The organism is Salipiger sp. H15 (genome assembly GCF_040409955.1).
In the GTDB taxonomy this organism is placed as follows: domain Bacteria; phylum Pseudomonadota; class Alphaproteobacteria; order Rhodobacterales; family Rhodobacteraceae; genus Salipiger.
Window position 1 is genome coordinate 387,027 of sequence record NZ_CP123384.1, and the last position, 223,873, is coordinate 610,899.

General features: G+C 69.0%; 210 protein-coding genes, 2 tRNA genes, 1 other RNA gene and 1 pseudogene (2 of these 214 only partly in view). 113 read left to right on the plus strand and 101 right to left on the minus strand.

The genetic code is table 11. The features are described 5' to 3' along the window. From PVT71_RS01885 to PVT71_RS01950, 14 genes are all read right to left on the minus strand, one after another. On the minus strand, nt 1-179 hold the 5' end (the start) of the coding sequence (locus PVT71_RS01885) for a 5-oxoprolinase subunit PxpA (protein ID WP_353472805.1). 598 nt of this gene lie to the left of the window's left edge; only the first 179 of its 777 coding nucleotides appear in the window; it begins with the start codon at nt 177-179; its stop codon lies beyond the left edge, outside the window. 27 nt (nt 180-206) lie between these two features. Beyond that, entirely contained in the window at nt 207-1,220 is a 1,014-nt protein-coding gene (locus tag PVT71_RS01890; RefSeq protein ID WP_353472806.1) for a biotin-dependent carboxyltransferase family protein, read from the minus strand. Beyond that, nucleotides 1,217-1,954 (minus strand): carboxyltransferase domain-containing protein, encoded by a 738-nt coding sequence (locus PVT71_RS01895; RefSeq protein ID WP_353472807.1) that lies wholly within the window; start codon nt 1,952-1,954, stop codon nt 1,217-1,219. Before PVT71_RS01895 ends, PVT71_RS01890 begins: the two co-directional genes overlap by 4 nt. A gap of 249 nt (nt 1,955-2,203) precedes the next feature. Further along, nucleotides 2,204-2,392 (minus strand): DNA gyrase inhibitor YacG, encoded by a 189-nt coding sequence (gene yacG, locus PVT71_RS01900; protein WP_353472808.1) that lies wholly within the window; start codon nt 2,390-2,392, stop codon nt 2,204-2,206. Beyond that, nucleotides 2,389-3,432: a ribonuclease E/G gene (locus tag PVT71_RS01905; protein ID WP_353472809.1), complete on the minus strand. Its 1,044-nt coding sequence runs from the start codon at nt 3,430-3,432 to the stop codon at nt 2,389-2,391. Before PVT71_RS01905 ends, yacG begins: the two co-directional genes overlap by 4 nt. 16 nt (nt 3,433-3,448) lie before the next feature. Beyond that, on the minus strand, nt 3,449-4,027 hold the full coding sequence (locus tag PVT71_RS01910; RefSeq protein WP_353472810.1) for a Maf family protein: 579 nt from the start codon (nt 4,025-4,027) through the stop codon (nt 3,449-3,451). Between the two features lie 65 nt (nt 4,028-4,092). Continuing rightward, the gene (gene infA / locus PVT71_RS01915) at nt 4,093-4,311 is read right to left on the minus strand and encodes a translation initiation factor IF-1 (protein WP_005978431.1); all 219 of its coding nucleotides are present in this window, start codon (nt 4,309-4,311) and stop codon (nt 4,093-4,095) included. Nucleotides 4,312-4,418: 107 nt separating this feature from the next. Then, nucleotides 4,419-5,303 (minus strand): carbon-nitrogen hydrolase family protein, encoded by an 885-nt coding sequence (locus tag PVT71_RS01920; protein WP_353472811.1) that lies wholly within the window; start codon nt 5,301-5,303, stop codon nt 4,419-4,421. 91 nt (nt 5,304-5,394) lie between these two features. Beyond that, complete coding sequence (locus PVT71_RS01925) at nt 5,395-5,994, minus strand: GNAT family N-acetyltransferase (protein ID WP_353472812.1); 600 nt, start codon at nt 5,992-5,994, stop codon at nt 5,395-5,397. Beyond that, nucleotides 5,991-6,389 (minus strand): ketosteroid isomerase-related protein, encoded by a 399-nt coding sequence (locus tag PVT71_RS01930; RefSeq protein WP_353472813.1) that lies wholly within the window; start codon nt 6,387-6,389, stop codon nt 5,991-5,993. Before PVT71_RS01930 ends, PVT71_RS01925 begins: the two co-directional genes overlap by 4 nt. Further along, entirely contained in the window at nt 6,386-6,832 is a 447-nt protein-coding gene (locus tag PVT71_RS01935) for a low molecular weight phosphatase family protein (protein ID WP_353472814.1), read from the minus strand. The genes PVT71_RS01930 and PVT71_RS01935 overlap by 4 nt, the downstream gene beginning before the upstream one ends. Nucleotides 6,833-6,836: 4 nt before the next feature. Continuing rightward, nucleotides 6,837-7,316 carry a UPF0262 family protein gene (locus PVT71_RS01940; protein WP_353472815.1) on the minus strand — a complete coding sequence of 160 codons (480 nt, stop codon included), beginning with the start codon at nt 7,314-7,316 and terminating at the stop codon, nt 6,837-6,839. Nucleotides 7,317-7,450: 134 nt separating this feature from the next. Continuing rightward, complete coding sequence (locus PVT71_RS01945) at nt 7,451-9,583, minus strand: FG-GAP-like repeat-containing protein (protein WP_353472816.1); 2,133 nt, start codon at nt 9,581-9,583, stop codon at nt 7,451-7,453. Between the two features lie 112 nt (nt 9,584-9,695). Beyond that, nucleotides 9,696-10,415, minus strand: coding sequence for a helix-turn-helix domain-containing protein (locus PVT71_RS01950; protein WP_353472817.1), 720 nt, complete (start codon nt 10,413-10,415; stop codon nt 9,696-9,698). A gap of 149 nt (nt 10,416-10,564) precedes the next feature. Here PVT71_RS01950 and PVT71_RS01955 point away from each other — a divergent pair, with 149 nt between their 5' ends. Beyond that, nucleotides 10,565-11,101 (plus strand): OsmC family protein, encoded by a 537-nt coding sequence (locus PVT71_RS01955; protein ID WP_353472818.1) that lies wholly within the window; start codon nt 10,565-10,567, stop codon nt 11,099-11,101. After that, nucleotides 11,101-11,928: a methyltransferase domain-containing protein gene (locus PVT71_RS01960; RefSeq protein ID WP_353472819.1), complete on the plus strand. Its 828-nt coding sequence runs from the start codon at nt 11,101-11,103 to the stop codon at nt 11,926-11,928. The genes PVT71_RS01955 and PVT71_RS01960 overlap by 1 nt, the downstream gene beginning before the upstream one ends. Before the next feature lie 30 nt (nt 11,929-11,958). On the opposite strand, the gene hisD is transcribed toward PVT71_RS01960, so the two are convergent. Further along, on the minus strand, nt 11,959-13,260 hold the full coding sequence (gene hisD / locus PVT71_RS01965) for a histidinol dehydrogenase (RefSeq protein ID WP_353472820.1): 1,302 nt from the start codon (nt 13,258-13,260) through the stop codon (nt 11,959-11,961). 164 nt (nt 13,261-13,424) lie between these two features. Here hisD and PVT71_RS01970 point away from each other — a divergent pair, with 164 nt between their 5' ends. After that, nucleotides 13,425-13,823, plus strand: a complete 399-nt coding sequence (locus PVT71_RS01970; protein ID WP_353472821.1) for a c-type cytochrome — start codon at nt 13,425-13,427, stop codon at nt 13,821-13,823. 99 nt (nt 13,824-13,922) lie between these two features. On the opposite strand, the gene PVT71_RS01975 is transcribed toward PVT71_RS01970, so the two are convergent. From PVT71_RS01975 to PVT71_RS01985, 3 genes are read right to left on the minus strand one after another with little or no spacing between them, the layout of a single operon-like run. Then, nucleotides 13,923-14,390, minus strand: a complete 468-nt coding sequence (locus tag PVT71_RS01975; protein ID WP_353472822.1) for a DUF2948 family protein — start codon at nt 14,388-14,390, stop codon at nt 13,923-13,925. Continuing rightward, nucleotides 14,387-15,658, minus strand: coding sequence for a UDP-N-acetylglucosamine 1-carboxyvinyltransferase (gene murA / locus PVT71_RS01980; RefSeq protein WP_353472823.1), 1,272 nt, complete (start codon nt 15,656-15,658; stop codon nt 14,387-14,389). The genes PVT71_RS01975 and murA overlap by 4 nt, the downstream gene beginning before the upstream one ends. Continuing rightward, entirely contained in the window at nt 15,658-15,834 is a 177-nt protein-coding gene (locus tag PVT71_RS01985; RefSeq protein WP_353472824.1) for a hypothetical protein, read from the minus strand. The genes murA and PVT71_RS01985 overlap by 1 nt, the downstream gene beginning before the upstream one ends. A gap of 135 nt (nt 15,835-15,969) precedes the next feature. On the opposite strand from PVT71_RS01985, the gene PVT71_RS01990 reads away from it, so the two are divergent. Then, a tRNA-Thr gene (locus PVT71_RS01990) sits at nt 15,970-16,044 on the plus strand. Between the two features lie 378 nt (nt 16,045-16,422). Here the strand turns inward: PVT71_RS01990 and PVT71_RS01995 are convergent. The 3 genes from PVT71_RS01995 to PVT71_RS02005 are packed head-to-tail and all read right to left on the minus strand — an operon-like array spanning nt 16,423 to nt 19,204. Beyond that, on the minus strand, nt 16,423-16,905 hold the full coding sequence (locus tag PVT71_RS01995; protein ID WP_353472825.1) for a CYTH domain-containing protein: 483 nt from the start codon (nt 16,903-16,905) through the stop codon (nt 16,423-16,425). Continuing rightward, nucleotides 16,902-17,654 carry an AAA family ATPase gene (locus PVT71_RS02000; protein ID WP_353472826.1) on the minus strand — a complete coding sequence of 251 codons (753 nt, stop codon included), beginning with the start codon at nt 17,652-17,654 and terminating at the stop codon, nt 16,902-16,904. Before PVT71_RS02000 ends, PVT71_RS01995 begins: the two co-directional genes overlap by 4 nt. After that, entirely contained in the window at nt 17,651-19,204 is a 1,554-nt protein-coding gene (locus tag PVT71_RS02005) for a CHAD domain-containing protein (RefSeq protein WP_353472827.1), read from the minus strand. Before PVT71_RS02005 ends, PVT71_RS02000 begins: the two co-directional genes overlap by 4 nt. Before the next feature lie 210 nt (nt 19,205-19,414). Between PVT71_RS02005 and PVT71_RS02010 the strand changes: the two genes are divergently transcribed. From PVT71_RS02010 to PVT71_RS02025, 4 genes are all read left to right on the plus strand, one after another. Next, nucleotides 19,415-19,696: a hypothetical protein gene (locus tag PVT71_RS02010; protein ID WP_353472828.1), complete on the plus strand. Its 282-nt coding sequence runs from the start codon at nt 19,415-19,417 to the stop codon at nt 19,694-19,696. Nucleotides 19,697-19,825: 129 nt separating this feature from the next. Next, on the plus strand, nt 19,826-21,832 hold the full coding sequence (gene dnaG / locus PVT71_RS02015) for a DNA primase (RefSeq protein WP_353472829.1): 2,007 nt from the start codon (nt 19,826-19,828) through the stop codon (nt 21,830-21,832). A gap of 141 nt (nt 21,833-21,973) precedes the next feature. Beyond that, on the plus strand, nt 21,974-23,971 hold the full coding sequence (gene rpoD, locus PVT71_RS02020) for an RNA polymerase sigma factor RpoD (protein ID WP_353472830.1): 1,998 nt from the start codon (nt 21,974-21,976) through the stop codon (nt 23,969-23,971). Between the two features lie 16 nt (nt 23,972-23,987). After that, nucleotides 23,988-24,275 carry an HlyU family transcriptional regulator gene (locus tag PVT71_RS02025; protein WP_353472831.1) on the plus strand — a complete coding sequence of 96 codons (288 nt, stop codon included), beginning with the start codon at nt 23,988-23,990 and terminating at the stop codon, nt 24,273-24,275. 62 nt (nt 24,276-24,337) lie between these two features. On the opposite strand, the gene PVT71_RS02030 is transcribed toward PVT71_RS02025, so the two are convergent. Both PVT71_RS02030 and PVT71_RS02035 read right to left on the minus strand, forming a co-directional pair. Beyond that, a complete protein-coding gene (locus PVT71_RS02030) occupies nt 24,338-24,901 on the minus strand; it encodes a hypothetical protein (protein WP_353472832.1) in 564 nt (187 codons plus the stop codon). 4 nt (nt 24,902-24,905) lie between these two features. Next, on the minus strand, nt 24,906-25,811 hold the full coding sequence (locus tag PVT71_RS02035) for an NAD-dependent epimerase/dehydratase family protein (protein WP_353472833.1): 906 nt from the start codon (nt 25,809-25,811) through the stop codon (nt 24,906-24,908). A gap of 332 nt (nt 25,812-26,143) precedes the next feature. On the opposite strand from PVT71_RS02035, the gene PVT71_RS02040 reads away from it, so the two are divergent. From PVT71_RS02040 to PVT71_RS02050, 3 genes are all read left to right on the plus strand, one after another. Next, complete coding sequence (locus tag PVT71_RS02040) at nt 26,144-27,901, plus strand: BamA/TamA family outer membrane protein (RefSeq protein WP_353472834.1); 1,758 nt, start codon at nt 26,144-26,146, stop codon at nt 27,899-27,901. A 20-nt stretch (nt 27,902-27,921) separates the two neighbouring features. Further along, on the plus strand, nt 27,922-32,766 hold the full coding sequence (locus PVT71_RS02045) for a translocation/assembly module TamB domain-containing protein (RefSeq protein ID WP_353472835.1): 4,845 nt from the start codon (nt 27,922-27,924) through the stop codon (nt 32,764-32,766). A gap of 125 nt (nt 32,767-32,891) precedes the next feature. After that, a complete protein-coding gene (locus tag PVT71_RS02050; RefSeq protein ID WP_353472836.1) occupies nt 32,892-33,416 on the plus strand; it encodes an RES family NAD+ phosphorylase in 525 nt (174 codons plus the stop codon). 7 nt (nt 33,417-33,423) lie between these two features. Here the strand turns inward: PVT71_RS02050 and PVT71_RS02055 are convergent, their stop codons facing one another. The 8 genes from PVT71_RS02055 to PVT71_RS02090 all read right to left on the minus strand — a co-directional run bounded on the left by PVT71_RS02055 (nt 33,424) and on the right by PVT71_RS02090 (nt 39,529). Beyond that, the gene (locus PVT71_RS02055) at nt 33,424-34,395 is read right to left on the minus strand and encodes a 2-dehydropantoate 2-reductase N-terminal domain-containing protein (protein WP_353472837.1); all 972 of its coding nucleotides are present in this window, start codon (nt 34,393-34,395) and stop codon (nt 33,424-33,426) included. Next, entirely contained in the window at nt 34,392-35,024 is a 633-nt protein-coding gene (ureG, locus tag PVT71_RS02060) for an urease accessory protein UreG (RefSeq protein WP_353472838.1), read from the minus strand. Before ureG ends, PVT71_RS02055 begins: the two co-directional genes overlap by 4 nt. A gap of 17 nt (nt 35,025-35,041) precedes the next feature. Then, nucleotides 35,042-35,677 carry an urease accessory protein UreF gene (locus PVT71_RS02065; protein ID WP_353473823.1) on the minus strand — a complete coding sequence of 212 codons (636 nt, stop codon included), beginning with the start codon at nt 35,675-35,677 and terminating at the stop codon, nt 35,042-35,044. Beyond that, complete coding sequence (locus tag PVT71_RS02070) at nt 35,667-36,245, minus strand: urease accessory protein UreE (RefSeq protein WP_353473824.1); 579 nt, start codon at nt 36,243-36,245, stop codon at nt 35,667-35,669. Before PVT71_RS02070 ends, PVT71_RS02065 begins: the two co-directional genes overlap by 11 nt. A 164-nt stretch (nt 36,246-36,409) precedes the next feature. Further along, complete coding sequence (locus PVT71_RS02075; RefSeq protein ID WP_353472839.1) at nt 36,410-36,628, minus strand: DUF1127 domain-containing protein; 219 nt, start codon at nt 36,626-36,628, stop codon at nt 36,410-36,412. A 134-nt stretch (nt 36,629-36,762) separates the two neighbouring features. Further along, nucleotides 36,763-37,347 carry a hypothetical protein gene (locus PVT71_RS02080; RefSeq protein ID WP_353472840.1) on the minus strand — a complete coding sequence of 195 codons (585 nt, stop codon included), beginning with the start codon at nt 37,345-37,347 and terminating at the stop codon, nt 36,763-36,765. A 65-nt stretch (nt 37,348-37,412) separates the two neighbouring features. Next, nucleotides 37,413-39,152 carry an urease subunit alpha gene (ureC, locus tag PVT71_RS02085; protein ID WP_353472841.1) on the minus strand — a complete coding sequence of 580 codons (1,740 nt, stop codon included), beginning with the start codon at nt 39,150-39,152 and terminating at the stop codon, nt 37,413-37,415. Nucleotides 39,153-39,172: 20 nt separating this feature from the next. Continuing rightward, entirely contained in the window at nt 39,173-39,529 is a 357-nt protein-coding gene (locus tag PVT71_RS02090) for a lysozyme inhibitor LprI family protein (protein WP_353472842.1), read from the minus strand. Between the two features lie 100 nt (nt 39,530-39,629). Between PVT71_RS02090 and PVT71_RS02095 the strand changes: the two genes are divergently transcribed. Next, nucleotides 39,630-40,472, plus strand: a complete 843-nt coding sequence (locus PVT71_RS02095) for a c-type cytochrome (RefSeq protein WP_353472843.1) — start codon at nt 39,630-39,632, stop codon at nt 40,470-40,472. Nucleotides 40,473-40,566: 94 nt separating this feature from the next. Here the strand turns inward: PVT71_RS02095 and PVT71_RS02100 are convergent, their stop codons facing one another. The 15 genes from PVT71_RS02100 to PVT71_RS02170 form a co-directional block, all read right to left on the minus strand. Next, on the minus strand, nt 40,567-40,755 hold the full coding sequence (locus PVT71_RS02100) for a hypothetical protein (RefSeq protein WP_353472844.1): 189 nt from the start codon (nt 40,753-40,755) through the stop codon (nt 40,567-40,569). Nucleotides 40,756-40,778: 23 nt separating this feature from the next. Then, complete coding sequence (locus PVT71_RS02105) at nt 40,779-41,108, minus strand: antifreeze protein (protein ID WP_353472845.1); 330 nt, start codon at nt 41,106-41,108, stop codon at nt 40,779-40,781. A 32-nt stretch (nt 41,109-41,140) separates the two neighbouring features. After that, complete coding sequence (locus tag PVT71_RS02110; protein WP_353472846.1) at nt 41,141-41,446, minus strand: urease subunit beta; 306 nt, start codon at nt 41,444-41,446, stop codon at nt 41,141-41,143. After that, a complete protein-coding gene (locus PVT71_RS02115) occupies nt 41,443-41,610 on the minus strand; it encodes a hypothetical protein (RefSeq protein ID WP_353472847.1) in 168 nt (55 codons plus the stop codon). The genes PVT71_RS02110 and PVT71_RS02115 overlap by 4 nt, the downstream gene beginning before the upstream one ends. A gap of 59 nt (nt 41,611-41,669) precedes the next feature. Then, on the minus strand, nt 41,670-41,972 hold the full coding sequence (locus PVT71_RS02120; RefSeq protein WP_353472848.1) for an urease subunit gamma: 303 nt from the start codon (nt 41,970-41,972) through the stop codon (nt 41,670-41,672). A gap of 2 nt (nt 41,973-41,974) precedes the next feature. Then, nucleotides 41,975-42,802, minus strand: coding sequence for an urease accessory protein UreD (locus tag PVT71_RS02125; protein ID WP_353472849.1), 828 nt, complete (start codon nt 42,800-42,802; stop codon nt 41,975-41,977). Nucleotides 42,803-42,982: 180 nt separating this feature from the next. After that, nucleotides 42,983-43,459: a tRNA (N6-threonylcarbamoyladenosine(37)-N6)-methyltransferase TrmO gene (tsaA, locus tag PVT71_RS02130; RefSeq protein ID WP_353472850.1), complete on the minus strand. Its 477-nt coding sequence runs from the start codon at nt 43,457-43,459 to the stop codon at nt 42,983-42,985. 44 nt (nt 43,460-43,503) lie between these two features. Next, on the minus strand, nt 43,504-44,112 hold the full coding sequence (locus tag PVT71_RS02135) for a 2-dehydro-3-deoxy-6-phosphogalactonate aldolase (RefSeq protein WP_353472851.1): 609 nt from the start codon (nt 44,110-44,112) through the stop codon (nt 43,504-43,506). Continuing rightward, nucleotides 44,109-45,002, minus strand: a complete 894-nt coding sequence (locus PVT71_RS02140; protein ID WP_353472852.1) for a 2-dehydro-3-deoxygalactonokinase — start codon at nt 45,000-45,002, stop codon at nt 44,109-44,111. The genes PVT71_RS02135 and PVT71_RS02140 overlap by 4 nt, the downstream gene beginning before the upstream one ends. A gap of 105 nt (nt 45,003-45,107) precedes the next feature. Next, nucleotides 45,108-45,869: a sulfite exporter TauE/SafE family protein gene (locus PVT71_RS02145; protein ID WP_353472853.1), complete on the minus strand. Its 762-nt coding sequence runs from the start codon at nt 45,867-45,869 to the stop codon at nt 45,108-45,110. 142 nt (nt 45,870-46,011) lie between these two features. Next, complete coding sequence (locus tag PVT71_RS02150; RefSeq protein ID WP_353472854.1) at nt 46,012-47,001, minus strand: hypothetical protein; 990 nt, start codon at nt 46,999-47,001, stop codon at nt 46,012-46,014. Between the two features lie 78 nt (nt 47,002-47,079). Beyond that, nucleotides 47,080-47,958: a transglutaminase family protein gene (locus PVT71_RS02155; protein WP_353472855.1), complete on the minus strand. Its 879-nt coding sequence runs from the start codon at nt 47,956-47,958 to the stop codon at nt 47,080-47,082. Nucleotides 47,959-47,973: 15 nt separating this feature from the next. Next, a complete protein-coding gene (locus PVT71_RS02160; RefSeq protein WP_353472856.1) occupies nt 47,974-50,367 on the minus strand; it encodes a circularly permuted type 2 ATP-grasp protein in 2,394 nt (797 codons plus the stop codon). A gap of 16 nt (nt 50,368-50,383) precedes the next feature. Next, the gene (locus tag PVT71_RS02165; RefSeq protein ID WP_353472857.1) at nt 50,384-53,797 is read right to left on the minus strand and encodes a transglutaminase family protein; all 3,414 of its coding nucleotides are present in this window, start codon (nt 53,795-53,797) and stop codon (nt 50,384-50,386) included. A 142-nt stretch (nt 53,798-53,939) separates the two neighbouring features. Beyond that, entirely contained in the window at nt 53,940-54,614 is a 675-nt protein-coding gene (locus PVT71_RS02170; protein WP_353472858.1) for an SDR family oxidoreductase, read from the minus strand. Between the two features lie 210 nt (nt 54,615-54,824). Between PVT71_RS02170 and PVT71_RS02175 the strand changes: the two genes are divergently transcribed. The 4 genes from PVT71_RS02175 to ribD all read left to right on the plus strand — a co-directional run bounded on the left by PVT71_RS02175 (nt 54,825) and on the right by ribD (nt 57,331). After that, complete coding sequence (locus PVT71_RS02175; RefSeq protein WP_353472859.1) at nt 54,825-55,076, plus strand: hypothetical protein; 252 nt, start codon at nt 54,825-54,827, stop codon at nt 55,074-55,076. Between the two features lie 78 nt (nt 55,077-55,154). Further along, a complete protein-coding gene (locus PVT71_RS02180) occupies nt 55,155-55,574 on the plus strand; it encodes a secondary thiamine-phosphate synthase enzyme YjbQ (protein ID WP_353472860.1) in 420 nt (139 codons plus the stop codon). A 176-nt stretch (nt 55,575-55,750) separates the two neighbouring features. Next, nucleotides 55,751-56,218 (plus strand): transcriptional regulator NrdR, encoded by a 468-nt coding sequence (gene nrdR, locus PVT71_RS02185; protein ID WP_353472861.1) that lies wholly within the window; start codon nt 55,751-55,753, stop codon nt 56,216-56,218. Between the two features lie 45 nt (nt 56,219-56,263). After that, nucleotides 56,264-57,331, plus strand: coding sequence for a bifunctional diaminohydroxyphosphoribosylaminopyrimidine deaminase/5-amino-6-(5-phosphoribosylamino)uracil reductase RibD (ribD, locus tag PVT71_RS02190; RefSeq protein WP_353472862.1), 1,068 nt, complete (start codon nt 56,264-56,266; stop codon nt 57,329-57,331). A gap of 145 nt (nt 57,332-57,476) precedes the next feature. Here the strand turns inward: ribD and PVT71_RS02195 are convergent, their stop codons facing one another. Beyond that, the gene (locus PVT71_RS02195; RefSeq protein ID WP_353472863.1) at nt 57,477-58,913 is read right to left on the minus strand and encodes a Glu/Leu/Phe/Val dehydrogenase; all 1,437 of its coding nucleotides are present in this window, start codon (nt 58,911-58,913) and stop codon (nt 57,477-57,479) included. A 459-nt stretch (nt 58,914-59,372) separates the two neighbouring features. Here PVT71_RS02195 and PVT71_RS02200 point away from each other — a divergent pair, with 459 nt between their 5' ends. Genes PVT71_RS02200 through PVT71_RS02210 form a run of 3 tightly spaced genes read left to right on the plus strand, consistent with a single transcriptional unit; the run spans nt 59,373 to nt 61,995 of the window. Continuing rightward, entirely contained in the window at nt 59,373-60,698 is a 1,326-nt protein-coding gene (locus PVT71_RS02200; RefSeq protein WP_353472864.1) for a Tad domain-containing protein, read from the plus strand. Beyond that, a complete protein-coding gene (locus tag PVT71_RS02205; RefSeq protein ID WP_353472865.1) occupies nt 60,695-61,231 on the plus strand; it encodes a TadE family protein in 537 nt (178 codons plus the stop codon). Before PVT71_RS02200 ends, PVT71_RS02205 begins: the two co-directional genes overlap by 4 nt. Nucleotides 61,232-61,245: 14 nt before the next feature. Beyond that, nucleotides 61,246-61,995, plus strand: coding sequence for a hypothetical protein (locus tag PVT71_RS02210; protein ID WP_353472866.1), 750 nt, complete (start codon nt 61,246-61,248; stop codon nt 61,993-61,995). 86 nt (nt 61,996-62,081) lie between these two features. Here PVT71_RS02210 and PVT71_RS02215 read toward each other — a convergent pair whose 3' ends face one another. Both PVT71_RS02215 and PVT71_RS02220 read right to left on the minus strand, forming a co-directional pair. Continuing rightward, nucleotides 62,082-62,588 (minus strand): hypothetical protein, encoded by a 507-nt coding sequence (locus tag PVT71_RS02215; protein WP_353472867.1) that lies wholly within the window; start codon nt 62,586-62,588, stop codon nt 62,082-62,084. A gap of 21 nt (nt 62,589-62,609) precedes the next feature. Beyond that, a complete protein-coding gene (locus tag PVT71_RS02220) occupies nt 62,610-63,443 on the minus strand; it encodes a prephenate dehydratase (RefSeq protein ID WP_353472868.1) in 834 nt (277 codons plus the stop codon). 144 nt (nt 63,444-63,587) lie between these two features. On the opposite strand from PVT71_RS02220, the gene PVT71_RS02225 reads away from it, so the two are divergent. From PVT71_RS02225 to PVT71_RS02245, 5 genes are all read left to right on the plus strand, one after another. Further along, nucleotides 63,588-64,094 carry a cytochrome c family protein gene (locus tag PVT71_RS02225; protein ID WP_353472869.1) on the plus strand — a complete coding sequence of 169 codons (507 nt, stop codon included), beginning with the start codon at nt 63,588-63,590 and terminating at the stop codon, nt 64,092-64,094. Nucleotides 64,095-64,435: 341 nt separating this feature from the next. Further along, complete coding sequence (locus PVT71_RS02230) at nt 64,436-66,418, plus strand: extracellular solute-binding protein (RefSeq protein WP_353472870.1); 1,983 nt, start codon at nt 64,436-64,438, stop codon at nt 66,416-66,418. 1 nt (nt 66,419) lies between these two features. Continuing rightward, nucleotides 66,420-67,532: a microcin C ABC transporter permease YejB gene (locus PVT71_RS02235; protein ID WP_353472871.1), complete on the plus strand. Its 1,113-nt coding sequence runs from the start codon at nt 66,420-66,422 to the stop codon at nt 67,530-67,532. A 1-nt stretch (nt 67,533) separates the two neighbouring features. Continuing rightward, nucleotides 67,534-68,739 carry an ABC transporter permease gene (locus PVT71_RS02240; RefSeq protein WP_353472872.1) on the plus strand — a complete coding sequence of 402 codons (1,206 nt, stop codon included), beginning with the start codon at nt 67,534-67,536 and terminating at the stop codon, nt 68,737-68,739. Continuing rightward, entirely contained in the window at nt 68,736-70,331 is a 1,596-nt protein-coding gene (locus PVT71_RS02245) for an ABC transporter ATP-binding protein (protein WP_353472873.1), read from the plus strand. Before PVT71_RS02240 ends, PVT71_RS02245 begins: the two co-directional genes overlap by 4 nt. A 39-nt stretch (nt 70,332-70,370) precedes the next feature. On the opposite strand, the gene hemN is transcribed toward PVT71_RS02245, so the two are convergent. Further along, nucleotides 70,371-71,726 carry an oxygen-independent coproporphyrinogen III oxidase gene (gene hemN, locus PVT71_RS02250; protein ID WP_353472874.1) on the minus strand — a complete coding sequence of 452 codons (1,356 nt, stop codon included), beginning with the start codon at nt 71,724-71,726 and terminating at the stop codon, nt 70,371-70,373. A 64-nt stretch (nt 71,727-71,790) separates the two neighbouring features. Here hemN and fnrL point away from each other — a divergent pair, with 64 nt between their 5' ends. Next, nucleotides 71,791-72,537: a transcriptional regulator FnrL gene (gene fnrL, locus PVT71_RS02255; RefSeq protein ID WP_353472875.1), complete on the plus strand. Its 747-nt coding sequence runs from the start codon at nt 71,791-71,793 to the stop codon at nt 72,535-72,537. Between the two features lie 16 nt (nt 72,538-72,553). Here the strand turns inward: fnrL and PVT71_RS02260 are convergent, their stop codons facing one another. Further along, complete coding sequence (locus PVT71_RS02260) at nt 72,554-72,904, minus strand: DUF1428 domain-containing protein (RefSeq protein WP_353472876.1); 351 nt, start codon at nt 72,902-72,904, stop codon at nt 72,554-72,556. 71 nt (nt 72,905-72,975) lie between these two features. Here PVT71_RS02260 and PVT71_RS02265 point away from each other — a divergent pair, with 71 nt between their 5' ends. Beyond that, nucleotides 72,976-73,434, plus strand: a complete 459-nt coding sequence (locus PVT71_RS02265; RefSeq protein ID WP_353472877.1) for a MarR family transcriptional regulator — start codon at nt 72,976-72,978, stop codon at nt 73,432-73,434. A 4-nt stretch (nt 73,435-73,438) separates the two neighbouring features. On the opposite strand, the gene PVT71_RS02270 is transcribed toward PVT71_RS02265, so the two are convergent. Both PVT71_RS02270 and PVT71_RS02275 read right to left on the minus strand, forming a co-directional pair. Next, on the minus strand, nt 73,439-74,560 hold the full coding sequence (locus tag PVT71_RS02270) for a porin (protein WP_353472878.1): 1,122 nt from the start codon (nt 74,558-74,560) through the stop codon (nt 73,439-73,441). A 276-nt stretch (nt 74,561-74,836) separates the two neighbouring features. Continuing rightward, nucleotides 74,837-75,676 (minus strand): universal stress protein, encoded by an 840-nt coding sequence (locus PVT71_RS02275; protein ID WP_353473825.1) that lies wholly within the window; start codon nt 75,674-75,676, stop codon nt 74,837-74,839. A gap of 203 nt (nt 75,677-75,879) precedes the next feature. On the opposite strand from PVT71_RS02275, the gene ccoN reads away from it, so the two are divergent. The 10 genes from ccoN to PVT71_RS02325 all read left to right on the plus strand — a co-directional run bounded on the left by ccoN (nt 75,880) and on the right by PVT71_RS02325 (nt 86,611). Further along, nucleotides 75,880-77,493, plus strand: coding sequence for a cytochrome-c oxidase, cbb3-type subunit I (gene ccoN, locus PVT71_RS02280; protein WP_353472879.1), 1,614 nt, complete (start codon nt 75,880-75,882; stop codon nt 77,491-77,493). A 12-nt stretch (nt 77,494-77,505) separates the two neighbouring features. Continuing rightward, the gene (ccoO, locus tag PVT71_RS02285; RefSeq protein WP_353472880.1) at nt 77,506-78,234 is read left to right on the plus strand and encodes a cytochrome-c oxidase, cbb3-type subunit II; all 729 of its coding nucleotides are present in this window, start codon (nt 77,506-77,508) and stop codon (nt 78,232-78,234) included. 11 nt (nt 78,235-78,245) lie between these two features. Then, on the plus strand, nt 78,246-78,443 hold the full coding sequence (locus tag PVT71_RS02290; protein ID WP_353472881.1) for a cbb3-type cytochrome c oxidase subunit 3: 198 nt from the start codon (nt 78,246-78,248) through the stop codon (nt 78,441-78,443). A gap of 13 nt (nt 78,444-78,456) precedes the next feature. Continuing rightward, entirely contained in the window at nt 78,457-79,344 is an 888-nt protein-coding gene (gene ccoP, locus PVT71_RS02295) for a cytochrome-c oxidase, cbb3-type subunit III (RefSeq protein WP_353472882.1), read from the plus strand. A gap of 468 nt (nt 79,345-79,812) precedes the next feature. Then, a complete protein-coding gene (locus tag PVT71_RS02300) occupies nt 79,813-80,691 on the plus strand; it encodes a LysR family transcriptional regulator (RefSeq protein ID WP_353472883.1) in 879 nt (292 codons plus the stop codon). A gap of 90 nt (nt 80,692-80,781) precedes the next feature. Further along, complete coding sequence (gene ccoG / locus PVT71_RS02305) at nt 80,782-82,215, plus strand: cytochrome c oxidase accessory protein CcoG (protein WP_353472884.1); 1,434 nt, start codon at nt 80,782-80,784, stop codon at nt 82,213-82,215. After that, nucleotides 82,215-82,688 carry a FixH family protein gene (locus PVT71_RS02310; RefSeq protein ID WP_353472885.1) on the plus strand — a complete coding sequence of 158 codons (474 nt, stop codon included), beginning with the start codon at nt 82,215-82,217 and terminating at the stop codon, nt 82,686-82,688. The genes ccoG and PVT71_RS02310 overlap by 1 nt, the downstream gene beginning before the upstream one ends. 4 nt (nt 82,689-82,692) lie before the next feature. Next, nucleotides 82,693-84,888, plus strand: a complete 2,196-nt coding sequence (locus tag PVT71_RS02315; RefSeq protein WP_353472886.1) for a heavy metal translocating P-type ATPase — start codon at nt 82,693-82,695, stop codon at nt 84,886-84,888. Further along, the gene (gene ccoS / locus PVT71_RS02320) at nt 84,885-85,046 is read left to right on the plus strand and encodes a cbb3-type cytochrome oxidase assembly protein CcoS (RefSeq protein ID WP_226621894.1); all 162 of its coding nucleotides are present in this window, start codon (nt 84,885-84,887) and stop codon (nt 85,044-85,046) included. Before PVT71_RS02315 ends, ccoS begins: the two co-directional genes overlap by 4 nt. Before the next feature lie 491 nt (nt 85,047-85,537). Further along, the gene (locus PVT71_RS02325) at nt 85,538-86,611 is read left to right on the plus strand and encodes a RelA/SpoT domain-containing protein (RefSeq protein WP_353472887.1); all 1,074 of its coding nucleotides are present in this window, start codon (nt 85,538-85,540) and stop codon (nt 86,609-86,611) included. 509 nt (nt 86,612-87,120) lie between these two features. Here PVT71_RS02325 and PVT71_RS02330 read toward each other — a convergent pair. The 5 genes from PVT71_RS02330 to PVT71_RS02350 all read right to left on the minus strand — a co-directional run bounded on the left by PVT71_RS02330 (nt 87,121) and on the right by PVT71_RS02350 (nt 89,962). Next, entirely contained in the window at nt 87,121-87,840 is a 720-nt protein-coding gene (locus PVT71_RS02330) for a zinc ribbon domain-containing protein (protein WP_353472888.1), read from the minus strand. Nucleotides 87,841-88,011: 171 nt separating this feature from the next. Continuing rightward, entirely contained in the window at nt 88,012-88,695 is a 684-nt protein-coding gene (locus PVT71_RS02335; RefSeq protein ID WP_353472889.1) for a recombinase family protein, read from the minus strand. Beyond that, a complete protein-coding gene (locus PVT71_RS02340; protein ID WP_353472890.1) occupies nt 88,692-88,868 on the minus strand; it encodes a hypothetical protein in 177 nt (58 codons plus the stop codon). Before PVT71_RS02340 ends, PVT71_RS02335 begins: the two co-directional genes overlap by 4 nt. 136 nt (nt 88,869-89,004) lie before the next feature. Further along, nucleotides 89,005-89,430, minus strand: coding sequence for a hypothetical protein (locus tag PVT71_RS02345; protein ID WP_353472891.1), 426 nt, complete (start codon nt 89,428-89,430; stop codon nt 89,005-89,007). Further along, nucleotides 89,423-89,962: a hypothetical protein gene (locus PVT71_RS02350; protein ID WP_353472892.1), complete on the minus strand. Its 540-nt coding sequence runs from the start codon at nt 89,960-89,962 to the stop codon at nt 89,423-89,425. The genes PVT71_RS02345 and PVT71_RS02350 overlap by 8 nt, the downstream gene beginning before the upstream one ends. A 487-nt stretch (nt 89,963-90,449) precedes the next feature. On the opposite strand from PVT71_RS02350, the gene PVT71_RS02355 reads away from it, so the two are divergent. From PVT71_RS02355 to PVT71_RS02365, 3 genes are all read left to right on the plus strand, one after another. After that, nucleotides 90,450-91,685: a plasmid recombination protein gene (locus tag PVT71_RS02355; RefSeq protein ID WP_353472893.1), complete on the plus strand. Its 1,236-nt coding sequence runs from the start codon at nt 90,450-90,452 to the stop codon at nt 91,683-91,685. A 120-nt stretch (nt 91,686-91,805) separates the two neighbouring features. Then, on the plus strand, nt 91,806-92,144 hold the full coding sequence (locus tag PVT71_RS02360; protein WP_353472894.1) for a hypothetical protein: 339 nt from the start codon (nt 91,806-91,808) through the stop codon (nt 92,142-92,144). A gap of 332 nt (nt 92,145-92,476) precedes the next feature. Then, nucleotides 92,477-93,352, plus strand: coding sequence for a hypothetical protein (locus PVT71_RS02365; protein WP_353472895.1), 876 nt, complete (start codon nt 92,477-92,479; stop codon nt 93,350-93,352). A 313-nt stretch (nt 93,353-93,665) separates the two neighbouring features. Here the strand turns inward: PVT71_RS02365 and PVT71_RS02370 are convergent, their stop codons facing one another. The 4 genes from PVT71_RS02370 to PVT71_RS02385 all read right to left on the minus strand — a co-directional run bounded on the left by PVT71_RS02370 (nt 93,666) and on the right by PVT71_RS02385 (nt 97,052). Further along, a complete protein-coding gene (locus PVT71_RS02370; RefSeq protein WP_353472896.1) occupies nt 93,666-93,953 on the minus strand; it encodes a hypothetical protein in 288 nt (95 codons plus the stop codon). A 560-nt stretch (nt 93,954-94,513) separates the two neighbouring features. Then, on the minus strand, nt 94,514-94,852 hold the full coding sequence (locus PVT71_RS02375; RefSeq protein WP_353472897.1) for a hypothetical protein: 339 nt from the start codon (nt 94,850-94,852) through the stop codon (nt 94,514-94,516). 83 nt (nt 94,853-94,935) lie between these two features. After that, entirely contained in the window at nt 94,936-96,513 is a 1,578-nt protein-coding gene (locus PVT71_RS02380; protein ID WP_353472898.1) for a GMC family oxidoreductase N-terminal domain-containing protein, read from the minus strand. A gap of 80 nt (nt 96,514-96,593) precedes the next feature. Further along, on the minus strand, nt 96,594-97,052 hold the full coding sequence (locus tag PVT71_RS02385; protein WP_353472899.1) for an Lrp/AsnC family transcriptional regulator: 459 nt from the start codon (nt 97,050-97,052) through the stop codon (nt 96,594-96,596). A 150-nt stretch (nt 97,053-97,202) separates the two neighbouring features. On the opposite strand from PVT71_RS02385, the gene ald reads away from it, so the two are divergent. Further along, nucleotides 97,203-98,321 carry an alanine dehydrogenase gene (gene ald, locus PVT71_RS02390; RefSeq protein WP_353472900.1) on the plus strand — a complete coding sequence of 373 codons (1,119 nt, stop codon included), beginning with the start codon at nt 97,203-97,205 and terminating at the stop codon, nt 98,319-98,321. Between the two features lie 130 nt (nt 98,322-98,451). Here the strand turns inward: ald and PVT71_RS02395 are convergent, their stop codons facing one another. The 6 genes from PVT71_RS02395 to PVT71_RS02420 all read right to left on the minus strand — a co-directional run bounded on the left by PVT71_RS02395 (nt 98,452) and on the right by PVT71_RS02420 (nt 103,880). Beyond that, nucleotides 98,452-99,339: a cation diffusion facilitator family transporter gene (locus tag PVT71_RS02395; protein WP_353472901.1), complete on the minus strand. Its 888-nt coding sequence runs from the start codon at nt 99,337-99,339 to the stop codon at nt 98,452-98,454. A gap of 114 nt (nt 99,340-99,453) precedes the next feature. Further along, nucleotides 99,454-99,876, minus strand: coding sequence for a large conductance mechanosensitive channel protein MscL (mscL, locus tag PVT71_RS02400; RefSeq protein ID WP_353472902.1), 423 nt, complete (start codon nt 99,874-99,876; stop codon nt 99,454-99,456). A 118-nt stretch (nt 99,877-99,994) separates the two neighbouring features. Beyond that, nucleotides 99,995-101,041: an ABC transporter ATP-binding protein gene (locus PVT71_RS02405; protein ID WP_353472903.1), complete on the minus strand. Its 1,047-nt coding sequence runs from the start codon at nt 101,039-101,041 to the stop codon at nt 99,995-99,997. Then, nucleotides 101,038-101,820 carry an ABC transporter permease gene (locus PVT71_RS02410; RefSeq protein WP_353472904.1) on the minus strand — a complete coding sequence of 261 codons (783 nt, stop codon included), beginning with the start codon at nt 101,818-101,820 and terminating at the stop codon, nt 101,038-101,040. The genes PVT71_RS02405 and PVT71_RS02410 overlap by 4 nt, the downstream gene beginning before the upstream one ends. After that, nucleotides 101,817-102,698 (minus strand): ABC transporter permease subunit, encoded by an 882-nt coding sequence (locus PVT71_RS02415; protein WP_353472905.1) that lies wholly within the window; start codon nt 102,696-102,698, stop codon nt 101,817-101,819. Before PVT71_RS02415 ends, PVT71_RS02410 begins: the two co-directional genes overlap by 4 nt. Nucleotides 102,699-102,821: 123 nt before the next feature. After that, a complete protein-coding gene (locus PVT71_RS02420; protein WP_353473826.1) occupies nt 102,822-103,880 on the minus strand; it encodes an ABC transporter substrate-binding protein in 1,059 nt (352 codons plus the stop codon). 597 nt (nt 103,881-104,477) lie between these two features. Between PVT71_RS02420 and PVT71_RS02425 the strand changes: the two genes are divergently transcribed. The 10 genes from PVT71_RS02425 to PVT71_RS02470 all read left to right on the plus strand — a co-directional run bounded on the left by PVT71_RS02425 (nt 104,478) and on the right by PVT71_RS02470 (nt 115,877). Further along, entirely contained in the window at nt 104,478-105,185 is a 708-nt protein-coding gene (locus PVT71_RS02425) for a hypothetical protein (RefSeq protein ID WP_353472906.1), read from the plus strand. An 85-nt stretch (nt 105,186-105,270) separates the two neighbouring features. Further along, the gene (locus PVT71_RS02430; RefSeq protein WP_353472907.1) at nt 105,271-105,720 is read left to right on the plus strand and encodes a YtoQ family protein; all 450 of its coding nucleotides are present in this window, start codon (nt 105,271-105,273) and stop codon (nt 105,718-105,720) included. A 283-nt stretch (nt 105,721-106,003) separates the two neighbouring features. Continuing rightward, complete coding sequence (locus tag PVT71_RS02435; RefSeq protein ID WP_353472908.1) at nt 106,004-107,050, plus strand: rod shape-determining protein; 1,047 nt, start codon at nt 106,004-106,006, stop codon at nt 107,048-107,050. 107 nt (nt 107,051-107,157) lie between these two features. Next, on the plus strand, nt 107,158-108,117 hold the full coding sequence (mreC, locus tag PVT71_RS02440; RefSeq protein WP_353472909.1) for a rod shape-determining protein MreC: 960 nt from the start codon (nt 107,158-107,160) through the stop codon (nt 108,115-108,117). Continuing rightward, nucleotides 108,110-108,652, plus strand: coding sequence for a rod shape-determining protein MreD (locus PVT71_RS02445; protein WP_353472910.1), 543 nt, complete (start codon nt 108,110-108,112; stop codon nt 108,650-108,652). Before mreC ends, PVT71_RS02445 begins: the two co-directional genes overlap by 8 nt. Beyond that, nucleotides 108,649-110,568 carry a penicillin-binding protein 2 gene (mrdA, locus tag PVT71_RS02450; protein WP_353472911.1) on the plus strand — a complete coding sequence of 640 codons (1,920 nt, stop codon included), beginning with the start codon at nt 108,649-108,651 and terminating at the stop codon, nt 110,566-110,568. The genes PVT71_RS02445 and mrdA overlap by 4 nt, the downstream gene beginning before the upstream one ends. Next, complete coding sequence (gene rodA / locus PVT71_RS02455) at nt 110,565-111,704, plus strand: rod shape-determining protein RodA (protein WP_353472912.1); 1,140 nt, start codon at nt 110,565-110,567, stop codon at nt 111,702-111,704. Before mrdA ends, rodA begins: the two co-directional genes overlap by 4 nt. A gap of 18 nt (nt 111,705-111,722) precedes the next feature. Continuing rightward, complete coding sequence (locus PVT71_RS02460; protein ID WP_353472913.1) at nt 111,723-112,658, plus strand: glyoxylate/hydroxypyruvate reductase A; 936 nt, start codon at nt 111,723-111,725, stop codon at nt 112,656-112,658. Nucleotides 112,659-112,695: 37 nt separating this feature from the next. Next, nucleotides 112,696-113,391 (plus strand): ribulose-phosphate 3-epimerase, encoded by a 696-nt coding sequence (rpe, locus tag PVT71_RS02465; RefSeq protein ID WP_353472914.1) that lies wholly within the window; start codon nt 112,696-112,698, stop codon nt 113,389-113,391. Nucleotides 113,392-113,882: 491 nt separating this feature from the next. Then, nucleotides 113,883-115,877, plus strand: a complete 1,995-nt coding sequence (locus tag PVT71_RS02470; RefSeq protein WP_353472915.1) for a methyl-accepting chemotaxis protein — start codon at nt 113,883-113,885, stop codon at nt 115,875-115,877. A 252-nt stretch (nt 115,878-116,129) separates the two neighbouring features. Here PVT71_RS02470 and PVT71_RS02475 read toward each other — a convergent pair. After that, nucleotides 116,130-116,843, minus strand: a pseudogene (locus tag PVT71_RS02475) (transposase); the annotation flags it as partial. A 129-nt stretch (nt 116,844-116,972) separates the two neighbouring features. Here PVT71_RS02475 and PVT71_RS02480 point away from each other — a divergent pair. After that, nucleotides 116,973-117,683: an integrase core domain-containing protein gene (locus PVT71_RS02480; RefSeq protein ID WP_353472916.1), complete on the plus strand. Its 711-nt coding sequence runs from the start codon at nt 116,973-116,975 to the stop codon at nt 117,681-117,683. A 414-nt stretch (nt 117,684-118,097) separates the two neighbouring features. Here the strand turns inward: PVT71_RS02480 and PVT71_RS02485 are convergent, their stop codons facing one another. Continuing rightward, nucleotides 118,098-120,653, minus strand: coding sequence for a CheR family methyltransferase (locus PVT71_RS02485; protein ID WP_353472917.1), 2,556 nt, complete (start codon nt 120,651-120,653; stop codon nt 118,098-118,100). Nucleotides 120,654-120,732: 79 nt separating this feature from the next. Here PVT71_RS02485 and PVT71_RS02490 point away from each other — a divergent pair, with 79 nt between their 5' ends. Continuing rightward, on the plus strand, nt 120,733-121,125 hold the full coding sequence (locus PVT71_RS02490; RefSeq protein WP_353472918.1) for a response regulator: 393 nt from the start codon (nt 120,733-120,735) through the stop codon (nt 121,123-121,125). 21 nt (nt 121,126-121,146) lie between these two features. Then, nucleotides 121,147-123,471 (plus strand): ATP-binding protein, encoded by a 2,325-nt coding sequence (locus PVT71_RS02495; RefSeq protein ID WP_353472919.1) that lies wholly within the window; start codon nt 121,147-121,149, stop codon nt 123,469-123,471. Here the strand turns inward: PVT71_RS02495 and PVT71_RS02500 are convergent. Together PVT71_RS02500 and PVT71_RS02505 are read right to left on the minus strand one after the other, a co-directional pair. Continuing rightward, a complete protein-coding gene (locus tag PVT71_RS02500; protein WP_353472920.1) occupies nt 123,443-125,245 on the minus strand; it encodes a bifunctional diguanylate cyclase/phosphodiesterase in 1,803 nt (600 codons plus the stop codon). The two genes, PVT71_RS02495 and PVT71_RS02500, sit on opposite strands and share 29 nt — an antisense overlap. 258 nt (nt 125,246-125,503) lie before the next feature. Beyond that, nucleotides 125,504-127,123 carry a SulP family inorganic anion transporter gene (locus PVT71_RS02505; RefSeq protein ID WP_353472921.1) on the minus strand — a complete coding sequence of 540 codons (1,620 nt, stop codon included), beginning with the start codon at nt 127,121-127,123 and terminating at the stop codon, nt 125,504-125,506. 216 nt (nt 127,124-127,339) lie between these two features. On the opposite strand from PVT71_RS02505, the gene PVT71_RS02510 reads away from it, so the two are divergent. Then, on the plus strand, nt 127,340-128,218 hold the full coding sequence (locus tag PVT71_RS02510; protein ID WP_353472922.1) for an S-methyl-5'-thioadenosine phosphorylase: 879 nt from the start codon (nt 127,340-127,342) through the stop codon (nt 128,216-128,218). A gap of 3 nt (nt 128,219-128,221) precedes the next feature. On the opposite strand, the gene PVT71_RS02515 is transcribed toward PVT71_RS02510, so the two are convergent. Beyond that, a complete protein-coding gene (locus PVT71_RS02515) occupies nt 128,222-128,974 on the minus strand; it encodes a hypothetical protein (protein WP_353472923.1) in 753 nt (250 codons plus the stop codon). A gap of 336 nt (nt 128,975-129,310) precedes the next feature. Here PVT71_RS02515 and PVT71_RS02520 point away from each other — a divergent pair, with 336 nt between their 5' ends. Both PVT71_RS02520 and PVT71_RS02525 read left to right on the plus strand, forming a co-directional pair. Next, nucleotides 129,311-129,934 carry a LysE family transporter gene (locus PVT71_RS02520; RefSeq protein WP_353472924.1) on the plus strand — a complete coding sequence of 208 codons (624 nt, stop codon included), beginning with the start codon at nt 129,311-129,313 and terminating at the stop codon, nt 129,932-129,934. A gap of 63 nt (nt 129,935-129,997) precedes the next feature. Beyond that, nucleotides 129,998-130,537, plus strand: coding sequence for an adenine phosphoribosyltransferase (locus PVT71_RS02525; RefSeq protein ID WP_353472925.1), 540 nt, complete (start codon nt 129,998-130,000; stop codon nt 130,535-130,537). 113 nt (nt 130,538-130,650) lie between these two features. Here the strand turns inward: PVT71_RS02525 and phaZ are convergent, their stop codons facing one another. Next, the gene (phaZ, locus tag PVT71_RS02530; RefSeq protein ID WP_353472926.1) at nt 130,651-131,916 is read right to left on the minus strand and encodes a polyhydroxyalkanoate depolymerase; all 1,266 of its coding nucleotides are present in this window, start codon (nt 131,914-131,916) and stop codon (nt 130,651-130,653) included. 160 nt (nt 131,917-132,076) lie between these two features. On the opposite strand from phaZ, the gene phaC reads away from it, so the two are divergent. Both phaC and PVT71_RS02540 read left to right on the plus strand, forming a co-directional pair. Then, on the plus strand, nt 132,077-133,873 hold the full coding sequence (gene phaC, locus PVT71_RS02535; RefSeq protein ID WP_353472927.1) for a class I poly(R)-hydroxyalkanoic acid synthase: 1,797 nt from the start codon (nt 132,077-132,079) through the stop codon (nt 133,871-133,873). Between the two features lie 144 nt (nt 133,874-134,017). Beyond that, nucleotides 134,018-134,470: a phasin family protein gene (locus PVT71_RS02540; protein WP_353472928.1), complete on the plus strand. Its 453-nt coding sequence runs from the start codon at nt 134,018-134,020 to the stop codon at nt 134,468-134,470. 223 nt (nt 134,471-134,693) lie between these two features. Here PVT71_RS02540 and PVT71_RS02545 read toward each other — a convergent pair whose 3' ends face one another. The 5 genes from PVT71_RS02545 to tldD form a co-directional block, all read right to left on the minus strand. After that, nucleotides 134,694-135,320 (minus strand): CoA transferase subunit B, encoded by a 627-nt coding sequence (locus PVT71_RS02545; RefSeq protein WP_353472929.1) that lies wholly within the window; start codon nt 135,318-135,320, stop codon nt 134,694-134,696. Next, nucleotides 135,320-136,024, minus strand: coding sequence for a CoA transferase subunit A (locus tag PVT71_RS02550; RefSeq protein ID WP_353472930.1), 705 nt, complete (start codon nt 136,022-136,024; stop codon nt 135,320-135,322). Before PVT71_RS02550 ends, PVT71_RS02545 begins: the two co-directional genes overlap by 1 nt. Before the next feature lie 281 nt (nt 136,025-136,305). Continuing rightward, nucleotides 136,306-138,987 carry a type I DNA topoisomerase gene (topA, locus tag PVT71_RS02555; RefSeq protein WP_353472931.1) on the minus strand — a complete coding sequence of 894 codons (2,682 nt, stop codon included), beginning with the start codon at nt 138,985-138,987 and terminating at the stop codon, nt 136,306-136,308. A 155-nt stretch (nt 138,988-139,142) separates the two neighbouring features. Further along, a complete protein-coding gene (gene dprA / locus PVT71_RS02560; RefSeq protein ID WP_353472932.1) occupies nt 139,143-140,324 on the minus strand; it encodes a DNA-processing protein DprA in 1,182 nt (393 codons plus the stop codon). Between the two features lie 216 nt (nt 140,325-140,540). Beyond that, nucleotides 140,541-141,962, minus strand: a complete 1,422-nt coding sequence (tldD, locus tag PVT71_RS02565) for a metalloprotease TldD (RefSeq protein WP_353472933.1) — start codon at nt 141,960-141,962, stop codon at nt 140,541-140,543. A 186-nt stretch (nt 141,963-142,148) separates the two neighbouring features. Here tldD and coxB point away from each other — a divergent pair, with 186 nt between their 5' ends. From coxB to gph, 11 genes are all read left to right on the plus strand, one after another. Further along, complete coding sequence (coxB, locus tag PVT71_RS02570) at nt 142,149-143,042, plus strand: cytochrome c oxidase subunit II (protein WP_353472934.1); 894 nt, start codon at nt 142,149-142,151, stop codon at nt 143,040-143,042. A 67-nt stretch (nt 143,043-143,109) separates the two neighbouring features. Beyond that, nucleotides 143,110-144,072, plus strand: a complete 963-nt coding sequence (gene cyoE, locus PVT71_RS02575; protein ID WP_353472935.1) for a heme o synthase — start codon at nt 143,110-143,112, stop codon at nt 144,070-144,072. Beyond that, entirely contained in the window at nt 144,072-144,251 is a 180-nt protein-coding gene (locus PVT71_RS02580; protein ID WP_353472936.1) for a hypothetical protein, read from the plus strand. The genes cyoE and PVT71_RS02580 overlap by 1 nt, the downstream gene beginning before the upstream one ends. Beyond that, on the plus strand, nt 144,241-144,825 hold the full coding sequence (locus PVT71_RS02585; RefSeq protein ID WP_353472937.1) for a cytochrome c oxidase assembly protein: 585 nt from the start codon (nt 144,241-144,243) through the stop codon (nt 144,823-144,825). Before PVT71_RS02580 ends, PVT71_RS02585 begins: the two co-directional genes overlap by 11 nt. Nucleotides 144,826-144,850: 25 nt before the next feature. Beyond that, nucleotides 144,851-145,651 carry a cytochrome c oxidase subunit 3 gene (locus tag PVT71_RS02590; RefSeq protein WP_353472938.1) on the plus strand — a complete coding sequence of 267 codons (801 nt, stop codon included), beginning with the start codon at nt 144,851-144,853 and terminating at the stop codon, nt 145,649-145,651. 347 nt (nt 145,652-145,998) lie between these two features. Next, nucleotides 145,999-146,688 (plus strand): SURF1 family protein, encoded by a 690-nt coding sequence (locus PVT71_RS02595; RefSeq protein WP_353472939.1) that lies wholly within the window; start codon nt 145,999-146,001, stop codon nt 146,686-146,688. A gap of 15 nt (nt 146,689-146,703) precedes the next feature. After that, nucleotides 146,704-148,092: a threonine synthase gene (thrC, locus tag PVT71_RS02600; RefSeq protein WP_353473827.1), complete on the plus strand. Its 1,389-nt coding sequence runs from the start codon at nt 146,704-146,706 to the stop codon at nt 148,090-148,092. Further along, nucleotides 148,089-149,351: a pitrilysin family protein gene (locus tag PVT71_RS02605; RefSeq protein ID WP_353472940.1), complete on the plus strand. Its 1,263-nt coding sequence runs from the start codon at nt 148,089-148,091 to the stop codon at nt 149,349-149,351. Before thrC ends, PVT71_RS02605 begins: the two co-directional genes overlap by 4 nt. Further along, a complete protein-coding gene (locus PVT71_RS02610) occupies nt 149,351-149,935 on the plus strand; it encodes a GNAT family protein (RefSeq protein WP_353472941.1) in 585 nt (194 codons plus the stop codon). The genes PVT71_RS02605 and PVT71_RS02610 overlap by 1 nt, the downstream gene beginning before the upstream one ends. 105 nt (nt 149,936-150,040) lie before the next feature. Beyond that, a complete protein-coding gene (locus PVT71_RS02615) occupies nt 150,041-150,880 on the plus strand; it encodes an MBL fold metallo-hydrolase (RefSeq protein ID WP_353472942.1) in 840 nt (279 codons plus the stop codon). 130 nt (nt 150,881-151,010) lie between these two features. After that, nucleotides 151,011-151,676 (plus strand): phosphoglycolate phosphatase, encoded by a 666-nt coding sequence (gene gph, locus PVT71_RS02620; protein WP_353472943.1) that lies wholly within the window; start codon nt 151,011-151,013, stop codon nt 151,674-151,676. 12 nt (nt 151,677-151,688) lie between these two features. Here the strand turns inward: gph and PVT71_RS02625 are convergent, their stop codons facing one another. Further along, a complete protein-coding gene (locus tag PVT71_RS02625; RefSeq protein ID WP_353472944.1) occupies nt 151,689-152,282 on the minus strand; it encodes a class I SAM-dependent methyltransferase in 594 nt (197 codons plus the stop codon). Between the two features lie 178 nt (nt 152,283-152,460). Between PVT71_RS02625 and PVT71_RS02630 the strand changes: the two genes are divergently transcribed. The 4 genes from PVT71_RS02630 to xylB all read left to right on the plus strand — a co-directional run bounded on the left by PVT71_RS02630 (nt 152,461) and on the right by xylB (nt 157,526). Further along, on the plus strand, nt 152,461-153,693 hold the full coding sequence (locus PVT71_RS02630; RefSeq protein WP_353472945.1) for an ABC transporter substrate-binding protein: 1,233 nt from the start codon (nt 152,461-152,463) through the stop codon (nt 153,691-153,693). Further along, nucleotides 153,694-155,382, plus strand: coding sequence for an ABC transporter permease subunit (locus PVT71_RS02635; protein WP_353472946.1), 1,689 nt, complete (start codon nt 153,694-153,696; stop codon nt 155,380-155,382). Next, nucleotides 155,375-156,007, plus strand: a complete 633-nt coding sequence (locus tag PVT71_RS02640; RefSeq protein ID WP_353472947.1) for an ATP-binding cassette domain-containing protein — start codon at nt 155,375-155,377, stop codon at nt 156,005-156,007. Before PVT71_RS02635 ends, PVT71_RS02640 begins: the two co-directional genes overlap by 8 nt. Before the next feature lie 64 nt (nt 156,008-156,071). Further along, a complete protein-coding gene (gene xylB / locus PVT71_RS02645; protein WP_353472948.1) occupies nt 156,072-157,526 on the plus strand; it encodes a xylulokinase in 1,455 nt (484 codons plus the stop codon). Here the strand turns inward: xylB and PVT71_RS02650 are convergent, their stop codons facing one another. Both PVT71_RS02650 and nudC read right to left on the minus strand, forming a co-directional pair. Then, nucleotides 157,527-157,985, minus strand: coding sequence for an SRPBCC family protein (locus tag PVT71_RS02650; protein WP_353472949.1), 459 nt, complete (start codon nt 157,983-157,985; stop codon nt 157,527-157,529). It lies immediately after the preceding gene. 48 nt (nt 157,986-158,033) lie between these two features. Beyond that, nucleotides 158,034-159,005, minus strand: a complete 972-nt coding sequence (nudC, locus tag PVT71_RS02655) for an NAD(+) diphosphatase (protein WP_353472950.1) — start codon at nt 159,003-159,005, stop codon at nt 158,034-158,036. A 353-nt stretch (nt 159,006-159,358) separates the two neighbouring features. Between nudC and PVT71_RS02660 the strand changes: the two genes are divergently transcribed. Beyond that, nucleotides 159,359-161,332: a bifunctional 2',3'-cyclic-nucleotide 2'-phosphodiesterase/3'-nucleotidase gene (locus PVT71_RS02660; protein WP_353472951.1), complete on the plus strand. Its 1,974-nt coding sequence runs from the start codon at nt 159,359-159,361 to the stop codon at nt 161,330-161,332. Between the two features lie 44 nt (nt 161,333-161,376). Then, on the plus strand, nt 161,377-161,991 hold the full coding sequence (locus tag PVT71_RS02665; RefSeq protein WP_353472952.1) for a histidine phosphatase family protein: 615 nt from the start codon (nt 161,377-161,379) through the stop codon (nt 161,989-161,991). Here the strand turns inward: PVT71_RS02665 and PVT71_RS02670 are convergent. Further along, nucleotides 161,945-162,256 (minus strand): antibiotic biosynthesis monooxygenase, encoded by a 312-nt coding sequence (locus tag PVT71_RS02670; RefSeq protein ID WP_353472953.1) that lies wholly within the window; start codon nt 162,254-162,256, stop codon nt 161,945-161,947. The genes PVT71_RS02665 and PVT71_RS02670 overlap by 47 nt on opposite strands. Nucleotides 162,257-162,394: 138 nt before the next feature. Between PVT71_RS02670 and PVT71_RS02675 the strand changes: the two genes are divergently transcribed. The 5 genes from PVT71_RS02675 to ffs all read left to right on the plus strand — a co-directional run bounded on the left by PVT71_RS02675 (nt 162,395) and on the right by ffs (nt 166,095). Further along, nucleotides 162,395-163,081, plus strand: coding sequence for an HAD family phosphatase (locus tag PVT71_RS02675; protein WP_353472954.1), 687 nt, complete (start codon nt 162,395-162,397; stop codon nt 163,079-163,081). Nucleotides 163,082-163,212: 131 nt separating this feature from the next. Continuing rightward, complete coding sequence (locus PVT71_RS02680; RefSeq protein WP_353472955.1) at nt 163,213-164,217, plus strand: ABC transporter substrate-binding protein; 1,005 nt, start codon at nt 163,213-163,215, stop codon at nt 164,215-164,217. A 63-nt stretch (nt 164,218-164,280) separates the two neighbouring features. Then, entirely contained in the window at nt 164,281-165,078 is a 798-nt protein-coding gene (locus PVT71_RS02685; protein ID WP_353472956.1) for an ABC transporter ATP-binding protein, read from the plus strand. 91 nt (nt 165,079-165,169) lie between these two features. After that, nucleotides 165,170-165,931: an ABC transporter permease gene (locus PVT71_RS02690; protein WP_353472957.1), complete on the plus strand. Its 762-nt coding sequence runs from the start codon at nt 165,170-165,172 to the stop codon at nt 165,929-165,931. Between the two features lie 65 nt (nt 165,932-165,996). After that, nucleotides 165,997-166,095, plus strand: an RNA gene (ffs, locus tag PVT71_RS02695) — signal recognition particle sRNA small type. Between the two features lie 135 nt (nt 166,096-166,230). Here the strand turns inward: ffs and PVT71_RS02700 are convergent. Further along, nucleotides 166,231-166,893, minus strand: coding sequence for a response regulator transcription factor (locus tag PVT71_RS02700; RefSeq protein WP_353472958.1), 663 nt, complete (start codon nt 166,891-166,893; stop codon nt 166,231-166,233). A 368-nt stretch (nt 166,894-167,261) separates the two neighbouring features. On the opposite strand from PVT71_RS02700, the gene PVT71_RS02705 reads away from it, so the two are divergent. The 5 genes from PVT71_RS02705 (at nt 167,262) to PVT71_RS02725 (ending at nt 173,692) form a co-directional block, all read left to right on the plus strand. Then, the gene (locus PVT71_RS02705) at nt 167,262-167,771 is read left to right on the plus strand and encodes an oxidoreductase (protein WP_353472959.1); all 510 of its coding nucleotides are present in this window, start codon (nt 167,262-167,264) and stop codon (nt 167,769-167,771) included. Between the two features lie 26 nt (nt 167,772-167,797). Continuing rightward, on the plus strand, nt 167,798-170,446 hold the full coding sequence (locus PVT71_RS02710; protein ID WP_353472960.1) for an ATP-binding protein: 2,649 nt from the start codon (nt 167,798-167,800) through the stop codon (nt 170,444-170,446). A 307-nt stretch (nt 170,447-170,753) separates the two neighbouring features. Beyond that, nucleotides 170,754-171,668 carry a glycosyltransferase family A protein gene (locus tag PVT71_RS02715; protein WP_353472961.1) on the plus strand — a complete coding sequence of 305 codons (915 nt, stop codon included), beginning with the start codon at nt 170,754-170,756 and terminating at the stop codon, nt 171,666-171,668. 19 nt (nt 171,669-171,687) lie between these two features. Beyond that, a complete protein-coding gene (locus tag PVT71_RS02720) occupies nt 171,688-172,662 on the plus strand; it encodes a glycosyltransferase family 2 protein (protein ID WP_353472962.1) in 975 nt (324 codons plus the stop codon). Nucleotides 172,663-172,690: 28 nt separating this feature from the next. Then, the gene (locus PVT71_RS02725) at nt 172,691-173,692 is read left to right on the plus strand and encodes a glycosyltransferase (RefSeq protein WP_353472963.1); all 1,002 of its coding nucleotides are present in this window, start codon (nt 172,691-172,693) and stop codon (nt 173,690-173,692) included. A 1-nt stretch (nt 173,693) separates the two neighbouring features. Here the strand turns inward: PVT71_RS02725 and PVT71_RS02730 are convergent, their stop codons facing one another. The 5 genes from PVT71_RS02730 to ubiA form a co-directional block, all read right to left on the minus strand. After that, on the minus strand, nt 173,694-174,620 hold the full coding sequence (locus PVT71_RS02730; protein ID WP_353472964.1) for a LysR family transcriptional regulator: 927 nt from the start codon (nt 174,618-174,620) through the stop codon (nt 173,694-173,696). 64 nt (nt 174,621-174,684) lie between these two features. Then, complete coding sequence (locus PVT71_RS02735) at nt 174,685-177,879, minus strand: calcium-binding protein (protein ID WP_353472965.1); 3,195 nt, start codon at nt 177,877-177,879, stop codon at nt 174,685-174,687. A gap of 386 nt (nt 177,880-178,265) precedes the next feature. Further along, nucleotides 178,266-178,595 carry a hypothetical protein gene (locus tag PVT71_RS02740; RefSeq protein WP_353472966.1) on the minus strand — a complete coding sequence of 110 codons (330 nt, stop codon included), beginning with the start codon at nt 178,593-178,595 and terminating at the stop codon, nt 178,266-178,268. Next, nucleotides 178,592-180,580: an OmpA family protein gene (locus PVT71_RS02745; protein ID WP_353472967.1), complete on the minus strand. Its 1,989-nt coding sequence runs from the start codon at nt 180,578-180,580 to the stop codon at nt 178,592-178,594. Before PVT71_RS02745 ends, PVT71_RS02740 begins: the two co-directional genes overlap by 4 nt. A gap of 62 nt (nt 180,581-180,642) precedes the next feature. Beyond that, a complete protein-coding gene (ubiA, locus tag PVT71_RS02750; RefSeq protein ID WP_353472968.1) occupies nt 180,643-181,611 on the minus strand; it encodes a 4-hydroxybenzoate octaprenyltransferase in 969 nt (322 codons plus the stop codon). 12 nt (nt 181,612-181,623) lie between these two features. On the opposite strand from ubiA, the gene PVT71_RS02755 reads away from it, so the two are divergent. The 4 genes from PVT71_RS02755 (at nt 181,624) to PVT71_RS02770 (ending at nt 185,168) form a co-directional block, all read left to right on the plus strand. After that, nucleotides 181,624-182,352 carry a 16S rRNA (uracil(1498)-N(3))-methyltransferase gene (locus PVT71_RS02755; protein WP_353473828.1) on the plus strand — a complete coding sequence of 243 codons (729 nt, stop codon included), beginning with the start codon at nt 181,624-181,626 and terminating at the stop codon, nt 182,350-182,352. After that, entirely contained in the window at nt 182,349-183,206 is an 858-nt protein-coding gene (locus PVT71_RS02760; RefSeq protein ID WP_353472969.1) for a hypothetical protein, read from the plus strand. Before PVT71_RS02755 ends, PVT71_RS02760 begins: the two co-directional genes overlap by 4 nt. After that, nucleotides 183,203-183,730: a hypothetical protein gene (locus PVT71_RS02765; protein ID WP_353472970.1), complete on the plus strand. Its 528-nt coding sequence runs from the start codon at nt 183,203-183,205 to the stop codon at nt 183,728-183,730. The genes PVT71_RS02760 and PVT71_RS02765 overlap by 4 nt, the downstream gene beginning before the upstream one ends. A gap of 67 nt (nt 183,731-183,797) precedes the next feature. Further along, nucleotides 183,798-185,168, plus strand: coding sequence for a glutamate--cysteine ligase (locus PVT71_RS02770; protein ID WP_353472971.1), 1,371 nt, complete (start codon nt 183,798-183,800; stop codon nt 185,166-185,168). Between the two features lie 687 nt (nt 185,169-185,855). On the opposite strand, the gene PVT71_RS02775 is transcribed toward PVT71_RS02770, so the two are convergent. Together PVT71_RS02775 and PVT71_RS02780 are read right to left on the minus strand one after the other, a co-directional pair. Next, nucleotides 185,856-186,347: an ATP-binding protein gene (locus tag PVT71_RS02775; protein ID WP_353472972.1), complete on the minus strand. Its 492-nt coding sequence runs from the start codon at nt 186,345-186,347 to the stop codon at nt 185,856-185,858. After that, complete coding sequence (locus tag PVT71_RS02780) at nt 186,340-186,708, minus strand: STAS domain-containing protein (RefSeq protein ID WP_353472973.1); 369 nt, start codon at nt 186,706-186,708, stop codon at nt 186,340-186,342. The genes PVT71_RS02775 and PVT71_RS02780 overlap by 8 nt, the downstream gene beginning before the upstream one ends. A 248-nt stretch (nt 186,709-186,956) precedes the next feature. Here PVT71_RS02780 and PVT71_RS02785 point away from each other — a divergent pair, with 248 nt between their 5' ends. After that, nucleotides 186,957-188,129 (plus strand): acetyl-CoA C-acyltransferase, encoded by a 1,173-nt coding sequence (locus PVT71_RS02785; RefSeq protein WP_353472974.1) that lies wholly within the window; start codon nt 186,957-186,959, stop codon nt 188,127-188,129. 86 nt (nt 188,130-188,215) lie between these two features. Next, a complete protein-coding gene (locus PVT71_RS02790; protein ID WP_353472975.1) occupies nt 188,216-188,863 on the plus strand; it encodes a pseudouridine synthase in 648 nt (215 codons plus the stop codon). 60 nt (nt 188,864-188,923) lie between these two features. Here the strand turns inward: PVT71_RS02790 and PVT71_RS02795 are convergent, their stop codons facing one another. Continuing rightward, a complete protein-coding gene (locus PVT71_RS02795) occupies nt 188,924-189,784 on the minus strand; it encodes an N-formylglutamate amidohydrolase (RefSeq protein ID WP_353472976.1) in 861 nt (286 codons plus the stop codon). A gap of 159 nt (nt 189,785-189,943) precedes the next feature. Between PVT71_RS02795 and PVT71_RS02800 the strand changes: the two genes are divergently transcribed. Together PVT71_RS02800 and ykgO are read left to right on the plus strand one after the other, a co-directional pair. Then, nucleotides 189,944-190,018 (plus strand) — tRNA-Val (locus PVT71_RS02800). 80 nt (nt 190,019-190,098) lie between these two features. After that, nucleotides 190,099-190,224 (plus strand): type B 50S ribosomal protein L36, encoded by a 126-nt coding sequence (gene ykgO, locus PVT71_RS02805; RefSeq protein ID WP_008884645.1) that lies wholly within the window; start codon nt 190,099-190,101, stop codon nt 190,222-190,224. A gap of 173 nt (nt 190,225-190,397) precedes the next feature. Here the strand turns inward: ykgO and PVT71_RS02810 are convergent, their stop codons facing one another. The 5 genes from PVT71_RS02810 to rpsA all read right to left on the minus strand — a co-directional run bounded on the left by PVT71_RS02810 (nt 190,398) and on the right by rpsA (nt 194,620). Then, nucleotides 190,398-191,066, minus strand: coding sequence for a phosphoribosylanthranilate isomerase (locus tag PVT71_RS02810; protein ID WP_353472977.1), 669 nt, complete (start codon nt 191,064-191,066; stop codon nt 190,398-190,400). Nucleotides 191,067-191,190: 124 nt separating this feature from the next. Continuing rightward, nucleotides 191,191-191,541 (minus strand): LapA family protein, encoded by a 351-nt coding sequence (locus PVT71_RS02815; protein ID WP_353472978.1) that lies wholly within the window; start codon nt 191,539-191,541, stop codon nt 191,191-191,193. 5 nt (nt 191,542-191,546) lie between these two features. Then, entirely contained in the window at nt 191,547-191,828 is a 282-nt protein-coding gene (gene ihfB, locus PVT71_RS02820) for an integration host factor subunit beta (protein ID WP_226621967.1), read from the minus strand. Between the two features lie 253 nt (nt 191,829-192,081). Then, nucleotides 192,082-192,768 carry a gamma-glutamylcyclotransferase gene (locus PVT71_RS02825; protein WP_353472979.1) on the minus strand — a complete coding sequence of 229 codons (687 nt, stop codon included), beginning with the start codon at nt 192,766-192,768 and terminating at the stop codon, nt 192,082-192,084. 175 nt (nt 192,769-192,943) lie between these two features. Further along, on the minus strand, nt 192,944-194,620 hold the full coding sequence (gene rpsA / locus PVT71_RS02830) for a 30S ribosomal protein S1 (RefSeq protein WP_353472980.1): 1,677 nt from the start codon (nt 194,618-194,620) through the stop codon (nt 192,944-192,946). 378 nt (nt 194,621-194,998) lie between these two features. Here rpsA and PVT71_RS02835 point away from each other — a divergent pair, with 378 nt between their 5' ends. From PVT71_RS02835 to PVT71_RS02855, 5 genes are all read left to right on the plus strand, one after another. Next, on the plus strand, nt 194,999-195,967 hold the full coding sequence (locus PVT71_RS02835) for a GAF domain-containing protein (protein ID WP_353472981.1): 969 nt from the start codon (nt 194,999-195,001) through the stop codon (nt 195,965-195,967). Between the two features lie 149 nt (nt 195,968-196,116). After that, nucleotides 196,117-197,634: an aldehyde dehydrogenase gene (gene adh, locus PVT71_RS02840; protein ID WP_353472982.1), complete on the plus strand. Its 1,518-nt coding sequence runs from the start codon at nt 196,117-196,119 to the stop codon at nt 197,632-197,634. A gap of 203 nt (nt 197,635-197,837) precedes the next feature. Next, nucleotides 197,838-198,530 carry a metal-dependent hydrolase gene (locus PVT71_RS02845; RefSeq protein ID WP_353472983.1) on the plus strand — a complete coding sequence of 231 codons (693 nt, stop codon included), beginning with the start codon at nt 197,838-197,840 and terminating at the stop codon, nt 198,528-198,530. Nucleotides 198,531-198,676: 146 nt separating this feature from the next. Continuing rightward, a complete protein-coding gene (locus PVT71_RS02850) occupies nt 198,677-199,678 on the plus strand; it encodes a hypothetical protein (protein WP_353472984.1) in 1,002 nt (333 codons plus the stop codon). 94 nt (nt 199,679-199,772) lie between these two features. Beyond that, entirely contained in the window at nt 199,773-200,918 is a 1,146-nt protein-coding gene (locus PVT71_RS02855; RefSeq protein WP_353472985.1) for an exo-alpha-sialidase, read from the plus strand. Nucleotides 200,919-201,016: 98 nt separating this feature from the next. Here PVT71_RS02855 and PVT71_RS02860 read toward each other — a convergent pair whose 3' ends face one another. Then, nucleotides 201,017-201,730, minus strand: coding sequence for an SIMPL domain-containing protein (locus tag PVT71_RS02860; RefSeq protein WP_353472986.1), 714 nt, complete (start codon nt 201,728-201,730; stop codon nt 201,017-201,019). A 165-nt stretch (nt 201,731-201,895) separates the two neighbouring features. Here PVT71_RS02860 and PVT71_RS02865 point away from each other — a divergent pair, with 165 nt between their 5' ends. The 7 genes from PVT71_RS02865 (at nt 201,896) to glmM (ending at nt 213,774) form a co-directional block, all read left to right on the plus strand. Continuing rightward, nucleotides 201,896-204,517 (plus strand): hypothetical protein, encoded by a 2,622-nt coding sequence (locus tag PVT71_RS02865; RefSeq protein ID WP_353472987.1) that lies wholly within the window; start codon nt 201,896-201,898, stop codon nt 204,515-204,517. A 91-nt stretch (nt 204,518-204,608) separates the two neighbouring features. Continuing rightward, a complete protein-coding gene (gene glyS / locus PVT71_RS02870) occupies nt 204,609-206,831 on the plus strand; it encodes a glycine--tRNA ligase subunit beta (RefSeq protein WP_353472988.1) in 2,223 nt (740 codons plus the stop codon). Nucleotides 206,832-206,982: 151 nt separating this feature from the next. After that, nucleotides 206,983-209,547: a putative PEP-binding protein gene (locus tag PVT71_RS02875; RefSeq protein ID WP_353472989.1), complete on the plus strand. Its 2,565-nt coding sequence runs from the start codon at nt 206,983-206,985 to the stop codon at nt 209,545-209,547. Nucleotides 209,548-209,707: 160 nt separating this feature from the next. Continuing rightward, nucleotides 209,708-210,349 (plus strand): cell wall hydrolase, encoded by a 642-nt coding sequence (locus PVT71_RS02880; protein WP_353472990.1) that lies wholly within the window; start codon nt 209,708-209,710, stop codon nt 210,347-210,349. A gap of 95 nt (nt 210,350-210,444) precedes the next feature. Continuing rightward, complete coding sequence (locus PVT71_RS02885) at nt 210,445-211,374, plus strand: dihydroneopterin aldolase (protein WP_353472991.1); 930 nt, start codon at nt 210,445-210,447, stop codon at nt 211,372-211,374. 52 nt (nt 211,375-211,426) lie between these two features. Beyond that, a complete protein-coding gene (gene folP, locus PVT71_RS02890; protein ID WP_353472992.1) occupies nt 211,427-212,431 on the plus strand; it encodes a dihydropteroate synthase in 1,005 nt (334 codons plus the stop codon). Continuing rightward, nucleotides 212,428-213,774 carry a phosphoglucosamine mutase gene (glmM, locus tag PVT71_RS02895; RefSeq protein WP_353472993.1) on the plus strand — a complete coding sequence of 449 codons (1,347 nt, stop codon included), beginning with the start codon at nt 212,428-212,430 and terminating at the stop codon, nt 213,772-213,774. Before folP ends, glmM begins: the two co-directional genes overlap by 4 nt. A gap of 116 nt (nt 213,775-213,890) precedes the next feature. Here the strand turns inward: glmM and PVT71_RS02900 are convergent, their stop codons facing one another. The 3 genes from PVT71_RS02900 to PVT71_RS02910 are packed head-to-tail and all read right to left on the minus strand — an operon-like array spanning nt 213,891 to nt 216,238. Continuing rightward, a complete protein-coding gene (locus tag PVT71_RS02900; protein WP_353472994.1) occupies nt 213,891-215,216 on the minus strand; it encodes an MATE family efflux transporter in 1,326 nt (441 codons plus the stop codon). 51 nt (nt 215,217-215,267) lie between these two features. After that, nucleotides 215,268-215,777: a PaaI family thioesterase gene (locus PVT71_RS02905; RefSeq protein WP_353472995.1), complete on the minus strand. Its 510-nt coding sequence runs from the start codon at nt 215,775-215,777 to the stop codon at nt 215,268-215,270. Further along, the gene (locus tag PVT71_RS02910; protein WP_353472996.1) at nt 215,774-216,238 is read right to left on the minus strand and encodes a PaaI family thioesterase; all 465 of its coding nucleotides are present in this window, start codon (nt 216,236-216,238) and stop codon (nt 215,774-215,776) included. The genes PVT71_RS02905 and PVT71_RS02910 overlap by 4 nt, the downstream gene beginning before the upstream one ends. A 115-nt stretch (nt 216,239-216,353) precedes the next feature. Between PVT71_RS02910 and PVT71_RS02915 the strand changes: the two genes are divergently transcribed. The 8 genes from PVT71_RS02915 to PVT71_RS02950 all read left to right on the plus strand — a co-directional run. Next, nucleotides 216,354-216,725: a MerR family DNA-binding transcriptional regulator gene (locus PVT71_RS02915; protein ID WP_353472997.1), complete on the plus strand. Its 372-nt coding sequence runs from the start codon at nt 216,354-216,356 to the stop codon at nt 216,723-216,725. A 259-nt stretch (nt 216,726-216,984) separates the two neighbouring features. Continuing rightward, on the plus strand, nt 216,985-217,380 hold the full coding sequence (locus PVT71_RS02920) for a MerR family DNA-binding transcriptional regulator (protein WP_353472998.1): 396 nt from the start codon (nt 216,985-216,987) through the stop codon (nt 217,378-217,380). A 72-nt stretch (nt 217,381-217,452) separates the two neighbouring features. Continuing rightward, complete coding sequence (locus PVT71_RS02925; RefSeq protein WP_353473829.1) at nt 217,453-219,207, plus strand: acyl-CoA dehydrogenase; 1,755 nt, start codon at nt 217,453-217,455, stop codon at nt 219,205-219,207. A 36-nt stretch (nt 219,208-219,243) separates the two neighbouring features. After that, nucleotides 219,244-219,456, plus strand: a complete 213-nt coding sequence (locus tag PVT71_RS02930) for a hypothetical protein (protein WP_353472999.1) — start codon at nt 219,244-219,246, stop codon at nt 219,454-219,456. Nucleotides 219,457-219,901: 445 nt separating this feature from the next. Next, complete coding sequence (locus PVT71_RS02935) at nt 219,902-220,540, plus strand: glutathione S-transferase (protein WP_353473000.1); 639 nt, start codon at nt 219,902-219,904, stop codon at nt 220,538-220,540. A 51-nt stretch (nt 220,541-220,591) separates the two neighbouring features. Then, nucleotides 220,592-221,803 carry an acetyl-CoA C-acetyltransferase gene (locus tag PVT71_RS02940; protein WP_353473001.1) on the plus strand — a complete coding sequence of 404 codons (1,212 nt, stop codon included), beginning with the start codon at nt 220,592-220,594 and terminating at the stop codon, nt 221,801-221,803. Next, entirely contained in the window at nt 221,803-222,282 is a 480-nt protein-coding gene (locus PVT71_RS02945) for a cupin domain-containing protein (protein WP_353473002.1), read from the plus strand. Before PVT71_RS02940 ends, PVT71_RS02945 begins: the two co-directional genes overlap by 1 nt. Then, nucleotides 222,279-223,873, plus strand: partial view of a 3-hydroxyacyl-CoA dehydrogenase NAD-binding domain-containing protein gene (locus tag PVT71_RS02950; protein WP_353473003.1) — the 5' portion only. It continues 589 nt past the right edge of the window; 1,595 of the gene's 2,184 nt are visible here — the first part of the coding sequence; the start codon lies at nt 222,279-222,281; the stop codon falls past the right edge of the window. The genes PVT71_RS02945 and PVT71_RS02950 overlap by 4 nt, the downstream gene beginning before the upstream one ends.

Sequence of the window (223,873 nt, forward strand, 5' to 3'; positions counted from 1 at the left end):
ATGCCGGTGCCCTTGGCCACCGCCAGCTTCATCGTCGCCGCCATCACGTCCGGGTCGCTGGCATGAAAGCCGCAGGCGATGTTGGCCGAGGTGATCACCTCCAAGAGCGCCGCATCCTGCCCCATGACCCAAGGGCCAAAGCTTTCTCCCATGTCCGCGTTGAGATCGACGCTGGTCATCCCGTGCTCCCTTCCTCTTCGATGTGCCTAGTGATCGTGATGCTCGCCGTTGGAAAAGCCGCTGACCAGCTTGTAACCCAGCAGGTCCGGCACGTCGCCGGGGTGGCGCACCAGCGGCTCGACTTTGCGCGGCAACTCCTTGAGCGCGGCGCGGAACGCCGCCTCGGCCGCCAGCGCCTCCTCCATCGTCACGAAGCGGAAGCGCAGCTCGGCCCCGGCGGGCGCCTGCGCGACGCGCGGCAGGTCGGCGGGGATGACAGTGGCAAGGCGCGGGTAGCCGCCGGTGGTCTGCGACTCGGCCAGCAGCACGAAAGGCGCGCCGTCGCCGGTCACCTGGATGTCGCCGGGGGTGATGATCTCCGAAACCACCGAGAGCCCGCCCTCGACGCCGAAGGGCGCGCCCTCGGGCACGACCTTGACGCCCATGCGGTTGGCGCGGGCGTCGCGGATGAAGCGGGTGGTGCCGAGCCGGGCGCGCTGCTCCTCGGGGAAGAGCCGGGTCTGCAGGCTTTCCACCACGCGCAGCTCGCCGCCCGAGAACCGGTCGGCCACCGCCAGCCTGCGCGCCACGGCGCTGCCGCGATCGGCGCCGACGGGAATGCGGTCCCCCGCCTCGACCGCCCGGCCGAGCCCGGCGGTCAGATGCGCCGAGACCGCGTCGAGGATCTCTTCCGGGACGAGCCCCCCGCCCACCGACAGGTAGCCGTAGGCGCCCGATTGCACCGGCCCGATCTCCAGCACCGCGCCCTTCGGCAGGGCGTGGCAGGCGTGCCACGTGACCGGCGCGCCGTCGATGCTGGCGCGCATCGGCGCGCCGGTGAGCGCGATGCGCAGGTCGCACCCGGCCTCGAAGCGCCCGCCCAGGCCGCCCATCTCCAGCGCCGCGGTCTCGCCCTGCCCGAGCAGCGCCGCGCCCTCGGCCAGCGCCAGCCGGTCCATGGCGCCGCCGCGCGAGAGCCCGTAGGCGATCCAGCCCGGCCGCCCGCCGTCCTGCAGGGTGACCGCCGGTCCGGCGCGGTGGACGATGAGTTCACGGGTCATGCCAGCGCCTCCCATGTCGCGCCGCCCTCGGGATCGGCCTGCATGCGGGCGAAGACCTCCTCGGAGACCTGCGGGAACTCCACCTCGTCGCCGGGGGCCAGCAGGAAGGGGCGCTCGGCACCGAGCCGGAACAGCGGTGCGGCGGTCTGGCCGACATGGCGCCAGCCGGTCGGCGCGGTGACCGAGAAGATGACGAACTGCCGGATCGCCAGCACCAGCGCGCCCTTCGGCACGCGCGGCGTCAGCGCCTGCTGGCGCGGGATGTTCCAGACCTCGGGCAGCTCGCCGAGATAGGGCTGGCCCGGCGCGAAACCGAGCGCGGTGACCCGCACCCGCGCCGAGGAAAGCGAAGCCAGCGCCTCGGCCTCGGTCATGCCCGCCACCTGCGCCGCCTCGGCGAGCTGCGGGCCGAGCGTGCCGCCGTAGACCGTGGGGATGCGGTGCAGCCGGCGCCCGTGCGGCATCTCGGCCTGCAGCCAGTCGCGCGAGCCCATGAGCGCGCGCAGCCGCGCCTCGAGCGGGGCATGGCCCACCGCCAGCGGATCGAAGCGCAGGTAGGCAGAGACGAGCGAGGAGGAAATCTCCTCCACCCCGTCCCAGCGGTCTGCCTCGAGCGCGGCGCGGAAGGCCAGCGCGGCGCGGTTGGCGGGCTCGCTCAGCTTGTCGCCGAAGCTCACCAGCATGCCGTCGATGCCGGCGGTGCGCAGCAGGGGATAGGCGGGAAGATCACTCATGCGCCGGACGTTAGCGCAGTCCCGCGCGGCTGCAACAGGCAATAGCGCCGCCGCCCCGCCTGCGTGTCGCGGCTTCCACATGTGTCAAATATCCCGGGGGAGACGCGCGCAGCGCGGCGGGGGCAGAGCCCCCTCTTCTCTTCCTGGCGCGCCCTTGGCGCAGGGGGGCAGCGCCCCCTCTTTCCCTTTCGGCGCGCCCAAGGTGCGCGGCGGGCAGGGACCGGTGGCGGGACCGGGGTCCCGCGCGGGTCAGTGCCGGGTCTGCTTGGCGCGTTCGCGCTCGGCGGCCTCGATCGCCTCTTCCACGTCCTGCGGATCGTCGGAGGGCACGGCGTAGCTGCCCGACATCCACTTGGCGAGGTCCACGTCGGCGCAGCGCTTCGAGCAGAAGGGCCGGTACTTCTCGTCCGAGGGGCGGTTGCAGATCGGGCAGCTCATGACAGCATCCCCGGCTTCAGCACCTCGCTCAGCGGCACGCGCTCGCGCTTGCGCTGCAGCTCCATAAGCCCCAGCTGGGTCCAGCCGGCAAGGATGGTCTCGGTGGCATCGGTCTTCAGCGCCGCGCGCAGCACGGTCTCGAGCTGGCGGCGTTCCTTCTTGGGGATCGGCGCGGGATCGACGATCACCTGCCCGCCGAGGCCGCGCAGGCGCAGCTGCCGCGGCAGCTCGCGCAGGGCGGCGATATTGGCCTTGAGCCCCGCCGCCGGCGAGGTGTCGCCGCCGGTGTTGACGTCCACCGCCACCAGCGCGCGGGTGGGCTCGATGCACATCGAGCCGCCGCCGGGCAGCGGCACCAGCGCGCGCTCCAGCGCGGCGATCATCTCGTAGACGCCGTGACGCTCGAAGGCGCCGGGCTCGGTGTCGACCTCGGCCTCCTCCCACTCGCGCCAGGCCTGCGCGTGCGGGCCGTCGCCCTCGACCAGCACCTCGGCCTTGCCCGAGACATCGGCCATCACCTGCTCGCAGAGCTGCGCCATGGCGGCAACGTCCTCGGCGATCTCGTCGGGGTCGCCCATCGCGCAGGAGGAGCGCAGGATCAGGCCGTTCTCGGCCTCCTTGGCACCGGGCATCACCTCGTGGGCGATCTCGAGCAGGCTCTCGCGGATGTCCTCGTCCTTGATGCGGCGCGAGATGTTCAGCCCCGGCGCGCCGGGGGTGACGATCGCGTAGCGCGACTTGAAGAGGATGCGGGTGGTGACGGGGATCGCCTTGCCGGGCTCGGCGAAGCCGGTGACCTGCACGATGACCGGCTGGCCGGGGGCGAGCCCCTTGACCTGCCGCAGGAAGGCCGAGCCCTCGGGCGTGTCGAGGAACATGCCGCCCTGCCCCTTCATCGGGCGCTGCGCGATGCCGCGGTAGATGGTGCCCGGGCGCGCGTGGTCGCTGTCGATCAGCAGGTCCTCGAGCTGGCCGTCGACGATCAGCGCCGCGGCCTCGGCCTCGCCGAGGTGGCCGAGAGCAATGGTGCGTCCCTTCATGCGACTTCCCTCTTCGTCAGTCTGCGGGTTTGTAGAGCGGGTAGCCCGCCGCGAGCAGCAGGTTCGCGGTCTCGGCCAGCGGCAGGCCGACCACCGAGGTGAAACTGCCGTTGATCCACGGGATGAACGCGCCGGCGGGGCCCTGGATGCCGTAGCCCCCGGCCTTGCCCTGCCAGTCGCCCGAGGCGAGGTAGGCGTTCAATTCTTCGTTGGAGAGGTTCTTCATCTGCACCTGCGTGACCACGTCACGTTCCCAGACGCGATCGCCCCGGCGCACCGCGACGGCGGTGATCACCCGGTGACGGCGGCCCGAGAGCCTGGTGAGGAATTCGGCGGCCTCCCCTGCATCGCGGGGCTTGCCCAGGATGCGGCGCCCGAGCGCGACGGTGGTGTCGGCGGCAAGCACGATCTCAGTGTCGGAGGCGGGAATCGCCTGCGCCTTCTCGCGCGCGAGACGCACGCAGTAGGGGCGGGGCAGCTCGCCCGGCATCGGGTCTTCGTCGATGTCGGGCGGGCGGATGTCGCCCGGCACCACGCCGAGCTGCGCGAGCAGCTCGAGTCGCCGGGGCGAGCCGGAGCCGAGGACGAGTTTCATGCGCGGACCTCCCGTGCCCGGTACAGGAACGCGGGATCCGCCATGAGATTCCGGGTCATGCGGAATTACTTGAAGCGGTAGTTGATCCGGCCCTTGGTCAGATCATAGGGCGTCATTTCCACCTGAACCTTGTCGCCGGCAAGAACCCGGATGCGGTTTTTCCGCATCTTGCCTGCCGTGTGCGCGATGATCTCATGGCCGTTCTCAAGCTCGACCCGAAACGTCGCGTTGGGCAGGAGTTCCTTCACGACACCGGGAAATTCGAGCGTATCTTCCTTGGCCATGCTTTCTCCTGAAAATGCCGTTCCGCTGACTTTCGCGGAACGCGGATGCATATGCGCCCAAACGGGGCAATTTTCAAGACCACAATTGCAGATTGTCGGAATGGGCTCTAGCGCAGCGCCCGCATGGTCACGGGGCCGTCGCGGCCGGACTGATCGTCCCAGTGGCTGCGGTTCAGCACGACGCCATCGTTACGGACCCGCGCGACGGCGTCAAGGTCAACCTCGGCATAGGTCCATCCGGCCACCCCAAGCGTCCCTTCGGCGATGACGCCAGTGGCGGGAAAGCCGGTGTCGGGCGGGCAGAAGACCCCGCCCATGCCCATGTTGGTGTCCACCGCCTCGGACCAGTCGCAGCTGCCGACGGTCGAGGCCATGACCGCGATGCACTGCTGCTCGAGCGCCCGGGCCATGGCGCCGATGCGCACGCGGGAATAGCCCGCCTGCGCCTCGGTGCAGGAGGGCACGAGCAGGAGCTCGGCGTCGCGCAGCGCCCGGGCGAGCAGCGGGTACTCGCTGTCGTAGCAGATGAGGATGCCGATGCGGCCGAGCGCGGTGTCGAAGAGCTGCAGCGGCGCGCCGCCGACCACGTGCCAGTCCTCGCGCTCGAAGCGGGTCATGATCTGCTTGTCCTGGAAGGCCATGCCGCCGGTCGGGGTGAAGAAGCGCGCGCGGTTGACCGGACGCGGGCCGATCGCGGCGTCGAAGACCGGGGCCGAGGCCGCAAGGATATGGGCGCGGTATTTCGTGGCGAGATCGGAATGCAGCGCGTCGACCCGCGGGATGCGCTCGGAGACGGCGTGCAGCGAGGCCTCGAGATCGGCGGCGGTGGCGCGGCCCGCCAGCGTCGCGATCTCCATCGAGCCGTATTCGGGGAAGACCATCAGCTGCGCGCCCTGCCCGGCCGCCTCGGCAACCCAGGCCTCGATCTTGGCGGCGTAGGCGTCCCAGTCCTGAAGGAAATCCATCGGGTAGGCGGCGGTGGCGATCTTCATGCGCGGCGTCCTTGGTGAGGCCGGAAGAGCGGGGGCTCCGCCCCCGTCCGCTGCGCGGACTCCCCCGGCGTATTTGGAAAGAGAAGAAGGCTCAGGCGGGGTCCGTGTCGAGATCCCGGAGCCAGAATTGCAGCGGATGCTCGGTCTCTGCGGACTGGTCCACGTCGCGCCAGCGGAAGCGGGCGACGACGCCCTCGAGCGGGGCGTAGCCGCGCTTGCGCCAGAACGGGCCCAGCGGGGCGTATCCGGCCGGGCGCAGCGGGTGGTCCTCGGGGCGCTGCACGGCGCAGAAGGCGCTGTGGCGGCGGCCGAGGCCGCGGGCATGGGCCTCGCGCGAGTCGAAGAAGCGGTGGCCGATCCCCTGCCCGCGCGCCTCGGGCAGCAGCACCGACTCGGCGCAGTAGAAGATGTCCGGCAGCGCGAGACCGGTGGCGGCGAAGGGCGCGGCGAAGTCCCCGGCGTGGTCCTCCATCGGCGTGCCGGTGGCGGCGCCGACGAGCCGCGCGCCGTCGAAGGCGCCGACCAGCACCGCCCCGGCGCTGGTCCGGTAGCTCTCGAGGTAGCGCCGCTCGTAGTCGAGATCGCCGTCGTAGAGATAGGGCCAGTCGCGGAACACGGCGATGCGCAGCCGCGCCACGTCGTCGAGCGCGGCGTCGAGCGCCGCGCCGGTGAGGACGCGAACCTCGGTCACGAGACCTGCCGGATCCAGTCGGCGAGGTTGTAGTAGGTCACCACGCGGGTGATCTTGCCGCCGTCCAGCGAGAAGAACGAGCCCGCCGGCAGGCGGTAGGTCTGCCCCGCCGCCTCGGGCAGGCCGGCGTCGGTGCGCAGGTAGGTGCCGTTCACGGTGAACTCGGCGGCGGCGCGGGTCCCGCCCTCGGCCTCGAAGATCACCATGTCGGTCAGGTGCTCGTCGTAGCAGTGGGACATGTGGGCGCAGAACTCGGCGAATTTGGTCTTGCCCGAGCGGACCTGCCCCTCGTTCACGTGATGCGCGATATCCGCCGAGAGCAGGTCGAGCATCGCCTCGGTGTCCTTGGCGTTGAAGGCGTCGAAATAGGCCTTGATGGTGTCGGTGGCCGTCATGTGTCTCCCCATCGGGTCTTGAGCTTCTCGTAGATCTGGTCGCGGGTCTGGCGGTAGGCGTTCATCTTGGTCTCGCGGGTCTCGCCGAGCCCCGTCGGATCCATGATCGGCCAGTATTCCACCGTGAGGTGGAAGAAGCGGGTGAGTTCCAGCGCGGCGCGCTGCGAGGCGGGTGACATGGCGACGATCAGGTCGAACCCCGACAGCGTCTCGCCCATCTCCTCGAGCTCCTCGAAGCTGCGCGAGCGGTGGCGCGAGAGCTCGACGCCGATCTCCTGGCAGACGGCGATGGCGAAGCCGTCGATCTCGAGATCGTTCACCACGCCCACGGACTGCACGTAGGTGCCCTGCCCGTAGAGCTTTTTCATGATGCCCTCGGCCATGGGCGAGCGCACGGCGTTGTGGTCGCAGCAGAAGAGCACCGATTGCGGCAGCTTCGGCACGCGGTCAGCCTCCGAAATGCAGCACGCAGATGAGGGTGAAGAGGCGCCGCGCCGTGTCTATGTCGATCTCGGCCTTGCCCTCGAGCCGCTCCTGCAGGATGCGCGCGCCCTCGTTGTGGATGCCGCGGCGGGCCATGTCGATCGTCTCGATCTGGCTGGGGGCGGCGGATTTCACCGCGTCGAAGTAGCTCTTGCAGATCTGGAAGTAGTCCTTGACCACCTGCCGGAACGGCGCGAGCGAGAGGTGGAACTCGGCCGCCGGATCGCCGCCCTCGGTGGTGATGTCGAAGACGAGGCGCTTGTCGCGGATCGACAGGCCGAGCGCGTAGGGCCCGTCGGGCACGTCGCGGCCGTTGCGCGCCGGCAGGGAGAAGCTGTTCTCCTCCATGAGGTCGAACATCGCCACGCGCCGCTCCTGCTCGATCTCCGGGGTCGGAGGCGGCAGGTTGGCGTCGTCCAGCTCGATACGGGCGATGTGGCTCATGGGCGCGTCCTCGGCATGTGCCGGACTTTCCTAGCGCAGGGCATTGGGGCGCCGCAATAATCATTGCCCCGCCGCCCCCGCTTTTGCGCCGCGCGCCGCGCGTGATGCCGGTTCGGCGACCGCTCAGCGCGGCGTCACAGCAGCCGCTCGCCGTCGTCGAAATAGCCGACGTGGATCCTCGGCCCCCAGTACCACTCGACCGCGACGAAGGGATCGCCGAGCGCGCCGGCATCGGTGAACCTGCCGGTGCCGTCGTTCCTGAGCAGGTGCAGCTCGGTGCCCTCGGCGGTCTCGGTGGCGAGGAGCACGTCGATGTCGCCGTCGAGATCGTAGTCCTCGGCCGCCGTGAGGTTGCCGGCAAAGGCGGGGTCGAGGCTCTTGAGCTCGAAGCGCACGCCCTCCGCGTCGGAGACCACGTCCCAGGTTCGCAGCCCCGCCCCCCCGCCGTTCTCGTCCTGCGAGTGCCCGGCGCCAATCAGCTCCATGTTGCCGTCGCCGTCGAAATCGGCGACCTCGAACGCGCCCTGGCTGCCGCCCATCGGCGAGATGCGCGGCACCGGGCCGCCCTGGTCGTGCCCCGTGCCGTCGTTGAGCCAGGCGTAGATCCCGCGCCCCTCGCCGCCGACCACGAAGACCACGTCGAGATCGCCGTCGGTGTCGAGATCGACGATCTGCGGATCCCCGGCCGGAGCGGTGCTCGGCGACATCGAGGCGCTCGTGTGGAACTGCCCGGTGCCGTCGTTGAGCAGGATCCTCATCGCGTTGATGTCATAGGCGGCGAAGGCCAGCGCATCGAGCTGCCCGTCGCCGTTGAAATCGCCCAGCCGGGCCGGGTGAGGACCGGAGCCGAACTCGAAGCCGCTGAGCGCCATCAGGTCGAACCGCCCGGTGCCGTCGTTCCCGAAGACGATCAGCGAGCCGCCGACGAGGCTGGCGCCGAGCAGGTCGATGTCGCCGTCACCGTCGACGTCGCCGGCATCGTGCAGCTCGATCACCCCGTCGTGGTAGCTGCCGTAGGGCTGGTCGTGGTCGAGCACCGGCATCTCGAAGGTGATGCGCTGCGCCTGCTGCCACAGCGGCACGAATTCCCCGACGCCGACATTCTCGTTGATCGTCACGTCGAAGTTGAACTCCTCGACGTCGTCGTCGAACTCCTGCCAGTAGTCGTCCTGCATCTGCAGGAAGTCGTCGTCGCCATCGCCGTCGACGTCGGCGGCGATGACCTGGTTGTGGTAGCTGCGCACGAAAGTGTCGATCAGCGAGAAGCTCCCGGTGCCGTCGTTGAAGCCCACCTGCGCGCTGTCGAAGACCTGGTCGGCGCGGTTCTCGAGATACCAGATGTCGGGCTGCGGCCGGTCCGGCGGGAACGGCGGCGCCACGCTCGTCAGCTCCACGTAGTCGAGCCGCAGCGGCTCGCCGCCGTCGCCCTGGCCGTCGAACTGGATGGTGTCGCCGACCTCGAGCCGGACGTTCTCGAAGGTGATCGTCCTGCGGCTGCTCCTGTCGGCGATCGCCGAGCCCTCGTCGGAATCGAAGGGCACGCCGTAGGTGTAGCCCCAGTCGAAGGCGATGCTGAGCGTCGAGACGCCGTCTGTCTCGTCGAAATAACCGATCGTCAGGTCGTAGAGCCCGGCGTGCTGGACGGTGTACTGCGCCTGCGCGCGGTCGCCGCTGGTGTGCTGCAGCATGTAGCCGCCGGAAGCCGCGCCGTTGTGCACCACCGAGAAGCCCTGCAGGATCTCCAGATCCTCGGCCTCGATCTTCAGCGTCTCGCCGACCAGCGGCGTCGAGGCGACGATGTCGATGTAGTCGGTGCGCAGCGGCTCCCGGCCGTCGGCGCTGCCGCGCAGCTCGATCACGTCGCCGGGCTCGATCGCCACGCGATAGGCGGTGAACTCGGCGCGGGCCGCCGGGGTGACGATCTCGGTGCCGGTCGTCGCGTCCCAGTCGAACTCCGCCACCACGGCGCCGTTCACCACGAGCGCCATCCGCGAGACGCCGTCGGTCTCGTCGAAATAGCCGATGGTGAGATCGTAGAGGCCGGACGGCGTGTAGGGCCCGCCGGGCCCGGCGAAGATGCCCCCGGCGCTCGAGCTGCCCGCGTTTGCCTGCAGGTAGTGCCGGGCCGAGGCGTGGGGGTTGCTCCAGACCTCGAAGCCCGCGGCGATGGTCAGGGTCTCTGCCTCGGTGCGGCCGGTGGTGATCGGGGCGGTGAAATCGGGAACCGGGAACGAGAATGTGGGTGAATACAAAGAGGGGACAGGCATGCGAGTGCTCCCTTCAATCCATATCCAAAATTCGCGCATAAAATGTGGCGAGATAGTGCCCACTCACCCCCTGCGGGTCAACTCCGGCGTCCCGGCGGTGGCGGGTCCGCGCTCAGATCGCCTCGCGCCGGGACGCGCCGGATCCGTCCCTCGCGATCTGCGCGTAGCTGCTGCGGACCAGCCAGCGGGTCAGCGTGCGCGCCAGCAGGTCATGGCCGGTGAGCGTGATTCGTCCCGCCTCGATCTCGGCCTCGAAGCTGGAATGTCCCATCCAGGCCGAGGTCAGCGCCCGCAGGTCGGCCACCACGTAGAGATCGACATCATGCTTCGGATCGGCAAAGCAGAGGTCCGTCTCCTCGCCCGGCTTCGCGACGAGCCAGTATTTCGCCGTCCCGTTCGGCGGATCGTCGAGGCGGAACTGGATGACGCTCTTGCGCTTGGGCAGCTCCAGCAGGTCGATCTTGCGCCGGATGTTCCACATCAGCATGCGCGCATCGAGATCCTGCAGCGAGGTCTCGCAGGCGATGTTGCGGTGCGCCCATTCGCCGAGCGCGCGGATCAGCGGCTCGAGCTCGTCGGCAAGCGGGGTGGTCAGGTACTCTGCATGGGCCCCCGGTCCGGAGCCGCGCCGGGTGACGAGCCCGTTCGCCTCCATCTCCTTCAGCCGTTTCGACAGCAGGCCCGGCGACATGCCGGGCACGCCGCGCTGGATCTCGTTGAACCGGGTGGACCCGGACCACATCTCGCAGAGCACGAGCATGGTCCATCGCGGCTCGAGCAGGCTGGCCGCCATCGCGACGGGGCAGAACCTCGGGTAGCTGGTCTCGGCCATGGCAGGCTCCTCCCTGCGGGGGCTCGTCCCGGCGCGCGCCGGGATCCGCTACGGAAACTGTAGCAGGTTTGCTCCACTTGCTGAACTGGATTGGCCGCGCCGCCGGTGCGAGCCTTGCCGCATCCCCCAGACGGCAGAGGAGCCCGGAGATGACGGCACGGACGGACAGCGACAGGAACCGCCACGCGCGCGAGGCGCAGCAGCGGGTGATCTCGGTCTTCGGCAAGCGGCCCGAGGCGGCGCGCAGCACCAACCACGGCACCGCCCGCGTCGGTGACGGGCTGGCCTGCGTCTACGAGCAGGACGGGCGGCGGATCGCCATCGACATGCCCGCGGCGGTGGGCGGCAGCGACACCGGCCCCTCGCCCGGCTTCTTCGGCCGCGCCGCGATCTGCGGCTGCGTCGCCATCGGCATCAAGATGACCGCCGCGCGCGAGTCCCTTCAGATCGACGCGGTCGAGGTGGAGATCGAGCAGCACTGGGACGACCGCGGCCTCTTCGCCATGGCGGGCGTGGCTGCGGGGCCGCTCGACACCTGCCTCGCGATCCGCGTCACCTCGCCCGAAGCGCCCGGGCTTGTCGAGGAGATGGTCGCACGCGCGCTGGCCTGCGATCCGTGGTTCCTTGCCTTCCGCGACGCGCAGAGGATGCGCACCGAGCTTGCCTGCAGCGCGGGGGCCGCGTGATGGAGCCGCGCCTGCAGACCCGCATCCAGCGCTACGGCTGGGATGCCGCCGCCGGGGTCTACCATTCCGGCTGGGAGGCGCAGCTGCGCCCGGCCCATGACCACCTGCTCTCGCTGGCCGGGATCGGCGCCGGGATGCGGGTGATCGAGACCGCCTGCGGCAGCGGGCTGGTGACGGCGCGGCTCGCCGAGGCGGTGGGTCCCCGGGGGCATGTCCTCGCGACGGATCTCTCGCAGGGGATGATCGACGAGCTGCGCGCGCGGCTCGGATCGCGGCCCGGTGCCCCGGTCGAGGTCGCGCGCATGGCCGCCGAAAGCCTCGAGGTGCCGGACCGGTCCTTCGACGCGGCGATCTGTGCGCTGGGGCTCATGTACACGCCGGAACCCGCGGCCGCGCTTGGCGAAATGGCCCGCGTGGTCGTGCCCGGCGGGACGGTCGCGGCGACGGTCTGGGGCGAGCGGCGCAACTGCGGCTGGGCCGAGGTCTTTCCCATCGTTGATGCCCGCGTCACCTCGGAGGTCTGCCCGCTCTTCTTCGCCACCGGCGCACCGGGGGCGCTGGTGCGCCTCTTCGAGGCCGCGGGGCTGGACCGGATCGCCGAGGACCGCCACGCCGAGACGCTGGCCTTCGCCTCGGCCGCCGCGCTGCTCGACGCCGTTCTGCTGGGCGGGCCGGTCGCGCTTGCGGTCAAGCGGCTCGGCGCGGCGGGCTGGGACGGGCTGCGGGACGACTTCCTCGCCTCGGTGAGGGACCACCTGCAGCCGGACGGCAGCTACCGCATCCCGGGCGAGTTCGTCACGGTCAGGGGCACGGTGCCGGAAGGCTGACGCCCGCCGGCGGCAACCCCCCGCCCCGCCTCAGCTGTTGAGCTTGCGCAGCCGCGCCGTCACCGAGAGCCCGTGCGCCTGCAGGCTTTCCGAGCTTGCCAGCACCTCGGCGGCGGGGCCGATGGCACGGAGCGCGTCGGGCGACATCTTGGCCAGCGTGGTGCGCTTGACGAAGTCGAGCACCGACAGGCCCGAGGAGAAGCGCGCCGAGCGCGCGGTGGGCAGCACGTGGTTCGGCCCGCCGACATAGTCGCCGATCGCCTCGGGGGTCCACTGGCCGAGGAAGATCGCGCCGGCGTGGCGGATCTTCTCCGACAGCGCCTCGGGCTCGGCGACGCAGAGCTCGAGGTGCTCGGGCGCGACGCGGTTCGACAGCATTGCCGCCTCGTCGAGGTCGCGGGTGATGATGATCGCCCCGAAATCGCGCCAGCTCGCCCCGGCGATGCCGCGGCGCTCGAGCACCTCGAGCTGCCGCGCGACCTCGTCCACCACGGCGCGGGCAAAGCCGGCGTCGGGAGTGATGAGGATCGATTGCGCGCTCTCGTCATGCTCGGCCTGGCTCAGCAGGTCGAGGGCGATGAACTCGGGATCGTTGCCTGCGTCCGCGATGACGAGGATCTCCGACGGCCCGGCGATCATGTCGATGCCGACCTTGCCGAAGACCCGGCGCTTGGCGGCGGCGACGAAGGCGTTGCCCGGGCCGGTGATCTTGTCCACCGGCGCGATGCTCTCGGTGCCATAGGCCAGCGCGGCGATCGCCTGCGCGCCGCCGATGCGGTAGATCTCGTCCACCCCGGCGATGCGCGCCGCGAGCAGCACCAGCGGGTTCACCACCCCGTCGGGCGTCGGCACGGCGATGCAGAGCCGCTCGACCCCCGCCACCTTGGCGGGAATGGCATTCATCAGCACCGAGGAGGGATAGCTCGCCAGCCCGCCCGGCACGTAGAGACCGGCGGCCGAGACCGGCGTCCAGCGCCAGCCGAGCGTCGCGCCGTCGGGATCGGTCCACTGCGCGTCCTCGGGCATCTGCCGCACGTGGTAGGCGCGGATGCGCTCCGCGGCGGTCTCGAGCGCGGCGCGCTCGGCCTCGGGCACCTGCGCGCAATAGGCCTCGATCTCCTCGGCGGTGAAGCGCAGCCCCGCCGCGTCCAGCTCGAGCCGGTCGAATTTCGCCGTCAGCTCCAGCACCGCCGCGTCGCCGCGGGCGCGCACGTCGGCGATGATCCCCGCGACGATGTCGTCCACGTCGGGACTGTCCTCGCGCTTGGCGCTGAGCAGCTGCGCGAACTGAAGCTCGAAATCCGGCTCGGTCGTGTCGAGAAAGACGGGCATGGGCGGTCTCCTTGTCGCGGCACTGATTAAAGAGAAGCGGCGCTCGGCTCAAGCCTCGAGACGGGGACGCCCGGCATGACGTGGATCAGTGACAGACACATGCCCGTGTCGGAATATCTGGGGGCCGGAATGGGAGGATGCCGGCGCATTTCGAGGAGGACATCATGAAATATCACGCAATTGGGGTGATTCTGATCCCGCTGGGCCTTGCCGGTGCCGCGCTGGCGCAGGACGCCGGCAAGACCGAGTACATGAGCGCCTGCGCCAGCTGCCACGGCGAAGGCGGCACGGGAGACGGCCCGCTGGCCGAGTACCTGACCGTGACCCCGGCGGATCTGACGCAGATCGCGGCGCATAACGACGGCGAGTTTCCCCTGCTCAAGGTGATCCAGACCATCGACGGGCGCAGCGGCACGCGCGGCCACGGCGGGCCGATGCCGGTCTGGGGCCAGCGGTTCAAGGAGGACCTGTCGGGCGAGATCGGCGTCTACGCCAGCGAGATCGTCACCCGTGGGCGAATCCTCGCGCTGGCGGAATATGTCGAGTCGATCCAGGCGAAGTGAGATCCCGCCCCCGGGAACGGCACAGGCGCGGGAAACCCCGCGCCTGCTGTCCCGTCTCGCGCTGATCCGCGGAACGCTGTGCTTGTGCGGCGCCCCTGCTCAGGCGCCGTGGTCCGGCACCTGCCCCGAGATCGCGCGGTAGGGCCGGGTCACGTCCTTGAGCCGCAGCTCCAGCGCCTCGACCTCGGCGCGCAGCGCGCCGTCACCGGCGAAGGTCAGCTCGACGATGCCCGTGCCATCCTCGCCCGGCTCGAAAGCGACCGACAGCAGCGAGAGCACCGTGTCGCGCTCGTCGCGGGAAATGCCCTGCGCCGCGACCTTCAGCACGTTCTCGACCACCAGCAGGCAGCGCACCCGCTCGGGCGGGGAGACATGCACCCCGTCCTCGCGGCGCAGCCGGTTGACCAGCAGCGCGAGCCGCTGATGGCGCTTCTCGAAAGCCACGTCCGCCACGGTCAGCACCGCGTCCTGCGCCAGCGCCGAGAGGACCTGCAGGTCCTCCGGGTCCATGGCGCCAAGGTTCAGCGGCTGGCTGCCCGCGTCCTCGAATCTTGCGTCCTCGGTCACTCGCCCTTCACCCGTTCGATCTTGGCACCCACGCCGCGAAGCTTGCGGACCACGTGCTCGTAGCCGCGGTCCAGATGATAGACACGGCTTACCACGGTTTCCCCCTCGGCGGCGAGACCCGCGAGAATGAGCGAGACCGAGGCGCGCAGGTCGGTCGCCATCACCGGGGCGCCCTTCAGCTTCGACACGCCGGTCACCCGCGCGGTGCCGCCGTGCACGTCGATCTTGGCGCCCATGCGCAGCAGCTCGGGCGCGTGCATGAAGCGGTTCTCGAAGATCTTCTCTTCCAGCACGCTCTCGCCCTCGGCGGTGCAAAGGAGCGCCATCATCTGCGCCTGCAGGTCGGTCGGGAAGCCCGGGAAGGGCTCGGTGGTGACGTTCACCGCCTTCACCCGGCCGTTCTTGCGCGCCACCTTGAGGCCGGTCGCGGTCTCCTCGACCGAGATGCCCGCCTCGTCGAGCTTCTCGCAGAAGCTCTTCACCAGCTCGATCCTGCCGCCGAGGCACTCGACCTCGCCGCCGCAGATCGCCGGGGCCAGCATGTAGGTGCCAAGCTCGATGCGGTCGGTGACGACGCGGTGCGTCGCCCCGCCGAGCGTGTCGACGCCCTGGATCTCGATGGTCGGGCTGCCCTCGCCCTCGATCTGCGCGCCCATCTTGCGCAGGCACTGCGCGAGGTCGACGATCTCGGGCTCGCGCGCGGCGTTGCGGATCACCGTGGTGCCCTTGGCGAGGGTCGCGGCCATCAGCGCGTTCTCGGTGGCGCCGACCGAGGCGAAGGGGAACTCGACGATGCCGCCGCGCAGCCCGCCGTTCGGCGCCTTGGCATGGACATAGCCCTCGCGCAGGTCGAGCTCGGCGCCCATCGCCTCAAGCGCCTTGAGGTGCAGGTCCACCGGCCGCGCACCGATCGCGCAGCCGCCGGGCAGCGAGACCTCGGCATGGCCGAAGCGCGCCAGCAGCGGGCCCAGCACGAGAATCGAGGCCCGCATCTTGCGCACGATGTCATAGTCGGCGCGGGTCGAGCTCACCGCGTGGCTCGACATGGCCAGAACCTGCCCGTCGTTCAGCGCCTGCACCTCTGCACCCAGCGACTGCAGCAGAAGCGTCATGGTGCGGATGTCCGACAGGCGCGGCGCGTTGGTCAGCGTCAGCGGCTGGTCCGACAGCAGCGTCGCCGGCATCAGCGTGAGGCAGGCGTTCTTCGCCCCGGCGATCGGAATCTGGCCCGAGAGCGGGCCATTGCCCGTGACGACGATCGAATCCATTAGCTGTCCTTTTCACTGCTCGGCCCGTGTTCGGGCTTGTTCTCGGTCCCTGACGCGACGTCGCCGCGCGCCTTCGCCTGGGCCTTCCGACGGGCGATATTCGCCTTCAGAGCGGCTTTCAAACGGGTTTCACGCTCCTGCGCGGGGGAAATTCGGGGGCTGTTTTTCGGCTCCATGAACTTTCTTTACTTGAGAGGCAAAAAACCGTCCAGATTGCGCTTGCACCCCCCGGCGTTTGCCCTTAGACACCGCGCCACGCCACGAGGCACACCGACGCAAACTAGCGCGGACGCCTCGAAAGGCGAACCGGCGCTGCTGTAGCTCAGTGGTAGAGCACTCCCTTGGTAAGGGAGAGGTCGACAGTTCAATCCTGTCCAGCAGCACCACTCAAATCCTTGAAATCACTGGATTTAACGACGGACCGCCCAAGGGCGGTCGTTGGTGTTTGCGCCGCTGCGATCCCGCATCCGGCGACCCGCGCAGGTGTCCTGCCGCGCTTTTCCCTGTAAATCAGGCCTCTACCGCAGCGTGTCGCAGCGGCACCTGACACGCCTTATGGCAGCTCGCGAGCGCCTACCGTTGCGGCACCTCGATCGGTCACTCCGGGTGCCTCGAGCCGGCCCCGAAAAGCCGCCCCGACGTCACCCGGATCAGGGGCCGGACCGACCCGCCTCGCCCTCCCCTGCGTCACCCGAGTCGGCGACTCGCAGCCGCCGCGCGAGTCGCGAGTCACATGGCGCGAGTCGCTCCCTGCGGACGTAACGTCATGCGCTCCGAGTGGGCACGCCATCGTCCGCCAGCGCCCGATTCCGGTAGCGGCGATCCTCGGTCACATCCGCGCCGAACCAGTCCGGCGGGGTGAAGGCGCGGGCGGCTTCGACCGAGTCGAACTCCACCTCGACCATCACCAGCGGTGCCAGCGCGCCGGCGAAGACGTCGAGCTCGAAGGTCGTGCCGTCGTCCAGCGCCCCTATATAACGTGTCTTCTCCAGCCGCCGCCCCTCGGTCGCGGGCCAGAGCGTGTCGAACTCGGCGGCACCGATGCCGATCTCGCGCTCCATCCGTTCGAGCCCGCCCTCGGACTTCAGAGTGAGGAAGAAGGCCCCGCCCTTCTCGCGCAGGCGCAGTTCGACGGAATCCCCCGCCACGGTGACATAGCCCTGCCGCACCGGCTTGGCCGTCAGCCCGGCAAGCCCCGGCAACCGCGCCACGAGGAACTTGCGCTCGATCTCCACCCCGCCGCTCATGCGCCGAACACCCGCGCGGCAAGCTCGTCATGCAGCGCCCGGTAGGCGGCGCCCGCCGGGCTCGACGGCGCGCTCGCCAGCACCGGCGCGCGGTGCACCCCCATGCGCTCGATCTCCGAGGCGAAGGGCACCGTCGCCCGCAGCAGCCGCTTGCCGTGCTCGCGGCGCATCTCGTCCATCGTCTCGCCGTGCAGCGACTTCACCCCCTGCACCATGGAAAAGAACCCGTGCAGCTTCTTCTCCTTCAGGTCGTGGTCGCGGAAGAAGCCGCGCAGCTGCTCGAAGGTGCGCTGCGAGAGCGTCGTCGGGATCACCGGCACGACGATGGCGTCGGCGGCGCGAAAGACGTTCTCGGACAGGGTCGAGATATTGGGCGGGCAATCGAGCAGCACCACGTCATAATCCCCCTTCACCGCCTTCAGCGCCCGCTTCAGCCGCGAGCGCGGGTTGCGCATCCGCGACAGGAACACGTCGAAGTCGCGGAAGGTCAGGTTCGCGGGCAGGATGTCGAGCCCCTCGAAATCGCTGGCCCTTATCGCCCCGGTGAAGCGCTCCACGTCCTCGAAGAAGCGCGTCTCGGTCAGTTTCTTCGACGGCTTCACCCGGAAGTAGAAGCCCGAGGCCCCCTGCGGATCAAGATCGCAGAGCAGCACCCGCCGCCCGCCCTGCGCCAGCGCATAGGCAAGGTTCACCGAGGTCGCGGTCTTTCCCACGCCGCCCTTGTTCGAGTAGCAGGCGATGATCTTCATTTCTTCCCCCCGTGGAACAGGTCGCGGAACGTCTGGCGGGTGCCCGCGCTGTCGAAGGCGGCAAAGCTCTCCTCCACGCGCGCCCGTTCCGCCAGTTGGCGCTCGTGCAGCACGAGGATCAGCGCGCCGACGCTCTGCGCCACCTGCAGGCTGCCCGCGCGCCGCCCGTCGAGCCCGTCGACGAAGGCCTGAAGGCTCTTCTGCTGCACCGCGTAGTCGTTGAAGAGCCCGAGGTTGTCCTGCAGCTTCTTCAGCGGCTTGAGGAGCCGCCGGAAGGACTTGTCCGGGAAGAGCGGCGCGAAGAACTCCATGAGGTAGCGCAGCTTCTTGCAGTGGATGCGCAACTCGTGGATCTCGTGCTCGGGCGTCCCGGGGCCGATGCCCGCGGCGATGGTGCAGATCCGGCGGTAGCGCTTCCAGATCAGCCGGCAGGCATAGTCATAGGCGGGCCGGTCCGCCCTTGACCCGCGCGCCAGCAGCTTCCTCTTGCCGAAAAGCGCCATGAGCGCGGCGATCTCGTCCCGGTAGGCGTCGCTGCGCAGATGCGCCGCGAGCCCCGCCTGCGCCGCCGCCCGCTCCTCGGCGAAGAGCGCGAACATGCGCTCGAGCCCGCCTTGCAGCCCCTCGGGGACCATCGCGAGGAAGCCGTCCCGTTCCAGCAGGTAGACGTCGAGATCGCGCAGACGGCCGGTGGGCGCCATCAGCGCCGAGAAGCGCGCCTTGAGCTCGGTCGTCTGCTCCGGTCCGTAGACGTGCCGGAAGAGGCTCAGCACCGAGCGGATCTTGCGCAGCGCGATGCGGTAGTCGTGCAGGAACTCGGTGTCGTCGTCGGCGATCACCCCGGCCTCGTTGGCGCGCGCCACCGGAAGATAGGCCGCGATGATGTCGCCCGCGGCATCGAAGGCCTCGGTGTCGCGCTCGAGCGGGATCACCGGCTTGGGCTCGTAGGGCACCCGCTGCGGGAAAAGCTGCGCCAGCAGCGCCGCGGCCGAGAAGGGCTCGCCGCCGGCCTCCACGACCCGTTCGCGCAGCCGGACCAGCGCCCGGTCGTAGCCGCGCAGCCCCTCGAGCCGCAGCAGCGCCGCGCCGCCCGCCTCGGCGGGATCGAGCCGCAGGAGCGAGGCGCGCACCTGCGTCTTCTGCTCGTCGTCGAGCAGCGCCAGCGCACCGCGCCGCAGCGTGCCCGCGCCCACCGGCAGCAGGCAGCGCAGCGCCGAGACGTCCGAGAGGGCTTCGCGGACCGGCCCCTCGGGAAAGCCCGCGACGAAGCGCGCGCCCGCGAGGGGACCATCCTCGACCACCCCGCCCGCGCCGATCAGCTCGGCGCCCTGCTCAGTCTCGACCAGCACGCGGCCCGAGCGGCGCAGCGCCTGGTCGAACGTGTCGCGGATGAGGAAGGGGACCGAGGATTCGGCCCAGGCGACATGGGGTACCAGCGCCCCGTCGAGCGGCGCCAGCAGATGCTCGACCCCGCCGCCGGGCAACAGGTAGAGCGTCGACTCCCCCGCCGCCGCCTTGCCGCATGTCCCGCCGGTCGCTCCGCCTGCCATGTCGCCGCGCCTGCCTCCACGCCCATCCACCTGATGTCACGCGATGATTTCACGCGGGCCGCCCCATCGCAATGCCCGAAGACAACGGCGGCCCGAAAGCCGCGGGCCGAGGAATGCTCTCCGCGCCGTGATCGCCGCGGGGCGGGCTCGTGACATCGGCGGACTTCCCCCCTATATCAGCAGCCTTGGTTGACACGGGAGATGCGAACCATGCGGAACCTTGTGATTCTCGGGTTGGCGCTTGCTGCCGCCACGCCCGTTTCCGCGCAAAGTGACAAGGCAGCACGCTGCGAGACCTCCGCCAAAATGGTGATGGAAGCAGTGCAGGCGCGTAAGGACGGAATTCCCCAGAAACGCACCGAGCGCGAGCTGCGCCGTGCGCTGGATCGCGACGCCGGCACCATGCTGGCACAGTGGATCTACGGCCTGCCCGAGGACCAGCTGACGCTCGACGTCGGCCGCCAGTGGGAGAAACAGTGCCTGTCGCAATGAGCGCGGCGCGCTGACCGGGCCCTGACGTCGCCCTTCCGGGCGGCGCGCGAGTCAGCTATCTGGAAGGAAAGATCAAAGCCCCGGCCGAGGCGCATGGACTCGGCCTCATTGTCCATTGATACTCCGAGCATGAGTCTTCCACCCGGTTTCCTCGACGAGCTGCGCACGCGCACGAGCCTGTCCCAGGTCGTGGGCCGAAAGGTCATGTGGGACAGCCGGAAGTCGAACCAGGGCAAGGGCGACATGTGGGCGCCCTGCCCGTTCCACCAGGAAAAGTCGGCGTCCTTCCACGTCGATGACCGCAAGGGCTTCTATTACTGCTTCGGCTGCCACGCGAAGGGCGACGCGATCTCCTTCGTCTGCGAATCCGAGAACGTCGGCTTCATGGAGGCGGTCGAGATCCTCGCCCGCGAGGCCGGGATGCCGATGCCCGCGCGCGACCCGCAGGCGGCGCAGAAGGCCGACCGCCGCAGCCAGCTGTCCGAGGTGATGGAGCAGGCGGTGCGATTCTACCGCATGCAGCTGCGCACCGGGGCCGCCGCCGAGGCGCGCGGCTACCTCGAGCGGCGCGGCCTCAAGCAGGAGGTGCAGGACCGCTTCGAGCTCGGCTTCGCGCCGAACGGCTGGCAGGGGCTCTGGGATCACCTGCGCGGACAGGGCGTGGCCGAGGACCTGATCCTCGGCGCCGGGCTCGCCAAGCCCTCGGACAAGGGCCGCGCGCCCTACGACGTGTTCCGCAACCGCATCATGTTCCCGATCCGCGACGGGCGCGGCCGCGCCATCGCCTTTGGCGGGCGCGCGATGGACCCGCGCGACAACGCGAAATACCTCAACTCGCCCGAGACCGAACTCTTCGACAAGGGCCGCAACCTCTACAACCACGCGCCCGCGCGCGAGGCGGCGGGCAAGGGCCAGCCGCTGATCGTGGCCGAGGGCTACATGGACGTCATCGCGCTCAGCGAGGCGGGGTTCGAGGCCTCGGTCGCGCCGCTCGGCACGGCGGTCACCGAACACCAGATCGCGCTGCTCTGGCGCATCGCCGACGAGCCGGTCATCGCGCTCGACGGCGACAAGGCCGGGCTGCGCGCCGCCTACCGGGTGATCGACACCGCCCTGCCGCTGCTGGTGCCCGGCAAGGGGCTGCGCTTTGCCCTCATGCCCGAGGGGCAGGATCCCGACGACCTGCTGCGCGCCAAGGGGCCGCAGGCGGTGAAGGCGGTGCTCGACCAGGCCATGCCCATGGTGCAGCTGCTCTGGCGGCGAGAGACCGAGGGCAAGGTCTTCGACAGCCCCGAGCGCAAGGCGGCGCTCGACGCGACGCTGCGCGCCGCGCTCAAGCGCATCCAGCACCCCGACCTGCGCCGCCACTACGGCGACGAGATCAAGGACCTGCGCTGGCAGCTCTTCCGCGCCCGGCGCGGCGGAACGTCGGGCGGCAACGGCCGTGGGTTTTCCGATGGCCCGGGCCAGTACAGCCCCTTCCGCAGTGGCAAGCGCACGCAGAAATGGGGCCAGGCGGTTCCGATCGCCCCCAGCGCCTCGGCCAAGTCCTCGCTGCTGGTGGCGGCAGGGGATGCCGCCGAGACCCGGCTGCGCGAGGATGTCATCCTGGCCGTGCTGCTGCGCTACCCCGCGCTGATGGCCGAGTTCGACGGGCAGCTCGATGCCCTGCCCTGCCAGGACCCGTCCCATGCCGCGCTGCGCGCGCTGCTGCTCTCGGGGATCACCCATGATCCCGAGGCGCTGCAGGACGAGGCAATGCAGAGAATCGGCCCCGAGGCCCTTGATTCCCTCCTCTCGGCACGCCATGTGGCAGTCGTGCCCTGCCTGCGACATTTCGGTGACAGCGAACTCGCCCGCCTCACGGTGGCCGAGGAGTTTGCCAAGATTGCCGCTCAGGCCGGGCTGGTGGCCGAACTCGCCGAGGCTCTGGAGGACATGGAAAGCCTTGCGGACGAGGCCCTTACCTGGCGGCTTGGGCAAGCTGCACAGGCACGCAACCAGGCGGTGATGAACCGATCCGAGGATGACGTGGAATTCGACGTGGGCGCGAACGGCGCCCGGATGGACAAAGAAGAACGCAGCGCCTTCGACGCGCTGCTGCAGCAGATTCGCTTTTCCAAGGGCCGGAACTAGATGGCCATTTAGGGAAACTGGAGGAAAAACCGGTAGACGGGTGGCCGAATCAAACGATTCCCCCCATGATTCGCAAAATCGAATCACTTCACTTGCGCGAGTGCCGGCCAGAACCGGCCCCTCCCTTTGACGGAGCACTTCATGGCAGCCAAAGACAACGACGACGCCAAGCCGGAATCTCAGGACGACGCACATAGCCTCGACATGAGCCAGGCCGCGGTCAAGAAGATGATCGCCGAGGCGCGCGAGCGTGGCTTTATCACCTATGACCAGCTGAACCAGGTTCTGCCGCCCGATCAGGTCAGCTCCGACCAGATCGAAGACGTGATGTCGATGCTCTCCGAAATGGGCATCCAGGTCACCGAAGAGGACGAGGAATCCGAGGACGGCGACGACAAGGCCAAGGGCTCGACCGATCTCGTCGACGCCTCGCGCGGGCGCGACGTCGCGCTGTCGGCAGGCGGCGCCGAGAAGCTCGACCGCACCGATGACCCCGTGCGCATGTACCTGCGCGAGATGGGCTCGGTCGAGCTGCTCTCGCGCGAGGGCGAGATCGCCATCGCCAAGCGCATCGAGGCCGGCCGCAACACGATGATCGCGGGCCTCTGCGAAAGCCCGCTGACCTTCCAGGCGATCACCATCTGGCGCGAGGAACTCCTCGGCGAGGAAATCCTCCTGCGCGACGTGATCGACCTCGAAGCCACCTTCGGCAACCAGCTCGACGACGACGACGAGATGGACGAGCCCGTGGTCGGTGCCGGTGGTGGCGACGCCTCGGCGCAGAAGATCCGCAGCAACGAGCCCGAGCTCGACGCCGACGGCAACCCGCTGCGCCGCGACGACGACGAGGACGAGGACGACCAGGCCAGCATGTCGCTGGCCGCGATGGAGACCGCGCTGAAGCCGCGCGTGCTCGAGACGCTCGACACGATCGCCGCCGATTACGAGACCCTGTCCGAGATGCAGGACGCCCGCATCAGCGCCACGCTGAACGAGGACGGCTCCTTCTCGGAAGAGGACGAGGTGCAGTACCAGCGCGTGCGCTCCGAGATCGTCGCCCTGGTGAACGGCCTGCACCTGCACAACAACCGCATCGAGGCGCTGATCGACCAGCTCTACGGCATCAACAAGCGCATCATGATGATCGACAGCTCGATGGTGAAGCTGGCCGACCAGGCCCGCATCAACCGCCGCGAGTTCATCGACGAGTACCGTGGCCGCGAGCTTGATCCGAACTGGATGGACCACATGGCGGCCAAGGACGGCCGCGGCTGGCAGATGTTCATCGAGCGCTTCTCGGACAAGGCAGAAGAGCTGCGCGCCGACATGGCGCAGGTCGGCCAGTACGTCGGCCTCGACATCAGCGAATTCCGCCGCATCGTCCAGCAGGTGCAGAAGGGCGAGAAAGAGGCGCGTCAGGCGAAGAAGGAAATGGTCGAGGCCAACCTGCGCCTCGTGATCTCGATCGCCAAGAAGTACACGAACCGCGGCCTGCAGTTCCTCGACCTCATCCAGGAAGGCAACATCGGCCTGATGAAGGCCGTGGACAAGTTCGAGTACCGCCGCGGCTACAAGTTCTCGACCTACGCCACCTGGTGGATCCGCCAGGCGATCACCCGCTCGATCGCCGACCAGGCGCGGACCATCCGTATCCCGGTGCACATGATCGAGACGATCAACAAGCTGGTCCGCACCGGCCGCCAGATGCTGCACGAGATCGGCCGCGAGCCGACGCCGGAAGAACTGGCGGAAAAGCTGCAGATGCCGCTCGAGAAGGTCCGCAAGGTGATGAAGATCGCCAAGGAGCCGATCTCGCTCGAAACGCCGATCGGCGACGAGGAGGATTCGCAGCTCGGCGACTTCATCGAGGACAAGAACGCCATCCTGCCGCTCGATTCGGCGATCCAGGAGAACCTCAAGGAGACCACCACCCGCGTGCTCTCCTCGCTCACCCCGCGTGAAGAGCGGGTTCTGCGGATGCGTTTCGGCATCGGCATGAACACCGACCACACGCTGGAAGAGGTCGGCCAGCAGTTCTCGGTGACGCGCGAGCGGATCCGTCAGATCGAGGCCAAGGCGCTGCGCAAGCTCAAGCACCCGTCGCGGTCGCGCAAGCTGCGCTCGTTCCTCGACCAGTAAGCGCAAAGGGGAAGCCATGTCCTTCTGGTCGCGTCTTTTCGGTGGCGGCAGCTCCGGCCCCGCCAAGGCCGAGCCGCAGGTGGAGGCCGTCGAATACAACGGCTTCCGCATCTACCCCGCGCCGCAGCCGGCCGAGGGCCAGTACCGCGTCGCCGCCCGCATCGAGGCGGAGGTGGATGGCGAGACGAAGGTGCACCAGCTGATCCGCGCCGACCTCATCCGCGACCATGGCGAGGCCGTCGAGGCCTCTCTGCGCAAGGCGCGGCAGATGATCGACGAACAGGGCACCCGGCTCTTCGGCTGAGCCCCGCAGCTTTGTCAGATACCGAGCGCCGCCCTCCGGGGCGGCGTTCTGCATTTCGCGGCCTAGTCGCGCAGGTCCCGGCGCATGCGCCACAGCCGATGGCCGAGGAACAGCACCACCAGCAACACCGGCAGCGCCAGCAGCAGCTCGGTGCGGTCCACGTGGCCCCAGATGCGGTGCACCAGCTGGCCGATGCCATGGCCGATCACCACCATCACCGCCGCCCAGACCAGCGCCGAGACGCAGGTCACCGGCAGGTAGAGCGCCGGGCCGAGCCGCGTGCCCGTCGCCAGCAGCACCGGCGTCACCGTGCGCATCCCCGGCAGGAAGCGGAACACCGCGGCCAGCAGCAGCGGGCGCCCGAGAAACCGGTCCGCCAGCCCCTGCGAAACCGGGTGGGACAGGATCTTCAGCACCCGCGGGTGATCCCGGTAGCGCCGCGCCAGCAGGTAGATCGAGGCATCCGCCGTCCAGCCCCCCGCCCAGGCGGCGGCCAGCACCGGCCAGAGCGGCAGCAGCCCGTGATGGGCCAGCAGGCCCGAGGTGATCGCGACCGTGTCGCCCTCGACCGCGCAGCCGAGGAAGACGATGATCAGCCCGTACTTGGCGATCAGCGCGTCGATCATCCGCTCAGAGACCGTAATCCGCGACCATGCGCGCCAGCCCGTCCTCGAGCGACACCCGCGGCTCCCAGCCCAGCACCTGCCGGGCGCGCGCGATGTCCAGCACGCTCGATTTCACCTCCAGCGCCGAGGGCTCGCTGACGAGGTTGAGCTGCCGCCCCGTCGCCGCCTCCATCCGCGCGATCAGCGCGTTGAGCGTGCAGCCCTCCCCCGCGCCGAGGTTGAGCCGCGTCACCGGCCCCGGCAGCGGTCCGGTCACCACCTGCTCCACCGCCGCGGTGAAATCCTCCATGTGCAGGTAATCGCGCGAGGTCTCGCCACTGCCGTAGACGGTGAAGGGCGCGCCGGTGGCCAGCGCGTCGAGCAGGAGCCGCATCACCCCGCGCTCGCGCCCCGGCATGGGCGTGCCGTAGGGATTGCCGAGCCGCAGCAGGGTCAGGCGGAACCCGTGCTGCGCGGCAAGGAAGAGCAGCGCGGTCTCGACCGCCAGCTTGTGCAGCGCGTAATAGCCCTTGGGCTGCGGCTCGCGGGTCTCGGGGATCGGCAGGTCCTCGGTGTCGCCGTAGACCGCCGCCGTCGACAGGTACACGAAATGCCCGCGCCAGCCGCGCGCCACCAGCGCCTCGACGAAATCGGTCTGCGGCCGGGTGACCTCCTCGGCCAGTTCGGCGATCGAGCCGAAACGCCGCCGCGCGTCCGAGAGCCCGGCGCAATGCACGATGGTCGCGCCCGCGTCGCCCGGCGCCAGCCAGCCCGGGTGCAGCGCGTCGCTCACCCGCACGTGCGGCAGCTTCGGCGCCCCCTCGGGCAGCGCGCTGCGCGAGATGCCGGTGACCGCGTGGCCCGCCTCCGACAGGTGCCGCAGGATCTCGAAGCCGAGCACGCCGGCACAGCCGGTCACGTAGGTCTGCATGGCCCCAGCACTCCCCCTTCGGATTCGTCGGCGCAGCGCCGCGCCAATCTATCTTTGGCGAACATTGCCCGTCCGGGATAGAGCCCCGCCGCCCCTGCGGCAAGCGGCGCGCCCGCGCGCAGGCGGCTTTCCCCGCGCGGCCAGCCCCGGCGGCCGGGAAAATGGCCGCCCGGCGTGCCGCCGCGCCCGGACACGCTAAATCACGCGGAAGGCTGACCTTCTTGTCGCCGCGCCTAGCCGCACCTGTTCCGCTGCGTTAAGGTGCCCTCATGGTTTCGAGAAAGGACAGTTCATTGCGCCCTCGGCACTCGTTGATTTCCCTGAGTCTCGCCATGAGCCTCGCCGCATTCCCGGCCTCGGCCTTCGAAACGCTCAGCTTCGCATTTCCCGATCTCGATCAGGACATCCAGGACAAGATCACCGCCTATTCCGCGCTGGTGAAGACCAAGACGGACGGCAAGACCGAAGGCCCCGACGTGATGGCCGCGGCGCTCTCCGACTACGGCATCATCGTCGAGACGCTCTACGGCAGCGGCTACTACGGTCCCGAGGTGTCGATCCGCATCGACGGGCGCGAGGCGGCGGACATCCCGCTGCTCTCGACGCCGCAGCAGGTGAACCGGGTCGACGTGCTGGTCCGCCACGGGCCGAGCTTCAAGTTCTCCAAGGCCGAGGTCACGCCGCTCGCCCCCGGAACCGACCTGCCCGAGGATTTCCGCGCCGGCCAGCGCGCCCGCGCCGACACGATCTCGGGCGCCGCGCAGGCGGCGGTGGATGGCTGGCGCAACATCGGCTACCCCAAGGCGGACCTGACCCGCGAGGACATCACCGCCAACCACGAGACGCGCCGCGTCAGCGCCGAGATGGGCGTGACCACCGGCCCGCGCCTGCGCTTCGGGCGCATCCTCAACGTCGGCAAGAGCAACGTGCGCGGCGCGGCGCTGCGCCGGATCGCCGGCCTGCCGACCGGCGAGATCTATGACCCGCAGCAGGTCAAGGACGCGGTCGACCGGCTGACCCGCACCGGCACCTTCGCCACGGTCACGCTGCGCGAGAAGGACCAGCCAAACGCCGACGGCACGCTCGACTACACGCTCGACGTCGTCGATTCGAAGCCGCGCCGGATCGGTGCCGGCGCCGAGATCAGCTCGCTCGAGGGTCTCTCGCTCACCGGCTACTGGCTGCACCGCAACATCCTCGGCGGCGCCGAACGGCTGCGCTTCGACGCCTCGATCACCGACATCACCGACCAGCCCGACACGCTCGACTACACGCTGACCGGGCGGCTCGACGTGCCCGCGGTCATCGGCCCCGAGACCAACGGCTACTTCGAGACCGAGCTGCAGCACCTGCAGGAGCCGAACTACGACCTCGACAGCATCGAGCTCACCCTCGGCATCACCCGGCAGCTGACCGAGTACCTCTACACCGAGATCGGCGTCGGCTACCTCTACTCGGAAACCAAGGACGACCTCGGCGACCGCACCTTCGAGCTGCTGACCCTGCCGATGAAGGCCGAGTACGACCGCCGCGACAACGAGTTCGACCCGCGCCACGGCTTCTACATCCTGACCGAGGCGACACCCTTCATGAACCTGCGCGACGATCCCAACGGCGCGCGGCTCTACGGCGACTTCCGTGGCTACCTCGCGCTTGGCGCGCGCGAGCGCTCGGTGCTGGCCGGGCGGGTGATGCTGGGCTCGGTGGTCGGGCCCGACATCGACCAGACCCCGCCGGACTATCTCTTCTACTCCGGCGGCGCGGGAACCGTGCGCGGCCAGCCCTACCAGTCGCTCGCCATCGACCTCGGTAACGGCGATTCGATCGGCGGCCGCAGCTTTGCCGGTCTCTCCGCCGAATTCCGTCAGGACATCGGTGAAAGCCTCGGCGCGGTGCTGTTCTACGACGCGGGCTACATCGGGCGCGACAGCACGCCGGGCGGCGACGACGGCGAATGGCACGCGGGCGCGGGCCTCGGCGTGCGCTACAAGACGGGCATCGGCCCGCTGCGCTTCGACGTCGCCATGCCCGCGGGGGGCGACACCGGCGAAGGCGTTCAGATTTACCTCGGGATAGGACAGGCGTTTTGACCCTTCTCAAGCGATTTTTCATGGCTCTGCTCCTGCCGCTCTTTCTGGCGGCCCCCCCTGCCCTCGCGCAGGAAGAGGACGAGGACAGCGGCGGTTTTCTTGAACGGCTGATCGAGGATTCCCTCTCGGGCGCCGGGCGCGACGTGCGCATCACCGGCTTTCGCGGGGCGCTGAGCTCCGAGGCGACGCTCGAGCGGATGACCATTTCCGATTCCGAGGGCGTCTGGCTGACGCTCGAGAACGCCAAGCTCAACTGGCGCCGCACCGCGCTGCTGCGCGGCCAGCTCATCGTCAACGAGCTGAGCGCCGAGCGGCTGGCCGTGGCCCGCGCCCCGGTCACCGACGGCGAGACCCCGGCCCCCGAGGCCTCGGGCGATTTCTCCCTGCCCGACCTGCCGGTCTCGGTCGACGTCGGCGCGCTGAAGATCGCGCGGGTGGAACTGGGCACGCCCCTGATGGGCGAGGAGATCGCGCTCGAGGTCGAGGGCTCGGCCAAGCTCGCCGATGGCGAGGGCAATGCCGACATCGCGGTGAACCGGCTCGACGGGCCGCAGGATTCGCTGACCCTCGCCGGCAGCTACGCCAACGCCAGCGGCGCGCTGACCATCGACGTCGCGCTCGAGGAGGAAAGCGGCGGCATCGTCGGCACCAAGCTCGGCCTGCCCGGCGCCCCCTCGCTCGCCATGACGGTCAAGGGCGACGGCGTGCTCGACGACTTCAAGGCCGACCTGCAGCTCGCCACCGACGGCGAGGAGCGGCTCGGCGGACAGGTCACGCTGCAGGGCAGCTCCGAGGCCGGACGCCAGTTCAGCGCCGACCTCTCGGGCGACCTGCGCCCGCTGCTGCCCGAGCAGCACCGCGAGTTCTTCGGCCCCGAGCAGAGCCTGCAGGTCTCGGGCCTGCAGGGCTCGGACGGCACGCTCGACCTGCAGAAGCTCGACCTGCAGGCCGCCATGGTCTCGCTCACCGGCACCGCGCGCATCGGCGCCGACGGCTGGCCCGAGCTGATGAAGCTCGACGGCGAGATCGCCTCGGAAGACGGCAGCCCGGTGCGGCTCGCCATGTCCGGCGACGTGACCATGGTCGATCACGCCACGCTGGCGCTCGACTTCGACGCATCGCAGGGCGAGGCCTTCTCGCTCGACGTGGTAGCCGAGGGCATCGACCGCCCCGACATGTCGGTCGAGCGCGCCGACATCGCCGGTCGCGGCACGATCCGCCGCAGCTCCGGCGCCTCGCTGCCCGGCGGCGTGGACGCGCAGCTGACCTTCGACGCCTCCGGCCTCGACTTCGCCGACGCCTCGATGGCCGACGCCGCGGGCGAGGAGCTGAAGGGCGTCATGCAGATCGAATGGCAGGCCGGCGATCCGCTCTACCTGCGCCAGATCGACTTCGGCGGCGCGGGCATCTCGCTCGCCGGGGACGTGACGTTCTCGGGTCTCGGCAACAGCGGCAACATCGTCATCGAGCCCGACCTCAACCTCAAGGCCGAGGACATCGCGCGCTTCTCCGGCCTTGCCGGGCGTCCGCTCGGCGGCGACGCCGACCTCGCGGTCAAGGGCACGATCGAGCCGGTCGCGGGGCGTTTCGACGTCACCACGCAGGGCCGCACGCTGGATCTGAAGACCGGCATCGCGCAGGCCGACGGGCTGCTCGAGGGCACGGTGGAGCTCTTCGCCTCCGCCGTGCGCAACGAGGAAGGCACCGAGCTGCGCCGCCTCGACCTCTCGGGCGAGGGCATCAAGGCCGTCGCCGAGGCCAAGCTGCAGACCGGCGGCAGCACCGGCAATTTCGAGATCTCGATCCCCGACGCCTCGAAGGTGCAGGAGGGCCTCACGGGCGCGGTCGAGGTCAAGGGCACGCTCGACGAGACGCCCGAGGCCTACCGGCTCGACATCACCGGCAGCGCGCCGGGCGGTACCGACCTCGACGGTCTGGTCACCGCCAGCAAGCTCGAGGAGGGCGGCATCGGGACCATCCGCTTCGAGGGCGACGCCGCGGCGCAGGACCTTTCGGCCTTCGCCCCGCTCGCCGGCAAGCCGCTGGCGGGTGGCGTGGACCTGAAGACCGACGTCGCCTACACGCTGGACGGCGGCGCGATCGACGCGGTGCTGGACGGCACCGTGCGCGACATCGAGACCGGCATCGCCCAGCTCGACGGGCTGCTGCGCGGTACGGTCGATCTTGACGCCTCGGTCGCCTATGACGGCGATCTGGCGCAAATCCGCCAGCTAGAGGTGAACGGCGAGGCGGTGCAGGTCACCGCGCAGGGCGAGGTCTACACCTCGGCGCTGCTCGGCGGCACGCCCTCCGCCAGCGCCGGGCAGAGCAACGCCAGCTTCGACATCTCGCTGCCCGACATGTCGCTGATCGAGCCGGAGATCACCGGCCCGGCCCGCTTCACCGGCACGCTGCAGGAGGCGGCGGACAGCTACCAGCTCGACCTCGACGCCTCTGCCCCCGGCGATGTGCGCATCACCGGCAAGGCCAGCGCCGCGAAGCAGCCCGACGGCAGCATCGGCACCGTCTCCTTCGACGGCGACGTGGCGGCGGCGGATCTGTCGATCTACGAGCCGCTCGCCGGGCGCGCGCTGTCCGGCGGGCTCGACCTGGCCGCCGACGTCTCCTACGACATGAAGACCGGCGCGGTGGACGCGGTGCTCGACGGCACCACGCGCGATCTCGGCACCGGCATCGCGCAGGTGGACGGGCTGCTGACCGGCACGGTCGATCTCGACGCCTCGGTCGCCTATGACGGCGATCTCGTGCAGATCCGCCAGCTCGACGTGAACGGACAGGCGATCCAGGTCACCGCCACGGGCGACGTCTACACCGCCGCGCTGCTCGGCAAGGAGCCCTCCGCGGAAGGCGGGCTCAGCAATGCCAGCTTCGACATCGCCCTGCCCGACATGTCGCTGATCCAGCCCGGCGTGAACGGCGGCGCGCAGCTGAAGGGCACGCTGCAGGAAAGCGACGGCGCCTACCAGCTCGACTTCACCGGCTCCGGCCCGGGCGAGGCCAGCGCGCAGGGCCGCGTCACCGCCGAGAAGCTCGGCGGCGGCAAGCTCGGCACGGTGGGCTTCGACGGCAACGCCTCGGTCGGCTCGCTCGCCGCCTACGCGCCGCTGGTCGGCCAGCCGCTGAACGGCGGGCTGAACTTCGACGGCACGGTGAACTACAACCTCGCCGACGGCAGCCTTACCGCCGACGGGCAACTCCAGACCCGCGCATTGGCGCTCGGCATTCCCACCGTCGACCAGCTGGTCGGCGGCGACGGCAGCGCCGTGGTGCAGCTGACCCGCGACGCCAGCGGCGCGCTCAGCATCCGCCGGCTCGAGGTGCAGACCCGCGAGATCACCGCCACCGCCAGCGGCGGCTACGGCGGCGCGAACAGCAGCATCACCTACAACGTGGCGCTGCGCGATCTCGGCCTGCTGGTGCCGCAGCTTCCCGGCCGCGCCACCGCCGAGGGCACGCTGGCGCTGAACGGCAGCCAGTACCAGCTGCAGACCAACGTCACCGCCCCCGGCGGGACGCGGGCGCAGATCGCGGGCACGATCGCGCAGGACTTCGGCAGCGCCAACCTCGCGATCACCGGCAACGCGCCGCTGCAACTGGCCAACGAGCTTGCCGCTCCCAACCTGCTCTCGGGCACCGCCAACATCGACATGCGGCTGAACGGCCCGCTGGCGGTGAACTCGCTCTCGGGCAACGTGACGGTGAACGGCGCGCAGGTCGTCGTGCCGGGGGCCGGGCTCGAATTCACCGGGCTCAACCTCAATGCCAACGTCGGCGGCGGCCAGACCCGGCTGACCGCCTCGAGCGCGCTCGCCACCGGCGGGCGGCTCGAGGTGAACGGCACCATCGGCATGAGCGGCTCTTACCCCGCCGACATCGCCATCGCGCTCAACCAGCTGGTGCTCGAGGACCGGCGACTCTACCAGGTGCAGCTCGGCGGCAATGTCTCGATCTCGGGGCCGCTGCTCACCGGGCCGGCGATCCGCGGCGACATCCTCATCGACAACGCCGAGATCCGCATCCCGGAAACCGGGCTCGGGCCGGGAAGCCGCGGCTTCGTGCTGAGCCATGTCTCGGAGCCCTTCAGCTCGCGCGTGACCCGCATCCGCGCCGGGCTGATCGACGAGGACCAGCAGAGCGAGGGCTCAGGCTACTCGTTGCCGCTCGACCTGGTGATCCGCGCGCCGCAGCGCATCTTCGTGCGCGGCCGGGGTCTCGACATGGAACTGGGCGGCGCGCTGCGCATCACCGGCTCGTCGAACGACGTGATCCCGCAGGGCCGTTTCGACCTGATCCGCGGCCGGCTCGACATCCTCGGCCAGCGGCTCACGCTGGACCGCGCCTCGATGGCGCTGACCGGCGATTTCATCCCGACGCTCGACATCGCCGCGACCAGCCAGGTGGAAAGCACCACGGTGACGGTCAGCATCACCGGGCTTGCGACGGCGCCCGAGGTCGATTTCACCTCGGACCCCTCGCGGCCCGAGGAGGAAGTGCTGGCACTGCTGCTCTTCGGCCGCGACCTGACCCAGATCTCGGGCTTCCAGGCGCTGCAGATCGCGGCGGCGGTCAACACACTCGCCGGGCGAGGCTCGGGGGCCGTGGACAACCTGCGGCAAGGGTTCGGGCTCGACGACCTTGACGTCACCACCAATGACGAGGGCGAGGCAGGTCTGCGGCTCGGCAAGTACATCTCGGACAACGTCTACACCGATGTCGAGGTGGACTCGGGCGGCGGCAGCGCGGTCAACCTCAACATCAAGATCACCCCGAGCCTGAAGGCCAAGGGCAGCGTGACCTCCGAGGGCGACAGCACGCTCGGCCTCTACTACGAGCACGACTACTGAGGCTGCGTCCGCGCAGCGAGCAAGGGTGTCCCCGCGGGGACACCCTTTTCGCCTCCGCTCCGTGCCCCATTGCCGAGACCGGCGCCCGCCCCTAGAACGGGGCCGTTTGTCAGCGGGGGTGTTTCATGGACATGGGTCTGCCGGTCGAGGGTCGGTTCCGCAGGATCGGCGGGCGGTTCTACCGGATCGTCACCGAGGACCGCCGGGCCAGCGCGCTTGCCCCCGCGCTCAGCCCCGAGGGGCGGTTCCACCACGGCGGCCAGCCGACGCTCTACGTCTCGTCGCGCCCGGACTGGGCGGAGCATGCGATCAAGGCCTACGTGAAGGCGGGCGACGCGCCCCGGGTGATCTGCGAGCTGGAGATTGCCGCGGCGCGGGTGCTCGACCTGCGCGACGCGGCGCAATGCGCCGACTGGGGCGCGGACCCGGCGCTGGCCGCGGTGCCCTGGCTGCCGGAACGGGCCGAGGGAAGGCCCGCCTCGACCTGGCGCGTCTCGGACCTCGCGCGCGACGGCGGGGCGGACGGGATGATCTACACCGCCCGTAGCGCCCCGGGCCGCTGGCATCTCGTGCTCTTCGACTGGCTGTCCCCGCGGGTACGGGCCCGGCTCACCGGCCGGACCCTGCCCTATCCGCTGGCGCCGGGCTGAGCCGGGCTCAGAGCCCCAGCGCCGCCTCGACCTCGGCCAGCGTGACCGCGCCCGGCGCGGCTCCCTCGCGCACCAGCCGGGCGGCCAGCGCGGTGACCCAGTCGTTGCCCGGCGTGGGCACGCCGTGGAGCCGGCCAAGGAGCGAGACCTCGCCGTTCAGGTAATCGGTCTCGACCGAGCCCGCGCCGCGCGCAAGGCTCTGCGCGGTGGAACTGCCGACGCGTGTGATGCCGGGAACGTCCACGATCTTGAGCTGCGCTGCGCGGCTGCCGTCGTCTTCTCCGGGATCGGTCCAGGCGATGCCCGCGCGGGCAAGCACCGCCTCGGCCTCGGCCTTCAGTGCGGCGGTCACCGGCGCACCATCGGCGCCTTCACCAAGCGCCGCGCCGACGATATTGCCGAGGTTCATCAGCAGCTTGCCGTACTTGCGCTGCATCACCGCCGCGCGCGTGGCAGAGGGGAAGCCCGCCGCCTCGAGCCGCGCCACAAGCGCCGCGTCAGCGGCATCGATGCCCTCGGGATAGCACCCGATGTCGAAGGAGCCGATGAAGGGCGCGCCGTAGCAGACCACCTCGCCGGGCTGCACGAAATCGGCCGGCAGCATCACCGTCACGCCGTGCACGTTGGGGAAGTAGCGCAGCGCGAGGCGCTCGTTCTCCACCCCGTTCTGGAAGCAGAAGAGGGGCTGGTCGCGCAGCCCCGCGTCGCGCAGTTGCTGCAGCGCCGCCTCGCTGTGCTGGGTCTTCACGCAGAGGCAGATCACGTCATCCGCGCGCAGCTGCGCCTCGGCGGGCGTGGCGACGCAGGGAAACTCCGCGTGCAGCGCGCCCTCGGGCGTGCGCAGGGTCAGGCCGCCCTTGCGCACCGCCTCGAGCTGCGCGCCGCGGGCGATGCCGATGACCTCCTGCCCGGCGCGGCTCAGCATGACCGCCAGCGCCCCGCCGATCGCGCCGATGCCGAGGATGACGATCCGGCTCATTCCACCGCTTCCGCCAGCGGCAGGCCCCCGATCCTGGCGAGCAGCGAGACGATCTCGTCCACGCCCTTGCCGTGCTTGACCTGCGCGAAGACGAAGGGCTTGCCGGCGCGCATCCGCGTCGCGTCGCGCTCCATCACCTCGAGCGAGGCGCCGACATAGGGCGCGAGGTCGGTCTTGTTGATGACGAGGATGTCCGACTTGGTGATCGCCGGGCCGCCCTTGCGCGGGATTTCCTCGCCCGCGGCCACGTCGATCACGTAGATCGTCACGTCGGCCAGCTCGGGCGAGAAGGTGGCGGACAGGTTGTCGCCGCCGCTTTCGATCAGCACGAGGTCGAGGTCGGGAAAGGCCGCGTTCAGCTCGGCAATGGCGGCGAGGTTGATCGAGGCATCCTCGCGGATCGCCGTATGCGGGCAGCCGCCGGTCTCGACACCCTTGATGCGGTCGAGCGGCAGGATCTGCTGGCGCATCAGCTCTTCGGCATCCTCGCGGGTATAGATGTCATTGGTCACCACGGCCATCGAGAGCCGGTCGCGCAGCGCGCGGGCAAGGGCGGCGGTGAGGGTGGTCTTGCCGGCGCCCACGGGGCCGCCGAGACCGACGCGGAGGGGTCCGTTGGGGGAAGTCATGTCGTCTCCGTCAGGTGTCAGGATCTGAAGATGCGGGAATAGAGCGCCTCGTGGCGCTGGCTGGCAATGTCCGAGAGCGGGGAGAAGGTGCCGATCTCGTCGAGCGTCGCGGTCATCGCCTGCGCGGCCAGCGCCTCGCAGAGCGGCGAGAGCGCGCGGATCACCCCCTGCCCCTCGGTCTGGCCGAGCGGGATCAGGCGGATGCCGGCGGCGGCGAGGTTCGCGGCGAAGGCCTGCAGGTAGAGCTGCAGCGCCGGTTTCAGCGGCAGGTCGAGCGCGCGCACCGCCTGCCCCACCGCCACGGGATAGGGCGCGGGACGGATCGCGACCTGCCAGAGATCGCTGACGGTGGCGGCAAAGGCCTCGCCCTGCTTCACCGTCTCGAGCCGGCGCTCGGCCGAGGGGGTGAGCGCGGTGGCGAGATCCGCAATCTCGGCGGGATCGGCGCCCCCGGCGACCTGCGCCAGCAGCACTGCGTCGCTCCAGCCCGCGCCGTGGCGCAGCACCGCCTCGAGCCAGCCCTGAAGCTGCGCCGCGGTGGTAACGCGCCCCTCCTGCACCAGCGTCTCGAGCCCGTGCGAATAGGCGAAGGCACCCACCGGGAAGGAGGGCGAGAAGAGCTGGTGCAGCGTCAGCAGCGGGTCAGTGGTCATGCGTGTGGGCGTGGCCGTGGGAATGGGAATGGTCGTGATCGTGGTCGTGGTCATGCGAATGATCGTGGTCGTGCGAATGCGCATGGCTGTGGGCATGCGCATGGCTGTGCGCCTCCGGCCCGTGGGACTGCGAATGGTCGTGGCCGTGGGTGCGGCCGTGGCCATAGGCGCCGCCCTCGGGGGTGAAGGGCTCGGTCACCTCTTCGACCGTCGCGCCGATATGGCCGAGCATGTCGCGGATCACGTGGTCGCGCTGGATCAGCAGCCGGGCGGGCTCGATCTGGCAGGGGGTGTGACGGTTGCCGATGTGCCAGGCAAGGCGCGGCAGGTCCGCGCCGCTCACCGCCAGCAGCGGCTCGGCGGCGGCTTCCACGCGCACCGCGCGCCCGTCGGTCAGCACGAAGGCGTCGCCCTGGTCGAGGCTTTCCGTATGCGCCAGATCGACGAGAAAGCTTTCGCCCTGGTCGCTCTTCAGCACCTTGCGGCGCAGGAAGCGGTCCTCGTAGCTGAGCGTCACGCTCATCTGCGCCTCGGGCGCGGCGCCCTTGCGGGCGATCTCGTGGGACATGGGCAGTGCGGTCGCGGGGGCGGTCATCGGGAGGCTCCGTCGAAGTCAGGCGTTCGGCCAGCAACCTCATCCCATCCGCCGGAAAAGGCAAGGCCACGCACCGGGATCACCGGGGCGTGGCCTTGAAGTGCTGAGTTCTGCGGCGCTCGTGCGCCCCAAGCAACTCAGAGGTAGAACACGTCCTGGAAGACGTGACGCGCGATGTCTTCGCGACGGATGCCACGGGCGGCCAGTTGCTCGTCCGAGAGACGCTGCAGGGCTTCGATCTTGCGCAGGCGCGGATTTGCTTCACCGAGGGCGACGAGGCCGTTGCCGATGGCCGAGAAGAAGCGCGAGAAGAACGGAGCCTGTTCGTTGCGTGCGGTAGCGGTCAGAAATGCCATTTGGAAACCTATCCTAGCGTTCAGTGTTGGTTTCCTCCCTTGACACCCAAGATAGGGCAGCCCCCGGCGAACAACAAATGCTGCATGTGCATAGCGGGCTGCCGGGAGATGCAAAGATCACAGATCTGAATATTTCAGCGGACCGCCTCGATCGCGTAATATTCGTACCTTTCCTCGCCCTCGGTGTCCGAAAACCCCGAAAGAAAGGACAATCCGAGCCCCGGCAGCCAGCTCAGGTAATCAATCGTCCCGTCCTCGTAGCGCTGGATGATCGGCATCATCTCGTAAGTGCAGGCCCCGAAAGAGATTTCGGTGAGCGGGCCGAAGCGGAAGCTGAGCATCTCGGAGCGCAGGCTGCCGGTCTCCTTCACCGCGACCTTGACCGCCCAGCTTCCCGCCGGCTTCGGCTCGGGCATGGCGGCGGGGGTGACGGGATAGCCGTAGGTGATCCGCGTGACGGGCACCGGCTCGCCCTCCTCGAGGTCGATCGCCTCGAGCAGGTAGACCCCGGCGCCGAGCAGGGTGCGGCTGATCGCGACGCCGTCCTGCTCGTAGACCGAGCGGATCACCGCGGGGCCCTGGCGGGTGAAGAGTTCCGAGGCGCCCTCCGGGCCGCGCAGGCGGATGCCTTTCTCGAGGTCAGCAGCAGAGGGACAGGGTGCGGCCAGGGCAAGACCCGGGAGGAGGGTCAGCACGAAGGCCAGCGGAGCGAAGTGCATGGGAGACATCCTTACGGGCCGCCCTTTGCGGCCCGCAAGCAATCTATCCAATCCCGGCGGGAAGGTCAGTAGAGGAAGTAGCGTTGCGCCATCGGCAATTCGCGCGCCGGCTCGCAGGTGAGCAGCTCGCCGTTCGCCCGCACCTCGTAGGTCTCGGGGTTCACCTCGACATGCGGCAGCGCGTCGTTGAGGATCAGGTCCTTCTTGCCGATGCCGCGGGTGTTCTTCACCGCCAGCGTCTGCTTGGCGATGCCGAGCCGGTCGCGCAGCCCGTCGGCCTGCGCCGCCTCGGACACGAAGATCACCGCCGAGTTCTCGACCGAGCGGCCGTAGGCGCCCCACATCGGGCGGGTGTAGACCGGCTGCGGCGTCGGGATCGAGGCGTTGGGATCGCCCATCTGCGCGCAGACGATGGTGCCGCCCATGAGAACCATCTCGGGCTTAACGCCGAAGAAGGCCGGGTTCCACAGCACGAGGTCGGCGCGCTTGCCCTCCTCGATCGAGCCGATGTGCTGGCTGATGCCATGCGCGATGGCCGGGTTGATCGTGTATTTGGCGATGTAGCGGCGGACGCGGAAGTTGTCGTTGTCGCCGGTCTCCTCGGCGAGCTTGCCGCGCTGCTTCTTCATCTTGTCGGCGGTCTGCCAGGTGCGGATGATCACCTCGCCGACACGGCCCATGGCCTGGCTGTCGGAGGCGATGATCGAGAAGGCGCCCATGTCGTGCAGGATGTCCTCGGCGGCGATGGTCTCGCGGCGGATGCGGCTTTCGGCGAAGGCCACGTCCTCGGGGATCGACTTGTCGAGGTGGTGGCAGACCATCAGCATGTCGAGGTGTTCCTCGAGCGTGTTGACGGTGTAGGGGCGCGTCGGGTTGGTCGAGCTCGGAAGCACGAATTCCTCGCCGCAGATCTTGATGATGTCGGGGGCGTGGCCGCCGCCCGCGCCCTCGGTGTGGAAGGCGTGGATGGTCCGGCCCTTCATCGCCGCGACGGTGTTCTCGACGAAGCCCGATTCATTGAGCGTGTCGGTGTGGATCATCACCTGCACGTCCCAAGCGTCGGCGACCGACAGGCAGGTGTCGATCGTCGCGGGGGTGGTGCCCCAGTCCTCGTGCAGCTTGAGGCAGCAGGCGCCGGCGCGGATCTGCTCCTCGAGCGCGGCGGGCAGCGAGGCGTTGCCCTTGCCGGCGAAGGCGAGGTTCATCGGGAAGGCGTCCGCGGCCTGCATCATCCGGCCAAGGTGCCACGGCCCCGGCGTGCAGGTGGTCGCCAGCGTGCCATGCGCCGGGCCGGTGCCGCCGCCGAGCATGGTGGTCAGGCCCGAGTGCAGCGCGTCCTCGATCTGCTGCGGGCAGATGAAGTGGATGTGGCTGTCCATGCCGCCGGCGGTGAGAATGCGCCCCTCGCCCGCGATCGCCTCGGTGCCCGGGCCGACGATGATGTTGACGCCCGGCTGGGTGTCGGGGTTGCCCGCCTTGCCGATCTTCGCGATGCGCCCGTCCTTCAGGCCCACGTCCGCCTTGTAGATGCCGGTGTGGTCGACGATCAGCGCGTTGGTGATCACCGTGTCCACCGCGCCCTCGGCGCGGGTGTACTGCGACTGGCCCATGCCGTCGCGGATCACCTTGCCGCCGCCGAACTTCACCTCTTCGCCGTAGAGCGCGCGGTTACCGCCCCCGGCGAGCGTGGCGGTGAGGTCGCGCTCGACCTCGATGATGAGGTCGGTGTCTGCAAGCCGCACCTTGTCCCCGGTGGTGGGGCCGAACATGGCGGCGTAGTCGCGGCGGGAAATCGTTGCGGGCATCAGGAGTCGTCCTCGGGTTGTCAGTTCGGCAGGAGCGCGCGCAGATCCTCGCTGCGGCGCCGGGTTAATCTGGTCAGGCAGCTCACCTCGACGAGGGGCTGGATCGTGCCGCCCTCGTAGGGCGCGGCCTCGGCGGTGCAGGCGGCGTCGCGGAAGGGGATCCAGGCGCGCTGCGCGGCGCGGACCTGCGCCATCACCGGCTCGGAGGCGCTGGCCTTCAGCTGGGCATAGACCGCGTTCAGCTCGGCATCGGCCGCCGCGTACTCGCGCCCGGCGCAATCCCGCATCTCGACGGTGGTCTGGGCGTTGCTGCATTGCGCGGCGGCCGCATCGGCCAAAAAAAGCGCAGCCGCTGCGATGAGCGCAATCCCGGCCATGCGAATCCCCTTTGTGCGGACGCGGGAGGCGAGTAACGTCCTCGTGACGCTAGAGAAGTCCATTTTCCCTCCCAGCAAGCTCATCAGCAAGGAGTATGGAATGTTCAGGTCTACGATTGCAGGACTTTCGCTGCTGGCGCTCGGCGCCGGGGCAGCGGGTGCCGCGGGTGATGTCGCCCGGGGCGAATACCTCGTGAGGGGTCCGATGGGCTGCGGCAACTGCCACACGCCCTTCGGCGAGGCGGGGTTCGACATGAGCAAGGAGCTCGCGGGTCGCCTCGTCGAGGACAACCCCATGTTCACCGCCTACTCGGCCAATATCACGCCGGGCGGCGAGGTGGCCGGCTGGAGCGATGCCGAGCTCATGCGCGCGATCCGCGAGGGCATCCGCCCCGACGGCTCGCTGATCGGGCCGCCCATGCCCTTCACCATGTACAGGGACCTCGGCGATGACGATCTTGCCTCGATCGTCGCCTTCCTGCGCACGATCCCGGCGGTCGACAACGAGGTGCCCGAGTCCGAGTACCGCATGCCCCTGCCCCCGGCCTATGGCCCGCCCGTGGAAAGCGTCACCGCACCCGAGCGCGGCGTGACGGTCGAGTACGGCCACTACCTCGCCACGGCGGTCGCGCATTGCATGGAGTGCCACTCGCCGATGGGCGAGAAGGGCCCGATGATCGACCCCGAGCACCTCGGTCAGGGCGGGTTCGAGTTCCACGGCCCCTGGGGCAGCGTCACGGCGCCGAACCTCACCAGTTCCGAGGACGGGCTGGCGGGCTACACCGACGAGGAGCTGAAGACGATCATCACCCAGGGCAAGCGACCCGACGGCGAGGCGATGATGCCGCCGATGCCCTACGGCTACCTTGCGCACATGACCGACGACGACGTCGCCGCGGTGATCCTCTACCTGCGCAGCCTGCCGCCGCTGCCCGACGCCTGAGCCACGCGCGATCCGGCGTGCCAGCGACTGGCGCGCCGGGTCCTTCCGGGGCGGGACTGCGGGGATTGCGGCGAGCAGGATCAAGGCGCCCCCGTCACTTCACCAGCACGGGACCGCAGATGCCCACCCGCGCCAGCGGCACCGGGCGGGCAAGGGGCACCGCGCGCACCTGGCTCCGGCCAAGCTCGAGCCAGGCCTCGGCCATCTGCGCCTGCAGGGCAATCACCTGGCCCGTGCCCCGCATCATCAGGGCCGCCCAGTCGAAGGGTGTCATGAAGACCATCGCCCGTCCTCCCCTGCCCGCGCCTACCAGCCCGAGCGCTGGCCCGGCCGGAACTGCGGCCCGCGGCGGCTCAGCCGCTTGCGGTTGCGGCGGGCCTTGGTCTCGAGCGGCGCGGAAAAGGCGTTGATCACCGTGGCCGCGGGCGCGCCGCGCATCATCGCGGTGCTTGCCTGCCACCAGGCCTGCATGAAGGCGGGGCCCTTCTCGGCGGTCATCCGGTAGGCCTCGGTCGAGGGGACGGACCACATGCCCGCGAAGCCGAGCATGCGCAGGGCCACCACGCTCTGCGCCTCGGCGCCCAGGAAACCCAGCCGCATCATGCTGCCGGTCAGTGCCGTATATGCGTCGAACATCGCTGCCGTCCCTTTTGCTGGAAGAGGAGACCCTAGAGCGCCCCCATGACCTTCTGGTTGAAGCCGTAGATCTTGCGCTCGCCCGAGACCGGGATGAGCTGCACCTCGCGGCGCTGGCCGGGCTCGAAGCGCACGGCGGTGCCCGCCGCGATGTCGAGCCGCATGCCCCGCGCCGCGTCGCGGTCGAAGTCGAGCGCCGGGTTGGTCTCGGCGAAATGGTAATGCGAGCCGACCTGCACCGGCCGGTCGCCGGTATTCGCGACCATCAGCGTGATCGCCTCGCGGTCCGCGTTGAGGACCAGTTCGCCCTCGGCGGGGAAGATCTCGCCGGGGATCATTCGCGTCCACCCCCGTACATCCGCCAGCCGGCGAAGGCCGCCACCGCCAGCAGGGCCACGACGCTCAGCCAGGCCTCGGCGCCATGCGGGTGCAGGTGCGCGCCGGAATGCGCGAAGGCCGGGGTCGCGAGCGGCAGCGCCATGATCGGAAGGAGGTATTTCATCGTCTCACCTGTGGTCTCTAAAGTGTCTCGTCGCGCCGGAGGTTCCGGAGAACCCGGCTTTACCGAATGGGATTGTGCACGGTCACCAGCTTGGTGCCGTCCGGGAAGGTCGCCTCGACCTGCACCTCGTGGATCATCTCGGGGATCCCGTCCATGCACTGCTCGGCGGTGATGACCTGCGCACCGGCCTCCATCATCTCGGCGACCGAGCGGCCGTCGCGGGCGCCCTCGACCACCGCGTCGGTGATCAGCGCCACGGCCTCGGGGTAGTTCAGCTTCACGCCGCGCGCGAGGCGCTTGCGGGCCACCTCGGCGGCCATGGCCACCAGAAGCTTGTCCTTTTCGCGGGGGGTCAGTTGCATGGTCAGATCATCCAGGGTCTTGGGAGTTCGGCACCCGAGAGGCGCCGCAGTATGGGGCAAAGGTGACGGCGCAGCTCGAACCCGTCAATGGCGAGCATGCGCAGCACGAGAAGGTCGGGGCCGGGCGCCGAGACGCCTGCGGTCTCGGGCAGCATCGCGCGCAGCGGCTCGACCTGCGCGGCGGCGCCGCGCGCGGCAAGCACCACCGTCGCCATGGCCCGCGCGCCGTCCGCGATGGCCGGGTCGGCGAGATGCGCGGCGGCATTGCCCGAGAGGCGCAGCCGGTCGGACCAGATCAGCTGACCCCCGCGCGAGATGTCGATGCGGTCGGCGTGGCGCAGGTCGGTGACGCTCTCGCCCATGGCGGCGCGGCCGAAGATCAGCGGCTCGCAGAGCAGCAGCCGCGCGTCCGGCGCCATCTCGACCGAGAGGCGGCGGTCGAGCGCCGCGCCGTCGAAGAGGATCGTCTCCTGCGGCAGCCAGTCGAGCCGTGCGCCGGGCTCCAGCACCAGCCGCGTGTCCACCCGCCCGGTCTCGCCGGGCAGCGCGCGGTAGACCCGCTCGGCCGCCTGCGTGGTCAGCGCCAGATGCGCGCCCTCGCGCGCGGTCGCGGAAATGTCGAAGGCGTCGCCGCCGGTCACCCCGCCTGAGCTGTTGAGATAGACCGCCTGCAGCGCCGACAAGCTGCGCGGAAACAGCAGCTTGGAGCTGCCGGACATGTGCAGGTCGGCGATGACGCTGGCCCCGCCCCGCCGCCGCGCGGCAAGACGCGCACGCCCGCGGGCGCGCTGCGCCGGAACGCTGCCCGAGGGCCGCGTCGGCGCGCTCATCTGGGGCTGATCATAGGGAATGGGCCTGTCCTCCGCTTGCCCCGCGGACCCTCTTTCAGGGCGCGGCGGACCACAAGCTGGGGCGCGGCGCGGCGGGCGCGCGGGGCCGCGACGGATTTGCCACCTGCCCGTTCGCTCGGCGAAATTCCCGCCGATGCGCAAAACATGGGCGGAACTGAATCAGTCATCCTTGGGCCGCCCATGGTGCTCGCAGCGGTCCGGCTTGAGGTCGAGAAGCGGCGTTCCGTCCACGCAGTCGAGCCCCCGGACCACCAGCACCGGCCCCTCGCGCCGCAGCAGCCGCACCGAGGAAATCCCGATCGGGTTGGGCCGCACCGGCGAGCGCAGGGCAAAGGTGCCGCGGGTCGCGCCGTCGCCGTGCGGGCTCTGGGTCAGCAGGTCGCGGCGGGCGCGGTCGAGCCAGTAGAGCACCTGCACCCGCTCGGCCCGCTCGATGCCCGCGAGCGCGGGCTCCCAGTCCGGATCGAGCTCGATGCGGCATTCGGGACCGTCGGGATCGCCCTGCCGAGGGCAGTCGCGCCGCGTGGCGAAGGGCGTGCGGATGCGGCCGATGAAGCGCAGCTGCGCGTCCCCGGCCGGGGGCAGCGCGAGCGCGGTCTCGCCGGGGCGGATCTCGTCGTCGGTGGTCTGGCTCATGGCACGTCCCTTCCTGCGTCGGCCGAAGGGTAGCGCGGCCCCGTTCAGCCGGCCAGCGCCGCGTCGTAGGCGGCCACGACCTCGCGCGCGCGGGCGGTCAGCTCGGCAAGGCTGCGGCCCGGCGTGTAGAGCCAGGTTCCGATGCCGAAGCCGGTGACACCCGCCGCCAGCCACTCGCCCATGTTGCCCGCGCTCACCCCGCCCACGGCATAGGTTGGCGTGCCCTGCGGCAGCACCGCCTTCATCGCCTTCAGCCCCTCGGGACCGATCAGCGAGGCGGGGAAGAACTTCAGCCCGTCGGCGCCGGTGCGCAGCGCGATGAAGGCCTCGGTCGGGGTCAGCACGCCCGGGTAGCTCAGCATCCCGGCCTTCTTGGTGGCCATGATCACCCGCTGGTTCATGTCGGGCGAGACCACCATGCGCGCGCCGATCTGCTGGAGTCGCAGCACCTCCTCGGGGGCGAGCACCGTGCCGGCGCCGATCACCGCGTCCGTGCCGAAGCCCTGCACCATCTTGGCGATGGAGTCGAAGGGGCGCGGCGAGTTGAGCGGCACCTCGATCTTGGTGATCCCCTCGGCGATCAGCGCCTCGGTGACGGCGGGGGCCTCCTCGGGGGTGAGGCCGCGCAGGATGGCGATGATCTCGCGGGTCATTCTTGTGTCTCCGTCTTGCGGGCCGCCTTCAGCCCTTCGAGCGTCATGCGCTCGGCATCGGCGATGAGCACCGGCACGGCGAGCTTGTCCAGCGCGGCGCGGTAGTGCGAAACCAGCTTCGAGGCGCCCAGCAGGGCGACGCTCTGGCCGAGCCAGTAGGGTTTGGCCGCCGCCAGTTCCATGCCGATCAGCAGGCCCGAGAGCCGTGCCGTGGCCTTCTCGGGCGGCAGACCGTGCAGCAGCCCCTCGGCGCGCAGGGTGAAGAGTTCCGAGGCGAAACCGGCCGGGCGGCCCATCGCCTGATCGACGCCCCCGGCAAAGGCCTCATCATCCCAGCCGGTGCCAAGCCCGTGGCGCAGCACGGATTTCTGGCTCAGCAGCTCGAAGAGCTCGCCGGTCATGAAGCTGCGGAAGGAGACGATCTCGCCGGCGCTCACATGCACCCACTTGCTGTGCGTGCCGGGCAGGCAGATCACCCCGTCGAAGCGCGGGTTGAGCGCGAGGAAGCCCGCGACCTGCGTCTCCTCGCCGCGCATCACGTCGGCGGGACGGTCCTGCGCCACGCCCGGAAGGATGCGCACCTCGAGGCGCGGGTCCTGCGTCGGCACGGTGATCGCCTCGGCGAGCCCCGGCGGGGCGCAGGGGGTCTTCACGTAGGGGGCCTCGGCCCAGCCCTGCCGCGCCCCGGCCATGCCGCAGATGATCACCTGCGTGCCGGGCTCGAGATCGGGCAGCAGGCCCAGCAGGGTCGGCTCGAAATCGGCGGGCGTGAGGCGGCCCATGCCGGCGTCGCTCTCGGCGCGTTCAAGGACGGTGCCATCCGCCGCCATGCGCCACAGGCGCAGGTTCGACGTGCCCCAGTCCACCGCGATCCAGTCAGGTCGGGCCATCTGTCCTCCTAGAATTGCCGCCCCGTGTTAGCGCCCGACCTTGCGGCACGCAAGGGCGGGGACCCGCAGGCGCCTGGCGGCTTGCGAAAGGCGCGCGCGCGAGGATCAGACCCAGCCCCAGGCGGCGGCGACTTCCCACAGGAGGCGCAGGGTGAGCAGCGCGAGCGCGACGTTCACCGCCGCGAAGAAGAGCCGTTCGGGCAGCCAGCGCACCAGCCGCTGCCCCGACCAGGCGCCGAAGATCGCCACGGGCGCCAGCATCGCCACCCGCTGCAGGCTCTCCCAGGTCACCTGGCCGGCAAGGATGTAGGGCGGCAGCTTCATCCAGTTGATGCAGGCGAAGAGAATCGCCGTGGTGCCGACATAGGTCATCTTCGGCAACCGCTGCGGCAGCATGTAGGCCTGGTAGGGCGGCCCGCCGGCGTGGGAGATGTAGCTGGTGAAGCCCGAGAGCGCGCCCCAGAAGAGGCCGCGGGGCACGTCGGCGGGGCGCGCGCGGTGGTCGCGGGCAAGGCGCTTCCGCAGCGCGTCGCCAAGGTAGTAGACCCCGACCAGCGCCACGATCAGCTTGCCGGTTTCCGGCGGCACGTGCGAGATGCAGAGGAAGGCGACGAGGATGCCGATCGCCGCGGCGGGGAACAGGATGCGCAGGTTGCGCGCCGAGAAGTCGCGGCGGAAGAGCCAGACCGCGTAGACGTCCGACAGGATGTACATGGGCAGCAGCAGCCCGGCCGCCGCCGCGGGGTCGATGAACATCGACAGGATCGGCACGCCCAGCATGGCGACCATCGGCATCCCGCCCTTCGAGGCGCCGACGCAATAGGTGGCGATCGCCGCCGCGACCCAGAACCCGCTTTCTTCGACCATGCCACGTCCTTTCCTGTCGCGGCCCTTTCTGGAGAAAGCGCGCGAAAGGGGAAAGCGGAAAAGGTCGGGCGGCGGCGGGAGTTGCTTCGCGGCGCGCGAAGCCGGTGTTGCGCGGACGGCGGACGTGTGGCGCAGGCGCGGTTCAGGCGGCGCGGCTGTGGTTGGCGCGGAGCAGAGGCACGGTCAGCTCGGCATCCTCGGACAGCGGGCGCAGCGGCGGCAGGCCCGCCGCCTCGAGATCGGCGTGATAGGCCTGCACCGCCTCGCGCGAGCTCATCCCCTCGCGCACGACGCGGCGCATGGCGCGCATCATCAGCACGGGATCCTCGCATTCGAACTCGGCGCGGCTGAAGCTCGCGGTGCGCGCGCCGTAGCGTTCGCCCTGCGCCAGCCGCTCGAGACAATCGCGGGTCGTCCCCTCGCGGCAGCCGGTGAGGCCGAAGATGACCCGCGCCGGATCCCAGCCCGCCAACTCTTCCATGGCGCGCGGGCCGTGATAGCCCACCTCGACGAATTGCGGACGCTCCTTGGCGGCAATGCCGGCGAGGCTGCGGGTCAGCACGTCGTTGCGGTAGGCGGCGTAGTCCTCGTCGCCGGTATCGACCGGGATGCGCGGATCGGCGACGCGCAGGAAATGCCGCAGCCCGACCGCGGCGGCGCTATGGCGGAACTCGGCATAGGCGCGCAGCGTGGCATGGTCGATGTCGATGTCGTTGTAGAAGCTGAGCGCGTAGAGCCCGAGGTTGGCCACCGGGCGCACGCTTTCGAGCCGCGCGCTGCGGAAGGGCATGGCGGGGAACTGCGTGTAGCGCCCGCCGCGGACCTGCCAGATGTCGGTGTTGTCGGTGAGCCGCACCGCGGGGGTGACGTTGGAGCGCGCGTATATCCCCTCCTCGCTGAAGACCTCGGCATTGGAGAGCGAGGTGAGCACGATGTCGGCGAGGTCGCTCTCGATCACCCGGCGCATGTCGGCGCGGTAGGAGGGCGCGCTGCGCAGCCGGCCATCGGGGTCGCGCCCGGCGGCGGAGCAGCCGCGCAGCAGGTCGGCGTCCTTGCAGAAGGTCAGGATGAAGTCGCGTGGCCCGTAGCGCCCGCCCGCGATCTTGCCCAGCTTCTCGTCGATCCGTCGCATCGCCCGTCCCCGCGCCAGCCCGTTCCGCCCGGCAGGGTGCGGCAAAGAGGTTGAGCAAACGTCAACCGCGGCGCGGGATCAGACCGGCACCACGTCGACCTGGTGCGTCGTGACATGGCTGCCCTCGGAGCGCAGCGAGCCGCGGGTCGGTGCCACGTCGGAATAGTCGCGGCCAAAGGCGACGGTGACGTGATCGGCCCCGGCGGGCATGTCGTTGGTGGGGTCGATCTCGATCCAGCCGGTCTCGGCGCCGCACCAGGCGCGGACCCAGGCGTGCATCGCGTCGGCCCCCTCGAGCCGCGGCCGGCCCTCGGGCGGGATGGTGCGCAGGAAGCCCGAGACGTAGCCCGCCGGGATGCCGAGGCTGCGCAGCGCGGTGATCATCACGTGGCTGATGTCCTGGCAGACGCCGCGCCGCGCGCGGAAGGCCTCGATCGCGGTGGTGGTGACCTCGGTCGCCTCGGGGTCGAAGGCGAACTCGGTGTTGAGCCGGTGGCTGATCGCCTCGACCGCGGCGCGCACCGACATCGAGGCGGACAGCGTGTCCTGCGCGAAGGCGGCGATCTCGGGCGCGGCGGGCAGGCGCGGCGAGGCGCCGAGGAAGTGATGCGGGCTTTCCGGGCCGATGCTGCGCACCGCGGCGAGATCCTGCGCCAGGTCCGCCGGCCCGCCCGAGAGGTCGAGCCCCGCCACCGGCCGCGCCTTGCGCACCCGGCCCGCGAAGGAGAAGGCGATCTCGCTCAGCGGCATGTCATGCGCCATCTCGCAGGTCGGGTTGCCGAAGAAATCGGTGCCGTCGCGGCGCCAGCTCGGGGCGGGATCGGCGCTCACCGCGCCGGCGAGCAGCTCCTGCCCGGGCAGCGCGCGGGGCAGCATCCGCAGCAGCGTGCGGCTCGATCCGGCGGGATGGGCGTATTCGTAGGTGATGCGGAGCGAGATGTCGTACAGCTGGGACATGGGTCGGCTCCGGCGTCAGCTCAGGTATTGCGCGGTCAGCGCGTGGGAGATGGCGGCAAGGTCGGCGCGGAAGCCGCGCAGGCGCTCGGGGGTGATCTCCTCGGGGGCGGCGACGGCCAGCGCGGTGCGCAGGATGAGGATGCGCCGCGCCGCCTCGGGCAGGCCGGTGCTGCCCGCCGGGCGCAGCCGCGCCTCCTCGGCCATCAGCACGTCGAGCTGGAAGAGCAGCGAGCGCGGGTTGCCGGGGTCGAGCGCCAGCAGGTCGATCACCGTCTCGCGCGAGGTCTCGACCGAGTAGCGGCGACGGTGGGTCATCAGGCTGTCGCCGACCTCGACGGCAAGGTCGAGCCCGCCCTGCGGCGTGGTCTTGCCGGTGAAGGCGGCGAGGAAGGCCGCCATCTGGTCGGCGCGCTCGAGCGCGCGGCCGACGGTCAGGAAGCGCCAGCCGAGGAAGCGGAACATGTTCTCGTGCACGAGGCCCGAGAAGCCGGCGATCCGGCGCAGCAGCAGGCTCATGGCGCGGGCGGCATCGTCGCCGGGATGGCAGCCCTCGGCGGCCTCGCGGGCGGTGGATGCAAGGTCCGAAAGCGCGCTCCAGCCGTCGGTCGAGAACCGGTCGCGCACCTTGGCGGCGCAGCCGCGCGAGACGTCGAAGAGCTGCAGCAGCCCCGGCGGCACCGGCTCCTCGGACGGGTCGAGCCCGTAGCCCGCGAGGAAGCGCGCGAGGCTTTCGACCAGCGGCAGCGCGTCGGGGCCGTAATCCTCGAGCCGCAGGTGATAGGCGCGGATCTGGCGCACGCCGTTCTCGGCCCGCTCGACGTAGCGCCCGAGCCAGAAGAGGTTGTCCGCCGCGCGCGCGGGCAGCAGCCCCGGCTGGCGGCGCAGGAAGGGCCCCTTGTCGCGCGGGGCCAGCGTCTCGCTGGCGACCGGCGCATCCGAGGTGATCCAGACGTCGGCGACTGAGCCACCCGCCTGCATGGCCAGCGCCGTGGGATCGCCCGTCCGCCCGATGCGCGCGTAGCCGCCCGGCATCACCGTCCAGCCCTGCGGCGTGCGCGCGGCGAAGACCCGCACCACCATCGGGCGCGGCACCAGCCGCTCGCCGACCATGGCGGGGGTGGTCGAGAGCGTCACCGCCTCCTGCCCCACCAGCGTCTCGCCCTCGCGGTCGAGCCAGTCCGAGACCGAGCCATGCGCGCTGCCCCGGAACCGCCCGCCGAGCGCGGTGCCCGCGTCGATGTCGAAGGGCAGCTTGGTCGACTGCGCCGGGCCGATCAGCATGCGGTGCAGGTTGTCGCGCACGTAGGCGCGCTCGGTCGGCTGGCCGCACCACCATGTCGCGATGTTGGGCAGCTTCAGAGCCTCGCCGGTCAGCGCCTCGCAGATGCGCGGCAGGAAGGCCATGAGCGCGCGCGATTCCAGGACGCCGGAGCCGAGGCAGTTGACCATGGTGATCGCGCCCGCCCGCAGCGCCGAGACCATGCCGGGCGTGCCGAGCGCCGAGCTCTCGTCGAGTTCGAGCGGGTCGGCAAAGCGCGAGTCGAGCCGCCGCCAGAGCACCGAGACGGGCTCGTCCCCGGCGACGGTGCGCACCTTGAGCTGGCCGTTGCGCACCGCCAGATCCTCGCATTCCAGCAGCATGAAGCCGAGGTAGCGGGCGATGTAGGCGTGTTCGTAATAGGTGTCGGTGTGCTGGCCCGGTGTCAGGATCGCGACCCGGCTGCCATCGTCGGCGCGCAGGTCGATGAGCGCATCGCGGAAGCTGCGGAAGAAGCCCGCCAGTCGCTCGACGTTGGCCTTGGGGAAGAGGTCGTGGAAGACGCGCCCCGTGGCCATGCGGTTCTCGAGCGCGAAGCCCGCGCCCGAGGGGGCCTGCGTGCGGTCGCCAAGCACCAGCCACGAGCCATCAGGCGAGCGGCCGATCTCGAAGGCGAGGAAGTGCAGGAAATGCCCCGAGCGCGGCTGCACCCCGACGATGGGCCGCAGCCACTCGGGGTTGCGCGCCACGAGGTCGGCGGGGAGGAAGCCCTGTTTCACCAGATCGCCCGGCCCGTAGAGGTCGGCCATCACCCGTTCCAGCAGCTCGGCGCGCTGCGCGATGCCTTGGGACAGGGTCGCCCATTCCCTGCCCGAGATCACCACCGGCACGTGGCTCAACGGCCAGTTGCGCTCGGTCGAGCCCTCGCCGGTGTGCTGGCGGAAATAGACCCCGGTGTCGTGCAGGTACTGGTCGCCCCGGGCGAAGGCGCGGGCGCGGGTCTCGGCGCTCTGCGCGGCGAGGTGGCGGATCAGCGGCTGCCAGGCGGGGCGCAGCGTGCCGTCGGGGCGCAGCAACTCGTCGGCCACGCCCGGCGGCGGGCTGTAGCCTTGCAGGAACTTCGCCACCGTCTCCGGCAGCGGGCGTGTCATCCTCGCCTCCACGGCATCAGATCCCCGGACGGCGGCGCAGGTCGAGCGTCATCGGGAACTCCGGATGCGGCGTCTCGGGCGCGGGCCAGTAGCTTCCCGGGGTGTGCCCGAGTTTCTCGAACCGGGCAAGACGGCGCGCGTCGGCCTCGTTGGTGTTGACCGGGAAGGTGTCGTAGTTGCGCCCGCCCGGATGCGCCACGTGATACCGGCACCCGCCGAGCGCGCGGCCGGTCCAGGTGTCGAAGATGTCGAAGGTCAGCGGCGCGTTCACCGGCAGCGTCGGGTGCAGCGCCTCGGCGGGCTGCCAGGCCTTGAAGCGCACGCCGCCGACGCGGGTGCCCGAGGCGCCGGTCCCGGTCATCGGCACGGCGCGGCCGTTGCAGGCGACGATGTAGCGGCCGGGCTCGGTGGCGGTCAGCTGCACCTGCATGCGCTCGACCGAGCTGTCGGTGTAGCGCACGGTGCCGCCGATGGCGCCGCGCTCGCCCAGCACGTGCCAGGGCTCGAGCGCCTGCCGCAGCTCGAGGTGGACGCCCTCGTACTCGACCTCGCCGGCGAAGGGGAAGCGGAACTCGCGCTGCGCCTCGTACCACTCGGGGCGGAAGGTGAAACCGTGATCGCCAAGGTCGCGCAGCACGTCGAGGAAATCCTCCCAGACGAAATGCGGCAGCATGAAGCGGTCGTGCAGCGTGGTGCCCCAGCGCACGGGCTTGCCCTGGATGGGGGACTTCCAGAACCGCGCCAGCAGCGCCCGGATCAGCACCTGCTGGGCAAGGCTCATCTTGGCGTCGGGCGGCATCTCGAAGCCGCGGAACTCGACGAGGCCGAGCCGCCCGGTGGGGCCGTCGGGCGAGTAGAGCTTGTCGATGCAGATCTCGGCCCGGTGGGTGTTGCCGGTCACATCGATCAGCATGTTGCGCAGCAGCCGGTCGGTGAGCCACGGCAACGGCGGCTCGCCCTGCCCCGGCGCCGGGAAGTGGGAAAGCGCGATCTCCAGCTCGTAGAGGCTGTCGTGCCGTGCCTCGTCGATCCTCGGTGCCTGGCTGGTCGGGCCGATGAAGAGCCCCGAGAAGAGGTAGCTGAGCGAGGGATGCCGCAGCCAGTGCAGGATCATCGAGCGCATGAGGTCGGGGCGGCGCAGGAAGGGCGAGTCGTTCGGGGTCTCGCCGCCCACCACCACGTGGTTGCCGCCGCCGGTGCCAGTGTGCTTGCCGTCGATCATGAACTTGTCGGCGCCGAGGCGGCACTGCCGCGCCTCCTCGTAGACGCCGTTGGTGATCGCCTTGCACTCCTCCCAGCTGTGCGCCGGGTGCACGTTGACCTCGATGACCCCGGGATCGGGGGCGACGCGGATCACGTTGAGCCGGGCGTCATGCGGCGGGGTGTAGCCCTCGATGTGGATCGGCAGGCCCAGTTCCTCGGCGGTGGTCTCGGCGGCGGCGAGCAGGTCGAGGTAATCCTCGAGCGACTCCACCGGCGGCATGAAGAGGCAGAGCCGCCCGTCGCGGGGCTCGATGGCGATGGCGGTGCGCACCGCGCCGCCCGCCGGGTCGACCCCCTGCTCCATGATGCGCTGCCGCCGCCCGGCGTCGCGCGCGGCGCTGACCGGCTGCGCGTGGCCCGGCGTGACCTCGGGCAGCGCGGCGGCGGCCTCGCGCTCTTCCTCGGCGATGCGTTCCAGCTCCTCCATGAGGCGCTGGCGGCGCTCCTGTTGCAGCGCGTGGAAATCCGGCAGGTCGGTTAGCGGGATGCTGGGATCGGTCGGGTAGACATAGGGATAGGCCGAAGGCGCCACGTAGGGCAGCGCGCCAAGCGGCAGGCGGAAGCCGACGGGGCTGTCACCGGGAATGAGGAAGAGATGCCCGCGCCGGGTCTTCCAGTGCTCGGAGCGCCATTTCGGCCCGCTCGCCTTCGACTGCCAGCGCTGCAGCGGCAGGATGAAGCCCGCCGGCTGGTCGAGCCCGCGGGTGAAGACCCGGGCGATGCGGGCGCGGGTCTCGGGGTCCTTGAGCTTGGAATCCTCCGGCGTCACGTTCATCGGAAGGTCGGCTTCCTTGAGGATCCACTCGACAGGATCCTCGTAGGCGGGCTGCACGTAGTCGCCGCCGAGCCCGAGCGTCTCGGCGAATTTCGTCATGAAGGCATCGGCCTGCGCGGCATCGGCCCCCTTGGCGGTCTCCTTCGCCACGAGGTCCGGGTTCTTCCAGACGGGTTTGCCGTCGCGCCGCCAGTAGAGCGAGAAGGTCCAGCGCGGCAGGGTCTCGCCGGGGTACCACTTGCCCTGCCCGTAGTGCAGGAAGCCGCCCGGCGCGAAGCGCTCGCGCAGCCGGCGGATCAGCTCGTCGGCCAGCCTGCGCTTCTGCGGGCCGACGGCGGCGGTGTTCCACTCGGCGCTTTCGAAGTCGTCGATCGAGACGAAGGTGGGCTCGCCGCCCATGGTCAGCCGCATGTCCTGCGCGTCGAGTTCGGCATCGACCTGCGCGCCCAGCGCATCGAGCGCCTGCCATGCCTCTTCCGAGAAGGGTTTGGTGATGCGCGGATGCTCTGCCACCCGCGTCACCTCCATGGCGAAGTCGAAGTCGGTCTGCGTGTCCGGCGGGGCGGAATAGCCGCCGACGATGGGCGCGGCGTTGCGGTAATGCGGCGTGGCGGCGAGCGGGATGTGGCTCTCGCCGGTCAGCAGGCCCGAAGTGGGATCGAGCCCGATCCAGCCCGCGCCGGGGATGAACACCTCGCACCAGGCGTGCAGGTCGGTGAAGTCGTGGTCGGTGCCCGCCGGACCGTCGAGCGAGACGAGGTCGGGTTTCAGCTGGATCAGGTAACCCGACACGAAACGCGCCGCGAAGCCGAGGTGGCGCAGGATCTGCACCAGCAGCCACGAGGTGTCGCGGCAGGAGCCCTTAGCCAGTTGCAGCGTCTCCTCGGGGGTTTGCACGCCGGGTTCCATGCGGACGATGTAGCCGATGTCCCTCTCGAGCCGCGCGTTCAGCCCGACGAGGAAATCCACCGTGCGCGGCGCGCTCTTCTCGATCGTGTCAAGATAGGCCAACAACCGCGGCCCGGCCTCCTCGGGCTTGCGGTAGATCGACAGATCCTCGGCGAAGTCCTGCGAATACTCGAAGGGGAAGGCCTCGGCGCTTTCGTCGACGAAGAAGTCGAAAGGGTTGTAGACCGTCATGTCGGCGACGAGGTCGACCTCGATCTTGAACTCGGTCACCGGCTCGGGAAAGACGAAGCGCGCCAGCCAGTTGCCATAGGGGTCCTGCTGGTGGTTGACGAAATGCCCCTCGGGCGAGACCTTCAGCGAATGCGAGATGACCCGGGTGCGCGAGTGCGGCGCGGGTCTCAGCCGGATGATCTGCGGACCGAGCGAGACCGGGCGGTCGTACTTGTAATGCGTCAGGTGGTGGATACTTGCCGTAATCGCCATTCGGTGGGGTCCGCGGATGAAGGAAACCTCCCACACCTGAGCGACTTGGCCTGCCCTTGTAAAGGCTTGCGTGACCTCGCGGCAGCGACCGTTGCCGCGCCGCCCGTTCTGCAGGCGGCGCGGGGCTCCGGCTGCCGCGCCCTCAGTTCACCGGCATGACGAAGACCTCGCGCACGTTGGCGCGCGGATCGGCCTCGAGCGCGAACATGACCGAGCGGGCGATGTCCTCGGGCTTGAGCTTGTCGGGCTTGGCCTCGTCGAAGAACGGCGTGTCGACCATGCCGGGGGCGATCACCGTGACCCGCGCGCCCCATTCGCGGAACTCCTCGGCGAGGTTGCCGCCGTAGCCGTGCACGAACCATTTCGAGGCGCCGTAGACCGAGCCCTTGATCGTCGTGCGCCCGGCGGCCGAGCCGGTCAGCACGAGATGGCCGCGGTTCTTCACGAAATAGGCCGAGGCCGCCTTGGCCGTCCAGAGCACGCCAAGGATGTTGAGCCGCACCAGCGCCTCCCATTCCGCCGGGTCGCCCTTGCGCGTGCCGGGCTGCGAGAGCCCCGTGCCGGCATTGGCAAAGGCCGCGTTCACGTCGCCGAACCGTTCGGCAAGCTGCGCCATCGCCGCGTCCTGCTCGGCCAGCGATCCGGCATCCCCCGGCAGCGCCAGCGCATGGGGGCCGAGTTCGCGCTCGAGCTCGGCGAGCTTGTCCGCGGACCGGGCAAAGAGCCCGACGTTCCAGCCGCGCTCGACCGCCGCCCGGGCGGTCTGCGCACCGATCCCCGAGGAGGCGCCGGTGATGAAGAGTGTCTTTCGGATCATGCTTAATCCTCCCGTAGGCATTTCGCGTGACGATCGGCGCACCGCCAGCGCAAAGGGCGCCCCGGCGCGGCTGAGCCGCAAGATAGCACGGCCCGGCGGGGCGCCCATGCCGCAGCGCCTTGCCGCCCGTCCCGCGCCCCGCAGCCGGCGGATATGGAACGATTTTCGCGCGACCGGCGTTTTCCTGCCGACCAGTAAGGGAGATCCTCGATGAAACGCCTCGCACTGCTCACCGCCGCCGCCACCTGCACCGCGGTCGCCGCCTTCGCCGCGACCGAGATGCTGACCCCTGCGGCCGCCACGGTCATCGAGATCGAGGTCGCCCCGCACGAGTTGGCCGCCTGCCGCGACACGCTCGAGCAGGTCGCCACCATGCCCGCCGTCGCCGATGACGGCACGCCCCTGCTCTTCCACTCGGACGACGAGCTGCCGCAGGTGCGCTGCGTCGCTGCCTCGGCCTGAGCGACCTGAGGGCCGCGCCGCTGGCCATCGCCGCACCCGCTTGCTAGGCAGGTCGCAGGCAACGCGGGGGCGCACCGGATGCAGACCAGCTTCACCATCGAGACGCGGGGCCCCGGCCTCTACGAGATCACCCGCGACGTCGCGCGCTGGGTGAGCGGGACCGGCACCGGCGACGGGCTGCTGACGCTCTTCATCCGCCACACCTCGGCCTCGCTGCTGATCCAGGAAAACGCCGATCCCGAGGTGCGCAGCGACCTGACCGAGTTCTTCAACCGCCTTGTGCCGCCGAGCACCGACCCCTCGATGGGCTACCTGACCCACACCTACGAGGGGCCCGACGACATGCCCGCACATATCAAGGCGGCGCTGCTGCCGGTGTCGCTCTCCATTCCGGTCACCGGTGGAAAGCTCGGGTTCGGCACCTGGCAGGGCATCTACGTCTTCGAGCACCGCACCGCGCCGCACCGGCGCGAGATATTGGCCCATCTCGGCGGCTGATCCCCGCCCGCGGGTGATTTCGCAGCAATTTCTGTACGGTCCGGAGAATTTGCGCGCCCCGCATCTAGAGGGGTGATTTGACCTCTACCCAATTTCTGGGCGCTATCCTATAGTGGCTGTGGATAAATGAGGGATAACCTCATACCAGCGTTGGAACGAAGTGATTGGGGGAAGGCATGCGCTGCCCGTTTTGTGGAAATATCGACACCCAGGTCAAGGACTCGCGCCCGGCAGAAGACCATGTCTCGATCCGTCGCCGCCGTTTCTGCCCGGCCTGCGGGGGCCGGTTCACCACCTACGAGCGGGTGCAACTGCGCGACCTCGTCGTGATCAAGAACAGCGGCCGCCGCGAGGATTTCGACCGCGACAAGCTCGAGCGTTCGATCCGCATCGCGCTGCAGAAGCGCCCGATCGAACCCGAGCGCGTGGACCAGATGATCTCGGGCATCGTGCGGCGGTTGGAAAGCCTTGGCGAGACCGACATCCAGTCCAAGCAGATCGGCGAGATCGTCATGGAAACGCTCGCGCGGATCGACACCGTGGCCTATGTTCGCTTTGCAAGCGTCTACAAGAATTTCCAGGCCGCGGACGATTTCGACAAGTTCGTGAGCGAGTTGCGCCCCGGCCTGCATCTCGAGAAGTGATCCGCGAGCAGGGAGCATCTCCGCGTGACAGATGACGCCCGTCACATGGCCCACGCCCTCCGCCTCGGGCGGCGGGGCATGGGCAAGTGCTGGCCCAACCCCGCCGTGGGCTGCGTCCTCATACGCGAAGGCCGCGTGGTCGGCCGGGGCTGGACCCAGCCCGGTGGCCGCCCCCATGCCGAGGTCATGGCGCTGCGCGACGCAGGCCCGCAGGCGCGCGGCGCGACCGCCTACGTCACGCTCGAGCCCTGCGCCCATACCGGCAAGACGCCGCCCTGCGCCTCGGCGCTGATCGGCGCGGGCGTGGCGCGGGTTGTCGCCCCCATCGCCGACAGCGACCCGCGCGTCGCCGGGCAGGGCTTCGAGATGCTGCGCAAGGCCGGCATCGAGGTCACCACCGGCGTGATGGCCGAGGAGGCCGCGCGCGACCATGCCGGCTTCTTCCTCAAGACCGAGAGCGGCCGTCCCTGGGTCACGCTGAAGCTCGCGAGCAGCTTCGACGGGCGGATCGCCACGGCCACCGGCGAGAGCAAGTGGATCACCGGCCCCGAGGCGCGCCGCGTCGTGCACGGGCTGCGCGCAAACCATGACGCGGTGATGGTCGGCGCGGGCACCGCCCGGGCGGACGATCCCGAGCTGACCGTGCGCGGCTGGGGCGACGTTCCGCAGCCGGTGCGGGTGATCGCCTCGCGGTTGATCGACGTGCCGCTGATGAGCCGCCTCGCCGCCACCGCGCGCGAGGTGCCGGTGTGGATCGTGCACGGCCCCGAGGCCGCGAGCGAGACCCGCCGCGCCTGGCAGAGCTGCGGCGCGACGCTGATCCAGAGCCGGGTAACCGCCGGGCGGCTGGACCCGGGCGCCCTGCTCTCGGCGCTCGGCGCGAAGGGGATGACGCGGGTCTTCTGCGAGGGCGGCGGACAGCTCGCCGCCTCGCTGCTGGCGGCCGATCTGGTGGACGAGCTGGTCGGCTTCACCGCCGGCATCGCGCTCGGCGCCGAGGGGCGGCCGGGCATCGGCGCCATGGGCGTCGACACGCTGGCCGAGGCGCCGCGCTTCCGGCTGGTCGAGACCCGCGCGCTTGGCGGCGACGTGATGCACCGCTGGATGCGCTGACGGCGCAGGCGGTCGCGGCCAGCCACGTCCGGTCGCGGGGGCGCTGCCCCCGCACCCCCGGAGTATTTGTGGAAAGATGAAGGGGCCGGCGCGGCGGCAGCCCGGGCGCGGAGGTCCGCGCCCGGGCTGGTCGGGAACGCCCCGGTCAGAGGCCCTTGGCCTTGTAGCTCTTGGCGACGCGGTCGATGGCGACGATGAAGCCCGCGGTGCGCAGGTCGGTCACCTCGTCCCGGCCGTGCCAGATTTCGCGCATCGACTGGTAGGCGGTGCGCATCGTGTCATCGAGCCCCGAGCGCACCAGCTCGAGCTCGTCGGCGCCGCGCAGGTAGCGCGCCTTGAAGGCCGGATCGAGGCTCCAGGTGTCGCCCATGGCGACGTCGAGCCGTTCGAGCTCGTTGACCACCAGCTGGTGGCGCGCCTCCTCCTGCCGGCGCTGCATCCGGCCGAAGCGGATGTGGCTGAGGTTCTTCACCCATTCGAAATAGGAGACGGTGACCCCGCCCGCGTTGGCGAAGAGGTCGGGGATGATCACCACCCCGCGCGAGCGCAGGATGTCGTCGGCGCCCGCGGTGATCGGGCCGTTGGCGGCCTCGATGATCAGACGGGCCTTCACGTTGTGCGCGTTGGTGAGGTTGATCACCCCCTCGAGCGCGGCGGGAACGAGGATGTCGCAATCCTCGACCAGCACCGCCCCGCCATTGCGGGTGTGGGTGGCGTCGGGGTAGTCGACCAGCCCGCCGTGGCGGGTCATCCAGTCCTTCACCGCCTCGACGTTCAGCCCGGCCGGATCGTAGAGCGCGCCGTCGCGCTCGATGATGCCGGTGATGATCGCCCCGTCCTCCTCGGAGAGGAAGCGCGCCGCGTGGTAGCCGACGTTGCCGAGCCCCTGCACGATCACCCGCTTGCCCTCGAGCCCGCCCGAGAGCCCGGCCTTGGCCACGTCCTCGGGATGGCGGAAATACTCGCGCAGGGCGTATTGCACCCCCCGGCCCGTCGCCTCGACCCGCCCGGCGATGCCGCCGGCGTTGAGCGGCTTGCCGGTGACGCAGGCGCGGGCGTTGATGTCGGTGGTGTTCATCCGCGCGTACTGGTCGGCGATCCAGGCCATCTCGCGCTCGCCGGTGCCCATGTCGGGCGCGGGCACGTTCTGGCTGGGATTGATCAGGTCGCGCTTGCACAGCTCGTAAGCGAAGCGCCGGGTGATCAGCTCGAGCTCGTGCTCCTCGTACTGCGTGGGGTCGATCCTCAGCCCGCCCTTGGAGCCGCCGAAGGGCGCCTCGACCAGCGCGCACTTGTAGGTCATCAGCGCCGCCAGCGCCTCGACCTCGTCCTGGTTCACCGCGGCGGCGTAGCGGATGCCGCCCTTGACCGGCTCCATGTGCTCGGAATGCACCGAGCGGTAGCCGGTGAAGGTCTCGATCTTGCCGCGCAGGCGCACCCCGAAGCGCACGGTGTAGGTGGCGTTGCAGACGCGGATCTTCTCCTCGAGGCCCGGCGCAAGGTCCATCAGCGCCGCGGCGCGGTTGAACATCAGATCCACGCTCTGGCGGAATGTCGGCTCGTTGGATGGCAGCACGTTCATCGGTCCTCCTCCTGACCTTGGTCACGCTTCCGGTCCGCGCCCTCGCGCGGAAAGCCGTCTGCAGCCGCGGCGCCGGAACTTCCGGAGGAGCGAGAGACGGCGGCCCCCCATTTCTGACGGAAAACCCGCCGCGGCGAAACCGTTTGCTAACCGCCGGAAGACAGATTGTTCGGCGCTTGGAAATGGAGCCCGGAGACTCCGGCGATTGTCACCTGCCCGGCCCCTCAAGTCCCACTTTCGCCACGAGAAATACCGCATTTTAGCCATCATGGGTGGGAATAGTTTCCTTCGTAGTGTGGTGAGTCTTGAGGGCCCTGTGGAAGCAGTGGTCGGAAAAAGGGTATCGAGAGCATGGAAAAGCATTCCCCATGCCGCCGGGAGAAATCCCGCCGGCGCAGGACCTCGGCAAGGGCGCCGCTGCGCCTAGCCGATGCGTTCCTCCATGACGAACAGGGCAGTATGTCCTATCTGGGCCTTGTCGCGTCGCTTGTGATGATGACTTTCGGCGGCATCGGCATCGACATGGTCAATACCGAGCTGAACCGGACCAAGGTGCAGAACACGCTCGACCGGGCGGTTCTGGCTGCCGCGGACCTCGACCAGACCCTCGAGCCCGACGCCGTCGTTTCCGACTACATGGCCAAGATGGGCCTCGGCGACGCGCTGGTCTCCTCCGAGATCGACGAGGGGCTGAACTACCGGACCGTGACCGCCGACGGCTACGTGCAGATGCCGTCGAACTTCATGGGCCTTCTCGGCATCGAGACGACCCAGGCCTACGGTCACGCCCAGGCCAGCGAGCGCTTCAACAAGGTCGAGGTCTCGCTCGTCGTCGACATCTCGGGCTCGATGGCCAACAACAGCAAGATGGACAACCTCAAGACCGCCGCGGGAGAGTTCGTCGACACGCTGCTCTCCACCGGCAACGAGGATCTCATCTCGGTCTCGCTGGTGCCCTACTCCGAGCAGGTCAACGCCGGGCCGGAGATCCTGAGCTACCTGCCGGTGAACTGGAAGCACGGCTACTCGCACTGCCTCGAGATGCCGGCGTCGGTCTTTGGCTCGACGGCGCTCGACCGGTCGATCACCTACGACCAGATGCAGCACTTCCAGTGGAACTACTCCGGCTCCAACACGCTCACCGACACGGTCTGCCCACGCTACGACTACGAGCGCATCACCCCGTTCAGCCAGGACGCGAAGGCGCTCAAGCAGCAGATCAACAAGCTGACGCCGCGCGCCGGCACCTCGATCTTCCTCGGGATGAAATGGGGCACGGCCCTGCTCGACCCGTCGACCCGCGACATCGCCAGCGGCCTCATCGCCGACGGCAAGGTCTCGTCGGTCTTCGAAGGGCGCCCGGTGGCCTATGACGACGGCGACGTGCTCAAGACCGTGGTGCTGATGACCGACGGCCAGCATGACCGCTCGTTCCGCATCCGCGACGACTACTACAACTCGGACTCCGAGTACGTGCAGTGGAACAAGTACAACCTCTGGTACTACCTCTACAAATACGTGGACAGCAACAAGCGCGGCAACTTCTACTACCAGAAGTATGACGCGACCACGGGCGACACGCTGCTCGGCAACATCTGCGACGCCGCCAAGGCCAAGGGGATCATCATCTGGTCCATCGGCTTCGAGGTGGAGGACCACGGCGCCGACGTCATGGAAAGCTGCGCCTCCTCGCCCTCGCACTTCTTCCGCGTCGAGGGCACGGAGATCTCCGAAGCCTTCTCGACCATCGCGCACACGCTCAACCAGCTGAGGCTGACCCAATGATCGGCTTTGTGAAAACCGCCCTGCGCCGCTTCGGCCGCGACGAAGAGGGCTCGATGATCGTTCCCTTCGCGCTCTGGACCCCGGTCTTCATCGGGCTGATGATCGCAAGCGTCGAGGCCGGTGTCGGCACCATGCGGCAGACCGCGCTGGACCGCGCGCTCGACGAGACCGTGCGCGAGGTCAAGATCGGCACCGGCACGCTCTACACCGCCGACATGCTCAAGGCGATGATCTGCGACCGTGCGCCGATCCTCGGCAGCTGCGTCGAGACGCTGCAGCTCGAGATGGTCGGGCTCGACATGCGCGACTGGGTTGCCCCGGCGACCTCGGTCGATTGCGTCGACACCAACCTGAGCGTGACGCCCATGCGGAACTTCGTGAACGGCCGCGAGCACGAGACAATGTTCCTGCGCGCCTGCTACAAGTATCGCCCGATCAGCCCCGGCGGGGCGCTCGCCGGATCCATGTACAAGGATGACGAAGGCTTCACCGCCCTGGTGGCGACCTCGGCCTTCGTCCACGAGCCGACGTGAGGAGGGACCAGACGATGACCAACACTCTGAAAACCCGCCTGTCGCGCTTCGCCCGCGCCGACGAGGGGAACGTCACCTTCGAGGCGATCATCCTTCTGCCGATCCTGATCATCATCTTCGCGGCCTGCTGGGTCTACTTCGACGTGTTCCGCGAGCAGTCGGTGAACCAGAAGGCCAACTACGTGATCGGCGACGCACTGTCGCGCGAGACCGACGAGATCGACGACACCTACATCGACAACGCCTACAAGCTGCTGAAACTCTTCACCCGGACCGGCGACGACCTCTACGACGAGGCCTCCGCCGCCACGACGGGCTTCTCGGACGGCGAGCTCTACCCCACCGACCTGCGGATCACCGTGGTGAGCTACAAGAAGTCCAGCAACAAGTACGCGGTGGAATGGTCGGTCGTGCGCGGCGATCCCGAGGTGCTGGTCACCGCCGACCTGACGAGCATGCACGACCGCCTGCCGCTGCTGGCGGACGGTGCGCAGGTGATCCTCGTCGAGACCTGGGACGACTACCACCCGGTGTTCAACGTCGGCCTCGCCGCCTTCCCGATCAAGAGCTACAGCTTCACCCAGCCGCGCTACGCGCCGCAGCTGCTCTACGTCGGGGCGAACAGCGGCAACAACGGCTGGGGCAACGGCGATCAGGACGCGCCGGGCGGATCGCTCTGCAACAACAACGCCGAGAACGCCACGGACTGCGACAACACCGACGGCACCTACAACAACGAGGCAAGCTGGAGCGGCGGCTGGTAAGCCCCCGCCCCGGAACCGACGACCTCCGAAACGACAAAGGGCCGCAGCATCGCTGCGGCCCTTCTGCATGCGTGTCCCCGCGGGGATCAGAACTCCGGCGGGACCTCGCCATCGCGGCGCAGGATGAGCACCGAGATGATGTCGGCCATCGGCTTGGTGTCGCGCGCGGCGGTCACCCCGCCCACGGCGACGCGCCGCCCGGTGCGCCACCAGAGCCCCGGCTGCCAGGCGCGCGCGCCCGGCTCCTTCAGGGTCAGGGCGAAGCCGTTCGAGGGTTTCAGCGCAAAGGCGCCGCGGTCCACCTTCGCCACGTTCTCGATGCGCGCGATCACCGCGCCCGAGCTGTCGGTCAGCGCCTCGTCGGTGAGCAGCAGCTCGCGCTTCGTCGCGCGCCACATGACCTGCGCCACCCAGAGCGCCGCGACGCCGAGCACGATCAGGAAGACCAGCCAGACGATCTGCGCGGGCGGCTCGGTCACCGCCAGCCAGAGCAGCAGCAGGCCCAGCCCGCCGAGCGTGCCGACGCCGATGAGCCGCCGCGGCCCGGTCGCCGAGGCGCGTGCCAGGATCTTGTCGTTCGTCTTGTCGTCCATGGTTCCTCCCCTGCCCCCGGATCAGTCGCGACGCGGATCGCGCGGATAGACCCCGAGGATCTCGAGGTATTCGGTGAAATACTCGAGCTCCTCGAGCGCCCGCTTGACTGCCGGATCCTCGGGGTGGCCCTCGATGTCGGCGTAGAACTGCGTCGCGGTGAAGGAGCCGCCGACCATGTAGCTTTCCAGCTTGGTCATGTTGACGCCATTGGTGGCGAAGCCGCCCATCGCCTTGTAGAGCGCGGCGGGAATGTTGCGCACCTGGAAGACGAAGGTGGTCATCGTCCCGTGCTCGCCCCGGCGCTCATGATTCGCCTCGGGCGACATGATCAGGAAGCGCGTGGTGTTGTTGCCTTGGTCCTCGATGTGCCGCGCCAGCACGTCGAGCCCGTAGATCTCGCCCGCCAGTTCCGAGGCCAGCGCCGCGATCTCGGGCTTGCCCATCTCGGCCACCTGCCGCGCCGAGCCGGCGGTATCCGCGCCGGTCAGCCGCGCGATGCCATGCTCGCTCAGGAACTTGCGGCACTGGCCCAGCAGCACGGTGTGGGTCATCGCCTTCTCGATCTTCTCGAGCGGCACGCCCGGCAGCGCCAGCAGGTTGATGTGCACCCGCACGAAGGCCTCGCCGATGATGTGCAGCCCCGAGTGCGGCAGCAGCGAGTGGATGTCCGCGACCCGCCCGTAGGTCGAGTTCTCGACCGGCAGCATCGCCAGGTCCGCCTCGCCGGTCTTCACCGCCTCGATCGCGTCCTCGAAGGTGCGGCACGGCAGTGCCTCCATGTCCGGACGGGCGTCGCGGCAGGCCTGGTGCGAATAGGCGCCAAGCTCTCCCTGGAAGGCAATGCGGTTGGTCATGTCAGTCTCGCGTCGTTTTGGAAACACTTGAGCCTTGAGGGCATTTGGTCGCGCCTAGTATACCTTGCCAGACGGTAAGGGAAGCCGTAGACCACTGAACGACGGTTATCTTTCGACGCCCGACCTGGGGAGGACACGCGACACATGCTTGATACCATGACGATCACAAAGGTGGTGGGCGGCCTGTGCGGCGCCTGGCTGATCTATCTGCTCGGGGGCTGGGCCGGCGAGAAGCTGTACGAGGTCGGCGGTCACGGAGAGGAAGTCGCCTCCTACGTGATCGAGGTCGCGGACAACAGCGGCGGCACCGGCGGCGGTGAAGCCGATTTCGCGACGCTGATGGCCGCGGCCGACGCGGCCAAGGGCGAGAAGGTCTTCGGCAAGTGCCGTGCCTGCCACAAGGTCGACGGCAACAACGCCACCGGTCCGCACCTCGATGGCGTCGTCGGGCGCAACATCGACACCGCGGAAGGCTTCAGCTACTCGGGCGCGCTCCTGCAGGTCGGCGAAGTCTGGACCCCGGAGAACCTGTTCCACTTCCTCGAGAACCCCAAGGGTGTGGCGCCCGGAACCGCGATGTCCTTCGCCGGCCTGAAAAAGGCCGAGGACCGCGTGAACGTGATCGCCTACCTGGAGTCGCTGGGCGGCTGACGCCCCGCGCGATGGCAAATTCCGAAGGCCACGGCCCCGCGCCGTGGCCTTTTCCATTGGCGGGATCCGGCTGCCGGCTTGGCGGGATCCGGCTGTTGGCGGGGCTTCGCCCGAAGCCACATGACCGCCGCCACCGGGATATTTCGGCCCGCGGAAAACCGCTGGCGAAACAAGCGGAAAGCCCCTCCGCGCGGGGGCGGCCGCGCCATGGCAGGCGCGCTCGCGCCGAAATCGCGCGCGCTCACGCAATCTCCAGCAAGTTCGGCTTGAATGTCGTCGCGACCGGCCCTTAGCTTACAGCAAGCGGCGCGAGCAAAGCCGTCAACCAGAGGGGAGACCACATGATCCGGACGACGCGCCCTGCCGCGGCCGCCATTCGCAGCCTCGATCCCATTGCCTTTCGCCCCCTTCTCGGCGCGCTGACGGCGCTGGGGATCGCCCTGGCCGCGCAGGCCGGATGGGCGCAGCAGACCGCCGCCCCCGCCGCCGAGCCGCCCGCGGCACCGCAGGCCGAGGCGCAGGATCAGAAGATCGTCACCTCGCACGGCTATTCCTATTTCGGCGAGCTCGACTACCCCGCCGATTACACCCACTTCAACTTCGCCAACCCCGATGCGCCGAAGGGCGGAGAGATCGTGCTGGGCGCCTCGGGCACCTTCGACAGCATGAACCCCTATTCGCGCAAGGGCCGCGCCGGCGCGCTGACCACGCTGCAGTATGACAGCCTGATCGAGAGCACCGAGGATTCCGTCGGCCAGTATTACGGCATCCTCGCCGAGAGCCTCGAATATCCCGAGGACAAGTCCTGGGTGATCTTCCACATGCGCCCCGAGGCGACCTTCTGGGACGGCACGCCCGTCACCGCCGAGGACGTGGTCTTCTCGCACCAGCTCTTCGTGACGCAGGGCCTGCCCTCCTATGCCGCCGCCGTCGGCGAGATGGTGACCGGCGCCGAGGCGCTCGACGAGCACACGGTGAAGTTCACCTTCAACACCGAGCTGACCAAGCGCTCGCGCATCGAGACGGTGGGCGCCACCCCGGTGTTCAAGAAGGCCTGGTTCGACGAGGACCCCGAGAAGCGCCGCCTTGACGAGCCGCGCATGGAGGTCGCCATCGGCTCGGGCCCCTACAAGCTCGACAGCTACGAGGTGAACCGCCGCATCGTCTACAAGCTGCGCGACGACTACTGGGGCCGCGACATTCCCTTCAACAAGGGCCGGCACAACTACGGCACCATCCGCGTCGAGTATTTCGCCGACCAGACCGCCTCGTTCGAGGCGTTCAAGGCGGGCGAGTACACGTTCCGCGTCGAGAGCGATCCCAAGCTCTGGGCCACGTCCTACGACTTCCCGCGCATCCAGAACGGCACGGTGAAGAAGGAAGAGATCGCCGACGGCAGCCCGCCCAACCCCACCGGCTTCGTCTTCAATCTTGGCAAGCCGCAGCTGCAGGACAAGCGCGTGCGCGAGGCGATCGCGCTGGCCTTCAACTTCGAATGGAGCAACGAGAGCCTGCGCTACGGGCTCTACAGCCCGCGCAGCTCCTTCGTCGAGGGCACCCCGATCGAGGCCAAGGGCCTGCCCGAGGGCGCCGAGCTCGAGTTCCTTAAGACGCTCGGCGACGTGGTGCCCGAGGAGCTCTACACCACCGACGTCTGGACCATGCACCAGAGCGACCCCGAGGAGCTGATCAGCCGCGGCACCCGCCGCTCGGCGACCAAGCTGCTGCAGGATGCCGGCTGGACCGTGGGCGACGACGGGCTTGCGCGCAACGAGGCGGGCGAGACGCTGAAGCTGCACATGATCATCCCCTCGAACATCGAGGCCAGCGTGGAGTCGATGCACGAGACCTACGTGCAGAACCTGCGCGCCATCGGCGTCGATGCCAGCTACGAGAAGGTCGATCCGTCGCAATACACGCTGCGCCAGCGCGAGCGCGACTACGACATGATCTACTCGAGCCGCTACGGCGCCTTCCTCTCGACCGGCGGCGGGCTCAGCCAGATGTACGGCTCGCGCGAGGCCGGTTTCTCGCTCTTCAACCCCGCCGGGCTCGCCAGCCCGCTGGTCGACGCGATCATCGCCGCCAGCTTCGAGGCGTCCAGCCAGGCGGAAACCGACGTGGCCCTCATGGCGCTCGACCGCGCGTTGCGCTACGAGTTCTTCATCGTGCCCGACGGGTACATCGCGAATTACTGGGTCGCCTATTACGACATGTACGAACATCCCGAGACCATCCCGCCCTACGACCTCGGCTACCTCAGCCTGTGGTGGGTGAACCCCGACAAGGAGAAGGCCCTCAAAGAGGCCGGCGTGCTGAAGTAATATGGGAGCCTACATTCTCCGCAGACTGCTGCTCATCATCCCCACGCTGCTGGGGATCATGGTCATCAACTTCGCGCTGGTGCAGTTCGTGCCCGGCGGTCCGATCGAGCAGATCATCGCCCAGATCGAGGGCCAGGGCGACGTCTTCGGCGGCTTCTCGGGCGGGGGCGGCAACGCCCCCGGCGCGGGCATGAACGAGGTCGGCGCCGGCATGGGCGGCGGCGGCAACGAGAAATACGTCGGTGCCCGCGGCCTTCCGCCCGAGTTCATCGCCAGCCTCGAGAAGGAGTTCGGCTTCGACAAGCCGCCGCTCGAGCGTTTCCTCGGGATGATGTGGAACTACATGCGGCTCGACTTCGGCGAGAGCTACTTCCGCTCGATCTCGGTGATCGACCTCGTGCTGGAAAAGATGCCTGTGTCGATCTCGCTCGGCCTCTGGTCGACGATCATCGCCTACATCGTCTCGATCCCGCTTGGCATCCGCAAGGCGGTGAAGGACGGATCGTCCTTCGACACCTGGACCTCGGGCGTGATCATCGTGGCCTATGCCATCCCCGGCTTCCTCTTCGCCATCCTGCTGCTGGTGCTCTTCGCCGGCGGCTCGTTCTGGCAGATCTTCCCGCTGCGCGGCCTCACCTCGGACAACTGGGTGACGCTCAGCTGGCCCGCGCGCATCGCCGACTACTTCTGGCACATCGCGCTGCCGGTGATCGCCTCGACGATCTCGGCCTTTGCCACGCTGACGCTGCTGACCAAGAACTCCTTCCTCGACGAGATCAAGAAGCACTACGTGATGACCGCCCGCGCCAAGGGCCTGACCGAGAGCAAGGTTCTCTATGGCCACGTCTTCCGAAACGCCATGCTGATCGTCATCGCCGGCTTCCCGGCGGTGTTCATCGGCGTCTTCTTCTCGGGGAGCCTGATCATCGAGACCATCTTCTCGCTCGACGGGCTCGGTCGGCTCGGCTTCGAGGCGGCGGTGGCCCGCGACTACCCGGTGATCTTCGGCACGCTGTTCATCTTCGGCCTCATCGGCCTCGTCGTCGGGATCATCTCGGACATGATGTACGTGGTCGTCGATCCGCGCATCGACTTCGAGAAGCGGGAGGGCTGAGATGAGCTACGAGCCCGATCCCCGCATCGCCGAATCCGCGCCGCTCCGGCCGCAGCCCGAGCCCGGCATTCCGGTCGAGATCCAGCCCCGGCCCGGCCGGTTCGAGCTGTCGCCGCTGAACCAGCGGCGCTGGCGCAACTTCAAGCGCAACCGCCGCGCCTTCTGGTCGCTGTGGCTCTTTCTGCTGCTCTTCGGACTGTCGCTGTTCGCCGAGTTCCTCGCCAACGACAAGCCGATCCTCGTCAGCTACCGGGGCGAGCTGAAGATGCCAATCTTCAACTTCTACCCCGAGACCGCCTTTGGCGGCGATTTCCGCACCGAGGCCGCCTACCGCGACCCCGAGGTGCAGTGCCTCATCCGCACCGGCGGCATCGAGACCTGTTTCGACGACCCCGAGGGGATCATGGAGACGGTCGAGGCCGGCGGTGCGCCCGAGGGCGATTTCGTCAAGGGCTGGATGATCTGGCCGCCGATCCCCTACAGCTTCAACACCCCCGTCGACCGCCCCGGCGCCGCGCCCCTGCCCCCGAACGGGCAGAACCTCTTGGGCACCGACGACACCAAGCGCGACGTGCTGGCGCGGGTGATCTACGGCTTCCGCCTGTCGATCCTCTTCACGCTGGTGGTCACCGTGGTCTCGTCGCTGGTCGGCGTCCTCGCGGGGGCGCTGCAGGGCTTCTTCGGCGGCTGGCTCGACCTCATATTCCAGCGGCTGATCGAGATATGGTCGGCGACGCCCTCGCTTTACGTCATCATCATCCTCTTCGCGATCCTGGGACGAAGTTTCTGGCTGCTGGTGTTCCTGACGGTGCTCTTCGGCTGGACGGCGCTGGTCGGCGTGGTGCGGGCCGAGTTCCTGCGCGCGCGCAACCTCGAATACGTGCGCGCGGCCAAGGCGCTGGGGGTCAGCAACTGGACCATCATGTTCCGCCACATGCTGCCCAACGCCATGGTGGCGACGCTGACCATGCTGCCCTTCATCGTCACGGGCACGATCAGCACGCTTGCCGGGCTCGACTTCCTCGGCTTCGGCCTGCCCTCCTCGGCGCCGTCGCTGGGTGAGCTGACGCTGCAGGCCAAGCAGAACCTGCAGGCGCCGTGGCTGGCCTTCACCGCCTTCACCGTCTTTGCCCTGATGCTCTCGCTGCTGGTCTTCATCTTCGAAGGCGTGCGGGATGCCTTCGACCCCAGAAAGACCTTCGCATGAGCGCCAACATCCTCGAGGTCCGCGACCTGAAGGTCAGCTTCACGCAGGACGGCAAGCGCAGCCTTGCGGTCAAGGGCGTCAGCTTCGACATCCCGCGCGGCGAGACCGTGGCGCTGGTGGGCGAATCCGGGTCGGGCAAGTCGGTCACCGCGCTTTCGACCGTTTCGCTGCTCGGCGACGCGGCCCATGTCGAGGGCTCGGTGCGCTACAACGGCGACGAGATGATCGGCGCGGATCTCAAGCGGCTGCGCAAGGTGCGCGGCAATGACATCAGCTTCATCTTCCAGGAGCCGATGACCTCGCTGAACCCGCTGCACACGCTGGAAAAGCAGCTTGGCGAAAGCCTTGCCCTGCACCAGGGGCTGACCGGCGAGAAGGCCCGGGCGCGCATCCTCGACCTTCTCAACAAGGTCGGCATCCGCGACCCCGAAAGCCGGCTGTCCGCCTATCCGCACCAGCTTTCCGGTGGGCAGCGGCAGCGGGTGATGATCGCCATGGCGCTGGCCAACGGGCCGGACCTGCTGATCGCCGATGAGCCCACCACGGCGCTCGACGTCACGATCCAGGCGCAGATCCTCGAGCTGCTGGCCGAGCTCAAGCAGTCCGAGCAGATGAGCCTCTTGTTCATCACCCACGACCTCAACATCGTGCGCAAGTTCGCCGACCGGGTCTGCGTGATGAAGGACGGCGAGATCGTCGAGCGCGGCGCCACCGCCGAACTCTTCGCCAACCCGCAGCACCCCTATACGCGCAAGCTCATCTCGGCCGAGAGCACCGGCACCCCCCGCCCGGTCGCGCCGGGTGCGAAGGAGGTGGCGCGGGCCGACAACCTCAAGATCTGGTTCCCGATCCAGAAGGGTTTCCTGAAGAAGGCCGTCGGCTACGTGAAGGCGGTCAACGACGCGTCCTTCTCGGTGCGCGCGGGCGAGACCGTCGGCATCGTCGGCGAGTCCGGCTCGGGCAAGACCACGCTGGCGCTGGCGATCATGCGGCTGATCCAGTCGCAGGGCGGCATCACCTTCGAGGGGCGCGACATCCGCAACCTCTCGACCCGCCAGCTGCGGCGCCTGCGCTCGGAGATGCAGATCGTCTTCCAGGATCCGTTCGGCTCGCTCAGCCCGCGCATGACCTGCGAGCAGATCATCGCCGAGGGTCTCGGCGTACACGGCTCCCCGGACGGGCGCCCGGCGCGAGAGGTCGTGGCCGAGATCATGACCGAGGTCGGGCTCAACCCCGCCACCATGCACCGCTACCCGCACGAGTTCTCCGGCGGCCAGCGCCAGCGCATCGCCATCGCCCGCGCCATGGTGCTGCGCCCGAAGCTGGTGGTGCTGGACGAGCCGACCTCGGCGCTCGACATGACCGTGCAGGTGCAGATCGTGGAATTGCTGCGCGAGCTGCAGCGCAAGTACGACCTTGCCTACCTCTTCATCAGCCACGATTTGAAGGTGGTGCGCGCGATGAGCCACAAGGTCATCGTGATGAAGCAGGGCGACGTGGTCGAGATGGGCGACGCCGCCGAGATCTTCACCGCGCCCAAGTCCGACTACACGCAGAAGCTCTTCGCCGCGGCCTTCGAGCTGGCGGGCTGATCCCTGCTCAGGGCCCGGGGCGGCAGCCCCGGGACCGGCTCAGATCGCCGAGCTGTGCCCGGCCTTCGACAGATCGTAAGCATCGAAGCTGCGCGCCACCATGCGCGTCAGCGGCCGTGCGGCGGGCGGGATGAAGAGCCCGTCCCCGGTGATCTCCATCAGCCCGTCGAAGCGCGCATTGGCCGCGCGGTACATGGCCGAAAGCTCCGCCTCGGTCGCGCCATGCTCGCGCACCAGCTCCTCCGCGCGGATGCGGAAGTCGCACATCAGCATCTCGATCATCCGCGAGCGCAGCTTGTCCTCGCCCCGGAAGGTGTGGCCGCGCGCGGTCGAGAACCGCCCCCCGCGGATCGCCGCCACATGCGCCGAGGTGCCCGGCGCGTTCTGCGCGAAGCCCTGCGGGAAGCGCGAGATCGACGAGGCCCCGACCCCGATCAGCACCTCGGAGGTGTCGTCGGTATAGCCCTGGAAGTTGCGCCGCAGCCGGCCCTGTTTCTGCGCTACGGCCAGACCGTCGGCGGGCACGGCGAAATGGTCGATGCCGATCTCGGCATAGCCGTCCCAGGTGAAGAGCTGCCGCGCGGTCTCGAAGAGGTCGAGCCGCTCGTCCGGGGTCGGCAGCGCGTCCGAGGGGATCATCTGCTGGCGCTTGGCCATCCAGGGCACGTGGGCATAGCCGTAGAGCGCCACCCGGTCCGGCGAAAGCGCCAGCAGCTTCTGCACGGACTCGGTGATCTTCGCCCCCGACTGGTGCGGCAGGCCGTAGAGGATGTCGGCGTTGAGGCTGGCGACGCCGCGCTCGCGGATCATGTCGATCGCCGCGCGGGTGACGTCGTAGCCCTGCTCGCGGCCGATGGTCTTCTGGATCTCGGGGTCGAAGTCCTGCACCCCGATCGAGGCGCGGTTCATCCCGCCCGCGGCCAGCACGTCGAGCCGCGCGCCGTCGATCTCGTTGGGGTCGATCTCGACCGAGAACTCGGCCCCCTCGGCGAAGCCCGCCACCTCGGCGACCTTGTCGATCAGCGCGCGCATGAGGTCCGGCGACAGCAGCGTCGGGGTGCCCCCGCCCCAGTGCAGGCGCGACAGCTTGACCCCGCGCGGCAGGTGCCGCTTCAGCAGGTCGAGCTCGGCCTTCAGCGTCTCGACATAGCTCTCCACCGGGCCCAGCGTGGCGGTGCCCTGCGTGCGGCAGGCGCAGAACCAGCAGAGCCTGCGACAGAAAGGCACGTGCAGGTAGAGCGAGACCGTGCCATTTTCCGGGACGGCCTCGATCCACTCCGCGAAGTCCCCCGGGGTGACATCGCCGGAGAAATGCGGGGCCGTAGGATAACTCGTGTAACGAGGCACCTTTGCGTCGAAGAGGCCGAGTCGGGAGAGTTGTGTTCGCGTAATCATGCGCGTACGCTTACGAAAAATTTCCGCGGCGCGACTTTGACGCAGATCAAGATTTGGACATGGAATGCTGAACGAAAAGAGCCTCGCGGTATCGCAGAATTGCAACGAATGTCCGATCCGTCACCGCGCCGTCTGCGCCCGCTGCGAGTCGGATGAGCTCGAGCGGCTGGAAGAGATCAAGTATTACCGCAGGTTCGAGGCCGGGCAGACGGTGATCTGGTCCGGCGACCGGATGGATTTCGTCGGCTCGGTCGTCTCGGGCATCGCCACGCTGACCCAGACCATGGAAGACGGGCGCACGCAGATGGTCGGCCTGCTGCTGCCGTCGGATTTCGTCGGCCGTCCGGGGCGCGCCTCGGCCGCCTATGACGTCGTGGCGACCACCGATCTGGTGATGTGCTGCTTCCGCAAGGCCCCCTTCGAAGAGATGATGATCCGCACGCCGCACATCGCGCAGCGGCTGCTCGAGATGACGCTGGACGAGCTCGACGCCGCCCGCGAATGGATGCTGGTGCTCGGCCGCAAGACCGCGCGCGAGAAGATCGCCTCGCTGCTGTCGATCATCGCCCGCCGCGATGCCTCGATCAACCAGCGCGACGTGAGCGACCGGCTCACCTTCGACCTGCCGCTGACCCGCGAGGCGATGGCCGACTACCTCGGGCTGACGCTCGAGACGGTGAGCCGCCAGGTCTCGGCGCTGCGCAAGGACGGGGTGATCGAGCTCGAGGGCAAGCGCCACGTGACGATCCCCGACATGGGCCGCCTGCTGGAAGAGGCGGGCGACGATGCGGACGGCGGCGTCTTCGCCTGACCGCCCGCACCGCTGATCAGGCTTCGAACACCGGCTCGAAACCGCCGTAGATCATCCGCTTGCCGTCGAAGGGCATGTCCATCGTCGCCTTCCAGCGCTCGTCGGTGTCGAAGGAGGCACCGCAGCGGTCGGCGCTTGCCTTGTCGGGAAAGATGATCCAGCTGAACACCACCGCCTCGCCCGCCTCGCGCTTCACCGCCATGGGAAAGGAGGTCAGCTTGCCCTCGGGCACGTCGGCCTCCCAGCACTCGTGGATCGACAAGGCCCCGTATTCCTTGAACAAGTCCCATGTCTTGCGGGAAGCTTCGACATAGGCTGCCTTGTTTTCCTGCGGTACGGGCGTCAGAAATCCCCAAACATACGTCATGAGACATCTCCCTGTTGCTCTTCCCGAGCATAGGCGCATAATTGGGTTGATATCAACATGAATGAGCGAACATGTCCGAGACCCTGGCCCCCGACCTGCCCTACGAGACGACGCTGGAAGTGCGCGACCGCTGCCTGTGCTTCCGCGCCCAACGCGCCGCGCGGGCACTTGGCCGCCGTTTCGACATCGCGCTGAAGCCGGTCGGGCTGACCAACGGGCAGTTCTCGATCCTGATGTCGCTGAACCGCCCCGAGCCGCCGCGCATCTCCGATCTTGCGCCCTTCCTCGCCATGGACCGCACCACGCTGACGGCCGCGCTGAAGGTGCTCGAGCGGCGCGGGCTGGTCGAGACCGCGGCGGACGAGGAGGACAAGCGCGGCAAGCTGTTGCGCCTGTCCCCGCGGGGACACGAGATCCTGCACGCCGCCATGCCGATCTGGCGGCGCGAGCATGACACGGTCGACGACGCGCTTGGCGGGATGGACCTCGCGCAGCTGCGCGCGGCCCTGGTGAAGCTCGGCGAGCTCTGAGGGCTCAGAACTTCCAGCGCACCCCGAACAGGGTCGAGGAGGCGTCCTTGTAGCTGCCGCCGTCCTCGTCGAAGCTGTATTCGGAAAAGGCGAGATAGGCCTCGAGGTTGATGTCCTCGAAATACTGCACGGCCTGGAGACCCCAGGATTCCGAGTCCGACCCGTCGCTGTGGAAATCGTTGCCCGAGTAGTAATCGGCCGAGAAGGCGGTGTAGCCGACCGGCATCAGGTCGCCGATCCAGCCCAGCTTGATGTAGCCGTAGCTGCCGCCGCCATCCTCGCCGCCGCCGGCGATCGTGCCGTTGAGCCCGGTCGGCGTGTGCAGGATCGAGAAGGAGGCGGCGTACATCTCGTCGGTGCCGCCGTCGCCGTCCTTCCAGCCGTAGCCGGCCCCGGCCGCCATGTCGAAGACGCCGTAGGTGTGCTTGTAGTAGGCGCCGATGTCGTAATACTCGGCGTCGTCGTCCTTCTTCAGGATTTCCTCGCCATAGGCGATGGCGAAGCTGAAGCCGCTGAAGTCCGGGGAGTCGTAGCGGATGCGGTTGCGGCGGCCGCCGTCGAAGTCGCCCAGCACCTGCGACCAGCTGATGTCCGAGCGGTTGCCGTCGCTGTCGCGCAGGGAATAGCCGCCGATCAGGTCAGGCCTGTTGACGTAGCCCGCGATGGCGGTCTTGCTCAGATCGGTCTGCGCCGAGCCGTCCGAGGCCATGGAGCCCTGCCCCAGCGACACCGCGCCGAAGGCGCCGGACATGATCATCTCGAACTTGCGCAGGTCGGTGCGCTCCCAGTCCCAGACCTGGTCGCCGCTCTGGTCGAGATCGGCGGTGGACGGCACGCCCAGCGCCGTCTCGACCTTGAAGCGCAGGTTCAGCCCGTTCGACAGCTCCTGGTCGAGATCGAAGCCGAGCCGGGTGTTCGAGTTGTTGTTGTCGGCGGCCTCGTCATAGCTTTTCTCGCCGTCGTCGAAATGCAGGTAGCTCGGGCTGAACTGGCCGTAGAAGGTCACCGAGCCTCCGGAGGCGTTGCTGTAGGTGAAGGGATTGTCCTCCTGTGCAAGGACCGCGCCCGCGCCGAGGCAGGCGGAGACGGCGGCGAGGCCGGGAAGGACGCGTCGGGAAATGGCCATGGCTGAAAGACCTCTGGAAGAGGGAGGGGGAAAGGGCTCGAACCGGGAAAAATGCGACCGCGCAAGGGGCAAATATGCCTCCATGCTGCGAGCCTCGGGGGGCGCGTTCAAGTCGCCGTGATGGGCGGTGAGCCGATGGGCCATGCCTCGCTCAAAACGCGGGTGGCCTGCGCTGGAATCGTCCTAAGGATGTAAGCGGAAGGCGGGCCCGCAGGCCCGCCCCGGGCGGCATCGCCGCCTTGCCGGTTCCTCGGCAGAGACCCCTTCTCCTGGGTCTCAATGCGCGAGAAAGACCGGAACCTCTGCCAATTCCAGCATGTTGCGCGTCGCGCCCCCGAGGATCGCCTCGCGGAAGCGGGAATGGCCGTAAGCGCCCATGACGATCATGTCGGCATTCACGTCCTGCACGTGTCGGTTCAGGATGTCGGAGATGCGCGGCATGGTCTTGGTGAGCACGTCGATCTCGGCGTGGATGCCGTGGCGCGACAGGTACTGCGACAGCATCCCGCCCGGGTCCGAGCGGTTCGGGCCGTGCTGCGGCGGGTCGATCACCACCACGTGCACCGTGTCGGCATCCTTGAGGATCGGCATGGCGGCGCGGACCGAGCGCAGCGCCTCGGCGCTTTCGTTCCAGGCCAGCACCACGCGCCTGGGCTTGCTCGACGGGTCGGAGGCGCGGGGCACCACCAGCACCGGGGCCTGACCCTCGAAGAGCGCGCCCTCGACCACCGGCTCGAGCTCGACGCCGCGGTCGGGTCCGTAGGGCTTGGGCAGCACCACCATGTCGGCGAAGCGCGCGCGCCCGGCGACATGGCGGCCGATGTCGGCCAGCTGGGCGACGCCCTCCTCGACCGACCAGCGCAGGTCGAAGCGATTGATCCGCGTCTTGGCGGCGGCGGCGAGCGCGCTGGCGTCCTTCGAGGCGCGGTCGAGCGTTTCCTGCAGGATGATCGCGTCCGCCCCGGCGTAATAATAGCCGGTCTGGGTGCGGTCGACGCCGAAGGCGAGAACGTCGAGATGGGCGTCCCAGCAAGCGGCAACGGCGGCGGCATGGTCGATGGTCGAGTCGAGGAAGCCCTCGTCCGTCACAACCGTGAGTAATGATTTGTAGCCCATAGCAATCTCCATGGTATTGTCCGGGGGCCGGACACCGGCACTTTATGCCCGAAGGGCAACCCTTAGAATGACTTAACGCAAGACTTCGGAGCCAAAGCCTTGATTCAGATCAAGGCTGCGCGGGGGCATTCATTTCACAACCCCGTCAGTCAGAACCGCTCGCGCGGTCAACGAATCGTGCGAGTCAGACGAAGGGACGAACGATGTTGAATTATATCAAGCTCATCGTGCTGGGGGTTGTCGCGCTCTTCGCGCTGATTGCCGCCAACTACGCACGAGACGTGGCTTACATGGTCAATGCGCTGACCATCTTCCTCATCGCGGCGGGTCTGTTCCTGTGGACCCTCCGCCATACCGACGAGCCTGTGCCTGCGAAGGTGCGCGAACTGAGCTACATGGACGATGTAGTGCGCGCCGGTGTCATTGCAACCGCCTTCTGGGGCGTCGTCGGCTTCGCGGTGGGCGTGTTCATCGCCACCCAGCTCGCCTTCCCGGCGCTCAACTTCGAATGGGCGCAGGGCTATGCGAACTTCGGCCGCCTGCGGCCGCTGCACACCTCGGCGGTGATCTTCGCCTTCGGTGGCAACGCGCTGATCTGCACATCGTTCTACGTCGTCCAGCGCACCTCGGCGACCCGCCTCTGGGGCGGCAACCTCGCCTGGTGGGTGTTCTGGGGCTACCAGCTCTTCATCGTCCTCGCCGCCACCGGCTACCTGCTGGGCGCCACCCAGTCCAAGGAATACGCCGAGCCGGAATGGTACGTCGACTGGCTGCTGACCGTCGTCTGGGTCGCCTACCTGCTGGTCTTCGTCGGCACGATCATCAAGCGCAAGGAACCCCACATCTACGTGGCCAACTGGTTCTACCTGAGCTTCATCATCACCGTCGCGATGCTGCACGTCGTCAACAACCTCAGCATCCCCGTCTCGATCTGGGGCTCGAAGTCGGTGCAGGTCTTCTCGGGCGTGCAGGACGCGATGACGCAGTGGTGGTACGGCCACAACGCCGTGGGCTTCTTCCTGACCGCCGGTTTCCTCGGGATGATGTATTACTTCGTGCCCAAGCAGGCCGAGCGCCCGGTGTTCAGCTACAAGCTGTCGATCGTGCACTTCTGGGCGCTGATCTTCCTCTACATCTGGGCCGGTCCGCACCACCTGCACTACACCGCCCTGCCCGACTGGGCCTCGACCCTCGGCATGGTGTTCTCGATCATCCTCTGGATGCCCAGCTGGGGCGGCATGATCAACGGCCTGATGACGCTCTCGGGCGCCTGGGACAAGCTGCGCACCGATCCCATCATGCGGATGCTGGTGATCTCGATCGGCTTCTACGGCATGTCGACCTTCGAGGGCCCGATGATGTCGATCCGTGCGGTCAACTCGCTGTCGCACTACACCGACTGGACCATCGGCCACGTGCACTCGGGCGCGCTCGGCTGGAACGGCATGATCACCTTCGGCGCGCTCTACTTCCTGACGCCGAAACTGTGGAACCGCGAGCGGCTCTACAGCCTGAGCCTCGTCTCCTGGCACTTCTGGCTCGCCACCATCGGCATCGTGCTCTACGCGGCCTCGATGTGGGTGACCGGCATCATGGAAGGTCTGATGTGGCGCGAGGTCGATGCCAACGGCTTCCTCGTCAACAGCTTCGCCGACACCGTCTCGGCCAAGTTCCCGATGTACGTGGTGCGCGCGCTTGGCGGCCTGCTCTACATCTCCGGTGCGATTATCATGTGCTACAACCTGTGGATGACCGTAAAGCGGGCCCCGGCCATCGAGGCCGAGGCTGCCACGGCGCATGCCACTCCGGCCGAATAAGGAGGGCCGAAGATGAGCATCCTGGACAAACACGGTATCCTTGAAAAGAACGTCACCCTGCTGGCCCTCTTCGCCTTCCTCGTGGTGACCATCGGCGGGCTGGTGCAGATCGTGCCGCTCTTCTACCTCGAGAACACGATCGAGGACGTCGAGGGCATGCGCCCCTACACCCCGCTCGAGCTTGCCGGGCGCGACATCTACATCCGCGAGGGCTGCTACGTCTGCCACAGCCAGATGATCCGCCCGATGCGCGACGAGGTCGAACGCTACGGCCACTACAGCCTCGCGGCTGAATCGCAGTACGACCACCCGTTCCAGTGGGGCTCGAAGCGGACGGGGCCCGACCTTGCCCGCGTCGGCGGCCGCTACTCGGACGAGTGGCACGTCGATCACCTGACCAACCCGCAGTCGGTGGTGCCTGAATCGGTGATGCCGAAGTACGGGTTCCTCTCGGCCAAGCTGATCGACGGCGAGCACATGGAGGATCTGCTCTCGACCCACCGCATGGTCGGCGTGCCCTACACCGACGAGATGATCGAGAACGCCGGCAACGACTTCCGCGTGCAGGCCAACCCCGATGCCGACTCCGACGGGCTGATCGAGCGCTACGGCGAGAAGGTCAGCGTGCGCAACTTCGACGGCGAGCCCGGCATCTCGGAGATGGATGCGCTGGTGGCCTACCTGCAGATGCTCGGCACGCTGGTCGATTTCTCGACCTTCACGCCCGACGCGAGCCGGTAAGGAGGGACGAGATGGACACCTATTCCGACCTGCGCCACTTCGCGGACAGCTGGGGCCTGCTGGTGATGTTCCTGTTCTTCGTGGGCATGATCGCCTGGATCTTCCGCCCCGGCGCAAGGGGCAGCCACGACGACGCCGCTAGCATCCCGCTCCGCAACGAAACCGCCCCGGCCGCGCCTTCCGCGCCCGAGAAACCCGCCCAGAATTGAGGAGGCGAGGATCATGAGCGACAAGAAAGACACCAAGAGAGACGATCTCGACTACGAGACCACGGGCCATTCCTGGGACGGGATCGAGGAGTACAACAAGCCCCTGCCGCGCTGGTGGCTGATGGTCTTCTACGCGACCATCATCTGGGGTGTGGGCTACACCATCGCCTACCCCGCCTGGCCGGGCGTGCGCTCGGCCACCGCGGGCCTGCTCGGCTGGTCCACCCGCGGCGCCGTCGCCGAGGAGATCTCGGCGCAGGAAGCCCGGCTCGCCCCGATGAACGAGAAGCTCGCCTCGGTCGAGCTGACCTCGATCGCCAGCGATGCCGAGCTGAGCGGCTACGCGCAGAACGCCGGGGCCGCGGTCTTCCGCACCTGGTGCGCGCAGTGCCACGGCTCGGGCGCGGCGGGGGCCAAGGGCTATCCCAACCTGCTCGACGACGACTGGCTCTGGGGCGGCTCGATCGAGGACATCCACACCACGATCACCCACGGCATCCGCAACGAGGATGACCCCGAGGCGCGCTTCTCGCAGATGCCGGCCTTCGGCCGCGACGGGCTGCTCGAGCGCGGCCAGATCGACGCGGTGGCCAATTACGTGATGACGCTCTCGGGCGAGACGCCGAACGACGCCGCTCTGGTCAGCGAGGGCGCCACGGTCTTCGCCGACAACTGCGCCGCCTGCCATGCCGAGGACGGCACCGGCGACCGGATGCAGGGCGCGCCGAACCTGACCGACGCGATCTGGCTCTACGGCGGCGACTACGCGACGATCCGCGAGACCGTCCAGAACGCCCGCTACGGCGTCATGCCGAACTGGAACACGCGTCTTTCGGAAGCGGAGATTCGCGCCGTGGCGACCTACGTCCACGGGCTCGGCGGCGGCGAGGCCTCGCAGTAAGCCCTCAGAAATACCTCCGGGCTTCGCGGCCCGGAGGCCAGGCGCCGGTGCCCCATCCTGTTCGCGCGTTTCCAGGGGTGCCGGCGTTTCCCTTTTTCGCGCAAGGTCTACGCCTTTCGGTCCCCCGATCGGCAAGATCCTGGCATCTCAGCCTTCGCAATGGGCCCCCGGACTCATTCTTGCCTTGGCACGCTGCCACTTTCCGTTGATCATCGCTGCAATTCCCTGGCGACGCGTGTCGTATGCCCGGGGCGCCGCTTGCGCTTCGGAACATGCAGCCTGCGTCGGGCGCGCGGGCAGAGGGTCGTTTGACCCAAGGCCTGTCCGGGTCGCGGTCATGAAAGTTTTTGCATATATTCCAAGCATTTCCTTCCTCCTAATTCGCTTATTTTTACCCTGCCAGTATTGACCCATGGTGATATTCCAGCCAGTCAGGAAGAATTCTGACATGTAAGATTGATTGACATAATGAATTGGACCTCTCTCCCCCCATTGCCCGCGCTGCGCGCCTTCGCCGCCTATGCCGAGACCGGCTCGGTGCAGAAGGCGGGTGCCGCTCTCAACGTCAGCCACGCCGCGATCAGCCAGCAGATTCGCAACCTCGAGTCACATATCGGGATCAGCCTGCTCGACCGCTCGCGGCGGTCGATGGCGCTGACCGAGGAGGGTGCGCGCCTCGCGCAGGCGCTCAGCGAAGGCTTCGGGCGCATCGCGCAGGAACTCGAGGCGCTGACCGGCGCCGAGGCCGATCGGCCGCTGACGATCACCACCACGCCCAGCTTCGCCGCCTCCTGGCTCATGCCCCGGCTGGCGCGGTTCCGCGAGGCGCATCCCGAGATCAGCCTGATGATCGACCCCTCGGCCCGGCTCGCCCCGCTCGAGCCCGGCGGCGTCGATGTCGCGCTGCGCTTCGGCTCGGGCCGCTGGCCGGGGCTCGAGGCCGAACTGCTGGTGGAATCGCCCATCGCACTGGTGGGCTCGCCGCGGCTCGTCGGCGACCGGGACTACGCCGATCCCGCCGACCTGCGCGACTTCCACTGGCTGCAGGAGCTCGGCACCAACGAGGCGACCGAATGGTTCGCGCAGTTCGGCATCGACCACGACGCGCGCCACGGGGTCAGCTCGCTGCCCGGCAACCTCATGCTCGAGGCGGCGCGGCAGGGCCATGGCATCGCCATCACCGCCCGGGTCTTCGCCGAGGACGACATCGCCGCCGGCCGGCTGCGACTTCTGTTCGAGGATACGCGCCAGAAGGGCTATTATCTGGTCACACGGCCCGGCGTCATGCGCCCGCCGCTCCGGCTCTTCGCCACCTGGCTGCGACGTGAGGCCGCAAAAGCTAAGTGAAGGATATGCTTATTGATGCATGTCAAAGTTCCCGAGGCGCCGCCGCGTCAGAAGGAGCATCACAGGCAGATTCGAACCGGAGTACTTGCGGTGTCCGAGACCCAACCAGGCGCACCCTCCCTCTACGCGGCGCGCGAGCCGATCTTCCCCCGCCGCGTGCGCGGGCATTTCCGCAATCTCAAATGGGTCCTGATGCTCGTCCTGCTGGGCATCTACTACATCACGCCGTGGATCCGCTGGGACCGCGGACCGCAGCTGCCCGACCAGGCCGTGCTGGTGGATCTCGCCAACCGGCGGTTCTTCTTCTTCTTCATCGAGATCTGGCCGCACGAATTCTACTTCGTCGCCGGGCTGCTGATCATGGCGGGGCTCGGGCTCTTCCTCTTCACCTCGGCGCTGGGACGGGTCTGGTGCGGCTATGCCTGCCCGCAGACCGTCTGGACCGATCTCTTCATCCTCGTCGAGCGCTGGATCGAGGGGGACCGCAACGCCCGGCTGCGCCTGCACCGGCAGAAGAAGTGGGACGCGCGCAAGGCCCGGCTGCGGCTGACCAAGTGGGCGGCCTGGCTGCTCATCGCGCTGGCCACCGGCGGCGCCTGGGTCTTCTACTTCACCGACGCCCCCACCCTGCTGGTCGACCTGCTGACCGGCAACGCGCACCCGGTCGCCTACACCACCATCGCCATCCTCACCGCCACAACCTTCGCCTTCGGCGGCTTCGCGCGCGAGCAGATCTGCATCTACGCCTGCCCCTGGCCGCGCATCCAGGCGGCGATGATGGACGAGGACACGCTCACCGTCGGCTACCGCGACTGGCGCGGCGAGCCGCGCGGCAAGCACCGCAAGGCCGAGGGCGCCGAGGCGCTCGGCGACTGCATCGACTGCAACGCCTGCGTCAACGTCTGCCCGATGGGGATCGACATCCGCGACGGCCAGCAGCTGGCCTGCATCACCTGCGCGCTCTGCATCGACGCCTGCGACGACGTGATGGAGAAGATCGGCAAGCCGCGCGGGCTGATCGACTACCTGGCCCTGTCGGACGAGACGCGCGAGCGCGCCGGCCACGCGCCGCGCCAGGTCTGGAAGCACATCTTCCGCCCGCGCGTCCTGCTCTACACCGGGCTCTGGTCGCTGGTCGGGGTCGGCCTGCTGGTCGCGCTGATCCTGCGCCCGTCGATCGAGCTCAGCGTCGCGCCGGTGCGCAACCCGACCTTCGTGGTGCTCTCCGACGGCTCGATCCGCAACACCTACGACGTGCGCCTGCTCAACAAGCACGGCGAGGACCGGCCCTTCCGCCTGTCGCTGTCGGACGATGCCACGCTGCAGATCACGCTCGAGGGCGAGGAGGACACCACCGTTGACGTGCCCGCCAACGAGACGCACCTTCAGAGGGTCTACGTGACCGCGCCCGAGGGCTCGCCCGAGGCGCGGGCCGACCGCACCGAGTTCCACATCTGGGTCGAGGACCTCACCACCGGGGACCGCGCCTCGAAGGCAACCATCTTCAACGGACGGACCAACTGATGACCGAAGCACAGGATAGCGGGCGCAAGCTCACCGGCTGGCACGTGCTGGCGATCTTCGGCGGTGCCTTCGGGGTGATCATCGCGGTGAACATCGCGCTCGCCTGGAACGCCATCGCCACCTTCCCCGGGCTCGAGGTGGCGAACTCCTACGTCGCCAGCCAGAGCTTCGACACCCGCCGCGCCGAGCAGGAGGCGCTCGGCTGGACCGCCCATGCCGAGCCGCGCGAGGATGCCGTGGTGCTGCGCTTCACCGGGGCCGACGGTCTGCCGGTGAAACCCGCCGAGCTCTCCGCCAGACTCGGCCGCTCGACCCATGTGAAGGACGACCACGAGCCCGAGTTCTTCTGGGACGGAACCCAGTTCGTCGCCGCCGACGATCTTGCGCCGGGGCACTGGAACGTCTGGGTGCAGGCCCATGCCGAGGATGGCACGCTCTTCGAGCAGCGCCTGGAATTCTTCATCAAGGAATAGGGTCATGACCGCCGCCCTGCGTCCCCCTGCCTCCGCCTGCCCGGCCTGCGTCGCCGCCCCCGCCGCCGAGGCGCTGGCCGAACGCGCCGCCCCGCAGCAGGCGCGGATCGCCCTCTCGCTGCCGACCATCCACTGCGCCGCCTGCATGACCACCGTCGAGACCGCGCTCGAGAAGGTGCCCGGCGTGCGCAGCGCCCGCGTCAACCTCAGCCAGAAGCGCGTGCGGATCGAGGCCGCGCCGGAGCTCACCGCCGAGGCGCTGATCCCGGTGGTCGAGGCGGCGGGCTACGAGGCGCACGAGCTCGACGCCGGAATGCTCGCCGCCACCGCCACCGACCGGGCCGGGCGCGACCTGCTGATGCGCCTCGCCGTCGCGGGCTTTGCCGCGATGAACGTGATGCTGCTCTCGGTCGCCGTCTGGTCCGGCGCCGAGGGGCCGACGCGCGACCTCTTCCACTGGGTCTCGGCCGCCATCGTGCTGCCGACCATCGCCTTCTCGGCCCGGCCCTTCTTCCACAACGCCTGGACCGCGCTGCGCGCCGGGCGGCTCAACATGGACGTGCCGATCTCGCTGGCGATCCTCCTGGCCATCGTCACCTCGCTCTGGGAGACGATGCTGTCGGGCGAGCACGCCTATTTCGACGCCGCCATCACGCTGACCTTCTTCCTGCTGACCGGCCGCTACCTCGACCACCGCACCCGCGCCATCGCCCGCTCCGCCGCCGAGGAACTCTCGGCGCTCGAGGTGCCGCGCGCCTGGCGGCTGACCGAGGCGGGCGAGGAACAGGTCCCCGCCTCCGAGCTGCGCGTCGGCGACCTCGTTCGCGTGCGCCCCGGCGGGCGGACGCCGGTCGACGGCGAGGTCACCGAAGGCCAGTCCGAGCTCGACCGCTCGCTGCTCACCGGCGAGACCCTGCCGGTCTACGCCGCCCCCGGCCAGGCGGTCAGCGCCGGCGAGGTGAACCTCACCGGCCCGCTGGTGATCCGCGCCTCGGCGGTGGGCCGCGACACCTCGCTGCACCGCATGGCCGACCTCGTCGCCGTGGCGGAATCGGGTCGCGCCAACTACACGCCGCTCGCCGACAAGGCCGCCAAGCTCTACGCGCCGGGGGTGCACATCCTCGCCGGGCTGGCCTTCCTCGGCTGGCTGGCCTGGTCCGGCGATTTCCGCGTCGCGCTCAACATCGCCGCCGCGGTGCTGATCATCACCTGCCCCTGCGCGCTCGGCCTCGCCGTGCCCGCGGTGACCACCGCCGCCTCGGGCCGGCTCTTCAAGCAGGGGCTGCTGATCAAGGACGGCACCGCGCTCGAGCGGCTGGCCGAGGTCGACACGGTGGTCTTCGACAAGACCGGCACGCTGACCGCGGGCACGCCGACGCTGACCAACCGCGACGACTTCACCCGCCACGACCTCGAGATCGCCCTCGCCCTCGCCGAGGGATCGGCCCACCCGCTGTCACTCTCGCTGACCGCCGCGCTGCGCGCCGCCGGGATCACCCCCGCCGAGGTCACCGGCATCACCGAGGTCCCCGGCCATGGCACCGAGGGGCTCCGGCAGGGCCAGCCCGTGCGGCTCGGCCGCGCCGCCTGGACCGGCGGCGGGCAGAGCGCCACGACCGCGGCCTGGCTGCGCGTCGGCGATGGCCCGGCGCAGGCCTTCCGCTTCGAGGACAGCCTGCGCGACGGTGCCGAGGAAGCGGTGCGCGCGCTCCGCGACATGGGCAAGGAGGTGATCCTGGTCTCGGGCGACAGCACCGCCGCGGTCGAGGCTCTGGCCACCCGGCTGCAGATCCCGCACTGGATCGCCGAGGCGCTGCCGCAGGACAAGGCGGCGCGGATCCGCGCCCTCTCGGACGAGGGCAGGCACGTGCTGATGGTCGGCGACGGGCTCAACGACACGGCGGCGCTCGCCGGCGCGCATGTCTCGATCTCGCCCGCCTCGGCGCTCGACGCGGCGCGGGTCGCCTCGGACATCGTGCTGCTCGGCCGCTCGCTCGCGCCGATCCCCGGCGCGCTCTCGGTCGCCGCCACCGCCACGAAACGCATCCGCCAGAACTTCGCCATCGCCACCTGGTACAACGTGATCGCCGTGCCGCTCGCCGTCGCCGGGCTCTGCTCGCCGCTCATCGCCGCGCTGGCGATGTCCACCTCGTCGATCACCGTCTCGCTGAACGCGCTGCGCCTGAAGGGCCCGAAATGAACATCCTCGCCTATCTCATCCCGATCTCGCTGATCCTCGGCGGGCTCGGGCTCGGCTTCTTCGTCTTCACCGTGAAGTCGCGGCAATACGACGACCCCGAGGGCGACGCGCAGCGGATCCTCTCGGGCCAGTACGACGACCGTCCCAAGCAGGACTGACCCCGCGCCTCAACCGCGCCAAAGCGAAGGCCCTGCGGGCCTGCCTCCGGCGGGCGTATTTGGAAAGAGAAGAAAGATGGCAAAGGGGAAGAGGGCCGCGCCCTTCCTCGCTCTTCTTCTCTTTGAAAATACGCCGGGGGTGAGCCGCGCAGCGGCGAGGGGGCAGCGCCCCCTGCCCAACCGATATTTGCCTCCCAATGATGTAGCTAGCCCTCGTTGGCAGGCCATGCCTGCCGAAGCGGACCGACGATCAGGACGCAGCATGCGACCCGGTCCAACTCCAAGCTGCCGCTCGTACCGAGCGCGCTTTACGCCTGATGGCAGCCACAAGCGGACCTTTGTACAGTGTGGAACAAAGGCACACCCTCAGTCCCATCACCACCGCTCAAGGATACTCGTATCGGCCAGCACGGTTGTCCATAGAAATACCGGTGACATGCATACGCTTCACAGGTAGGTTCGCAGAAATACGTGCCAATACTGGAAGAAAAATGTCGATCTGGTCCCCACCACCCGAAAGCAAGTCCCAAGTCAAACGCGCAGGAAAGCGTATCGCGGATGGAGTGGGGGCAGCGGCGGACTTTGATCTTGTGGATCAGTGGCGTTCATCGCACGGCTATGTCATCAACACGTTTCAGATCTGGCTAAAGCGAAAAATCGCAATCAAGCCCTACAACGTCGAATTTGCGCAGCGCCTCAAGCGCAGAAACACGGTGATTGACAAGCTGAAACGAAGAAATGATGCCGGTGATCCGCTGATTGCAGACGTTTCAGCCATGCATGATTTCGCCGGCTGCAGAATGATTTTCGAAAACCTTTCAGATCTTCATGATTTCAGGGAATATCTCAGTTCGGCGGCTGTAATGAAAAACGTCAAGCATGAGCTGAGATACCCGCGCGAAAAGTACGACTACATCGAAACGCCCAAGTTCACCGGATATCGCGGCATCCATGATGTATATCGCCACCTACCACGTGGTAGCGATCGGGCCGAAACTAAGAAGCCTTGGGATGGCCTGCTGGTGGAGATTCAATACCGTACGCGCGCCCAGCATGCTTGGGCTACTGCAGTTGAGATTTCGGACCTGATCGACGGAGAGCGCACTAAGTTCGAGATGGATCAGTCGAAGAGAGGAAGATTCTTTGCAATTGCAAGCGAGATTATTGCTCGCAAACACGAACATCTGGAGAGAGCCTTTTTGGAGGTGAGCACAGCCGAACTTCAGGCGCAGCTTCAGGAGCTTGAAAACGAGCTCGGGATCCTCCAGAGACTATCTGCGCTCAAGCAATTCGAGGACGAGGAGAAGCTGCAAGAACATACCGTTCTAAATGTCTTCCAGAATCCGGATGGAAGTGCCGGACTAGAAGTGATCCCGTTCAAAAATTCCGGCGATGCAATTGCTAAAGCCACCGAGTTAGAAACTTCAGGTTCGAGCTTGAATGCTGTGTACGTTAGGGCAAGCAATCCAAAACAGCTACGGTCGGCATATCGAAATTATTTCAATGATCCAATCGACTTTGTGAAGATCATCCAAGAAGAAGGTGAGGTCGAGATGTCTGTATGAATGGCGCCTGGGCCAGAAATCGCTTGAAGCCGTGACGCGAGCTTCAGTTTGGGCAATGCCCGCCCACCGCGCATTTCCGTTGCGTCTGCGGCCAGCGCGACCGTCTCTTACCTGCGCTCGGCGGTTTCGTAGCATGACGTTGCCGAGGTCCGCTCCCTGCACCTTGGAGCCGGGCAACATTGCCCAAGCCATAGGTCGGCCCAAGGTCAGAGGGTGCCAGTTGCCCCAAACATGCACGTTTGCGTTGCGCTACCTCCGCTGCGCCGATCCGACATCTTGAGACGTGCGAACACCCTTGCCTAACCGACGTCGGGCAACACGAGGCGGCAAAGTTCAACATTGATCCCCCACTTCGCAGGCTGCAGAATGGTCCCTGACCGAGGGAGGCAACATGACCCGGATCATCCAGACATTCCCTATTCCCAGCACATGGCGCACCCCGCGCGACACCGAGGATGGGGGCGGCAAGCCCGGCAAGTGACCAGACACCACGGGTTCTTTCGAAGTGATCAACACGGGACCATGGTGAAGCCGGCGGCGTCCGTCACGGCCTCCTCCACGCCGAGCAACGCTCCGAACCGTGCCTCGATCACCGCCGAAACGCCGTGCGGAGCGGCCTCGTCGGGCCTCAGGGCGATCTTCCGGATGAGCTCACCGAGGAACGCGTGGGCCTGCTCGACGAGCTCCTCGTCACCGAGCAGCAGCTCCATCTGCGCGACGGCCCGCTCGTAGAGCAGCCGCGCATCCGGCTGATCGGCGTGCTGCAAGGTGATGAGGCGCTTTGCGCCTTCGATGCGTGCCGCGATGTCCGCGATCTCCGCCTCGACCTCGTTGGCCCGCGCCTTGAAGGTGGCGAAGGGCGCGCCGTCCTCGATGGCCTGGAAGATGCGCGCGCGCTTGGTTTCAGCCTCCTTGAGCGCCGCCGACAGGCGCTTCACGTCGGCTTCCGGGTTCGCCTTGGCGAGCTTGCGCCGTTCGGCTTCGAGCGCCTCGCCGAACTGACGGGCCAACTCGTCCGAGAGCATCACCTCCTTCAGCCTCGCGAAGACGCGCGCCTCGATTCGCTTGCGCGAGATCGTGCGAGTGTTGGTGCAGACGCCGCCCTTCAGCGCCTCGCGGCACCGGTAACTCGTTCTGTTGTGCTTGACGTAGCGGTTGCCGCAGCAACCGCAGACCAGAAGCCCCGACAGAAGATAGCGCGTCCGCCGCGTCTCGACGGCGTTTTGCACCGGCTTGCGCCCGGCGCGCTGCGCCTGGACGCGCTCCCAGAGGTCCTGCGGGACGATCCGCAGCTCCGGGATGTCCGTCTCGGTGTAGTCTTCGGGCGAGCTGATGATCTTCCGCTGGCCCGTCTCCGGATTGTACCTGCGCCTGTTTCTGCAAATGCTCGCGATGCCGATCTAGATCCGGTTGTGCAGAATGCCTTCCTGGCGGGCCGGGTTGCCCCGGATTGTCGAGCCATCCCAGCTGCCGCCGCGCGGCGCCGGGATGCGATCGGCATTCAGGCCTTTTGCGATCTGCAGCGCCGAGCGTCCCTCAGCGTATTCCGTGAAGATGCGGCGCACGATCTCCGCCTCCTCGGGTACGATCTCGCGGTTGAGCCCTTCCTCGACGGAGACCTTGCGATAGCCGTAGGTGCTGGTGTGCAGACGCCTGCGGCCCACGGCGCTCTTCATGCCCCGGCGCGTGTGCTCCCCATTTGCCTCGCTCTGCTGCTGGGCGGCAAAGCCGATCAGCATTGTGGTGAAGAAGTTCTGCTCGCCCTCGGTCACCGAATGCAGCTTCACGTCCCGGAAGGCCATGAGTTCGAACTGGGTGAGCGCGTCGCTGACCTTCCGGTTGAGCCGGTCGAGCGCCTCGACGAGCACGATGTCGATCCGGTCAGCGTAGATGGCGTCCTTCATCTTCTGGAAGCCGGGACGGCGGGTGTTGCGGCCGGTCTTCTGGCTGTCCGTGAAGACCTCCACGACCTGCCAGCCCTGCCTTTCGGCGTGCTTGCGGCACATGGCGACCTGGTCCTCGATCGAGGTGGCCTTCTGCAGGTCGGAGCTGAAGCGGGCATATATCGCTGCACGTTTGATCATGCGTTATTTCCTTGTTGCGCCGGGGCCGCGTCCTCGTTCGCCGGGGCGCGGAGCGACGTCAGCGCCTCCGCCCGGGCGAGCAGATGAACAAGCCCGGTGATGGCGACCGGGATGGTCTGCTGTCCGTCGTTGTCGTTGGCTGCGGTGAGCCGGATGTGTGTCGCGTTTGTCATCGCCTGTGCGTCCTCGATTGCCTCTTGCCCATCACGGGCGAGGAGGAAATGAATCCGTCGAGGCAAACGAAAACGGATTTGCGAAAATTGTTGCGCGAGGGGCCCGCCCCGGTACCGAGCCGGGGCGGGCCTGCCCTCAGCGGGCGTCCGCGCTGCGGAACTGCAGCGCGAGCACTTCGGCCCGGCGCAGCGCCGCGATGCGGTCGAGGTGCTCCTTCAGCGCGAAGATGCAGCGCCGGTGCTGCGACAGCTGCAGCCCTTCCGGGGTGTAGTCGCGGTGCCAGTCCGGCTCGCCAAACTCCTTTTCCTCGAGCGCCAGGAAGGTCCGCTCTTCGATCTGCTCGTTGAGCGCCTCCAGAACCGTCCCGAAGAGCCCGCGGTCGCGCGGCTCGAAGATGCGCTCCGACGCGATGCGCCCGGCCAGCTCGTCCATGCGCCGCGCGTCCGCCTCAGGCATGAACTCCTGCGCAGCGTGCAGGCACTCAATGGCTGGCGCGCAGCACCGCAGCGCCTGGAAGATCTCGGACAGGAGCGGATCGAAATCGAGGTTCGTCTCAGACATGACGGACCTCCTCCCCCGCGATGCAGCCATTCTTGGTGCGTTGGACGACGATGTGCCGCGACGGCGTCTTGCACCGACCGCGCAGGCGCTCACGCGTCATGTCGCGCTCGACCGCAAGGCGCTGCCGAATGCGGGTCATCTCCGCGAGCGACCAGCCGGTCAGCCGTCCGAGGATGGCCGTCTCGGCCCGATCGCTCACGTCGAAGCCCGCGTGATGAATCGAAACGGTGATGCGGCGGGATGCGTCGAAGTAGGTCGGCGCATGCAGCGAGGCGGCGCCAAGCGCAGCCTCCCCACGCACGGCGATGACGTGATCGCGGCGCGGCTTCGTCGGGCGCTGCGACGAGCCGAACGCGAGGGTCACGCTGCGCATGTCCGCAAGGTCCTCGACGCCCAGCACGAGCGAGGGGCGGACCTTGGTGAGCGCAGGGGTGCCTGAGCCAGGGGGGAAGCGGAACGCGACGACGTCGCCCGCGGCGATGTTGCGCTGCCACTCCGCGAGGGTGGCAGCACTGCGCTGGTCTTGGGTCATATGTGATCTTTCGGTTGAGACCGCGCAGCCCGAGCCCCGGACGCGGGTGATCTCTTGAAGCTGCGCGGCACAGGCCGCGCGCAGCTTCAGGAGATCACCCCGAGGACAGGGCCTTCCTTGCAGGAGGGGGTTCGGGGGAGGCACGCAGTCACCTCCCCCCGGAGCCGGGAGGTCCCGGAGGCGTGCGGAACGGCCTCCGGGTCCGTCGGAAGACGCCAGGGGGTGCAGGGGGAGTGGCGAACGACGACCCTGCCGCCCTCCGCGCAGGAGCGCCCGCTGCGCAGGCGGGCCGCGGCAGCGCGGGGTTCGGGGCGGCGCCCCGGCGAACGGCAGGGGGAGCCAAATCCGCCAGGATTTTGCGCCCCCTGTTTAGTGAGTAACCCCCGCCGCACCCCGGGAGCGCGCCGCAGGCCCTTTGGGGCCAAATTTCTTCATCCGGATTTCCCCAAGGGACCCATTTCCCCTCCGCCGGAACGGAGGGCGGGACTTGGCAGAGACATTCAGGATCGTGATGCGCATGAAGGGGCTGTGGCCGAAGGATCTCGGCGGCTTCGAGGGACACCGGCTTCGCAAGGGTGGCGATCTCGGCCACGTCGACAGCTCCCGCTCGGGTCTCAACCGCAGACTCATCGGGGACGAAGACTGGGCCAGGCAGGTTCAGGCCGAAGTGCTGGACATGGCACAGGAGAACTTTGCGGATGAACTCGAGAGCCTGAAGCGCCGGCGGCGGAAGGCGCAGATGCTGGCCCGGCTGACCGAGGGCCCGAAGGACCCCTGGCGGGCCACGCGGCACGGGCCGATGCGCGAGATCATCCTGACCGCGAACCGGAAGTGGTTCGGGCAGGAGGATGAGGCGGAGAGTGCACATGCGGGCGGCCCTGAACCCGAGGTCGGCACTGAGCGGATGAGGGAGTTCGAGGGGCGCGCCATCGCGTGGCTGCGCAAGGAGTTCGGAGAGGACGTCGTGCACGCCAGGGCCGACCTCGACGAAGCCGCCTACCACATTCACGCGGTGATCCTGCCGCGCGCGATTGCGCAGGACGGCAGGCGCGTGCTGCAACCCTCGAAGTTCGCGGTCATCCGCGACTACGAAGAAGGCCAGGACAGCGTCGGGGAGTGGTTCGCCGAGCTCGGCCTGCAGCGCGGCGAGCGCCGGGCAAAGCGCACGCGAGACGCGCTCGAGCACAACTCCTTGCTGCGGAACGATCAGGGCAAGGGCGCGCGGACCGCCGAAGACCCCGTGCCCATCCCGAAGAAGCGACGCCATGTCAGCCCGCGGGATTGGCGGCGCGCGCAGGAGCTCAAGCTCGCTGAACGCGACAAAACCTTGGTGACGCAGGAGCGGAAGCTGGCACGCGACAAGAAGGCGGTTCAGGCCATCGTGCAGGTCGTTCAGGCCGTCGCGGAGGGTGATATCTCGGCAACCGAGCCACGCGACAAGGACACGCCGTCCGGAAACCTGGCACGCCAGATCTTTGGCAGGGCCTTCGCGCGGCTCAAGGACCAGGCGAAGCAGGACGCCGAGGCACGGGTCGCCAAGGCACACGCCGAGATCGTGAAAGCGGATGAGGTGATCGTCCGTATCGCGCAGCTTCTCCCCGCCGCCGCCCGCAACCAGATCGCCGCGGCGCGACCCATGCTCTCCGCGCGCATCACCGGCCTCGCAAGGTGGCTGCGCAAGACCTCGCCAGGGCGGCCCGAGCCGGGCGAAGACACCCCGTGAAGGACACGCAGGAAATTTTCTTTGCGCCTCCAAAAACGACACGATGTCAGAGTCAGCCACGGAGTGACCGCGGTCGCGTCAACGAGTTCAAGGCGCTCAATCTTTGGTAAGGAGACCATTGTGAAGAAGAACCAGAAGAGAGTCCTGCAGACAGTCATGGACGATATCGAGCGGGGCGACAGCGAACGCGCAATCGAGGCGGTACTCCGGGAGAAGATGGGTAGGTTCATCGAGGGGGCCGCCGCGAACGAGGCGTTCGTAGCCGAGTTCTTCTTCCTCGTCGAACGCCTGGCATCGAAGTCCCTCGCCAAGCGGATCGCGACACACCCGGCACGCCCCGACGCGGTTGATGATCTGCACGAGCAGGCCGAGGCCAATCGGGTGGCGCCAGACCAGCCTGAGACCGGCGGGGCGTGGAGGAAGCCTGATGCAGCCAAACGCGGCAAGGCCTCCGAGTGATCGCAGGCGATGAGCACAGATCAAAGGGCGCGGAGTACCGCGCCCTTTCTTTATTGGGAGCTGTGACATTCAATGCGGGCAGCGGGACGTCCCTACGCCGAGTCTCCTAAGGCGTGGCAACCGAATAGGCGCGGAGTACCGCGCCCCCCGAATCCTGCCGCCCAGACAGAGTGCGGCGATCAGCCTCTCCGTACTCAGACTTGCCCTTGCCGGACCTCGCGGTTGCTGCAGATGTATTCGGCTGCGGCTTCGCGTAGTCGAATACAGAAGTGAAACTTCTTTGAGATCGTGTTAGGGTTTCAAGGTGGTGAGCTTTTTGTGGAGGCAGGAAGATGACGACGCTGAGATCCATGCTGATCTATTTTGTGCTGAGCGCATCTGTGCTCTTCCCGACGATTTCGCATGCTGATTTCTGGAGTAAGGCACGGAGGGTTGTTGATCCCGGCGGTGCGATTATTCAGGACATAATTGAGGGGAAGAAGCCGGACGAGGCGGTCAAAGATACAGCGGACGTAATTGTCGAAACGCACAAGGACGCTGTCGAGGCGGTCGTCGAAACGGGAGGTAAGATCGACGCGGCAACGGTTGAATTCGTAAGGCAGAATATTGGCGATGACTTCGCAAACGCACTAAGTATCGCTCAAATGCCTGACGCAATCGGCCGCGCCCTGACTATTACGGTCACGCAGCAAGCAAGCGACGTGGTTCTTGGTAACAAGAGCTTGGGCGAGACGTTTCAGGAGGCCGTCGGTATACCATTGGCCGCCGCGTTGAGGCAGGCACATGACGCGCTATCTCCGAGAGCCAAGCCACTGCCCGACGACATCAAGACAGCTCTATATGCTGGGTTTTCTCATGAGTTGGTGGACCGTGCTCGGTACGTCGAGACTGACGTCGAGGGCAATCTGCCCGCGATAATAAATACGCTGAAGACAAAAATTGGCGAGACAGATGGCACAAATCATGCTGTTACGGTTGATGATATCATTGCTTTCGAAACGGTCCCGTCAGTACTCGACATTGGATTCTGGGCCCATGAACTAATTCATGTCCGGCAGTATCGGGATTGGGGGATAGATAAATTTGCTGCACAGTACGCTACGAACTATAAGTCCGTTGAGAATGAAGCAGAAGCTGGTTCGGCGGTATTTATTGATGCCTTGAAGAAAGCGAGAGAGCTTGCCGAACTCCGCGAGAAGCTCAAGTAGCTAGCTGCCATTTTTATTCGCGTGTTTGCGGAGTAGATGGAGGTGGCGCCGAGGAATTTTGGTTCTTCGGCTGATCCGCTTTCTAATGTTGACAGTGCCACGACAGCCATACCTTGTCGATCGCCCAGCGCTGGACCGCCCCAAGCACGCCGCGCTCACCGAGTCAGTCACGGGCGTCCAGCGTCCTGACGGCGCACTCAGCGCGTACCTGTGCCTCGAACTCGGGCGTGCCGAACTCCGCGAGGGCGGGCGAGTCACGCCCAGCTTCGAGGCGCTGCACCCGTGCCAGCATTGCCCGGACCGCCCCCACGCCTCACCCCTTCCGCAAGATGCGCAGCGCTTCGCCAAGCTCAAGGGCGCGGCGGAAGCGACGGTCAGCCTCAGCCTTCCGCTCGCGCGCGGCGTCTTCGGCCCGCTGTGCCAGCACCCGCTGTTCGGTCTGCGTCACCGTGTTGTCGGGGTCGCGGATGCTGCTCTCGCGGCGGAACCCGCGCCCTTCGATGAAGGTGACGGCGGGGTCCGGTTCCTCGAACTGTGCCCGTCGCGGCGCAGGATCGTCCCATACCCTGCCGCTCAGCCACCTGTCAGGACCGCCTCTCATGGGCGAGGTCCGAGCATGGCGTTGAGCTCGTAGGCATCCGCACGGACTGCCGGATCACCTTCCGCACCGTGTTCCGCGATACCCGCAGCTCACGACAAATATGTTTGATCGACTTCTTGTCCTGAAAATACGCCCGCCGGATCTTCGCTATCGCCTCCACGACCAACATCCCACCCTGCGCTCCCCGATGACCTCGGGAGCATCATGACCATCAGTGTAAGGGGGTCATTTTTGGGCGCCGATTACCCCGCTACGGGGTCAATTTTGCATGCCGGTTCACAGGGCAGGTCCGCTTCCTGCGCGTAGCCGACATCCGGGCCGAGGACCTGGCTTGTCCGCTTCCTGCGCTTAGCTGTCAGGCGACGGAGCACATGCAGTACGCGAAGCGACTTGCCGGAAGCTCCACGCTTCAGTCGGTCCGAGTTCTCGGCCTGAAGGTCCAATTCGACGGACAAGCGGGACTACTCCCAGCCCTGTGCCAACGGGCTTAGCGATCGCCTCGCTAAGCCCGAACCCGTGCAGCAAATATCGGTTCGGCAGCGCCCCCTCTTCCGCCCGTCTCAGCCGCGCACGCTCTCGTGCAGCAGCCCGGCCGGCCCGCCGGTGCCGAGATCGTCGTAGGCGCGCATCTCGTTGCGGGTGATCATGCTGTCGGCATTGGCGTCGAAGGCCATGATCGCATCGAAGGCCGCGTTGCCATAGGCCGCCACCAGCTCGGACCAGGTGAGCACGCCGTTGCGGTCGAGGTCGAGCTGCGAGAAGTAGCGGCCCTCGTCCCGGCTGCGGTCGCCGGGCACCGCCTCGTAGACCGTGAAATCTCCGGCCAGGGCGGGGGCAGCCACGACCGGGGTGAGGCTGATCGAAAGGACCGCGGCGGCGATCGGCGAAAATGCTTTCATCGGCTGTCTCCAAATGCTTCGGGCAAAGTCTTGAGTCTCGAACACGCCCGAGCATAGCACGGTTCCGGCTCAGCCGTGCAGGATCATCGCAGGATCATCTCCGCCGCCTTCTCGGCGATCATGATGGTCGGCGCGTTGGTGTTGCCCGACGTGATCCGCGGCATGACGCTGGCATCGACCACGCGCAGCCCCGAGAGCCCGCGGAAGCGCAGCTGCGGATCGAGCGGCGCGCTCTGCTCGGTGCCCATGCGCACCGTGCCCACCGGGTGGAAGATCGTCGTGCCGACCTCGCCCGCGGCGCGGTGCAGCTCCTCCTCGGTCTGGAACTGCAGTCCGGGCTTCAGCTCGTCCGGCGCGTAGCGCGCCATGGCCTGCTGGCCCATGATCCGCCGCACCTGCCGGATCGCGTCGGCGGCGACCCTGCGGTCGCCCTCGGTCGACAGGTAATTGGGCGCGATCACCGGCGCCGCGCGGCTGTCGGCGGAGGCGAGCCGCACCGTGCCCCGGCTCTCGGGGCGCAGGTTGCACACGCTCGCCGTCATCGCCGGGAAGTCGTGCAGCGGCTGGCCGAAGGCCTCGAGCGAGAGCGGCTGCACGTGGTACTCGAGATCGGCCGTCGCGAGCCCCTCGCGCGAGCGCGAGAAGGCGCCGAGCTGCGAGGGCGCCATCGACATCGGCCCGCGCCGGCGCAGCACGTAGTCGAGCCCGATCATGCCCTTGCCGAGCGGCGTTGCGGCAAGCGTGTTCAGCGTCTTCGCCCCGGTGAGCCGCCAGGCGCAGCGCAGCTGCAGGTGGTCCTGCAGGTTGCCGCCCACCTCCGGCGCGTCGAGCGCCACGTCGATGCCCTGCGCGCGCAGGTGCTCGGCCGGGCCCACTCCCGACAGTTGCAGCAGGTGCGGCGAGTTCACCGCCCCTGCCGAGAGGATCACCTCGCCCCCCGGCCGCACCTGGTGGCGCTGGCCGCCCTGCTCGTACTCGACCCCGACGACGCGCCGCCCCTCGATCAGCAGCCGGGTGACATGGGCGCCGGTCTCGACCTTCAGCCGGTCCGAGCGGGTGGTGCGCAGGAAGGCCTTGGCGGTGTTCATCCGCCAGCCGCCCCGCTGGTTCACCCGGAAGTAGCCGACCCCCTCGTTGTCACCGGTGTTGAAATCGCGCACCCGCGGGATGCCCGTCGCCTCGGCCGCCCTCATCCAGTCGTCGAGGATGTCCCAGTGCAGGCGCTGGTTCTCCACCCGCCACTCGCCGCCCGCCCCGTGCATCTCCGACGGCCCCTCGACGTAATCCTCCGAGCGCTTGAAGAAGGGCAGCACGTCGTCCCAGCCCCAGCCGGAGAGCCCCATCTGCCGCCAGCCGTCGTAATCCGCCGCCTGTCCGCGCAGGTAGAGCATGCCGTTGATCGACGAGCAGCCGCCCAGCACCTTGCCGCGCGGGTAGAGCAGCGAGCGCCCGTTCAGCCCCTTCTCCTCGGCGGTGCGGTAGCACCAGTCGGTGCGCGGGTTGCCGATGCAGTAGAGATAGCCCATCGGGATGTGGATCCAGTGGTAGGTGTCGCGCCCGCCCGCCTCCAGCAGCAGCACCCGGCGCCCGCCCTCTGCAAGCCGTTTCGCCAGCACGCAGCCGGCGCTGCCCGCACCCACAATCACATGATCGAACGCCATATTTCCTCCCGGCACCTCGCTCCGCCCCACGCTATGCCAGCGCGCGGCGCCGCCGCAAGGCGTCACGGAGGCGCGGGCGGTCAGAGCGGCAGGGCGGTGGTCTTGAAGACGGTGCGCAGCGCGAAGCTCGATTGCATCTGCGCCACGCCCGGCAGCCGGGTCAGGTACTGGCGGTGGATGCGGGCGAAATCCTCGGTGTCCTCGGCGACGACCTTGAGGATGTAATCCGCCGTGCCCGCCATCAGGTGGCATTCGAGCACCGCCGGCACCCGCGCCACGGCCTTCTCGAAGGCATCGAGCACCTCGTCGGCCTGGGCGCTGAGCCGGATCTCGACGAAGACCGTGCTGGCGAGCCCCAGCTTGCGCGCGTCGAGCAGCGCCACGTAATCCTTCACGTAGCCCTCGGCCTCGAGCCGCTGCACCCGCCGGTGGCAGGCGGAGGGCGAGAGGTTCACCTTCTCCGACAGCTCGGCATTGGACATGCGGCCCTGCTTCTGCAGCGCGCGCAGGATGCGCCGGTCGGTATCGTCGAGGGTCATGCGCGTTCCTTCGAAAACTCGGCGTCTTGGCCGAAGATTCTCCCTCCAATAGCGCTTTGACCGGGACACTTCAGCAAGGAAATTGCACGCGGGCAGGTGCATCCTGAAGGCAGGAGAATGCGCCCGAACGGGCCAGGAGGAGGACCTACCATGAAAATCGGTTGCCCGACAGAGATCAAGCCGCAGGAATACCGCGTCGGCATCACCCCCAACGCCGCCCGCGAGGCGGCGGCGCACGGCCACCAGGTGATCGTGCAGCAGGGCGCGGGGCTCGGCGCCGGCTTCTCCGACGAGGACTACGTGGCCGCCGGGGCCCGCATCGCCGCCACCGCCGAGGAGATCTGGGCCGAGGCCGAGATGATCGTCAAGGTGAAGGAGCCGCAGGCCTCCGAGCGCCGGCAGCTGAGGCGCGGCCAGCTGCTCTTCACCTACCTGCACCTCGCCCCCGATCCCGAGCAGACGCAGGACCTGCTGGAGTCCGGCGCGACCTGCATCGCCTACGAGACGGTGACCGACGCGCGCGGCGGGCTACCGCTGCTGGCGCCGATGTCCGAGGTGGCGGGCCGCCTCGCACCGCAGATGGGCGCCTGGTCGCTGCAGAAGGCCAATGGCGGCCGCGGCGTTCTGATGGGCGGCGTGCCCGGCGTCAGCCCAGCCAACGTGGTGGTGCTGGGCGGCGGCGTCGTCGGCACCCACGCGGCGCGCATCGCCGCGGGCATGGGCGCGGATGTCACCGTGCTCGACCGCTCGCTGCCGCGCCTGCGCCAGCTCGACGAGACCTTCGGCAGCCTCTTCAAGAACCGTTACTCGACCGATGGCGCCGTGGCCGAGCTGCTCGCCGGGGCCGACATGGTGATCGGCGCGGTGCTGATCCCCGGCGCCGCCGCGCCCAAGCTGGTCAGCCGCGCGCAGCTCGGCCTCATGAAGCCCGGCGCGGTGCTGGTGGACGTGGCGATCGACCAGGGCGGCTGCTTCGAGACCTCGAAGCCGACCACCCACGAGGACCCGGTCTACACGGTGGACGGCATCCAGCACTACTGCGTCGCCAACATGCCCGGCGCGGTGCCGCGCAGCTCGACGCTGGCGCTCGGCAACGCCACCCTGCCCTTCATGCTGGCGCTGGCCGGCAAGGGCTGGCGCGTCGCCTGCGCCGAGGACCCGCACCTGCAGGCCGGGCTCAACGTGCATGACGGGCAGATCACCAATGCCGCCGTCGCCCGCGCGCTGAACCTGCCGCTGGAAAGCATCGCCAAGGCCCTCGCCGCCTGACCGGCGGCACATCGTCAAAAGCCGAAGGGCGGGCCGCGAAACGCGCCCGCCCTTTCATTCTTCTCTTTCAAAATACGCCGGGGGAACCTGCCGCAGGCAGGTGGGGGCGGAGCCCCCTTCGGCCCCGGGATCAGAGCACCACGATCCCCGAATGCTTGGCCTTGTGCTCGGGCTCGACGTGGATCGTCACCCGGCAGCCGTCGATCGCCTCGCGCAGCGCATGCTCGATCCGGTCGCAGATCTCGTGGGCTGCGTCGACGGTCATCTCGCCCGGTACCACCAGGTGGAACTCGAGGAACACCGCCTGCCCGGCCCGGCGCGAGCGCAGGTCATGCGCCTCGACCGCACCGTCGGCATTGGCCGAGATCACCGCGCGCATCTCGGCAAGCTCCTCCTCGGGCACCGCCGCGTCCATCAGCCCGCCGACCGAGCCGCGGATCACCTGCCAGCCTGACCAGAGGATGTTGACCGCCACCAGCGCGGCAAGCGCCGCGTCGAGCCAGAGCCAGCCGGTCAGCACCGCGGCCGCGACGCCGATCGCCACCCCGGCCGAGGAGAAGACGTCGGTCAGGAGGTGCTTGCCGTCGGCGACCAGCGCCGGAGAGTTGAGCTTGCGCCCCTCGCGCAGCAGCAGCCAGCACCAGGCGGCGTTGATCACCCCGGCCGAGAGGTTGATGGCAAGGCCGAGCCCGACCTGCTCGATCTGCTGCGGCGCCTGCCAGGCGCCCCAGGCCTCGCGCAGGATCAGCACCGCGGCGACGACGATCAGCACGCCCTCGAGCACGGCGCTGAAATACTCGGCCTTGTGGTGGCCGAAGGGATGGTCCGCGTCCGGCGGCTGCGAGGCGATGTGGATCGCCAGCAGCGCGGCCAGCGCGGTCGCGACGTTGACGATGCTTTCCAGTGCATCCGAGAGCAGCGCCACGGAGCCGGTCAGCCACCAGGCGAAGGTCTTGATCGCCAGCACGAGAATGCCGACGAATACGCTGCCGATGGCGATTTTCACGCTGCGATTCATGCTGGGTCTCCGGAGGGGTCCGGCGGACTTACCGACCTCGTCTGAAGCTCGCAACCCGGAACCCTGTGCGGATCCCGGGCCTGCATGGCGGGGCTGCAAAATGCGCAAGGCGGGTCACTTCTTCAGCGCGTCGCGGATCTCGAGCAGGACGTCGAGCTCCGACGGGCCGGTCTTGACCTCGGGCGCCACCTCGTCGGGCTTCTCGGCGGCCGAGCGGATGCGGTTGACCATCTTGACCAGCAGGAAGACCACGAAGGCGATGATGAAGAAGTTGATCACCGCCATGATGAAGCTGCCGATGGCGAAGACCGGCGCGCCCGCGTCCTTGGCCGCCTGCAGCGAGGCATACTCGCCCCCGTCGAGCGCGTAGAACCAGCCCGAGAAGTCGATGCCGCCGGTGAAGAGCGCAATGATCGGGTTGATGATGTCGCCCACGAGCGAGGTCACGATGGCGGTGAAGGCGGCGCCGACGATGATGCCCACCGCCATGTCCATGACGTTGCCCTTGGCGATGAAGTCCTTGAATTCCTGAATCATGTGTCCTGTTCCTGGCCCCCACGCTGCCGGGATTTCCGGCCGTTTCCGAGATCAGAGGTTGCACGTTTGGCGGGGTGACGCCACGGAAAATCACCCCCTGCCCGCGCCGTTGCGCGGTTTATGCCCCGATCACCAGCGCATCCGCCGGGTTGAGCGCCAGCGACACGGTCTCGCCCACCTTCGGCGGCGCCTGCCGGGTGGTGTTGAAGAGATCCACCGCCAGCTTCTGCCCGCCGAGGTCGATGCGCAGGCGGATGACCGAGCCGAGGAAGTCGAGCTCGGTGATCCGGCCGGTCAGCGCCGCCTCTCCGGGGTGCGCGCCGAGGCGCAGCATCTCGGGGCGCAGGCCCAGCACCGCCGCGCCCGGCGGCACGGGACGGCCGAGCGTGAGCTCGTTCTCGCCCAGCTTCACCCGGCCGATCGCCGGGTCGAGCACCTGCGCGTCGAGCGTGTTGAGCGTGCCGACGAAGCCCGCGACGAAGCGCGTGGCGGGGGCGTTGTAGATCTCGAAGGGGCTGCCCACCTGCTCGGCCACGCCCTGGTGCATGACTACGATGCGGTCGGACATCGACAGCGCCTCTTCCTGGTCGTGGGTGACGAAGATCGTGGTGATGCCAAGCTCGCGCTGGATGCTGCGGATCTCGTTGCGCAGGCTCACCCGCACCTTGGCATCGAGCGCCGAGAGCGGCTCGTCGAGCAGCAGCACCTGCGGCTTCGGCGCCAGCGCGCGGGCCAGCGCCACGCGCTGCTGCTGCCCGCCCGACAGCTGGAACGGGTAGCGGTCGCCCAGTTCCGGCAGGCCGATCAGCGCCAGCATCTCCTCGACCCGCGCGGCGATCTCGCGCGACGGCGCACCCTTGACCCGCAGGCCGAAGCCGACGTTCTGCGCCACGGTGAGGTTCGGGAACAGCGCGTAGGCCTGGAACACCATGCCGATGTTGCGCTGGTTGGGGCGCAGGCTCGACACCTCGCGCCCCTCGATGGTGATGTGCCCGGCGCTGGGGCTCTCGAAGCCCGCGACCATGCGCAGCACCGTGGTCTTGCCGCAGCCCGAGGGGCCGAGCAGCGAGATGAACTCGCCCTTCTCGACGGCGAGGTTGAAATCCTTCACGACGCGGGTGACGCCGAAGCTCTTTTCCAGATGGGAAATGGTCAGGAAGCTCATCGGCCCGCCTTGTCGTGTTTGGTGAATCTGGTGACCAGCTGGATCAGCCCCATGCAGGCCCAGGTGATGATGAAGGCGATGGTGGCCAGCGCGAAGGGCTCGTAGGCCTTGTTGGCGCCCATCAGCTGCAGGTAGGGGCCAAAGGCCGGGCGGTTGAGCAGCGCCGCCATGGTGAACTCGCCCATGACGATGGCGAAGGTCACGAAGGAGCCCGAGAGCACCGCGACCAGCACGTTGGGCAGGATCAGCTTGACGATGATGGTGACCCAGCCCGCGCCGAGGCTCTGCGCCGCCTCGGTCAGCGTGGCGACGTCGATGGTCCGCAGCCCGGTGTCCACGGCGCGGTACATGTAGGGCAGCGACAGCATGGCGTAGCCGAACATCAGCAGGAGGTTCGTGCCGAAGATCGTGCCGGTCAGCGGCAGCCAGCTCGAGGTGTTGTAGAGCCGGATGTAGCCGAAAACCGTCACGATGGCCGGGATGACCAGCGGCAGCAGCGTGACGAACTCGACCACCGGGCGCAGGCGCGGCAGCTTCAGCCGAACCCAGAAGGCGGTTGGCACCACCAGCAGGATGCCGAAGACGATGGTCAGCAGCGCCATCACCACCGAGTAGGTGAAGGTCTGCCGGAACTGCGGATCGGCCAGCACGGCGGCATAGGCGTCGAAGCTGTATTCCCCGCGCCGCATCGACAGCGAGAACTCGATCATCCCGACCAGCGGCAGGACGAAATAGGTGAGGCCCAGCAGCAGGATGGCCCAGGAGGCGGCGCGGGTCATTTCAGCCACCTCTCGGAGCGGATGCGGAGCACGATGTAGATGACGTTGGCCAGCCCGGTGACGAGGATCATCCCGAAGGCCATGGCATAGCCGAGATGCGGATTGCCCAGCACGTCGCCGCGGATCTGCGCGAACAGCATGATCGGCACGATGTTGAGCGAGCTGCCGGTCAGCGCGATGGCTGTCGCCACGGCGCCGAAGGCATTGGCGAAGAGCAGCGCGAAGGTGCCGAGGATGGTCGGGAAGAGGATCGGCAGCGCCACGATGCGCCAGTATTGCGCGCCGCTCGCGCCGAGGCAGGAGGCCGCCTCGCGCCATTCCTTCTTCAGCCCGTCCAGCGCCGGGGTGACGATCAGGATCATCAGCGGGATCTGGAAGAAGAGATAGGTGATCGTCAGCCCCCAGAAGCTGAGGATGTTGAACCCCATGGCGCGCAGGTTGATGCCGAACTCGGTGCGCAGGAACACTGTCACCAGCCCGAGCGGGCCGAGCGTCGCAAGGAAGGCGAAGGCCAGCGGCACGCCGGCGAAGTTCGAGGCCACGCCCGAGAAGGTCATCAGCGGTGCGCGGATGCCGCGCGGCAACCCTCCGAGCACCATGGCGGCCGCCATCAGGAAGCCGATCAGGCAGCCGATCGCCGCCGAGGCGACCGAGATCTTGATGGAAATCCAGTAGGACGAGAGGATCGAGGCGGTGAAGAGCCCGGCGATGTTCTCGAGGGTGAAGGAGCCGTCGGCGCGCTGGAAGGCCCCGATGACAATCTTCATCGTCGGCAGCACGAGGAACAGCAGCACGAAGAGCGCGAAGGGCAGCAGGCCCAGCCACGCGAGGCTCGGGCGGCGGCGGCGCTTCGGCGGGGGGGAAGTCAGATCAGTCACATGAGGTCCGGATAGGGGCTTGAACTGGAACGCCAACCCCGCCCCGGGCTTTCTGACAGGCAAGGCCCGGGACGGGAAAGGGGCCCGACCGGAAAGCTCCGGCAGGCCCCTGACGGGAACCGCTTACTGGACGTTGGCGCCCACGACGGCATCCCAGCCGCCGACGACCGCTTCCTTGTTGCCCGCCTGCTCGTCGAGCGTCGGGAAGTAGGCGGCCTCGTAGCTTTCCGCCGGCGGCAGCGCCTCGAGCAGCTCGGCCGGGATCTTGTCGGCCGCGGCCATGGCGTTGAAGCGCGCCGGGTGGCAGTAGCCCTTCAGCCACAGGCTCTGGCCCTCGTCGGAATAGAGGTATTCCATCCAGAGCTTGGCGGCGTTGGGGTGCGGTGCGAAGGCCGAGATGCCCTGCACGTAGACGCCCGCGAGAACGCCCGACTTCGGCACCACGACCTCGACCGGCGGGTTGCCGTTGAGCGTGTCACGGGCCGCCAGCGCGTTATAGTCCCACATGATGGTGATCGGGGTCGCGCCCTGCGCCAGCGTGCCGGCCTTGCCGATCACGGGCACGAAGTTGCCGGCCTCGTTCATCTTCTTGAAGTACTCGAGGCCCTTCTCGCCGGCGTCCTTGCCGGCCGCGCCGCCCTCGGCCATGCCCGCGGCGAGCACCGCGAGGATCGCCTGGTTCGAGGCGCGCGGGTCGCCCGCCAGTGCCACCGAGCCGGCGTATTCCGGCTTCAGCAGGTCCGACCAGTCCGTCGGGGTGGTGTCGATCAGGTCCTTGTTCACCATGAAGGACATCACGCCGTAATAGTCGCCGTACCAGTAGCCTTCGTCATCCTTGACCGCGTCGGGGATCTCGTCCCAGGTCGAGACCTTGTAGGGCTGCAGCAGGCCCTCTTCCTTGGCCTGCGGGCCGAAGGACAGCCCCACGTCCAGCACGTCGGGCGCCTGCGGGCCGGTGTTGCCCTTGTTGGCGCGCACCGCCTCCAGCTCGTCCGCCGAACCGGCGTCGGGGTTCAGCTCGTTGACCTCGATCTCGGGGTATTTCGCCTTGAAGCCGGCGATCACGTCGCCGTAGCCGCACCAGCTGTGCGGCAGGGCGATGGTGGTCAGCATGCCCTCGGCCTTGGCCGCGGCTTCAAGCGCCGCGAGGTCCTGCGCCTGGACCATCGAGGTGGTCGCCATCAGCGCCGCGACACCCGCCATCCAAATCTTTGTATTTGCTTTCACAATCGTATCTCCCCGTTTCCCGGTCCCGGCCGCATCGGCCGTGACGCGCGTTTAGGTTTTTTATTTGACGGACTCATGACAGCCAAAATTTAGGCAAACTCCGCGGCGCGAGCCTTGACCGAAAATTTACGTTACGCAAGCTTTGCCTCCTCCGTTACGCGAGCAATCTCAGGATCTTGAGCCTCCGCGACGGCGAGAACGCCTAAATTTGGGACAGGCCCGGACCCGGACAAGGCCCGGAAGTCGCGGATTCCCGATGAAAATTCTGACGCCGGGGCACGCGGCGCGACCTGACGCGCGCCCCGGCATCAATTCCCGCGTCCCTTCGAGGGCCGGCAGTCGCCTCGCCCGCCACCGGCGCGGGCGACGGTCGCGCGCTGCTTTTCCTTGCAGCCTCCGAGCGGCCTTTCGCTTTCGCGCAACTGTCGCTTGTCGTTTGATTTCGCGGCTCTACTATGGGCGCAGGATTTTTCCCGATCGGGCGCAGGCCGCGGGTCCGGACCAGATTTTTTCGACATTGATTTTGCGAGGGGCAGCCAAGTGACCAGACCCGTGTTCCGACCTTCGTCATCTTCTTCCGCCGCGGCGCGATGCTGTGCCGGCGCCGCGCTGGCGCTGCTGCTCGCCTCGCCCGCGCTGGCGCAGGAGGAAAAGGCCGCCGAGGATCCCACCAAGATCGCCACCAAGGCCGGGGTGTCCTATTCCGACGAGTTCTCCGTCTCGGGCTCGCTCGCCTTCGGCCCGGCCACCAAGGTCAACGCGCGCGTCTCGGAAAGCGGGCAGTGGTCGCTCGGGGCCTCCTACCTCTTCTCCTTCGGCATCCTCACCTTTACCGCCGGCAAGAACGAGTTCGACAACGGCTCGGTGCAGACCCACTACTCGCTCGGCGGCTTCGTCCCGCTGACTGCGATGGGGATGAAGACCGGCAAGTGGCAGCTCTTCGTCCCCTTCGGCTACACCTATTCCGAGGGCGAGGTCGCGGTCACCGATGCCGAGCTGCACGAGACCTTCAACGTCGAGGTGAGCAACAACAGCGGCTATCTCGGCATGTTCGCGCTGCGCCCGATCACCGAGAAGTTCACCTTCATGACCGGCGGCATCTACACGCGCGGCTCGGACGATTTCAGCGGCGTGTCGGTGGCGGGCGGCGTGTCCTACCACCTGTCGCAGAACGACACGATCGCCCTCTTCGGCTCCTACATCGACAATGATTTCGGCGAGGAGCAGAAGCTCGGCGTGTCCTACCGGCACGAGTTCTAGCGCCGGGCTCCGGCCGTCCCGCGGTTGTCTCGCCGCCGTCCGTGCATAGGTTGCCCGGCAAAGGCACACACGGAAGGGACACCGCATGGGACTGAACGTCTATCTCTCGGGAGAGATTCACACCGACTGGCGCGAGCGCATCATCGAGGGGGCGCAGGGGCTCGACGTGACCTTCAGCGCGCCGGTGACCGACCATGACGCCAGCGACGACTGCGGCGTGGCGATCCTCGGCCCCGAGGAGAGCAAGCTCTGGCATGACCACAAAGGCGCGAAGCTGAACGCCATCCGCACCCGAAAGGCGATCGCCGACGCCGACGTGGTGGTGGTGCGCTTCGGCGAACAGTACCGGCAGTGGAACGCCGCCTTCGACGCGGGCTTTGCCGCGGCGCTCGGCAAGTCGCTGGTGATCCTGCAGCGCCCCGAACATGACCACGCCCTGAAGGAGGTCGATGCCGCAGCGTTGGCGGTGACGCGCACCCCCGAGGAGGTGGTCTCGATCCTGCGCTACGTGCTGACCGGAAGCCTGCCCGGTTGACGCCACGACGCGGCCCGGCACGCGCCCCGAGGGCATCCCCCGGGGGCGCTCCGGGCCCTCGACGCTTTCGCCAACAACTGCCGTGGGATGCTGCCTTCGGGGTGCCGTGCGACCGGGTTTTCAAACTGCCCGAATCTGAGGCAGCAAGAGCCCACACGCGATTTCACGCGCATTTGCGCTGGGAAGGGGCTTTTTTGCCGCGCCGTACGGCCCTATAAAGCCACGGCCTTCGCTCGCAGGGAGTCGAGGGCCAAAACGCGTATTTCTGGGGCGGGACTTCTTAATGTTTGGACTGGACAGACTCATGGGCGCCTTCTCGGCGGACATGGCCATCGACCTCGGCACGGCGAACACGCTGGTCTACGTGAAAGGTCGCGGGATCATTCTGTCCGAACCGTCGGTTGTGGCCTATCACGTCAAGGACGGCGTCAAGAAGGTGCTGGCCGTCGGCGAGGACGCAAAACTGATGCTGGGGCGCACCCCCGGCTCGATCGAGGCGATCCGGCCGATGCGCGAGGGCGTCATCGCGGATTTCGACACCGCGGAAGAGATGATCAAGCACTTCATCCGCAAGGTGCACAAGCGCTCGACCTTCTCGAAGCCGAAGATCATCGTCTGCGTGCCGCACGGCGCGACCCCGGTGGAAAAGCGGGCGATCCGCCAGTCGGTGCTGAGCGCCGGCGCGCGCAAGGCCGGGCTCATCGCCGAGCCCATCGCCGCGGCCATCGGTGCCGGCATGCCGATCACCGATCCGACCGGCAACATGGTCGTCGACATCGGCGGCGGCACCACCGAGGTGGCCGTGCTCTCGCTGGGTGACATCGTCTACGCGCGTTCGATCCGCGTCGGTGGCGACCGCATGGACGAGGCCATCGTCAACTACCTGCGCCGCCAGCAGAACCTGCTCGTGGGCGACGCCACGGCCGAGCGCATCAAGACCTCGATCGGCACCGCGCGCATGCCCGACGACGGGCGCGGCAGCTCGATGCAGATCCGCGGCCGCGACCTGCTGAACGGCGTGCCGAAGGAAATCGAGATCAGCCAGGCCCAGGTGGCCGAGGCGCTGGCCGAGCCGGTGCAGGCGATCTGCGAGGCGGTGATGTCCGCGCTCGAGGCGACCCCGCCGGACCTGGCGGCAGACATCGTCGACCGCGGCGTGATGCTGACCGGCGGCGGCGCGCTGCTGGGCGATCTCGACCTCGCCCTGCGCGAGCAGACCGGCCTTGCCGTCTCGATCGCGGAAGAAAGCCTCAACTGCGTCGCACTCGGCACCGGCAAGGCGCTCGAGTACGAAAAGCAGCTGCGTCACGCGATCGATTACGACAGCTGATCCCTTTCGGGATCGCTCCGGCTGCGTCATAGTCCGGGGCGGGTGCGCGGCCCAGCCCGCACCCGCCCTGCTCATCCCGTGAGCCAACGGCCACACGCAGAGATCACATGGCGAAACACGGCACCCACAGCGAAGACTATTCCGGACCGCTGAAGCGCCTGCTTCTGGCGATCCTGATCCTGGGCCTGACCGGCCTGTTCATCCTGTGGCGCATCGACAGCCCGCGGGTCGAACGGTTCCGCGCGCAGGTCATCGACACGCTGATGCCCGGCTTCGACTGGGCCATGGCGCCGGTGACCGGCGCGGTGACCATCCTGCGCGACTTCCAGTCCTACCAGCGCATCCACGAACAGAACCAGGAACTGCGCCGCGAGCTGCGCCAGATGACGGCGTGGAAGGAGGCGGCGCTGCAGCTCGAGCAGGAGAACGCCAAGCTGCGCGACCTGAACAACGTGCGGCTCGACCCCCGGCTCACCTACATCACCGGCGTTGTGCTGGCCGACAGCGGCTCGCCCTTCCGGCAGTCGGTGCTGATCAACGTCGGCTCGCGCGACGGCATCGTCGACGGCTGGGCGACCATGGACGGGATCGGCCTCGTCGGGCGCATCTCGGGCGTCGGCAACAACACCAGCCGCGTCATCCTGCTGACCGATGCCACCAGCCGCATCCCGGCGACGATCCAGCCCTCGGGGCAGCGCGCCATGGTGGTCGGCGACAACTCGGCCAACCCGCCGATCGACTTCCTCGAGAACCCCGACCTGGTGAAGCCGGGCGACCGCATCGTCACCTCGGGTGACGGCGAGGTGTTTCCGCCGGGCCTGCTGATCGGCCAGGTGGCGCAGGACCCGGGGGGGCGCCTGCGCGTGCGTCTCGCCGCCGATTACGAGCGGCTGGAATTCCTGCGCGTGCTGCGCGACCACGGCGCACGCCGGGTCAGCGCGCCCTCGGGCCTCATCCTGCCCGAGACCCCGCCGGAGGCACCGCAGCCCGAGGCCGAGACCGATCCGACCGTGCCGCCGCTCAGCAACGCCGAGACCGGCAGCGCGACCGGGGGCGGAAATGGCTGAGAGCAGCCGTCCGCCCAAGGTCTGGATGATGCGTGCCACCTTCGTTGCCCTGACCTTCGCCCTGATCTTCTACCACCTGCTGCCGCTCGACTTCACGCCCGCCGCCTATGCCGGGCCGGACGTGCTGACCGCGATGTGCTTTGCCTGGGCGCTGCGCCGGCCCGACTACGTCCCCGCGCTGCTGATCGCGGGGGTGATGCTGCTGGCCGACCTGATGTTCCAGCACCCGCCCGGTCTCTGGGCGGCGCTGGTGCTGATGGCGACCGAGTCGCTGAAGAACCGCGACCGGCCGCGGCGCGAGTCGACCTTCCTGATGGAATGGATCGCCGTCGCCATGGTGCTGGCGGTGATCACGATCCTCTACCGGCTGGTGCTCGCCGTGCTGATCGTGCCCGAGGGCACCTCGTTCCTCGCGCTCATGCGATACGCCACCACGGTGATCTGCTATCCTCTGGTCGTGCTGGTATCGCAGGGGCTGTTCGGCGTGCGCCGGATGGCGCCGGGGGACTTCGACCACGCAGGGAGACCGATGTGAGACGCACGCCGAAGGAAAGCACCGACAGCTGGCGCCGCATCTCGCGGCGGGCGCTGCTGCTGGGCGGCGCGCAGCTCGGCTTCGCCGGGATGCTGGGGCTGCGCATGCACCACATGCAGGTCGACCAGGCCGACGAGTTCCGGCTGCTGGCCGAGGAGAACCGCATAAACCTGCGCCTGATCCCGCCGAGCCGCGGCCGGATCTTCGACCGCAAGGGCAAGATCATCGCCGAGAACGCGCCGACCTACCGCATCACCCTCGTGCGCGAGGATGCCGGCAACGTCGAGGACGTGATCGCCAAGCTCTCGGCGCTGGTCGAGCTGGACGAGGACGAGCTGAACCGCGCGCTCACCGAGATGCGCCGCTCGGCGCCCTTCCTGCCGATCACCATCGCCGACCGGGTCAGCTGGGAGGCGATCAGCCGCGTCGCGGTCAACGCCCCCGCCCTGCCCGGCGTCACCCCCGAGGTCGGCCTGTCGCGCTTCTACCCCGAGCACGGCAACTTCGCCCACGTGATCGGCTACGTCGGCCCGGTCTCGGAACGCGACCTTGCCAGGTACGAGGACCCCGAGCCGGTGCTGCGCATCCCGCGCTTCCAGATCGGCAAGGTCGGGGTCGAGGCCAAGTACGAGGAAGAGCTGCGCGGCAAGGCCGGGGCGAAGCGCGTCGAGGTCAACGCCGTCGGCCGGGTCATGCGCGAGCTGGACCGGCGCGAGGGTGACAACGGCGCCGACCTGCAGCTGACCATCGACGCCGACCTGCAGGACTACGTGCAGGCGCGGCTCGGGCACGAGTCGGCCTCCTGCGTGATCATCGACACAGAGAAGGGCGACCTGCTGGCCATCGCCTCCGCCCCCTCCTTCGATCCCAACAAGTTCGTGCGCGGCATCTCGGTCGCCGACTACGCGATCCTGCGCGAGAACGACCACCGCCCGCTCGCCTCCAAGACGGTGCAGGACGCCTATCCGCCGGGCTCGACCTTCAAGATGGTCACCGCGCTGGCGGCGCTCGAGGCCGGGATCCTCTCGCCCGACGACACCGTCTACTGCCCCGGCCACATGGAGCTGGGCTCGCGCCGCTTCCACTGCTGGAAGCGCACCGGCCACGGCCACCTGACGCTGGAACAGGCGCTGCAGCAGAGCTGCGACGTGTTCTTCTACGACGTGGCGCTGAAGGTCGGGATCGACAAGATGGCCGACATGGGCCACCGGCTCGGGCTCGGCGTGCCGCCCGACGTGCCGATGTCGGCGGTCACCGCAGGCATCATGCCGAGCCGGGAATGGAAGCAGCGCGAGCGCGGCAAGGGCTGGCAGCTCGGCGACACGGTGAACGCCTCGATCGGGCAGGGCTTCGTGCTGGCCTCGCCGCTGCAGCAGGCGATCATGACCGCGCGCATCGCCAGCGGCCGCGAGATCCACCCGCGGCTGGTGAAGACCATCAACGGCGTCGAGACCGAGGTCGTCGGCGGCCAGACGCTCGACATCAACCCCAACCACCTGCGCTACGTGCGCAAGGGCATGTCGGCGGTGATGAACTCGAACCGCGGCACCGGCTTCCGCTCGCGGGTCGTCGCGCCGGGCTACGAGCTGGCCGGCAAGTCCGGCACCAGCCAGGTGCGCAACCGCGTGGTGGCCAACGACGAGGTGCCGTGGATCGAGCGCGACCACGCGCTCTTCGTCGCCTACGGGCCGATCGAGGCGCCGAAGATCGCGATCTCGGTGGTGGTCGAGCACGGCGGCGGCGGTTCCTCGGCGGCGGCTCCCATCGCCCGCGACGTGGCGCTGCAGGCGCTCTACGGCGGCACGCCGCCGCTCTCGGCCTATCCCTCGGCGGATCACGAGAAAATCCAGGAACAGCAGGAACGGCTCGACCGCGAACGCCTCGAGCGCGCGGAACAGGCACGGGGGCGCGCGTGAGCTATCTCGAATACACGGTCAAGACCACGCCCTCGGGCTGGCGCAAGGTGTTCTACATCAACTGGCCGCTGGTGATCCTGCTGTCCGCCGTGGCCTGCGTCGGCTTCCTGATGCTCTACTCGGTCGCCGGCGGGCGGCTCGACACCTGGGCCGAGCCGCAGATGAAGCGCTTCGCCCTCGGGCTGAGCGCGATGTTCGTCGTCGCGATGGTGCCGATCTGGCTCTGGCGTAACCTGTCGGTGCTGGCCTATCTCGGCTCGCTCGGCCTGCTGGTGGCGGTGGAGCTCTTCGGCACGATCGGCATGGGCGCGCAGCGCTGGATCGACGTCGGCTTCATGCGCCTGCAGCCCTCGGAGCTGATGAAGATCGCGCTGGTGATGGTGCTGGCCGCCTATTACGACTGGCTGCCGCTGAAGAAGACCTCGCGCCCGCTCTGGGTACTGCTGCCGATCATCCTGATCCTCGCGCCCACCGGGCTCACGCTGATCCAGCCCGACCTCGGCACCGCGCTCCTGCTGATGATCGGCGGCGGGCTGATCATGTTCCTTGCCGGGGTGCACTGGGCCTATTTCGCGGTGGTGATCGCCGCCGGGGTCGGCACGATCTACACCGTCTTCGAGTCGCGCGGCACCGACTGGCAGCTGCTCAAGGACTACCAGTTCAAGCGCATCGACACCTTCCTCGACCCCTCCACCGACCCGCTCGGCGCGGGCTACCACATCACCCAGGCCAAGATCGCCATGGGCTCGGGCGGCTGGACCGGGCGCGGCTTCATGCAGGGCACGCAGTCGCGGCTGAACTTCCTGCCCGAGAAGCACACCGACTTCATCTTCAACACGCTGGCCGAGGAGTTCGGCTTCGTCGGCGGCATGTCGCTGCTGACGCTCTACGTGCTGATCCTGCTGTTCTGCATCTTCGCCGCGCTGCGCAACCGCGACCGCTTCTCCTCGCTGCTGACGCTGGGCATCGGGCTGACCTTCTTCCTCTACTTCGCGGTGAACATGTCGATGGTCATGGGCCTTGCCCCCGTGGTCGGCGTGCCGCTCCCGATGGTCAGCTACGGCGGATCGGCGATGCTGGTGTTGATGATCGCCTTCGGACTGGTCCAGAGTGCGTGTGTCCACCGACCGCGCTAGACCTCTTCAAGGACCTCCATGACCACGAACATCCTTTTCGCCGCCCCGCAGGACGCCTGGGACGAATACCGCAGCCCGCTCACCGAGGCGCTCGACGCCACCGGGGTCGACTACCGGCTGGGCCGCGACATCCCCCCGGCCGAGGTCGAGTACATCGTCTACGCGCCGAGTTCGGGCCTCACCGATTTCACCGCCTACCCGCGCCTCAGGGCGGTGTTCAGCCTCTGGGCCGGGGTCGAGAAGATCGTCGGCAACGACAAGCTCACCGTGCCGCTGACCCGCATGGTCGACGAGGGAGGGCTGACCCAGGGCATGGTGGAATACGTCACCGGCCACGCGCTGCGCCACCATCTCGGGATGGACGCGCATATCGTCAACCCGGGGCATGTCTGGAGCAAGAAGGCGCCGCCGCTCGCGCGCGAGCGCCCGGTCACCGTGCTTGGCCTCGGCATGCTCGGCAGCGCCTGCGCGCGGCAGCTGGCGCAGCTTGGCTTCCCGGTCACCGGCTGGAGCCGCACACCGCGCCAGATCGAGGGCATGCGCTGCCTGTCGGGCACCGAGGGCCTTGCCGAGGCGCTGCGCGGCGCGCAGATCGTCGTGCTGCTGCTGCCTTTCACCCCGCAGACCGAGAACACCATGGGCGCGGCGCAGTTCGCATTGCTGGCCCCGGGCGCCGCGATCATCAACCCCGGCCGCGGCCCGCTGATCGACGACGCCGCGCTGCTCGCCGCGCTCGACAGCGGCCAGGTCGGCCATGCCACGCTCGACGTCTTCCGCGTCGAGCCGCTGCCGCAGGACCATCCCTTCTGGGCGCATCCGAACGTCACCGTGACGCCGCATGTCGCCGCCGAGACGCGGTCCGACTCGGCCTCGCGGGTGATCGCCGAGAACCTGCGGCGCGGCGTCACGGGCGAGCCGCTCCTGCATCTGGTGGACCGGGGCGCGGGATACTGATAAGGCGCGGCGCATCTAATCTGGAGATGCTGCCGCCATGCCCCTGCCCGAGACCTTCGACCGCACCGTGAAGATCGCCCCGTCGATCCTCTCCGCCGATTTCGCCAATTTCGGCGCCGAGATCCGCGCCGTCGAGGCGCAGGGCGCGGACTGGATCCACGTCGACGTGATGGACGGGCATTTCGTGCCCAACCTTACCTTCGGCCCGCCGCTGGTGAAGGCGATCCGCCCGCACATCTCGACCGTGATGGACGTGCACCTGATGATCGCGCCGGTGGATCCCTACATCGAGGCCTTCGCCGACGCCGGCGCGGATGTCATCACCGCCCATCTCGAGGCCGGGGCGCACACCCACCGCACGCTGCAGGCGATCCGGGCGACCGGCGCGAAGGCTGGCCTCGCGCTCAACCCCGGCACCCCGGTCGAGGCCGCCGCGCCGCTGCTCGATCTCTGCGACCTCGTCTGCCTGATGACCGTGAACCCCGGCTTCGGCGGGCAGAAGTTCATCCACAGCCAGGTCGCGCAGGTCCGCAAGCTGCGCGAGATGATCGGTGATCGCGAGATCCACATCGAGATCGACGGCGGCGTCGATCCCTCGACCGCGCCGCTGGTGGTCGAAGCCGGCGCCGACGTGCTGGTGGCGGGCTCCGCCGTCTTCCGCGGCGGCTCGGTCGAAAACCCCGCCCCCTACGGCGCAAACATCCGCGCCATCCGCGACAGCCTGAAGGGCTGACGCCCGCCGTGTAAATCCGGATCAAGTTGGCGCCAGATACCGCTCAAGATCCGTCGGCCCGGCACCGACAGGGATATGAAGGGCGCCCCTTGGGGCGCCCTTCTCATTGACAGGACGCGAAGTAATGCGACCCGGCATTCGTCCGGCGGTTCTGGAGAGAGCACGCGGGTCGTTTCCAGCGCGTCAAGCGACCCCGACACCAGGCAGATTTCAATGACTGGCCTGAAATCCGAACAGCAGCCCACATCATGGCTGGCTCAATTCGAACTCCAGGTCGCATCGCACCGGCAGTCTGCGCAGCCTGCTGTGTCAAAGGGTGGGCGCGGCTCGCGTCTTTGATACCGTGCATCCTGGCTGAAGACCCAGTGAGGACACGAGTCATCTTGCTGGGACCAATTTTCCGAAAGTCGGAAACTTGGGGATCTCGATTTTCACAGATTATTAGCCCGCTCCGCATCATCTGGAAGCAGCTCGGTTCCGGAGTCTCCGAAATGTCTGATCGCTCGATTTCCCGCCAGGTGTTCCTTGGCTTCCTCGGGTTCTCTGTTACGACCGTTGCCGTCCTGTCGCTCGGGATCGCCCTCCTCATAAGGCTTGGCTCCGATACGGAACGGCTCGGAATCGAGCTGGCACCGCAGGTCGACGCCGCGATGGAGATCAAGCTCGAGGCGCTGCATGCTCACGTGCTGACTGAGGAGATCATGGGTGGGGACGCGGAATCGACCGACGAGGTCTGGCAGCACCTTGAGGCGTCGCGGGGCTATGCCCTGACCCTGCTCGAGGGAGGCGAGACGGCCGAAGGTCTGTTCTTTCCGTCAAATTCTCCCGAGGTGCGCGCACGCATCACCGATGCTCTGAACGAATTCGAAACCGTCCTGACCTTGACCGGTCAACGCTTCGCAGCGCTCGCCGACTCCCAGAAGGTCGTTGCCGAGGCGGACCTGCGGTTCAACGCTTTGTACGACGCGATCGTTGCCGATCTCGCCGACCTTTCAGGCGCAGGTCTGCATGCGCGGGACACCGAGCTGCAGGTCGCCGTGGGAGAGGCGCGTTACAAATTGGCACACGGCCATCTCCTCACGGCGGAAATCCTCGGCAGTGACCTCGGCGCGGATTTTTCCGAGGTTGCACAGAGCTTTGACGAAGCGCGCTCGGCGCTTGCGGGCCTGGCGCGGCCCGAGCTGTTCGACACGCTCATCGGTCGGATCGCCGAACTCTCGAACCTGGCCAGGATGCGATTTGATCGAACCCGCGCGCGGCACGAGGCCGCCACACGGGAAGACGCCACCTACGATTCCGCCTTCTACGCCTTTCTGGAAAAGGCCGACGAAGCCGAAACCATGGTGCAGTCCTTCATTGCCGAAGAGTTGGCCAAAATGAACCGTCTGAGATGGATCGGCAGCCTTGCCTTCGCAGCCGCGGCGGTCCTGTTCCTTGCGCTTTGTGGCGTCGCCTATCGGTTGCTGTCGCGGCGCGTCATCGCCCGCGTTTCCGAATTGACCGGCTGCATCGAACGTGTCGCCGACGGAGACTACGACGCGCCCCTGCCGCCCTGGACATCGAATGACGAACTCGGGCGGCTGAAAACCTCCATCGCATCGTTTCGGCGCGCGCTGCTACAGCAGCGTGACCTCGAGGAGGAGGCCCGTCGCGCGATGCTCCGTGCCGAAGCCCATGGGGAAAAAGCGGAGAACGCCGCGCGCCTGAGTGCAGAGGCAAATGCCCACCTGGGCGAGGTCGGTCGTCTGATCGAGGATCAGTCCATCAAGCTGATCGAGATATCGCGCGACCTTTCCGAGAGGCAGGAGCAGCAAGCGGAATTGCTGAACGACATCAAGAAGCTCATCGAGAATGTGGAGGGGTCGGCAACCGACACGACGCAGGTCGTCCACGATGCGATCAACGTGGCAAGGAAGGCGACCGGGCTGGTCCAGGAGGGGAACGTGCTGGTTGGCCACGTGGTCAAGGAGGTGGAGAAGATAACGCAAAGCGGTCAGGACGTTGCGCGCTATGTGACGACGATCGAGGAAATTTCGTTCCAGACGAACCTGCTCGCGCTCAACGCGGCGGTCGAAGCCGCGCGCGCGGGCGAGGCCGGCAGGGGCTTTTCGATCGTGGCCCACGAGGTGCGCGACCTGTCCCAGCGCACCGCTGAAGCCGCGTCCAGCATCGCCGAGTTAATGACGGCTACCAACAACTACATCCGCTCCGGTCGGGATTCGGTCGATAGCGCCAAAGGTCAACTGGACTTGATCTACGAGGCGATCACCCTGCTCGAAAACCATCTCGACAGGGTGGGACAGTCCTCGAGGCATCAGACGGGGGCTGTGCAGCAAGCCTCCGCAACCGTGGCGAGGTTCCAGAGCAGCTTTGCGGAAGCCCGAAGGTTGGCCAATCGCTGCCTGGAAGCCGGGCGCCGCCTGGCCGAGCAGGCGGCCGACCTCGGTGACGAAGCGACCGAGGCGGAGCGAATGGATGCAGCCTGACGTCGCGCCTGCCATGGGGCGCTGAAAGGATATTTGTTTCTGAAGGGCGATCACGAGGGGAGTGGCGCTTGTAGTCTGCGGTCGCACGTAGTCACTCTCCACTCCGCGGTCTTGTCATCATAGACATAGGGTGCAGGACGCAGCACATATTTTTGTCTGCGCGGTACCGCGCCGCTGGTCGTTGAACCGATGATGTCCCGAGAGGTGATCGAACTGGCCGTGGTTCTCGCGCTTCCGCGCGGGCCGAGTTCGTCAGTTACTCAGCGCTTGCGGCAGGTTGACAGTGAGATCGCCGCAGACAGGCGCGAGCGTTTTCAGCGTCGTGTATCTGACGCGTTGGACCGTCCATGCCTCGGTTTGCCCCATCAGGTTCGGGCCGACGAGGCGTCGGATCGATCCCTCGTTATGAAAGATTCTTACCACGACCGCGCGCCGCTTGATCTTGCCGTTCAGGCGCTCGATCGGGTTTCGGGGTCGCTTGGCGCGATGCTGGGAGGGGAATGTCATCCGAGCCGGCACGTCCTGTTCTGCGGTATCGATGAGTGTGGCCAGCCTCGGGAGCGTTGCGCGCACCTGCTCCGCGACGAATGGATCGCCTTGGAGACGGGCCTTCGCCAGCGCATAGTCAGGCCAGGTGAAGGCCATGGCAATGAAGGCCGAGGCCACCCGGCAGCTAGTCTTGCCGGCATGGGCGAGAGCATTGCAATGGAAGTGAAATTGTCAGTGCTGTCAGGTCGTGGACCGAACCCGGGCGGTGGCGGCCTTGGTACGCACGGTGCACATCGGCCCCTATCGGCGGATTGCCCTAGCGTCGCTTGCCGTGCATTGGATCACCAGCTTACCGACTCCGAGGCCGCAGTGGAGGCGGTCTCGGAGAAACCCGATCCAGAAAGGTTGGACCGCGAGGACGCCGATCGCCATGCCGAAGACCTCGCACCTGCCATCGGTGTTGATACCGACTGCGAGCGGCGAGCGGCGCGCGCCATTGGTGCAAGAACCACGGCGAGCGTTACTGATGTAATCCCCTGAGAACTGGACCGTTTGAAGCTGGAGTTATCGGCTGAGCCTTCCTGGCTGGGAGAGGAGCGGAAAGGCATGAAAGCATCGCGGGTCACGGAGGCGCAGAAGGCGTTCATCCTGAAGCTGGGCGAGCAAGGGACGCCTGTCGTGGAGATTTGCCGCAAGGCTGGGATCAGCCAGGCGACGTATTTCAATTGGAAGATGAAGTATGGCGGCCTGCTGCTGCGAAACAATCACCCGAAGCGGCGCGTGAAAGCCAAGCTGCGAGAGGACAGGGAAGAAGCCGCCGGACCGAACGATGTCTGGGCAATGGACTTCGTTCACGACCAACTGGCCATGGGAAAGAAGCGCCGCATCCTGAGCGTGGTCGACACGCATTCGCGGTTCTGCCCGGTGGTGGATCCGCCGTTCAGCTACCGCTGCGAGGACGTCGTTCAGACGCTGGAACAGGTCTGCGGTAGCATCGGCTATCCGAACACCATTCGGGTCGACAATGGCGGCGAATTTATCTCCGGCACCTTGGATCTCTGGGCCTACGCCAATGACGCCACGTTGGACTTCTCGCGCCCCGCAAAACCGACTGACAACGGCTTCATCGAGGCCTTCAACAGCAAGCTCCGGACCGAATGCCTGAATGCGCACTGGTTCATGAGCCTTGCCGATGCTCGCGAAAAGCTGGACGCTTGGCGTAGACACTACAACGAAGACAGGCCCCACACCGCGATCGTATACAACGTCCCGATTGCTGTGCACTGTCCCGAAGATGCCACCAGCCCGTCATCGTGAAACAGTCGGAAGATTCCAACTTCCGGCGGTCCAACGTCGGGTAGCACATCAACCAACCTGCAGTCTCTCGGCATAAATGAGGGACCCGCCGGGGCAGGTCACCATTCGAGATCGCCTTCCCGAAGATAATGGCCGGTAACCTTCCATCCCGGCGTGGCCCGAGAAAGCACGGCGTTGGAAGTCTACTCCTGCACGTGGGCGACATCCCACCGTGCCCGGCGCCAGCTGACCGACGATACTTGTTAAGGAAGCGAGCCGCCCCAAGGCGGGCCTTTTCTTTACCCGCGGCAAACTTGATCCGTATTTTCAGCGCAGATCGCGGTCGGGTCCGGACGCGCTCGCCGGAAAGGCCAAGGGCGCCCATCGGGCGCCCTTTTCGTTTTCTGCCGACCCCTGCCCTGCGTCCGGGCGGGTTCAGTCGCCCCAGCGGAAGATCAGCACGGCCCCGCCCTCGTTGCCTTCCTCGCCGTAGGGCTGCGCGATCACGGTGAGCTTGCGGCCCTCGTGCGCGCCTTCCGCCGTCTTGCTGATGCCGCTGGCCAGCACCTCGCGGGCCATCTCGAGCAGGTCGGCGAAGCCGAGGCGCGGCCCCACCACCGCCAGCGAGCGCGACGTGTCATGCGCCTCGAGCTCGAACTTGCGGGCGATGATCTGGCTGAACCGCAGGATCCTGCACTCGCGGTCGAGGGTGATCACCCCCACGTCGAGCACCCCCAGCACCAGCTCGGTGCTGCGGTTGAGCTCCGAGAGCATCTCGATCTGGCGCTCGTGCTCGGAGCTGACCGAGAGCAGCTCCTCGTTCACCGCGTGCAGCTCCTCGTTGGAGCTCTGCAGCTCCTCGTTGGAAGCCTGCAACTCCTCGTTCGAGGCCTGCAGCTCCTCGTTGGAGGCCTGCAGCTCCTCGCCGCTCGCCTCGAGCCGCTCGGTCACGTGCTGCAGCGTCTCCTCGGTCAGGCGCAGGTCACGCTCCTGCTCCTGGATCCGCCGCGTCAGCAGCTGGATGTCCTCCCCCGCGGGGGTCGCCGCGCCGCCCTCGGCGGGGGTCGCCGCGTCGCGCTCCCGCCCCTCGGCCCCGGCGGGCGCCAGCACCAGCAGCACGAGGCGGACGTCGCGGACGTTGCCCACGGGCTCCACCGTCACTTCGAAATGCCGCGTGCCGTCGCCGAGCTCGATCTCGACATGGCGGGAATAGGTCTGCAGGTTGCCCTCTCGCAGCTTCTCGATGGCGACATTGATCACGAAATGCAGGCCGGGATGGACGATCTCCTCGACGGTCCAGTCGGCCATGTTGTTCATCGTGTCGATGAAGGCGCTGGCGGCGCCGAACCAGCTGACCACCGTGCCGTTCTCGGCCAGCAGGATCGACGAGGGCACGTAGCGCTTGAGCAGCGCATCGTAGCTGCGCATGAGCAAGTCGCGGCTGCGCAGCATCGAGGTCTCGCGCTTGACCGACTCCGGCGGCTTGCGGACCGCGTCGCGCGGCTGCAGCTCGGGGTGGGACTGGCTGCCGACCTTCACCGAGAGCACCGAGCGGTCGAGCATCCGCTTGCCCGAGATCTTCTGGAACAGCCGCCAGCGCCCGTCGACCACGCGGAACTCCGAGGCGAAGCGGCCGAGGCTCTCGGAGGGGCCGAGCAGCAGGTAGCCGTCCTTGCGCAGCCCGAAGAGGAACATCGAGATCAGCCGGTACTGCGGCGCGTCGTTCAGGTAGATCAGCAGGTTGCGGCAGGACACGAGGTCGAGGTTCATGAAGGGCGGGTCGCGCAGCACGTTGTGCACCGAGAAGATGATCTTCTGGCGCAGCCCCGGCTCGACGATGAAATGGTCCCGCGCCGGCAGGAAGTACTTCGCCCGCAGCTCGGCGGGCACGCGCGCGAGGTCCTCGGCGGTGAAGATCCCGGCCGAGGCGTGATCGACCGAGCGGCGGTGCACGTCCGTGGCGATGACGCGGAACTTGCGCTTCGAGCCGGCGGCGGCGATGGCCTCGCTCAGCTCGATCGCGATGGTATAGGCCTCCTCGCCGCTGGCGCAGGCGGCGACCCAGACCCGCAGCGGAACGCTCTGATCGCCCTGCCGCACCAGCGGATCGAGGACGTTCCTGCGCAGCGCGCGGATCGCGTCGGCATCGCGGTAGAACTCGGTCACGCCGATCAGCAGGTCGTAGAACAGCTCCTCGAGCGCGGCGGGGTTGCCCGCCAGCAGGTCGCGGTACTCCTCGAGCGTGCCGAGGCCGCGCAGGTGCCGCCGCCGGTCGATCCGGCGCTGCACGTTGTCGGTCTTGTAATCGGTGAAATCGAGCTCGTGCGCCTCTTCGAGCAGGGCGAGGATGCTCTTCGGCGCGCTGGCAACGCCGGGCAGACCGGCGACCATCCGCCCGCCGACCCGGAAGATCGCCCGCAGCGCATGCGGGATCTGCGCGGAATCGAGGATGAGGTCCGCCGCCTCGGCCTCGATCACGGATTTCGGCATCGACGAGAAATCCGCCTGCGCCGGGGACTGGGCGACGATCGCGCCGCCCGCGTCGTGCAGAGCCTTGGCGCCGCGGGTGCCGTCGCGGCCCGAGCCCGAAAGCACGATGCCGACGGTGCGGTTCCGCGCGCGCGGCACCAGCGACAGGAAGAAGGCGTCGATGGGAAGATGCGGCAGCTTGTCGCCAAGGCCGTAGGGCTCGACCCGGAACCGGTTGCCCTCGAGCCGGATCAGGCAGTCCGGGACGTTGAGGAAGATCGTGTCGGGCGCGATTTCCATGCCGTCCTCGATCACCCGGATCTGCATCGAGGAATGCCGGGCGAGGTGCACGTTCATCATCGAGCGGAAGTCGGGCGACAGGTGCTGGAGCACCACGAAGCACCAGCCGGCGTCGGGCGGCGCCGCGGAGAAGAAGGCCTCGAGCGGCTCCAGCCCTCCGGCCGAGGCCCCGATGGCCACGAGTGGGATGTCGGCATCCCCGTTCTTCCCGGCTCCCGCCATACCCCTACCCTGATCCGTACTTGTCCCTTTTCCACGATTATCACATAGTTGACCCGCAACAATAGGGCAGGTCTGCCGAATGGCACGCATCCTTCTTGCCGATGACGACGCAGGTTACCTGGCGGCCTTCTGCGATGGCATGGCCGCCTGCGGCCACGAGGCGACCGGGGTCACCACCGGCGACCAGGCGCTGACCTGCCTCGACAGCATGGCCTTCGACATCGTCTTCCTCGACGTGCTCATGCCCGGCGGCGGCGCGATCAGCCTGACCCACGCGATCCGCGAGCGCCACCCCGCCCTGCCGATCGTGGTGATCACCGGCAGGCCCGAACTCGCCAGCTCGCCGCTGCTGCAGAAGGGCCTGCGCTATGCCTGCGCCAAGATCGGCAAGACCGCGACGCTGGAAGAGCTCGACGCGCTGGTCCGTCACCACGCGCGGCCCGGCCGGCGCGAGGTGAGCGCCCGCAGCTGACCGACCGGACATGAAACCGCCATGCCCCTGACCGGCACCGACGTCGCGCCCGGGCTTCCCGCCCGGACCGAGACGGGCCTGTCGCGCGCGGCCGGAATGGCCTCGCTGCTGGTGCTGCTTCTCGCGGCGGTGGTGCTGATCCCCGGCTGGGGCCTCGGCCTCGATCTCTTCGTCCGGCTGCGCGCCGGGCTGCCGGCGATGGTCCCCTCGACCGCCTCGGGCCTCGGCGCGGTCGCGCTGGCGCAGCTTCTGCAGATGGCGGCGCCCCGCATCGCCCGCCGGGCCGGCAGCCTGCTTGCCGCGCTGACCACCGCCTGGGCGCTGGCGGCGAGCCTGCGCATCGTCGCGGCCTACAGCGCAGCCGCGCCCGCGCCGGGCGACCGCATGGCCCTTGCCACCGCGCTGGGGCTCTTCCTTGCCGCCGCCGCCACGCTGGCCGCCGGCCTGCCGCGACCGCGCGCACCCCGCATCGCCGCCGCGATCGCCACCGCCGGCACGCTGCTCGCGCTCGTCGGACTCGACGGCTACGTGATCGACATCGAGGCGATCTTCGGCTCGATCCTCCTCACCGGCATGTCGCCGCTGACTGCCGTCGGCTTGCTGCTGCTCTTCGGCTCGGTGCTGATGTCGACCGCGCGGCACTCCTGGGTGGCCATCGTCGCCGGAGAGGGTCGCGGCAGCCGCGCCGCCCGCCGCATCCTGCCGCTGGCGGTGCTCCTGCCCTTCGTGCTGAGCCTCCTGTCGCTGGGCATTTCCAACAGCGGCATCCTGCACCCGCATATCCTGCTCAGCGCGCTTTCGGTCCTCGTCCTGCTGGCCGGGGCCTTCGCCGTGCTGCGCGCCGCCGCCTATGCCAACGTCCGCGAGGCGATGACCGGCGCCGTGCTGGCGCGGATGCGCTCGGCGCTCGACGGGCTCGACGCCGCGGTCTTCCTCTTCGGGCGCGACGGCACCCTGCAGCTTGCCAATGGCGGGGCCGAGGCGCTCTGCGCCGGTGCGGCCTCCTGCGAGGACTGGCTCTTCTCGGCACGGTTCCATTCCCTCGGCGACCGGCGGGTGCTCGGCCCGGACGAGACCCCCGCCCGCGCGCTCTTTGCCGAGGAGGCACCTGCCGACCGTTTCGTCGGCTGGATCGACCCCGAGGGCAACGAGCACGCGCTGCGCTTCTGCCTGCACCGCCAGCCCGACACCGGGATCGCCGTGCTTTCGGTCTTCGACGAGACGCAGGGCTGGATCCTGCGCGAGAACATCAGCCGGAGCGAGCGGCTCGACGCGGTGGCGCAGATGTCGGGCGGCATCGCGCACGAGATGGCGAACGTGCTGGGGGTGGTGCAGCTGAGCGCCGACACCGCGCTCAAGACCGGCGACGCCGCGCGGGCGCTGACGCGGATGGAGGCGATCCGCGCGGCCAGCCGGCGCGGCTCGGCGATGATCGACCGGCTGCTCGGGCTGGCCCGCACGCCGGGCGACGAGACCGGCGTGTCGGACCTTGCGCTGCTGCTGCCCGAGGTCGCGGCGCTGGCCCGGCAGGTCCTGCCGGCGAACATCAGGCTCGAGCTTGCCGCCTGCGACGGCCCCGTGCCGGTGCGCGTGCCCGAGAGCGAGATGCAGGCCGCCGTGCTCAACCTCGTCCTCAACGCGCGCAACGCGATCTCGGAGACCCGCTCCACCGGCGGCCATATCGCGCTCGCGCTCGAGGACGGGCCGGATGTCACCCTGCGCGTCGCCGACGACGGGCCGGGCATGAGCGAGGCGGTGCTGCGCCGGGCGCGCGATCCCTTCTTCACCACCCGGCTGAACGACGGCGGCACCGGCCTCGGCCTTGCGATGGTGGACAGCCTCGCGCGCCGCGCCGGCGGGCGGCTCGAGCTGACCTCGACGCCCGGCGAAGGCACCGTGATCCTGCTCAGCCTGCCCGCTGCCGCCGGCGAGACCGGCGAAGCGCGCGGCGCGCCGAACCTGCCTGATCTCGCCGGGCTGTCGGTGCTGGTGGTCGAGGACGACCCGCAGTTCATGGATTCGATCGCCGATGCGCTGCGCCTCTCGGGCGCGGCGGTCGCGCTTGCGGTCAGCGCCGAGGAGGCGCTCGCCGGCCTCTCGGCGCGCCCGGCGCCCGACCTGCTGCTGACCGACATCGTGCTGCCCGGGCACATCGACGGGTACCACCTTGCGCTGCTGGCCTGCGAGCGGCACCCGGGGCTGAAGGTGATCTACCTGTCGGGCTATGCCGCCCCGACCACCGAGGCGGGGCGCAGCGTGCCCGGGCTGCTGCTGCGCAAGCCGGTGCGGCTGGCGGAGTTGCTCAACGCCGTCATTCTCAGCCTTGGCGCAGGGCCGAGGCCGTGACCCCGGTCCCGAGGTCGTAGCGGCGCCGCGCGCCCGGCAATGCCACCGGCGGCATCGGCCCGTCGAAGAAATAGCCCTGCGCGTAATGGCAGCCGAGCTCCTGCAGCAGGGCAAGCTGCTCGGGCGTCTCGACCCCCTCGGCGATCACCCGCATGCCGCAGCGCGCCGCGATGTTCAGGATGGCCTCGACGATCACGCTGTCCGAGGCATTGCCCGCGAGGTGCGCGACAAAGCCGCGGTCGATCTTGAGAATGTCCACCGGCCAGTCGCGCAGGTGCCGCAACCCGCCATGGCCGGTGCCGAAATCATCGAAGGCCAGCCGCACGCCGCGCGCGCGCAGCTCCGAGAGCGAGCGGTAGATCTGCCCATTGCGGTCGCCGAGGATGACCTTCTCGGTCACCTCGAGGATCAGCGAGGACCAGCCCAGCCCGCGGTCCGAGAGCGCCGCCTGCAGGTCGAAGACGAACTCGGGATTGACGAGGTCGAAGGCCGTCAGGTTGATCGACAGCGCCGGCCCCGCCCCGCCCTCCGCGACGATGCGCTCGGCCAGCAGGTCGAGCGAGGCCGAGAGCAGCGTCCGGGTCAGCGAATCCGCCAGCCGGTAGTCGCCGAAGACATGCTCGAACTGGGTGGGATTGAGCACCCTGCCGTTGTCGTCGATCCAGCGGGCCAGCACCTCGTAGCCGAAGCACTGCCCGTCGGTCAGGTCGACGATCGGCTGGAAATAGGGCACGATCCGGTTCTGCCGCGTCGCCCGCCAGAAGCGTTCGTCGAGGATGCGCTTGCTGAACCGGTCGTGCCGGGCCGGATCGAAGACCGTCGCAGTGGACCGCCCGGCGCGCTTCGAGACGTAGAGCGCGGCATCGGCGAGGTCGAAGAGATCGTCGAAATCCCGCGCGTGCCAGGGATGGACGCTGATCCCCGCGCTGATCCGCCCGAGCTCGGGCTTGCCCATGAGCGCGGCGGTGCGCTGCACCGCGCTGCTGCAACGCGCGAGCAGGTCGTCGAGGAAGTCTCGCCAGCGCGTCGGCAGCCTGACCAGCGCGGCGAACTCGTCGCCGCCGATCCGCCCGGTCAGCGCGTCGGGCGGCATCGCGTCGCGGATCGTGACCGCGATCCGGCGCAGGTAGTCGTCGCCGAAACTGTGCCCGTAAAGGTCGTTGACCCGCTTGAAATGGTCGATGTCGAAGAGCAGCAGCGCGTGGTATCCGCCCTGCGCCAGCCGCGACGCCGCGTGGTCGTGGAAGGCGCTCGAGTTCTTCATGCCGGTCATCGCATCCGACTCCGCCCGGACCCGCAGCGCGGCGCAGTCGGCCCGAAGCTCGCGGATCTCGCCCTCGGCCAGCCGCCGCGCCTCGCTTTCCCGCAGGAAGAGCGTCACGAGCCCGCGGACGGCTTCGAGGCCGGGCCCGACGGAGCCCGCCGGGAAGACCGCCGCCACGACTGCGGCGCCCGGCCCGCCGCCCGTGGGCACGAGCAGCGTCGCGATGCGCCCCGCCGCGACAGCGGGCTGCGCGGCGCGCTGCCCGGACAGGACCTGCCGCGCCATGGCGGTGATCTCGAGGGCGGCGCGCCCCTCCGCCGAACAGGCGATCTCGCCGGCGCCCCGGTTCTCCGGCCCCGGCGGGGGCGCGACCACGATGCAGCAGGCCTCGGCGCCGGTCACCGCCCCGACGGCGTCGCACAGGTCGCGGAGCGCGTCCTGCCCTGCCGGCGCGGCTGCGCCGGGTGTCTCCGTCTTCCTGCCGATGCGGGGCTGCATATGGTCCTGCACGAATTACGACGTCCCTCGGTAACTGCACCTGCGCGTTGAACCGGCCTCTGCACCTGTCGCCACAGGGCCGGGGCCGGATCGGGCCGGAAGCGAAGAATATTACCCGGCCTCATGTTTCATGAAGCTTTGCGAAAGAATGGTTAACGAAGCCTTTATGGCGCAGCCGGTGCCCCCGGGCCGGGCCCCCTCCAGCCATCTGCGCAAACGAGAAAGGGCGCCGCGTTGCCGCGACGCCCTCGACCTGTCCGCCAGCCGGGATCAGTGCGAGCCGAGAATGCCCGTGCGCACGTGGTAATCCGCCGCCAGCGCGTAATCGGGGTCGTCGTCGCTGTCGATCATCAGGTGACCGGCCTTGGTCAGCAGCCGGTGGCAGTCGCGCGACAGGTGGCGCAGCTGCAGCCGCTTGCCCGCCGCCTCGTATTTCGCCGCCAGCGCCTCGATCGCCTGCAGCGCCGACTGGTCGACCACCCGGCTGTCTGCGAAATCGACGATCACCGCCCTCGGGTCCGCCTCGATGTCGAAGATCTCGGCAAAGCCGTCGGTCGAGCCGAAGAAGAGCGGGCCCTGGATCTGGTAGACGCGGGCGCCCTCGGGCGTGACGTAGCTGCGCGCGTGGATGCGGCGGGCGTTGTTCCAGGCATAGGCCAGCGCCGAGACGATCACCCCGACGACCACCGCCACCGCCAGATCCTCGAACACCGTCACCACGGTCACCAGCACGATGACGAAGGCATCGGTCAGCGGCACCTTGGCGAGGATGCGCAGGCTGTTCCAGGCGAAGGTGCCGATCACCACCATGAACATCACCCCGACCAGCGCCGCGAGCGGGATGAGCTCGATCAGCGGCGAGGCGAAGAGGATGAAGGACAGCAGGAAGAGCGCCGCGACGATGCCGGCGATGCGGGTGCGCCCGCCCGACTTCACGTTGATCATCGACTGGCCGATCATCGCGCAGCCGCCCATGCCGCCGAAGAAGCCGGTGACCACGTTGGCCGTCCCCTGCGCGATGCATTCCTGGCTCGCGCCGCCGCGCTGGCCGGTCATCTCGCCGACGAGGTTGAGCGTCAGCAGGCTCTCGATCAGGCCGATGGCGGCGAGGATCACCGCGTAGGGCAGGATGATCTGCAGCGTCTCGAGGTTGAGCGGCACCATCGGGATGTGGAAGGCCGGGAACGCGCCCTTGATCGAGGCCATGTCGCCGACCCGCGGCACGTCGAGGCCGAAGGCGATGACGATGGCGGCGGTCACCGCGATGCCGGCGAGCGGCGCGGGGATCACCTTCGTCACCTTGGGCAGCAGCCAGATGATCGCCATGGTCAGCGCCACCAGCGCCAGCATCATCCAAAGCTGCAGCCCCGAGAGCCATTCGCCGGGCGTAACGCCGGGCACCGCCGTGCCGGGCACCTTGAACTGCGTCAGCTGCGCCATGAAGATCACGATGGCGAGCCCGTTGACGAAGCCCAGCATCACCGGGTGCGGCACCAGCCGGATGAACTTGCCCCAGTGCATGACCCCGGCGAAGATCTGCAGGAGGCCCATCAGCACCACCGTGGCGAAGAGGTACTCGACGCCATGATCCGCCACCAGCGCCACCATGACCACCGCCAGCGCGCCCGTCGCGCCCGAGATCATCCCCGGCCGCCCGCCGATCACCGCGGTGATCAGCCCGACGAGGAAGGCGGCATAGAGCCCGATCAGCGGGTGCACCCCGGCAACGAAGGCGAAGGCCACCGCCTCGGGCACCAGCGCGAGCGCCACGGTGAGCCCCGACAGCACGTCGGTGCGGATCTGGGCGGGGGTGAGCCGCGCCGTCGGCGACAGGCTCAGGTCGGGTTTCTGGATGCGGCTGGCGTATCGCGCCAGGAGGGCCTTGGCCATGGGGAGCTGTTCCAATCTGTCGGTTTGCGCGCGCCCTTGCCCATAAGGCAGGAGCGCCGCGAGCGCTACCCGCCCGCGCAGGAAATCGGCAGATCCGGCGCGCCCATGGCTGTTGCGCGAGGCGATGCGCCCGCGAAACCGGCCGCCGCGGGTCTGCGCCGCCCCCTTCCCTTCGCCGCCGCGCCGGGGCAGGCTGCGCGCCAAAGGAGACCGCGCATGACGGACACGATGATCGGGGTGATCGGCGGATCGGGGGTCTACGACCTCGACACGCTCGAGGGACGCAAGTGGATCACGGTTGAGACACCCTGGGGCGCACCCTCGGACCAGGTGCTCACCGGCACGCTCGGCGGGGTGCGGATGGCCTTCCTGCCGCGGCACGGGCGCGGCCACCGTCTCTCGCCCTCCTCGGTGCCCTACCGTGCCAACATCGACGCGCTGAAGCGGCTCGGGGTGACCGACGTGATCTCGGTCTCGGCCTGCGGCTCGTTCCGCGAGGAGATGGCGCCGGGCGATTTCGTCATCGTCGACCAGTTCATCGACCGCACCTTCGCCCGGGAAAAGAGCTTCTTCGGCACCGGCTGCGTGGCGCATGTCTCGCTCGCCCATCCCACCTGCCCGCGGCTCGGCGCCCATGCGCGCAACGCGGCGCGGGACGCGGGGATCACCGTGCACGACGGCGGCACCTACCTCGCGATGGAGGGACCGCAGTTCTCGACCCTCGCGGAATCGCGCATGTACCGCGAGAGCTGGGGCGCGGACGTGATCGGCATGACCAACATGCCCGAGGCCAAGCTCGCCCGCGAGGCCGAGCTCTGCTACGCCTCGGTCGCCATGGTCACCGATTACGACTGCTGGCACCCCGAGCATGGCGCGGTCGAGGTGTCGGACATCGTCAAGGTGCTGCAGGGCAACGCGGAAAAGGCGCGGGCGCTGGTCTCGCGGCTGCCGGCGCTGCTCGGGGCGACGCGCGCACCCTGCCCGCACGGCTGCGACCGCGCGCTCGAGCACGCGATCATCACCGCGCCCTCGGCGCGCGACCCCGATCTCATAGCGCGGCTCGGCGCCGTGGCGGGCCGGGTGCTGGGCGCCTGAGCCTCAGCCGCCGCCCGGGGCGCTCGCGTCGATCAGCCCCGGCAGCGGTTCGCGGTCGATGAGGTTCCAGCTGCGCCGCAGCCGCACGTCCAGCGGCAGGCGCGGATCGGCATCGCAGAGCATCTGCTGGGTGACCAGCGCCGAGCCGAGATCGACGCCGCAGCCGTCGAAGGTCTCCTGCGGCATGAAGACGACGTGCCGGCGCAGGGTCACCGCCACGGTGCGGTCATGGATGGGCCGCGACAGCAGCTTGCCGCCCTCGCCCACCAGCACCTCGCCGGTCTCGATGAGCGAGGCATTGACCGTGCAGACCCGCTCGCCCTGCGCGAGGCTGCGCACGATGGCGCATTCGCACTGCGCGGCATTGGCGTATTCGTAGGTCACCCCGTCGAGCGTCTCGCTGTCGCCGAGGAAGGGAATGCTGCCGTGCACGGCCAGCGGGTTGCGGTCCGGAAAGAAGCCGAGCCCGTGGCCGACGTCGACGAACTCCTGCAGGATGCGCGAGGAGCGGTTGTAATAGACCGCCGCGCGCGGCTCGGGCTCGGCGGGGTGGGTCACCACCGCGTCGCAGAGCTTCGAGACGGTGCCGCCGTCCCCCAGCACCACGATGTCGCCCGCCCGCAGGGGCTCGGTCGCGCTTTCATAGCTGAAGCGGTTGGCGGCGATCACGTCCTTGCGGGTGATGTCGCTGACGAAGAAATACACGATCCCGAGCACGAGAACCGTGCCCGCGATCATCGCGATCTTGCGGATCATGACGCTCTCCTAGCGCGAGCAGCAGATGTTGCCGCCGCAGGGGTAATGCGTGTCGGGGCACTTGGGAGGATCGTCGGCAAGCGCCGGGGACGCGAGGAAGAGGGACAACAGGAAAATGAAAACGGGTTTCATGGGATTGCTCCAATACGGCTACAGGAATCCGGAAAACCTTCGTTCAATCCGTACAGTCTATCATGAAACGGCAAAATTTTCAACTTTAACGAGTCTTCGACCTACAAGCACACCCAAGAAATGCAGCCCAGCCCCATTGCGGCCTTGCCGCCGCCGCGCCAGACTGCGCCGCACAATGCGCGGCACACTGGACAGGACCCCGACATGCCCCTCGACCTCTGGCTGACCTTCGTCGCCGCCTCGATTGCCCTGCTGCTGATCCCCGGACCGACGGTGCTTCTGGTGCTGTCCTACGCCCTCTCGAAGGGGCGCTCGGTGGCGCTCGCCTCGGCGGCGGGCGTGGCGCTGGGGGATTTCACCGCGATGAGCCTGTCGCTGGCCGGGCTCGGCGCGCTGGTGCTGGCCTCGGCCACCGCCTTCACCCTGCTGAAGTGGATCGGCGCGCTCTACCTCGTGTGGATGGGGGTGAAGCTGCTGCGCTCCGCGCCCGGCGCCGGCCTCGCCGTACCCCGCGCCGACGTCAGCGCCCGCGGCATCTTCGCCCATGCCGCGGCGGTCACCGCGCTCAACCCCAAGAGCATCGCCTTCTTCATCGCCTTCGTGCCGCAGTTCGTCGACACGGGCGCGCCGCTGCTGCCGCAGTTCGCGCTGCTGGTCACCACCTTCGTCACGCTTGCGGCGCTCAACGTGCTGGCCTATGCGCTGGCCGCGGACCGGCTGCGCAGCCTGATCGGCCGCCCCGCGGTGCTCACCTGGCTCACCCGCGCCGGCGGCGCGGCGCTGATCGCCATGGGCGCCCTCACCGCCACGCTGCGCCGCGCCGCCTGACCCCGGCCCGCGAAGCCAGACCCAAGACCGAGACCGGCGCGCCGCCCCGACAGGAAAGCCCTCATGAAGCCTCCCAAGACCATTGCCGACTACATCCGCACGATCCCCGACTATCCGCACGCGGGCATCCTCTTCCGCGACGTGACGCCGCTCTGCGCCGATCCGCAGGGCTTCCGCCTCGCCATCGACCAGCTGACCCTGCCCTTCACCGGCCAGAAGATCGACAAGGTGGTCGGCCCCGAGGCGCGCGGCTTCCTGCTCGGCGGCGCCGTGGCGCACCAGCTCTCGGCCGGGTTCGCGGCGCTGCGCAAGGCGGGCAAGCTGCCGCCGCCGGTGATCGCGCAGAGCTACGCGCTGGAATACGGCGAGGCGACGGTCGAGCTTTCCGAGCACGCCATCACCCCCGGCGACCGGGTGCTGCTGGTGGATGACCTCATCGCCACGGGCGGCACCGCCGAGGCGGCGGTGGCGCTGGTCGAACGGCTCGGCGGCACGGTGGTCGGCGCCGCCTTCATCATCGACCTGCCGGATCTCGGCGGGCGCAGGCGGCTCGAGGCGCTCGGCGTGCAGGTGCACGCGCTCTGCGCCTACGACGGGCTCTGAGCAAGGAGCGGCGGCGCCTTCCGGCCCGCCGCGCTTCTTCTCTTTGAAAATACGCCGGGGGGTGAATTGGCCGCGAGGCCAAGAGGGGGGCAGCGCCCCCCTTCCCCGCCGCCTCAGGCCGCGTTGCTGTTGGCCGCCTTGCGCGGCGCGTCCGAGTTGCGGTCGATGAAGTCCAGCACCAGCGGGCGGATGTTGTTGCGCCAGCTGCGCCCGGCGAAGATGCCGTAATGGCCCGCGCCCGGCTCGAGGTGCTGCAGCTTCTTGCCGTCCGGCAGCCCGGTGCAGAGATCGAGCGCGGCGACGCACTGGCCCGGCGCCGAGATGTCGTCGTTCGCACCCTCGACGGTCATCACCGCCACGTCGGTGATCTTGCCGATGTCGACCTTGTGCCCGTTCACCACGAAGCTGTTCGAGGCGATCTCGCCGTTCTTGAAGATGCGCTCGACGGTCGAGAGGTAGAACTCGGCGGTCATGTCCATCACCGCGAGATACTCGTCGTAGAAACGGTTGTGCGCGTCGTAATCCGAGGCCTCGCCCCGGCAGACCCGCAGGATCTGCTCGGAGAAGGCCTTGGAGTGGCGCTCGGCGTTCATCGACATGAAGGAGGCGAGCTGCAGCAGCCCCGGGTAGACCGGCCGCCCGACGCCCGCGTACTTGTAGCCGACGCGCTGGATCATCGTCTCCTCGAGCTGGCCCATGGTCACCCGGTGGCCGAAGTCGGTGACATCGGTGGGGGTCGCATTCGGGTCGATCGGCCCGCCGATGAGCGTCAGCGTGCGCGGCTGCGCCCCGGGCTCGAGCTCGGCGAGGTAGGCGGTGGCGGCCAGCGTCAGCGGCGCCGGCTGGCAGACCGCGATCACGTTGGTGTCGGGCCCGAGCGCGCGCATGAAGTCCATGAGGTAGAGCGTGTAGTCCTCGATGTCGAACTTGCCGTCCGACACGGGAATGTCGCGGGCGTTGCGCCAGTCGGTGACATAGAGCTCGCAGTCGGGCAGCAGCGAGACGGCGGTGGAGCGCAGCAGCGTCGCGTAATGGCCCGACATGGGCGCGACCAGCAGCACCTTGCGCGCCTTGGGCGGGCGGCCGACCACCTCGAAATGCACGAGATCGCCGAAGGGCTTCTCGACCACGGTGGTGGGCTCGACCACGTGGTCGCGGCCGTCGTTGCAGGTCACGGTGCGGATGCCCCAGTCGGGCTTGACCACCATGCGCTCGAAGGTGCGCTCGGTCACCTCGCCCCAGGCCGCCATCCAGCCGATCATCGGGTTCGGGATCGCCGCGAAGGCCGGGTAGGAGGCCATGGTCCGCGCCGTGGCCCCGAGCCACTGGTTGGTGTTCCGGAAGGTCTCCATCAGATCGTAGGTCGCCATTTGACGCATGCGCGTTACTCCAAAGATGCGGTCGCTCACGGCACCCGGCGCCTGCGTGCCTCCCGTCACGCATCGCCGCCGATCCGGGGACCGGACCAATTCGCCGCTTTGCCCCCCGCCCTGCCGCCGTTATTCTGCAACATGCCGAAAGTAGGGGGGATTCGACCTTATGACAACTACTCCGGGCACGGACCTCACGTCTGACCGCGCACGACTCGAAGCAAATATTGAGAAGATCGAAGCCCTTTCTCAACGTCTTATGGAAGCAATTTCGCGACGTAAGCCCATCAATCCTGCTTTGAACGGGCCCGATCCCCTGCTTTACGGCAAGGCCGCGCAGGCCTACTGGCAGGAGTGGATGCAGAATCCCGCCAAGGTGTTCGAGCAGCAGGTGTCCTACTGGGGCAAGGCGCTGAGTCACTACCTCGAGGCGCAGGCCGCGCTGGCCGGAGGGCAGCTCGCCCCGCCCGCGGACACCGGTCCGAAGGACAAGCGATTCACCAACCCGCTCTGGGACAGCCACCCCTACTTCAACTTCATCAAGCAGCAGTATCTCATTACCTCCGAGGCGATTCACCGCTCGGTGGACGAGATCGCCGACCTCGACCCCAAGGAAAAGAAGCGCCTGCGCTACTTCGCGCGCCAGATCGTCGACATGATGGCGCCGACCAACTTCTTCGCCACCAACCCCGACGCGCTGCAGAAGGCGCTGGAGACCGAGGGCGAGAGCCTGGTGAAGGGGATGGAGAACCTCGTCGCCGACCTCGAGGCGAACAACGGCGAGCTGGTCGTGCGGCTCGCCGACGAAAAGGCCTTCCAGCTGGGCGGGAACATCGCCACCGCCGAGGGCGAGGTCGTGTTCCGCAACCGGATGATGGAGCTGATCCAGTACAAGCCCACCACCGAGAAGGTGCGCGAGACGCCGATCGTGCTCTTTCCGCCGTGGATCAACAAGTACTACATCCTCGACCTCAAGCCGCAGAACAGCCTGATCCGCTACATCGTCGACCAGGGCTACACGCTCTACGTCGTGAGCTGGGTCAACGCCGACGAGAGCTACGCCGACGTCGGGCTCGAGGATTACATCGAGGACGGCTATCTCGCCGCCATCCGGGTCGCGCGCGAGATCTGCGGCACCGAGCAGGTCAACGCGGTCGGCTACTGCATCGCCGGGACGACGCTGGCGCTGACCCTGTCGCTTCTGAAGCAGCGCGGCGACAGCTCGGTCAAGTCCGCGACTTTCTTCACCACGCTCACCGATTTCTCCGACCAGGGCGAGTTCACGCCGTTCCTGCAGGACGATTTCGTCGACGGGATCGAGGCCGAGATCAATGCCAGCGGCATCCTCAAGAGCTTCATCATGTCGCGCACCTTCTCGTTCCTGCGCTCCACGGACCTGATCTACACCCCCGCCATCCGCAGCTACATGATGGGCGAGACGCCGCCGGCCTTCGACCTGCTCTACTGGAACGGCGACGGCGCCAACCTGCCGGGGAAGATGACCATCGAGTACCTGCGCGGGCTCTGCCAGCAGAACCTCTTCTCGCGCGGGGAGTTCGAGATGCAGGGGCTGAAGCTCGACATCCGGGACGTGGACGTGCCGCTGATCTCGATCGCCGCCGAGGGCGACCACATCGCCGCCTGGAAGGACTGCTACCGCGGCGTGCAGAAGATGGGCTCGCGCTCGAAGACCTTCGTGCTCTCGGAATCGGGCCACATCGCCGGCATCGTGAACCCGCCGAACAAGAACAAGTACGGCCATTACGTGAACCCGGACCTCAAGCTGCCGGCCGAGGACTGGCAGGCAGGTGCCACCTTCCACGACAAGCTGTCCTGGTGGCCGCTCTGGGAGGAGTGGCTGCGCAAGCGGTCGGGCAAACTGGTGCCGGCCCGCATCCCCGGCGATTCGGCGCACCGGTCGCTTGGCCCCGCCCCGGGAAAATACGTGCGGGTGAAGGCTGCGTAACCTTGCGTCAATTCAGCGACTTGCACGATTTTTGCTGCATTGCGGCGAAAATTCTTGAAATGCTGCACTGCAGCATTCATATTGAAGTCAGCCGATAGACAAAGCGCGGGGTGGGCCCGCCAGGCTGAATACGGGAATTTAAGGATGGCTAAGACTCAAGACTTCACCGCCATGATGAAGGACATGATGGGCGCGTTCCCCGTGGACACCAAGGCCATGGACGAAGCCTTCAAGACTTCCGCAACCCTGAACGAGAAGCTCTCGGCGGTTGCGCTCGAAGCGGCTGAAAAATCCACCGAGATCTCGGCCAAGTGGACCAAGGAAACGCTCTCGAAGCTCTCCGACATGTCCAAGGTCAAGAAAGAGCCGGCGGATTACGCCAAGGCGATGACCGATTTCGCCTCCGCACAGGCCGAAGTCGCCGCCGAGAACATGGCCGCCTTCGCAGAGATCGCGAAGAAGGTGCAGATGGACACCGTCGAGCTGATGATGGCCGCAGGCAAGGACTTCACCGAAGACGCCTCCGCCGCCGTCAAGAAGGCGACCGACGAGATGACCGCCGCCGCCAAGAAGACCACCGCGGCCGCCGCGAAGTAAGTCCGGTTTCGCCCCCGTCTCCCGGGGCGAAACACCGTTGCGCCTCTCCTCTCCTCCCATGTTTCCGGCGCAATGCGTGGGGCGGGCTCACCAGAGCCCGCCCTTTTTTCCTGCCGGTTTCCATGCCGATTCCGCAACCCGGCCCCCCATCCCCTCCCCCCAAAAGCAAAACGCGGCCCCATGAGGGGGCCGCGTTTCCATCTTCACGCAAGCGGTGAAGGCGTCAGTTGACGATGGTCGCCTCGGTCGCCGCGCGCAGCTCGTCCTCGGTCACGCCCTCGGCGGTCTCGACGATCTTCAGCCCGCCCTCGACGACGTCCAGCACGCCGAGGTTGGTGATGATCCGGTCGACCACGCCCTTGCCGGTCAGCGGCAGGGTGCATTCCTTCAGCACCTTGCTCTCGCCGTGCTTGTTGGTGTGGTCCATGACCACGATGACGCGGCCGACGCCCGCCACGAGGTCCATGGCGCCGCCCATGCCCTTGACCAGCTTGCCCGGGATCATCCAGTTCGCGAGGTCGCCGTTCTCGGCCACTTCCATGGCGCCGAGGATCGCCGCCGCGATCTTGCCGCCGCGGATCATCGCGAAGGACATGGAGCTGTCGAAATACGACGTCTTGGGCAGCTCGGTGATGGTCTGCTTGCCGGCGTTGATGAGGTCCGGATCCTCGTCACCCTCGAAGGGGAACGGGCCCATGCCCAGCATGCCGTTCTCGGACTGCAGCGTGATCTCCTTGTCGCCGACGTAGTTGGCGACCAGCGTCGGGATGCCAATCCCGAGGTTCACGTACATGCCGTCTTCGAGTTCCTCGGCCGCGCGCGCGGCCATCTGGTTGCGATCCCAAGGCATCAGGCTTCCTCCCGCTTGCGCACGGTGCGCTGTTCGATCCGCTTCTCGTGCTCGCCCTTGATGATGCGATGCACGAAGATGCCCGGCAGATGGATGTGATCCGGGTCAAGCTCGCCCGGCTGCACGATCTCCTCGACTTCCATCACGCAGACCTTGCCGCACATGGCAGCCGGCGGGTTGAAGTTGCGCGCCGTCTTGCGGAACACGCAGTTGCCCGTGGTGTCGGCCTTCCAGGCCTTGACGATGCTGAGGTCGGCGAAGATGCCCTCTTCGAGCACGTATTCCTGGCCGTTGAAGACCTTTGTCTCCTTGCCCTCGGCCACCACCGTGCCGACGCCGGTCTTGGTGTAGAAGCCCGGGATGCCCGCGCCGCCGGCGCGCATGCGCTCGGCCAGCGTGCCCTGCGGGTTGAACTCGAGCTCGAGCTCGCCAGACAGGTACTGGCGCATGAACTCGGCGTTCTCGCCCACGTAGGAGCTCATCATCTTCTTGATCTGCTTGGTGTCGAGCAGCTTGCCGAGGCCGAAGCCGTCGACGCCGCAGTTGTTCGACGCGATGGTCAGATCCTTGACGCCGCTCTCCACCAGCGCGTCGATCAGCAGCTCGGGGATGCCGCAGAGGCCGAAACCGCCCGCCGCGATGGTCATCCCGTCGAAGAGCAGCCCGTCCAGCGCCTCGGCGGCGGAGCCGTAAACTTTCTTCATGTCGTCCTCCCGAAAGAAAGAGCCTGCGAGACTTGTCACCCGCGCATGAAGCAGAGTCAACGAAGCCTCCCCCGCCGGATGCGGGGTTCGCGCCAAGTCACTTTCGCAAGCGCAGCGACGTGGCGCCGCGGCGCAGCATTCCCGGTAAACAGGACGAAGGGCAACCCTTTTTTCTTGTACGGGACCCTTTGGCGACAGGCAGCGCTAACACGCCGCCGGACATGAAAAGGCCCGCGCCAGCAAGGGCGCGGGCCGATCATCTGCTCAGGCGGGAGGCGTTCTCACTCGTCCGACTTCGCCGCGCTCTTCTTCGCCGGTGCCTTCTTGGCAGCGGTCTTCTTGGTGGTGCTCGCCTTGGCCGCCGCCTTTTTCGGGGCTGCCTTCTTCTTGGCGCCCGACTTGGCGGACTTCTCGGCGATCAGCGCCAGCGCCTGCTCGAGCGTGACGCTTTCCGGATCCGTGTCCTTGGGCAGGGTGGCGTTCACCTTCTCCCACTTGACGTAAGGCCCGTAGCGCCCGTCGAAGATGGCGATCGCGCCGCCCTCGGGGTGATCACCGACCTCCTTCAGCGCCTTGGCCGCGGCACGGCCGCGCCCGCCGGGGTTCGCGCGCTTCTCGGCCAGCATCTCGACCGCGCGGTTCATGCCGATCTCGAAGACCTCGGCCGGATCCTTGAGGTTCACGTAGGTCGGCTTCGCGTCGTCGGGCAACTGGTGCATGATATAGGGGCCGAAGCGCCCGAAGTTGGCCGAGACCGCGCCGCCCTCGGGGTGCTCGCCGATCTGCCGCGGCAGCGACAGCAGCACCAGCGCCTTCTCCAACGTCAGGTCGTCCTTCGACCAGCCGCGCGGCAGCGAGGCCCGCGGCGGCTTCTTGTTCTCGGCCGTCGGCTCGCCGCGCTGCACGTAGGGGCCGAAGCGCCCGGCCTTGAGCCAGATCTCGTCGCCCTGATCCTCGCCGAGCAGCCGCTCGTCACCCTCGGCCCCTTCGCCCGCGATCGGGCGGGTGTAGGTGCACTCGGGGTAGTTGCCGCATCCGACGAAGCCGCCGGTGCGCGAGGTCTTCAGGTGCAGTTGGCCGTTGCCGCACTTGGGGCAGATGCGCGGGTCGGAGCCGTCCTCGCGCGGCGGGTAGAGCTGCGGCGCCAGCGCCTCGTCGAGCACGTCGAGCACCTCGGAGATGCGCAGCTCGGAGGTCTCCGAGATCGCCGCCGAGAAATCGCGCCAGAACTTGGCAAGCACCGACTTCCAGTCCATCTCGCCGGCCGAGACCTCGTCGAGCTCGTTCTCGAGCTCGGCAGTGAACTCGTAGCCCACGTACTTGCGGAAGAAGTTGAGCAGGAAGATCGTGACGATCCGGCCCTTGTCCTCGGGGATGAGGCGGTTCTGCTCCTTCTTGACGTATTCGCGGTCCTGGATCGTGGTGATCACCGAGGCATAGGTCGAAGGGCGCCCGATGCCGAGCTCTTCCATGCGCTTGACCAGCGTCGCCTCGGTGTAGCGCGGCGGCGGCTGGGTGAAGCTCTGCGTGCCGAGCACGGCATTGTTGTCCGACAGGATCGACGAGATGCCCGAGGCTGGCGTCGCGCGCTCGGCGGCCTTCTCGTGCTGCGCCCTGAGGCCCGACTTGGCAAAGGCGGCGTTCTCGCCCTGCATGATCTGCGGCAGGCGCTTGTCGTCTTCGCCCTCGACGTCGTCGCGGCCCTCTTCGTAGATCTTCAGGAAGCCGTCGAAGATCACCACTTGGCCGGTGGCGCGCAGCCCGACCTGCTGGTCGTCCGAGCCGATCTCGACCGTGGTGCGCTCGAGCCGCGCCGCCTCCATCTGGCAGGCCAGCGTGCGCTTCCAGATCAGGTCGTAGAGCTTGCGCTGGTCATCCTCGCGCAGCTTCAGCGCCTCGGCGTCCTTGGTCATGTCGGTCGGGCGGATGCACTCGTGCGCTTCCTGCGCGTTCTTGGCCTTGTTCTTGTAGATGCGCGGGCTGCCCGGCACGTATTGCTTGCCGAAACGGTCGGCGATGGCCTCGCGGCACGCGGTCACCGCCTCGGGGGCCATGTCGATGCCGTCGGTCCGCATGTAGGTGATGTGCCCCGCCTCGTAGAGCCGCTGCGCCGCGTTCATGCAGGCGCGCGCGCCCATGCCGAACTTGCGGCTCGCCTCCTGCTGCAGGGTCGAGGTCATGAACGGGGCCGAGGGGTTGCGGGTGCTGGGCCGCGCCTCGACCGAGAGGATCTTCAGCGCGCGCTTGGCGACGGCCTGCACCGCCATCTCGGTCTGGGTGGCGTTCTCGAGATCGTAGCGGTCGAGCTTGCGGCCTGCGAGCGTGGTCAGCCGCGCCTCGAACTCCTGCCCGCGCGGCGTCGTCAGCAGCGCCTTGACCTGCCAGTATTCGCGGGGATTGAAGGCCTCGATCTCCATCTCGCGCTCGACGATGAGCCGCAGGCAGACCGACTGCACCCGGCCCGCCGAGCGCGCGCCCGGCAGCTTCCGCCAGAGCACCGGCGAGAGGTTGAAGCCGACGAGGTAGTCGAGCGCGCGGCGGGCGAGGTAGGCCTCGACCAGCGGCGCGTCGATCTCGCGCGGGTTCTGCATCGCCTCGGTGACGGCGGCCTTGGTGATCGCGTTGAAGGTGACCCGGCTCACCGCAGTGTCCTTGCGGATCGAGCGGCGCTTGGTCAGCGCCTCCTTCAGGTGCCACGAGATCGCCTCTCCCTCGCGATCAGGGTCGGTCGCGAGAATGAGCGCGTTGTCATTCTTGAGCGCCTCGGCGATGGCCGAGACATGCTTGCGCGAGTCGGCGCCGATCTCCCAGGTCATGTCGAAATCGTTGTCGGTGTCGACCGACCCGTCCTTCGCCGGCAGGTCCCGGACGTGGCCGTAGGAGGCGAGCACCGTGTAGTCGGATCCCAGATACTTGTTGATTGTCTTGGCTTTGGCCGGGGATTCGACGACGACGACGGGCATTAATGAGACCTCATTGCAACGCTGTGCTCAAAACGGCTTGCCTGCCGCTATGGCGGCGCAAGATGTGGGACGCAAGGGGGAAATGTCAATGCGGCCCGGCGGCGGACCCCAGGCAGCACAGGCGAATTGCCGCGATTCCGGGCCGTTTCGGAGGCTCAGGAGAGCCGGCTCAGCAATCCACCGGGGCGGCGTTCGAGCCGCCCCTCGAGTTCGAGATCGGTGAGCGCCGGGGCGATCTGCGCGACCTGCCCGCCAAGATCGCGGATCACCTGGTCCTCGGGCACCGGCACCGGGCCGAGCCGGTCGAGGATGCGCTGGTGCAGCGCGCGGGTCTCGGCACGGCTGCGGCGCTCGGGCGGTGGCGGCGGCACCTGCACGGCCCGGCCCGGCGCTTCCGGCACCGCGACGGCGGGCTCCGGGCGTGCGGGCTCGGGCCGCGCCAGCGCCTCGATCACGTCCTCGGCATTGCGCACCAGCCTTGCCCCGTCGCGCAGCAGCAGGTTGCACCCGCCCGCGCGCCCGTCGAGCGGATGGCCGGGCACCGCCATCACCTCGCGCCCCTGGTCGAGCGCGCAGCGCGCGGTGATCAGCGAGCCGGATTTCACCGCCGCCTCGACCACCACCACGCCCTGCGCCATGCCCGAGACGATGCGGTTGCGGGTCGGGAAATGCCGCGCCTGCGGCTGCATCCCCGGGGGCTGCTCGGACAGGAGCACGCCGCGGTCCCGGATCTCGGCCGCCAGCAGCGCATTCTCCTGCGGATAGATCACGTCGACCCCGCCGGCCATGACCGCCGCGGTGCCGCCCGCCTCGCCGCCCGCGAGCGCCGCGCGATGCGCCTCGGCGTCGATGCCGCGCGCGAGGCCCGAAACCACCAGCCAGCCAGCCTCGGCCAGCCCCCGCGCCAGCAACCGCGCGGTGCGCGCGCCGAGCGAGGAGGCATTGCGCGCGCCCACCAGGGCCACGGCGGGGCGGTGCAGCAGCGCGCCCTGCCCGATCACCCAGAGCAGCGGCGGCGCATCCTCCATCTCGGCAAGCCCGGGCGGGTAGCCGGGAGCGCCGCGAAACACCAAAGTCGCGCCGGCGCGGGCGCCGGCCGCAAGCTCGGCCTGCACCACGCCCTCGGGACAGATGCGATAATCCTCGACCCCGGCCCCGGCGGCCACCGCGGGCAGCGCGTCCAGCCCGGCGGCGGCGGAGCCATGCTCGGCCAGGAGCCGCCAGAAGGTCGTCGGCCCCACCCGGCGTGAGCGCAAGAGACGGAGCCAAGCCAGCCGGTCGGCTTCCGTGGTGGGTGGGAGTGGGGGGTGGTTGGAAGTCTGTGTGTGCCCGGTCATCCTGACCCCGTCTCTTGCGGGATCCTCTCTAGCCGATGACTGGTTAAGCAAGAATGAAGCCCCGGAAGCCGAAAGCCGCGCCGCCCGAAAACCGCCCGCCCCTTCTTCTCTTTCCAAATACGCCGGGGAGCGCGAGGGGCAGAGCCCCTCGCCTCTTCAAGTGCCCCGCCTCGGGCGCGAGAGGCATCGCCCCTCGCTACTTTGGCGACCGCCCGATCAGCTGCCCGCGCCGCCGACCGTAAGCCCGCCGATCATCACCGTCGGCTGGCCCACGCCCACCGGCACCCATTGGCCCTGCTTGCCGCAGTTGCCCATGCCCGGGTCGAGCGCCATGTCGTTGCCGAGCGCCCGCACGTGCTGCAGCGCCGTGGCGCCGTCGCCGATCAGCGTCGCGCCCTTCACCGGCGCGCCGACCTTGCCGTTCTTCACCCGGTAGGCCTCGGTGCAGGAGAAGACGAACTTGCCGTTGGTGATGTCCACCTGCCCGCCGCCGAAGCCGACGGCCCAGATCCCGTCCTTGAGATCCGCCACGATGTCAGCGGGGTCGGCATCGCCGCCCAGCATGATGGTGTTGGTCATCCGCGGCATCGGCGCGTGGGCATAGCTCTCGCGGCGGCCGTTGCCGGTGGCCTCGACGCCCATCAGCCGGGCGTTCTGGCGGTCCTGCATGTAGCCCACGAGGATGCCGTCCTCGATCAGCACGTTGCGCGCCGAGGGCGTGCCCTCGTCGTCGACCGAGATCGAGCCGCGCCGGTCCGGCAGGGTGCCGTCATCGACCACGGTGACCCCGGGCGCGGCGACGCGCTGGCCCATGAGCCCGGCAAAGGCCGAGCTGCCCTTGCGGTTGAAATCGCCCTCGAGCCCGTGACCCACCGCCTCGTGCAGCAGGATGCCCGGCCAGCCCGGCCCGAGCACGATGTCCATGACCCCGGCGGGCGCGTCCTCGGCGCGCAGGTTGACCAGCGCGATGCGCAGCGCCTCGCGCGCCTTCGCCTGCCACGAGGCGGGCTCGAGCAGCCCGTCGAGCAGGTAGCGCCCGCCGCCCGAGGCCGCGCCCTGCTCGCGCAGGCCGTTCTCCTCGACGATGACGGACACGGTGACGCGGGTCATCGGGCGCACGTCGGTGACCAGCCCGCCCTCGGGGCGCAGGATCGCGACCTCCTGGCAGGAGGCGGCGATGGTCGCGGTTACCTGAACCACGCGCGGGTCGAGGTCGCGGGCAAAGGCGTCGATCTCGCGCAGCGTCTCGAGCTTCACCGGGAAGCTGTGCCCGGCGATCGGGTCGGCGTCGGTGTAGAGCCTGCGGTTGGTGCCCGCGGGCGGCGGGGCGAGCACGCCGCCGCCGTCGCCGACCGCCAGCCGGGTGGTCTCGACCGCACGCGCGATGGCCTGTTCGGAGATCTCGGTGGAATGGGCGTAGCCCGCCACCTCGCCGCGCACCGCGCGCAGGCCGAACCCCTCGGAGGCGTCATAGCTGGCGGTCCTGATTCGGCCGTCGTCCAGTACCAGAGCCTCGCCGCGGCGTCTTTCGAGGAAGAGCTCGCCGTCATCCGCCCCCGCGACAGCGTTACGCAGTTGCCCCAGTGTGCGCTCCAGATCGAGGGCCGTTTCAAAGGGCCGGAAAGGGCTTTCGCTCATGTGGTCATCCTCTTAGTTTTGATCTGGATCAAAAAAGTGCGCTTTTGCCGCAAGCGTTCATCTTTATTTGATGGGCGCAATGTGCTTTTTAAAGTCCACAACAACAGGGAGGAGGCTCTTCGGGCGGCGGCTCGGGGGTGAATCCTCCTGTCCGCAGAGAAGAATGACAACCGGATCAGGTGATACATGCGTAAACTATCGAAGCTGACGGGCCTCGCCACCGGCGCACTGACGGCAGCCCTTGCCGTCCCGGCCCTGGCGCAGGACTCGCTGGAGCTGGTGGGCCACCCGCACGCAGGCGGCACGGGCTTCCAGCCCGCCTCGACCGAGCTCGCGCGCGACCTTCAATGGCTGGACGGGATGCTGCTCGTCATCATCACCGCGATCTGCATCTTCGTTATCGCGCTGCTGGCCTATGCCGTGCTGCGCTTCAACAGGAAGTCCAACCCGACCCCGAAGAGCTTCACCCACAACTCGCCGCTCGAGATCGCCTGGACGCTGGGTCCGATCGTGATCCTCGTGGTGATCGGCGCCTTCTCCCTGCCGGTGCTGTTCAAGCAGCAGGAGATCCCCGAGGGCGACGTGGTGATCAAGGTCACCGGCTACCAGTGGTACTGGGGCTATGAATATGTCGGCACCGACCTCGCCTACGAGGGCTACATGATCGGCGCCCCGGCGACCGGCGGCGAGAACCGCTTCAGCACCGACGTGTCGACCCAGTTGCACGAGGCCGGCTACAGCGACAGCGAGTTCCTGCTTGCCACCGACACCGCCGTGGTCGTGCCCGTCGGCAAGACCATCGTGATGCAGGTGACCGGCGCCGACGTGATCCACTCCTGGACCATCCCGGCCTTCGGCGTGAAGCAGGACGCCGTTCCGGGCCGCATCGCCGAGCTGTGGTTCAAGCCCGAGCGCGAGGGCGTGTTCTTCGGCCAGTGCTCGGAACTCTGCGGCATCAGCCACGCCTACATGCCGATCACCGTCAAGGTGGTCAGCCAGGAGGCCTATGACGCCTGGCTCGCCGCCTCGCAGAACGACGGCGGCTACGTCGACGTGCGCCAGTTCCTGGCCGCGTCCTAACTTCTTGCAACACGGCGGCGCGCCCCGAGGAGGAGGGCGCGTCGCCAGGACCTGAATCGAGACCCCAATGAGCGACCTCACCACCAACACGGCAGCACAGACGGCCCGCGCGTCCGAGTACGACGCGCAGTTCGGCGACTATTTCGCCCTGCTCAAGCCGCGCGTCATGACCCTGGTGGTCTTCACCGCCTTCGTCGGCCTGCTGGCCGCGCCGGTCCCGGTTCACCCCTTCGTCGGCTTCTGCGCGATCCTCTTCATCGCCGTGGGCGGCGGCGCCTCGGGCGCGCTGAACATGTGGTGGGACGCCGACATCGACGCGGTGATGAAGCGCACCGCCAAGCGCCCGATCCCCTCGGGCCGCGTGCAGCCGGGCGAGGCGCTGGCCCTCGGCCTCGCGCTCTCGGGCTTCTCCTGCGTCTTCCTCGCCCTTGCCACCAACGCGCTGGCGGGCGGGCTGCTGGCCTTCACCATCTTCTTCTACGTGGTGATCTACACCATGTGGCTGAAGCGCTCGACGCCGCAGAACATCGTCATCGGCGGCGCCGCCGGCGCCTTCCCCCCGATGATCGGCTGGGCCGCCGCGACCGGATCGGTCAGCGTCGAGGCCGTGCTGATGTTCTGCCTGACCTTCATGTGGACGCCGCCGCATTTCTGGGCGCTGGCGCTCTTCATGCGCTCGGACTACGACGATGCGCGCGTGCCGATGCTGACCGTGACCCACGGCCGCCGCTCGACCCGCAAGCACATCCTCGTCTACACCATCCTGCTGGCGGCGCTGGCCATCGGCACCGGCTTCACCTCGGTGGGCGGTCCGATCTACCTGGCCGTGGCGCTGGTGCTGAACGCGCTCTTCCTCAAGGGCGCCTGGAACATCTTCCGCCGTGACGAGGTCATGTCGGAAGCCGACAACTTCAAGACCGAGAAGGGCTTCTTCAAGCTCTCGCTGCTCTACCTCTTCGCGCATTTCGGCGCGATCCTGGTCGAGGCGGGACTGGCGCGCTTCGGCATCGACCTGCTGGGAGGCTTCTGATGGGCATCGCACACGAGCACGAACTTCACCACCGCCGCCGCGGCCGCAACATCGGCGTCGGGCTCACCCTGGCGGCCTTCATCGCCATCGTCTTCGGCCTGACCATCGTCAAGATCGGCTCGGGCGACTTCGGCGCCGCCAACGCGCCGCAGCAGGGACAGGTCCAGAATGGCAACTAAGGGCACCACGAAGACTCTCTGGTCGCTGATCGGCGTGGTGGTCTTCATGGGCGCCATGGCCTGGGCCTCCGTGCCCTTCTACAACTGGTTCTGCCGGGTCACCGGCTATGGCGGCACGACCAACGTCGCCACCGGCGAGGCCTCGCAGATCCTCGACCGCACCATCAAGATCCGCTTTGACGCCTCGAAGGACCGCGGCTTCCCCTGGGAGTTCAAGCCGCTGCAGACCGAGATGACGCTGCGCATCGGCGAGGATGGCCTCGCCTTCTACGAGGCCTACAATCCCACCAACCGCCCCATCGCCGGGCAGGCCGCCTACAACGTGGCCCCCTATGACGCGGGCGCCTATTTCAGCAAGATCGAGTGCTTCTGCTTCACCGAGCAGGTGCTCATGCCCGGCGAGCGGGTGCAGATGCCGGTAAGCTTCTACGTCGACCCCGAGATCGTCAACGATCCCGACGCGAAGTTCGCCAAGCACATCACGCTCAGCTACACGTTCTACGAGATCGACCTGCCAGAGGAGACGCAGGCCGCTCTTGCCAAGGAAGAAGCGGACACGAGTTCCGTCAACTGACCGCCTGACCAACGAGGGAATCGAGATGGCGCATGCAAAGAACCACGACTACCACATTTTACCCCCGTCAGCCTGGCCGCTGATCGGCGCGGCCTCCGCCTTCGTCATGCTGTTCGGCGCGGTTCTGTGGATGCACGACCACGGGCCGTGGATCTTCCTCGCGGGCTTCGTCGGCGTGCTCTACACCATGTTCGGCTGGTGGTCGGACGTGATCGCCGAGAGCCGCGTGGGCGACCACACCCCGGTGGTGCAGATCGGCCTGAAATACGGCTTCATCCTGTTCATCATGTCCGAGGTGATGTTCTTCTTCGCCTGGTTCTGGTCGTTCTTCAAGCACGCGCTCTACCCGATGGGCCCGAACTCCCCGGCCGTCGACGGCGTCTGGCCGCCCGCCGGGATCGAGACCTTCGACCCCTGGCACCTGCCGCTGATCAACACGCTGATCCTGCTCTGCTCGGGCGCCGCCGTGACCTGGGCGCACCACGCGCTGGTGCACGAGAACAACCGCCAGGACATGAAGTGGGGCCTCGCCATCGGCATCGCGCTCGGCGTGCTCTTCACCGTGTTCCAGGCCTATGAGTACAGCCACGCGGCCTTCGGCTTCTCGGGCAACATCTACGGCGCCAACTTCTTCATGGCGACGGGCTTCCACGGCACCCACGTGATCATCGGCACGATCTTCCTCTTCGTCTGCCTGCTGCGGCTGATGAGGGGCGACTTCACGCCGACCAAGCACATCGGCTTCGAGGCCGCCGCCTGGTACTGGCACTTTGTCGACGTGGTGTGGCTCTTCCTCTTCGCCTCGGTCTACATCTGGGGCGGCTGAGCCCGGCCCGGCACCCGAACCTCGTTTCATCCGAGACCGCAGACGCCCGCCGCACCCGGCGGGCGTTTCGCGTCTGCCCCGCGCCGCGCGGGACGGCACCGCCGGGCAGGCGTATTTGAAAAAGAGAAGAAGCACGGGACGCGCCCCGCCCTTCTTCTCTTTCAAAACACGCCGGGGTGAATGCGGCGCAGCCGCAGAGGGGCGGAGCCCCTGCCCTTTTGCCGCAGCGCCCGCCGCTTGCGCGTCCCGCGAACAATCGCGCCTTGATGTGTCCCGCGCAGAGGCGCTAAAGCAGGCAGGACGCGGCAGCGCCCCGACCCCCGCCCCGAGACCGGACCCGGACCTACTTGACCCGTTACCTCGCCCCCCTCCTCTTCGGCCTGATCGGCGCCGCGATCCTGATCTCGCTGGGCAGCTGGCAGCTGCGCCGGCTCGAGTGGAAGGAAGCGGTGCTGGCCGAGATCGACGCGCGCATCGCCGGTCCCGCGCAGCCCCTGCCCCGGATGATCGCGCCCGAGGAGCAGCGCTACCAGCCGGTGGCCCTGCAGGGAGAGATCCTGCCCGGCGAGATCCGCGTGCTGGTCAGCCAGAAGGGTGTCGGCGCGGGCTACCGGATCATCGCGCCCTTCCGGGTCGAAGGTGACCCCGAGGGGCCGCGGCTCATCCTGCTCGACCGCGGCTTCACCCCGGACGCGGAGAAGGACGCCGCGCGCAGCACCGGGACGGTCACCGTCACCGGCAACCTGCACTGGCCCGACGACCGCAACAGCTCGACGCCCGAGAATGATCTCAAGGCGAACATCTGGTTCGCCCGCGACATCGGCGCCATGGCCGAGACGCTGCAGACCGAGCCGCTGCTCGTCGTCGCGCGTGAGGTCACCCCCGCCGACCCGACCCTCCAGCCGCTGCCGGTCAGCGCCAGCGGCATTCCCAACGATCACCTGCAATACGCCATCACCTGGTTCTCGCTGGCGGTGGTGTGGCTGATCATGACCGGCTATTACATCCGCCGGCAGTCCAAGACAGGAAAGGCCTGAGCCCCCATGAGCCCAATCCGCTACATCTCGACCCGCGGCAAAGCCCCGGCGCTCAGCTTCGAGGAGGCCATGCTCTCGGGCCTCGCCCGTGACGGCGGCCTCTACGTGCCCGAGACCGTGCCGGTGATGACCCCCGGCGACATCCGCGCGCTGAGCGGGCTCAGCTACGAGGAGACCGCCTTCCGCGTCATGCGGCCCTTCGTGGCGGGCAGCTTCAGCGACGAGACCTTTGGCGACCTCATCTCCAAGGCCTATGCCGGTTTCGGCCACAACGCCCGCGCGCCGATGGTGCAGCTGGCGCCGAACCACTTCCTGCTGGAGCTCTTCCACGGCCCGACGCTGGCGTTCAAGGACTTCGCCATGCAGCTCATCGGCCAGCTCTTCCAGGAGGCGCTGACCCGCCGCGGCGAGCGGGTGACCATCGTCGGCGCCACCTCGGGTGACACCGGCTCGGCCGCGATCGAGGCCTTCAAGGGGCTCGACGCGGTGGATGTCTTCATCCTCTTCCCGCATGGCCGCGTCTCGGAGGTGCAGCGCCGCCAGATGACCACGCCACCCGAGGCGAACGTGCACGCGCTGGCGCTCGACGGGCATTTCGACGACTGCCAGGCCAAGCTCAAGGACATGTTCAACGACTTCACCTTCCGCGACGAGGTGCGGCTGGCGGGCGTGAACTCGATCAACTGGGCGCGGGTGCTGGCGCAGGTGGTCTACTACTTCTCCTCCGCCGTGTCGCTGGGCGCGCCGGACCGCAAGGTCAGCTTCACCGTGCCGACCGGCAACTTCGGCGACATCTTCGCGGGCTACATCGCCAAGAAGATGGGCCTGCCGATCGACCGGCTGGTGGTGGCGACGAACCAGAACGACATCCTGCACCGCTGCCTCTCGACCGGCGACTACCGCACGTCCGAGGTGCACCCCTCGATCAGCCCGTCGATGGACATCCAGGTCAGCTCGAACTTCGAGCGCGCGCTCTTCGACGCCTACGGGCGCGACGGCGCGGCCGTGGCGCAGCTGATGGACGAGCTGAAGGCCGGCGGGTTCAACGTGAGCCAGGGCGCGCTGCAGGCACTGCGCGAGCATTTCGAGAGCGGCCGCGCCTCGGAAGAAGACACCCTCGCCACCATCGCCAAGGCGCAGCAGACCATGGGCGAGCTGCTCTGCCCGCATTCCGCCATCGGCGTGAAGGTGGCGGACGAGCACCGCACCGCCTCCGTGCCGATGATCACCCTTGCCACCGCGCATCCGGCGAAGTTCCCCGACGCCGTGGAAAAGGCCAGCGGCATCCGCCCGCCCCTGCCCGCGCGCATGGCAGACCTCTTCGACCGCCCCGAGCGTGTCACCCGTGTGCCCAACGATCTTGCGGCACTCGAAACCCTTATCCGGGAGCGTATCACCAAGTGACCGTGCAACTCACCACCCTGAAGAACGGCTTCCGCGTCGTCTCCGAAAACGTGCCCGGCCTGCAGTCGGCCTCGCTCGGCATCTGGGTCACCGCCGGTGGCCGCAACGAGCGGATCGAGCAGAACGGCATCGCGCATTTCCTCGAGCACATGGCCTTCAAGGGCACCAAGACGCGCAGCGCGCTGCAGATCGCCGAGGCGATCGAGGACGTGGGCGGCTACATCAACGCCTATACCTCGCGCGAGGTGACGGCCTATTACGCCCGCGTGCTCGAGAACGACACCCGGCTCGCCATGGACGTGATCGGGGACATCCTGCTCAACCCGATCTTCGAGCCCAAGGAGATCGAGACCGAGCGTCACGTGATCCTGCAGGAGATCGGCCAGGCGCTCGACACGCCCGACGACGTGATCTTCGACTGGCTGCAGGAAAAGGCCTACACCGGCCAGGCGCTGGGGCGGACCATCCTCGGCGAGGCGGCCAACGTGAAGTCCTTCGACCGCGACGATCTCGCGACCTTCGTGGCCGAACATTACGGGCCGGGCCAGATGATCCTCTCCGCCGCCGGCGCGGTGGATCACGAGGCGCTGGTGGCGCAGGCCGAGGGGCTCTTCGGCATGATGGTGCCGCGCCTTGCCCCGGTGGCCGAGGACGCGCGCTTCACCGGCGGCGAGTTCCGCCGGGTGAAATCGCTCGAGCAGGCGCATCTCGCGCTGGCCTTCGAGGGACCGGGCTACCGCGATCCCAACTTCTACACCGCGCAGATCTACTCGATCGCGCTTGGCGGCGGCATGTCCTCGCGCCTGTTCCAGGAGATCCGCGAGAAGCGCGGCCTCTGCTACACGATCTTTGCCCAGACCGGCGCCTATGCCGAGACCGGGCTGGCCACCGTATATGCCGGCACCTCCGGCGAGGAAGTGGGCGAGCTTGCGCGGCTGACCATCGACGAGATGAAGCGCGCCGCCGAGGACATGTCCCCCGAGGAGGTCGCCCGCGCCCGGGCGCAGATGAAGGCCGGGCTGCTGATGGGGCTGGAAAGCTCGTCCTCCCGCGCCGAGCGCATGGCGCGCATGGTGCAGATCTGGGGCGAGGTGCCGCCGATCGAGGAGACGGTCGAGAAGATCGACAACGTCACCACCGGCGACGTGCGCGACTTTGCCGAGAAGATCGCCGCCGAGGCCCCGGCCGCGCTGGCGCTCTACGGCCCGGTCAAGAGCGCGCCCGGGCTCGACGAGCTGCAGGCACAGCGGGCCGCCTGATGCTGGGACGGCGGCGGAAGTTCAGGCTCGACAGCGAGCGTCTGATCCTGCGCCCGCCGCTCCATGGCGATTTCAACGCCTGGGTCGCGCTGCGGTTGCAGAGCAAGGACTACCTCACGCCCTGGGAGCCTTCCTGGGCGGAGGACCACCTCTCGCGGCGCGCCTTCACCAACCGCGTCTACTGGGCGCAGCGCTCGATCAGCGCGGGTTCGGCGGTGCCGCTCTTCCTGGTGCGGCGCGAGGATTCGGTGCTGGTCGGGGCGATCACCCTCGACAACATCCGCCGCGGCCCGGCGCAGTCCGGCACGCTCGGCTACTGGACCGGCCAGCCCTTCGCCCGGCACGGCTACATGCGCGAGGCGATCGCGGCGCTGGTGCACCATGCCTTCACCGCGATGGATCTCAGCCGGATCGAGGCTGCCTGCCTGCCCGAGAACGTCGCGTCGCGCGGGCTCCTCGAAAGCTCGGGCTTCAAGTACGAGGGCGTGGCGCAGAGCTACCTGCAGATCAACGGCCGCTGGCGCACCCACGTGCTCTACAGCGCGCTGCGGCTCGACCGGCGCGGGCGCACGCAGGTCGGCTGACCGGGCAAATCGGCGTCCACGGTCCGCCCAAGCCTTACGCCACGTAAATTTTAACTCCGCGCGGCGCGTTCCGGGCTTAGGCTTCCTTGCGAAAGGAGCCCTGCCATGCTGCGCCCTGCCCGTGACACGATGGTCCTCGCCCTGACCAGCCTCTCCGGCCTTGCCGCCCTGCCCGCCGAGGCGCAGGAACGCCGCGCCTCCCATTGCATCGCCATCGCCGATGCCGCACCCGGGATCGAGTACCTGCACAAGGCCGCCTGGACCGATCCGGTGCCCGAATACGCGGTGCGGATCCAGTATCTCTCGCACGCCTCCTTCCTGATCCAGACGCGCGGCGGGCTCGATGCGGTCACCGATTTCACCGGCTACATCGGCAACGTCCCGATGATCCCCGACGTCGTGACGATGAACCACGCCCATTCCAGCCACTGGACCGCCAATCCAGACCCGGCGATTCCGCACATCCTCGAGGGCTGGGGGCCGTTCGGCGAGGGCATCGAGCACAACCTCGACCTTGGCGAGATGCTGGTGCGCAACGTCTCGACCGACATCCGCTCGGCCTATGGCGGCACCGAGGAGAAGGGCAACTCGATCTTCGTCTTCGAGGTCGAAGGGCTCTGCATCGGCCATCTCGGCCACCTGCACCACGAACCCAGCGATGAACAATACGCCGCGCTCGGCCGGATCGACGTGCTGATGGTGCCGGTGGACGGCGGCATGACCATGCCGCTCGAGGACATGGAGCGCGTGGTCGAGCGCCTGCGCAGCTCGGTGATCCTGCCGATGCACTGGTTCTCGGGCGCCTCGCTCGAGCGCTTCATCGCGGATGTCTCGGACCGGTTCCCGGTCGAGCGCCGCGACGGCTCGGAACTGGTGGTCGGGCTGCGCGACCTGCCGCCCCGGCCGACGGTCATCGTGCTGCAACCCGAATGGCTGAGCGAGTGAGACTCCCGTCGCGCTGGACCTCGCCGCGGCGCGCCGCCATCATGGCCCCGCGCGGCCTCCTCGCCGCGCCAACACAGGAGCCCCGCGCCATGTCCCTCTCCCGCCCCCTCCGCGCCGCAGGCCGCGCAACATGCTGAAATCCGTCGTTTTCGATCTCGACGGCACGCTGATCGACAGCGCGCCCGACCTGCACCGCGCCGCCAATGTCGTGCTGCGCAGCGAGGGCCTGCCCGAGATCACCTTCGAACAGGCCCGCAGCTTCATCGGCAAGGGCGCCCCGGTGCTGATCGCCCGTGTCGTCGAGGCGGTCGGGCTGGATCGCGACCCGAACGCCCATTCCCGGCTGCTCGGCAAGTTCATGCGCGAATACGAGCGCGAGCCCGCGCTCACCGTGCTCTACCCCGGCGTGATGGACGCGCTGGCCCGGCTCGAGCTTCTCGGCTGCGCCATGGGGCTCTGCACCAACAAGCCCGAGGCGCCGACGCAGATCGCGCTCGGCCATTTCGGGCTCGACCGGCACCTGCGCGCCGTCGCCAGCGGCGACAGCCTGCCGGTGAAGAAGCCCGACCCCGCCCCGCTCATCCAGGTGATGCACGATCTCGGCGGGCCGGGGCTCTACGTCGGTGACAGCGAGGTGGACGCCGAGACCGCCGAGCGCGCCGGCCTGCCCTTCGCGCTCTTCACCGAGGGCTATCGCAAGACCCCGGTGGAGGAGATGACCCACGCCTATGCCTTCGACCACTGGGACCAGCTTCCCGGCATCGTGGCGCATCACTTCGGCGCGCTCGAGGCATGAGCCCGGGGGCGCTCAGCGCCTGACGGCGATCATGTCGATCAGCGCCGAGCGCCCGACGTGGCCCCTGCCCTCGCGGATGTCGAGCTCGTAATCCTCGAGCACCTGCACCCGCATGTCCGCGAAGGCCTTGCGCAGCATCCCGGCGGTGTAGAGGTTCTCGGCCACCCCCGGCCCGCCGGTGCCGAACTGCAACTGCCGGGGCGTGTAGCCATGCAGCAGCAGCACGCCGCCCGGCTTGAGCGCCGCCTTCATCCGCTCGAACAGCACCGCCCGCCCGTCGGGCCCGACGAACTGGATGAAGATCCCCGCCACGAGGTCGAAACTCTCGCGCGGCCAGTCCCAGTCGAAGGCGTCCTGCACCGAGTAGTCCACCTCGACCCCGCGCTCGGCGGCAAGCCGCCGGGCCTTGTCCACCGCCGCGGCAGCACCGTCGAAGGCGGTGACCTTCAGGCCCAGCTGCGCGAGATAGACCGAGTTCCGCCCCTCGCCATCGGCGACGCAGAGCGCCTTCGCACCGGGCTTCAGCCAGTTGTTGCGGCGGATCAGGACCCCCGAAGGTTCGGTTCCGTAGACGTAATCCTCGACGGCGTATCGTTCGTCCCACATGGGCGATGCTCCTGGAAAATATATACGGCTCAGATAGAAAGACGCCCGCAGGCTGCAAGCGCGCTGCAATCGTTCACACCCTTTTGTCATTGACCCCGGGGCGGCGCGCTTGCGAAAACATGACACCGTATAGCACGAAAGCGCCGCAGGTTGCGGCACAGCAGGAAAGACCCGCGCAATGATCCGCCACCCCATGCGCAACTGGCTGCCGCTTGGCCTCGCCGCCCTCCTCTCCGTCACAACTCCGGGCCTTGCCCGGGCCGGGGCCGATCCGGCCGACTGGGAGGCTGTGACGGCCGAGGCGCGGGGCCAGACGGTCTACTGGAACGCCTGGGGCGGGGCCGACAACGTCAATGCCTTCATCGACTGGATCGGGCAGCAGGCACAGGACCAGTACGCCGTCACGCTCGAGCACGTGAAGCTGTCGGACACCGCCGAGGCAGTGAGCCGCGTGCTCGCCGAAAAGGGCGCCGGCAAGGACGAGGGCGGCGCGATCGACCTCGTCTGGATCAACGGCGAGAACTTCGCGTCGATGAAGCGGCAGGGGCTGCTCTTCGGCCCGTGGTCCGAGGACCTGCCGAACTGGCAGCTGACCGATCCCGCTGCCAACACCGCGCTGACCGCCGATTTCACCGTGCCGACCGAGGGGCTGGAAAGCCCCTGGGGCATGGCGCAACTGGTCTTCTACCACGACACCGCCCGCCTGCCCGAGCCGCCGCGCAGCATGGCTGCGCTTTCGGACTGGGCGGCGCCCAACCCGGGGCGCTTCACCTATCCGCAGCCGCCGGACTTCCTTGGCTCGACCTTCCTCAAGCAGGCGCTGATCGAGCTGACCCCCGATCCCGATGCGCTGTCGCACCCGGTGGACGAGGCCGATTACGCGGCGGCGACCGCGCCGTTCTGGGACTGGCTCGACGGGCTCACACCGAACCTCTGGCGGCAGGGCAAGGCCTATCCGCAGACCGCCCAGCGGATGATCCAGCTGATGGCCGACAACGAGATCGACATCGGTTTCGAGTTCAACCCCAACGCCGCCTCCAACGCGATCGCCAATTTCCAGCTGCCGGACACGGTGCGCAGCTTCGTGCTCGAGGGCGGCTCGCTCGGCAATGCGAGTTTCGTCGCCATCCCCTACAATGCCAATGCCAAGGCCGGCGCGATGGTGATCGCCAACCTGCTGCTATCGCCCGAGGCGCAGGCGCGCATGGCAAGCCCCGACGAGCTCGGCTTCGGCACCGTGCTGGCGATGGACCGGCTTTCGGATGCACAGGTCCGGCTCTTCGACGAGATCCCCGTCGGCATCGCCACGCTCACCCCCGAGGAGCTGGGACCGACCCTGCCCGAGCCGCATCCGTCTTGGATGGTGAAGCTCGAAGAGGACTGGACCGCGCGCTACGGCGTGGCGCGCTGAGTGGCGCGCTCGCTGACCCGCGCGGCACCGGCCCTCACGCTGCTGGCGCTGCTCGGGCCGGTGGCGGCGGGGCTGGCGGGCACGATCGCCCCGGCCTTCGGCCTCCTGCCCGCGCTCGGCGGCAGCGAGATCACCCTCACCCCCTTCCGTGAGCTGCTGGGCTGGCCGGGGCTGCCGCGCGCGGTCTTCCTGTCGCTCTTCACCGGGCTGGCCGCGACGATGCTGGCGCTGGCACTGACGCTGCTGATCTGCGCCGGCTGGCAGGGCACGCGGGCCTTCGCGGCGCTCGAACGGGCGCTCTCGCCGCTGCTGTCGGTGCCCCATGCCGCCGCCGCCTTCGGGCTTGCCTTCCTCATCGCCCCCTCGGGCTGGATCGCCCGGGCGCTGGCCCTGCCGCTCGGCTGGGAGCAGCCGCCCGACCTGCTCATCCTGCAGGACCCGCGCGGCCTGTCGCTGATCGCCGGGCTGGTGGTGAAGGAGATGCCGTTCCTTCTGCTGATGACCCTCGCCGCCCTGCCCGCGCTGCGCCCGGCCCAGAGCCTCGCCACGGCGCAGGCGCTGGGATACGGGCGCGTCACCGCATGGGCCAAGGTGATCATGCCGCGGCTCTATGCGCAGATCCGCCTGCCGGTCTACGCGGTGCTGGCCTTCTCGGTCTCGGTGGTGGACGTGGCGATGATCCTCGGGCCGGGCACGCCGCCGCCGCTGGCGGTGCAGGTGCTGAAATGGATGAACGATCCCGACCTCGCGCTGCGCTTCCGCGCCGCCGCCGGGGCGCTGCTGCTGCTGGCGCTGACCATCGCGGCGCTGCTGCTCTGGCGCGGCGGCGAGATCGCCGCACGCCGCCTCTCGGCGCGCTGGCTGGTCTCGGGCGGGCGCGGCCATGCCGAGCCGCTGCTGCGCGGGCTGGGGCTGGGCCTCGGCGCGCTCTCGGCGGCGCTGGTGCTGCTGGGGCTCGCGGGAATGGCGGTCTGGTCGCTCGCCGGGCTCTGGCACTTTCCCGAGCTCCTGCCGCAGGGCTGGACCCTGCGCAGCTGGATGCGCCACGGGCCGGACCTGCTGGCGCTCTTCGGCCGCACCATGCTGATCGCCGCCACCGCCTCCGGCGTCGCCATGGTGCTGACCACCGCCTGCCTCGAGGCCGAGCAGCGCTTCGGCCTGCGCCCCGGCACCCGCGCACTCTGGCTGCTCTACCTGCCGCTGCTGGTGCCGCAGATCGCCTTCCTGCCGGGGCTGCAGGTGGCGGCGCTGCTGGCCGGGCTCGACGGCACGCTGGCCGCGGTGATCGCCGTGCACGTGGTCTTCGTGCTGCCCTATGCCTTCCTGTCGCTCTCGGACCCCTACCGCGCGCTCGATCCGCGCTACGCCGCCGTCGCCCACGCGCTGGGAAAGGGGCCGAGCGCCACCTTCTGGCGCGTGCGCCTGCCGATGCTGCTGCGCCCCTGGCTGACCGCCGCCGCGGTCAGCGCCGCGGTGAGTGTCGGGCAATACCTGCCGACGCTGCTGATTGGCGGCGGCCGGGTGCCGACCCTGACCACCGAGGCGCTGGCCCTCGCCTCGGGCGGTGACCGGCGGGTGATCGGCGTGACCGCGCTGGCGCAGACCGGCGCGGCCTTCCTGCCCTTCGCGCTGGCGCTGCTGATCCCGGCGCTGGCCTGGCGCAATCGGCGGGGGATGCGCCATGGCTGAGGGGCTGGTCTTCGATGCGCTGCGCATCACCCGCCACGGCGCGCCGCTGCTGTCGCTCGACGCCCATGTCGCGCCCGGCAAGGTGCTGACGGTCATGGGCCCCTCGGGCTCGGGCAAGTCGACGCTGCTTTCGGCGATCATCGGCACGCTCGCCCCGGGCTTCGGGCTCTCGGGGAGGATCACGCTCGACGGCACCGAGATCACCGCGCTGCCGCCGGAAAGGCGCCGCGTCGGCATCCTCTTCCAGGACGAGCTGCTGTTTCCGCACCTGTCGGTCGGCGGCAACCTCGGCTTCGGCCTGCCCGCAAGGCTGCGCGGCAGAGCCCGGCGCGGGCGGATCGACACCGCCCTGCGCGACATCGGGCTCGAGGGCTTTGCCAAGCGCGATCCCGCTACGCTCTCCGGCGGGCAGAAGGCGCGGGTCGCGCTGATGCGGATGCTGCTGGCCGAACCCCGCGCGCTGCTGCTCGACGAGCCCTTCTCGCGGCTCGACGCCGCAAGGCGCGGGCAGATCCGCGCGCTGGTCTTCGAGCGCGCCCGCGCTCAGGGCCTGCCGGTGCTGCTGGTCACCCATGATCCCGAGGATGCCGGGGCCGCGGGCGGGCGCGTCATCACTCTCGGCTGAGCCGCCCCTTGCGGGGCGCGCCGATCCGCGGAATGGTCGGCGCGGGACTGGGAGGAGGAACGCCTTGGAAATCGGACTGGATCTCGGCACGAGCTCGGTGATCGGCCTCCTGTGCGAGGCGGGCGTGCCCCGCGCCGAGGCGCGCCGGGCGCTCACCACCTCCTCGCCCATGCCCTACGCCTCCGAGCAGGACCCGGAGGACTGGTGGCAGGCCGCGCGCGCGGTGCTGGCCGAGCTGGTCGCCGGACTGCCCGAGGGCGAGCGGCAGGCGATCACCGCCATCGGCCTTTCCGGCCAGATGCACGGCGCGGTGCTGCTGGACCGCTCTGGCGCCGTGCTGCGCCCCGCCATGCTCTGGAACGACGGCCGCGCCCATGCCGAATGCGCCGCGCTGACCGAGGCCCTGCCCGAGATCGGCACGCTGGCGGGTGTGCCGCCCCTGCCCGGCTTCACCGCGCCGAAGCTGCTCTGGCTCTCCCGCCACGAGCCCCAGATCCACGCCCGCATCGCCCATGTCCTCCTGCCGAAGGACTACCTCGGCTACCGGCTGCACGGCGGCTACGTCACCGATCCCTCGGACGCCGCCGGCACGCTCTGGTTCGACCAGTCCGCGCGTCGGTGGTCGGACGCGCTCTGCGCCATCTCGGCCACCGACCCGGACTGGCTTCCGCCGGTGCGGGACGGCGCGGAGGTGGCGGGGCTCATCCTGCCGCAGATCGCCGTCGGGCTGGGACTTTCGCCAAGGGTCCGAATCGTGATCGGCGGCGGCGATGCCGCGACGGGCGCGGTGGCGGTGGGCGCGGTGGAGGACGGCACGGGGCTGATCTCGCTCGGCACCTCGGGGCAGCTCCTGCTGGCCGGAAGCGCCTACCGGCCCAACCCCGGGGCCTTCGTGCATGCCTTCGCCCACACCCTGCCCGGCCGCTGGTACCAGATGGCGGCGATGCTGAATGGCGCGCGGCCGATGGCCTGGTTCGCCGGGGTCGCCGGGGCCGGGATCGGCGCGCTGCTCGAGGAGGCCGCAGCCGTCCCCGCCACCCGCGTGCCGCTCTTCCTGCCCTATCTCACCGGCGAGCGCAGCCCGCACGGCGATCCGCACATCCGCGGCGGCTTCTTCGGGCTCGAGGACAGCACCACCCGCGCCGCGATGATGCGCGCGGTGGTCGAGGCGGTCGCCTTCTGCTTTGCCGACGCGGCCGAGAGCTTCGGCCCCGCCGCGCGCGGGCTCGCGCCCCTGCCGGTGCTCGGCGGCGGCGCGCAGAGCGACCTGCTGCTGCAGGCGGTGGCGGATGCCAGCGGGCTCACCCTGTTCCGGCCCGACGGCGCGACAAGCGGCCCCTCGCTCGGCGCGGCGAAGCTTGCGGCGCTGGCGACCGGCACCCTGTCGCGGGGCGATCTCGACACGCGCCCCGAGGCGCGCGAGGTCTTTACCCCGCGCCCGGGAGGCGCCCTGCTGGAGAGGCTGGAGAAATGGCGCGCGCTCTACCGCGCGCTGAGGCCGCTGGCCGCGCCGCGCTGATCAGGCGCGCTTCAGCCGGTCCTCGACCGACTGCGCGTAATCGGCCATGCGCACGCGGAACTTCTTCTCGAGATTGGCACGCGCCAGCTTCAGCGACTGCACCATGAGCCGGGCCGAGAGCGTCCGCGGCTTCAGCTCGAGCATCATGGCGATGCGCGTGCGGCTGCGCGACAGGGCGACGAACTCGATCCGCGTCAGCACCTCGAGCCCGTCGGTCAGGCTGCGGTAGACCAGCAGGTTCGGCGCATCCTCCTCGATCAGCGTGATCTCGGCCGCGCGCGCCCTGCCGCGGAAGGTGAAGACCGCGTGCCAGGCATGGCTGCCCGCGCCCGCCGGGTCACCCCGCCGCAACTCGATCCCGCGCCGCATGATCTGCCGCTCGAGATGCTCGAAATTGGTCGCCTCCGCGTAGACCCGCTCGACCGGGACCTCGATGTCTTCCTTGGTGGAGATTTCCATCGCCTGCCTCGTTCACCCTATCGTCACTCGTTACCGGCGCATCATGTCCTAATCGAGGCGGTCCGCAAGCCAGTTGCGCAGCAGGTGGTTGGCGATCGAGCCGCGGCGGGCGGGCACGATCCCCGGCTCGAGCCCGGCGAAGGCATCGGCGAGCCGCTCGCGGCTGACCCATTGCGCATGCTCGATCTCGACCGGGTCGATGGTGATCTCCTCGCTCAGCGCCTCGCCGCGGCAGCCGAGCATCAGCGAGGCCGGCCAGGGCCAGGGCTGGCTGCTGAGCATCGCGACCCGCCCGACCTCGACCCCGGTCTCCTCCTTCACCTCGCGGCGCACCGCCGCCTCGACCGTCTCGCCGGGCTCGATGAAGCCGGCAAGGCAGGAATACATGCCCTCCGGCCAGCCCGGCGAGCGGCCAAGCAGGCAGGCGTTGCCGCGGGTGATCAGCATGATGACCACCGGGTCGGTGCGCGGGAAATGCTGCCCGCCGCAGGCGCGGCAGACCCGCTGCCAGCCCGCCTGCGTCACCTCCGAGACCTGTCCGCAGCGCGAGCAGAAGCCATGCGTGTCGTGCCAGCCGAGGATCGCCTTGGCGGTGGCCGCCAGTTCGGCATCGCGCGGGTTGAGCGCGACGAGCAACGTGCGCAGCTCGACGAAACGCGCCTCCGAGGGCGCGTCCGGGTGGGTCTGCACGCTCTGGTCGACGAAGCCTTCCTGCTGCGGTGCGTCGGGCTCCCAGGCCGAGATGTCATAGGCCAGCACCACCTCGCCTTCCTCGCGCCCGAGCAGCACCGGCCGCGCCCGCGCCGCGCCGAGCAGCGGGTGGCCCAGCGGCAGGCGCAGGAGCTCGGCGCGCCCCTCGCCGGGCGCCTCGTCGGCGACCAGCGGCTTGCCGCGCCAGAACACCACGCCGCGCGCACCGGGGCGCTGCATCAGCGCCGCGAGACCGGGAATGTCGCCGCGCAGCTCCGCCGCCCGGTCGAGCCCCGATCCGCCGAATGTCACCTCTTCCGCCTGCCGCATGCCGTGCCTCCTGATGGGTGCGCAAGCCATGGCACGCACTGCGGAAAGTGGCAACCGGTGCGCCACGGCGCCCCGCCCCGGCGCGGCGCGGACCCGATCGGCGCAAGGGCGAGGGGCGCTGCCCCTCGCGCTCCCCGGCGTATTTGGAAAGAGAAGAAGCAGGCAGCCTCCCGTTCTTCTCTTTGCAAATACGCACTGGGGCCCCGCCCCGGGCGCCGCAGGCGCGCTGCACAGCGCTGCGGCGGTTGCCGTTTGGTCATCCAGCCGCGCGGAACTCCGCGGGACGGGAGCGTTGCAAGACTGTCTTGAAGCTGCACTATTCCCGGCAGCGATTTCGCATGAAGGAGAGCATGATGCGCACGCGTTCCGAAACCCCGATCAGCCGCCGCAGATTCCTCGCCGGCAGCGCCGCCACCGGCGCGCTGATCGTGCTGCACCCCTATTCCGCCCGCGCCGCGGCCAATCAGGCGCACCTGCGCATCATGGAAACCACCGACCTGCACGTGCACGTCTTCCCCTACGACTACTACGCCGACAAGCCGGTCGACACCGTGGGCCTCGCGCGCACCGCCTCGATCATCGAGAGCATCCGGGCCGAGGCGACCAACACGCTGCTGGTCGACAACGGCGACTTCCTGCAGGGCAACCCGCTGGGCGACTACATCGCCTACGAGCGCGGCATGAAGGACGGCGACATGCACCCCGTCATCACCGCGATGAACACGCTCGGCTACGACGCGGGCACCATCGGCAACCACGAATTCAACTACGGGCTCGGCTTCCTCGAGAAATCCGCTGCGGGCGCGAACTTCCCGATCGTGCTGGCCAACATCGCTAAGACGCAGGGCGCGACCCCGCGCGAGGACGAGACGCTGTTCAAGCCCTACGTGATCCTCGACCGCGAGATCACTGACGGCGCCGGCAACACCCACCCCATTCGCGTCGGCATCATCGGCTTCACCCCGCCGCAGGTGATGAACTGGGACCGCAAGCACCTCGAGGGCAACGTGATGGCCCGCGACATCGTCACCACCGCCGAGGCCTTCGTGCCGCAGATGAAGGAAGAGGGCGCCGAGATCATCATCGCGCTGTCGCATTCCGGCATCGGCGCGGCGCAGCGCGCGGACGGGATGGAGAACGCCTCGGTGCCGCTGGCCGCGGTCGAGGGCATCGACGCGCTGGTGACCGGGCACAGCCACCTCGTCTTCCCCTCCGCCGATTACGACGGGCAGGAGGCGATCGACCTCACCGCCGGCACGATCCATGGCAAGCCCGCGGTCATGGGCGGGTTCTGGGGCTCGCACATGGGGCTCATCGACCTGCTGCTCGAGCGTGACGGCAACGAATGGCGCGTGGTCTCCACCACCTCCGAGGCGCGGCCGATCTACCAGCGCGGCGAGGACCGCTCGATCACCGCGCTGGTCGGGGATGACGAGGAGGTGCTCGCCTCGATCCGCCCCGAGCACGAGGCCACGCTCGACTACGTGCGCCGCGCCGTGGGCGAGACCTCGGCGCCGCTCTATTCCTACTTCGCGCTAGTGGCCGACGATCCCTCGGTGCAGATCGTGTCGATCGCGCAGAGCTGGTACATCGCGCAGATGCTGAAGGGCACCGAGCACGAGGGGCTGCCGATCCTCTCGGCGGCGGCGCCGTTCAAGGCGGGCGGCCGCGGCGGGCCGGAGTATTACACCGACGTGCCGGCGGGCCCGGTGGCGATCAAGAACGTCGCCGACCTCTACCTCTATCCCAACACAGTGCGCGCGGTGAAGGTGACCGGCGCGCAGCTCAAGGGCTGGCTCGAGCGGTCGGCGGGCATGTTCAACCAGATCACGCCCGGCAGCACCGATGCAGCGCTGCTCAACACCGACTTCCCGAGCTACAACTTCGACGTGATCGACGGGGTGACCTACCGGATCGATCTGTCGCAGCCGGCGATGTTCGACCGCGACGGCAACGTGGTGAACGAGGGCACGAACCGGATCGTCGACCTTGCCTTCGACGGCAAACCGGTCGACCCCGCCGCCGAGTTCATCATCGCCACCAACAACTACCGTGCCTCGGGCGGCGGCAGCTTCCCCGGCACCGGCGACACCATCGTCTTCGAGGCGCCGGACACCAACCGCGACGTCATCGTGCGCTACATCGTCGAGCAGGGCACCATCAACCCGAGCGCCGACGGCAACTGGAGCTTCGCGCCGATGGAGGGCACCACGGTTCTCTTCGAGACCGGACCCAAGGCGCGCGACTACCTGCAGAGCGTCGCGCTCGACATCGAGGATGCGGGCGACACCGCCGAGGGCTACGCGCAGTTCCGCATCAAGCTCTGAACCACCGGAGGGGGCGCCTTGCCGCGCTCCCTTTCCATGCCGCCATGCCCTGCCGCTACCTCACCCACCCGCAGATCGTCGTCGACCCGGCGCGCGAGGTGCCGCGCTGGCACCTCAGCGACACGGGCAGGACGAGGGTCGCCGCGCTGGCCGCCAGCGGCGCGCTGCGCGGCACCACGCGGATCGTCTCCTCGGATGAGACCAAGGCGCTCGAGACGGCCCGGCCGCTGGCCGAGGCGCTCGGCCTTTCCGTCGAGGTCCGCCCCGCCCTGCACGAGAACGACCGCAGCGCCACCGGCTTCCTGCCGCCGCCCGAGTTCGAAGCCGTGGCGAGCCGCTTCTTCGCCGAGCCGGAGACTTCCGTGCGCGGTTGGGAGCGCGCCGTCGACGCGCAGGCGCGCATCCTCTCCGAAGTGGCCGCCTGCCTTGACGGGCCCGCGCAGGGCGACGTGCTCTTCGTCGGTCACGGCGGGGTCGGCACGCTGCTCTGGTGCGCGCTCGCCGGCACGCCGATCAGCCGGGCGCATGACCAGGGGCCGGGCGGCGGCAATCACTTCGCCTTCACCTGGACGCCGCGCGCCGTGCTGTCACCCTGGCAGCCGATGGAATCGCTCAGCGCCGGACCACCCCGCCCTCGACCAGCTCGTAATGGCGGATGAGGCGGCTCTCGACCAGGTCCTCCTCGGCCGGATCCACGTAGGGGCGGGAATAGTCCTCGTCGACGAAGGCCTTCAGCGAGGCGAGATCGCGCCAGACCATGATCACCGAGAACTCGCGCGGGCTCTCCGGCCGCGCCGCCCCCGGCAGCACCTCGACGATTCCCTCCGTGCGGCGCAGCAGCGGGATCGCGACATTGTGGAAGAACTCGGCGAATTCCTCTTCCTTGCCCGGCCGGGTCACGACCTGGAAGACGCGCATGATCATCGAACCACCCTCCTGATTTCACGAGGTTTCCGGGGTGTCTGACTGCCTCAAGGGAGCGCATGATAGCATGAAATGACCGTCTCGACATTCCCCGCCGCGACAGGTCACATGGCGCCTCACAGCACCGAGAGACCCGCCATGACCCAGATCCTTCCCTTTGCCGCCGTAATCTTCGACCTCGACGGCACGCTGGTGGACAGCGAGCGCGTGGCGCTCGAGGCCGGGCGGCGCGCCTTCCTGCGCTTCGGCGTCGCCGTCGCGCCGGGCTTTCTCGAGGGGCTGATCGGCCGCGACCGCAACGCCGTCGCCGAGGCCCTGCGCGAGAGCTACGGCGCGCTCGACCAGCCGGCGCTGGTGCAGGCGATCCGCGAGGAGAGCATCGCCCTGCGCGAGGCCGAGGGCCTGCCGCTGAAGCCGGGGGCGGTGCTGCTCGTCGAGGAGATCGCCGCGCTTGGCCTGCCGATGGCGGTCGCCACCAGTTCCGGCGCGGTGGAGGCCGAGCGCAAGCTCACCCTCGCCGGGCTGCGGGCGCATTTCGCCGCGGTCATCGCCTTCGACCACGTGGAGAACCCCAAGCCCGCGCCCGACCCCTACCTGCTGGCGGCCGAGGCACTCGGCCGGGCGCCCGAGACCTGCCTCGCCTTCGAGGACAGCGACACCGGCGCCGCCAGCGCCCGCGCGGCGGGGATGCGGGTGGTGCAGGTGCCCGACATGCTGGCAAGCGACGGGCTGCACGCCCACCACCTCGCCGCCACGCTGATCGAGGGCGCGCTGGCCGCGGGGCTGCCGCTGCGCCTAGATTTTGATCATTCGGTCAAAATGTAGCAGCCACGCCGGGGCGCTTCGCCCGATCAAGCCTTTCCTCCGCCGCTTTTCCGGTCAAGATCGCCGCAACGCGTGAGAAACACGCCGGAAAACATGGCGGGTCTCCCGCCGCAACACGGAGGAAGACCACGATGACCCCCCGCGCCTTCGCGCTGGCCGCAGGCCTCATGGCCGCAGCTGCCGCCGCCCAAGCAGAAACCGCCCTGCCCTTCGCGCTCGACTGGAAATTCGAGGGCCCCGCGGCGCCCTATTTCGTCGCCATCGACAAGGGCTACTTCTCGGAGGCCGGCCTCGCGGTGGAAGTGACCGCCGGCTCGGGCTCGCTCGACGCCATTCCCAAGGTCGCCACCGGCGCCTTCCCCGTGGGCTTTGCCGACATCAACTCGCTGATCAAGTTCCTCGACCAGAACCCCGGCGCGCCGGTCACCGCCGTGATGATGATCTACGACAAGCCGCCCTTCGCCATCATCGGCCGCAAGTCGCTGGGCGTCGAGGCGCCGAAGGATCTCGAGGGCAAGGTGCTGGGCGCGCCGCCGCCCGATGGCGCCTGGGCGCAGTTCCCAATCTTCGCCGCCGAGAACGGGCTCGACACCTCGAAGATCACCATCGAGCCCGTCGGCTTCCCGACCCGCGAGCCGATGCTGGCCGAGGGCAAGGTGGCGGCGATCACCGGCTTCTCCTTCACCTCCTACCTCAACACCGCGCGGCTCGGCGTCGACGAGGCCGACATCTCGACCATCCTGATGGCCGATTACGGCGTCGACCTCTACGGCAACGCGATCATCGTCAACACCGACTGGGCCGCCGCCAACGAGGAGCTGCTGAAGGGTTTCCTCGCCGCCGTCGCCGCGGGCTGGAAGGAGGCCGCCGCCGATCCGGCTGCCGCGGTCGAAAGCCTGATGTCGCGCAACCCCGCCTCGGATGCCGAGCTGGAGACCCGCCGGCTCGAGCTGGCGCTCGACGCCAATGTGATCACCGACTGGACAAAGGCGAACGGCTTCGGCCCGATCGACGACGCGCGCATGGCAAGCTCGCTCGAGCAGATCAAGCTGACCTACGAGTTCCAGCACGAGCCCGACGCGGCGCTCTACTTCACCGGCGCCTACCTGCCCGAGGGCGGCTTCCCGCTCGAGTGACCGCCTGACCACCGACACGCGCAGGGGCGGCCCGCCCGCCCCGCGCGCCATTCAGGGCAAGACATGACGAACCTCATCGAGATCAAGGGCGTGCGCCACGCCTACAAGACCGCGCTTGGCCCGCTGCCGGTGCTGGACGGGCTGGAGCTGTCCGTGCCCGAGGGCGGCTTCGTCGCCGTCGTCGGCCCCTCGGGCTGCGGCAAGTCCACGCTGACCAAGCTGGTCGCCGGGCTGCTGAAGCCCGACGAGGGCGAGGTCTGGCTGCACGGCGAGAAGGTGAAGACCCCGCGCTCGACCGTCGGCATGGCCTTCCAGAACCCGGTGATGCTGGAATGGCGCTCGATCCTCCGGAACGTCATGCTGCCGCTCGAGATCGTGCCCACCAAGCTCAGCCGGAAGCAGCAGGAAGAGCGCGCCCGCTACCTGCTCGCCCTCGTCGGGCTCGAGGGATTCGAGGACAAGCGCCCCTCCGAACTGTCGGGCGGCATGCGCCAGCGCGCTTCGCTCTGCCGGGCGCTGGTGCACAGCCCCGAGGTGCTGATCCTCGACGAGCCCTTCGGCGCGCTCGACGCCTTCACCCGCGAGGACCTCTGGCAGACCCTGCACCAGGTGAAGCAGAAGGAGCCGTTCACCGGCGTGCTGATCACCCATGACCTGCGCGAGTCGATCTACCTCGCCGACCAGGTCGTGGTGCTCTCGGGGCGCCCGGCCCGCACCCAGTTCACCCTCGATACCGGCACCACCGGCGCGCGCGACATCGCGCATCTCTACACGCCCGAGGCCGCCGAGATGCTCGCCACCCTGCGCCACCAGATCGAGATCGCCCAGGGCCGCGCCCCCGCCGAGACGGCGCCCGCCTGATGCGACCTGCCGCTTCTTCTCTTTCCAAATACGCACATCCCGCCGCCGAAACCCGCGCCCCCGCCGGTCAGGCCGCGCAGCGGAGCCAGACATGACCTTCCGCCAGATCGCCGTCCCCTGCCTCGCCATCCTGATCTTCCTCGCGCTCTGGGAGGCGCTGGTCTGGGCCATGGGCTGGCCCAACTACAAGATGGCCTCGCCCTCGGATCTCCTGCCCGCCTACGAGCGCTACTGGAGCCTGTTCCTCACCATGGGCTGGCAGACGCTCTGGCGCACCGTGGTGGGGCTGCTGCTCGCGGTAGTCTTCGGCACCGCGCTCGGCATGGTCATGGGTTTCTCGCGCACCATGCGCGACGCGCTCTACCCGCTGCTGGTGGGGTTCAACGCCATCCCCAAGGCCACCGTCGTGCCGATCGTCGCGCTGATGTTCGTCGGCATGCACGATTTCAACACCGTGCTCATCGCCTTCATGATCTCGTTCTTCCCGATTGCCGTCTCGGTCTCGATCGGGCTCTCGACGCTGGAGCCCGAGTACCGCGACATCCTGCGCTCGCTCGGCGCCAGCCAGTCGACGATCTTCTGGAAGATCGCCCTGCCGAAGACCCTGCCCGAGTTCTTCGGCGCGCTGAAGGTGGCGGTGACGCTGGCCTTCATCGGCACCAACCTCATGGAGATCGTCAGCCCGCACGGCCGCGGCCTCGGCGCGCTCTTCGATTCCGGCAAGACCAACTCGGACTACCCGCTGATGTTCGCGGTGCTCATCGCCTTGGCCTTCCTCGGTATCGTGCTCTACTACGTGGTGGTCGCGCTCGAGAAGATCTTCGCCGGCTGGGCCGAGCGGCCGCAGGGCTGAGCGCGGGGAAAAATCTCTGAACCTCCCCCTTGCGGTCCCCCGGCCCGAGGGCCTATATCCCCCCTCGAGAGGTTGGCGCGGGCAGGCGCCTCGCCAACCCGGTCAGGTCCGGAAGGAAGCAGCCGTAACGAGCCCCGCTTGGGTCGTTGTCCAGCCTCTCACCTCTCCCCCCATTTCCGCAAGATGCACCCGGCGCAGCGATCCGCGCGCCGCCGCGGCTTGAGCGTTCCGCGCCGCGCAAACGAAAAACGCGCCGGGCTGGGCCGGCGCGTCGTCTTGTTTGCTGCGAGGGGAGCGGCTCAGAACAGCCCGGCTTCCTTGGCCAGCAGCGCCGCCTGGGTGCGGTTGGACGCGCCGATCTTGCGGTAGAGCGTCTTCACGTGCAGCTTCACCGTCGGCTCGCGGATGTCGAGATCGCGGGCGATCTCCTTGTTCGACTTACCATGGGTCAGCCCCTCGAGCACCTCGAGTTCACGCGGGGACAGGCGCTCGGCCATGGGATGGCTCGGCGCGGCCTCTTCCTGGCGCATGAAGTCGAGCGGCGCGTATTGCTCGCCCATCGCCATGAAGCGCACGGCGTTGACCAGCGACTTCGCCGACAGCGTCTTGGGCAGGAAGCCCGCGGCGCCAGCCTCGAGCACCTGCTCGGCGACGTCGCGGTTGGCGGTGCCGGAAATGATCGCGACGCGGTGCGATCCCTCCAGCGCGCGCATCTTGTGGAAGCCCTCGAGCGCGTTCATGCCCGGCATCGAGTAGTCGAGCAGCACGAGGTCGAACTGCTCGCCGGACTTCACCAGCGCCTCCGCCTCGGAGTAGCTCGCGACGCAGACGGTCTCGAAAGTCCCTTCCCCTTCAAGGAAGATCTGCAGGGTGTCCCGCAGAAGGTCGTGGTCATCGGCGATCAAAACGCGGAGCACATTGGCCGATCTGGTTACCACCTGCGCCGCCTGCTGTGCGATCATGTTCCGTCTCCCTGCAACCTCCCGGCGAATCGCCGGCCATCATTCTCTAAACAAATAGCAAAATAACCGGCGGATTGCGGTTAAATTATGGACAAAGAAGGGCGTGTGACCACTTTGCACCGCATGCCCTCGCGGCAGGTTGCGCGACTGGTGCGGAAGAACGGGCCAATCTCCGCCACATGCGCCTGTATCGCCCCGCCTGCCCCGCCGAAGCGGCCCCTACGGAAAGGCTGTGCTTTCCGAAAATCCCGCCTATTGAAGCGCCGATTCCACTCCCTACCCGGACGGATAGGGGGTCCTCCGATTGCCCCGATACCGCTTCTGTCGCGCATGTGACAGTATTCGCCCAACCACCAAGGAGTCGTCCAATGTTCCGTCTTCCGCCTCTGCGCGCCGTGATCGCTCTTGCTTTTCTCGCCACGCCCCTGGCGGCGGAAGAGCTCGCGACGCCCGCGGATGACCCCATCCTGGTGGTCAGCGGCGAGATCACCAACACCAATGGCGATGGCACGGCGACCTTCGACTATTCCATGCTCGAAGGCATGGACACGGTGACCTTCACCACCAAGACCATCTGGACCGACGGCGAGCAGACCTTCACCGGCGTCCAACTGAGCGACCTGATGGCGCTGGTGGGCGCGACGGGCGACGAGATCAAGGCGACGGCGATCAACGACTACGCGGTGAACATCCCGCGCGAGGACTGGGTCGACGGCGGCCCGATCGTCGCCTTCCTCAACGACGGTGAGAAAATGCCGGTGCGCAACAAGGGCCCGCTCTGGATCGTCTACCCGTTCGACCAGAAGCCCGAGTACCAGACCGAGCAGATTTATTCCCGCGCTATCTGGCAGTTGGACCGCATCATCGTCCTTGACTAGGCCGCGCGGTTCATGCCCTTGGAGGCATGATCAAGTTGAACTTGCCTGACGACACCACAACCCAAAGCCGCACCACGCTCGTTCAGACCGGGGGGGCGGCTGCGGCGCTTCTGCTTTGCGTCGGGCTCGTCGTCTGGCTTGGCTGGCTCGTCCTGCGCGAGATCGACGACTTCTCCGTCGCCAACTCCGACAACCTGCAGTGGAGCCTCGCGCAGGCCGACGTGGAGTTCCTGCAGTTCCGCCTCTCGATGAAGGAGGCGCAGGACAATCCGGCCGCCATGGAGGACGTGCGCCGCCGGTTCGACATCTTCTACAGCCGCATGGTGACGATGAGCAGCGGGCGGGTGTTCCACGCCCTGCGCGAATCCGTGCAATCCTCGGCGCCGCGCATGCGGGTGCTCGACTTCCTCGAGAACACCGTCCCGCTGATCGACGGACCCGACCAGGAGTTCCTCGCCGAGCTGCCGACACTGCTGGCGCAGTCCGAACAGGTCACCGCCGACGTCCGCGCCTTCTCGCTGGCGGCGCTCTCGGCCTTTGCCGAGGTCTCGGATTCGCGCCGCGAGGGCATCACCGAGCTGATGATCTACATCGCCGCGGTGCTGCTGGCCCTCTTCATCGGCCTGACGCTGCTGGCCTATGCCATGTTCCGCCTCTTCCGGCTGGCGCAGAAGCGCGCCGACGCGCTGCAATTCGCCAGCACCCGGATGAAGACCATCGTGCAGACCTCGCCCAACGCCATCGTGGTGACCGACGAGGTGGGCGTGGTGCGCGAGTTCAACACCGCCGCCGAGGCGCTCTTTGGCTATACCCGCGCCGAGGCCGTGGGGCGGCTGGCGCTGGAGCTGATGGTTCCGGCCGAGACCCTGCCGCGGCACCAGTCCGGCTCGCTCGCCTTCGTCGACGAGCACCGCCGCCCGCGCCCCGAGGAGCGACATTTCGAGATCACGCTGCAGACCCGGAACGCGCATCTCTTCCCCGCCGAGATCTCCGCCGACCGCGCCGAGGCCGACAACGCGCTCTACGTCTTCTACATCCGCGACATCTCGAACTGGAAGGAAGCCGAGGAGCAGCTGACCGAGGCGCGCGACCGCGCGCTGGCCGGCGAGCGCACCAAGTCCGAATTCCTCGCGGTCATGAGCCACGAGATGCGCACCCCGCTCAACGGCCTGCTCGGCGCCATGCAGCTGATGCGCGACCACAGCCTCAGCGCGCGCCAGGGCGATCTTCTCGACCGCATGCAAAGCTCGGGGCGGCTGCTGCTCGAGCTGGTGAACGACGTGCTCGACCTCGCCAAGTTCGAGGCCGGCAAGATGAAGGCCGAAGAGGCGCCCTTCTCGATCAACCGGCTGCTCGACGGGCTCGTCGAGACCGCGCAGCCGCTGGCCCAGACCTACGGCAACGAGCTCAACTGGCGCTGGTGCGGCCCCGAGGGTGACGGCGCCATCGGCGATGCCCGGCGTCTGCGGCAGGTGCTGCTCAACCTCGTCGGCAACGCGCTGAAGTTCACCCGCGACGGCTCGGTCGAGGTCGAGGTCGAATATCTCGACGCGGCCAAGACCGAGGTCGAGTTCCGCGTCATCGACAACGGCATCGGCATTGCCGAGAAGGACCTCACCCGCATCTTCCAGGACTTCGAGACGCTCGATTCCTCCTATGCGCGCGAGGCGGGTGGCACCGGGCTCGGGCTCGGCATCGCGCGGCGCTTCATGCGGCTCATGGGCGGCGAGATCGGCGCCGAGAGCGAACCCGGCGAAGGCAGCCTGTTCTGGATCCGCGTGCGGCTCGCGCCCGCGCCGGATGTCGAGGTCATCGACGAGGAGCCCGGCGACTGCCCCGACAAGCCGCTGCGTCCGCTCGACGTGCTGCTGGTCGAGGACAACGAGATCAACCGCTTCATCGTGCGCGAGATGCTCGAGGGCGAGGGCCACAAGGTCACCATCGCCGAGAACGGGCAGGCCGGGGTCGATTGCGCCGCGCTGCGCCGCTACGACGCGATCCTCATGGACATCTCGATGCCGGTCATGGACGGCACCACCGCCGCGGGCCACATCCGCAGCGGCGACGGCGCCTGCGCCACCGTGCCGATCATCGCGCTGACCGCCCACGCCCTGCCCGAAGAGCGCGACCGCTTCCGCCGGGTCGGCATGAGCGCCTGCCTGACCAAGCCCATCGAGCGGCCGCTGCTGCTGCGCACGCTGGCGCAGGTGATGTCGGGCGAGATCCCGGCGATCCCCGACGAGGCCGAGTTCGCCGAAGCGCCCGCGCCGGCCGCCGCCGGCCCCGCCCCGGCCCCGCTCGGCACCACCGCCCGCCCCGCCCGCGCCACCGAGGCCGCGCCCGAGCTGCTCGACGAGGCCCGCCTGCACGCCTTCCTCACCGAGGTTCCGCGCGCCGCGGCGGGCAAGCTCCTCGAACGGTTCTTCGCCGAGATGGACCGCAACATCGCCGCGCTGGCCGAGACCACGCCCGATGATCCCGACCTTGCGGCGGTCGCGCATCAATGCGCCGGCTCCTGCGGCCCGTTCGGCGTCGAGGCGCTGCGCCGGGCGCTCGGACGGATCGAGACGCAGGTGAAGACCGGCGAGCTGCCCTCCAAGGCAGAGCTCGAGGCGCTGGCCGATCTCTGGCAGCAAAGCCGCCTCGCGCTCGAGGCCCGGCTCGAGGCCGCCTGATCCGCGCAGGCACCGGGCGGGAATCGCCCTGCCCGGCCGCGAGTCGCAGAGCCGCCCTCCGGGGCCCGACCCCGCCCCTCGCCCACTTCCCGCACCAGCTTCGTCACAGTCTTGCCGCGCTCTTCCCGGGCGCGGGGTAGAGCCCCTATCCGACCGGGTAGGTCTCTCCCCGCTTGCCCCATGCCGCACCCCTCCGGCGCGAAGGACAGGATCCCGGAACCACGGGTAAATATTGGACATCGGACGCAAGACGCGCCCCCCGCCAACCCGTTTCTCGATCCTGCCCCGCAGAGAAGGATGCCCGAAGATGCCCCGCTTTTCCGTCGTCATTCCCTGCTTCAACGCCGAGGCCACGATCGCCGAAACCATCGAGAGCCTGCTCGCCCAGACGGAACAGGACTGGGAGGCGCTGATCATCGACGACGGCTCCAGCGACGACACCCGGCTGATCGCCGCCTCGATGGCCGGGATCGACCTGCGCTTCCGCCTGATGAAGAACGAGGGTGTCGGCCCGAGCGCCGCCCGCAACATGGCGCTCACCGAGGCCGATGGCGAGATCATCGCCTTCCTCGACGCGGATGACACCTGGCACCCCGAGAAACTCGCCCGCCTCGACGCCTTCTTCGAGGAAGAGACCGCCGACGCCTGCTTCGGCCGCATCGTCTATTCCGACGGCCGCACCGCCGGCACGCTCTCCGGCCCCTACGAGGGCACGCTGACGCTCGCCCCGCTGCTCAGCGACAACCCGGTCGGCACCATGTCCAACATGGCGATCCGCCTCGAGGCCTTCCTCGCCAGCGGCGGCTTCAACACCGAGATCACCCACAACGGCGACCTCGAGTGGCTGGTCCGGCTGATCGGCGACGGCGCGAAGGTGGTCGGCATCGACGACGTTCTGGTCACCTACCGCTCCTCCGCGGGCGGGCTCTCCTCCGACCTCGGCGCGATGAAGGCCGGCCGCCTGCAGGCGCTGGTCAGCGCCGCGCGCTACGGCATCCACAGCAGCGCCCGCAGCGAGGCCACCCACCTGCGCCTGCTCGCCTCCCGTGCCCTGCGCGCCGGCGCTCCGGGCCTGCGCGCCCTGCGCCTCGGCCTCTCGGGCTGCGCCACGAGCCCGCGCGGCTGGTTCTCGAACCCGGTCCACGGCACCTGTGTGCTGAGCAGCGCGCTCATCGCCTCGGTGCTGCCGCGCCCGCTGCGCAACGCGCTCTTCGCGCGCTGACCCGCGGGGATCAGGACCCATGCCCCGCGCCTCGATCGTCGTCGCCGCCAGCGACGGAACCGCACTGGAGCGGACGCTGCGCAGCCTCTGCGCGCAGACCTATCCCGATTTCGAGATCGTCGTCGTCGATGACGGCCAGGCCGGCGACAGCGCCGCGCTGGCCGAATCCATCGGCGACCTGCGCATCCGCGTCCTGCGCCAGCGCACCCGCGGCCTCGCCGGGGCGCGCAACACCGGCATCGCCGCCGCGCGCGGCTGCTTCATCGGCTTCTGCGACGCGGGCGACAGCTGGGAGCCCACCAAGCTTGCCGAGCACGTCAGCCACCTGCAGGCGCGGCCGGCGGTCGGCCTCAGCTTCTCCGGCTCGCGCACCGTCACCGCGACGGGCCGCCGCGCGCTCCTGTGGCAGATGCCGCGCCAGCGCCGCGTCGGCGCCGCCGAGATCTTCCGGCGCAACCCGGTCGGCGCCGCCTCGAACGCCGTCTTCCGCCGCGGCGCCCTGCTCGCCATGGCCTTCCGCCCGCCGCAAGAGACCGAGCGGGACTGGATCTTCGACGAGACCTTCCGGCAATGCGACGCGCTCGAGCTCTGGCTGCGCTTCGCGCTGGTCACCGACTGGGAGATTGCCGCGATCCCCCGCCCGCTGAGCCTGTGCCTGGTCAACGACGACGCCAGCGCGCAATCGGTCGGCAAGGAGATCGCCGCCTGGGAGCGCATCGTCGCCAAGCTTTCGGCGCAGGACAGGCATTTCTTCGGCCGCCACGGCAAGGTCGCGCGCGCCTACCACCTGCGCCACCTCGCCCGGCTCGCCATCGTCGCGGGCGACGCGCCCAGTGCCGGGCAGCTGCTGCGCGCGGCGCTGGCCTCGTCGCTGCGGCCGCTCCTCGAGGAGCCCCGCGCCACGCTTTCCGTCTGCGCCGCGCTGCTGGTCCTGTCCCTGGCAGGCAGCGCGGCCCTCGATCGCCTTTCGAGCCTGCGCAACAGGTCGGCCTGAGCCGCCCCCGGACATGAGGATCCAGCCAATGCTTCGCATAGCCCATCTTCACGACGCCCAGGCCGCCTGCGACGTGTCCCGCTACCTCGGCTTTCTCGGCGAGAACGCGCTCCTCGGGGCGACCGCCTCGCACCGGGCGGTCGCGGTGCCGCGCTACGCCGCCGGGGCCGCCCGGCTCGCGGCCGACGTGATCGTGTCGCACCTGCCGCTGAGCGTGAAGTCCCTGCCCGGCCTCGCCGCGCTGCGCGCGCGCCATCCCCGCGCGACGCTGGTGCATGTCGAGCACATCCATTGCGAGGGCACCACCGTCACCGCCCGCCACCGCGGACACCGCCGCACCGTGCTGCGGACCGGCTACGCGCTCTTCGACCACGTGATCGCGCTGAGCCCGGCGCAGGCCGACTGGATGCGACGCCACGCGCTTGTCGCCGCCGGGCAGCTGTCGGTGATCCCGACCTTCGCGCAGCTCGACGCCTTCGCCGCGCTGGCCGCGCCCGAGGGTCCGGTGCGCCGCATCGGCGCGATCGGGGCGCTGACCCGCCAGAGCGGTTTCGACATCCTGATCGAGGCCTTCGGCTTCGTCTCCGACCCGGACGCGCGCCTCGACATCTACGGCGACGGACCGTGGCGCGCCGAGCTGCGCGCCATGGCCCGGAGCGACACCCGCGTCAGGCTGCACGGCCGGTCCACGCGCCTCGCCGCGCTGCGCCCCTCGGACGCCATCGCCATGCCGTCGCGCTGGCAGCCGAGCGCGCTTGCCGCGCACGAGGCCCGGGCCGCCGGGCGCCGCCTGCTGCATTCGGGCCGCGACGGGCTCGCCGAGGTGAGCGGACGCGGCAGCGTGATGGTCTCCGACATGTCGGTCGCCGCCTGGAGCCGCGCGCTCAGCGACGTGCTGGCCGAGCCCGCGCCTGCCCCGCGCGCGTCGCTCGAGGCGCCCTGCGAGGCGACGGTGCAGGGCTGGCAGGCGCTGCTCGACCGGCTCGCCAGCCAGCCGCGGAGCAGCAGCTCCACCTTCGCCACGATCTAGCTCAGCCGGCGCAGAGCGCCGCCTGCCGCCGCCCCTGCGCCACCAGCCAGTCGCGCAGCGCGCGGCCCATGGGTTTCTCGAGGCTGGCCCGGTCCCAGGCGAGGCCATAGGGCACCGAGAGCGGCATGCGCAGGTCGAACGGCACCACCAGCCGGCCGCTGGCCAGTTCCTCGTCGATCATCGCCACCTGCCCCAGCACGAATCCCCGCCCCGAGACCGCCGCGTCGATGGCGCTCGACGAAAGCGCGAAGGTCAGTGCCGCGCTTTCCGGCGCAGGTGGCGGCGCCACGCCGCAATGCGCCGCCCAGTCCGCCCAGCCCGGCACCTGGTGGGCGGCAAAGCTTTCCATCCAGACGATCTGCAGCAGCGGGTAGTCGAAGATCTCCTCGGGCCGCGCCAGCACCCGGCCCTGCAGCAGCGCGGGGGCGCAGGCGGGCACGATGCGGTCGGTGAACAGCTCGGTATACTGACCATGCGGTGGCTGGTCGTCGAAGTAGAGCCGGAAGTCGACGTTGTCGCGGGTGAGGTCGGGCTCGATCTCGGTGCCGACCAGCCGCACCGGCGCGCCGGGATTCTCGACGGTCCATTCGAAGAGCCGCGGCCCCAGCCACTTGTTGGTGACCGTCGTCAGCGAGCTGATCACGAAGCCGCGGCTGTTGCGCGCCCGCGCCAGCGCCTCGCCGGCATGGGCAAGCTGGGCGAAGCCCTTGCTCAGCTCGGCGTGGTAGACGCGGCCCCAGCTGGTCAGCTCGAGCTGCCGCCCGCGCCGTTCCAGCAGGGCGACCCCGAGATGCTCCTCGATCCGGCGCACCTGCTGGCTGATCGCCCCCGGAGAGACGCCCAGTTCCTCCGCCGCGCGGCGCACCGAGCCGCAGCGGCCGACGGCTTCAAAGGCCTGCATGGCGCGCAGGTGCGGCAATCCGGGCATGGGGGTCCTTTCACGGCTCGCGCGGAGTGAACCACGCGCCCCGCGGCTTGCCAAGCGGGTGGGCTCAGAGCAGGAAGTCGTCCTGCTCGAGTTCCTCGTCGGAGTGGATCAGCAGCGTCTGCGCCTCGCCCTCGATGTCGAAGCTGAGGCTCGCCGTGCCGTCCTCCTGAGTCAGCGCCGCCATCAGCGCCTCGCCGTCCGCCCACTGATCGAGCGCCGAAAGGTCGATCCGGTCGTCGCCGGCGAAATCGGTGATGGTGACATTGCCCTGCGCCGCGCTCACGCCGAAGGTGTCGTTCCCCGCGCCGCCGGTCAGCGTGTCATCCCCGCCACCGCCCCAGAGCGTGTCGTCGCCGTCGCCGCCCTCGAGCAGCTCGGCCTCCTCGGTGCCCTCGAGCTCGAGATGGGTTCCGCCCGCGTCGTCGAGCCACCAGAGGCTGCCGTCCTGGCTGATGCTGACGCCGCCGATCTCGCCGTGCAGCGCGCTGTCGCCGCTGCCGCCGAGAAGGTTGGTCAGCCGCTCGCTGCCGTTCGGGACCACGCCGTCGCCCTCGGCGACCTGCACGCCATCCTTCTCGACATACATGAAGCCGGTCTCGTCCACGCCCACGGTCCAGGTCGCGGTCTCGCCCTCGATCAGCGCATCCTCGGCGACGATGTAATGGGTGAAGCCGTCCTGGCTGACCGAGAAGACCACGGCATTGCTCGGGCCGAGCTGGCCGAAGGCGATGCGGTCCTCGCCCGCCCCGCCGAACTCGAAGACCTGCTGGCCGCGCGCGTCGGTCAGGTCGTCGAAGCGAAGCTCCGCCTCGAATTCGAAGGCCCCGCCGATCTGCGGCAGGCTGTCGTCGGTCAGCTCGGGAAGCACCGGATCGGCGCCGCCCGCGTGCTCCTCGTCCTCGGCGGGCTCGTAGGGCTGGAGCCCGTCCTCGGGCGTCCAGATTTCGCCCCCTTGCACGAGGCTGACGTCGCTCATCTCGCCCTGCAGCGTGGCCGAGCCCGACCCGCCGAGCAGGTTGACCAGCCGCTCGCTGTCCGTGGGCACGATGCCGTCGCCCTCGGCGACCTGCACCCCGTCCTTCTCGATGTACATGAAGCCCGAGCTGTCGACCCCCACGGTCCAGGTCGCGGTCTCGCCCTCGGTGATCGCATCCTCGGCGACGATGAGCGCGGTGACCCCGTCCTGCACGATCTCGAAGAGCACCGCGTTGCTGGGCCCGAGCTGGCCGAAGGTGATCCGGTCCTCGCCGCTGCCGCCGAACTCGAAGACCCGCTGGTCGCGCGCCCCGGTGATGTCGTCGAAGCGCAACGTGGCCTCGAATTCGAAGGCGCCGTCGATCTGCGGGAGCTCGCCCGAGCTGTCGGGATCGGTCTCGGGATCGGTCGGATCGGCCGGGTCCATGGGATCGGTGGGGTCCGTGGGGTCCGTGGGGTCAACCGGATCCGTGGGGTCGGTCGGGTCGGTCTCCCCGCCGGTCTCCGTGCCGTCCCCTCCGTCCTCGTCAGAGCCCTCCAGCACCCAGGTGCCGCTCTCCTGCCAGACCGACACGTCCGAGATCGCGCCGACCAGCGCCGTCTCGCCGGAGCCGCCGAGCACGTTGACCAGCCGCTCGCTGTCGGTCGGCACGACGCCGTCGCCCTCGGCGACCTGCACCCCGTCCTTCTCGACGTACATGAGGCCGGTCTCGTCGACGCCGACGGTCCAGGTCGCCGTCTCGCCCTCGGTGATCGCGTCCTCGGCGACGATGAACCAGGTCGTCCCGTCCTGCACGATCTCGAAGACCACGGCCGTGCTCGGCCCGAGCTGGCCGAAGGTGATCCGGTCCTCGCCCGCGCCGCCGAACTCGAAGACCTTCTGGCCGCGCGCCGCCGAGAGGTCGTCGAAGCGGATGCTGGCCTCGAACTCGAAAGCGCCGTCGATCTGCGGCAGGTCGCCCGAGATCACCACCGGGTCCGTGGGATCCGTGGGATCGGTCGGGTCGACCGGATCGACGGGATCCACCGGGTCCGTCGGATCGATAGGGTCGACCGGGTCGGTGGGATCGACCGGCGTCTCGGGATCGGTGGTCTCGGCCGCCGGGATGCCCAGGGCCTCGAGCTGCGCCGCCGAGGACACCTCGGAGGAGAGCACGCCGACCAGCGTCAGCGCGACGCCGCCGGGGAAGCTCAGCACCGCGTCGCCGCTGCCGTCGCCGACCGTGTCGCTCACCGTCACGTCGCCCACGTCGACCGGGTTGCCCTCGGCGTCGGTCAGGCCCGAGACGTCCAGCAGGTCGTTGCCCGCGTAGGCGCCTCCGCCCAGGTCGGTCGGCGCCGCGAAGCCCTGCACCGCGTCGAGCCCGCCGCCATCCGACAGCACGAGCGTGTCGACACCCGAGCCGAGGATGATGTGCTCGACCTCGTCGAAGACCAGCGTGCCGGTACCGTCGGTGACACTGCCGTTCTCGGGGTTGATGTCGCCAAGGTCGATCCACAGCGCGTCGGTCACCGCCGAAAGGTCGAGCGTGTCGCCCAGCACCTCGTCGACGCCCTCGGCATCCACCGTGTCGTTGCCGAAATCGTTCTCGATGTGGAAGGTGTCGTCGCCCCAGCCGCCCCAGTAATAGTCGTCGCCGGTGCCGCCCCAGAGCTCGTCATTGGCATAGGAGCCGCGCATCCAGTCGTTGCCGGCACCGCCGATGAGCGTGTCGTTGCCCTCGTTGCCCTCGAGCGTGTCGTCGCCGTCACCGCCGGTGACGTAGTCGTCGCCTTCCTGGCCGTAGAGCGAGTCGCTGCCCGCGCCGCCCTCCAGCCAGTCGTCGCCCTCGTTGCCGGTGATGGAATCGTCGCCGTCGCCGCCGATCACCGTGTCGTTGCCCGCGCCCGCGTAGACGGTGTCGTTGCCCGCGCCGCCCTCCATCACGTCATCCCCGCCGTAGCCGAGAAGCCGGTCGTCGCCCGCGCCGCCGCTGATCGTGTCCGCCGCGTCGCCGCCGCCCAGCGTGTCGTCGCCCGCGCCGCCGGCGAGGATGTTGAAATAGCTCCAGTCGCTGCCCGCGCCGAGCCGCGCGTCGAAGACGTCGGGCGCCGTGGTGTCGCCGACGAGGTAGCTGCCGCCCTCGTGGTTGATGAAGAGCACGAGGTTGTCCTGGTCGAACTCGAGGTCGAACCCCTCGGGCAGCGCCGAGAAATCGAGCGTGTGACCCGCCGAGCTTTCGGAGACCGAGGCCCAGAAGGCCGGGTCGTTCCAGTTCTCAAGCGTCACCGCATAGACCGTCATCGCACACACCCCGAACAAGATTCCCCACGCACTCGGAGAATCGTTACCACGGGCGCAGGTCTGCGCCCGCAATTAAGACCCGTTAGGGAGGATTTGCGACAACTTTAAGGCGCACTTCCCGTATCTCGTCCGGTCGCGGCAACAGTCATGGGATCATTGCGGAATTGTCGCCCGGACCCCGCGCAATGCGCCCGGAACCTGACGCCGGACCCGCGCGGCGCCCCTGCCCGGCGCCGCGCGGGTGCGAAGGGCGGGAGAGGCGTATTTGGAAAGAGAAGAAGGGCTGGGTCGCGCGCTCTTCGCGCGGCGCCGCACAAGAAAAAGGCAGGGCCTCCGCCCCGCCCCGTCATGGTCCGGCCGCCGAATTTCGGACAGAAGGCGCGGCCTCAGGCCATGCCCTTCTTGCGCTCGAGCAGGCCGCGCAGGTCCTCGGCCTCGTGCCGTGCCTCGCGCAGGCCCTCCATGGCGGCCGAGAGCTCGGCCTCGGTCTGCGCCAGCTGGTTGGTCAGCTCGGCCTCGCGCTGCTGCAGGTAGGTGATCGCCTGGTCGCGGGTCTCCTCGGCCTCGTGAAGCTCCTGGCTCATCTTCTCGAGCTGGTCGACATCGGCCTGCGCGACGCGCTTGAACCTGTGCACCAGCCAGTTGGCGAACCATCCCATGCAGAACGCCACGAAGAGGATGACCGCCGTCGCGATCACGAATTCCGTCCGGTTCATTCTTCTGCCCCTTCCATGCCAGCCTCGGCCGTGCCTGCCTCGTCCTGCGCCGCTTCTTCAGCCGCGGCGTCGTTATCCTGTGCGGCGCCCTCCTCCCCGGCACCCTCGTCGTCTGCCGCCGGGCTGGCCTCCTGCTCGATCTGCTCGAGCGCGGTCGGCTGTTCCTCGGTCGGCTCCGGACGGATCAGCTTGAACTCGATCCGGCGGTTGGCCTCGCGGCCCTCTTCCGTACTGTTATCCGCAATCGGCAGGGTTTCGCCATAGCCTTTCACACGATAGCTGGATGTCAGCACGCGCCGGTTGCGCAGCGCGTCGAGAACCGATTGCGCGCGGTCGCGGCTGAGCGACTCGTTCATCGCCTCGCGGCCCTGGCTGTCGGTGTGGCCCTGGATCTCGAGCGGGATGTCGCCGCAGAGCTTCAGCAGCTCGGCGAGCTCGTCCATGATGTCCTTGGCCGAGGCGTCGAGATTGGCCGAGCCGGGCTCGAAGCTGATCTTGCGGTCGCCGATCAGCTCGACGATCTGCGCCTCGCACTGCTCGGGCGTCGGGATGCCGAGCTCGGGGTCGAGCTTTTCCTGGTAGGTGACGTCGATCTCGTATTCGCCGCCATCGCCCAGCTTGTCCGAGAACAGTCCGGCGATCTCGGCATTGGCGTCCTGGTTGCCGGTGTTGCCCGAGACCCGCACGAGATCCGGCGTCACCCGCAGCGCGCCGTTGCTGAGGTGCCCCAGCGCCTCGAGCCCGGTCAGCACCCTTGTCGACCAGCCGTTCGGCAGCCCCTCGGCAACGCGGGCGGCGGTGTAGACGCTCTCCGAGCCGAAGAGCGCCTTGGCAAGGCTGTCCGCGGTCTCGCGCGCGAGGTCCGAGTTGATCCGGCCGCGCAGCTGCACCGAGCCCTCGGGCGAGAGCGTGGCGGTGAACTCGGGCGGGCCCTGGTCGGTCTCCTGCGGTGCCTGCGGCAGGGTCGCGTGCAGGGCGAAGACCTGCGGCAGCGCGGTGTCGAGCTCGCCCACGACCTTGTCGAAGAGCGCCTGGTCGGTGCCCTCGAGCGCCACCAGCGAGACGTCGGCGTTGGAGAAGGTGACCGATCCGCCGCCCAGTTCCTGCACCGCGGCGATCGCCAGCGCGCCGGCCTCGCCCCAGCGGCGCGAGGGCACGCCGAGGCCGAGGCGGCAATTGGCGTTGCCCTCGAAGCCTGCATCCGTCGCCGCCTTGAGGATGCTTGCGCGCGCCGCCTCGGTGTCGGCGGAGCAGGCGTCGAAGCGCAGCCCCTCCTCGTCCATCAGGAAGCGCAGCGTGAAGGGGGTGATCACCGGGCGCGGCGCCGAGAGCTCGAGGCTCAGCTCGAGCCCGCGCGGCAGGCGGCGGCGCAGGTCGCGCTCGATCTCGCGCCGGGCGGCCTCGCTGTCGGTCATCGCCTTGATGTGCACCCGCCCCGCCGAGACGGAGATCTTCGAGCGCGGCAGGTCCTCGAGTGCGCGACCGGCGTAGTCGACGGCGGCGCTCCAGCCCTCGGGCTTGGGGAAATCCGCCTCCTCGAGCAGGTCGGCGACCTGCTGGTCGCCGCTCACCATCTTCGAGAGCACCTCGAGCAGGCGCTCGCGGTCGGTGGCGCCGGGGACGAGGCCGATGATCGAGATGCCCGACTCGTTGCGCAGGATTTCCATCGAGAAGCGCGGCGGCTCGATCTCCTCGGCATCGGCGACGAGCATCTGGTCGATCACCCGGGCGGAATCCACCACGGACCCCGCCACGGTCATCGCCCGGAACCGCGCCGCCTCGTCGGGCGCGGTGCCGATCAGGAACACCTGCAAGCCGTTCACGTCGACCTCGGCCCAGTCCTGCCCATCGCGCAGAAGCGCGTCGGCGACATCCTGCCGCGAGGCGGTCTCGACCATCTCCATCGAGAAGAAGGCGGTCCCGACACAGAGCGCGGCGGCGGCAGCAAAGGCGGATGCCGGAATGAGATAGCCGGAAAGGCGCATCAAAGCGTCCCTTTCTTGATCAATTTTTCATCTCTGATACGCCCGCCCCCGGGTCGGCGCAATCATGCCAACAGGGCGGTGGCGAAAAACAGCACGGGCAGCAGACCGGCGTCGCGGTTGGCCCGAAACAGCCGCAGCAGCACGGCATTGTCGTTCACGTCGAGCTTCCGCATCTGCCACATCATGTGCCAGCCGAAGGCCCAGGGACCGGCGATCAGCAGCACGAGCTTCAGGATCTCGCCATGCGGCGCGGCCAGCACCACCGCGACCCCCATCAGCGCGACCGAGATCACCAGGAAGCGCGCCAGCATCGCCGGGGTGCGCGCGTCGCCGAAGAGGCGGGCGGTGGACTTCACCCCGATCAGCGCGTCGTCCTCCTTGTCCTGGTGGGCGTAGATCGTGTCGTAGAACAGCGTCCAGGCCATGCCCGAGAGATACAGCGCCACCGCGGGCCAGCCGAGGCTGCCGCTGTGCGCGGTCCAGGCCAGCAGCGCGCCCCAGTTGAAGGCGATGCCGAGGAAGACCTGCGGCCACCAGGTGAAGCGCTTTGCAAAGGGATAGACCGCCACCGGCGCCAGCGAGATCACCCCCAGAAGGATCGCCATCGGCGGGAAGGTCAGCAGGATGGCGCAGGAGATCAGCGACTGGATCACCGCCCAGGCCAGCGCCTGCTTCACGCTCACCTGCCCCGAGGGGATCGGGCGCGAGGCGGTGCGTGCGACGCTGCCGTCGAAGTCGCGGTCGGTGATGTCGTTCCAGGTGCAGCCCGCGCCGCGCATCAGGAAGGCGCCGATGCCGCAGCCGACGAAGATCCAGAGGTCGAACCAGCGCGCCCGCCCGTCCGCCACCATCGACAGCAGCAGGCCCCACCAGCAGGGCAGCAGCAAAAGCCAGGTGCCGATCGGCCGGTCGGCGCGCGACAGGCGCAGGTAGGGGCGGCTCCAGGCCGGGGCGCGGTGATCGACCCAGTTGCCGCGCACGGCATCGGAAACCTGTCCTGCGGGATCTGGCGCTGCGCCGGGATGGGTCATATGGTCCGCCTCATGAATGCCAAGGTACGCCTGTATGTAGATCACCCGCTGGGCGCGGGACAACCGGTCGCTCTCGAGCGGGAGCAGGCCCACTATCTCTTTTCCGTGATGCGCCTGCCGGTGGGGGCGCCCGTCGCGCTCTTCAACGGCCGCGACGGCGAGTGGCTGGCCGAGGTTTCTGACGCCGGCAAGAAGGGCGGCACGCTCACCTGCATGGAGCAGACCCGCCCGCAGGGCACGCCGCCGGACCTCTGGCTGCTCTTCGCGCCGATCAAGAAGGCGCGCACCGATTTCATCGTCGAAAAGGCGGTGGAGCTGGGCGTGCGGCGCATCGTGCCGGTGCAGACCGCCTTCACCAATTCCGAGCGCATCCGGCAGGACCGGCTGCAGGCCCACGCGGTCGAGGCGGCCGAGCAATGCGGCGCCACCTTCGTGCCTGAGGTGGCCGACTTGCAGCGGCTCGACCGGATGCTCGCCGACTGGGACGGTCGCCGCCTGCTCTTCTGCGACGAATCCGCGGTCGGGGGCGGCACGGACTACGCCGCCGCGCTGACCGGCGATCCCGCGCCCTGGGCGGTGCTGATCGGCCCCGAGGGCGGGTTCTCCGAGCCCGAGCGGAAGAAGCTGCACGGAATGGAGCAGGCGACGGCTATCGCGCTCGGCCCGCGCATCCTGCGCGCAGACACGGCGGCGGTGGCGGCGCTGACGCTCTGGCAGGCGCATTGCGGGGACTGGAGATGATCCGGCGCGCGCTGCCCGGCGAAGAGGCGGCGCTCGACGCCTTTCTTGCGGACCATGCCGAGACCTCGATGTTCCTGCGCGGCAACCTCGCCGCGGCGGGGCTGGGCGACAGCACCCACCGCCTTGCCACCACCTGCCACGTCTGGCCCGCGGCGGGACCGATCCGTGCGGTCTTCGGCCGCACCCCGCAGGGCTACCTGATGTGCCAGGCGCCCGACGCCCCGCCCGAAGTCTTCGGCGCCTATGCCGAGGCGATCGGCGAGAGTCCCGTCGCCTCGGTCACCGGCCCGCCGGGCCAGAGCGCGGCGCTGATCGCGGCGCTTGGCTTCGCCGGGGAGGACTTCCGCCTCAACCACGTCGAGCCGCTCTACCGCCTCGACCTCGCGGCGCTGCCCGCCTGCGACGACAGGGTGCGCATCCCGTCGGAAGAAGACGTGCCGCTGCTCGCCGAATGGTTCTTCGACTACGCGGCGGACATCGGCGTCGCGGGCCGGGACGACGCTGCCCGCAAGACCGCCCGCGACCGCGCCGAGCATTGCGCGGCAGGGCGCAGCCTGCGGCTGCTGATCGAGGACGGCACCCCGGTCGCCATGAGCGATGTCAACGCCGAGGTCGCCGACATCGTGCAGGTCGGCGGCGTCTTCGTGCCGCAGGGCCTGCGCAACGCGGCGCGCGGCCGGCGCGTGGTGCAGGCGCAGCTTCTCGAGGCACGCGCCCGTGGCATCCGCTCCGCCGTCCTCTTTGCCAACAATCCCGCCGCCGCCCGCGCCTACGAGGCCATCGGCTTTGGCCATGTCGGCGGCTACCGCGTCGCCGTGCTGCACCGCCCGCAGCCCGCACGGGCGCGCGCATGAGCTTCCTGCGTCCCGAGGCGAGGGCCAGCCTGATGCGCTGGCGCGAGGTGATCGCGGGGGCCGGGATCGTGCTGCTCGGGCTCTACTGGGCGGTCTTCACCGGCGGGCTGCTCTGGCTCCTCGGCTGGGCGCTGGCGCTCGCCGGGGCGGCGCTCACCTTCGCCGGGGTGCAGCGCGCGCGCTTCCGCACCGGCACCGGCGGGCCCGGCATGGTGCAGGTGGTCGAGGGGCGGATCAGCTACTTCGGCCCGCTCACCGGCGGCTTCGCCGATCTCGGCAGCCTCACCGCCCTGACGCTCGATCCGACGGCACGACCGCCGCACTGGCTGCTGCGCAGCGAGGACGGCACCACGCTTGCCATTCCGCTGACCGCCGAGGGCTCGGAACAGCTCTTCGACGTGTTTGCCCAGCTGCCCGGGCTGAAAACCGAGCGCATGCTCTCGAAGATGATGGCGGGGGGCTCCGCACCGGTGCTCATCTGGCAGCGCGCCAATGCACAAATCCGCACCCTCCGTCTGCATTGACAAGGGCTTCGGTTCCGCCCATCCCTGACGCTCGATACCCAAGGCGAGCAAGATCGGAGCCCAAGCCATGTCCATCCCTCAATCCGGCGGCGGGCCGATCGAGCACCATGCGCAACTCGGCGAGTATCTCGAATCCGGCATCAAGGCCAAGGATGACTGGCGCATCGGCACCGAGCACGAGAAGTTCGGCTACCTGACCGACACCCACGCGCCCCTGCCCTACGACGGCGAGCGCTCGATCAAGGCCGTTCTGGAAGGGCTGCGCGACCGCCACGGCTGGGCCGAGGTGAACGAGGGCGGCAACCTCATCGGCCTGACCAAGGACGGCGCCAACGTCTCGCTCGAGCCGGGCGGCGCGCTGGAACTGTCGGGCGCCCCGCTCGAGACCATCCACCAGACCTGCGACGAGGTGAACGAGCACCTGCGCGAGGTGAAGGGCATCGCCGACGAGATCGGCGTGGGCTTCATCGGCCTCGGCGCCGCGCCCGAATGGATGCACGAGGAAATGCCCCTCATGCCCAAGGGCCGCTACAAGCTGATGGATGCCTACATGGGCAAGGTCGGCACCACCGGCACCACCATGATGCGCCGCACCTGCACCGTGCAGGTGAACCTCGACTTCGGCTCCGAGCTCGACATGATCAAGAAGATGCGCGTGGCGCTGGCGCTGCAGCCGGTCGCCACCGCGCTCTTTGCCAATTCGCCCTTCCTCGAGGGCAAGCCGAACGGCATGAAGAGCTACCGCTCCTACGTCTGGCGCCACCTCGACGACGCGCGCACCGGCATGCTGCCCTTCGTCTTCGACGAGAGCTTCGGCTTCGAGAGCTACGTCGAGTACGCGCTCGATGTGCCGATGTATTTCGTCTACCGCGACGGCAAGTACATCGACGCGCTCGGCCAGTCCTTCCGCGACTTCATGGCCGGCCGCCTGCCCGCCCTGCCGGGCGAGAAGCCGACCCTCTCGGACTGGGCCGACCACCTGACCACGCTCTTCCCCGAGGCGCGGATGAAGAAGTTCATCGAGATGCGCGGCGCCGATGGCGGCCCGTGGCGGCGGCTCTGCGCCCTGCCCGCCTTCTGGGTGGGCCTCACCTACGACCAGACCGCGCTCGACGCCGCCTGGGACCTGGTGAAGGGCTGGGACGACGAAACCCGCGAGGGGCTGCGCGTCGCCGCCTCCGAGCAGGCGCTGCAGGCCGAGGTCAACGGCATCCGCATGCACGACCTCGCGGCGCAGGTGCTCGATATCGCCGAGGCCGGGCTCAAGTCCCGCGCCCGCCCCGGCGCCGGCGGCCTGCTGCCCGACGAGACGCATTTCCTCAACGCGCTGAAGGAAAGCATCGAGAGCGGCACGGTGCAGGCCGACGAGATGCTCGAGCGCTACGAGGGCGAGTGGGGGCGCGATCTGTCGAAGATCTACGCCGCCTACAGCTACTGACGCGCGACCGCACCGCCGAGATGAATTCACCGCCCGGCCCGAAAGGTCGGGCGGTTCGCGTCTTGGGGCCCGCGCGCCTGCACGGGCCAGAGGCGCGGCTCAGACAAGGCGCCGGAGCGGGCCGTGACGGGAGCGTCGATGTCGGGAAATTGGCTGCGGCTGGAAGTTCCTCGACGCCACGCACTGGGTGGGGGCTGAAACGGCGTGGCGCCGAGGGAAGCCATATGCAGCTACCCCACCTGTATCCCCCCGAAATCGGGCAATACTAAGGTCATGTCGCGGCCATCCTGCAGCAAACCCCGGCGTTTTCGAGATTTCAGCGAAAGCCCGCGCATCGCCCCGCCGCAACGGCAGGAAATCGCCAAGACGTGGGGGCGTTCGGCGGAAGCTGCGGATATGTCGGGAAAATCGCGGCCGCAAAAGGCCCCGGCCCCACGCGCCGGGCGCAAGCCGGGCCGCGCGGCGCCGGGGCAAGTCTTAAGCAGATACCTCTCCAGGATGCTCCGGATTTGAGGCATCATTGCGCAAGATCTGAGGCCATCTCTGGGCGCTCCGCTCGGCGCATGGAGCGTCCCCTGCACCCCGACATGTCCCGCCCTTCGGGCGCCGCGCGCCTGGCCGTGGTCGCCCCGCCCATGAAGCAAAGGGGTTCCGCGCCGTGGCCCCGCCCTGCGCAGCCGTCCCGGGTCAGTCCGCCCCGGCCCCGGGCAGGCGGACGAGCATCTCGAGCACGTTTTCCCCGGCCTCGCGGCGATAGGCCACCTCCGCCGCGAGGCGGCGGATCAGGTACCAGCCGAATCCCCCCTCCGGCAGGTCGCCCGCCGCGCCGAGCGGCTTCGGCCGCCCCAACGGCAGCACGAGATTCGGCATGGGCCGGCCCCGGTCGCGCAGTTCCAGCCGCACGGCCTCGGGGTGCGTCTCCAGCCTCAGCCTGATCCACCCCGGCAGGGCTCCGGCATAGGCATGTTCCGCGACGTTGTTCAGCGCCTCGGCGAGGACCAGCTCGACGATCCCGCAGGGCCCCTCGGCGATGCCGGCAAGGCGCAGCGCCGCCGTCACCCGGGCCAGGACCGCGCGCACCTCGCTGGCCTCGCCCTCGAGCTCCAGCGCGAGAGCCGCGCGCGGCACCGCCGCGCCGGTTCCCGGCCGCAGTGCCATCGCCCCCACCCCGTCAGCCATCCGCGCCCCCGGCACCGCGGGCAGGCGCGCGGGCGGAGGGCGCCTCCGCCTCTTCGAGCGTGGGATAGAGCGCGAAGATCGTGTCCATCCGCGTCAGGCGGAACACCTTGTCGACCATCGGCGTGAGCCCCGCCAGGTCGAGCCGCTGCCCCGGCGCCATGGCCTTCATCGACGCGACGATCGCCCCGAGCCCGCTGGAATCGATGAACTCGACCTGCGAGAGGTCGAGGATCACCCGGCAGGCGGTACCGGACAGGGCCTCGCGCATGGCATCCTTGAACTGGATCGCCGCCGCCGCATCGATGCGCGGCTCGCCGACGGAGATCACCTGCGGCTCGGTTCCACGGCTGACCAGCTTCATCGGCATCCCTCTCCTGACCGCGCTTCCACGCCCGCTCCCGCGCCCGCACCCGCGCCGACCTCCGGCGCCGACCCTGCCCGGGCGTCGCGCGCCGAAGACCCGGACGGGGAGCAGGCGCGAAAGGTACCTGCGGGCGCGACGCGACCGACGGATTGCCCAGACCCCGCCAAGCGCCCATATTCTCAGCAAGCTAGACGGCAATCCTTACCATTCGGTATTCAGGATTCTCAGCGGAGGGAGGAGAGAGCATGCAGGACGTTGTCATTACCGGGGCCGCGCGCACCGCGATGGGGGGATTCCAGGGGGTTCTGTCGGGGCTCAGCGCCGCCGAGCTGGGCGGGGCCGCGATCCGCGCGGCGCTCTCCGAGGCCGGCCGCCCCGCGGTAGACGAGCTGCTCATGGGCTGCGTCCTGCCCGCCGGACAGGGCCAGGCCCCCGCGCGCCAGGCGGGCTTCAAGGGGGGTCTCGGCGAGACGGTGCCGGCCACCACGCTCAACAAGATGTGCGGCTCGGGGATGAAGGCGGCGATGATGGCCTGGGACCGGCTGGCGCTCGGCCATGCCGAGGTGATGGTCGCCGGCGGCATGGAAAGCATGACCGAAGCCCCCTACCTGCTGCCCAAGATGCGCGGCGGCGCGCGGCTCGGCCACGGCGAGGTGGTCGACCACATGTTCCTCGACGGGCTCGAGGACGCCTATGACAAGGGCCGCCTCATGGGCACCTTCGCCGAGGATTGCGCCGAGGCCTTCCAGTTCACCCGCGAGGCGCAGGACCAGTACGCGCTCGCCTCGCTGTCGAACGCGCTCGACGCCGAGCGCAGCGGCGCCTTCGAGAACGAGATCATCCCGGTCACCGTGCACGCCCGTACCGGCGAGGAGGTGATCACCCGCGACGAGCAGCCCGCCCGCGCCCGGCCCGAGAAGATTCCCCACCTCAAGCCCGCCTTCCGCCCCGGCGGCACGGTGACCGCCGCCAACTCGAGCTCGATCTCCGACGGCGCCGCGGCGCTGGTGCTGACGACGCTCGGCGCGGTCGAGAGGACCGGCGCCGTGCCGCGCGCGCGCATCCTCGGCCATGCCACCCACGCCCAGGCCCCCTCGCGCTTTCCCACCGCGCCGATTCCCGCCGCGCGCAAGCTGCTCGAGCGGATCGGCTGGCGGCTCTCGGACGTCGACCTCTGGGAGGTCAACGAGGCCTTTGCCGTGGTGCCCATGGCCTTCATGAAGGAGATGGGCCTGCCGCGCGACGTGGTGAACGTGAACGGCGGCGCCTGCGCGCTCGGCCACCCGATCGGTGCCTCGGGGGCGCGGATCATGGTCACGCTGCTCAACGCGCTGGAAACCCGCGGGCTGAAGCGCGGCATCGCGGCAATCTGCATCGGCGGCGGCGAGGGCACGGCGATCGCCATAGAGCGCCTCTGAGGCCCCTGCGACGGCCAGCTGCGACGGTGGGCTGCGACGGTGGCGGGTCTTGCGGGTCCCGCCCGCTTTTGACATGAGCACGCCCCATGAGCGCCGATTACAATCCCCCGCAGGGCGAGATCCCGATCCTTCACGCCGATCACGAGATCCTCGTGGTCGACAAGCCCGCCGGGCTGCTGTCGGTGCCCGGCAAGGGCCCGGAGCTGGCCGACTGCCTGATCGAGCGGCTCAAGCAGGCCTTTCCGCAGGTGCTGCTGGTGCACCGGCTCGACCGCGACACCTCGGGCGTCATGGTCTTTGCCCTGACCGCCCATGCGCAGCGCCACATCGGCCTGCAGTTCGAGCACCGGCGCACCAAGAAGACCTACCTCGCCCGCGTCGCCGGACGGCTCGAGCCGAAGACCGGCCATGTCGACCTGCCGCTGATCGTCGACTGGCCGAACCGGCCCAAGCAGATGGTCTGCCATGAGACCGGCAAGCCGGCGCAGACCGACTGGCGGGTGATCAAGGCCACCGACGAGGAAACCCGGGTGCACCTCATGCCGCTCACCGGCCGCAGCCACCAGCTGCGCGTGCACATGCTGGCGCAGGGCCACCCGATTCTCGGTGACCCCTTCTACGCCCCGGAAACCGCGGCGCAGTACCCGCGGATGATGCTGCACGCCGAGGAGCTGCGCCTGCGCCACCCCGACGGCGGCCTCGGCCACAAGTTCCGCGCCCCCGCGCCCTTCTGATCGCCTGACGAATCCCTCACGCGAAAGTTTCCCCGCCGGACACGCGCCGGCGGGCAGGCGCTATTCCGCCGCGAGCCGCTGGTCGCGGTGCCCGATGGCGGCGACCTCGGCGATCACCCCGCGCAGCAGCCGCCGGAAGGCGTGGAAATTCGCGCTCGGCCGAATCGAGGCCTCGTCCATGTAGAGCGCCCGGTCGATCTCGATCTGGATCGCGTGCTGGCGCCGCGAGGGGCGGCCGTAGTTCTGCGTGGTGAAGGCCCCGGCAAAGGGCGCATTGCGCGCCACCACGAGCCCGGCGCGGCGGAAGGCCTGCTCGACCAGCTCGACGATCTCCGGGGCCGCAGAGGCGCCGAAACGGTCGCCCAGCACGATCTCCGGCCGCTCGCCGTTCTTGCGCAGGACGCTGTCCACCGCCTCGTGCGGCATGGAGTGGCAGTCGATCAGGATCGATTCGCCGAATTGAGACTTGGCGCTGTCGAGCAGCGACTGCAGCCGGGCGTGGTAGGGCCTCCAGTAGAGCCCGATGCGGCGCTCTGCCTCGGCCAGCGGCAGCTTGCCGCAATAGATCGCCCGGCCATTGGCCACGACCCGCGGCACGACCCCCAGCCCGCTTGCCACGCGCGGATTGTGCCCGGCGCGGCGCACGCCCTCGATCAGCGCGGGGTCAAGCTCGTCCGCGGCACGGTTGAGGTCGATAAAGGCCCGCGGCGCCCCGGCGCGCAGCAGCGGCGCCCCGAACTGCGGCGCGCAATCGAAGAGCCGGTCGACGAAGGCGTCCTCGGAGGATCGAATCAAGGTCTCGTCGAGAATCGTCCCGCGCAGGAAGCTCCAAGGATAGTCGCGTCCCGAATGCGGAGAGGCGAAAACCACCGCCGAGCTCGGCGTTTCAGGCAGATCGAGGTGATAAGCGACTTTGGGCATAAGGGCTCCTTGCGAAAACAGGATAGCCTGAAACCTATTTCTGCCAAAAGCCCTTGATCCCCCCTCCGACTCCTTTTATAGAGCCCTCCACCGGCGCAGTTCACCGCGGACTTCCACAGAGGGAAGCGGGGCGAAAGCAAAGAAAAGCGCAGGCCATACGGGCGGTTAGCTCAGCGGTAGAGCACTACGTTGACATCGTAGTGGCCACTGGTTCGATCCCAGTACCGCCCACCATTATTCACCGTCCTGGGACACGTCCCGGGGCACAACGCAACGCCAGGCGCTCGCGCGCCGCGAAAGAGGAGAGACTTGATATGAAAGTCGCAAACTCGCTCCGCTCGCTCAAACAGCGCCATCGCGACTGCCGCGTCGTGCGTCGTAAGGGCCGCGTCTACGTGATCAACAAGACCCAGCGCCGTTTCAAAGCCCGTCAGGGCTGAACGAAGCGCAGGATCTTGATCCGGCTGAGGGCCGCCCGACAGGGTGGCCTTTTTGCTTTCTGGGCCCCCGCCTGCCAGTCCGGGCCGACAGCCGCGAAAGCCCTCCGACCAAACGAAAAGGCCCTGCGCGCTGCGCAGGGCCTTTTCGCTGTCGTCTCGCGGATCACCCGGCCTCAGAGCCGCGGCACCTCGGGCTCCGCCGCAACGGCCTGCGCCGCGCGCAGGAAGGCCCGAATCAATTCCGGCGATTTTTCGCCCGGTGCGCTCTCGACCCCCGACGACACGTCCACCTGCCGCGCCCCGGTGAGCCGCACCGCCTCTGCCACGTTGTCCGGCGTCAGCCCGCCTGCCAACATCCACGGCACCGGCCAGCGGCGACCGGCGACAAGCCGCCAGTCGAAGGCCAGCCCGTTGCCGCCCGGCAGCACCGAATCCTTCGGCGCCTTGGCATCGACCAGAAGCTGGTCCGCCACCTTGCCATAGGCCTCGAGGGACGGCAGGTCGGCCTCCGAGGCCACCCCCACCGCCTTCATCACCGGCAGCCCGTAGCGGGCGCGAATCTGCCCCACACGCGCGATGCTCTCGCGGCCATGGAGCTGCAGCATGTCGAGCGGCACGGCGCCGCAGATCGCGTCGAGCAGCGCGTCCTCGGCATCCACCACCAGTGCCACCTTGGCGAGCCCCACGGGCGCCGAGAGCGCCAACTCGCGCGCCTCGGCCACGCTCACCGCGCGCGGGCTCCTGGGGAAGAAGACGAAGCCCGCGTAGCGCGCCCCGGCCTCTGCCGCGACCGCCACGTCCCGGGGCGTGCGCAGCCCGCAAATCTTCACGTGAATGTCCATACGGCCCTCCGCTGCCAACAGGTTCTACCGCGCTTAGATATCCCCCGAGGGGAGGAGCGCAAGCAAAGAGGGGGGCAGCGCCCCCCTCTTCTTTCCGTCCAGCGATGCGAAAGGCCCTGCGCCCTCAGGCGCTCTGGTCGAGAATCGCCAGGACCTCGTCCTTGTCCTTGTCGCGCTCGTCCTGGGTCTTCTTCAGCTGGCGCTCGAGACGCCGCACCTCGGTCTTGCGCTGTGCCGCCACCGCGCGGTGCTTGTGCTCGCGCAGCCATTCCCAGACGAAGCCGATCAGCAGCCCGGCGATGATGCCGCCGAGGATGACGATGAAGACCGGCACCGTCGCCGTGTGCTGGACGCCGAGCAGCTCCGCCATCTCGGCCGGCAGCAGGTTCAGCGTCACCGGCCCGCGGTTCGCGAGCGACACGCAGATCAGCACCACGGCCAGGACGGCCCAGAAGGCATAGCGAATGTATTTCATCGAGGTCACTTCCCGTTCAGTCGATCCCGCAGAAGCTTGCCGGTCTTGAAGAACGGCACGCATTTCTCCTCGACGTCAACGGCTTCGCCCGTGCGGGGGTTCCGCCCCTGTCTAGCGTCCCGCTGCTTGACGGAAAAGGCGCCAAAGCCGCGCAGTTCGACGCGGTTGCCCTGGGCCATCGCCGCGGTGATCTCCTCGAAGATCGTGTTCACGATCCTCTCGACGTCTCGTTGGTAGAGATGCGGGTTCTCCTCCGCGATCTTCTGGATCAATTCCGATCTGATCATCCTCGCCCATCCCTGTATCGCGTTTTCAGCGCTCCCCCTGTTGTACGACCTTTGGCCGTGCCTCGCCAAATGGAAAGCGCGAGAATCACCGAAAAATCCATGAAAAGCAGCACATTGCGCGGCTTCATGCCGGTCCGGTGTCCCGCGGACCCGCCTGCGGAGCCTTTGCTGCGCTGCGGCTAGGTCGGGACAGGTACGGCGATTCGCCTCCGGAAGCTGGCTGGATCGCGCTCGCGGGACGGCGATGGGGCGCTCAGTCGAGCGCGTCGATCTCCGCCGCCACAAGCTGCTGAAGGCGCCAGAGTTTCGCGTCGTGGATGCCCTGCGCGGCCAGCGCGGTCACCGTCCGGTGCAGGTACTCGGTGTTCGAGCCGGCGTGGCCGCAGGCGCGCGCGATGATCGCCGCGGTCTGCTCGAGCGTGAGATCGGTGCGCAGCCGCTCGCCCTTGGGGGGCGCGTAGAAGGTCAGCGCCCGCACCGGCCCCGCCTCGGCCTCGACGTCGATCCAGCTGTAGGAGGTGCTCAGCTCGACATAGGGCATCTCGCGCCGCACCAGCGCCTCCAGCGCCGTCCCGACCTCGTCCTCGGGCACCTCCTGCAGCAGCGCGGTGCAGTCGCCGCCCGGCATCAGCGCCATCATCAGCCCGGGCGCCTCGGGCGTGCCGCGCCACGAGGTCAGCTCGATGCAGAAGGAGCGGTGCCAGCCGAGCGCCCGCCCCCGCCGCGAGGCGGCCGGGCGGAATTCCGGCTTCCACAGCAGCGAGCCATAGGCAAAGACCTGCAACGGCCCCTCGGGCCTCTGCGAAAGAATCTCGCGGGCCTTGGCGGCGATGGCCGCATCGTCCAGCCGGGTCCAGCCCCGATCCGCGGCGTCGCCCTCGGGAATGTCGCGGAACACGCGGCTGACATGCGCGTCGGTGAGGTGAAGCTCTGTATCCATGCGCTTATATCGCCACGCACGCGGGCGCCGTGCAAGCCGGCGGGAGGCCCTGCACAGCCCCCTGTGCGCCGCTGCTGCAAGGCTGGGCAGCCCGGAGCCGCGGGCGGCGCCGGTCGGGGCAAAAGAAAAAGGGCCCGGTCTCCCGGGGCCTTCCTCAACTCTGCAAGCGCGAGGCTTACTCGCCGCGGTTCAGGGCCGCGCCGAGGATGTCGCCGAGCGATGCACCCGAGTCGGACGAGCCGTACTGTTCCACGGCTTCCTTCTCTTCGGCGATCTCGCGTGCCTTGATCGACATGCCCAGACGACGGGTCTTGCTGTCGATGTTGGTGACGCGGACGTCGAGCTTGTCGCCGACCGAGAAGCGCTCGGGGCGCTGCTCTGCGCGGTCACGCGACAGGTCGGAGCGGCGGATGAAGGACTTCATGCCTTCGTATTCCACCTCGATGCCGCCGTCTTCGATCGCGGTCACTTCGACGGTCACGATCGAGCCGCGCTTCACGCCGCCAACCGCGTCAGCGAACTTGTCGCCGCCGAGTGCCTTGATCGAGAGCGAGATGCGCTCCTTGTCGGTGTCCACTTCGGTGACAACGGCCTTGACCACGTCGCCCTTGCGGTACTCCTGGATGGCTTCCTCGCCGCGCTGATCCCACGAGAGATCCGAGAGGTGAACCATGCCGTCGATCTCGCCGGGCAGGCCGATGAACAGACCGAACTCGGTGATGTTCTTGACCTCGCCCTCGACCTCGGTCCCTTCCGGGTGGGTCTCGGAGAACACTTCCCACGGGTTGCGCATGGTCTGCTTGAGGCCGAGCGACACGCGGCGTTTCGCGGCGTCGATCTCGAGAACCATGACGTCGACTTCCTGCGAGGTCGACACGATCTTGCCCGGGTGGACGTTCTTCTTGGTCCAGGACATTTCCGACACGTGAACCAGACCTTCGACGCCCGGCTCCAGCTCCACGAAGGCGCCGTAATCGGTGATGTTGGTCACGCGGCCCGAGTGCACCGAGCTCAGCGGGTACTTCACGGCCACCAGATCCCACGGATCTTCCTGCAGCTGCTTCATGCCGAGGCTGATACGGTGGGTGTCCTTGTTGATCTTGATGACCTGGACCTTCACGGTCTCGCCGATCGTCAGGATCTCCGACGGGTGGTTGACGCGGCGCCATGCCATGTCGGTGACGTGCAGCAGGCCGTCCACGCCGCCCAGGTCAACGAACGCACCGTATTCGGTGATGTTCTTGACCACGCCGTCGACCGTCTGGCCTTCGGTGAGGTTGGCGATGACTTCCGCACGCTGCTCGGCGCGCGATTCCTCGAGGATCGCACGGCGCGAGACAACGATGTTGCCACGGCGACGGTCCATCTTGAGGATCTGGAACGGCTGCTTGAGACCCATGAGCGGGCCGGCGTCGCGCACGGGGCGGACGTCAACCTGCGAGCCGGGCAGGAAGGCAACGGCGCCGCCGAGGTCGACGGTGAAGCCACCCTTGACGCGGCCGAAGATCGCACCTTCGACGCGGGCGTCGTCGGCGTAGGCCTTCTCGAGACGGTCCCATGCCTCTTCGCGGCGGGCCATCTCACGGCTGATCACGGCTTCGCCGCGGGCGTTTTCTGCTGCGCGCAGGTAAACCTCGACTTCGTCGCCGACCGAGATCTCGGGGGCTTCGCCGGGGTTTGCGAATTCCTTCAGCTCGACGCGGCCTTCCATCTTGTAGCCGACGTCGATGATGGCCTGGCCCGCTTCGATCGCGATGACCTTGCCCTTAACAACGGACCCCTCTTCGGGGGTGTCCATTTCGAAGCTTTCGGAAAGGAGGGCTTCGAACTCCTCCATGGTTGCGTTTGCCATGTGGCGTATATGTCCTTTACATCGGTTTTACTGGCCGGGTGGTTGTCTCCACCGGTCTTCGGATTGGTCTTTCGGGCGCTCCGCATATGACAAAGAGGGCCGGTTGTCCGACCCTGCCCGTCTCGATGTCCGCGGCGTTTGATGCCTTGCTTGACGCGCGCGATATAGCCCCACCCGTCCCGCAGATCAAGGGCGAAGGCCGGATCGATGCCCTCTCCGCCCGGCGCACCCGCCCGTGGCCGGCCTCCGGCGGGCGTATTTAAGAAGAGAAGAAGCAGGAGGCGGCGCGCCCGTCTCCGCCGCTCACGGCCCTGTCACGAAGCGGAGGCTTGGCGCGTCGGGCGATTGCTGTATCGTCACGATCCGGAGGAGATCCGCATGACCCAGTCCCGAGTTCCCGCCCAGCGCCACGCCGACCGCGTCGTCGAGACGGCGAACGATCCCGCCGCCGCGGCGCGCTCGCGGCTCGCCGCCTCCTGGCGCCGCTCGCTGGCCCATCACGGGCTCGACCCGGCGCGGCAGGACGGGGTGCACCGGATCACCGAGTCGGACCTCACCGAGCGCCGCGACCGCGCGGCGCAGCTGCTGCGCATCGCCGCGCCGAAGCTCGACGCGCTCTACCAGATGGTCGGCAGCTCGGGCTGCGGCGTGCTGCTCACCGACGCCGAGGGCGTGGTGCTCGACCTGCGCGCCGCCTCGGGCGATCTCGGCGTGTTCCGCGCCTGGGGGCTCTGCCCCGGCTCGGACTGGTCCGAGGCCTCGGAGGGCACCAACGGCATCGGCACCTGCATCGCCGAGGCGCGGCGCGTGGTGATCCACCGCGACGAGCATTTCCACGCGCGCAACATCGCCATGAGCTGCATGGACGCACCGATCTTCGGCCCCGAGGGCGAGCTGATCGGCGCGCTCGACGTCTCGTCGGCCCGCGCCGACCAGACCGAGGCCTTCAACCGGCTGATCGCCGCCATGGTCGCCCAGACCGCCCGGCAGATCGAGGCCGACGCCTTCCGCGCCGCCTTTCCCGAGGCGCGCATCATCGTGGCCGATGCCGAGGAGAGCGAGGCCTCGGTGCTGCTGGCGGTGGATGGCGACGACCTGGTGCAGGGCGCGACCCGCGCGGCGCGGCGCTCCTTCGGGCTGGAAAGCAGCGGCCCGCTGCTGGCGCGTCCGGCCAGCGACCTCTTCGGCCGCGACGACGGCCCCTCGGGCTTCGAGCGCGCCGAGCGCGCCGCCATGGTGCGCGCCCTCGCCCGGGCGCAGGGCAATGTCTCGGAGGCCGCGCGCATGCTCGGCGTCGGGCGGGCCACCTTCTACCGGCGGATGAAGAAGCTCGATCTCCCCCACTAGGCGCGCCGCCTGCACGAAGGCCCCGGACCTGTCTCGCTGGCGAGACAGGTGGGCGCCGCGATCGCCGCCCCCCGGGCTGACGCGAGGGCCGCGCCCCGCCACACTCCTCTCATGCCCCGGTGGAGGACCGGGCCCTGAGGAGGACAGACATGAACGAGATGACCAAGGTCGCGGTCGAGTACAAATCGCCCTTCCGCACCCGCTACGACAACTTCATCGGCGGCAGGTTCACCGCCCCGGTGAAGGGCCAGTATTTCGACAACATCACCCCGATCACCGGCGCCAAGGTCTGCGAGGTGGCGCGCTCCACCGCCGAGGACATCGAGCTGGCGCTCGACGCCGCCCATGCCGCCCGCGAGGCCTGGGGCCGCACCGCGCCCGCCGAGCGCTCGAACATCCTGCTGAAGATCGCCGACCGCATCGAGGAGAACCTCGAGTTCATCGCCACGGCCGAGACCTGGGACAACGGCAAGCCGATCCGCGAGACCATGGCCGCCGACATCCCGCTGTCGGTCGACCACTTCCGCTACTTCGCCGGCGTGCTGCGGGCGCAGGAAGGCAACATGTCCGAAATCGACCACGACACCGTGGCCTATCACTTCCACGAGCCGCTCGGCGTGGTCGGGCAGATCATCCCCTGGAACTTCTCGGTGCTGATGGCCGCCTGGAAGCTTGCCCCGGCGCTGGCCGCCGGCAACTGCGTCGTGCTGAAACCGGCCGAGCAGACTCCGGCCGCGATCATGGTGCTGATCGAATGCATCGCCGACCTGCTGCCGCCGGGCGTGCTCAACGTGGTCAACGGCTTTGGCGCCGAGGTCGGCGCGCCGCTCGCCCGCTCGCCCCGCATCGCCAAGATCGCCTTCACCGGCTCCACCGAGACCGGGCGCAAGATCATGCAGGCGGCGACCGAGAACCTCATCCCGGTGACGCTCGAGCTCGGCGGCAAGTCCCCGAACATCTTCTTCTCGGACGTGATGGCCGAGGATGACGCCTTCCTCGACAAGGCGGTCGAGGGCTTCGTGCTCTTCGCCTTCAACCAGGGCGAGGTCTGCACCTGCCCGAGCCGCGCGCTCATCCAGGAGGACATCTACGAGGACTTCATCAAGCGCGCCATCGCCCGGGTCGAGGCGATCAAGCGCGGCGATCCGCGCGACATGTCCACCATGGTCGGCGCGCAGGCGAGCCAGGAGCAGCAGGAGAAGATCCTCTCCTACCTGACCATCGGCGTCGAGGAAGGCGCCGAGGTGCTCACCGGCGGCAAGGCGGCGCAGATCGACGGGCTCGAGAACGGTTTCTACATCGAGCCGACGATCCTCAAGGGCCACAACAAGATGCGGGTCTTCCAGGAGGAGATCTTCGGCCCGGTGGTCTCGGTCACCACCTTCAGGGGCGAGGCCGAGGCGCTCGCCATCGCCAATGACACCATGTACGGGCTCGGCGCCGGGGTCTGGACCCGCGACGGCACCCGCGCCTACCGCTTCGGCCGCGCCATCGAGGCGGGCCGGGTCTGGGTCAACAACTACCACGCCTATCCCGCCCACGCGGCCTTCGGCGGCTACAAGCAGTCGGGCATCGGGCGCGAGACCCACAAGATGATGCTCGACCACTACCAGCAGACCAAGAACATGCTGGTCAGCTACAACCCCAACAAGCTGGGTTTCTTCTGATCAGCCCTCTCTGATCTCCCGGCTTCCTGACCGGCGCACCGGCGTATCCCACCCCACGCGCGTCGCTCAGGGGTCTGCCGGCCAGGCCCTCCCGCCTGGTCGGCAGTTCCTCTCCCGGTGGCCAAGCCTTCGCTTGCCCGTCATTTTCCGCGTGCTACCCTCCGCCCCGACAGAAGATCGGCGCAAGGCGCAGGAGGCATTCCATGAACATCATCTGGCTCGGGCACGGCTCGTTCCGCATCGAGATCGAGGACCAGGTCCTGCTGATCGACCCCTGGGTCATCGGCAGCCCGGTCTTCCCCGAGGCCCGCATCGACGAGGCGCTCGAGGGCGCGACGCAGATCCTCATCACGCACGGCCATTTCGACCACACCGCCAATGCGGTCGAGGTCAGCCAGCGCACCAAGGCGCCGGTCTCGGGCATGGTCGAGCTGGCAGGCCAGCTGCATGGCAGGGGCGCGGTCGAGGGCCATGCCTTCAACAAGGGCGGCACGGTGAATTTCGGCAAGGTCAGCGTCAGCATGGTGCCGGCCTCGCACAGCTCATCGCTGCCCACCGACACCGGCCCCCGCTATGCCGGGATGGAGACGGGCTTCGTCATCAAGGGCGAAGGGAAGACCATCTACTTCTCGGGCGACACCACGATCATGGCCGACATGGGCTGGATCGGGCAGTACTACAAGCCCGACATCGGCATCCTCAGCTGCGGCGGCTATTACACCATGGACATGGAGATGGCGGCCTGGGCCTCGAAGACCTACTTCGACTTCGACACGGTGATCCCGAGCCACTACCGCACCTTCCCGGCGCTCGAGCAGTCGGCCGCGAAGCTCGCCGAGGGGCTGCCGGGCGTCGACGTGATCGAGCCCGAGATCCTGCTGGCGATCACCCTCTGAGGTGCGCGCCGGGGGCCGGGCGCCGCCGCGCCCTGCTTCCGGTGCCACACCGCGCCGCGCCCGCGCCGCTGCCCGCTTCCCGCCCCCCGGCTTCCCGCCTATAGTCCCCGCCAAACCACGGGGACGGCAGGAAAAGGCCGGGCAGCATGGCAGGCAGTACGGCGGATCAGGCGCCACTCAACATCCTCATCGTCGGGCAGTCCGGGCGGCTGCAATACGAGGCCGTGCTCTTCGCCCTCTCGCTCGATGCCGCCACGCCCGAGGGCCGGACCCGCCTCTTCGTCGCCGAGCCGCAGCCCGGCCCGCTCTGGGAGGCCGACCCGCGCATGGGGCCCGAGGCCTGCGACATCCTGCGCGACCTCGGCGCCAAGATCCTGCCCTTCGAGAGCCGCCACTTCGGCCAGCCCTACCCCTATGGCAACAAGATCGAGGCGCTCTTCGCCCTGCCGGGGGGCGAGCCCTTCGTCTTCTTCGACACCGACACGCTGATCACCGGCGATCTGTCCGAGATCCCCTTCGACTTCGCCCGCCCCACCGCCTCGATGATGCGCGAGGACACCTGGCCGAAGATCGAGCTCTACGGGCCGGGCTACACGCAGACCTGGAGATCGCTCTACGACCGCTTCGGGCTCGACTTCGACAGCTCGCTCGACCGGTCCTGGCCCGACGAGTACTGGCAGCGCTACCTCTATTTCAACGCGGGCTTCTTCTTCCACGAATGCCCGCACCGCTTCGGGCGGCGCTTCCTCGACTACGCCCTGTCGATCCGCGAGGACCCGCCCGCCGAGCTGGTCTGCCAGAGCCTCGACCCGTGGCTCGACCAGGTGGCGCTGCCGCTGGTGATCCACAGTCTCGGCGGCGGGCGGAACACGCTGCCCGAGGGGATGCTCGACCGCACCCACAGCTGCCACTACCGCGCCATGCCCCTGCTCTACGCCCGCGAGAGCGACGAGCTCGTCGCCTATCTCGAGGCCATCGCCGCGCCCAACCGGGTGAAACGGCTGCTGAAGGAGCACGAGCCCTTCCTGCGCTACATCTACCAGGGCCGGGGCGCGAAGGTGCGCGAGATGTTCGACCGGGACGACCTGCCCCGGCGCGAGCAGGGCATCCGCAACCCGCTCAAGCGCGCCGGGCTCTGGATGCGCTGAGCGCGCGAAAACCCGCAGCCGCCCCACAAGACCCTTCTTGCCTCAACCAGACTCGTGTTACGTTGATATCAACACAATGGACGGAGGAGGTCCCATGAGCACCGCACCCACGCTTCTTGTCGGCACCACCAAGGGCGCCTTCCTGCTCAGCAAGGGCGAGGATGGCTGGTCCGCCGAGGGCCCCTTCTGCAACGGCTGGCCGATCAACCACATGGCCGGCGACGCCGCCACCGGCACGGTCTGGGCCGCGGGCGGCAACGAATGGTTCGGCGCGGGGGTCTGGCGCAAGAACGGCAAGGGCTGGGACCTGTCGAAGCTCGCCGCCGGGCAGGTGGACGAGTGGATGGCCAATGACCCCGAGCTTGCGGCAAAGCTCGGCGTGAAACCCTCGGGCCCCGCGCCCTACACCGGCCAGCTGCAGGCGCTCTGGTCGCTGAAGCGCGCCGGGGACACGCTCTACGCCGGCGGCAAGCCCGCCGCGCTCTACGCCAGCAAGGACGGCGGCGAGACATGGGACGAGGTCGAGAGCCTGCGCAACCACCCCTCCTCCGACAGCTGGACCCCCGGCGCGGCCGGGCTGACGCTGCACACCATCCTTGCCGACCCGGCGGACCCGAAGCGCATGTGGCTGGCGATCTCCGCCGCCGGGGTCTTTGCCACCGAGGACGGCGGCGAGACTTGGGAGCGCCGCAACCGCCGCTCCAACGCCCCCGCCCGGCCCAGTTCCCACCCCGCCGCCGGCGACGAGCACGAGACCGGGCATTGCGTGCACAACATGGGCCGCGCCGCCGGGGGCGGCGACCTGCTCTACCAGCAGAACCACCACGGCGTCTTCCGCTCGCGCGATGGGGGTCGCAGCTGGGACGAGATCACCGAGGGGCTGCCCTCGACCTTCGGCTTCCCCATCGGCGTGCATCCGACCGACCCCGACACGGTCTGGACCCTGCCGCTCAACAGCGACATGGACGGGCGCTACCCGCCCGACGCGAAGGCCGCGGTCTGGCGCTCGCGCGATGGGGGCGAAAGCTGGGAAGCCTGCCGCGAGGGGCTGCCGCAGAAGGGCTGCTTCTTCACCGTGTTGCGACAGGCCATGGCGGTGGATGCCGCCGAGCCCGCGGGGGTGTTCTTCGGCACCAACTCGGGCTCGGTCTTCGGCTCCTTCGACGAGGGCGACAGCTGGACCGAACTGGCCCGCCACCTGCCGACGGTGCTCTGCGTCGAGGTGATGCCGCGCGCCTGACCGGGCCGCGCGAAATTCCCGTCCCCACGGGGACGGGACATATATGAGTGTCCCCGCGGGGACAGGGGCGCGCCCTGCCGTCCCCGCGGGGACGGGCGTTATTCCGCCGCGCCGCCCAGTTCGAAGACCATGGTGACCTGCGTGCTCACCACCGTCTCGCCCGCGGCGACCGGCACCTTGGCGGAGCGCGCCATCTCCATCATCGGCGCGGGGGCGAAACCGCCGCCCGCCTCGGCGATCGAGATCACCGGGCCAAGCGTCACCCCGGCGGCCTCGGCCAGCACGCGGGCCTTGTCCATGGCGTCGGCGACGGCGTCGCGGCGCGCCTCTTCCATCACCGGTTTCGGCTCCTGCAGGCCGAAGGTCAGGCCCGAGAGCTGGTTGGCGCCGTCGTCCAGCACCGCGCCCAGCACCTCGCCGAGACGGTCGAGATCGCGCACCCGCACCGAGAGCTGGTTGCCCGCCTCGAAGCCGGTGATGCCGCGCGCCGCGCCCTCGCTGCCGTCCGACCAGACCGGCCGCAGCCAGATGTCCGAGCTCTGCCGGTCATTCGCCGCGATGCCGAGCTCGTCGAGCCGCGCCAGCAGCGCCTCGGCCACGCGCGAGGCCTCGTCCATGGCCGCGCCCGCCTCGGCGTTCTCGGCGGTGATCCCCAGCGAGACCGTGGCCATGTCGGGCGTCGCGGCGACCTCGCCTTCGCCTGTCACGGTGATCCGCGGCAGCGGCGCGTCCTGCGCCGAGGCGATCGCCGGCGCCACGAGCGCGAGGCAGGTTGCGGCCATGAGGGCCGCGCGGCGGGGAATACTGATCATAAGCACATCCTTTGACTTGGAATTCTGCTCACAATGTCGGTAGGGAAGAGGCCGAGGACAAGGGCCGGGTGCCCCCGGTTCTTCCGCTGAGCAAACTCCTGCTGTAGGCTGCGCTCAGGGAGCCGGAGACTCCCATAGCTCCAAGAGCAGTGCTAGAGACCGCGCATGATACCAGATTTCGCGCTTTCGCTTACTTCAGACGGACTTACGCTGCTGCGCCGGAAGGCCGGCGGGTGGCTTGCGCTTGCCGAGGCGGACCTTTCCGCCGACGCTTTCGACGAGGTCCGGCTGCGGGCGCAGGCCGAGGACCCCGCGGGGGCGCAGGTCGCGCTCTTCCTGCCCAACGACCAGGTGCGCTACCTCGAGATGCCGGACCCCGGCACCGAGGCCGAGCGCCGCGCCGCGCTCGAGGCCGCGCTCGAAGGGGCGACGCCCTACCGGGTCAGCGATCTGGTGATCGACTGGTCGCTCTCGGGCACCACGCTGCTCGGCGCCGCCGTGGCGCGCGAGTCGCTCGAGGAGGCCGAGGGCTTCCTGCGCGACCGCGGCTTCGAGCCGGTGCTCTTTGCCGCCATCCCGCCCTCGGGCACCTTCCGCGGCACCGCCTATTTCGGCCCGGCCGAAAGCTGGACCGGCGCCACGCCCGAGCGGCCGGGCAAGGTCATCGTGCTGCCGCCGGAAATCACCCCGGAGCCGGAGGTGGCGCGGCAGGACGAACCCGAGCCCGCCCAGACGCCCATCGAAACGCCTGTCGTGGAGACCGCGCCGGTCGCCGCCGAGCCGGCCGTTGCACCGGATGCGCCCGCCGCCCCCGCAACGGCTGCCGCGGAAGAGGAGACCGCCGAGCCGCGTCCCGCCCCTGACGAGGCCCCCGCCGAGCCCGCCTCCCCGGTGCTGCCGGATCCCGTGCCCGCCGCTCCCGCGGTCAGCGCGCCGACCGAACCCCCCGCCGCGCCCAGCTTCACCAGCGTGCGGGCGACCCGCGACGCGGTGCCGCCCGCGCCGCCCACCGCCCCGCGCCTGTCGATGGGCCGCGAGACGCCCTCCGCCGCCCGCCCCGCGCCCACCCCGATCGCGCCGCCCGAGCTGCGCGGCCCGGCCGAGGCCGCCGGGCCGGACACGACGAAACGGCGCGGCCTCGGCTTCGGCAAGCGCCGCGGCAGCGCAGAGCCCGAGCCCGCCGCCCGTCCGACCTTTGCCCCGATCAAGACGCCGCCCGAGCCCGAGACCGGCTCGGAAACCACGCAGGGCATCAAGCAGGTCACCCCGCGCCCGCCGATCTCGCATCCGCTGGACCCCGCCGGCAGCGCGCCGGTCTCGGGGCAGGCCCGCGTCGCGGCGCTGCGGCAGGAGGCCGGCCACGCCGACGCGCCGATGCACAGCCGCCGGGCCGCCGCCTCGCTCACCCCCGAGGAAGAGCGCGATCGGCTCACCGTCTTCGGCGAGCGCGGCGGGCAGCAGAGGGTCGGCGGCAAGCCGCGGTTCCTCGGCCTGATCCTGACCATCCTGCTGCTGCTCTTCCTCGCTGCCGTCGCCGCCTTCTCGTCGGTGTTCCTCCGCGACGAGATCTCGCGCTTCTTCGCCCCGGCGCAGACCGAGGACACCGCGCTGGCCCTGCCCGAGACGGAGACCGAGCCGCTGCCCGCCGCCGAAGAGGACCCCGCCGCGCTCGAGGAGGAGGATGCCGACGCCGCGCTGGCCGCGCTCGAGCTGCCGCCCGCCGCGAGCGAGGGGCTCGAGGACGCCCCGGCGCCGCGCGTGACCGAGCGCAACCAGATGACCACCGACGAGGCGGCCGAGAATTACGCGGTCACCGGCATCTGGCAGCGCGCGCCCAACGCGCCCGCCCGCCCGCCGCAGACCAGCGCCGAGGATGTCTACGTCGCCTCGATCGACCCCGAGGTGCAGCAGTTCGACGCCGTCGCCCTGCCCGATCTCGACGCCGGCCCGCGCGAGGACCTGAGCCTCGAGCCGGTGCGCCTGCCGCCGGGCCCCGGCGTGCGCTACGATCTCGACGCGCGCGGCCTCGTCAAGGCGACGCCCGAGGGCAATGTCTCGCCCGACGGGGTGCGCATCTTCACCGGCCTGCCGCCGCAGGTGCCGCCGCTGCGCGAGCCCGCGGCCGAGGCGCAGCCCGAGACCCCCGCGGGCGATCCCGCGACCGAGGCCACGGCCGAACCGTCCGAGCCGGACGAGGCGGGCGCCGACACCGCGGACGAAAGTCCCGCCCCCGCCGCCGATCCGGCCCTTTCCGGGCCGCGCCCGCGCGCCCGCCCGGGCGACCTGATCGAGCAGACCGAGCGCGCGGTGCTGGGCGGCGTGTCGCTGGCCGAGCTCGAGAAGATGCGCCCGCAGATGCGCCCGCTCACCGCGCAGGAAGAGGCCATGGCGCTCGACCTGCCGGTCACCGAGCAGGCCATCGGTGCCTCGCTCACGCCGCTGCCGCGTCCGCGCAGCATGGAGGCGATCGTTCAGGAAGCGGTGAAGCAGGCGTCGAACACGCCCGCGGAACCCGCCGCCGCCCCCGCGCCGAACATCCCGCAGAACGCCAGCGTGTCGAAGAGCGCGACCCTCAGCAACCAGATCGACCTGCGCGAGATCAGCCTCATCGGCGTCTACGGCAACGACAGCAACCGCCGCGCGCTGGTCCGCCTGCCCTCGGGCAAGTACCAGAAGGTGCAGGTCGGCGACAGCATCGACGGCGGGCGCATCGCGGCCATCGCCGAGGACGAGCTGCGCTACGTGAAGGCCGGGCGCAACGTCGTGCTGAAGATGCCGCGCAGCTGATCCGCACGCGGCGCAGGCAACAGTCCGCAAACGGCTGGACGCCAGCGCCGCATGGGTCTATCCCCCATCCGAACTTTGCTTTGGTGAGACCATGCCCGACCTGCTGATCGAACTCTTTTCCGAAGAAATCCCGGCCCGGATGCAGAGCCGCGCCGCCGAGGACCTGAAGAAGCTCGTCACCGACGGTCTGGTCGAGGCCGGTCTGACCTATGCGGGCGCCGCCGCCTTCTCGACGCCGCGCCGCCTGACGTTGACCGTGCAGGGCCTGCTGGCCGCCTCGCCCGCCACCCGCGAGGAGCGCCGGGGCCCGAAGACCGACGCGCCCGAGAAGGCCATCGAGGGCTTCCTGCGCGGCGCCGGGGTGACCCGCGAACAGTGCGAGGAGCGCGACGACAAGAAGGGCAAGGTGCTCTTCGCCATCATCGAGAAACCCGGCCGCCCCGCCGCCGAAATCGTCGCCGAGGTCCTTGAGCGGACCGTGCGCACCTTCCCCTGGCCGAAGTCGATGCGCTGGGGCGCGGGCTCGCTGCGCTGGGTGCGGCCGCTGCATTCGATCATCTGCCTGCTGACCGACGAGCAGGGCGCCGAGGTGGTGCCGCTCGAGATCGACGGCATCGTCGCGGGCCGAAGCACGCGCGGCCACCGCTTCATGGGCGGCGCGGCCTTCGAGGTCTCGTCCTTCGACGATTACGAGGCCAAGCTGAAGCGCGCCAAGGTCGTGCTGAACCCGACCGAGCGCGCCGACACCATCTGGCATGACGCCACCAACCGCGCCTTCGCCTCGGGTCTCGAGGTGGTGGACGACCGCGGGCTGCTGGCCGAGGTCGCGGGCCTCGTCGAATGGCCGGTGGTGCTGATGGGCGAGATCGGCGAGGAGTTCCTCAAGCTGCCGCCCGAGGTGCTGCAGACCTCGATGAAGGAACACCAGAAGTTCTTCTCGGTGAAGAACCCCGCCTCGGGCCGGATCGAGCGTTTCGTCACCGTGGCGAACGTCGAGACCGCCGATGACGGCGCGACGATCCTTGCCGGCAACCAGAAGGTGCTTTCGGCCCGCCTGTCGGACGCCAAGTTCTTCTGGGAGAACGACCTGCGCGTCGCCAAGTCGGAGGGGCTCAGCGCCTGGACCAAGCGGCTCGGCAACGTCACCTTCCACAACAAGATGGGCAGCCAGAAGGCGCGCATCGAGCGCATCGCCGCGCTGGCACGCGAGATCGCGCCCATGGTGGGTGCCGATGCCGCGCTCGCCGAGCAGGCCGCGCTGGTGGCCAAGGCGGATCTCTCGTCCGAGATGGTCTACGAATTCCCCGAGCTGCAGGGCCTGATGGGCCGCTACTACGCCGAGGCCGCGGGCCTGCCGGGCGAAGTTGCCGCCGCCTGCCAGGAGCATTACTCGCCGCTCGGCCCGTCCGACGACGTGCCGACCGCGCCGGTCTCGGTGGCCGTGGCGCTGGCTGACAAGCTCGACACGCTGACCGGCTTCTGGGCGATCGACGAGAAGCCCACCGGCTCCAAGGACCCCTACGCGCTGCGCCGCGCCGCGCTCGGGGTGATCCGCCTCGTGCTGGAGAACGGGCTGCGCCTGCACCTCGACCGGCTGATCGATGCGCAGATCCTGCGCCACCAGATCGAGGCCGACGGCGAGCGCGAGGAAGCGCTGCTCGAGGACCTGCTGCGCGAGATCGCGCATCACGGCGTCTTCGGCTCGGCTGCGCGCGCCATCGTCGACCAGGTGAAGGGCAACGCCCCGGAATGGATCGAAAAGGTCGAGAACCACTCGGGCGAGCTCGGCGACGACCTGCTGGCGTTCATCCATGACCGCCTCAAGGTGTTCCTGCGCGACGAGGGCATCCGCCACGACGTGATCGACGCCTGCCTCGCCATGCCGAACCGCGACGACCTCGCGCTGCTGGTGACCCGCGCCAAGGCGCTGAGCGCCACGCTGGCGACCGAGGACGGCGGCAACCTCGTGCAGGGCTTCAAGCGCGCCAACAACATCCTCACCCAGGCCGAGGAGAAGGACGGGGTCGAGTACAGCTTCGGCGCCGACCCCAAGTTCGCCGAGAGCGACGAGGAAAAGGCGCTGTTTGCCGCGCTCGACAAGGCCGAGGCCGAGATCGCGCCCGCGATGGCCGCCGAGGACTTCGCCGGGGCGATGGGTGCCATGGCCGCGCTGCGCGGGCCGATCGACGCCTTCTTCGAGGCGGTGCAGGTGAACTCGGACAACCAGGTGGTGCGCCGCAACCGGCTCAATCTGCTCTCGCGGATCCGCCACACCTGCCTGCAGGTCGCCGACCTCACCCGCGTCGAGGGCTGAGCCTCTCCGCCCCGGGGCATATCCCGGGGCGATCATTCCGGTACCGGTGCCGCCTCGTTACGCCCCGTCACGGCGCCGGGCCTTTCAAAAGGTGTTAGTGCGACACACCCTTTTCGGGCTAGGCTGCACTGCGGATAAACAGGGGCCCGTCATGCCCGACACGTACCGGAAAGACATGCAGGCGGATGATCCGCATGTGACGCTCATCACCCCGTCGGCGCCGATCACGACGCCGACCCATGGCGGCCGTGCGAAATGCCTGCAGCGGCTTGTCCGTCTCGATCTGCCGGTGCCGCGCACGGTGGCGCTGAGCTTCGACACGGTGCACCGCATCGCGCAGGGCGAGATGCCGCCTCCCGGCCTCATCCTCGGCCAGTTCGCCCCCGGAACGCTGCTCTGCGTGCGCCCCTCCTCGGAGGATCCCGACTGGGGCGGGCCGGGCTCGGTGCTGAACATCGGGATGAACGACGCCACCTTCGTCGACTATTCCGACCGGATCGGCGCCGAGGCGGCCTCGGCGCTCTACATGCGCTTCGTCATGGGCTACGCGATCCACGTGGCGCGGCTTGACCCCGACGTCTTCGAGGAGATCGACACCACCGGCCAGCAGGGCCTGTCGGACGCGCTGCGCGCCTACGAGGAACAGGCCGAGGAGCCCTTCCCGCAGGATCCCGCCGTCCAGCTGACTGCTGTGCTGCGCACCATGGCCCGCGCCTGGGAGGGCACCACCGCCCGGCTGCTGCGCCAGGCCAAGGGCGCGCCGGTCGATGCCGGGCTCGGGCTCATCGTGCAGGAGATGGCGCTGGGGCTGGGTCAGGGCGAATGCGGCTCGGGCGTGCTGCAGCTGGTGAATTCCGAGACCGGCCTGCCGCAGGTCACCGGGCGCTACCTGCACCAGAGCCAGGGCCGCGACGCGCTGCACCATGAAAACGCGGCGCTGTTCCTCGAGCGCGACCCGCGCGGGCCCTCGCTGCAGGAGCTGGCGCCCGAGGCCTTCGAGCAGCTGAAGGCCCATGCGCGGCTCATGCGCCAGCGCCTGCGCGCGGAGATGCAGATCGAGTTCACCATCGAGAATGGCCGCGTGCACATTCTTGACGGGGTGCGGGTGAAACGCTCGCCCCGCGCCGCGCTGCGCATCGCCGTGCGGCTGGCCGAGGACGGCATCATCAGCCGCGAGGAGGCGCTGATGCGGGTCGAGCCGCGCGGCCTTTCCGAGCTGCTGCACCGCCAGGTCTCGCCCGAGGCCGAGCGCGACGTGATCGGCCGCGGCGTCGCCGCCTCGCCGGGCGCCGCGACCGGCAAGATCGTCTTCAGCGCCGCCGAGGCGCAGGCCTCGGCCGCGCGCGGCGAGCCCTGCATCCTCGTCCGCCGCGAGACCTCGCCCGAGGACGTGCGCGGCATGCACGTCGCCGCCGCGGTGCTGACCGAGCGCGGCGGGATGACCAGCCACGCGGCGGTGATCGGCCGCGGCCTCGGCCTGCCCTCGGTGGTGGGGGCCTCTGGAATGGGCTTCCGGCTGAACGACAAGGTGTTGATTTCGCAGGACGGTCGGCGCTTCCGCGAGAGCGACGTGATCACCGTCGATGGCACTTCGGGGCAGATCCTCGCGGGGGCTCCGGCGATGGTCGAGGCGGCGCTGGACGACGCCTTCCGCACCTTCATGTCCTGGGCCGACGATGCCCGCGACATCGGCATCCGTGCCAATGCCGACACGCCCGCCGATGCCGCCACCGCGCGCAACTTCGCGGCGCAGGGGATCGGCCTCTGCCGGACCGAGCACATGTTCTTCGAGGCGGACCGCATCACGCCCATGCGCGAGATGATCTTTGCCGATAGCCCCGAGGACCGGAAGGCCGCCCTCGCCCGGCTGCTGCCGATGCAACGTGCTGACTTCACGGAACTTTTCCGGATCATGGAAGGGATGCCCGTGTGCATCCGCCTGTTCGATCCGCCGCTGCACGAGTTCCTGCCGACCGACCGCACCGGGCTGCGCGACCTTGCCGAGGCGCTCGACCTGCCGGTCAGCGACGTGACCCGCCGGGTCGAGTCCATGGGCGAGTACAACCCGATGCTGGGGATGCGCGGCGTGCGGCTCGGCATCGCGGTGCCCGAGATCTACGACATGCAGGCCCGCGCCATCTTCGAGGCGACGCTGGACGCGTCGAAGGACGGCGCGCCGGTCGAGCCCGAGATCATGCTGCCGCTGGTCTCGGCGATGAAGGAGGTCGAGCTGGTCAAGACCCGCATCGACGCCGTCGCCGCCGCCGTGCGCAACGAGCGCGGCCGGGCCTTCGACTACTCGCTCGGCGTCATGGTCGAGACCCCGCGCGCCTGCCTGCGCGCCGACGAGATCGCCCAGCACGCGCATTTCATCTCGTTCGGCACCAACGACCTCACGCAGATGACCTACGGCCTGTCGCGCGACGACGCCGGGCGGTTCATGTCGCACTACGTCCAGCAGGGGGTCTTCGCCGAGGATCCCTTCCACCGGCTCGACCCCGACGGGGTGGGCGAACTGATCAAGATCGGGGTGGAGCGCGGGCGTCGCGGCAACCGCGGAATCATGCTCTCGATCTGCGGCGAGCATGGCGGCGACCCTGATTCGATTGCCTTCTGCAGGGAGGCGGGAATCGACTACGTGAGCTGCTCACCGTTCCGCGTTCCGGTTGCAAGACTTGCCGCTGCGCAACTCGCGATAAAAGAGAAGATCGGCTGAAAAGGCCGATTTTCGCCTAAAATGCGCCGTTATCCCCAAAGGATGACGTAGCTGTACCTTTGCGTGTTCTTACCCGGGTAGACGAAAAGGCGACATTTTTGTAAATCGCCTGAGATTTCGGCAACTGAAGAGCTGCCCCCCCGAGCCGTGAGAGCCCTTAATGTTTCGTGCCACCGCGATCGTCGCAGCCGCCATCTTTGCGGCGCTTCCCGTCCGCGCTGACATCCAGCATGACAGCATCCGCCACCTCGTCAAACTTGAACAGAGCGCGCTTCGTTCCGCCAATTCCTCGCACCTGCGCCGGATGGTGACCCCGGTCGCCGCGGGTGCCGCGAAGACCCCGCATTATGACCGCGCCTGGCTTGCCGCCCAGCCCAAGGCCACCGGCGGGCCGCAGTGGCAGTGCCTCGCCGAGGCGCTCTACTTCGAGGCCAGGGGCGAGACGCTGCAGGGTCAGTTCGCCGTCGCCGAGGTCATCATGAACCGCGTCGACAGTCCGCGCTTCCCGGACTCGGTCTGCGGCGTGATCAACCAGGGCACCGGGCGGCTCAACGCCTGCCAGTTCTCCTACACCTGCGACGGCCGCCCCGAGAAGGTGAGCGAAGCCGCCGCCTGGGAGCGCGTCGCCAAGGTCGCCAAGGCGGTGATCTCGGGCGCGCCGCGCGCACTGACCGCGGGGGCCACCTACTACCACACCCGCGGCGTGCAGCCGAGCTGGGCCCGCAAGTTCACCAAGACGGCCACCATCGGCGCGCATTACTTCTACCGCGGCGGCTCCTACCGCATCAGCACCAGCAACTGAGCGCCGCTTTTCTGCCCCGGCACGCCGTTGCCGGGGTCGCCCCTGCGGCAGGCCCCTGCTAGAGAGGCGGCACTTTCCCATCCGGAGCCGCTGCCATGGCCGACGAAATCCGCCTCGCCTTCGCCCATCCCGACGAACGCGCCATCGCCACCGCCGGCGACACGCCCCGCGACCGCATCTCGCTGCGCGACCACGTGGTCGAGGTCGAGATCGGCGCCTTCCAGGCCGAGCGCGGGTCGCGCCAGCGCGTGCGCTTCAACGTCGTGGTCGAGGTGGCGCCCGGCAAGGGCGCGCTCGAGGATGACGTCGACCTGATCCTTTCGTACGACAAGGTGACCGAGGCCATCGCCGCCGAGCTGGCGGCCGAGCGGCTGAACCTGCTCGAGACCCTGGCCGAGCGCATCGCCGAGCGCATCCTGCTCGAGCCGCAGGCGCTGCGGGTCTTCGTGCGGATCGAGAAGCTCGACCGCGGCCCCGGTGCGCTGGGGGTCGAGATCGTCCGCGCCCGTGACGGCGAGCCGGTGGGCTCGGCGCAGGACGCCGCCCGCGCCCGGCCGCATCCGCGCGTGCTCTACCTGTCGAACGCCGCCATCGCCGATGCCGCGCTGCCGGGCTGGCTCGACCAGGCCGAGGCCATGGGTGCGCCGGTGATCCTCTGCGTCGGCCTGCCCGAGGGCGTTCGCCCGCAGGCCAGCCACCCGCTGGCGCAGCGCCGCATCGACCTGCTGGCGATCGAACAGAACGCCTGGACGCTGGCGGCGCGCGATCCCCGCGCCAAGGTGGTCGCCACCCGTACCGAGCTCGACTGGGCGATGAAGAACGGCCAGAGCTGCATCTGGGCGCCCTCGAAGATCGTGCTCGACACGCCCGCCGGGCACCACACCCATCCCGAGGACCCGGCCGAGCTGGCCGGATGGTTCGCCGGGCTCATGGAGGCTTGCGAGCTGGTGATGATCGGCGAAGAGCCGCCCGCCGGTGTGACGGTCCCCTCGCGGGCTGTAACAGTCGGAAATACCTCGCTCTGACCCGGTAGCCGCCCGGCTTGCCAAGCGGGCATTCATCGGGCACAGACGCTCAATGACCGCCCGTTACCGCCCCCTCGTCCAGACCGGCCACGCCCGGCCCGACGGCGCCCTGCCCCTTGCCGGGGGTCCGCGCTGGTTCACCCATTGCGCCCGGCACGCCCGCGGCGACGCGGTGCGCGTGGTTGCCGCCGCCGAGGTGCCGCAGGACGTGCTGGCCCGGCTCACCGCCCCGCGCGAGCCGGTGGCGGGCCTTTCCATGGACGGCACGCGGATCATGGGCATCCTCAACGTGACGCCCGACAGCTTCTCCGACGGCGGCACCGACGCCTCGACGGAGGACTCCATCGCCCGCGCCCGGCAGATGCTGGCGGACGGGGCCGAGATCCTCGACATCGGCGGCGAGAGCACCCGCCCCGGCGCCCCCGAGGTACCGACCGAGGAGGAGATCGCCCGCGTCGTGCCCGTCACCGCGGCGCTGAAGGGCGTGCCGATCTCGGTCGACACCCGCAAGGCCGCCGTTGCCCGCGCCGCCGCCGAGGCCGGGGCGACGCTGATCAACGACGTCTCGGGCCTCGTCTTCGATCCCGAGATGACCGAGTTCTGCGCCTCCGCGCGCCTGCCCGTCTGCGTCATGCACATGCGCGGCACGCCCGAGACCATGGCGGCCGAGACCGATTACGAGGACGTGCTGCTCGACGTCTACGACTTCCTCGAGCGCCAGGTCCACGCGCTGGAGCACGCCGGGCTGCCGCGCGGCAAGATCGTCGTCGACCCCGGCATCGGCTTTGCCAAGACGCTCGAGCAGAACCTCGCGCTGCTGAACGGGCTCTCGCTCTTCCACGGGCTCGGCTGCGCGATCCTGCTCGGTGTCTCGCGCAAGGGCTTCATCGGCAGGATCTCGGGCGAGACCGAGGCGGCCAGACGTTTCCCCGGCTCCATCGCCGTCGCCCTTGCGGGCGTCGCGCAGGGGGCCCAGATCATCCGCGTTCACGACGTTGCCGAAACCCGCCAGGCCCTGGCGCTCTGGCAGGCCGTCGCAGAAGGAGGCACTCAATGACCCGCAAGCTGTTCGGCACCGACGGGGTGCGCGGCACCGCCAACATGTACCCGATGACCGCCGAGATGGCGCTGGCAATCGGCGCCGCCGCCGGGCGCTACTTCCGCCGCGAGGCGGGCGGCACGCACCGGGTGGTGATCGGCAAGGACACCCGGCTCTCGGGCTACATGTTCGAGACCGCGCTGACCGCGGGCCTGACCTCGACCGGCATGAACGTGCTGCTGCTCGGCCCGGTGCCGACCCCGGCGGTGGGCCTGCTGACGCCGTCGATGCGCGCCGATGTCGGGATCATGATCTCGGCCTCGCACAATCCGGCGCATGACAACGGCATCAAGTTCTTCGGCCCGGACGGGTTCAAGCTCTCGGACGAGGCCGAGGCCGAGATCGAGGCGCTGGTCGAGGCCGGCGTCGAGCCGGCGCAGGCGGGCAACATCGGACGCGCGAAGCGCATCGACGACGGCCGCTTCCGCTACCAGGAGCGGGTGAAGTCGAGCTTCCCGCACGGCATGCGGCTCGACGGCATGAAGGTGGTGATCGACTGCGCCAACGGCGCCGCCTACCGCGCCGCGCCCGAGGTGCTCTGGGAACTCGGCGCCGAGGTGATCCCGGTGGGCACCCAGCCGAACGGGCTCAACATCAACGACCAGTGCGGCTCGACCCGGCCGCAGACCGCCGCCGAGACGGTGGTGGCGCATGGCGCCGACGTCGGCATCTGCCTCGACGGCGACGCCGACCGGGTGATCCTGATCGACGAGACCGGCACCGTGGCCGACGGCGACCAGATCATGGCGCTGATGGCCGGCCGCTGGGCCGAGGAGGACCGGCTGAAGGGCGGCACGCTGGTGGCGACGGTGATGTCGAACCTCGGGTTGGAGCGCTTCCTTGGCGCCCGCGGCCTGACGCTGGCGCGCACCAAGGTGGGTGACCGCTACGTGGTCGAGAAGATGCGCGCCGAGGGATTCAACCTCGGCGGCGAGCAGTCGGGCCACATCGTGATGACCGATTACGCCACCACCGGCGACGGGCTGATGGCCGGCCTGCAGTTCCTCGCCGAGATGGTGCGCACGGGCCAGCCCGCGAGCCGCCTCGCCCACAACTTCGAGCCGGTGCCGCAGCTGCTGAAGAACGTGCGCTTCGGCGCCGGGCAGACGCCGCTCGAGGCGGCCAGCGTGCAGGGCGCCATCGCCGAGGCCGAGGCGCAGCTTTCCGGCCGCGGCCGGCTGCTGATCCGCAAGTCGGGCACCGAGCCGCTGATCCGCGTCATGGCCGAATGCGAGGACGAGGGGCTGCTCGCCCGGGTGGTCGACGGCATCGTCGCCGAGGTCCAGGCCGCGGCCCGCTGACCCCGGCGCCACGCCCGGCCCCGCCGCCGGGCCGGCGTATTTGGAAAGAGAAGAAGCCGGGGGCGCGCGCCGACCCCGGCTTTTCCTTTGGCCCGAGTGTCGTTCGGAGGCCCGGGCTAGGTGCCGGCCGCCACGGCGCGCTCGAGCGCCGGGTAGCGCAGCGCAAGCGTCAGCCCGCGCGCGAGGAACGAGACCTGGAAGGCCAGCCAGAGCCCGTGGTTGCCGAGCAGCGGCAGCGCCAGCAGCAGCGTCACGGCGTAGATCACCCCCGACAGCGCCATCATGTTGCGCATGTCCGAGGAGCGGGTCGCGCCGATGAAGATGCCGTCGAGCATGAAGGTCAGCACCTGAAGCAGCGGCGCGACGGCGATCCAGGGCAGGAAATGGATGGCGGCGGCGCGCACCTCGGGATCGGTGGCGATCATCCGCACCAGCGCCGGCCCGGCGATCCAGAACAGCAGCGACATCGCCGCCGCGATCACCGCGCACCAGAGCGCCGCGAGCCGCGAGCCGCGGCGCAGCTGCGCCAGGTTGCGCGCGCCCACGGCCTGGCCGACCAGCGCCTCGGCGGCGAAGGCGAAGCCGTCCATGGCATGGGCGGTGATCATCATGAACTGCATCAGCACCTGGTTCGCCGCCAGGGTCACGTCGCCGAAGCGCCCTCCGAGCAGCATGAACGAGACGATGATCCCCTGCAGGAACAGCGAGCGGATCAGGATGTCGCCGTTCAGCGCCGCCATGCGCCGCAGCCGCGCCGGATCGAAGACCCGCGCGCGGTTGCGCCAGCCGGCGCCGAGCAGCCCGTCGCGGCAGAGCCAGATGCCGAGCGCCAGCCCCGACCATTCGGCGACGAAGGTGGCGAGCGCCACCCCCTCGACCCCCATGTGTGCCCAGAGCACCAGCGCCACGTCGAGCACCACGTTGACGAGGTTCATGCCGAGCTGCAGCACCAGCACCGCGCGGGTGCGCTCCTGCGCGATCAGCCAGCCGGTGAGCCCGTAGATCGCCACCGCCGCGGGCGCCGACCAGATGCGGATCTGCATGTAGCTCTGCGCCATGTGCTCGACCTCTTCCGAGGCCGGCGAGGCGGCAAAGGCGATGCGGAAGATCAGCGCCTGCGCCGCGATCAGCAGCACGCCCCCGGCAAGGCCGACGAGCAGCGCCCGCGCCAGCAGTGCCGAGACCTCGCAGGCGTCCTTCTCGCCGAGGGCCTGGGCCGTCAGCCCGGTCGTGCCCATGCGCAGGAAGCCGAAGATCCAGTAGACCGCCGAGATCACCACCGCGCCGATGCCCACGGCGGCGATCGGCTCGGGCATCGGGATCTGCCCCACCACCGCGGTGTCGACCGCACCGAGGATCGGCACGGTCGCGTTCGACAGGAGCACCGGCAGGGCAATCTTCAGCACGCGGGCATGGGTGAGGGGGAGAGGCTGGGAGGACATCGTCTCGGCGGCAGGGAGCGGGAAGGGAAAGGCGGCGGCGCGACGTCGGGCTCAGCCGTCGTCCCAGGGCATGAGGAAATGCCCCACCGCCTGCACGATCGGGCGGTCGCGGTTGTCCTGCCAGGCCTCGGCATGGACCGAGGCGTAGCGCCGCCCCGAGCGGGTGACGCGGGCACGCGCATAGGCGTCGCGCGGCAGGCCGGGGCGCAGGTAGTCGATGGTGAAGTCGATGGTCTTGGGCAGGCGCGGCAGGCGCCCCTGCTCCAGCGCCTCGAGGTCGAGGCGGCCGGATTCCACTTCGTCCCAGAGGCTGAACCAGCTCAGCGTGATGATCGAGGTCACCTCGAGGAAGGCCGCGGTCACCCCGCCGTGCAGCGCCGGCAGGTCCGGGTTGCCGATCAGCTTCTCGTCGTAGTTGAGCACGCCGGTCAGCTCGTCGCCGCGGCGGTCGAAGGTGATGCCGAGGAAATTCACGTAGGGCACCCCGCCGGCGAGCGCGCGGAGCGCGAGGTCGCGGCGCTGCTTCACCACCTGCACGGGTTCGGGCTTGCGCGGGCTCATGCCTCTGCCTCCGCCGCGCCGGCGCGCAGCTGCGGCACGGTGAAGGTGCCGGTGGCCATGGCGACGGGGCGGCTCTCGTCCTCGTCGAGCGCGACGGCGCGCACGAAGGCGACCGAGCGCGTGACGTGGTGACACTCGGCCCGGGCGGTGATCCCCTGCCCCGGCGTCGCGGCGCGCAGGTAGTCGATGCGCAGGCTGATCGTGGCGGTGTGCCCCTCGACCAACGGATGCGCCATGACCGAGGCGCCGCCGCAGGTGTCCATCAGGGTAGAGACCGCGCCGCCGTGGATCACCCCGGTCTCGGGATCGCCCACCAGCTGCCCGGAGAAGGGCATGCGGATCTCGGCCCGGCCGTCTCCGAAGCTGACGATCTCGAGGCCGAGGGCGCGCGCCTGCGGCAGGCGCAGGATCAGGTCATCCGAAAGCGCCGGGTCGAGCCCCGGTCCCGGGTCCGTGGACATGCCGATATCCTTTCTGTCTTGCGCCTTTATGCGGCGGGAGACCGCGCACATCAAGCGCGCTCGCCATTGCCCTCGCCGCAGTGCCGCATTACCTTCCCAAGGGTCAGGAGGGCCCATGGGCGAGACACGTCTCAGCTTCAAGGAAATGTGCGGAAGGTTCGACGTCACCCCGCGCACCTTGCGTTATTACGAGTACATCGAGCTGCTCAGCCCCGAGCGCGAGGGCCGATCGCGCTGGTACGGCCCGCGCGAGGTGGCGCGGATGACGCTGATCCTGCGCGGCCGGAAGTTCGGCTTCCAGCTCGAGGAGATCCGGCAATGGCTGCAGATGTACGAGAGCGACGGCACCGAGGCGCAGATGCGCACCTGGGTCGAGATGGCCGACAGGCAGCTCCTGCAGCTCGCCGAGCAGCGCGCGCAACTCGAATCGGCCATCGAGGAACTCAAAGCGCTTCGGGACCTGACCCAGAAACAGCTTGGCGAATGAGCCGAATCACGGGCTTCAAACGGCTTGAAACGCTTTGGTTGGTACCCGGCGGCATACATTCCGGCCCTGGAATGGCAGCATGGCCATGCAACCAGAGAAAGAAAATTCTCCGGCCCATCGCCTGACGCTTCCGGATGTTACGTAATTCAGGAAATGACGTTGCGTCCCAGTCTCAAAAGGATAGGGGGCAGTTGTAGGATTCGCTCCAAAGGCGCAGGTCACCCGTCATCTTGACGCGAAGTGAGGTAGAAGACCTGACATGAGTGACGACCAGTTGATGACGATCCGCGAAATGTGCGACCTCTTCGAGGTGACGCCGCGGACTCTGCGTTTTTACGAGCAGAAGGAACTGCTCTTCCCCATCCGTGAAGGGCAGAAGCGCCTCTTCACCCGGCGCGACCGGGCCCGGCTGAAACTGATCCTGCGCGGCAAGCGCTTCGGCTTCAGCCTTGAAGAGATCCGCCAGCTCCTCGAGCTCTATGACAAGGGCGACCAGCAGCGCACGCAGATCGCGCGCAGCTACGAGATCGGCCAGGAACGTCTTGCCGACATGATCCGCCAGCGTGATGATCTGACCATGGCGATCGAGGAACTGAAAGAGCAGCTTGATTGGGGCCAACAGATGCTCGGCGAGCTGGAGCGCAAGGCCGGCTGATCCGGTAGCGGACCACGGCAGGCCTTGGCGGACGGGAGAGGAGGCCCAATGCCAGGCGCAACACACGGCGCAATGCCGCATTATACCGCCCCGGTCGCGGATCTGCTGTTCGTCCTCTGCGACGTGCTGCGGATCGACCGGGGCGTTTCCGATTCCACGGACCGCGACACCTGCGCCGCGATCCTCACCGAGGTGGCGCGGCTCGCCGAAACGCGGCTCGCCCCCCTCAACCGCCGCGGCGACCTCGAGGGCTGCCGCCTCGAGAACGGCGTGGTGCGCACCCCCGCCGGTTTCCCCGAGGCCTTCGCCGAGGTCTGCGCCGGCGGCTGGTACGGGCTCGACTGCGCGCCCGAGCACGGCGGGCAGGGCCTGCCGCACATGCTGCACAGCGCGGTGGGAGAGATCCTCTCGGGCGCCAACATGGCCTTCCACATCCATGCCGGGCTGACCCACGGCGCCTACAGCGCCATCGCCGCCCATGGCAGCGCCGCGCAGCAGGCGCTCTACCTGCCGAAGCTCGCCAACTGCCGCTGGACCGGCACGATGAACCTGACCGAGCCGCAATGCGGCACGGACCTCGGGCTCATCCGCACCCGCGCCGAGCCTGTGCCCGGCAGCGACGGGCGCTACAAGCTCCACGGCACGAAGATCTTCATCTCCGCCGGTGACCACGACCTTGCGGAGAACATCGTGCACCTCGTGCTGGCGCGGCTGCCGGACGCGCCCGAGGGGGTGAAGGGCCTGTCGCTCTTCCTTGCGCCGAAGTTTCTGCCCGCCGCCGACGGCAGCCCCGGCGCGCGCAATGCCGTCACCGCCACGAGGATCGAGCGCAAGATGGGGCTGCACGGCAACGCCACCTGCGAGATGGTCTACGACGGCGCCGAGGCCGAGCTGCTGGGCGGGCCGAACCAGGGGCTCGCCGCCATGTTCACCATGATGAACGAGGAGCGGATCAGCGTCGGGCTGCAGGGCTACGCCCAGGCCGAGCGCGCGCTGCAGGGGGCGCTGACCCATGCCCGCGAGCGCCGGCAGGGCCGCGCCGTCACCGGCGCCGCGCAGCCCGGGGCCGAGGCCGATCCCATCCTCGTCCACCCGGACGTGCGGCGCATGCTGCTCGACCAGCAGGGCTTCACCGAGGGCGCGCGGGCGTTGACGCTCTGGGGCGCGCAGCTGGTCGATCTGGCCCGCGCCGGCGATGCCGGGGCCGCCGCGCGCCTGTCGCTGGTCACGCCGGTGATCAAGGGCTTCCTCACCGACAAGGGCATCGAGAGCTGCCTTGCCGCGCAGCAGGTGCTGGGCGGGGCGGGCTACATCGAGGAGATGGGCCTGTCGCAGATCCTGCGCGACGCGCGGGTGACGGCGATCTACGAGGGCACCAACGGCGTGCAGGCGCTCGATCTCGTGGCGCGCAAGCTCGGCGCGGACGGCGGCGCGGCGCTCCTCGCGCTGCTGGGCGAGATCGGCGGGTTCGCCGCCGCGCCAGCGCCGGAGGAGATCGCGCGCGACTTCCTCGCCCCGCTGCGCGGCGCACTCGGGCACCTGCAGGCCGCGGCCTTCCGCCTCCAGTCGTATGGCGCAAGCGACCCCGAGGCGGCGCTCTCGGGCGCGAGCGACTTCCTGCAGCTCTTCGGCCATGTCTGCCTCGGCTACATGTGGGCGCGCATGGCGCGCGCCGCCGATGCCCTGCCCGGACCCGCGCGCCGCGCCAAGCTCGACGCCGGGCGCCACTACATGTCCCGGCAGCTGCCCGCCACGGCGCTGCATCTGGCGCGGATCGAGGCGGGGGCCGTCGCCGTTTTGCCGCTGGACGCCGGGGCCGCGGAATGAAACCCTGAGCCAGCACCGCCCGGAAAGGATCCGCCCATGCCCAAGCGCTTCCGCCTCACCCGCCGCCTGTCGCTGGCGATGACCGAGGACGGCTATCGCGGGCTGCGCCGCTTCTCGGCGGCGGCGGGTCTCGACGAGGGCGAGGCGCTCTCCTTCCTCTTCGAGAATTTCGACAGCGTGACGGACACGGAGCTGCTGGGCCACCGGCTGCGCCTGTTCAACGCCGAACTCGAGGCGCGCAAGCGGTGAGCGGCGCGCGGCATCTCCGCCGCGCCGCCCGCGGCGCGGGAAGGACCGGGGGTTTCACACCCCCGGACCCCCGTGGGATATTTGCGACATGCGGAAGCAGCGGACGCGCACATCGTGTCGCTTGTCAGGTTGCTGCAGGTCATGCGGTCGCCGGTCCTGGCGCCGCCGTCCGTCACGGCCTTTCCCTGCATCGCGACTGCCCTCGGTCCACCCCGCCGCCGCGCCCGGCCCGGTTTCGGCGGGCAGGCGCGGCGGCGGGGCTTCCACATGTGCGGTCATCGGCTTCCCAGCCTGTACCGCGCGCCCAGCCTGCCTCAGGCCTGGTTAAGGCCGGGTTAGCGGCGCCGCGCCCTGCTTCCACATGTTCCAAATATCCCGCGGGGGTGCGGGGGCGCGAAGCCCCCGCGGCGACCTCTGCCACGCAACACAGGGAAAGACCTCTCGCATGACCATCAAGCTCTACTGCTTCGGCGAATCTGGAAATGCCTACAAGGCGGCGCTGCCGCTGGAGTTCTCGGGACTCGACTGGGAGCCGGTGAAGGTGGACTTCTTCAACGGTGCCACGCGCACGCCCGAATACCGCTCGGAGGTCAACGAGATGGGCGAGGTGCCGGTGCTGGTCGACGGCGAGGTCACCCTCACCCAGTCCGGGGTCATCCAGCACTACATCACCGAGAAGACCGGCAAGTTCGGCGGCACCACCCCCGAGGAGGCGCGCGAGGTGCTGCGCTGGCAGTTCTGGGACAACCACAAGCTCAGCAGCCAGGCGGGCATGACCCGCTTCCTGATGAACTTCCTGCCGCCCGAGAAGCGCCCGGCCGAGGTGATCACCTTCACCCAGGGCCGGCTCAAGGCGGCCTACGAGGTGCTGAACCGCCATCTCGACGGGCGCGACTGGATCGTCGGCGACGGCGCGACCCATGCGGATTTCTGCTGCTGCGGCTATCTCTTCTACCCCGAGCCCTTCGGCTTCGAGCGCGAGGGCTGGGCGAACATCGACCGCTGGCTCGGCAATATCGAGGCGCTGCCGGGCTGGAAGCGCCCCTATGACCTGATGCCCGGATCGCCCGCCGACAGGGCCTGATCCGGGGCCCGCACGACGACGCATATCCCGCCCGCCATGGAAGGAGGAGCCATGACCGAGGCCTTTATCTACGACGCGATCCGCACCCCGCGCGGGCGGGGGCGGCCCGATGGCGCGCTGCACGAGGTGACCGCCCTGCGGCTCTCGGCGCTGGTGCTCGACGGGCTGCAGGGCCGCAACGGGCTCGACGGGCCGGTGCTGGAAGACGTGATCTGGGGCAATGCCACGCAGGTCGGCGAACAGGGCGGCTGCCTCGCGCGCTCGGCGGTGCTGGCCTCGGGCCTCGACGAGACGGTGCCCGGCCTCTCGATCAACCGCTTCTGCGCCTCGGGGCTCGAGGCGGTGATGCTGGCCGCCGCGCAGGTCGCGGGCGGGCTCGGGCAGGGCTACATCGCCGGCGGGGTCGAGATGATGAGCCGCGTGCCCATGGGCTCGGACGGGGCGGCGATCGCGGCCGACCCGTCGCTCGCCATGGCCCGGCATTTCGTGCCGCAGGGGATCGCCGCCGACCTCATCGCCACGAAATACGGTATCCCGCGCGAGGCCGCCGACGCCTACGCGGTCGAAAGCCAGCGCCGTGCCGCCCAAGCCTGGGAGGAAGGGCGCTTCGACGCCTCCATCCTGCCGGTCACCGACATCAACGGGCTGACGATCCTCGATCGCGACGAGGCGCTGCGCCCCGGCACGGACATGGCGGCGCTGGCGGCGCTGAAACCCTCGTTCCGCGAGATCGGCGAGCAGATGCCCGGTTTCGACGCGGTGGCGCTGATGCGCTACCCCGAGCTCGAGCGGATCGAACACATTCACCACGCCGGCAACAGCTCGGCCATCGTCGACGCGGCGGCGGGGGTGCTCGTTGGCTCGAAGGGCTTCGGCGAGGCATTGGGGCTGGCGCCCCGCGCCCGCATCCGCGCCATGGCGCGGATCGGCAGCGAGCCGACGATCATGCTGACCGGCCCGGTGCCGGTGACCGAGCGGGTGCTGGCGCAGGCCGGCATGGCGATCGGCGACATCGACCTCTTCGAGGTGAACGAGGCCTTTTCGGCGGTGGTGCTGCGCTTCCTGCAGGCCTTCGATGTCGATCCGGGCAAGGTCAACGTGAACGGCGGCGCCATCGCCATGGGCCACCCGCTCGGCGCGACCGGGGCCATGCTGCTCGGCACGCTGCTCGATGAGCTCGAACGCAGCGGAAAGTCCACCGGCCTCGTCACGCTCTGCGTCGCCTCGGGCATGGGCGTGGCCACCATCATCGAGAGGGTATGATGCCGAAACTCGATCCCCAACCCGTCACCACCCACCGCTCGAGCCGTCACCGCGTGCTCGGCGACGGCCCCGGCCCCTACGGCTGCCAGCTGCTTTCCGACCCCGGCGGGCTCAGCCAGTTCGGCGCCTTCATCGAGGAGTTGCCGCCCGGCTCCGCCTCGGGCTGGCGGCACTGGCACGAACGCGAGGACGAGATGGTCTACGTGCTGAGCGGCACCCTCGTTCTGGTCGAGGACGAGGAGCTGCCGATGGGTCCCGGCGACTGCGCCTGCTGGCCCGCCGGTCACGCGGTCGGCCACCGGCTCGAGAACCGCTCGGACGCGCCGGCGCGCTACATGGTGATCGGCACGCGCAGCGGCGCCGATGTCATCCATTACAGCGACCATGACCTCGTGACCGAGACCCATGGCGCGGCGCGGGTCTACCGCCGCCGCGACGGGTCGGAGATCGAGCGGCACGACGGGAGGGAGGAGACATGAGCGATTTCTCTGCCAGCACCGGGGACGGCGTCTGCACGATCAGCTGGGACACGCCGGGCAAGTCGATGAACGTCATGAGCCTCGAGGCGCTGGCCGAGCTCGACGCGCTGGTCGGCGCGGCGCTCCAGGATGCGGCGGTAAAGGGCATCGTGATCACCTCCGCCAAGCCCGGCAGCTTTGCCGGGGGCATGGACCTCAACACCCTCGCCGCGCTGCGCGAGAGCGCCGGGGACGATCCGGCGCAGGGCATCTTCGACGGGATCATGGGGCTGCACGCGGTGCTGCGCCGGATCGAGCGCGCCGGGATGGACGCGCAGGACAAGGGCGGCAAGCCCATCGCCTGCGCCCTGCCCGGCACCGCGCTCGGCATCGGCTTCGAGCTGGCGCTGGCCTGCCACCGCATCTTCGCCGCGCCCGAGCCGAAGGCCAAGATCGGCCTGCCCGAGATCAAGGTCGGGCTCTTTCCCGGCGCGGGCGGCACGACGCGACTGGTGCGCAAGCTCGGGGCCATGGGCGCCGCGCCCTACCTTCTCGAGGGCACGCTGCTGTCTCCCGACAAGGCGCAGAAGGCCGGGCTGATCGACGAGGTCGCCGGGGACCCGCTCGCCGCCGCCCGCGACTGGGTGCTGCGCGCCGCGCCCGAGGATCTGGTGAAGCCCTGGGACCGCAAGGGCTACAGGCTGCCCGGCGGCGGCCCCTACCACCCGGCGGGCTTCATGACCTTCGTCGGCGCCTCGGCCATGGTGAACGGCAAGACCAAGGGGGTCTACCCGGCGGCCAGGGCACTGCTGTCGGCGGTCTACGAGGGCGCGCAGGTGCCCTTCGACACGGCGCTGAGGATCGAGGCGCGCTGGTTCACCCATGTCATGCTCGACCCCTCCTCCTCGGCGATGATCCGCACGCTCTTCGTCAGCAAGGAGGCGCTGGAGAAGGGCGCCCGCCGCCCGGCGGAGGTGCCGCCGCAGAGCGTCAGGAAGCTGGGCGTGCTCGGCGCCGGGATGATGGGCGCGGGCATCGCGCTGGTCGCGGCGCAGGCGGGGATCGGGGTGGTGCTGCTCGACCGCACGCAAGAGGCGGCCGACAAGGGCCGCGCCCATGCCGAGGCCTACCTCGACGACGGGGTCAAACGCGGCAAGACCAGCCCCGAGCAGCGGCAGGCGGTGCTGGACCGGCTGACCGCCACCGCCGATTTCGACGCGCTTGCCGGCTGCGACATGATCATCGAGGCGGTGTTCGAGGACCCGGAGGTCAAGGCCGAGGTCACCCGCACCGCGCTGCGCCACGTGCCCGAAAGCTGCATCTTCGCCACCAACACCTCGAGCCTGCCGATCAACAAGCTCTCCGAGGCCTCGCTGATGCCCGAGAACTTCGTCGGGCTGCATTTCTTCTCGCCGGTCGAGAAGATGATGCTGGTCGAGGTGATCAAGGGCGCCCGCACCGGGCCGCGCGCCGTGGCCAAGGCGCTCGACTTCGCGCGGATGATCCGCAAGACCCCGATCGTGGTGAACGACGCGCGCTTCTTCTACGCCAACCGCTGCATCATCCCCTATCTCAACGAGGGCATCCGCATGCTGCGCGAGGGCGTCGCCCC

Coding starts and splice junctions, on each gene's coding strand:
- PVT71_RS01890 (WP_353472806.1), bottom strand. CDS start 1,220: ATGACCCGTGAACTCATCGTCCACCGCGCCGGACCGGCGGTCACCCTG.
- PVT71_RS01895 (WP_353472807.1), bottom strand. CDS start 1,954: ATGAGTGATCTTCCCGCCTATCCCCTGCTGCGCACCGCCGGCATCGAC.
- yacG (WP_353472808.1), bottom strand. CDS start 2,392: ATGAGCTGCCCGATCTGCAACCGCCCCTCGGACGAGAAGTACCGGCCC.
- PVT71_RS01905 (WP_353472809.1), bottom strand. CDS start 3,432: ATGAAGGGACGCACCATTGCTCTCGGCCACCTCGGCGAGGCCGAGGCC.
- PVT71_RS01910 (WP_353472810.1), bottom strand. CDS start 4,027: ATGAAACTCGTCCTCGGCTCCGGCTCGCCCCGGCGACTCGAGCTGCTC.
- infA (WP_005978431.1), bottom strand. CDS start 4,311: ATGGCCAAGGAAGATACGCTCGAATTTCCCGGTGTCGTGAAGGAACTC.
- PVT71_RS01920 (WP_353472811.1), bottom strand. CDS start 5,303: ATGAAGATCGCCACCGCCGCCTACCCGATGGATTTCCTTCAGGACTGG.
- PVT71_RS01930 (WP_353472813.1), bottom strand. CDS start 6,389: ATGACGGCCACCGACACCATCAAGGCCTATTTCGACGCCTTCAACGCC.
- PVT71_RS01940 (WP_353472815.1), bottom strand. CDS start 7,316: ATGAGCCACATCGCCCGTATCGAGCTGGACGACGCCAACCTGCCGCCT.
- PVT71_RS01945 (WP_353472816.1), bottom strand. CDS start 9,583: ATGCCTGTCCCCTCTTTGTATTCACCCACATTCTCGTTCCCGGTTCCC.
- PVT71_RS01950 (WP_353472817.1), bottom strand. CDS start 10,415: ATGGCCGAGACCAGCTACCCGAGGTTCTGCCCCGTCGCGATGGCGGCC.
- PVT71_RS01955 (WP_353472818.1), top strand. CDS start 10,565: ATGACGGCACGGACGGACAGCGACAGGAACCGCCACGCGCGCGAGGCG.
- PVT71_RS01960 (WP_353472819.1), top strand. CDS start 11,101: ATGGAGCCGCGCCTGCAGACCCGCATCCAGCGCTACGGCTGGGATGCC.
- hisD (WP_353472820.1), bottom strand. CDS start 13,260: ATGCCCGTCTTTCTCGACACGACCGAGCCGGATTTCGAGCTTCAGTTC.
- PVT71_RS01970 (WP_353472821.1), top strand. CDS start 13,425: ATGAAATATCACGCAATTGGGGTGATTCTGATCCCGCTGGGCCTTGCC.
- murA (WP_353472823.1), bottom strand. CDS start 15,658: ATGGATTCGATCGTCGTCACGGGCAATGGCCCGCTCTCGGGCCAGATT.
- PVT71_RS01985 (WP_353472824.1), bottom strand. CDS start 15,834: ATGGAGCCGAAAAACAGCCCCCGAATTTCCCCCGCGCAGGAGCGTGAA.
- PVT71_RS01995 (WP_353472825.1), bottom strand. CDS start 16,905: ATGAGCGGCGGGGTGGAGATCGAGCGCAAGTTCCTCGTGGCGCGGTTG.
- PVT71_RS02000 (WP_353472826.1), bottom strand. CDS start 17,654: ATGAAGATCATCGCCTGCTACTCGAACAAGGGCGGCGTGGGAAAGACC.
- PVT71_RS02005 (WP_353472827.1), bottom strand. CDS start 19,204: ATGGCAGGCGGAGCGACCGGCGGGACATGCGGCAAGGCGGCGGCGGGG.
- PVT71_RS02010 (WP_353472828.1), top strand. CDS start 19,415: ATGCGGAACCTTGTGATTCTCGGGTTGGCGCTTGCTGCCGCCACGCCC.
- dnaG (WP_353472829.1), top strand. CDS start 19,826: ATGAGTCTTCCACCCGGTTTCCTCGACGAGCTGCGCACGCGCACGAGC.
- rpoD (WP_353472830.1), top strand. CDS start 21,974: ATGGCAGCCAAAGACAACGACGACGCCAAGCCGGAATCTCAGGACGAC.
- PVT71_RS02025 (WP_353472831.1), top strand. CDS start 23,988: ATGTCCTTCTGGTCGCGTCTTTTCGGTGGCGGCAGCTCCGGCCCCGCC.
- PVT71_RS02030 (WP_353472832.1), bottom strand. CDS start 24,901: ATGATCGACGCGCTGATCGCCAAGTACGGGCTGATCATCGTCTTCCTC.
- PVT71_RS02035 (WP_353472833.1), bottom strand. CDS start 25,811: ATGCAGACCTACGTGACCGGCTGTGCCGGCGTGCTCGGCTTCGAGATC.
- PVT71_RS02040 (WP_353472834.1), top strand. CDS start 26,144: ATGAGCCTCGCCGCATTCCCGGCCTCGGCCTTCGAAACGCTCAGCTTC.
- PVT71_RS02045 (WP_353472835.1), top strand. CDS start 27,922: ATGGCTCTGCTCCTGCCGCTCTTTCTGGCGGCCCCCCCTGCCCTCGCG.
- PVT71_RS02050 (WP_353472836.1), top strand. CDS start 32,892: ATGGACATGGGTCTGCCGGTCGAGGGTCGGTTCCGCAGGATCGGCGGG.
- PVT71_RS02055 (WP_353472837.1), bottom strand. CDS start 34,395: ATGAGCCGGATCGTCATCCTCGGCATCGGCGCGATCGGCGGGGCGCTG.
- ureG (WP_353472838.1), bottom strand. CDS start 35,024: ATGACTTCCCCCAACGGACCCCTCCGCGTCGGTCTCGGCGGCCCCGTG.
- PVT71_RS02065 (WP_353473823.1), bottom strand. CDS start 35,677: ATGACCACTGACCCGCTGCTGACGCTGCACCAGCTCTTCTCGCCCTCC.
- PVT71_RS02070 (WP_353473824.1), bottom strand. CDS start 36,245: ATGTCCCACGAGATCGCCCGCAAGGGCGCCGCGCCCGAGGCGCAGATG.
- PVT71_RS02075 (WP_353472839.1), bottom strand. CDS start 36,628: ATGGCATTTCTGACCGCTACCGCACGCAACGAACAGGCTCCGTTCTTC.
- PVT71_RS02080 (WP_353472840.1), bottom strand. CDS start 37,347: ATGCACTTCGCTCCGCTGGCCTTCGTGCTGACCCTCCTCCCGGGTCTT.
- ureC (WP_353472841.1), bottom strand. CDS start 39,152: ATGCCCGCAACGATTTCCCGCCGCGACTACGCCGCCATGTTCGGCCCC.
- PVT71_RS02090 (WP_353472842.1), bottom strand. CDS start 39,529: ATGGCCGGGATTGCGCTCATCGCAGCGGCTGCGCTTTTTTTGGCCGAT.
- PVT71_RS02095 (WP_353472843.1), top strand. CDS start 39,630: ATGTTCAGGTCTACGATTGCAGGACTTTCGCTGCTGGCGCTCGGCGCC.
- PVT71_RS02100 (WP_353472844.1), bottom strand. CDS start 40,755: ATGGTCTTCATGACACCCTTCGACTGGGCGGCCCTGATGATGCGGGGC.
- PVT71_RS02105 (WP_353472845.1), bottom strand. CDS start 41,108: ATGTTCGACGCATATACGGCACTGACCGGCAGCATGATGCGGCTGGGT.
- PVT71_RS02110 (WP_353472846.1), bottom strand. CDS start 41,446: ATGATCCCCGGCGAGATCTTCCCCGCCGAGGGCGAACTGGTCCTCAAC.
- PVT71_RS02115 (WP_353472847.1), bottom strand. CDS start 41,610: ATGAAATACCTCCTTCCGATCATGGCGCTGCCGCTCGCGACCCCGGCC.
- PVT71_RS02120 (WP_353472848.1), bottom strand. CDS start 41,972: ATGCAACTGACCCCCCGCGAAAAGGACAAGCTTCTGGTGGCCATGGCC.
- PVT71_RS02125 (WP_353472849.1), bottom strand. CDS start 42,802: ATGAGCGCGCCGACGCGGCCCTCGGGCAGCGTTCCGGCGCAGCGCGCC.
- tsaA (WP_353472850.1), bottom strand. CDS start 43,459: ATGAGCCAGACCACCGACGACGAGATCCGCCCCGGCGAGACCGCGCTC.
- PVT71_RS02135 (WP_353472851.1), bottom strand. CDS start 44,112: ATGACCCGCGAGATCATCGCCATCCTGCGCGGCCTCACCCCCGAGGAG.
- PVT71_RS02140 (WP_353472852.1), bottom strand. CDS start 45,002: ATGGCCCGACCTGACTGGATCGCGGTGGACTGGGGCACGTCGAACCTG.
- PVT71_RS02145 (WP_353472853.1), bottom strand. CDS start 45,869: ATGGTCGAAGAAAGCGGGTTCTGGGTCGCGGCGGCGATCGCCACCTAT.
- PVT71_RS02150 (WP_353472854.1), bottom strand. CDS start 47,001: ATGCGACGGATCGACGAGAAGCTGGGCAAGATCGCGGGCGGGCGCTAC.
- PVT71_RS02155 (WP_353472855.1), bottom strand. CDS start 47,958: ATGTCCCAGCTGTACGACATCTCGCTCCGCATCACCTACGAATACGCC.
- PVT71_RS02160 (WP_353472856.1), bottom strand. CDS start 50,367: ATGACACGCCCGCTGCCGGAGACGGTGGCGAAGTTCCTGCAAGGCTAC.
- PVT71_RS02165 (WP_353472857.1), bottom strand. CDS start 53,797: ATGGCGATTACGGCAAGTATCCACCACCTGACGCATTACAAGTACGAC.
- PVT71_RS02170 (WP_353472858.1), bottom strand. CDS start 54,614: ATGATCCGAAAGACACTCTTCATCACCGGCGCCTCCTCGGGGATCGGT.
- PVT71_RS02175 (WP_353472859.1), top strand. CDS start 54,825: ATGAAACGCCTCGCACTGCTCACCGCCGCCGCCACCTGCACCGCGGTC.
- PVT71_RS02180 (WP_353472860.1), top strand. CDS start 55,155: ATGCAGACCAGCTTCACCATCGAGACGCGGGGCCCCGGCCTCTACGAG.
- nrdR (WP_353472861.1), top strand. CDS start 55,751: ATGCGCTGCCCGTTTTGTGGAAATATCGACACCCAGGTCAAGGACTCG.
- ribD (WP_353472862.1), top strand. CDS start 56,264: ATGGCCCACGCCCTCCGCCTCGGGCGGCGGGGCATGGGCAAGTGCTGG.
- PVT71_RS02195 (WP_353472863.1), bottom strand. CDS start 58,913: ATGAACGTGCTGCCATCCAACGAGCCGACATTCCGCCAGAGCGTGGAT.
- PVT71_RS02200 (WP_353472864.1), top strand. CDS start 59,373: ATGTCCTATCTGGGCCTTGTCGCGTCGCTTGTGATGATGACTTTCGGC.
- PVT71_RS02205 (WP_353472865.1), top strand. CDS start 60,695: ATGATCGGCTTTGTGAAAACCGCCCTGCGCCGCTTCGGCCGCGACGAA.
- PVT71_RS02210 (WP_353472866.1), top strand. CDS start 61,246: ATGACCAACACTCTGAAAACCCGCCTGTCGCGCTTCGCCCGCGCCGAC.
- PVT71_RS02215 (WP_353472867.1), bottom strand. CDS start 62,588: ATGGACGACAAGACGAACGACAAGATCCTGGCACGCGCCTCGGCGACC.
- PVT71_RS02220 (WP_353472868.1), bottom strand. CDS start 63,443: ATGACCAACCGCATTGCCTTCCAGGGAGAGCTTGGCGCCTATTCGCAC.
- PVT71_RS02225 (WP_353472869.1), top strand. CDS start 63,588: ATGCTTGATACCATGACGATCACAAAGGTGGTGGGCGGCCTGTGCGGC.
- PVT71_RS02230 (WP_353472870.1), top strand. CDS start 64,436: ATGATCCGGACGACGCGCCCTGCCGCGGCCGCCATTCGCAGCCTCGAT.
- PVT71_RS02235 (WP_353472871.1), top strand. CDS start 66,420: ATGGGAGCCTACATTCTCCGCAGACTGCTGCTCATCATCCCCACGCTG.
- PVT71_RS02240 (WP_353472872.1), top strand. CDS start 67,534: ATGAGCTACGAGCCCGATCCCCGCATCGCCGAATCCGCGCCGCTCCGG.
- PVT71_RS02245 (WP_353472873.1), top strand. CDS start 68,736: ATGAGCGCCAACATCCTCGAGGTCCGCGACCTGAAGGTCAGCTTCACG.
- hemN (WP_353472874.1), bottom strand. CDS start 71,726: ATGATTACGCGAACACAACTCTCCCGACTCGGCCTCTTCGACGCAAAG.
- fnrL (WP_353472875.1), top strand. CDS start 71,791: ATGCTGAACGAAAAGAGCCTCGCGGTATCGCAGAATTGCAACGAATGT.
- PVT71_RS02260 (WP_353472876.1), bottom strand. CDS start 72,904: ATGACGTATGTTTGGGGATTTCTGACGCCCGTACCGCAGGAAAACAAG.
- PVT71_RS02265 (WP_353472877.1), top strand. CDS start 72,976: ATGTCCGAGACCCTGGCCCCCGACCTGCCCTACGAGACGACGCTGGAA.
- PVT71_RS02270 (WP_353472878.1), bottom strand. CDS start 74,560: ATGGCCATTTCCCGACGCGTCCTTCCCGGCCTCGCCGCCGTCTCCGCC.
- PVT71_RS02275 (WP_353473825.1), bottom strand. CDS start 75,676: ATGGGCTACAAATCATTACTCACGGTTGTGACGGACGAGGGCTTCCTC.
- ccoN (WP_353472879.1), top strand. CDS start 75,880: ATGTTGAATTATATCAAGCTCATCGTGCTGGGGGTTGTCGCGCTCTTC.
- ccoO (WP_353472880.1), top strand. CDS start 77,506: ATGAGCATCCTGGACAAACACGGTATCCTTGAAAAGAACGTCACCCTG.
- PVT71_RS02290 (WP_353472881.1), top strand. CDS start 78,246: ATGGACACCTATTCCGACCTGCGCCACTTCGCGGACAGCTGGGGCCTG.
- ccoP (WP_353472882.1), top strand. CDS start 78,457: ATGAGCGACAAGAAAGACACCAAGAGAGACGATCTCGACTACGAGACC.
- PVT71_RS02300 (WP_353472883.1), top strand. CDS start 79,813: ATGAATTGGACCTCTCTCCCCCCATTGCCCGCGCTGCGCGCCTTCGCC.
- PVT71_RS02310 (WP_353472885.1), top strand. CDS start 82,215: ATGACCGAAGCACAGGATAGCGGGCGCAAGCTCACCGGCTGGCACGTG.
- PVT71_RS02315 (WP_353472886.1), top strand. CDS start 82,693: ATGACCGCCGCCCTGCGTCCCCCTGCCTCCGCCTGCCCGGCCTGCGTC.
- ccoS (WP_226621894.1), top strand. CDS start 84,885: ATGAACATCCTCGCCTATCTCATCCCGATCTCGCTGATCCTCGGCGGG.
- PVT71_RS02325 (WP_353472887.1), top strand. CDS start 85,538: ATGTCGATCTGGTCCCCACCACCCGAAAGCAAGTCCCAAGTCAAACGC.
- PVT71_RS02335 (WP_353472889.1), bottom strand. CDS start 88,695: ATGATCAAACGTGCAGCGATATATGCCCGCTTCAGCTCCGACCTGCAG.
- PVT71_RS02340 (WP_353472890.1), bottom strand. CDS start 88,868: ATGACAAACGCGACACACATCCGGCTCACCGCAGCCAACGACAACGAC.
- PVT71_RS02345 (WP_353472891.1), bottom strand. CDS start 89,430: ATGTCTGAGACGAACCTCGATTTCGATCCGCTCCTGTCCGAGATCTTC.
- PVT71_RS02350 (WP_353472892.1), bottom strand. CDS start 89,962: ATGACCCAAGACCAGCGCAGTGCTGCCACCCTCGCGGAGTGGCAGCGC.
- PVT71_RS02365 (WP_353472895.1), top strand. CDS start 92,477: ATGACGACGCTGAGATCCATGCTGATCTATTTTGTGCTGAGCGCATCT.
- PVT71_RS02370 (WP_353472896.1), bottom strand. CDS start 93,953: ATGAGAGGCGGTCCTGACAGGTGGCTGAGCGGCAGGGTATGGGACGAT.
- PVT71_RS02375 (WP_353472897.1), bottom strand. CDS start 94,852: ATGAAAGCATTTTCGCCGATCGCCGCCGCGGTCCTTTCGATCAGCCTC.
- PVT71_RS02380 (WP_353472898.1), bottom strand. CDS start 96,513: ATGGCGTTCGATCATGTGATTGTGGGTGCGGGCAGCGCCGGCTGCGTG.
- PVT71_RS02385 (WP_353472899.1), bottom strand. CDS start 97,052: ATGACCCTCGACGATACCGACCGGCGCATCCTGCGCGCGCTGCAGAAG.
- ald (WP_353472900.1), top strand. CDS start 97,203: ATGAAAATCGGTTGCCCGACAGAGATCAAGCCGCAGGAATACCGCGTC.
- PVT71_RS02395 (WP_353472901.1), bottom strand. CDS start 99,339: ATGAATCGCAGCGTGAAAATCGCCATCGGCAGCGTATTCGTCGGCATT.
- mscL (WP_353472902.1), bottom strand. CDS start 99,876: ATGATTCAGGAATTCAAGGACTTCATCGCCAAGGGCAACGTCATGGAC.
- PVT71_RS02405 (WP_353472903.1), bottom strand. CDS start 101,041: ATGAGCTTCCTGACCATTTCCCATCTGGAAAAGAGCTTCGGCGTCACC.
- PVT71_RS02410 (WP_353472904.1), bottom strand. CDS start 101,820: ATGACCCGCGCCGCCTCCTGGGCCATCCTGCTGCTGGGCCTCACCTAT.
- PVT71_RS02420 (WP_353473826.1), bottom strand. CDS start 103,880: ATGGCGACCACCTCGATGGTCCAGGCGCAGGACCTCGCGGCGCTTGAA.
- PVT71_RS02430 (WP_353472907.1), top strand. CDS start 105,271: ATGGGACTGAACGTCTATCTCTCGGGAGAGATTCACACCGACTGGCGC.
- PVT71_RS02435 (WP_353472908.1), top strand. CDS start 106,004: ATGTTTGGACTGGACAGACTCATGGGCGCCTTCTCGGCGGACATGGCC.
- mreC (WP_353472909.1), top strand. CDS start 107,158: ATGGCGAAACACGGCACCCACAGCGAAGACTATTCCGGACCGCTGAAG.
- PVT71_RS02445 (WP_353472910.1), top strand. CDS start 108,110: ATGGCTGAGAGCAGCCGTCCGCCCAAGGTCTGGATGATGCGTGCCACC.
- PVT71_RS02460 (WP_353472913.1), top strand. CDS start 111,723: ATGACCACGAACATCCTTTTCGCCGCCCCGCAGGACGCCTGGGACGAA.
- rpe (WP_353472914.1), top strand. CDS start 112,696: ATGCCCCTGCCCGAGACCTTCGACCGCACCGTGAAGATCGCCCCGTCG.
- PVT71_RS02470 (WP_353472915.1), top strand. CDS start 113,883: ATGTCTGATCGCTCGATTTCCCGCCAGGTGTTCCTTGGCTTCCTCGGG.
- PVT71_RS02480 (WP_353472916.1), top strand. CDS start 116,973: ATGAAAGCATCGCGGGTCACGGAGGCGCAGAAGGCGTTCATCCTGAAG.
- PVT71_RS02485 (WP_353472917.1), bottom strand. CDS start 120,653: ATGGCGGGAGCCGGGAAGAACGGGGATGCCGACATCCCACTCGTGGCC.
- PVT71_RS02490 (WP_353472918.1), top strand. CDS start 120,733: ATGGCACGCATCCTTCTTGCCGATGACGACGCAGGTTACCTGGCGGCC.
- PVT71_RS02495 (WP_353472919.1), top strand. CDS start 121,147: ATGCCCCTGACCGGCACCGACGTCGCGCCCGGGCTTCCCGCCCGGACC.
- PVT71_RS02505 (WP_353472921.1), bottom strand. CDS start 127,123: ATGGCCAAGGCCCTCCTGGCGCGATACGCCAGCCGCATCCAGAAACCC.
- PVT71_RS02510 (WP_353472922.1), top strand. CDS start 127,340: ATGACGGACACGATGATCGGGGTGATCGGCGGATCGGGGGTCTACGAC.
- PVT71_RS02515 (WP_353472923.1), bottom strand. CDS start 128,974: ATGATCCGCAAGATCGCGATGATCGCGGGCACGGTTCTCGTGCTCGGG.
- PVT71_RS02520 (WP_353472924.1), top strand. CDS start 129,311: ATGCCCCTCGACCTCTGGCTGACCTTCGTCGCCGCCTCGATTGCCCTG.
- PVT71_RS02525 (WP_353472925.1), top strand. CDS start 129,998: ATGAAGCCTCCCAAGACCATTGCCGACTACATCCGCACGATCCCCGAC.
- phaZ (WP_353472926.1), bottom strand. CDS start 131,916: ATGCGTCAAATGGCGACCTACGATCTGATGGAGACCTTCCGGAACACC.
- phaC (WP_353472927.1), top strand. CDS start 132,077: ATGACAACTACTCCGGGCACGGACCTCACGTCTGACCGCGCACGACTC.
- PVT71_RS02540 (WP_353472928.1), top strand. CDS start 134,018: ATGGCTAAGACTCAAGACTTCACCGCCATGATGAAGGACATGATGGGC.
- PVT71_RS02545 (WP_353472929.1), bottom strand. CDS start 135,320: ATGCCTTGGGATCGCAACCAGATGGCCGCGCGCGCGGCCGAGGAACTC.
- PVT71_RS02550 (WP_353472930.1), bottom strand. CDS start 136,024: ATGAAGAAAGTTTACGGCTCCGCCGCCGAGGCGCTGGACGGGCTGCTC.
- topA (WP_353472931.1), bottom strand. CDS start 138,987: ATGCCCGTCGTCGTCGTCGAATCCCCGGCCAAAGCCAAGACAATCAAC.
- dprA (WP_353472932.1), bottom strand. CDS start 140,324: ATGACCGGGCACACACAGACTTCCAACCACCCCCCACTCCCACCCACC.
- tldD (WP_353472933.1), bottom strand. CDS start 141,962: ATGAGCGAAAGCCCTTTCCGGCCCTTTGAAACGGCCCTCGATCTGGAG.
- coxB (WP_353472934.1), top strand. CDS start 142,149: ATGCGTAAACTATCGAAGCTGACGGGCCTCGCCACCGGCGCACTGACG.
- cyoE (WP_353472935.1), top strand. CDS start 143,110: ATGAGCGACCTCACCACCAACACGGCAGCACAGACGGCCCGCGCGTCC.
- PVT71_RS02580 (WP_353472936.1), top strand. CDS start 144,072: ATGGGCATCGCACACGAGCACGAACTTCACCACCGCCGCCGCGGCCGC.
- PVT71_RS02585 (WP_353472937.1), top strand. CDS start 144,241: ATGGCAACTAAGGGCACCACGAAGACTCTCTGGTCGCTGATCGGCGTG.
- PVT71_RS02590 (WP_353472938.1), top strand. CDS start 144,851: ATGGCGCATGCAAAGAACCACGACTACCACATTTTACCCCCGTCAGCC.
- PVT71_RS02610 (WP_353472941.1), top strand. CDS start 149,351: ATGCTGGGACGGCGGCGGAAGTTCAGGCTCGACAGCGAGCGTCTGATC.
- PVT71_RS02615 (WP_353472942.1), top strand. CDS start 150,041: ATGCTGCGCCCTGCCCGTGACACGATGGTCCTCGCCCTGACCAGCCTC.
- gph (WP_353472943.1), top strand. CDS start 151,011: ATGCTGAAATCCGTCGTTTTCGATCTCGACGGCACGCTGATCGACAGC.
- PVT71_RS02625 (WP_353472944.1), bottom strand. CDS start 152,282: ATGTGGGACGAACGATACGCCGTCGAGGATTACGTCTACGGAACCGAA.
- PVT71_RS02630 (WP_353472945.1), top strand. CDS start 152,461: ATGATCCGCCACCCCATGCGCAACTGGCTGCCGCTTGGCCTCGCCGCC.
- PVT71_RS02640 (WP_353472947.1), top strand. CDS start 155,375: ATGGCTGAGGGGCTGGTCTTCGATGCGCTGCGCATCACCCGCCACGGC.
- PVT71_RS02650 (WP_353472949.1), bottom strand. CDS start 157,985: ATGGAAATCTCCACCAAGGAAGACATCGAGGTCCCGGTCGAGCGGGTC.
- nudC (WP_353472950.1), bottom strand. CDS start 159,005: ATGCGGCAGGCGGAAGAGGTGACATTCGGCGGATCGGGGCTCGACCGG.
- PVT71_RS02660 (WP_353472951.1), top strand. CDS start 159,359: ATGCGCACGCGTTCCGAAACCCCGATCAGCCGCCGCAGATTCCTCGCC.
- PVT71_RS02665 (WP_353472952.1), top strand. CDS start 161,377: ATGCCCTGCCGCTACCTCACCCACCCGCAGATCGTCGTCGACCCGGCG.
- PVT71_RS02670 (WP_353472953.1), bottom strand. CDS start 162,256: ATGATCATGCGCGTCTTCCAGGTCGTGACCCGGCCGGGCAAGGAAGAG.
- PVT71_RS02675 (WP_353472954.1), top strand. CDS start 162,395: ATGACCCAGATCCTTCCCTTTGCCGCCGTAATCTTCGACCTCGACGGC.
- PVT71_RS02680 (WP_353472955.1), top strand. CDS start 163,213: ATGACCCCCCGCGCCTTCGCGCTGGCCGCAGGCCTCATGGCCGCAGCT.
- PVT71_RS02685 (WP_353472956.1), top strand. CDS start 164,281: ATGACGAACCTCATCGAGATCAAGGGCGTGCGCCACGCCTACAAGACC.
- PVT71_RS02690 (WP_353472957.1), top strand. CDS start 165,170: ATGACCTTCCGCCAGATCGCCGTCCCCTGCCTCGCCATCCTGATCTTC.
- PVT71_RS02700 (WP_353472958.1), bottom strand. CDS start 166,893: ATGATCGCACAGCAGGCGGCGCAGGTGGTAACCAGATCGGCCAATGTG.
- PVT71_RS02705 (WP_353472959.1), top strand. CDS start 167,262: ATGTTCCGTCTTCCGCCTCTGCGCGCCGTGATCGCTCTTGCTTTTCTC.
- PVT71_RS02710 (WP_353472960.1), top strand. CDS start 167,798: ATGATCAAGTTGAACTTGCCTGACGACACCACAACCCAAAGCCGCACC.
- PVT71_RS02715 (WP_353472961.1), top strand. CDS start 170,754: ATGCCCCGCTTTTCCGTCGTCATTCCCTGCTTCAACGCCGAGGCCACG.
- PVT71_RS02720 (WP_353472962.1), top strand. CDS start 171,688: ATGCCCCGCGCCTCGATCGTCGTCGCCGCCAGCGACGGAACCGCACTG.
- PVT71_RS02725 (WP_353472963.1), top strand. CDS start 172,691: ATGCTTCGCATAGCCCATCTTCACGACGCCCAGGCCGCCTGCGACGTG.
- PVT71_RS02730 (WP_353472964.1), bottom strand. CDS start 174,620: ATGCCCGGATTGCCGCACCTGCGCGCCATGCAGGCCTTTGAAGCCGTC.
- PVT71_RS02735 (WP_353472965.1), bottom strand. CDS start 177,879: ATGACGGTCTATGCGGTGACGCTTGAGAACTGGAACGACCCGGCCTTC.
- PVT71_RS02740 (WP_353472966.1), bottom strand. CDS start 178,595: ATGAACCGGACGGAATTCGTGATCGCGACGGCGGTCATCCTCTTCGTG.
- PVT71_RS02745 (WP_353472967.1), bottom strand. CDS start 180,580: ATGCGCCTTTCCGGCTATCTCATTCCGGCATCCGCCTTTGCTGCCGCC.
- ubiA (WP_353472968.1), bottom strand. CDS start 181,611: ATGACCCATCCCGGCGCAGCGCCAGATCCCGCAGGACAGGTTTCCGAT.
- PVT71_RS02755 (WP_353473828.1), top strand. CDS start 181,624: ATGAATGCCAAGGTACGCCTGTATGTAGATCACCCGCTGGGCGCGGGA.
- PVT71_RS02760 (WP_353472969.1), top strand. CDS start 182,349: ATGATCCGGCGCGCGCTGCCCGGCGAAGAGGCGGCGCTCGACGCCTTT.
- PVT71_RS02765 (WP_353472970.1), top strand. CDS start 183,203: ATGAGCTTCCTGCGTCCCGAGGCGAGGGCCAGCCTGATGCGCTGGCGC.
- PVT71_RS02770 (WP_353472971.1), top strand. CDS start 183,798: ATGTCCATCCCTCAATCCGGCGGCGGGCCGATCGAGCACCATGCGCAA.
- PVT71_RS02775 (WP_353472972.1), bottom strand. CDS start 186,347: ATGGCTGACGGGGTGGGGGCGATGGCACTGCGGCCGGGAACCGGCGCG.
- PVT71_RS02780 (WP_353472973.1), bottom strand. CDS start 186,708: ATGAAGCTGGTCAGCCGTGGAACCGAGCCGCAGGTGATCTCCGTCGGC.
- PVT71_RS02785 (WP_353472974.1), top strand. CDS start 186,957: ATGCAGGACGTTGTCATTACCGGGGCCGCGCGCACCGCGATGGGGGGA.
- PVT71_RS02790 (WP_353472975.1), top strand. CDS start 188,216: ATGAGCGCCGATTACAATCCCCCGCAGGGCGAGATCCCGATCCTTCAC.
- PVT71_RS02795 (WP_353472976.1), bottom strand. CDS start 189,784: ATGCCCAAAGTCGCTTATCACCTCGATCTGCCTGAAACGCCGAGCTCG.
- ykgO (WP_008884645.1), top strand. CDS start 190,099: ATGAAAGTCGCAAACTCGCTCCGCTCGCTCAAACAGCGCCATCGCGAC.
- PVT71_RS02810 (WP_353472977.1), bottom strand. CDS start 191,066: ATGGACATTCACGTGAAGATTTGCGGGCTGCGCACGCCCCGGGACGTG.
- PVT71_RS02815 (WP_353472978.1), bottom strand. CDS start 191,541: ATGAAATACATTCGCTATGCCTTCTGGGCCGTCCTGGCCGTGGTGCTG.
- ihfB (WP_226621967.1), bottom strand. CDS start 191,828: ATGATCAGATCGGAATTGATCCAGAAGATCGCGGAGGAGAACCCGCAT.
- PVT71_RS02825 (WP_353472979.1), bottom strand. CDS start 192,768: ATGGATACAGAGCTTCACCTCACCGACGCGCATGTCAGCCGCGTGTTC.
- rpsA (WP_353472980.1), bottom strand. CDS start 194,620: ATGGCAAACGCAACCATGGAGGAGTTCGAAGCCCTCCTTTCCGAAAGC.
- PVT71_RS02835 (WP_353472981.1), top strand. CDS start 194,999: ATGACCCAGTCCCGAGTTCCCGCCCAGCGCCACGCCGACCGCGTCGTC.
- adh (WP_353472982.1), top strand. CDS start 196,117: ATGAACGAGATGACCAAGGTCGCGGTCGAGTACAAATCGCCCTTCCGC.
- PVT71_RS02845 (WP_353472983.1), top strand. CDS start 197,838: ATGAACATCATCTGGCTCGGGCACGGCTCGTTCCGCATCGAGATCGAG.
- PVT71_RS02850 (WP_353472984.1), top strand. CDS start 198,677: ATGGCAGGCAGTACGGCGGATCAGGCGCCACTCAACATCCTCATCGTC.
- PVT71_RS02855 (WP_353472985.1), top strand. CDS start 199,773: ATGAGCACCGCACCCACGCTTCTTGTCGGCACCACCAAGGGCGCCTTC.
- PVT71_RS02860 (WP_353472986.1), bottom strand. CDS start 201,730: ATGATCAGTATTCCCCGCCGCGCGGCCCTCATGGCCGCAACCTGCCTC.
- PVT71_RS02865 (WP_353472987.1), top strand. CDS start 201,896: ATGATACCAGATTTCGCGCTTTCGCTTACTTCAGACGGACTTACGCTG.
- glyS (WP_353472988.1), top strand. CDS start 204,609: ATGCCCGACCTGCTGATCGAACTCTTTTCCGAAGAAATCCCGGCCCGG.
- PVT71_RS02875 (WP_353472989.1), top strand. CDS start 206,983: ATGCCCGACACGTACCGGAAAGACATGCAGGCGGATGATCCGCATGTG.
- PVT71_RS02880 (WP_353472990.1), top strand. CDS start 209,708: ATGTTTCGTGCCACCGCGATCGTCGCAGCCGCCATCTTTGCGGCGCTT.
- PVT71_RS02885 (WP_353472991.1), top strand. CDS start 210,445: ATGGCCGACGAAATCCGCCTCGCCTTCGCCCATCCCGACGAACGCGCC.
- folP (WP_353472992.1), top strand. CDS start 211,427: ATGACCGCCCGTTACCGCCCCCTCGTCCAGACCGGCCACGCCCGGCCC.
- glmM (WP_353472993.1), top strand. CDS start 212,428: ATGACCCGCAAGCTGTTCGGCACCGACGGGGTGCGCGGCACCGCCAAC.
- PVT71_RS02900 (WP_353472994.1), bottom strand. CDS start 215,216: ATGTCCTCCCAGCCTCTCCCCCTCACCCATGCCCGCGTGCTGAAGATT.
- PVT71_RS02905 (WP_353472995.1), bottom strand. CDS start 215,777: ATGAGCCCGCGCAAGCCCGAACCCGTGCAGGTGGTGAAGCAGCGCCGC.
- PVT71_RS02910 (WP_353472996.1), bottom strand. CDS start 216,238: ATGTCCACGGACCCGGGACCGGGGCTCGACCCGGCGCTTTCGGATGAC.
- PVT71_RS02915 (WP_353472997.1), top strand. CDS start 216,354: ATGGGCGAGACACGTCTCAGCTTCAAGGAAATGTGCGGAAGGTTCGAC.
- PVT71_RS02920 (WP_353472998.1), top strand. CDS start 216,985: ATGAGTGACGACCAGTTGATGACGATCCGCGAAATGTGCGACCTCTTC.
- PVT71_RS02925 (WP_353473829.1), top strand. CDS start 217,453: ATGCCGCATTATACCGCCCCGGTCGCGGATCTGCTGTTCGTCCTCTGC.
- PVT71_RS02930 (WP_353472999.1), top strand. CDS start 219,244: ATGCCCAAGCGCTTCCGCCTCACCCGCCGCCTGTCGCTGGCGATGACC.
- PVT71_RS02935 (WP_353473000.1), top strand. CDS start 219,902: ATGACCATCAAGCTCTACTGCTTCGGCGAATCTGGAAATGCCTACAAG.
- PVT71_RS02940 (WP_353473001.1), top strand. CDS start 220,592: ATGACCGAGGCCTTTATCTACGACGCGATCCGCACCCCGCGCGGGCGG.
- PVT71_RS02945 (WP_353473002.1), top strand. CDS start 221,803: ATGCCGAAACTCGATCCCCAACCCGTCACCACCCACCGCTCGAGCCGT.